211 protein-coding genes and 2 riboswitches (1 of these 213 running past the window's edge) are annotated in these 227,231 nt (G+C 71.0%); of the genes, 132 read left to right on the forward strand and 79 right to left on the reverse strand.

Annotated features, from left to right (window positions below):
• The 40 genes from ACWENQ_RS29705 to truA all read left to right on the forward strand — a co-directional run.
• A partial coding sequence (locus ACWENQ_RS29705) for a DNA-directed RNA polymerase subunit beta (RefSeq protein ID WP_449919748.1) occupies positions 1 to 740 on the forward strand: 740 nt, incomplete at its 5' end.
• A 14-nt stretch (positions 741 to 754) separates the two neighbouring features.
• Complete coding sequence (locus ACWENQ_RS29710; protein WP_449919751.1) at positions 755 to 4,633, forward strand: DNA-directed RNA polymerase subunit beta'; 3,879 nt, start codon at positions 755 to 757, stop codon at positions 4,631 to 4,633.
• Between the two features lie 1,028 nt (positions 4,634 to 5,661).
• Entirely contained in the window at positions 5,662 to 6,033 is a 372-nt protein-coding gene (rpsL, locus tag ACWENQ_RS29715) for a 30S ribosomal protein S12 (RefSeq protein ID WP_354906488.1), read from the forward strand.
• A 2-nt stretch (positions 6,034 to 6,035) separates the two neighbouring features.
• Complete coding sequence (gene rpsG / locus ACWENQ_RS29720) at positions 6,036 to 6,506, forward strand: 30S ribosomal protein S7 (protein WP_183650905.1); 471 nt, start codon at positions 6,036 to 6,038, stop codon at positions 6,504 to 6,506.
• Between the two features lie 87 nt (positions 6,507 to 6,593).
• Complete coding sequence (gene fusA, locus ACWENQ_RS29725) at positions 6,594 to 8,642, forward strand: elongation factor G (RefSeq protein ID WP_449920559.1); 2,049 nt, start codon at positions 6,594 to 6,596, stop codon at positions 8,640 to 8,642.
• A 295-nt stretch (positions 8,643 to 8,937) separates the two neighbouring features.
• Positions 8,938 to 10,131: an elongation factor Tu gene (gene tuf / locus ACWENQ_RS29730; protein ID WP_354906486.1), complete on the forward strand. Its 1,194-nt coding sequence runs from the start codon at positions 8,938 to 8,940 to the stop codon at positions 10,129 to 10,131.
• Positions 10,132 to 10,390: 259 nt separating this feature from the next.
• Positions 10,391 to 10,699 carry a 30S ribosomal protein S10 gene (rpsJ, locus tag ACWENQ_RS29735; protein ID WP_012887830.1) on the forward strand — a complete coding sequence of 103 codons (309 nt, stop codon included), beginning with the start codon at positions 10,391 to 10,393 and terminating at the stop codon, positions 10,697 to 10,699.
• Positions 10,700 to 10,713: 14 nt separating this feature from the next.
• Entirely contained in the window at positions 10,714 to 11,367 is a 654-nt protein-coding gene (gene rplC, locus ACWENQ_RS29740) for a 50S ribosomal protein L3 (protein WP_354906485.1), read from the forward strand.
• Positions 11,364 to 12,011, forward strand: a complete 648-nt coding sequence (rplD, locus tag ACWENQ_RS29745) for a 50S ribosomal protein L4 (RefSeq protein WP_354906484.1) — start codon at positions 11,364 to 11,366, stop codon at positions 12,009 to 12,011. The genes rplC and rplD overlap by 4 nt, the downstream gene beginning before the upstream one ends.
• The gene (rplW, locus tag ACWENQ_RS29750) at positions 12,011 to 12,358 is read left to right on the forward strand and encodes a 50S ribosomal protein L23 (protein ID WP_354906483.1); all 348 of its coding nucleotides are present in this window, start codon (positions 12,011 to 12,013) and stop codon (positions 12,356 to 12,358) included. The genes rplD and rplW overlap by 1 nt, the downstream gene beginning before the upstream one ends.
• Positions 12,359 to 12,466: 108 nt before the next feature.
• Positions 12,467 to 13,300 (forward strand): 50S ribosomal protein L2, encoded by an 834-nt coding sequence (gene rplB, locus ACWENQ_RS29755; RefSeq protein ID WP_354906482.1) that lies wholly within the window; start codon positions 12,467 to 12,469, stop codon positions 13,298 to 13,300.
• An 11-nt stretch (positions 13,301 to 13,311) separates the two neighbouring features.
• On the forward strand, positions 13,312 to 13,590 hold the full coding sequence (rpsS, locus tag ACWENQ_RS29760; protein ID WP_049572698.1) for a 30S ribosomal protein S19: 279 nt from the start codon (positions 13,312 to 13,314) through the stop codon (positions 13,588 to 13,590).
• Between the two features lie 30 nt (positions 13,591 to 13,620).
• Positions 13,621 to 13,974 carry a 50S ribosomal protein L22 gene (gene rplV, locus ACWENQ_RS29765; protein WP_192779597.1) on the forward strand — a complete coding sequence of 118 codons (354 nt, stop codon included), beginning with the start codon at positions 13,621 to 13,623 and terminating at the stop codon, positions 13,972 to 13,974.
• Positions 13,974 to 14,816, forward strand: coding sequence for a 30S ribosomal protein S3 (gene rpsC / locus ACWENQ_RS29770; protein ID WP_354906481.1), 843 nt, complete (start codon positions 13,974 to 13,976; stop codon positions 14,814 to 14,816). The genes rplV and rpsC overlap by 1 nt, the downstream gene beginning before the upstream one ends.
• Positions 14,817 to 14,818: 2 nt before the next feature.
• A complete protein-coding gene (gene rplP / locus ACWENQ_RS29775; protein WP_354906480.1) occupies positions 14,819 to 15,238 on the forward strand; it encodes a 50S ribosomal protein L16 in 420 nt (139 codons plus the stop codon).
• Positions 15,238 to 15,474 (forward strand): 50S ribosomal protein L29, encoded by a 237-nt coding sequence (rpmC, locus tag ACWENQ_RS29780; RefSeq protein WP_192779600.1) that lies wholly within the window; start codon positions 15,238 to 15,240, stop codon positions 15,472 to 15,474. Before rplP ends, rpmC begins: the two co-directional genes overlap by 1 nt.
• Complete coding sequence (gene rpsQ / locus ACWENQ_RS29785; protein WP_354906479.1) at positions 15,467 to 15,742, forward strand: 30S ribosomal protein S17; 276 nt, start codon at positions 15,467 to 15,469, stop codon at positions 15,740 to 15,742. Before rpmC ends, rpsQ begins: the two co-directional genes overlap by 8 nt.
• Before the next feature lie 232 nt (positions 15,743 to 15,974).
• Positions 15,975 to 16,346, forward strand: a complete 372-nt coding sequence (gene rplN, locus ACWENQ_RS29790; RefSeq protein ID WP_043623452.1) for a 50S ribosomal protein L14 — start codon at positions 15,975 to 15,977, stop codon at positions 16,344 to 16,346.
• Positions 16,347 to 16,354: 8 nt separating this feature from the next.
• Positions 16,355 to 16,645, forward strand: coding sequence for a 50S ribosomal protein L24 (gene rplX, locus ACWENQ_RS29795; protein ID WP_354906506.1), 291 nt, complete (start codon positions 16,355 to 16,357; stop codon positions 16,643 to 16,645).
• Positions 16,645 to 17,220: a 50S ribosomal protein L5 gene (gene rplE / locus ACWENQ_RS29800; protein ID WP_354906478.1), complete on the forward strand. Its 576-nt coding sequence runs from the start codon at positions 16,645 to 16,647 to the stop codon at positions 17,218 to 17,220. Before rplX ends, rplE begins: the two co-directional genes overlap by 1 nt.
• A gap of 2 nt (positions 17,221 to 17,222) precedes the next feature.
• A complete protein-coding gene (locus tag ACWENQ_RS29805; protein ID WP_192779603.1) occupies positions 17,223 to 17,408 on the forward strand; it encodes a type Z 30S ribosomal protein S14 in 186 nt (61 codons plus the stop codon).
• 229 nt (positions 17,409 to 17,637) lie between these two features.
• Positions 17,638 to 18,036 (forward strand): 30S ribosomal protein S8, encoded by a 399-nt coding sequence (rpsH, locus tag ACWENQ_RS29810; RefSeq protein ID WP_157252527.1) that lies wholly within the window; start codon positions 17,638 to 17,640, stop codon positions 18,034 to 18,036.
• Between the two features lie 18 nt (positions 18,037 to 18,054).
• On the forward strand, positions 18,055 to 18,597 hold the full coding sequence (gene rplF, locus ACWENQ_RS29815; protein ID WP_354906477.1) for a 50S ribosomal protein L6: 543 nt from the start codon (positions 18,055 to 18,057) through the stop codon (positions 18,595 to 18,597).
• 2 nt (positions 18,598 to 18,599) lie between these two features.
• Entirely contained in the window at positions 18,600 to 18,983 is a 384-nt protein-coding gene (gene rplR, locus ACWENQ_RS29820) for a 50S ribosomal protein L18 (protein ID WP_354906475.1), read from the forward strand.
• Between the two features lie 49 nt (positions 18,984 to 19,032).
• Positions 19,033 to 19,665, forward strand: a complete 633-nt coding sequence (gene rpsE, locus ACWENQ_RS29825; protein ID WP_354906473.1) for a 30S ribosomal protein S5 — start codon at positions 19,033 to 19,035, stop codon at positions 19,663 to 19,665.
• Positions 19,666 to 19,667: 2 nt separating this feature from the next.
• Positions 19,668 to 19,850 (forward strand): 50S ribosomal protein L30, encoded by a 183-nt coding sequence (gene rpmD / locus ACWENQ_RS29830; RefSeq protein WP_020542293.1) that lies wholly within the window; start codon positions 19,668 to 19,670, stop codon positions 19,848 to 19,850.
• A gap of 2 nt (positions 19,851 to 19,852) precedes the next feature.
• Entirely contained in the window at positions 19,853 to 20,308 is a 456-nt protein-coding gene (gene rplO, locus ACWENQ_RS29835) for a 50S ribosomal protein L15 (RefSeq protein ID WP_354906472.1), read from the forward strand.
• A gap of 171 nt (positions 20,309 to 20,479) precedes the next feature.
• Positions 20,480 to 21,790, forward strand: coding sequence for a preprotein translocase subunit SecY (gene secY / locus ACWENQ_RS29840; protein WP_449919766.1), 1,311 nt, complete (start codon positions 20,480 to 20,482; stop codon positions 21,788 to 21,790).
• Entirely contained in the window at positions 21,790 to 22,440 is a 651-nt protein-coding gene (locus ACWENQ_RS29845) for an adenylate kinase (RefSeq protein WP_452417191.1), read from the forward strand. Before secY ends, ACWENQ_RS29845 begins: the two co-directional genes overlap by 1 nt.
• 181 nt (positions 22,441 to 22,621) lie before the next feature.
• Positions 22,622 to 23,431, forward strand: a complete 810-nt coding sequence (map, locus tag ACWENQ_RS29850; protein ID WP_449919772.1) for a type I methionyl aminopeptidase — start codon at positions 22,622 to 22,624, stop codon at positions 23,429 to 23,431.
• A 17-nt stretch (positions 23,432 to 23,448) separates the two neighbouring features.
• Positions 23,449 to 23,853, forward strand: coding sequence for a DUF1707 SHOCT-like domain-containing protein (locus tag ACWENQ_RS29855; RefSeq protein ID WP_452417193.1), 405 nt, complete (start codon positions 23,449 to 23,451; stop codon positions 23,851 to 23,853).
• A 97-nt stretch (positions 23,854 to 23,950) separates the two neighbouring features.
• A complete protein-coding gene (locus tag ACWENQ_RS29860; RefSeq protein ID WP_354906464.1) occupies positions 23,951 to 24,337 on the forward strand; it encodes a hypothetical protein in 387 nt (128 codons plus the stop codon).
• A gap of 716 nt (positions 24,338 to 25,053) precedes the next feature.
• A complete protein-coding gene (gene infA, locus ACWENQ_RS29865; RefSeq protein WP_012887858.1) occupies positions 25,054 to 25,275 on the forward strand; it encodes a translation initiation factor IF-1 in 222 nt (73 codons plus the stop codon).
• A gap of 24 nt (positions 25,276 to 25,299) precedes the next feature.
• Entirely contained in the window at positions 25,300 to 25,413 is a 114-nt protein-coding gene (gene rpmJ / locus ACWENQ_RS29870; protein ID WP_003956441.1) for a 50S ribosomal protein L36, read from the forward strand.
• A 190-nt stretch (positions 25,414 to 25,603) separates the two neighbouring features.
• Entirely contained in the window at positions 25,604 to 25,984 is a 381-nt protein-coding gene (gene rpsM, locus ACWENQ_RS29875; protein WP_354906462.1) for a 30S ribosomal protein S13, read from the forward strand.
• 45 nt (positions 25,985 to 26,029) lie between these two features.
• Positions 26,030 to 26,434 (forward strand): 30S ribosomal protein S11, encoded by a 405-nt coding sequence (rpsK, locus tag ACWENQ_RS29880; protein WP_020542285.1) that lies wholly within the window; start codon positions 26,030 to 26,032, stop codon positions 26,432 to 26,434.
• 20 nt (positions 26,435 to 26,454) lie between these two features.
• Positions 26,455 to 27,081 (forward strand): 30S ribosomal protein S4, encoded by a 627-nt coding sequence (gene rpsD, locus ACWENQ_RS29885; RefSeq protein WP_354906460.1) that lies wholly within the window; start codon positions 26,455 to 26,457, stop codon positions 27,079 to 27,081.
• Between the two features lie 187 nt (positions 27,082 to 27,268).
• Positions 27,269 to 28,285 (forward strand): DNA-directed RNA polymerase subunit alpha, encoded by a 1,017-nt coding sequence (locus tag ACWENQ_RS29890; protein WP_354906459.1) that lies wholly within the window; start codon positions 27,269 to 27,271, stop codon positions 28,283 to 28,285.
• A gap of 263 nt (positions 28,286 to 28,548) precedes the next feature.
• Positions 28,549 to 29,076, forward strand: coding sequence for a 50S ribosomal protein L17 (gene rplQ / locus ACWENQ_RS29895; RefSeq protein ID WP_449919778.1), 528 nt, complete (start codon positions 28,549 to 28,551; stop codon positions 29,074 to 29,076).
• A gap of 64 nt (positions 29,077 to 29,140) precedes the next feature.
• Positions 29,141 to 30,013, forward strand: coding sequence for a tRNA pseudouridine(38-40) synthase TruA (gene truA, locus ACWENQ_RS29900; RefSeq protein WP_449919780.1), 873 nt, complete (start codon positions 29,141 to 29,143; stop codon positions 30,011 to 30,013).
• Positions 30,014 to 30,192: 179 nt separating this feature from the next.
• Here truA and ACWENQ_RS29905 read toward each other — a convergent pair whose 3' ends face one another.
• From ACWENQ_RS29905 to ACWENQ_RS29915, 3 genes are all read right to left on the reverse strand, one after another.
• Entirely contained in the window at positions 30,193 to 34,329 is a 4,137-nt protein-coding gene (locus ACWENQ_RS29905; RefSeq protein ID WP_452417195.1) for a hypothetical protein, read from the reverse strand.
• 195 nt (positions 34,330 to 34,524) lie between these two features.
• Positions 34,525 to 35,328: a hypothetical protein gene (locus ACWENQ_RS29910; protein ID WP_449919786.1), complete on the reverse strand. Its 804-nt coding sequence runs from the start codon at positions 35,326 to 35,328 to the stop codon at positions 34,525 to 34,527.
• 35 nt (positions 35,329 to 35,363) lie between these two features.
• Positions 35,364 to 36,134 (reverse strand): CAP domain-containing protein, encoded by a 771-nt coding sequence (locus ACWENQ_RS29915; RefSeq protein ID WP_452417197.1) that lies wholly within the window; start codon positions 36,132 to 36,134, stop codon positions 35,364 to 35,366.
• Between the two features lie 307 nt (positions 36,135 to 36,441).
• Here ACWENQ_RS29915 and rplM point away from each other — a divergent pair, with 307 nt between their 5' ends.
• The 3 genes from rplM to glmM are packed head-to-tail and all read left to right on the forward strand — an operon-like array spanning position 36,442 to position 38,783.
• Complete coding sequence (gene rplM / locus ACWENQ_RS29920) at positions 36,442 to 36,885, forward strand: 50S ribosomal protein L13 (RefSeq protein ID WP_354906450.1); 444 nt, start codon at positions 36,442 to 36,444, stop codon at positions 36,883 to 36,885.
• A 25-nt stretch (positions 36,886 to 36,910) separates the two neighbouring features.
• Positions 36,911 to 37,432 (forward strand): 30S ribosomal protein S9, encoded by a 522-nt coding sequence (gene rpsI / locus ACWENQ_RS29925; protein ID WP_354906448.1) that lies wholly within the window; start codon positions 36,911 to 36,913, stop codon positions 37,430 to 37,432.
• 1 nt (position 37,433) lies between these two features.
• A complete protein-coding gene (gene glmM / locus ACWENQ_RS29930; protein ID WP_449919791.1) occupies positions 37,434 to 38,783 on the forward strand; it encodes a phosphoglucosamine mutase in 1,350 nt (449 codons plus the stop codon).
• A gap of 67 nt (positions 38,784 to 38,850) precedes the next feature.
• Here the strand turns inward: glmM and ACWENQ_RS29935 are convergent, their stop codons facing one another.
• Genes ACWENQ_RS29935 through ACWENQ_RS29955 form a run of 5 tightly spaced genes read right to left on the reverse strand, consistent with a single transcriptional unit; the run spans position 38,851 to position 43,191 of the window.
• A complete protein-coding gene (locus tag ACWENQ_RS29935) occupies positions 38,851 to 39,567 on the reverse strand; it encodes an ABC transporter permease subunit (protein WP_449919793.1) in 717 nt (238 codons plus the stop codon).
• Positions 39,567 to 40,481: an ABC transporter ATP-binding protein gene (locus ACWENQ_RS29940; RefSeq protein WP_354906443.1), complete on the reverse strand. Its 915-nt coding sequence runs from the start codon at positions 40,479 to 40,481 to the stop codon at positions 39,567 to 39,569. Before ACWENQ_RS29940 ends, ACWENQ_RS29935 begins: the two co-directional genes overlap by 1 nt.
• Complete coding sequence (locus ACWENQ_RS29945; protein ID WP_452417199.1) at positions 40,478 to 41,332, reverse strand: ABC transporter permease subunit; 855 nt, start codon at positions 41,330 to 41,332, stop codon at positions 40,478 to 40,480. The genes ACWENQ_RS29940 and ACWENQ_RS29945 overlap by 4 nt, the downstream gene beginning before the upstream one ends.
• Entirely contained in the window at positions 41,325 to 42,218 is an 894-nt protein-coding gene (locus ACWENQ_RS29950; RefSeq protein ID WP_449919798.1) for an ABC transporter ATP-binding protein, read from the reverse strand. The genes ACWENQ_RS29945 and ACWENQ_RS29950 overlap by 8 nt, the downstream gene beginning before the upstream one ends.
• Before the next feature lie 10 nt (positions 42,219 to 42,228).
• Positions 42,229 to 43,191: a DUF389 domain-containing protein gene (locus ACWENQ_RS29955; protein ID WP_449919802.1), complete on the reverse strand. Its 963-nt coding sequence runs from the start codon at positions 43,189 to 43,191 to the stop codon at positions 42,229 to 42,231.
• A gap of 64 nt (positions 43,192 to 43,255) precedes the next feature.
• Between ACWENQ_RS29955 and ACWENQ_RS29960 the strand changes: the two genes are divergently transcribed.
• Complete coding sequence (locus tag ACWENQ_RS29960) at positions 43,256 to 43,387, forward strand: hypothetical protein (protein ID WP_354906437.1); 132 nt, start codon at positions 43,256 to 43,258, stop codon at positions 43,385 to 43,387.
• On the opposite strand, the gene coaA is transcribed toward ACWENQ_RS29960, so the two are convergent.
• Positions 43,359 to 44,261: a type I pantothenate kinase gene (gene coaA / locus ACWENQ_RS29965; RefSeq protein WP_354906505.1), complete on the reverse strand. Its 903-nt coding sequence runs from the start codon at positions 44,259 to 44,261 to the stop codon at positions 43,359 to 43,361. The genes ACWENQ_RS29960 and coaA overlap by 29 nt on opposite strands.
• A gap of 220 nt (positions 44,262 to 44,481) precedes the next feature.
• On the opposite strand from coaA, the gene ACWENQ_RS29970 reads away from it, so the two are divergent.
• From ACWENQ_RS29970 to tsaD, 12 genes are all read left to right on the forward strand, one after another.
• On the forward strand, positions 44,482 to 45,891 hold the full coding sequence (locus ACWENQ_RS29970; protein WP_452417201.1) for an alkaline phosphatase PhoX: 1,410 nt from the start codon (positions 44,482 to 44,484) through the stop codon (positions 45,889 to 45,891).
• A 19-nt stretch (positions 45,892 to 45,910) separates the two neighbouring features.
• Complete coding sequence (locus tag ACWENQ_RS29975) at positions 45,911 to 46,261, forward strand: holo-ACP synthase (protein WP_449919807.1); 351 nt, start codon at positions 45,911 to 45,913, stop codon at positions 46,259 to 46,261.
• 10 nt (positions 46,262 to 46,271) lie between these two features.
• The gene (locus ACWENQ_RS29980) at positions 46,272 to 47,735 is read left to right on the forward strand and encodes an NAD(P)H-hydrate dehydratase (RefSeq protein WP_449919808.1); all 1,464 of its coding nucleotides are present in this window, start codon (positions 46,272 to 46,274) and stop codon (positions 47,733 to 47,735) included.
• A gap of 12 nt (positions 47,736 to 47,747) precedes the next feature.
• A complete protein-coding gene (gene alr, locus ACWENQ_RS29985) occupies positions 47,748 to 48,890 on the forward strand; it encodes an alanine racemase (RefSeq protein ID WP_452417202.1) in 1,143 nt (380 codons plus the stop codon).
• Positions 48,887 to 49,936: an alpha/beta fold hydrolase gene (locus ACWENQ_RS29990; protein WP_449919812.1), complete on the forward strand. Its 1,050-nt coding sequence runs from the start codon at positions 48,887 to 48,889 to the stop codon at positions 49,934 to 49,936. Before alr ends, ACWENQ_RS29990 begins: the two co-directional genes overlap by 4 nt.
• Positions 49,933 to 50,388 (forward strand): tRNA (adenosine(37)-N6)-threonylcarbamoyltransferase complex ATPase subunit type 1 TsaE, encoded by a 456-nt coding sequence (gene tsaE, locus ACWENQ_RS29995; protein ID WP_449919815.1) that lies wholly within the window; start codon positions 49,933 to 49,935, stop codon positions 50,386 to 50,388. The genes ACWENQ_RS29990 and tsaE overlap by 4 nt, the downstream gene beginning before the upstream one ends.
• Positions 50,389 to 50,491: 103 nt before the next feature.
• Complete coding sequence (locus ACWENQ_RS30000) at positions 50,492 to 51,211, forward strand: hypothetical protein (RefSeq protein WP_452417204.1); 720 nt, start codon at positions 50,492 to 50,494, stop codon at positions 51,209 to 51,211.
• 12 nt (positions 51,212 to 51,223) lie between these two features.
• Entirely contained in the window at positions 51,224 to 51,763 is a 540-nt protein-coding gene (locus ACWENQ_RS30005) for a class F sortase (protein ID WP_452417206.1), read from the forward strand.
• 36 nt (positions 51,764 to 51,799) lie between these two features.
• On the forward strand, positions 51,800 to 52,729 hold the full coding sequence (locus ACWENQ_RS30010) for an aminoglycoside phosphotransferase family protein (protein ID WP_449919819.1): 930 nt from the start codon (positions 51,800 to 51,802) through the stop codon (positions 52,727 to 52,729).
• Positions 52,730 to 52,856: 127 nt separating this feature from the next.
• The gene (gene tsaB / locus ACWENQ_RS30015; protein ID WP_452417207.1) at positions 52,857 to 53,504 is read left to right on the forward strand and encodes a tRNA (adenosine(37)-N6)-threonylcarbamoyltransferase complex dimerization subunit type 1 TsaB; all 648 of its coding nucleotides are present in this window, start codon (positions 52,857 to 52,859) and stop codon (positions 53,502 to 53,504) included.
• Positions 53,505 to 53,515: 11 nt separating this feature from the next.
• The gene (gene rimI, locus ACWENQ_RS30020) at positions 53,516 to 53,947 is read left to right on the forward strand and encodes a ribosomal protein S18-alanine N-acetyltransferase (RefSeq protein WP_354906503.1); all 432 of its coding nucleotides are present in this window, start codon (positions 53,516 to 53,518) and stop codon (positions 53,945 to 53,947) included.
• Positions 53,940 to 54,971, forward strand: a complete 1,032-nt coding sequence (tsaD, locus tag ACWENQ_RS30025; RefSeq protein ID WP_452417208.1) for a tRNA (adenosine(37)-N6)-threonylcarbamoyltransferase complex transferase subunit TsaD — start codon at positions 53,940 to 53,942, stop codon at positions 54,969 to 54,971. Before rimI ends, tsaD begins: the two co-directional genes overlap by 8 nt.
• Before the next feature lie 539 nt (positions 54,972 to 55,510).
• Here the strand turns inward: tsaD and ACWENQ_RS30030 are convergent.
• From ACWENQ_RS30030 to ACWENQ_RS30040, 3 genes are read right to left on the reverse strand one after another with little or no spacing between them, the layout of a single operon-like run.
• Positions 55,511 to 58,036 (reverse strand): endo-beta-N-acetylglucosaminidase, encoded by a 2,526-nt coding sequence (locus ACWENQ_RS30030; protein WP_452417210.1) that lies wholly within the window; start codon positions 58,034 to 58,036, stop codon positions 55,511 to 55,513.
• Between the two features lie 14 nt (positions 58,037 to 58,050).
• On the reverse strand, positions 58,051 to 59,268 hold the full coding sequence (locus ACWENQ_RS30035) for a glycoside hydrolase 5 family protein (RefSeq protein WP_452417211.1): 1,218 nt from the start codon (positions 59,266 to 59,268) through the stop codon (positions 58,051 to 58,053).
• Between the two features lie 45 nt (positions 59,269 to 59,313).
• Entirely contained in the window at positions 59,314 to 60,345 is a 1,032-nt protein-coding gene (locus ACWENQ_RS30040) for a LacI family DNA-binding transcriptional regulator (RefSeq protein WP_452417213.1), read from the reverse strand.
• Between the two features lie 100 nt (positions 60,346 to 60,445).
• Here ACWENQ_RS30040 and ACWENQ_RS30045 point away from each other — a divergent pair, with 100 nt between their 5' ends.
• Genes ACWENQ_RS30045 through ACWENQ_RS30060 form a run of 4 tightly spaced genes read left to right on the forward strand, consistent with a single transcriptional unit; the run spans position 60,446 to position 66,507 of the window.
• A complete protein-coding gene (locus ACWENQ_RS30045) occupies positions 60,446 to 61,723 on the forward strand; it encodes an ABC transporter substrate-binding protein (protein ID WP_452417214.1) in 1,278 nt (425 codons plus the stop codon).
• Positions 61,724 to 61,727: 4 nt separating this feature from the next.
• Positions 61,728 to 62,600, forward strand: coding sequence for a carbohydrate ABC transporter permease (locus ACWENQ_RS30050; RefSeq protein WP_354906415.1), 873 nt, complete (start codon positions 61,728 to 61,730; stop codon positions 62,598 to 62,600).
• 1 nt (position 62,601) lies between these two features.
• Positions 62,602 to 63,468, forward strand: a complete 867-nt coding sequence (locus ACWENQ_RS30055) for a carbohydrate ABC transporter permease (RefSeq protein WP_449919837.1) — start codon at positions 62,602 to 62,604, stop codon at positions 63,466 to 63,468.
• 27 nt (positions 63,469 to 63,495) lie between these two features.
• Positions 63,496 to 66,507: an alpha-mannosidase gene (locus ACWENQ_RS30060; RefSeq protein ID WP_452417215.1), complete on the forward strand. Its 3,012-nt coding sequence runs from the start codon at positions 63,496 to 63,498 to the stop codon at positions 66,505 to 66,507.
• Positions 66,508 to 66,526: 19 nt separating this feature from the next.
• Here the strand turns inward: ACWENQ_RS30060 and ACWENQ_RS30065 are convergent, their stop codons facing one another.
• The 3 genes from ACWENQ_RS30065 to ACWENQ_RS30075 all read right to left on the reverse strand — a co-directional run bounded on the left by ACWENQ_RS30065 (position 66,527) and on the right by ACWENQ_RS30075 (position 70,276).
• The gene (locus ACWENQ_RS30065) at positions 66,527 to 68,107 is read right to left on the reverse strand and encodes a hypothetical protein (protein ID WP_449919842.1); all 1,581 of its coding nucleotides are present in this window, start codon (positions 68,105 to 68,107) and stop codon (positions 66,527 to 66,529) included.
• A gap of 148 nt (positions 68,108 to 68,255) precedes the next feature.
• Positions 68,256 to 69,641: a class I SAM-dependent methyltransferase gene (locus tag ACWENQ_RS30070; protein WP_452417217.1), complete on the reverse strand. Its 1,386-nt coding sequence runs from the start codon at positions 69,639 to 69,641 to the stop codon at positions 68,256 to 68,258.
• Positions 69,642 to 69,652: 11 nt separating this feature from the next.
• Complete coding sequence (locus ACWENQ_RS30075) at positions 69,653 to 70,276, reverse strand: Uma2 family endonuclease (protein ID WP_452417343.1); 624 nt, start codon at positions 70,274 to 70,276, stop codon at positions 69,653 to 69,655.
• 283 nt (positions 70,277 to 70,559) lie between these two features.
• Between ACWENQ_RS30075 and groES the strand changes: the two genes are divergently transcribed.
• The 4 genes from groES to ACWENQ_RS30095 all read left to right on the forward strand — a co-directional run bounded on the left by groES (position 70,560) and on the right by ACWENQ_RS30095 (position 74,104).
• On the forward strand, positions 70,560 to 70,871 hold the full coding sequence (gene groES / locus ACWENQ_RS30080) for a co-chaperone GroES (protein ID WP_148036826.1): 312 nt from the start codon (positions 70,560 to 70,562) through the stop codon (positions 70,869 to 70,871).
• A gap of 151 nt (positions 70,872 to 71,022) precedes the next feature.
• Positions 71,023 to 72,645, forward strand: a complete 1,623-nt coding sequence (gene groL, locus ACWENQ_RS30085) for a chaperonin GroEL (RefSeq protein WP_449919847.1) — start codon at positions 71,023 to 71,025, stop codon at positions 72,643 to 72,645.
• A 674-nt stretch (positions 72,646 to 73,319) separates the two neighbouring features.
• The gene (locus ACWENQ_RS30090) at positions 73,320 to 73,958 is read left to right on the forward strand and encodes a sigma-70 family RNA polymerase sigma factor (protein WP_354906501.1); all 639 of its coding nucleotides are present in this window, start codon (positions 73,320 to 73,322) and stop codon (positions 73,956 to 73,958) included.
• Entirely contained in the window at positions 73,955 to 74,104 is a 150-nt protein-coding gene (locus ACWENQ_RS30095) for a hypothetical protein (RefSeq protein ID WP_452417218.1), read from the forward strand. Before ACWENQ_RS30090 ends, ACWENQ_RS30095 begins: the two co-directional genes overlap by 4 nt.
• Here ACWENQ_RS30095 and ACWENQ_RS30100 read toward each other — a convergent pair.
• Both ACWENQ_RS30100 and ACWENQ_RS30105 read right to left on the reverse strand, forming a co-directional pair.
• Positions 74,065 to 74,442 (reverse strand): DUF5319 domain-containing protein, encoded by a 378-nt coding sequence (locus ACWENQ_RS30100; protein ID WP_354906407.1) that lies wholly within the window; start codon positions 74,440 to 74,442, stop codon positions 74,065 to 74,067. The genes ACWENQ_RS30095 and ACWENQ_RS30100 overlap by 40 nt on opposite strands.
• A gap of 28 nt (positions 74,443 to 74,470) precedes the next feature.
• Positions 74,471 to 75,481 carry a helix-turn-helix domain-containing protein gene (locus tag ACWENQ_RS30105; protein ID WP_452417220.1) on the reverse strand — a complete coding sequence of 337 codons (1,011 nt, stop codon included), beginning with the start codon at positions 75,479 to 75,481 and terminating at the stop codon, positions 74,471 to 74,473.
• Between the two features lie 419 nt (positions 75,482 to 75,900).
• Here ACWENQ_RS30105 and guaB point away from each other — a divergent pair, with 419 nt between their 5' ends.
• Together guaB and ACWENQ_RS30115 are read left to right on the forward strand one after the other, a co-directional pair.
• On the forward strand, positions 75,901 to 77,385 hold the full coding sequence (gene guaB, locus ACWENQ_RS30110; protein WP_449919850.1) for an IMP dehydrogenase: 1,485 nt from the start codon (positions 75,901 to 75,903) through the stop codon (positions 77,383 to 77,385).
• Between the two features lie 9 nt (positions 77,386 to 77,394).
• Complete coding sequence (locus tag ACWENQ_RS30115; RefSeq protein WP_449919853.1) at positions 77,395 to 78,513, forward strand: GuaB3 family IMP dehydrogenase-related protein; 1,119 nt, start codon at positions 77,395 to 77,397, stop codon at positions 78,511 to 78,513.
• Between the two features lie 123 nt (positions 78,514 to 78,636).
• On the opposite strand, the gene ACWENQ_RS30120 is transcribed toward ACWENQ_RS30115, so the two are convergent.
• Positions 78,637 to 79,206 carry a dihydrofolate reductase family protein gene (locus ACWENQ_RS30120; RefSeq protein ID WP_452417221.1) on the reverse strand — a complete coding sequence of 190 codons (570 nt, stop codon included), beginning with the start codon at positions 79,204 to 79,206 and terminating at the stop codon, positions 78,637 to 78,639.
• A gap of 72 nt (positions 79,207 to 79,278) precedes the next feature.
• Here ACWENQ_RS30120 and ACWENQ_RS30125 point away from each other — a divergent pair, with 72 nt between their 5' ends.
• Together ACWENQ_RS30125 and ACWENQ_RS30130 are read left to right on the forward strand one after the other, a co-directional pair.
• On the forward strand, positions 79,279 to 79,851 hold the full coding sequence (locus ACWENQ_RS30125) for a TetR/AcrR family transcriptional regulator (protein WP_449919856.1): 573 nt from the start codon (positions 79,279 to 79,281) through the stop codon (positions 79,849 to 79,851).
• A gap of 56 nt (positions 79,852 to 79,907) precedes the next feature.
• Positions 79,908 to 80,687: a phosphotransferase family protein gene (locus ACWENQ_RS30130; protein ID WP_452417223.1), complete on the forward strand. Its 780-nt coding sequence runs from the start codon at positions 79,908 to 79,910 to the stop codon at positions 80,685 to 80,687.
• 122 nt (positions 80,688 to 80,809) lie between these two features.
• On the opposite strand, the gene ACWENQ_RS30135 is transcribed toward ACWENQ_RS30130, so the two are convergent.
• Genes ACWENQ_RS30135 through ACWENQ_RS30155 form a run of 5 tightly spaced genes read right to left on the reverse strand, consistent with a single transcriptional unit; the run spans position 80,810 to position 85,259 of the window.
• Entirely contained in the window at positions 80,810 to 81,514 is a 705-nt protein-coding gene (locus ACWENQ_RS30135; RefSeq protein ID WP_452417225.1) for a hypothetical protein, read from the reverse strand.
• A 32-nt stretch (positions 81,515 to 81,546) separates the two neighbouring features.
• Positions 81,547 to 82,368 (reverse strand): class II fructose-bisphosphate aldolase, encoded by an 822-nt coding sequence (locus ACWENQ_RS30140; protein ID WP_449919863.1) that lies wholly within the window; start codon positions 82,366 to 82,368, stop codon positions 81,547 to 81,549.
• A 10-nt stretch (positions 82,369 to 82,378) separates the two neighbouring features.
• Positions 82,379 to 83,257 (reverse strand): 1-phosphofructokinase family hexose kinase, encoded by an 879-nt coding sequence (locus ACWENQ_RS30145; RefSeq protein WP_452417226.1) that lies wholly within the window; start codon positions 83,255 to 83,257, stop codon positions 82,379 to 82,381.
• Entirely contained in the window at positions 83,257 to 84,390 is a 1,134-nt protein-coding gene (gene nagA / locus ACWENQ_RS30150) for an N-acetylglucosamine-6-phosphate deacetylase (RefSeq protein ID WP_452417228.1), read from the reverse strand. The genes ACWENQ_RS30145 and nagA overlap by 1 nt, the downstream gene beginning before the upstream one ends.
• Positions 84,387 to 85,259, reverse strand: a complete 873-nt coding sequence (locus tag ACWENQ_RS30155) for an SIS domain-containing protein (protein ID WP_449919870.1) — start codon at positions 85,257 to 85,259, stop codon at positions 84,387 to 84,389. Before ACWENQ_RS30155 ends, nagA begins: the two co-directional genes overlap by 4 nt.
• A gap of 103 nt (positions 85,260 to 85,362) precedes the next feature.
• Here ACWENQ_RS30155 and ACWENQ_RS30160 point away from each other — a divergent pair, with 103 nt between their 5' ends.
• Entirely contained in the window at positions 85,363 to 86,133 is a 771-nt protein-coding gene (locus tag ACWENQ_RS30160) for a DeoR/GlpR family DNA-binding transcription regulator (RefSeq protein ID WP_449919872.1), read from the forward strand.
• A 65-nt stretch (positions 86,134 to 86,198) separates the two neighbouring features.
• A complete protein-coding gene (locus tag ACWENQ_RS30165) occupies positions 86,199 to 87,935 on the forward strand; it encodes a glycerol-3-phosphate dehydrogenase/oxidase (protein ID WP_452417230.1) in 1,737 nt (578 codons plus the stop codon).
• Between the two features lie 126 nt (positions 87,936 to 88,061).
• Here ACWENQ_RS30165 and ACWENQ_RS30170 read toward each other — a convergent pair whose 3' ends face one another.
• From ACWENQ_RS30170 to ACWENQ_RS30180, 3 genes are all read right to left on the reverse strand, one after another.
• Positions 88,062 to 90,128: a beta-propeller domain-containing protein gene (locus ACWENQ_RS30170; RefSeq protein WP_452417231.1), complete on the reverse strand. Its 2,067-nt coding sequence runs from the start codon at positions 90,126 to 90,128 to the stop codon at positions 88,062 to 88,064.
• A gap of 132 nt (positions 90,129 to 90,260) precedes the next feature.
• Complete coding sequence (locus ACWENQ_RS30175) at positions 90,261 to 92,441, reverse strand: protein kinase domain-containing protein (RefSeq protein ID WP_452417233.1); 2,181 nt, start codon at positions 92,439 to 92,441, stop codon at positions 90,261 to 90,263.
• A gap of 66 nt (positions 92,442 to 92,507) precedes the next feature.
• Entirely contained in the window at positions 92,508 to 94,565 is a 2,058-nt protein-coding gene (locus ACWENQ_RS30180) for a protein kinase domain-containing protein (RefSeq protein WP_452417234.1), read from the reverse strand.
• Between the two features lie 56 nt (positions 94,566 to 94,621).
• Here ACWENQ_RS30180 and ACWENQ_RS30185 point away from each other — a divergent pair, with 56 nt between their 5' ends.
• The 4 genes from ACWENQ_RS30185 to ACWENQ_RS30200 are packed head-to-tail and all read left to right on the forward strand — an operon-like array spanning position 94,622 to position 99,395.
• The gene (locus ACWENQ_RS30185) at positions 94,622 to 96,142 is read left to right on the forward strand and encodes a succinic semialdehyde dehydrogenase (protein ID WP_449919881.1); all 1,521 of its coding nucleotides are present in this window, start codon (positions 94,622 to 94,624) and stop codon (positions 96,140 to 96,142) included.
• A complete protein-coding gene (locus ACWENQ_RS30190; protein WP_452417236.1) occupies positions 96,139 to 97,785 on the forward strand; it encodes an FAD-dependent oxidoreductase in 1,647 nt (548 codons plus the stop codon). Before ACWENQ_RS30185 ends, ACWENQ_RS30190 begins: the two co-directional genes overlap by 4 nt.
• On the forward strand, positions 97,782 to 98,636 hold the full coding sequence (locus ACWENQ_RS30195; RefSeq protein ID WP_452417238.1) for a pyridoxal-phosphate dependent enzyme: 855 nt from the start codon (positions 97,782 to 97,784) through the stop codon (positions 98,634 to 98,636). Before ACWENQ_RS30190 ends, ACWENQ_RS30195 begins: the two co-directional genes overlap by 4 nt.
• A gap of 15 nt (positions 98,637 to 98,651) precedes the next feature.
• Positions 98,652 to 99,395 (forward strand): MBL fold metallo-hydrolase, encoded by a 744-nt coding sequence (locus ACWENQ_RS30200; protein ID WP_449919888.1) that lies wholly within the window; start codon positions 98,652 to 98,654, stop codon positions 99,393 to 99,395.
• Here the strand turns inward: ACWENQ_RS30200 and ACWENQ_RS30205 are convergent.
• On the reverse strand, positions 99,379 to 100,119 hold the full coding sequence (locus ACWENQ_RS30205; RefSeq protein ID WP_452417240.1) for an N-acetyltransferase: 741 nt from the start codon (positions 100,117 to 100,119) through the stop codon (positions 99,379 to 99,381). The genes ACWENQ_RS30200 and ACWENQ_RS30205 overlap by 17 nt on opposite strands.
• An 11-nt stretch (positions 100,120 to 100,130) precedes the next feature.
• Positions 100,131 to 100,598, reverse strand: coding sequence for an Lrp/AsnC family transcriptional regulator (locus ACWENQ_RS30210; protein ID WP_449919891.1), 468 nt, complete (start codon positions 100,596 to 100,598; stop codon positions 100,131 to 100,133).
• A gap of 66 nt (positions 100,599 to 100,664) precedes the next feature.
• Between ACWENQ_RS30210 and ACWENQ_RS30215 the strand changes: the two genes are divergently transcribed.
• A complete protein-coding gene (locus ACWENQ_RS30215; RefSeq protein ID WP_452417241.1) occupies positions 100,665 to 102,026 on the forward strand; it encodes a pyridoxal phosphate-dependent decarboxylase family protein in 1,362 nt (453 codons plus the stop codon).
• Here the strand turns inward: ACWENQ_RS30215 and ACWENQ_RS30220 are convergent.
• Entirely contained in the window at positions 102,019 to 103,251 is a 1,233-nt protein-coding gene (locus tag ACWENQ_RS30220; protein WP_452417243.1) for an MFS transporter, read from the reverse strand. The two genes, ACWENQ_RS30215 and ACWENQ_RS30220, sit on opposite strands and share 8 nt — an antisense overlap.
• Positions 103,252 to 103,342: 91 nt before the next feature.
• Between ACWENQ_RS30220 and ACWENQ_RS30225 the strand changes: the two genes are divergently transcribed.
• The 6 genes from ACWENQ_RS30225 to ACWENQ_RS30250 all read left to right on the forward strand — a co-directional run bounded on the left by ACWENQ_RS30225 (position 103,343) and on the right by ACWENQ_RS30250 (position 109,645).
• Positions 103,343 to 104,323 (forward strand): LacI family DNA-binding transcriptional regulator, encoded by a 981-nt coding sequence (locus ACWENQ_RS30225; protein WP_452417245.1) that lies wholly within the window; start codon positions 103,343 to 103,345, stop codon positions 104,321 to 104,323.
• Positions 104,320 to 105,813: a DUF885 family protein gene (locus tag ACWENQ_RS30230; RefSeq protein WP_452417247.1), complete on the forward strand. Its 1,494-nt coding sequence runs from the start codon at positions 104,320 to 104,322 to the stop codon at positions 105,811 to 105,813. The genes ACWENQ_RS30225 and ACWENQ_RS30230 overlap by 4 nt, the downstream gene beginning before the upstream one ends.
• A gap of 113 nt (positions 105,814 to 105,926) precedes the next feature.
• On the forward strand, positions 105,927 to 106,757 hold the full coding sequence (locus ACWENQ_RS30235; protein ID WP_449919904.1) for an SDR family NAD(P)-dependent oxidoreductase: 831 nt from the start codon (positions 105,927 to 105,929) through the stop codon (positions 106,755 to 106,757).
• A gap of 178 nt (positions 106,758 to 106,935) precedes the next feature.
• Positions 106,936 to 108,486, forward strand: a complete 1,551-nt coding sequence (gene guaA, locus ACWENQ_RS30240; RefSeq protein ID WP_452417249.1) for a glutamine-hydrolyzing GMP synthase — start codon at positions 106,936 to 106,938, stop codon at positions 108,484 to 108,486.
• Between the two features lie 50 nt (positions 108,487 to 108,536).
• Positions 108,537 to 109,088 carry a hypothetical protein gene (locus tag ACWENQ_RS30245; RefSeq protein ID WP_452417251.1) on the forward strand — a complete coding sequence of 184 codons (552 nt, stop codon included), beginning with the start codon at positions 108,537 to 108,539 and terminating at the stop codon, positions 109,086 to 109,088.
• 251 nt (positions 109,089 to 109,339) lie between these two features.
• Positions 109,340 to 109,645 (forward strand): winged helix-turn-helix transcriptional regulator, encoded by a 306-nt coding sequence (locus tag ACWENQ_RS30250; protein WP_449920568.1) that lies wholly within the window; start codon positions 109,340 to 109,342, stop codon positions 109,643 to 109,645.
• Here the strand turns inward: ACWENQ_RS30250 and ACWENQ_RS30255 are convergent.
• From ACWENQ_RS30255 to ACWENQ_RS30290, 8 genes are all read right to left on the reverse strand, one after another.
• Complete coding sequence (locus ACWENQ_RS30255; RefSeq protein ID WP_452417253.1) at positions 109,632 to 110,786, reverse strand: acyltransferase family protein; 1,155 nt, start codon at positions 110,784 to 110,786, stop codon at positions 109,632 to 109,634. The two genes, ACWENQ_RS30250 and ACWENQ_RS30255, sit on opposite strands and share 14 nt — an antisense overlap.
• Before the next feature lie 10 nt (positions 110,787 to 110,796).
• Positions 110,797 to 112,176 carry a hypothetical protein gene (locus ACWENQ_RS30260; protein WP_452417254.1) on the reverse strand — a complete coding sequence of 460 codons (1,380 nt, stop codon included), beginning with the start codon at positions 112,174 to 112,176 and terminating at the stop codon, positions 110,797 to 110,799.
• A gap of 42 nt (positions 112,177 to 112,218) precedes the next feature.
• Positions 112,219 to 112,947, reverse strand: a complete 729-nt coding sequence (locus ACWENQ_RS30265) for a polysaccharide deacetylase family protein (RefSeq protein ID WP_449919915.1) — start codon at positions 112,945 to 112,947, stop codon at positions 112,219 to 112,221.
• Between the two features lie 71 nt (positions 112,948 to 113,018).
• The gene (locus ACWENQ_RS30270; protein ID WP_449919918.1) at positions 113,019 to 114,386 is read right to left on the reverse strand and encodes an acyl-CoA reductase; all 1,368 of its coding nucleotides are present in this window, start codon (positions 114,384 to 114,386) and stop codon (positions 113,019 to 113,021) included.
• On the reverse strand, positions 114,386 to 115,414 hold the full coding sequence (locus tag ACWENQ_RS30275) for a LuxE/PaaK family acyltransferase (RefSeq protein WP_449919921.1): 1,029 nt from the start codon (positions 115,412 to 115,414) through the stop codon (positions 114,386 to 114,388). Before ACWENQ_RS30275 ends, ACWENQ_RS30270 begins: the two co-directional genes overlap by 1 nt.
• Positions 115,411 to 116,802, reverse strand: a complete 1,392-nt coding sequence (locus tag ACWENQ_RS30280) for an AMP-binding protein (RefSeq protein ID WP_452417255.1) — start codon at positions 116,800 to 116,802, stop codon at positions 115,411 to 115,413. Before ACWENQ_RS30280 ends, ACWENQ_RS30275 begins: the two co-directional genes overlap by 4 nt.
• A 69-nt stretch (positions 116,803 to 116,871) precedes the next feature.
• Positions 116,872 to 117,618 carry an SDR family NAD(P)-dependent oxidoreductase gene (locus tag ACWENQ_RS30285; protein ID WP_354906350.1) on the reverse strand — a complete coding sequence of 249 codons (747 nt, stop codon included), beginning with the start codon at positions 117,616 to 117,618 and terminating at the stop codon, positions 116,872 to 116,874.
• Positions 117,605 to 117,844, reverse strand: a complete 240-nt coding sequence (locus ACWENQ_RS30290; RefSeq protein ID WP_354906348.1) for an acyl carrier protein — start codon at positions 117,842 to 117,844, stop codon at positions 117,605 to 117,607. The genes ACWENQ_RS30285 and ACWENQ_RS30290 overlap by 14 nt, the downstream gene beginning before the upstream one ends.
• Before the next feature lie 173 nt (positions 117,845 to 118,017).
• Here ACWENQ_RS30290 and ACWENQ_RS30295 point away from each other — a divergent pair, with 173 nt between their 5' ends.
• From ACWENQ_RS30295 to ACWENQ_RS30305, 3 genes are read left to right on the forward strand one after another with little or no spacing between them, the layout of a single operon-like run.
• Entirely contained in the window at positions 118,018 to 118,857 is an 840-nt protein-coding gene (locus tag ACWENQ_RS30295) for a hypothetical protein (protein ID WP_354906346.1), read from the forward strand.
• Positions 118,848 to 120,506: a hypothetical protein gene (locus tag ACWENQ_RS30300; protein ID WP_452417257.1), complete on the forward strand. Its 1,659-nt coding sequence runs from the start codon at positions 118,848 to 118,850 to the stop codon at positions 120,504 to 120,506. Before ACWENQ_RS30295 ends, ACWENQ_RS30300 begins: the two co-directional genes overlap by 10 nt.
• A gap of 11 nt (positions 120,507 to 120,517) precedes the next feature.
• Positions 120,518 to 122,395: a glycosyltransferase family 2 protein gene (locus ACWENQ_RS30305; RefSeq protein WP_452417258.1), complete on the forward strand. Its 1,878-nt coding sequence runs from the start codon at positions 120,518 to 120,520 to the stop codon at positions 122,393 to 122,395.
• Here ACWENQ_RS30305 and ACWENQ_RS30310 read toward each other — a convergent pair.
• Together ACWENQ_RS30310 and pseB are read right to left on the reverse strand one after the other, a co-directional pair.
• Entirely contained in the window at positions 122,373 to 123,512 is a 1,140-nt protein-coding gene (locus tag ACWENQ_RS30310; protein ID WP_452417260.1) for a DegT/DnrJ/EryC1/StrS family aminotransferase, read from the reverse strand. The two genes, ACWENQ_RS30305 and ACWENQ_RS30310, sit on opposite strands and share 23 nt — an antisense overlap.
• Positions 123,512 to 124,471 carry a UDP-N-acetylglucosamine 4,6-dehydratase (inverting) gene (gene pseB, locus ACWENQ_RS30315; RefSeq protein ID WP_354906340.1) on the reverse strand — a complete coding sequence of 320 codons (960 nt, stop codon included), beginning with the start codon at positions 124,469 to 124,471 and terminating at the stop codon, positions 123,512 to 123,514. Before pseB ends, ACWENQ_RS30310 begins: the two co-directional genes overlap by 1 nt.
• A gap of 128 nt (positions 124,472 to 124,599) precedes the next feature.
• On the opposite strand from pseB, the gene ACWENQ_RS30320 reads away from it, so the two are divergent.
• Together ACWENQ_RS30320 and ACWENQ_RS30325 are read left to right on the forward strand one after the other, a co-directional pair.
• Positions 124,600 to 125,328, forward strand: a complete 729-nt coding sequence (locus ACWENQ_RS30320) for a cytidylyltransferase domain-containing protein (RefSeq protein ID WP_449919936.1) — start codon at positions 124,600 to 124,602, stop codon at positions 125,326 to 125,328.
• Position 125,329: 1 nt separating this feature from the next.
• On the forward strand, positions 125,330 to 126,277 hold the full coding sequence (locus ACWENQ_RS30325) for a PseG/SpsG family protein (RefSeq protein WP_452417262.1): 948 nt from the start codon (positions 125,330 to 125,332) through the stop codon (positions 126,275 to 126,277).
• Here ACWENQ_RS30325 and pseI read toward each other — a convergent pair.
• Positions 126,270 to 127,313 carry a pseudaminic acid synthase gene (gene pseI / locus ACWENQ_RS30330; RefSeq protein ID WP_449919942.1) on the reverse strand — a complete coding sequence of 348 codons (1,044 nt, stop codon included), beginning with the start codon at positions 127,311 to 127,313 and terminating at the stop codon, positions 126,270 to 126,272. The two genes, ACWENQ_RS30325 and pseI, sit on opposite strands and share 8 nt — an antisense overlap.
• Positions 127,310 to 127,810 carry a GNAT family N-acetyltransferase gene (locus tag ACWENQ_RS30335; RefSeq protein ID WP_452417264.1) on the reverse strand — a complete coding sequence of 167 codons (501 nt, stop codon included), beginning with the start codon at positions 127,808 to 127,810 and terminating at the stop codon, positions 127,310 to 127,312. Before ACWENQ_RS30335 ends, pseI begins: the two co-directional genes overlap by 4 nt.
• 124 nt (positions 127,811 to 127,934) lie before the next feature.
• On the opposite strand from ACWENQ_RS30335, the gene ACWENQ_RS30340 reads away from it, so the two are divergent.
• From ACWENQ_RS30340 to ACWENQ_RS30350, 3 genes are read left to right on the forward strand one after another with little or no spacing between them, the layout of a single operon-like run.
• Positions 127,935 to 129,434, forward strand: a complete 1,500-nt coding sequence (locus ACWENQ_RS30340; RefSeq protein ID WP_452417266.1) for a glycosyltransferase family 2 protein — start codon at positions 127,935 to 127,937, stop codon at positions 129,432 to 129,434.
• A gap of 35 nt (positions 129,435 to 129,469) precedes the next feature.
• On the forward strand, positions 129,470 to 130,378 hold the full coding sequence (locus ACWENQ_RS30345; RefSeq protein WP_354906331.1) for a CDP-alcohol phosphatidyltransferase family protein: 909 nt from the start codon (positions 129,470 to 129,472) through the stop codon (positions 130,376 to 130,378).
• Positions 130,371 to 131,414, forward strand: a complete 1,044-nt coding sequence (locus ACWENQ_RS30350) for a sulfotransferase family protein (RefSeq protein ID WP_354906330.1) — start codon at positions 130,371 to 130,373, stop codon at positions 131,412 to 131,414. Before ACWENQ_RS30345 ends, ACWENQ_RS30350 begins: the two co-directional genes overlap by 8 nt.
• Here ACWENQ_RS30350 and ACWENQ_RS30355 read toward each other — a convergent pair.
• From ACWENQ_RS30355 to ACWENQ_RS30390, 8 genes are all read right to left on the reverse strand, one after another.
• Positions 131,399 to 132,448: a glycosyltransferase gene (locus ACWENQ_RS30355; RefSeq protein WP_452417268.1), complete on the reverse strand. Its 1,050-nt coding sequence runs from the start codon at positions 132,446 to 132,448 to the stop codon at positions 131,399 to 131,401. The two genes, ACWENQ_RS30350 and ACWENQ_RS30355, sit on opposite strands and share 16 nt — an antisense overlap.
• On the reverse strand, positions 132,445 to 135,129 hold the full coding sequence (locus tag ACWENQ_RS30360; RefSeq protein WP_452417269.1) for a CDP-glycerol glycerophosphotransferase family protein: 2,685 nt from the start codon (positions 135,127 to 135,129) through the stop codon (positions 132,445 to 132,447). The genes ACWENQ_RS30355 and ACWENQ_RS30360 overlap by 4 nt, the downstream gene beginning before the upstream one ends.
• A gap of 79 nt (positions 135,130 to 135,208) precedes the next feature.
• Complete coding sequence (locus tag ACWENQ_RS30365) at positions 135,209 to 135,880, reverse strand: SRPBCC family protein (RefSeq protein ID WP_452417271.1); 672 nt, start codon at positions 135,878 to 135,880, stop codon at positions 135,209 to 135,211.
• A gap of 311 nt (positions 135,881 to 136,191) precedes the next feature.
• Positions 136,192 to 137,034 carry an FAD binding domain-containing protein gene (locus tag ACWENQ_RS30370; RefSeq protein ID WP_449919956.1) on the reverse strand — a complete coding sequence of 281 codons (843 nt, stop codon included), beginning with the start codon at positions 137,032 to 137,034 and terminating at the stop codon, positions 136,192 to 136,194.
• Positions 137,031 to 139,421, reverse strand: coding sequence for a xanthine dehydrogenase family protein molybdopterin-binding subunit (locus ACWENQ_RS30375; protein ID WP_449919958.1), 2,391 nt, complete (start codon positions 139,419 to 139,421; stop codon positions 137,031 to 137,033). Before ACWENQ_RS30375 ends, ACWENQ_RS30370 begins: the two co-directional genes overlap by 4 nt.
• Positions 139,418 to 139,885, reverse strand: coding sequence for a (2Fe-2S)-binding protein (locus tag ACWENQ_RS30380; protein WP_354906321.1), 468 nt, complete (start codon positions 139,883 to 139,885; stop codon positions 139,418 to 139,420). Before ACWENQ_RS30380 ends, ACWENQ_RS30375 begins: the two co-directional genes overlap by 4 nt.
• Positions 139,886 to 140,023: 138 nt before the next feature.
• On the reverse strand, positions 140,024 to 140,242 hold the full coding sequence (locus ACWENQ_RS30385) for a hypothetical protein (protein WP_449919960.1): 219 nt from the start codon (positions 140,240 to 140,242) through the stop codon (positions 140,024 to 140,026).
• Complete coding sequence (locus ACWENQ_RS30390) at positions 140,232 to 142,013, reverse strand: PspC domain-containing protein (RefSeq protein WP_452417273.1); 1,782 nt, start codon at positions 142,011 to 142,013, stop codon at positions 140,232 to 140,234. Before ACWENQ_RS30390 ends, ACWENQ_RS30385 begins: the two co-directional genes overlap by 11 nt.
• 124 nt (positions 142,014 to 142,137) lie before the next feature.
• On the opposite strand from ACWENQ_RS30390, the gene ACWENQ_RS30395 reads away from it, so the two are divergent.
• From ACWENQ_RS30395 to ACWENQ_RS30420, 6 genes are all read left to right on the forward strand, one after another.
• Positions 142,138 to 143,340 (forward strand): ATP-binding protein, encoded by a 1,203-nt coding sequence (locus tag ACWENQ_RS30395; protein WP_452417274.1) that lies wholly within the window; start codon positions 142,138 to 142,140, stop codon positions 143,338 to 143,340.
• Complete coding sequence (locus tag ACWENQ_RS30400; RefSeq protein ID WP_354906314.1) at positions 143,337 to 143,969, forward strand: response regulator transcription factor; 633 nt, start codon at positions 143,337 to 143,339, stop codon at positions 143,967 to 143,969. Before ACWENQ_RS30395 ends, ACWENQ_RS30400 begins: the two co-directional genes overlap by 4 nt.
• A 140-nt stretch (positions 143,970 to 144,109) precedes the next feature.
• A complete protein-coding gene (locus ACWENQ_RS30405; protein WP_354906312.1) occupies positions 144,110 to 145,510 on the forward strand; it encodes a glutamate--cysteine ligase in 1,401 nt (466 codons plus the stop codon).
• 105 nt (positions 145,511 to 145,615) lie between these two features.
• Positions 145,616 to 146,296: a neutral zinc metallopeptidase gene (locus ACWENQ_RS30410; RefSeq protein WP_452417275.1), complete on the forward strand. Its 681-nt coding sequence runs from the start codon at positions 145,616 to 145,618 to the stop codon at positions 146,294 to 146,296.
• A 62-nt stretch (positions 146,297 to 146,358) separates the two neighbouring features.
• Positions 146,359 to 146,622, forward strand: a complete 264-nt coding sequence (locus ACWENQ_RS30415) for a WhiB family transcriptional regulator (protein ID WP_354906309.1) — start codon at positions 146,359 to 146,361, stop codon at positions 146,620 to 146,622.
• Between the two features lie 9 nt (positions 146,623 to 146,631).
• The gene (locus ACWENQ_RS30420; RefSeq protein ID WP_449919972.1) at positions 146,632 to 147,312 is read left to right on the forward strand and encodes a CPBP family intramembrane glutamic endopeptidase; all 681 of its coding nucleotides are present in this window, start codon (positions 146,632 to 146,634) and stop codon (positions 147,310 to 147,312) included.
• Here ACWENQ_RS30420 and ACWENQ_RS30425 read toward each other — a convergent pair.
• Positions 147,254 to 148,000 (reverse strand): ABC transporter permease, encoded by a 747-nt coding sequence (locus ACWENQ_RS30425; RefSeq protein ID WP_449919973.1) that lies wholly within the window; start codon positions 147,998 to 148,000, stop codon positions 147,254 to 147,256. The genes ACWENQ_RS30420 and ACWENQ_RS30425 overlap by 59 nt on opposite strands.
• Positions 148,001 to 148,051: 51 nt before the next feature.
• Complete coding sequence (locus ACWENQ_RS30430; protein WP_449919976.1) at positions 148,052 to 148,753, reverse strand: PIG-L deacetylase family protein; 702 nt, start codon at positions 148,751 to 148,753, stop codon at positions 148,052 to 148,054.
• A gap of 95 nt (positions 148,754 to 148,848) precedes the next feature.
• On the opposite strand from ACWENQ_RS30430, the gene pcrA reads away from it, so the two are divergent.
• Complete coding sequence (pcrA, locus tag ACWENQ_RS30435; protein WP_449919978.1) at positions 148,849 to 151,098, forward strand: DNA helicase PcrA; 2,250 nt, start codon at positions 148,849 to 148,851, stop codon at positions 151,096 to 151,098.
• A 131-nt stretch (positions 151,099 to 151,229) separates the two neighbouring features.
• Here pcrA and ACWENQ_RS30440 read toward each other — a convergent pair whose 3' ends face one another.
• The 5 genes from ACWENQ_RS30440 to ACWENQ_RS30460 all read right to left on the reverse strand — a co-directional run bounded on the left by ACWENQ_RS30440 (position 151,230) and on the right by ACWENQ_RS30460 (position 154,926).
• Complete coding sequence (locus ACWENQ_RS30440; RefSeq protein ID WP_449919981.1) at positions 151,230 to 151,700, reverse strand: hypothetical protein; 471 nt, start codon at positions 151,698 to 151,700, stop codon at positions 151,230 to 151,232.
• A 133-nt stretch (positions 151,701 to 151,833) separates the two neighbouring features.
• Positions 151,834 to 152,388 carry a hypothetical protein gene (locus ACWENQ_RS30445; protein WP_452417276.1) on the reverse strand — a complete coding sequence of 185 codons (555 nt, stop codon included), beginning with the start codon at positions 152,386 to 152,388 and terminating at the stop codon, positions 151,834 to 151,836.
• A complete protein-coding gene (locus ACWENQ_RS30450) occupies positions 152,385 to 152,759 on the reverse strand; it encodes a hypothetical protein (RefSeq protein ID WP_452417278.1) in 375 nt (124 codons plus the stop codon). The genes ACWENQ_RS30445 and ACWENQ_RS30450 overlap by 4 nt, the downstream gene beginning before the upstream one ends.
• A 323-nt stretch (positions 152,760 to 153,082) precedes the next feature.
• Complete coding sequence (locus ACWENQ_RS30455; protein ID WP_449919990.1) at positions 153,083 to 153,922, reverse strand: hypothetical protein; 840 nt, start codon at positions 153,920 to 153,922, stop codon at positions 153,083 to 153,085.
• 182 nt (positions 153,923 to 154,104) lie between these two features.
• On the reverse strand, positions 154,105 to 154,926 hold the full coding sequence (locus ACWENQ_RS30460; protein ID WP_449919992.1) for a hypothetical protein: 822 nt from the start codon (positions 154,924 to 154,926) through the stop codon (positions 154,105 to 154,107).
• Between the two features lie 310 nt (positions 154,927 to 155,236).
• On the opposite strand from ACWENQ_RS30460, the gene sucC reads away from it, so the two are divergent.
• The 3 genes from sucC (at position 155,237) to ACWENQ_RS30475 (ending at position 159,137) form a co-directional block, all read left to right on the forward strand.
• Entirely contained in the window at positions 155,237 to 156,418 is a 1,182-nt protein-coding gene (gene sucC, locus ACWENQ_RS30465) for an ADP-forming succinate--CoA ligase subunit beta (protein ID WP_452417279.1), read from the forward strand.
• Positions 156,418 to 157,293, forward strand: a complete 876-nt coding sequence (sucD, locus tag ACWENQ_RS30470; RefSeq protein ID WP_354906295.1) for a succinate--CoA ligase subunit alpha — start codon at positions 156,418 to 156,420, stop codon at positions 157,291 to 157,293. The genes sucC and sucD overlap by 1 nt, the downstream gene beginning before the upstream one ends.
• 221 nt (positions 157,294 to 157,514) lie before the next feature.
• On the forward strand, positions 157,515 to 159,137 hold the full coding sequence (locus ACWENQ_RS30475; RefSeq protein WP_452417280.1) for a cell division protein PerM: 1,623 nt from the start codon (positions 157,515 to 157,517) through the stop codon (positions 159,135 to 159,137).
• 4 nt (positions 159,138 to 159,141) lie between these two features.
• Here ACWENQ_RS30475 and ACWENQ_RS30480 read toward each other — a convergent pair whose 3' ends face one another.
• Entirely contained in the window at positions 159,142 to 159,558 is a 417-nt protein-coding gene (locus ACWENQ_RS30480; RefSeq protein ID WP_449919999.1) for a hypothetical protein, read from the reverse strand.
• A 77-nt stretch (positions 159,559 to 159,635) separates the two neighbouring features.
• On the opposite strand from ACWENQ_RS30480, the gene purN reads away from it, so the two are divergent.
• Positions 159,636 to 160,259 carry a phosphoribosylglycinamide formyltransferase gene (purN, locus tag ACWENQ_RS30485; protein ID WP_449920002.1) on the forward strand — a complete coding sequence of 208 codons (624 nt, stop codon included), beginning with the start codon at positions 159,636 to 159,638 and terminating at the stop codon, positions 160,257 to 160,259.
• Positions 160,256 to 161,821, forward strand: a complete 1,566-nt coding sequence (gene purH, locus ACWENQ_RS30490; protein ID WP_452417281.1) for a bifunctional phosphoribosylaminoimidazolecarboxamide formyltransferase/IMP cyclohydrolase — start codon at positions 160,256 to 160,258, stop codon at positions 161,819 to 161,821. Before purN ends, purH begins: the two co-directional genes overlap by 4 nt.
• 8 nt (positions 161,822 to 161,829) lie before the next feature.
• Here purH and ACWENQ_RS30495 read toward each other — a convergent pair whose 3' ends face one another.
• The 3 genes from ACWENQ_RS30495 to ACWENQ_RS30505 form a co-directional block, all read right to left on the reverse strand.
• Positions 161,830 to 164,922 carry a tetratricopeptide repeat protein gene (locus ACWENQ_RS30495; RefSeq protein ID WP_452417282.1) on the reverse strand — a complete coding sequence of 1,031 codons (3,093 nt, stop codon included), beginning with the start codon at positions 164,920 to 164,922 and terminating at the stop codon, positions 161,830 to 161,832.
• Between the two features lie 235 nt (positions 164,923 to 165,157).
• A complete protein-coding gene (locus ACWENQ_RS30500; protein WP_452417283.1) occupies positions 165,158 to 165,721 on the reverse strand; it encodes a DUF3105 domain-containing protein in 564 nt (187 codons plus the stop codon).
• Positions 165,718 to 166,935 carry a hypothetical protein gene (locus tag ACWENQ_RS30505; RefSeq protein WP_452417284.1) on the reverse strand — a complete coding sequence of 406 codons (1,218 nt, stop codon included), beginning with the start codon at positions 166,933 to 166,935 and terminating at the stop codon, positions 165,718 to 165,720. The genes ACWENQ_RS30500 and ACWENQ_RS30505 overlap by 4 nt, the downstream gene beginning before the upstream one ends.
• 475 nt (positions 166,936 to 167,410) lie before the next feature.
• Here ACWENQ_RS30505 and ACWENQ_RS30510 point away from each other — a divergent pair, with 475 nt between their 5' ends.
• Entirely contained in the window at positions 167,411 to 167,590 is a 180-nt protein-coding gene (locus ACWENQ_RS30510; RefSeq protein ID WP_354906287.1) for a hypothetical protein, read from the forward strand.
• On the opposite strand, the gene ACWENQ_RS30515 is transcribed toward ACWENQ_RS30510, so the two are convergent.
• The 3 genes from ACWENQ_RS30515 to ACWENQ_RS30525 are packed head-to-tail and all read right to left on the reverse strand — an operon-like array spanning position 167,553 to position 173,484.
• The gene (locus tag ACWENQ_RS30515) at positions 167,553 to 168,497 is read right to left on the reverse strand and encodes an ROK family protein (protein WP_452417285.1); all 945 of its coding nucleotides are present in this window, start codon (positions 168,495 to 168,497) and stop codon (positions 167,553 to 167,555) included. The two genes, ACWENQ_RS30510 and ACWENQ_RS30515, sit on opposite strands and share 38 nt — an antisense overlap.
• Positions 168,497 to 169,276: a DUF7158 domain-containing protein gene (locus tag ACWENQ_RS30520; protein ID WP_452417286.1), complete on the reverse strand. Its 780-nt coding sequence runs from the start codon at positions 169,274 to 169,276 to the stop codon at positions 168,497 to 168,499. Before ACWENQ_RS30520 ends, ACWENQ_RS30515 begins: the two co-directional genes overlap by 1 nt.
• Entirely contained in the window at positions 169,273 to 173,484 is a 4,212-nt protein-coding gene (locus tag ACWENQ_RS30525) for a glycoside hydrolase family 38 N-terminal domain-containing protein (RefSeq protein ID WP_452417288.1), read from the reverse strand. Before ACWENQ_RS30525 ends, ACWENQ_RS30520 begins: the two co-directional genes overlap by 4 nt.
• A gap of 250 nt (positions 173,485 to 173,734) precedes the next feature.
• Positions 173,735 to 173,864, forward strand: a riboswitch (cobalamin riboswitch).
• Between the two features lie 97 nt (positions 173,865 to 173,961).
• Here ACWENQ_RS30525 and ACWENQ_RS30530 point away from each other — a divergent pair.
• Genes ACWENQ_RS30530 through ACWENQ_RS30555 form a run of 6 tightly spaced genes read left to right on the forward strand, consistent with a single transcriptional unit; the run spans position 173,962 to position 179,884 of the window.
• On the forward strand, positions 173,962 to 174,087 hold the full coding sequence (locus ACWENQ_RS30530) for a CbtB domain-containing protein (RefSeq protein WP_354906281.1): 126 nt from the start codon (positions 173,962 to 173,964) through the stop codon (positions 174,085 to 174,087).
• A 9-nt stretch (positions 174,088 to 174,096) separates the two neighbouring features.
• A complete protein-coding gene (locus ACWENQ_RS30535) occupies positions 174,097 to 175,032 on the forward strand; it encodes a CbtA family protein (protein WP_449920020.1) in 936 nt (311 codons plus the stop codon).
• Positions 175,033 to 175,070: 38 nt separating this feature from the next.
• On the forward strand, positions 175,071 to 175,790 hold the full coding sequence (locus ACWENQ_RS30540; RefSeq protein ID WP_452417289.1) for a histidine phosphatase family protein: 720 nt from the start codon (positions 175,071 to 175,073) through the stop codon (positions 175,788 to 175,790).
• On the forward strand, positions 175,787 to 177,904 hold the full coding sequence (locus ACWENQ_RS30545) for a VWA domain-containing protein (RefSeq protein WP_452417290.1): 2,118 nt from the start codon (positions 175,787 to 175,789) through the stop codon (positions 177,902 to 177,904). Before ACWENQ_RS30540 ends, ACWENQ_RS30545 begins: the two co-directional genes overlap by 4 nt.
• Position 177,905: 1 nt before the next feature.
• The gene (gene cobO, locus ACWENQ_RS30550; RefSeq protein WP_354906275.1) at positions 177,906 to 178,508 is read left to right on the forward strand and encodes a cob(I)yrinic acid a,c-diamide adenosyltransferase; all 603 of its coding nucleotides are present in this window, start codon (positions 177,906 to 177,908) and stop codon (positions 178,506 to 178,508) included.
• Between the two features lie 8 nt (positions 178,509 to 178,516).
• A complete protein-coding gene (locus ACWENQ_RS30555; protein WP_452417345.1) occupies positions 178,517 to 179,884 on the forward strand; it encodes a cobyrinate a,c-diamide synthase in 1,368 nt (455 codons plus the stop codon).
• Here ACWENQ_RS30555 and cobN read toward each other — a convergent pair.
• The gene (gene cobN, locus ACWENQ_RS30560; RefSeq protein ID WP_452417292.1) at positions 179,839 to 183,441 is read right to left on the reverse strand and encodes a cobaltochelatase subunit CobN; all 3,603 of its coding nucleotides are present in this window, start codon (positions 183,439 to 183,441) and stop codon (positions 179,839 to 179,841) included. The two genes, ACWENQ_RS30555 and cobN, sit on opposite strands and share 46 nt — an antisense overlap.
• 35 nt (positions 183,442 to 183,476) lie before the next feature.
• A riboswitch (cobalamin riboswitch) is annotated at positions 183,477 to 183,664 on the reverse strand.
• A gap of 11 nt (positions 183,665 to 183,675) precedes the next feature.
• On the opposite strand from cobN, the gene ACWENQ_RS30565 reads away from it, so the two are divergent.
• The 3 genes from ACWENQ_RS30565 to ACWENQ_RS30575 are packed head-to-tail and all read left to right on the forward strand — an operon-like array spanning position 183,676 to position 187,294.
• Complete coding sequence (locus ACWENQ_RS30565; RefSeq protein ID WP_452417294.1) at positions 183,676 to 185,208, forward strand: hypothetical protein; 1,533 nt, start codon at positions 183,676 to 183,678, stop codon at positions 185,206 to 185,208.
• Positions 185,205 to 185,825 (forward strand): precorrin-8X methylmutase, encoded by a 621-nt coding sequence (locus ACWENQ_RS30570; RefSeq protein WP_452417296.1) that lies wholly within the window; start codon positions 185,205 to 185,207, stop codon positions 185,823 to 185,825. Before ACWENQ_RS30565 ends, ACWENQ_RS30570 begins: the two co-directional genes overlap by 4 nt.
• 5 nt (positions 185,826 to 185,830) lie before the next feature.
• Positions 185,831 to 187,294: a precorrin-2 C(20)-methyltransferase gene (locus tag ACWENQ_RS30575; protein WP_449920572.1), complete on the forward strand. Its 1,464-nt coding sequence runs from the start codon at positions 185,831 to 185,833 to the stop codon at positions 187,292 to 187,294.
• Here ACWENQ_RS30575 and ACWENQ_RS30580 read toward each other — a convergent pair.
• Positions 187,267 to 188,007 carry a cobalt-precorrin-6A reductase gene (locus ACWENQ_RS30580; protein ID WP_449920037.1) on the reverse strand — a complete coding sequence of 247 codons (741 nt, stop codon included), beginning with the start codon at positions 188,005 to 188,007 and terminating at the stop codon, positions 187,267 to 187,269. The genes ACWENQ_RS30575 and ACWENQ_RS30580 overlap by 28 nt on opposite strands.
• Before the next feature lie 125 nt (positions 188,008 to 188,132).
• Between ACWENQ_RS30580 and ACWENQ_RS30585 the strand changes: the two genes are divergently transcribed.
• Positions 188,133 to 189,200 (forward strand): cobalt-precorrin-5B (C(1))-methyltransferase, encoded by a 1,068-nt coding sequence (locus tag ACWENQ_RS30585; protein ID WP_452417297.1) that lies wholly within the window; start codon positions 188,133 to 188,135, stop codon positions 189,198 to 189,200.
• Here ACWENQ_RS30585 and cobM read toward each other — a convergent pair.
• From cobM to ACWENQ_RS30600, 3 genes are read right to left on the reverse strand one after another with little or no spacing between them, the layout of a single operon-like run.
• A complete protein-coding gene (cobM, locus tag ACWENQ_RS30590) occupies positions 189,191 to 189,937 on the reverse strand; it encodes a precorrin-4 C(11)-methyltransferase (protein WP_452417299.1) in 747 nt (248 codons plus the stop codon). The two genes, ACWENQ_RS30585 and cobM, sit on opposite strands and share 10 nt — an antisense overlap.
• Positions 189,934 to 191,139 carry a precorrin-6y C5,15-methyltransferase (decarboxylating) subunit CbiE gene (gene cbiE, locus ACWENQ_RS30595; RefSeq protein WP_452417301.1) on the reverse strand — a complete coding sequence of 402 codons (1,206 nt, stop codon included), beginning with the start codon at positions 191,137 to 191,139 and terminating at the stop codon, positions 189,934 to 189,936. Before cbiE ends, cobM begins: the two co-directional genes overlap by 4 nt.
• Positions 191,136 to 191,525, reverse strand: a complete 390-nt coding sequence (locus ACWENQ_RS30600) for a pyridoxamine 5'-phosphate oxidase family protein (RefSeq protein WP_449920048.1) — start codon at positions 191,523 to 191,525, stop codon at positions 191,136 to 191,138. Before ACWENQ_RS30600 ends, cbiE begins: the two co-directional genes overlap by 4 nt.
• A gap of 110 nt (positions 191,526 to 191,635) precedes the next feature.
• Between ACWENQ_RS30600 and ACWENQ_RS30605 the strand changes: the two genes are divergently transcribed.
• Positions 191,636 to 192,487, forward strand: coding sequence for a bifunctional methylenetetrahydrofolate dehydrogenase/methenyltetrahydrofolate cyclohydrolase (locus tag ACWENQ_RS30605; RefSeq protein ID WP_354906261.1), 852 nt, complete (start codon positions 191,636 to 191,638; stop codon positions 192,485 to 192,487).
• 119 nt (positions 192,488 to 192,606) lie between these two features.
• Here the strand turns inward: ACWENQ_RS30605 and murQ are convergent, their stop codons facing one another.
• The 3 genes from murQ to ACWENQ_RS30620 all read right to left on the reverse strand — a co-directional run bounded on the left by murQ (position 192,607) and on the right by ACWENQ_RS30620 (position 195,856).
• Entirely contained in the window at positions 192,607 to 193,512 is a 906-nt protein-coding gene (murQ, locus tag ACWENQ_RS30610; protein WP_452417303.1) for an N-acetylmuramic acid 6-phosphate etherase, read from the reverse strand.
• 71 nt (positions 193,513 to 193,583) lie between these two features.
• Complete coding sequence (locus ACWENQ_RS30615; protein WP_354906258.1) at positions 193,584 to 194,456, reverse strand: MurR/RpiR family transcriptional regulator; 873 nt, start codon at positions 194,454 to 194,456, stop codon at positions 193,584 to 193,586.
• Positions 194,441 to 195,856 (reverse strand): glycoside hydrolase family 3 protein, encoded by a 1,416-nt coding sequence (locus ACWENQ_RS30620; RefSeq protein WP_452417305.1) that lies wholly within the window; start codon positions 195,854 to 195,856, stop codon positions 194,441 to 194,443. The genes ACWENQ_RS30615 and ACWENQ_RS30620 overlap by 16 nt, the downstream gene beginning before the upstream one ends.
• A 133-nt stretch (positions 195,857 to 195,989) precedes the next feature.
• Between ACWENQ_RS30620 and ACWENQ_RS30625 the strand changes: the two genes are divergently transcribed.
• Positions 195,990 to 197,513 (forward strand): glycoside hydrolase family 10 protein, encoded by a 1,524-nt coding sequence (locus ACWENQ_RS30625; RefSeq protein ID WP_449920058.1) that lies wholly within the window; start codon positions 195,990 to 195,992, stop codon positions 197,511 to 197,513.
• Positions 197,514 to 197,518: 5 nt separating this feature from the next.
• Positions 197,519 to 198,610 (forward strand): anhydro-N-acetylmuramic acid kinase, encoded by a 1,092-nt coding sequence (locus ACWENQ_RS30630; protein ID WP_452417307.1) that lies wholly within the window; start codon positions 197,519 to 197,521, stop codon positions 198,608 to 198,610.
• Here ACWENQ_RS30630 and ACWENQ_RS30635 read toward each other — a convergent pair.
• A complete protein-coding gene (locus ACWENQ_RS30635) occupies positions 198,607 to 199,248 on the reverse strand; it encodes an FHA domain-containing protein (protein WP_354906250.1) in 642 nt (213 codons plus the stop codon). The genes ACWENQ_RS30630 and ACWENQ_RS30635 overlap by 4 nt on opposite strands.
• Before the next feature lie 181 nt (positions 199,249 to 199,429).
• On the opposite strand from ACWENQ_RS30635, the gene ACWENQ_RS30640 reads away from it, so the two are divergent.
• From ACWENQ_RS30640 to ACWENQ_RS30655, 4 genes are all read left to right on the forward strand, one after another.
• Entirely contained in the window at positions 199,430 to 200,551 is a 1,122-nt protein-coding gene (locus ACWENQ_RS30640) for a citrate/2-methylcitrate synthase (RefSeq protein WP_449920061.1), read from the forward strand.
• A gap of 221 nt (positions 200,552 to 200,772) precedes the next feature.
• Positions 200,773 to 201,105, forward strand: a complete 333-nt coding sequence (locus ACWENQ_RS30645; protein ID WP_354906246.1) for a DUF3017 domain-containing protein — start codon at positions 200,773 to 200,775, stop codon at positions 201,103 to 201,105.
• A gap of 52 nt (positions 201,106 to 201,157) precedes the next feature.
• The gene (locus ACWENQ_RS30650) at positions 201,158 to 202,372 is read left to right on the forward strand and encodes an NADP-dependent isocitrate dehydrogenase (protein WP_449920064.1); all 1,215 of its coding nucleotides are present in this window, start codon (positions 201,158 to 201,160) and stop codon (positions 202,370 to 202,372) included.
• A gap of 234 nt (positions 202,373 to 202,606) precedes the next feature.
• Positions 202,607 to 203,611, forward strand: coding sequence for a polysaccharide deacetylase family protein (locus tag ACWENQ_RS30655; protein ID WP_449920066.1), 1,005 nt, complete (start codon positions 202,607 to 202,609; stop codon positions 203,609 to 203,611).
• A gap of 72 nt (positions 203,612 to 203,683) precedes the next feature.
• Here ACWENQ_RS30655 and ACWENQ_RS30660 read toward each other — a convergent pair whose 3' ends face one another.
• Both ACWENQ_RS30660 and ACWENQ_RS30665 read right to left on the reverse strand, forming a co-directional pair.
• Positions 203,684 to 204,673, reverse strand: a complete 990-nt coding sequence (locus ACWENQ_RS30660; protein WP_449920069.1) for a hypothetical protein — start codon at positions 204,671 to 204,673, stop codon at positions 203,684 to 203,686.
• Positions 204,674 to 204,705: 32 nt separating this feature from the next.
• Positions 204,706 to 205,827 carry a saccharopine dehydrogenase family protein gene (locus ACWENQ_RS30665; protein ID WP_449920071.1) on the reverse strand — a complete coding sequence of 374 codons (1,122 nt, stop codon included), beginning with the start codon at positions 205,825 to 205,827 and terminating at the stop codon, positions 204,706 to 204,708.
• A gap of 216 nt (positions 205,828 to 206,043) precedes the next feature.
• On the opposite strand from ACWENQ_RS30665, the gene ACWENQ_RS30670 reads away from it, so the two are divergent.
• From ACWENQ_RS30670 to ACWENQ_RS30680, 3 genes are all read left to right on the forward strand, one after another.
• Positions 206,044 to 208,239, forward strand: coding sequence for a protein kinase domain-containing protein (locus ACWENQ_RS30670; RefSeq protein ID WP_452417308.1), 2,196 nt, complete (start codon positions 206,044 to 206,046; stop codon positions 208,237 to 208,239).
• A 55-nt stretch (positions 208,240 to 208,294) separates the two neighbouring features.
• Positions 208,295 to 209,269 carry a malate dehydrogenase gene (locus ACWENQ_RS30675; protein ID WP_354906240.1) on the forward strand — a complete coding sequence of 325 codons (975 nt, stop codon included), beginning with the start codon at positions 208,295 to 208,297 and terminating at the stop codon, positions 209,267 to 209,269.
• A 347-nt stretch (positions 209,270 to 209,616) separates the two neighbouring features.
• Positions 209,617 to 210,420, forward strand: a complete 804-nt coding sequence (locus tag ACWENQ_RS30680; protein ID WP_452417310.1) for a hypothetical protein — start codon at positions 209,617 to 209,619, stop codon at positions 210,418 to 210,420.
• Between the two features lie 256 nt (positions 210,421 to 210,676).
• Here the strand turns inward: ACWENQ_RS30680 and ACWENQ_RS30685 are convergent, their stop codons facing one another.
• Together ACWENQ_RS30685 and galE are read right to left on the reverse strand one after the other, a co-directional pair.
• Positions 210,677 to 210,811: a hypothetical protein gene (locus ACWENQ_RS30685; protein WP_449920078.1), complete on the reverse strand. Its 135-nt coding sequence runs from the start codon at positions 210,809 to 210,811 to the stop codon at positions 210,677 to 210,679.
• 26 nt (positions 210,812 to 210,837) lie between these two features.
• A complete protein-coding gene (galE, locus tag ACWENQ_RS30690) occupies positions 210,838 to 211,797 on the reverse strand; it encodes a UDP-glucose 4-epimerase GalE (RefSeq protein ID WP_354906236.1) in 960 nt (319 codons plus the stop codon).
• 105 nt (positions 211,798 to 211,902) lie between these two features.
• Between galE and ACWENQ_RS30695 the strand changes: the two genes are divergently transcribed.
• The 4 genes from ACWENQ_RS30695 to ACWENQ_RS30710 all read left to right on the forward strand — a co-directional run bounded on the left by ACWENQ_RS30695 (position 211,903) and on the right by ACWENQ_RS30710 (position 215,623).
• Positions 211,903 to 213,213: a hemolysin family protein gene (locus ACWENQ_RS30695; protein ID WP_354906234.1), complete on the forward strand. Its 1,311-nt coding sequence runs from the start codon at positions 211,903 to 211,905 to the stop codon at positions 213,211 to 213,213.
• A gap of 14 nt (positions 213,214 to 213,227) precedes the next feature.
• On the forward strand, positions 213,228 to 214,235 hold the full coding sequence (gene trpS, locus ACWENQ_RS30700) for a tryptophan--tRNA ligase (RefSeq protein WP_354906233.1): 1,008 nt from the start codon (positions 213,228 to 213,230) through the stop codon (positions 214,233 to 214,235).
• Between the two features lie 71 nt (positions 214,236 to 214,306).
• On the forward strand, positions 214,307 to 214,615 hold the full coding sequence (locus ACWENQ_RS30705; protein ID WP_452417311.1) for an amidohydrolase family protein: 309 nt from the start codon (positions 214,307 to 214,309) through the stop codon (positions 214,613 to 214,615).
• Between the two features lie 69 nt (positions 214,616 to 214,684).
• Complete coding sequence (locus ACWENQ_RS30710; protein ID WP_452417313.1) at positions 214,685 to 215,623, forward strand: YihY/virulence factor BrkB family protein; 939 nt, start codon at positions 214,685 to 214,687, stop codon at positions 215,621 to 215,623.
• A 67-nt stretch (positions 215,624 to 215,690) separates the two neighbouring features.
• Here the strand turns inward: ACWENQ_RS30710 and ACWENQ_RS30715 are convergent, their stop codons facing one another.
• Positions 215,691 to 216,785 (reverse strand): D-alanyl-D-alanine carboxypeptidase family protein, encoded by a 1,095-nt coding sequence (locus tag ACWENQ_RS30715; protein ID WP_452417314.1) that lies wholly within the window; start codon positions 216,783 to 216,785, stop codon positions 215,691 to 215,693.
• A 71-nt stretch (positions 216,786 to 216,856) separates the two neighbouring features.
• Here ACWENQ_RS30715 and ACWENQ_RS30720 point away from each other — a divergent pair, with 71 nt between their 5' ends.
• Positions 216,857 to 217,066 (forward strand): SCO4848 family membrane protein, encoded by a 210-nt coding sequence (locus tag ACWENQ_RS30720; RefSeq protein ID WP_354906225.1) that lies wholly within the window; start codon positions 216,857 to 216,859, stop codon positions 217,064 to 217,066.
• A gap of 19 nt (positions 217,067 to 217,085) precedes the next feature.
• Here ACWENQ_RS30720 and ACWENQ_RS30725 read toward each other — a convergent pair whose 3' ends face one another.
• The gene (locus ACWENQ_RS30725; protein WP_449920090.1) at positions 217,086 to 218,471 is read right to left on the reverse strand and encodes a peptide ligase PGM1-related protein; all 1,386 of its coding nucleotides are present in this window, start codon (positions 218,469 to 218,471) and stop codon (positions 217,086 to 217,088) included.
• A gap of 423 nt (positions 218,472 to 218,894) precedes the next feature.
• On the opposite strand from ACWENQ_RS30725, the gene ACWENQ_RS30730 reads away from it, so the two are divergent.
• Positions 218,895 to 220,130 (forward strand): M20 family metallopeptidase, encoded by a 1,236-nt coding sequence (locus tag ACWENQ_RS30730; protein ID WP_452417316.1) that lies wholly within the window; start codon positions 218,895 to 218,897, stop codon positions 220,128 to 220,130.
• A 111-nt stretch (positions 220,131 to 220,241) separates the two neighbouring features.
• Here ACWENQ_RS30730 and ACWENQ_RS30735 read toward each other — a convergent pair whose 3' ends face one another.
• Complete coding sequence (locus tag ACWENQ_RS30735; RefSeq protein ID WP_449920095.1) at positions 220,242 to 222,101, reverse strand: Xaa-Pro dipeptidyl-peptidase; 1,860 nt, start codon at positions 222,099 to 222,101, stop codon at positions 220,242 to 220,244.
• A gap of 315 nt (positions 222,102 to 222,416) precedes the next feature.
• Here ACWENQ_RS30735 and ACWENQ_RS30740 point away from each other — a divergent pair, with 315 nt between their 5' ends.
• From ACWENQ_RS30740 to ACWENQ_RS30755, 4 genes are all read left to right on the forward strand, one after another.
• Positions 222,417 to 223,484, forward strand: coding sequence for a BMP family lipoprotein (locus ACWENQ_RS30740; protein ID WP_354906220.1), 1,068 nt, complete (start codon positions 222,417 to 222,419; stop codon positions 223,482 to 223,484).
• Positions 223,485 to 223,565: 81 nt separating this feature from the next.
• Positions 223,566 to 225,158 (forward strand): ABC transporter ATP-binding protein, encoded by a 1,593-nt coding sequence (locus tag ACWENQ_RS30745; protein ID WP_452417317.1) that lies wholly within the window; start codon positions 223,566 to 223,568, stop codon positions 225,156 to 225,158.
• Complete coding sequence (locus tag ACWENQ_RS30750) at positions 225,155 to 226,297, forward strand: ABC transporter permease (RefSeq protein WP_449920099.1); 1,143 nt, start codon at positions 225,155 to 225,157, stop codon at positions 226,295 to 226,297. The genes ACWENQ_RS30745 and ACWENQ_RS30750 overlap by 4 nt, the downstream gene beginning before the upstream one ends.
• Positions 226,294 to 227,231, forward strand: partial view of an ABC transporter permease gene (locus ACWENQ_RS30755; RefSeq protein WP_449920102.1) — the 5' portion only. 361 nt of this gene lie beyond the right edge of the window; 938 of the gene's 1,299 nt are visible here — the first part of the coding sequence; its start codon is at positions 226,294 to 226,296; the stop codon falls past the right edge of the window. Before ACWENQ_RS30750 ends, ACWENQ_RS30755 begins: the two co-directional genes overlap by 4 nt.

The raw sequence follows: 227,231 nt of genomic DNA on the forward strand, positions 1-227,231 counted from the left end.
AGGTCCTGGAGACCCACCTCGGGTGGATCGCCGCCAGAGGCTGGGACATCTCCGGCATCGAGGAGGCGTGGGCCGAGCGGCTGCGCGACAAGGGCTTCGGCCGTGTCGAGCCGCGCACCAACGTCGCCACCCCGGTGTTCGACGGCGCCCACGAGGAGGAGATCGTCGGCCTGCTCAGCAACACCATCGCCAACCGCGACGGTGACCGCATGGTGCAGGAGACCGGCAAGGCCAAGCTGTTCGACGGCCGCTCCGGCGAGCCGTTCCCGTACCCGATCTCGGTCGGCTACATCTACATCCTCAAGCTGCTGCACCTGGTCGACGACAAGATCCACGCGCGGTCGACCGGTCCGTACTCGATGATCACCCAGCAGCCGCTGGGTGGTAAGGCGCAGTTCGGCGGCCAGCGCTTCGGTGAGATGGAGGTGTGGGCCCTCGAGGCCTACGGCGCCGCCTACGCCCTGCAGGAGCTGCTCACCATCAAGTCCGACGACGTCCTGGGCCGCGTCAAGGTCTACGAGGCGATCGTCAAGGGCGAGAACATCCCCGAACCCGGTATCCCCGAATCCTTCAAGGTCCTCATCAAGGAAATGCAGTCACTGTGCCTGAACGTCGAGGTGCTGTCCAGCGACGGCATGTCGATCGAGATGCGCGACACCGACGAGGACGTCTTCAGGGCGGCCGAGGAGCTCGGTATCGATCTGTCCCGGCGCGAGCCGAGCAGCGTGGAAGAAGTCTGAGGGGGAGATAGCACATGCTGGACGTCAACTTCTTCGACGAGCTCCGCATCGGCCTTGCCACGGCCGACGACATCCGCCAGTGGTCGCACGGCGAGGTGAAGAAGCCCGAGACCATCAACTACCGGACTCTCAAGCCGGAAAAGGACGGGCTCTTCTGCGAGAAGATCTTCGGCCCGACCCGCGACTGGGAGTGCTACTGCGGTAAGTACAAGCGCGTCCGCTTCAAGGGCATCATCTGCGAGCGCTGCGGCGTCGAGGTCACTCGCGCCAAGGTGCGTCGTGAGCGGATGGGCCACATCGAGCTGGCCGCGCCGGTCACCCACATCTGGTACTTCAAGGGCGTTCCCTCGCGCCTTGGCTACCTGCTCGACCTGGCCCCGAAGGACCTGGAGAAGGTCATCTACTTCGCGGCCTACATGATCACGCACGTCGAGACCGAGCTGCGTGACCGTGACCTGCCGTCGCTGGAGGCGAAGATCTCCGTCGAGCGGCAGCACATCGAGCAGCGCCGTGACGCCGACATCGAGGCCAGGCAGAAGAAGCTCGAGAGCGACCTGGCCGAGCTCGAGGCCGCCGGCGCCAAGGGCGACCAGCGCCGCAAGGTCCGCGAGGGCGCCGAGCGCGAGATGCGCCAGCTCCGCGACCGGGCCCAGCGCGAGCTCGACCGCCTCGACGAGGTGTGGAGCCGTTTCAAGAACCTCAAGGTCCAGGACCTCGAGGGCGACGAGATGCTCTACCGCGAGATGCGCGACCGCTTCGGCCGCTACTTCAAGGGCGGCATGGGCGCGCAGGCGATCCAGGAGCGGCTGATCAGCTTCGACCTGGACGCCGAGGCCGAGAACCTGCGCGAGACGATCCGCAGCGGCAAGGGCCAGAAGAAGGCCCGTGCCCTCAAGCGGCTCAAGGTCGTGTCGGCGTTCCTCAACACCACCAACTCGCCGCGCGGCATGGTGCTCGACTGCATCCCGGTCATCCCGCCGGACCTGCGCCCGATGGTGCAGCTCGACGGTGGCCGGTTCGCCACCTCCGACCTCAACGACCTCTACCGTCGTGTGATCAACCGGAACAACCGCCTCAAGCGACTTCTCGACCTCGGCGCGCCCGAGATCATCGTGAACAACGAGAAGCGGATGCTCCAGGAGGCCGTCGACGCGCTGTTCGACAACGGCCGCCGCGGTCGCCCGGTCACGGGCCCCGGCAACCGTCCGCTGAAGTCCCTCAGCGACATGCTGAAGGGTAAGCAGGGCCGGTTCCGCCAGAACCTGCTGGGCAAGCGAGTCGACTACTCCGGCCGTTCGGTCATCGTCGTCGGCCCGCAGCTGAAGCTGCACCAGTGCGGCCTGCCCAAGCAGATGGCGCTGGAGCTGTTCAAGCCGTTCGTGATGAAGCGTCTGGTCGACCTCAACCACGCGCAGAACATCAAGTCGGCCAAGCGGATGGTCGAGCGCGCCCGCCCCGTGGTGTGGGACGTGCTCGAAGAGGTCATCACCGAGCACCCCGTGCTGCTCAACCGCGCGCCCACGCTCCACCGTCTGGGCATCCAGGCGTTCGAGCCGCAGCTGGTCGAGGGCAAGGCCATCCAGATCCACCCGCTCGTCTGCACCGCGTTCAACGCGGACTTCGACGGTGACCAGATGGCCGTGCACCTGCCGCTGTCGGCTGAGGCCCAGGCCGAGGCTCGCATCCTGATGCTCTCGACCAACAACATCCTCAAGCCGGCCGACGGCAAGCCCGTGACGATGCCCACCCAGGACATGGTCATCGGCCTGTACTGGCTGACCACGCAGAAGGACGACGCGGTCGGCGAGGGCCGGGTGTTCGGCTCGGTGGCCGAGGCCCAGATGGCCTTCGACCGCCGCGAGCTGGAGATACAGGCCAAGATCCAGATCCGGCTCGCCGGTGACGTCCAGCCGCCGCGCGGCTGGTCGGCTCCCGAGGGCTGGGAGGCAGGCGACCCGATCCGCCTGGAGACGACGTTCGGCCGGTGCCTGTTCAACCAGACGCTCCCGAACAACTACCCGTTCGTCAACTTCCAGGTGGGCAAGAAGCAGCTGTCCGCGATCGTCAACGAGCTGGCCGAGACCTACCCCAAGGTCGAGGTGGCCGCCTCGCTCGACGCGCTCAAGGACGCGGGCTTCCGCTGGGCGACCCGCTCCGGCGTCACGATCTCGATCGACGACGTCGTCGCGCCGCCGCGCAAGGCCGAGATCATGGAGAACTACGAGCGCCGGGCCGACAAGGTCCAGCGCGAGTACGAGCGCGGTCTGATCACCGACGAGGAGCGCCGCCAGGAGCTCATCGAGATCTGGACCCACGCCACGGCGGACGTCGAGACCGACATGGTCAACGCGTTCCCCGCGACGAACCCGGTCTGGATGATGGTCAACTCCGGCGCCCGCGGTAACAAGATGCAGGTGCGTCAGATCGCCGGTATCCGTGGTCTGGTGTCCAACACCAAGGGTGAGACGATCCCCCGGCCGATCAAGGCCTCCTTCCGCGAGGGCCTGTCGGTTCTGGAGTACTTCATCTCCACCCACGGTCAGCGGAAGGGTCTGGCCGACACCGCCCTGCGTACCGCCGACTCGGGTTACCTGACCCGTCGTCTGGTCGACGTGGCCCAGGACGTCATCGTCCGCGAGATCGACTGCGGCACCGACCGCGCGGTCCCGCTGCACGTCGGCGAGCGCGACTCGGCCGGCAACCTGGTCAAGGCGGAGAACGCCGAGTCCAACGTGCACGGCCGCATCCTCGCCGAGGACGTCGAGGTCGACGGCAAGATCATCGCCGCGACGGGTGTCGACATCAACGACACCCACGTCACGGCGCTGGTCGAGGCCGGCATCGAGACGGTCCGCACCCGCAGCGCGCTGGTGTGCGAGGCGAAGATCGGGGTCTGCGCGACCTGCTACGGCCGCTCGCTGGCCACCGGCAAGCTCGTCGACGTCGGCGAGGCGGTCGGCATCATCGCCGCCCAGTCGATCGGTGAGCCCGGCACCCAGCTGACGATGCGTACCTTCCACACCGGTGGTGTGGCGGGTGCCGACATCACCCACGGTCTGCCCCGTGTCCAGGAGCTGTTCGAGGCGCGCATCCCCAAGGGTGTCGCCCCGATCTCCGAGGCCGAGGGCCGGGTCCGCATCGACGAGACCGACAAGACCCGCAAGGTGGTGATCGTCCCCGACGACGGCTCGGAGGAGGTCGCCTACCCGGTGTCGATGCGCTCGCGTCTGCTCGTCCAGGACGGCCAGCACGTGTCGGTGGGCACCCAGCTCATCGCCGGTGCGGTCAACCCGAACGAGGTCCTGCGCATCCTCGGCCCGCGTGCGGTGCAGCTGCACCTGGTGGCCGAGGTCCAGCAGGTCTACCGCTCGCAGGGTGTGTCGATCCACGACAAGCACATCGAGATCATCGTTCGGCAGATGCTCAAGCGCGTCAACGTGCTCGAGTCCGGTGACACCGACCTGCTGCCCGGCGAGCTCGTCGAGCGTCCGCGCTTCGAGCAGCTCAACCGCGAGACCGTCGCCGAGGGTGGCGGCCCCGCCGCCGGCCGTCCGGTCCTCATGGGCATCACGAAGGCGTCGCTGGCCACCGAGTCGTGGCTGTCGGCGGCCTCCTTCCAGGAGACCACCAGGGTCCTGACGGACGCGGCGATCCACGCCAAGTCCGACTCGCTCCTGGGCCTGAAGGAGAACGTCATCATCGGTAAGCTCATCCCGGCCGGTACGGGTATGCCCCAGTACCGCAACATCCGGGTGGAGCCGACCGAGGAGGCCAAGGCCGCGATGTACACGGTCGGCGGCTACGACGGTTCGGCCGCGGACTACACCTTCGGCACCGGCAGCGGCGAGGCCGTTCCGCTGGAGGAGTACGACTTCGGTCAGTACAACCGCTAGGCGATCAGCTAGCCGGAACGCCCCGTGTCCTGTCCAGGACGCGGGGCGTTCCCGTTTTTTCGCCAGATGTTCCGCTGTCCGTCACCGACGACCGGCTCTTCCCGCACGGCGCGTCCCCTGTCATGACGACCCCGCACCGCCGGATGGGTGTCCCGCAGGGCGGGGTCCTCTTCCCAGGGCACGCCCGGCCGTCGCATCTGCCACCACCCGCCGTCCCGCACAGCGGGATCCTCTCCCGGGTCGAGGGGACGGCAGCCGCGCCCCACGCCACGACCAGCCCATCATCGCCGGGGGAACGCCCCGCACGGGGCGGCCGCGCCCACGTCACGACCAGCCCGCCATCGCCAGGCCTTGCCACGGGGCGGGTGTCCGCGCGTGGTGGGAACTCTTCCCGGGAGGGCCATGGCCGGCCGCGGCGGATCCGTGTGGCGGGGGTTCTCTTCCGGGGCCGGTGCGGGCCGCCCGGGTTCCCGCTGGTCCCGGCGGTGCAGGCCGACCTCCGGTACGGCAAGCCGCCCCACGCGCCACCCTCCGCACGGGGCCGGGCTCTGCTGAGGGATACGCGTCACCGAGCGCGCGTGGCCGGGGTGCGTCACGGAAGGCCGGACAGGCGAGACGACGTCGAGGGGGGCGCGCTTGCCGTACAGAAGGGGAAAACGTGTGGTGGAGAAGGGCCGGACAACTCGAGTGTTGCGGGTAAGCTAGACGAGGGTCTGATAAGGCCACGGCACGAATGTACGGTCACACTGGCAGTGACCGGTCGCAGTCGTTTTGACGTGCTGCGCTGGGGTGGGTAGTCTTGCCCTTCGTGCCCGTGGGTTCACGGGCCCTCATGCATGCGCTCCGACAGGCTGCGCGGCATGGTCCCTCTCCGGCGTTCGATGACGCGGGGGCTCGTGGCTCGACAGAGCGCGACACGCCCGACCGCGTGGGTCGGCGGGAGGGGAAAACCAGCAGGTCATGACACCGGCAGTACCTGCGAAACGCTCAACGTACGTATTACCGGCCAAGGCACGAACGGAGTGGCAGTGCCCACTATTCAGCAGTTGGTCCGCAAGGGCCGGCAGGACAAGGTCACCAAGACCAAGACTCCTGCCCTCAAGGGGAGCCCGCAGCGTCGCGGCACGTGCCAGCGCGTCTACACCACGACTCCCAAGAAGCCCAACTCGGCACTGCGCAAGGTGGCCCGTGTTCGGCTCACCAACGGCATCGAGGTCACGGCCTACATCCCCGGTGTGGGTCACAACCTGCAGGAGCACTCGATCGTGCTCGTGCGTGGCGGTCGTGTGAAGGACCTGCCGGGTGTTCGCTACAAGATCATCCGTGGTTCTCTCGACACCCAGGGCGTTCGTAACCGCAAGCAGGCCCGCAGCCGCTACGGCACCAAGAAGGAGAAGTAACCATGCCTCGCAAGGGTTCTCCTGGCCGTCGTCAGCTCATGTCTGACCCGGTGTACAGCTCGCCGCTGGTCACCGCCCTGATCAACAAGGTACTTCTGGACGGCAAGCGCTCCATCGCGCAGTCGATCGTCTACGGAGCCCTCGAGGGCTGCAAGGACAAGACCGGCAACGACCCGGTCGTCACGCTGAAGCGCGCCCTCGACAACGTCAAGCCCACTCTCGAGGTCCGCAGCCGCCGTGTCGGTGGCGCGACCTACCAGGTGCCGGTCGAGGTGCGCGCCGCGCGCAGCACCACCCTGGCCCTGCGTTGGCTGGTGCAGTACTCCCGCGCCCGCCGCGAGAAGACCATGACCGAGCGCCTCATGAACGAGCTCCTGGACGCCAGCAACGGCCTCGGGGCGAGTGTCAAGAAGCGCGAGGACACCCACAAGATGGCCGAGTCCAACAAGGCCTTCGCCCACTACCGCTGGTAACAGCGGGTTCGACGAGACGACGAGGACGCGAGAGAAGTGGCCACCACGACCGCTCTTGACCTGGCCAAGATCCGCAACATCGGGATCATGGCCCACATCGACGCGGGCAAGACCACCACGACCGAGCGCATCCTGTTCTACACCGGCATCAACTACAAGATCGGTGAAGTCCACGAGGGCGCTGCCACGATGGACTGGATGGAGCAGGAGCAGGAGCGCGGCATCACGATCACGTCTGCCGCGACGACCTGCGAGTGGCTCGACCACACCATCAACATCATCGACACTCCGGGTCACGTCGACTTCACCATCGAGGTGGAGCGCTCGCTCCGCGTCCTCGACGGTGCCGTCGCCGTGTTCGACGGTGTCGCCGGTGTCGAGCCGCAGTCGGAGACGGTGTGGCGCCAGGCTGACCGCTATGGCGTGCCGCGCATCTGCTTCGTGAACAAGATGGACCGCGTCGGCGCGGAGTTCCACCGCTGCGTCGACATGATGATCAGCCGTCTGGGTGCGACCCCGGCTGTCATCCAGCTTCCCTGGGGTGTTGAGGCCGGCTTCAAGGGCGTCATCGACCTGGTGAAGATGAAGGGTCTGCTCTGGAGCGAAGAGGCTGCCAAGGGCGAGATGTACGACACCGTCGACATCCCGGCCGAGTACGCCGACACTGCTCGTGAGTGGCGCGAGAAGCTGGTCGAGACCGTCGCCGAGAACGACGACGAGCTGATGGAGCTCTTCCTCGAGGGCAACGAGCCCACCGAGGAGCAGCTGGTCGCGGCCATCCGCCGCGCCACGCTGTCCAGCGCCATCAACCCGGTCCTGACCGGCACCGCGTTCAAGAACAAGGGTGTTCAGCCCCTGCTCGACGCGATCGTGGCCTACCTCCCCGCCCCGACCGACATCCCGGCCTTCAAGGGCCACGCGGTCAACAACGAGGACGAGGTCGTCGAGCGTCACGCGGACACCACGGAGCCCTTCTCCGCGCTGGCCTTCAAGATCATGAGCGACCAGCACCTGGGTCGTCTGACCTACATCCGCATCTACTCGGGCACGCTCGAGACCGGCACCGGTGTCATCAACTCGGTGAAGGGCAAGAAGGAGCGGATCGGCAAGATCTACCAGATGCACGCGAACAAGCGCGAGGAGCGCCCGTCCGCGCACGCTGGTCAGATCGTCGCCGTGATGGGTCTGAAGGACACCACCACGGGTGACACGCTCTCCGACCCGGCCAACCAGGTCGTGCTCGAGTCGATGACGTTCCCGGCCCCGGTCATCAACGTCGCGATCGAGCCCAAGACCAAGGGTGACCAGGAGAAGCTCGGCACCGCCATCCAGCGTCTGGCCGAGGAGGACCCGTCCTTCCAGGTCCGCCGTGACGAGGAGACCGGTCAGACGGTCATCTGGGGCATGGGCGAGCTTCACCTCGAGATCCTCGTCGACCGTATGCGTCGAGAGTTCAAGGTCGAGGCCAACGTCGGCCGTCCGCAGGTCGCCTACCGCGAGACCATCCGCCGCAAGGTGGAGAAGGTCGATTACACCCACAAGAAGCAGACCGGTGGTTCCGGTCAGTTCGCGCGGGTCATCATCGACCTGGAGCCGCTGGGCGACGGCAACGACGGCTACGAGTTCCAGAACAAGGTCTCGGGTGGTCGTGTCCCGAGGGAGTACATCCCCTCGGTCGACGCGGGCGCCCAGGAGGCGGCCGAGTTCGGCGTGCTGGCCGGCTACCCGATGGTGGGCGTGAAGGTGACGCTGACCGACGGTGCGGCGCACGACGTCGACTCCTCCGAAATGGCCTTCAAGATCGCCGGCTCGATGGCCTTCAAGGAGGCCGCTCGCAAGGCCGACGCCGTGCTCCTTGAGCCGATGATGGCCGTCGAGGTCACCACGCCCGAGGACTACATGGGTGACGTCATCGGTGACCTCAACGGTCGCCGCGGGCAGATCCAGTCGATGGACGAGCGCGCCGGCGCCCGTGTCATCGCCGCGCTCGTTCCGCTGTCCGAGATGTTCGGCTACGTGGGTGACCTGCGCAGCCGCACTCAGGGCCGGGCGAGCTACAGCATGCAGTTCGACTCCTACGCGGAGGTGCCTCCGGGCATCGCCAAGGAGATCGTCGCGAAGGCCCGGGGCGAATAAGCTCCCGAGTCCCGATGGCAGAGGTGGGGAGGAGATCGTCGCCCCGCTGCCAAAGGGGCCCGGGGCGAACAGCCCTGGAGGCCCGATGGCAGAGTGGGCGGCGGTCGTCGCCCACCTTGCCGACGGGCCGGGGCGATGAGCCCGGAGACTCGCCGGTGGTCCGCCGCCGGAGAGGTCCGGGACACCCCGGTGTCCCTGGTGGGGTGGCGACGAGCCGCCCCACCGCCCAGGGGCCGGGCTAAACCCCGGGCCCGAGTGTGAAGTAAGTCAGTCAGATTCTCTAAGGAGAGAACCAGTGGCTAAGGCCAAGTTCGAGCGGACTAAGCCGCACGTGAACATCGGCACCATTGGGCACATCGACCACGGCAAGACCACTCTGACCGCGGCGATCACCAAGGTGCTCCACGAGCGTTACCCCGAGCTTAACGAGGCGACCCCGTTCGACAAGATCGACAAGGCGCCCGAGGAGAAGGCTCGTGGTATCACGATCTCCATCGCGCACGTCGAGTACCAGACCGAGAAGCGCCACTACGCTCACGTGGACTGCCCCGGTCACGCCGACTACGTGAAGAACATGATCACCGGTGCCGCTCAGATGGACGGCGCGATCCTCGTGGTCGCCGCCACCGACGGCCCGATGCCGCAGACGAAGGAGCACGTCCTCCTGGCCCGCCAGGTCGGCGTCCCCTACATCGTCGTGGCCCTCAACAAGGCCGACATGGTCGACGACGAGGAGATCCTGGAGCTCGTCGAGCTCGAGGTCCGTGAGCTGCTGTCCGCTCAGGAGTTCCCCGGCGACGACCTGCCCGTCGTTCGCGTCTCCGCTCTGAAGGCCCTCGAGGGCGACCAGAAGTGGGGCGACAGCATCATCGAGCTGATGACCGCTGTCGACGAGAACGTCCCCGAGCCGCAGCGTGACACCGACAAGCCGTTCCTGATGCCGATCGAGGACGTCTTCTCGATCACCGGTCGTGGCACCGTCGTCACCGGCCGTATCGAGCGCGGTGTCGTCAAGGTCAACGAGACGGTCGACATCATCGGCATCCGTCCGGAGAAGACCACCACCACGGTCACCGGCGTCGAGATGTTCCGCAAGCTGCTCGACGAGGGCCAGGCCGGTGACAACGTCGGTCTGCTCCTGCGCGGCATCAAGCGTGAGGACGTCGAGCGCGGCCAGTGCATCATCAAGCCGGGCACGACCACCCCGCACACCGAGTTCGAGGCCCAGGTCTACATCCTGAGCAAGGACGAAGGCGGCCGCCACACGCCGTTCTTCAACAACTACCGCCCGCAGTTCTACTTCCGTACGACGGACGTGACCGGCGTGGTGAACCTCCCCGAGGGCACCGAGATGGTCATGCCGGGCGACAACACCGAGATGCGCGTTGAGCTGATCCAGCCCATCGCCATGGAGGACGGTCTGAAGTTCGCGATCCGTGAGGGTGGCCGCACCGTCGGCGCCGGTCGCGTGACGAAGATCCTCAAGTAGCACGATCGCTGGGGCGGCGGTCGGCCCTCGGAAGGGGCCGGCCGCCGAACCACGAACCGAGCACCATCGGCTCCACGCACAGCCGTGATCTCGCAGTCACTTCGGGAACGTGACCGAAGTAACTGCCGGATCACGGAAGAAACCAGCAGATCGATTGCGTCTGCTACGTGGGGTCAGCGGGCGGTCTCCGCTCGCACTCATAGCGGCCACAGGCCGCACGATACTTTTTCAGACGACAGCGAAGGACACCGAGGCCACTATGGCGGGACAGAAGATCCGCATCCGGCTTAAGGCCTATGACCACGAGGTCATCGACAGCTCGGCCAAGAAGATCGTCGAGACGGTGACGCGGACTGGCGCGAAGGTCGCGGGCCCGGTGCCGCTGCCGACCGAGAAGAACGTGTACTGCGTCATCCGCTCGCCGCACAAGTACAAGGACAGCCGCGAGCACTTCGAGATGCGCACGCACAAGCGGCTGATTGACATCATCGACCCGACGCCGAAGACGGTCGACTCGCTCATGCGACTCGACCTCCCCGCCGGCGTCGACATTTCGATCAAGCTCTGAGGGAACGCACTGACATGGCTAAGACGATCAAGGGCGTCCTGGGCAAGAAGCTCGGCATGACCCAGGTCTTCGACGCGGACAACCGGATGGTTCCGGTGACCGTGGTCGAGGCCGGTCCGTGCGTGGTGACCAGGGTCCGCACCGCTGACAAGGACGGCTACTCCGCCATCCAGCTCGGCTTCGGGCAGGTCGACCCCCGGAAGGTCAACAAGCCGCTCGGCGACTACCTGCGTAAGCACGACATCACCCCGCGCCGTTACTTCGCGGAGATCCGCACCGACGACGCGAGCGACTACACCCTCGGCCAGGAGCTGCTGGCTGACACCTTCGAGGCCGGCCAGTTCGTCGACGTGACGGGCAAGAGCAAGGGCAAGGGCTTCGCCGGTGTCATGAAGCGGCACGGCTTCGGTGGTCTGGGTGCCTCGCACGGTACGCAGCGCAAGCACCGCTCGCCGGGTTCCATCGGTGGCTGCGCCACCCCGGGCCGCGTTTTCAAGGGTCTCCGCATGGCCGGTCGGATGGGTAACGTCCGCACCACCGTGCAGAGCCTCAAGGTTCACGCCGTGGACGCCGAGAAGGGCCTCATCCTGATCAAGGGTGCGATCCCCGGCGCCAACGGCAGCCTGGTCCTCGTCCGCACCGCTGCAAAGAAGGGGGCTGCCAAGTGACCAGCATTGACGTCCTCGACGCCAGCGGCGCGAAGACCGGCTCCGTCGACCTGCCCGAAGACATCTTCGGCGCCAAGGTCAACATCCCGCTGATCCACCAGGTGGTCGTGGCCCAGCTCGCCGCTCGCCGGCAGGGCACCCACAAGGCCAAGACCCGTGGCGAGGTCAGCGGTGGCGGCAAGAAGCCGTACCGCCAGAAGGGCACCGGTCGCGCCCGTCAGGGTTCGACCCGCGCTCCGCAGTTCGCCGGTGGTGGCACCGTCCACGGTCCGCTCCCGCGTGACTACTCGCAGAAGACGCCCAAGAAGATGAAGGCCGCCGCCCTGCGTGGCGCCCTGTCCGACCGGGCCTCCGGCGGTCGCGTGCACGTGGTCAGCGGCCTGGTCAGCGGCGAGACGCCGAAGACCAAGGCGGCTCTCGAGTCGCTGCGCAAGGTCACCGACGCCAAGACCGTTCTGGTCGTGGTCGGCGAGACCGACGAGCTGACCTGGCTGAGCCTGCGCAACGCGCCGGAGGTCCACCTGCTGGACGCCGGTCAGCTGAACACCTACGACGTGCTCGTCCACGACGACGTGGTCTTCACCCAGGAGGCCTACGACCAGGTTGTCGCGCGGCTGAGCCAGGGCGGGAAGGAAGACGCCTGATGGAGAACCCGCAGAACGTCCAGACGGCCGAGCGTAAGGGCCGCCTGGAGAGGGTTGCCGACCCGCGCGACGTCATCATCAAGCCGGTTGTCTCCGAGAAGAGCTACGGCCTGATCGACGAGAACAACAAGTACACGTTCCTGGTGAAGAAGACCGCGAACAAGACCCAGGTCAAGATCGCCGTCGAGCAGATCTTCGGGGTCAAGGTCACCAGCGTGAACACCATCAACCGGCAGGGCAAGCGCAAGCGCACCCGTACCGGCTTCGGCAAGCGTCCCGACACCAAGCGCGCGATCGTGAGCTTGGCCGAGGGCGACCGGATCGACATCTTCGGTCAGATCGGCTAGCCGATAACCAGCAAGTAAGCGCAGGCCGTACGGCCCGCGGGGGATGAGACCGCCGTGCAAAAGCGCGGCGGGCTCACCCATGTAACCGACGAAGGATGAACGAAAAAGATGGGCATCCGTAAGTACAAGCCGACGACTCCGGGTCGCCGCGGCTCGAGTGTCTCGGACTTCTCCGAGATCACCCGCAGCGAGCCGGAGAAGTCGCTGCTTGCTCCCCTTCACGGCAAGGGTGGCCGTAACGTCCACGGCCGGGTCACCGCCCGCCACCAGGGTGGTGGACACAAGCGCGCCTACCGGATCATCGACTTCCGCAGGCACGACAAGGATGGCATCCCGGCGAAGGTCGCTCACATCGAGTACGACCCCAACCGCACCGCCAACATCGCGCTGCTGCACTACGCCGACGGCGAGAAGCGCTACATCATCGCGCCGACCGGCCTCAAGCAGGGCGACAGGATCGAGAACGGCCCCGCGGCCGACATCAAGCCGGGCAACTGCCTGCCGCTGCGCAACATCCCGACCGGTACCTTCATCCACGCGGTGGAGCTCCGTCCGGGCGGCGGCGCCAAGCTCGGTCGTTCCGCCGGCGCGCAGATCCAGCTCCTCGCCAAGGAGGGCCAGTACGCCACGCTGCGTATGCCGTCCGGTGAGATGCGCATGGTCGATGTCCGTTGCCGCGCGACGGTTGGTCAGGTCGGCAACGCCGAGCAGGCCAACATCAACTGGGGCAAGGCCGGTCGTATGCGGTGGAAGGGCAAGCGCCCGACCGTTCGTGGTGTGGCCATGAACCCCGTCGACCACCCGCACGGTGGTGGTGAGGGCAAGACCTCCGGTGGTCGCCACCCGGTCAACCCCAAGGGCAAGCCCGAGGGCCGTACCCGTCAGGCGAACAAGGCCAGTGACAGGCTGATCATCCGCCGTCGGTCCAAGAAGAAGCGGTAGGAGCAGCCGAAATGCCACGTAGCCTTAAGAAGGGCCCCTTCGTGGACGAGCACCTTCAGAAGAAGGTGGACGTCCAGAACGAGAAGGGCACCAAGAACGTCATCAAGACGTGGTCGCGTCGATCCATGATCGTGCCCGACATGCTCGGCCACACGATCGCCGTTCACGACGGCCGCAAGCACGTCCCGGTGTTCGTCACCGAGTCGATGATCGGTCACAAGCTCGGTGAGTTCGCCCCCACGCGGACCTTCCGCAGCCACGTCAAGGAAGACCGCCGCAGCCGGCGGTAAGCGCCTTTCGAAGCATCAGAGGAGTAAGCGATGGAAGCCAGGGCTCAGGCGCGGTTCGTCCGTGTCACGCCCCAGAAGGCCCGCCGCGTGGTGGACCTTATTCGCGGGCTGCCCGCTTCGGAGGCGCAGGCCGTACTGCAGTTCGCCAGCCAGGCGGCTAGCGAGCCGATCTACAAGGTGCTCTCGAGCGCGATGGCGAACGCTGAGCACAACTTCAAGCTCGACCCGCAGACGCTCGTCGTGAGCCGCGCGTGGGTCGACGAGGGCCCGACGCTGAAGCGGTTTCGTCCGCGTGCCCAGGGTCGCGCCTATCGGATCAACAAGCGGACCAGCCACATCACCGTGATCGTGGAGTCCCGCGAGCCGAAGGGAAGGACCCGATAGTGGGCCAGAAGGTTAACCCGCACGGGTTCCGCCTCGGCATCACGACCGACTTCAAGAGCCGGTGGTACGCCGACAAGCTGTACAAGTCGTACGTCGCTGAGGACGTGGCGATCCGTCGCATGCTGCAGAAGGGCATGGAGCGGGCCGGCATCTCCAAGGTCGAGATCGAGCGTACGACCGACCGCGTCCAGGTCGACATCCACACCGCCCGTCCCGGCATCGTCATCGGTCGCCGTGGCGCCGAGGCCGACCGCATCCGCGGTGACCTGGAGAAGCTGACCAAGAAGCAGGTCCAGCTCAACATCCTCGAGGTCAAGAACCCCGAGATCGACGCCCAGCTCGTCGCGCAGGGCGTGGCCGAGCAGCTCTCCAGCCGTGTCTCCTTCCGCCGCGCCATGCGCAAGGCGATGCAGTCGGCCATGAAGAGCGGCGCCAAGGGCATCAGGGTCGCCTGCTCCGGTCGTCTGGGCGGCGCCGAGATGTCGAGGTCGGAGTTCTACCGCGAGGGTCGTGTGCCGCTGCACACGCTGCGCGCGGACATCGACTTCGGCTTCTACGAGGCCCGCACCACCTTCGGCCGCATCGGCGTGAAGGTGTGGATCTACAAGGGTGAGGCTCCGACCAGCCGCGCCGAGCGTGAGGCGGCTGCCGCCGGTGCTCGCGCCGGCCAGCGTCGCGACCGTGACGACCGTCGCGGTGGCGGCGAGCGTCCGCGTCGTGGCGGCGCCGGCGGCGCTCGCCGTGGCGGTGGCCGCGGAGACCGTGCCCCCAGGAATGAGGCGGCCTCCCAGGCTGCCCCCGAGACCGGCCCGGCTGCGCAGCCGGGTGCTGAAGGGAGCTGACCATGCTGATCCCGCGCAGGGTCAAGCACCGCAAGCAGCACCGGCCTGACCGCAGCGGAGCCGCCAAGGGCGGCACCAGGGTCGTGTTCGGCGAGTTCGGCATCCAGGCGGTTGAGCACGCCTACGTGACCAACCGTCAGATCGAGTCGGCTCGTATCGCCATGACCCGTCACATCCGCCGTGGCGGCAAGGTGTGGATCAACATCTACCCCGACCGTCCGCTCACCAAGAAGCCCGCCGAGACCCGCATGGGTTCCGGTAAGGGTTCGCCGGAGTGGTGGATCGCGAACGTCAAGCCTGGGCGCGTGATGTTCGAGCTGTCCGGCGTCGCCGAGCCCATCGCTCGCGAGGCGCTGCAGCGCGCGATCCACAAGCTTCCGATGAAGTGCAAGATTGTTAAGCGTGAAGTGGGTGAGGCGTGATGGCTAAGGGCCTGACCGCCGGAGAGCTGCGGCTCGAGGACCAGGACACCCTGGTCCAGAAGCTGAAGGAGGCGAAGGAGGAGCTGTTCAACCTCCGCTTCCAGGCGGCGACCGGTCAGCTGGAGAGCCACGGGCGGCTGCGCGCCGTCCGCCGCGAGATCGCCCGTATCTACACCGTGATGCGCGAGCGGGAGCTCGGCATTGTCACGGTCGAGAAGGAGACGAGCGATGTCTGAGGCAACCGAGAAGACCGCGCGGAACTACCGCAAGACCCGTGAGGGCCTGGTCGTCAGCGACAAGATGGACAAGACCGTCGTCGTCGCCGTCGAGGACCGCGTGAAGCACCCGCTGTACGGCAAGGTCATCCGCCGTACGACCAAGTACAAGGCGCACGACGAGGCCAACGCCTGCGGCGTCGGCGACCGCGTCCTCCTCATGGAGACCCGGCCGCTGTCCGCCACCAAGCGCTGGCGGGTCGTCGAGGTGCTTGAGAAGGCCAAGTAAGGTCTTCCACATAGATGCGCGCCTCGTGGGGGGTGGAGACACCCCCCATGACGGCGTCCAAGGACGCGGGGGCTCCGCGCGGTGGCCGTGCCTGAGGGTACGGCGCCCGTCCGGGACAAGCCCTCGCGTCGCCTGCGGTGCGGCCCTTCGGGGTTGTGGCCGGAGGACCAAGACCATACAGAGTTCCGCCAGGCTCAGCGATGAGAACCGGCGGAGACCAACAGGAGTTGACGTGATCCAGCAGGAGTCGCGACTCAAGGTCGCCGACAACACGGGTGCCAAGGAGATCCTCTGCATCCGTGTTCTCGGTGGCTCGGGTCGACGCTACGCGGGAATCGGCGACGTCATCGTCGCCACGGTGAAGGACGCTCTTCCCGGCAGCACTGGTGTGAAGAAGGGCGACGTCGTCAAGGCCGTCGTCGTCCGTACGGTGAAGGAGCGTCGTCGTCCTGACGGCTCCTACATCCGTTTCGACGAGAACGCCGCCGTCATCATCAAGGACAGCGGTGACCCTCGCGGCACTCGTATCTTCGGCCCGGTGGGCCGCGAGCTGCGCGACAAGAAGTTCATGCGCATCATCTCGCTCGCCCCGGAGGTGCTGTGATGGCGAAGCTGCACGTGAAGAAGGGTGACCTGGTTCAGGTCATCGCCGGCAAGGACAAGGGTGCCAAGGGTCGGGTCATCTCGGCGAACCCGCGCGAGGACCGCGTGGTCGTCGAGGGCGTCAACATGATCAAGAAGCACTCGAAGGAGAACCTCAACGGTCCTCGCGGCGCCAAGCAGGGCGGCGTGGAGACCATGGAGGCTCCCATCCACGTGAGCAACGTCAAGAAGCTCAAGGATGACAGCAAGCCTGCCAAGAAGGCCGAGGCGAAGGCCGACGAGTCGGGTGAGGACAACTGATGACTGCCACGACTACTGAGACCGAGCGTCCCACGCCGCGCCTCAAGACGAAGTACCGCGAGGAGATCCTCGCGAAGCTTCGTGAGGAGTTCGGCATCGAGAACGTCATGCTCGTGCCCGGCCTGACCAAGATCAAGGTCAACATGGGTGTCGGCGAGGCGGCTCGTGACTCGAAGCTCATCGAGGGCGCTGTTCGCGACCTGACCGTCATCACCGGTCAGAAGCCGGCCGTCGTCCGCGCCCGCAAGTCCATCGCGCAGTTCAAGCTGCGTGAGGGCATGCCGATCGGCGCGCACGTCACGCTGCGCGGCGACCGCATGTGGGAGTTCCTCGACCGGCTGCTCTCGCTGGCGCTGCCCCGCATCAGGGACTTCCGCGGCCTTTCGCCCAAGCAGTTCGACGGCAACGGCAACTACACCTTCGGTCTGACCGAGCAGGTCATGTTCCACGAGGTCGACCCGGACAAGGTCGACCGGCCGCGTGGCATGGACATCACGATCGTGACCACAGCGAAGAACGACGACCAGGGCCGGGCGCTGCTGAAGCTCCTCGGGTTCCCCTTCAAGGAGGCCTGATCATGGCGAAGAAGTCGCTGATCGCCAAGGCGGGGCGGAAGCAGAAGTTCGAGGTTCGCGCCTACACGCGTTGCTCGCGTTGCGGCCGTCCGCGCGCCGTCTACAAGAAGTTCGGCCTGTGCCGCGTGTGCTTCCGCGAGATGGCGCACCGGGGCGAGCTGCCGGGCATCACCAAGTCCAGCTGGTGACATCTTTCCGCTAGGGTGCTCCCTCTCCTGGAGGGAGCACCGAGTGGAGGATGGCATCCTTCTGTAGGGCGTTTCGCACGCCCTGTCAGGGGCTTCGGGGTTCGTCCCCGCCGAGCCGTACGAGAAATATCAACCGGGCGCTGTTCCAAGCGCCCATGACCGCGCCGAAGGTCCACCGGTAGAGCTCTGCTTCACCGACTGGAAACCGCGGCGAGGAAGGCCGTTGGCCATGACGATGACCGACCCGATCGCAGACATGTTGACACGTCTGCGCAACGCGAACTCGGCATATCACGACTCCGTGACGATGCCGTATTCGAAGATCAAGGCGCACATCGCCGAGATCCTCCAGCAGGAGGGTTACATCCAGTCTTGGACCGTCGAGGACGCCAAGGTCGGAAAGAACCTCGTGGTGGAGCTCAAGTTCGGGCCGAGCCGTGAGCGTTCGCTCGCGGGGCTGCGCCGGGTTTCCAAGCCCGGGCTGCGTGTTTACGCGAAGAAGGACAACCTGCCTCGAGTCCTGGGCGGACTGGGTGTCGCGATCATCTCGACGTCCGGTGGCCTCATGACCGACAAGCAGGCCGGCAAGCGTGGTGTGGGCGGGGAAGTCCTCGCCTACGTTTGGTAACGAGGGGAGGACTACAGCATGTCGCGAATCGGACGGCTGCCCATCCCTGTACCGAGCGGCGTCGACATCACGATCGACGGCCAGGATGTCCAGGTCAAGGGCCCGAAGGGCACGCTTTCGCACACGGTCGCTGAGCCCATCACGGTGGCTCGCGACGAGGACGGCGCCATCGCCGTCTCCCGGCCCAACGACGAGAACAAGGTCCGCGCTCTGCACGGCCTGTCTCGGACGCTGATCGCCAACATGGTGGCCGGTGTCACCCAGGGTTACTCCAAGACCCTGGAGATCGTCGGTGTCGGTTACCGCGTCGCGGCCAAGGGCCCGACGCAGCTCGAGTTCGCTCTGGGCTTCAGCCACCCGGTGATCGTGGACGCCCCCGAGGGCATCTCCTTCCGCGTCGAGAAGCCGACCCTGTTCCACGTGGACGGCATCGACAAGCAGAAGGTCGGCGAGGTCGCCGCCAACATCCGCAAGCTGCGCAAGCCCGACCCCTACAAGGGCAAGGGTGTGCGTTACCAGGGCGAAGTTATCCGCCGCAAGGTCGGAAAGGCTGGTAAGTAGGCATGGCTCCCAAGACTGCGTACAGCAAGCACACGGCTGCTCGCACCGTCTCGCGGGCCCGCCGTCACGGCCGCGTCCGCAAGAAGGTCGTCGGTACGGCCGAGCGTCCCCGCCTGGTCGTCAACCGCTCGACCCGTCACATGTTCGTGCAGATCGTGGACGACAACCTCGGCCACACGCTGGTCAGCGCCTCCACCATGGACGCCAGCCTGCGCACGCTCGAGGCTGACAAGACCGAGAAGGCCAAGAAGGTCGGCGAGCTCCTCGCTCAGCGGGCCAAGGAAGCCGGGATCACCAAGGTCGTCTTCGACCGCGGTGGCAACCGCTACGCGGGTCGCATCGCGGCTCTCGCGGACAGCGCTCGCGAAGGCGGGCTCGAGTTCTGATGAGGGCGCGAGGATCTGAACTAATGGCTACTGAGAAGAGGAACCACTGATGGCTGCAGCTCCGCGTCGCGGTGGCGGCACCGGTGGCGAGCGGCGGGACCGTCGTGACGATCGCCGCGGCGGCGCCGCCGACAAGGGCGTCTCGTACATCGAGCGCGTCGTAAAGATCAACCGAGTGGCCAAGGTCGTGAAGGGTGGTCGTCGCTTCAGCTTCACCGCCCTGGTTGTCGTCGGTGACGGCAACGGCCTGGTCGGCGTCGGTTACGGCAAGGCCAAGGAAGTCCCCGCGGCCATCGCCAAGGGTGTCGAGGAGGCGAAGAAGCACTTCTTCCGCGTTCCCCGCATCCAGGGCACCATCCCGCACACCGTGCAGGGTGAGGAGGCGGCCGGTGTCGTCTTCCTGCGTCCGGCTTCCGCCGGTACCGGTGTCATCGCCGGTGGCCCGGTGCGCGCCGTTCTGGAGTGCGCCGGCATCCACGACGTCCTGTCCAAGTCGCTCGGCTCGGACAACCCGATCAACATCGTGCACGCCACCGTGGCTGCGCTGAAGGGCCTGTCCACGCCCGAGGCGATCGCCGCCCGTCGTGGCCTGGCGATCGAGGACGTCGCTCCCACGGCGATGCTGAAGGCTCGGGCCGAGGGCCTGGCCGAGGCTGCCGCGGCGGCGAAGGCGGTGAGCTAGTCATGGCACGCCTGAAGATCACTCAGGTTCGCTCGAAGATCGGTGGCAAGCAGAACCAGCGTGACTCGCTGCGTTCGCTTGGCCTGAAGCGAATCGGCGATGTCGTCGTCAAGGAGGACCGCCCCGAGATCCGTGGGATGGTCGCCGTGGTGACGCACCTCGTCGAGGTGGAAGAGGTCGACTAGTCATGACTGACAAGGCTCCGCTGAAGATCCACGACCTGCGTCCCGCCAAGGGCGCCAACAAGGCCAAGATCCGTAAGGGTCGCGGCGAGGCGTCCAAGGGTAAGACGGCCGGTCGTGGTACCAAGGGCACGACGGCGCGGACCACGGTTCCCCTCGGTTTCGAGGGTGGCCAGATCCCGCTGCAGCGTCGTCTGCCGAAGTTCAAGGGCTTCTCCAACGCCCTGTTCAAGACGACCTACCAGGTCGTCAACCTGGACAAGATCGGTGAGCTGTTCCCCGAGGGTGGCGAGGTCACCGTCGACTCGCTGGTCGCCAAGGGCGCTGTCCGCAAGAACCAGCCGGTCAAGGTCCTCGGCACCGGTGAGATCTCCGTCGCGGTGAACGTGCAGGCGCACGCCTTCTCGGGTTCCGCCAAGGAGAAGATCGCCGCTGCCGGTGGGTCCGTTACCGAGCTGTAAGTGCCATTACGAGGCACGGGGGTCCTGACAATGGGCTCCCGTGCCTGTAGTGCGTTAGAGTTCGCGAGACGGCAGGGTTCTGTCCTGCTCGACGCCTGACCTTGAGACTCAGATGGCTGATCCCCGCACCATCGCAGACCCATACCGCCATCACGGCGTGCTGGAGGGACCGTGCTGACCGCGTTTACCCGGGCGTTCCGGACGCCGGACCTGCGCAAGAAGTTGCTCTTCACTCTGGGCATCATCGCGCTGTTCCGCCTCGGCTCGGTTCTTCCGACACCGGGTGTTCACACCGAGAACATTCGCACCTGTCTCGCGCAGGCTCAAGCCGGCGAGTCCGGCAACATCTACGGCATGGTGCAGCTGTTCAGCGGCGGCGCCTTGCTGAAGCTGTCGGTGTTCGCGCTCGGCATCATGCCGTACATCACCGCGAGCATCATCCTGCAGCTGCTGGTCGTGGTCATCCCGCGCCTGGAAGCCCTCAAGAAGGAGGGCCAGGCCGGTCAGACGAAGATCACACAGTACACCCGTTATCTCACCATCGGCCTCGGCGTCCTGCAGTCGACCGCCTTCATCGCGCTGGCGCGCTCCGGGCAGCTGTTCGACTGCAACCTGCCGATCCTGCTGGAGCCCGACAACGTCTTCCACATCGTGACGATGGTCATCGTCATGACGGCCGGCACCTCGGTCATCATGTGGCTCGGTGAGCTCATCACCGACCGCGGCGTCGGCAACGGCATGTCGATCCTCATCTTCACGCAGGTCGTCGCGGTCTTCCCGGCCGAGCTCCTGAACATCTTCCGCGCCAACCCGTTCACCTTCGCCGTGGTGATGGTGGTCGGCATCTTCATGATCGCCGCGGTCGTCTTCGTGGAGCAGGCCCAGCGCCGGATCCCCGTGCAGTACGCCAAGCGCATGGTCGGCCGCCGGATGTACGGCGGCACCTCGACCTACATCCCGCTGAAGGTGAACCAGGCCGGCATCATCCCGGTCATCTTCGCCTCCTCGCTGCTGTACCTGCCGAACCTGCTGGTTAACCTCTTCGCGCGCACCAGCGAGAACCCGAACCCCGTGGTCGAGTGGATCCAGCGCAACATGGTCACCGGCGACACACCGATCTACATGGTCACCTTCTTCGTGCTGATCGTTTTCTTCACGTACTTCTACGTGTCGATTACGTTCAACCCCGCTGAAGTCGCCGACAACATGAAGAAGTACGGTGGGTTCATCCCGGGCATCCGTCCGGGTCGGCCTACGGCCGAGTACCTGAACTTCGTTCTGACTCGTCTCACCGCACCCGGTGCGCTCTACCTCGGCCTCATCGCGATGGTGCCGATCATCGCACTGGCGATCTCGGGAGCCAGCCAGAACTTCCCGTTCGGAGGGACGAGCATCCTGATCATGGTTGGTGTCGGCCTTGACACGGTGAAGCAGATCGAGAGCCAGCTGCAGCAGCGCAACTACGAAGGTTTCCTGCGGTAGTGCGTCTCGTTCTGGTCGGGCCCCCCGGAGCGGGTAAGGGGACACAGGCCCAGTTCATCGCATCGAACCTGTCCATCCCGAAGATCTCGACAGGTGACATCTTCCGTGCCAACGTCTCGGGCGGCACGGAGCTCGGCAAGCTCGCCAAGACCTACATGGACCGCGGCGACCTCGTGCCCGACGAGGTCACCATCGCCATGGTCCGCGACCGCCTGTCGGAGGAGGACGCCCAGGACGGCTTCCTGCTCGACGGCTTCCCTCGCAACGTCCCTCAGGCGGAGATCCTCCGCGACATGCTGAAGGACTGGGGGCAGAAGCTCGACCTGGTCCTGGAGCTCGTGGTCGACGACGAGGAGGTCGTCCGCCGTCTGGCGGGCCGGCGCACCTGCAGCCAGTGCGGTCGCATCTGGCACGTCGAGTTCGACGACAAGAGGGACGACATCTGCGACGTCTGCGGCGGCACGCTGTTCCAGCGTGACGACGACAAGGAGGGGACCGTCAGGCACCGCCTGGAGGTCTACCAGCAGCAGACCTCCCCGCTGATCCGCTTCTACGCCGAAGAGGCCATCCTGGTCGGCGTCGACGCGACGGGACCTGTCGAAGAGGTCACCCAGCGGGCGATGAAGGCGATCCGGCCCTACGCCGGTTAGGACGACCGACCCGATAACGCCGACCCTGCCGATCAGGGTCGGCGTTATTCATGTGAGGCGACCTGCGTGAGCTGCCCGAACGAGAAGGACGCGGTTCTCGCGAGTATTGCGTGATCAGCCCCGCTGTGGGGGAATTGGGCTTCAGTGTTCGCCCGTTGAACCACCCTGGGGGGTGTCGAACTTGTTCAGAAAGAACAGACATGGAATCCAGATCAAGTCGCCGGAGCAGCTGGAGAAGATGCGGGCGGCCGGTCTGGTGGTCGGGCGGACGCTGGATCTGCTGAGGCGGTCGGTCGAGCCGGGCATGACGCCGCTCGACCTGGACGCGATCGCCGAGAAGGCGATCAGGGGCGAGGGCGCGATCCCGTCGTTCAAGGGTTACCAGGGCTTTCCCGCGACGATCTGCGCGTCCGTCAACCACGAGGTGGTGCACGGCATCCCGTCCAACGAGCGCAAGCTGCGCGAGGGCGACATCATCTCCATCGACTGTGGCGCCATCCTCGACGGGTGGCACGGCGACTCGGCGGTGACCGTACCGGTGGGGGAGGTCTCGCCGGCGCTCACGGAGCTCATGCGGGTGACGGAGGAGGCCATGTGGCGCGGCATCGCCGCGCTCGGCGTCGGCCGCCACCTGTCGGACATCGGGTACGAGGTGGAGAAGTACGTCAGGTCCCAGGGCAGGTACGGCATCCCGCAGGAGTACGGCGGGCACGGCATCGGCACCGAGATGCACATGGACCCCTGGGTGGCCAACCACGGGCGTCCGGGCCGCGGCCCCGCCCTCGAGGCCGGGATGTGCCTGGCGATCGAGCCCATGGTGAACCTGGGTACGGCCCGCACCCGCGTGCTGGACGACGACTGGACCGTCGTCACGATCGACGGTAAGGCGTCCGCACACTTCGAACACAGCGTCGCTGTGACACATAATGGACCTTGGGTGCTTACCGCTCTCGATGGGGGCAAGGAGCGCCTTTCACAACTGCTGAGCTGAGGCGGGAAGTGGTGGGGATGGCGCAGAGCCCCGAAATGCGTGCATCGGACGTCGACCGCGATCGGGTGGCGGCCATCCTCCGCGAACACACCGCGCAGGGCCGGATCACGGTCGAGGAGTTCAACGAGCGGCTGGAGCAGGTCTACCAGAGCAAGACCTACGGCGAGCTCGCGCGGGTCACCGCCGATCTGCCGGAGGTCGACCTGCGGGCGCAGGCCGCCCGTCTTCCCGCCACTCCCGCGCAGTCGGGGATGCACTCCGGCATGAAGGGCGCCTGGGCCGCCTGGGCGTCGGCGGTGGCGGTCACGTCGGTGATCTGGCTGCTGACCGACTTCGGCGGCTACTTCTGGCCGATGTGGGTGGCCGGCCCCTGGGGCGCGCTGCTCCTGGTAAGCAGCATTTTCGGCAATCATCGGAAATGACCCGATCTGTGCACTAGTGCACTGTGTGGATTTGTGCGCGGAAGGCCCGGCGGCTGCTTCCTAACGTGAGTGTCACATCGCTCACAGGAGGAAGAACATGCGAAAGATTCTCATTGCAGCAGCCATTACCGGCTCCGCCCTGACGGGTCTGGCCGTCGCCCCCGCCGCCCAGGCGGCGACCACACAGGCCGGCGGCTGGGGGAAGTACTTCTCCAGCGACGGCAGCGCCTACACCTACGGCACGTCCTTCTCGTCGCACGGCAAGGTCTACACCAAGTGGTACGGCCAGGAGAAGTCCGGCGGCAAACACGGTTACGTGTGGTTCGAGTACTACAAGGGCGGCAGCTGGCACAAGTTCGCCCAGGGCTGGGATGGCAAGCACTCCAGCGCCTGGAGCGACCAGGGGATCAAGAAGGTCTACACCTACACGTGCTACGGCGCCTCCAAGTTCGACAACTGCGGCAGCAAGCACCGCATCTACTGAGAAACACCGCGCGCACGACGCGCATCTCTGGGGGGCTCTGGACGTGAGGAGGCCCGCCGGTGACACCGTCACCGGCGGGCCTTCGCCGTTTCCTCTGTCCTGTTCCTCTGTCCTGGTACGGCAGGCAAGACCCACTCTTTACCGCTGGTCGTATTTGGCGGTGATCACGCCGGGTAGATGCTCTTTGACGATGGATCTGTCGCCGCCCGGCGCGGTGAGATCACCGGTCACGGTCAATGCCTGCGACCCGGCCGGTGGCATCCCACCGCGATCCGCACACGGGCGGGGGCGGCCCGCCGACGGCGGGCTCCGCCCTCCCGGTGGTGACCGGCCGTGCTGCTCGCGGTGGACACCTTCGACCGTCGTCACCTGGAGAAGCGTCCTCGACATGACGACGCTCCATGAGCACGTGCCCGCCCGGTTTCGCGTGTCGGCGGCTGCTGGGGCCGGGCGGGCACGTCTGCGGGGGACCTGCGCCTCGGCTCGCGTGGCGGCGGATCCACCGTGGATCTGGGGTAACCTTGGGCATGGTTGTGTCAGGACACCTGGCACGGGCGTTTCGCATTTTCCCGCTAGGTGTCGTACACTCCTTAGTCGGCTCACTATGGCCATCCTGTGTTGGCGGTCTCGCAGACCGCCGCTCTCATCCGATACAGGTGGTCGCGGCTGCTTAGTGACCGATACCTCAGACGACCGATCAGTGAAACGCGAGGGACATGGCCAAGAAAGACGGCGCCATCGAGATCGAGGGCACTGTGGTTGAGTCGCTCCCGAACGCGATGTTCAGGGTGCAACTCGACAACGGCCATAAGGTCCTGGCCCACATCAGCGGACGGATGCGGATGCACTACATCCGGATCCTGCCCGACGACCGGGTAGTCGTAGAACTGAGCCCTTACGACCTGAGTCGTGGGCGGATCGTCTACCGATACAAGTAAAACGTCTGAGGATCACGAAGGACTATGAAGGTTAAGCCGAGCGTCAAGAAGATCTGCGACAAGTGCAAGGTGATCCGCCGGCACGGTCGCGTCATGGTGATCTGCGACAACCTGCGCCACAAGCAGCGCCAGGGCTAGTCGCGAAGGCTTCTCCGAGTCCGCCCCTTGATCGGGTGCGGGCTCGACGCATGAGAAGCCTGAGTCAGTAAGCGCGTTTCACACCCACGCGAGTGGGACACCCCCGGTCGGAGGCCGGGGCCCTCACCCCGGGCATGGGGAGGGGAGTGAGGCGCAAGACCTCCGCCACAGTGAAGGAGAATGCCCGACCATGGCTCGCCTGGTTGGCGTCGACCTCCCCCGCGAGAAGCGGCTGGAGATCGCTCTCACCTACATCTACGGAATCGGCCGCACCCGCGCCCTGGAGATCCTCCAGGCCACCGGCGTCAGCGGCGACCTGCGTGTGCACCAGCTCACCGACGCTGAGCTCGTCCCGATGCGTGACTACATCGAGGCGAACTTCAAGATCGAGGGTGACCTGCGCCGCGAGGTCCAGGCCGACATCCGCCGCAAGATCGAAATCGGCTGCTACCAGGGCATCCGTCACCGCAAGGGTCTGCCCGTCCACGGCCAGCGCACCCAGACCAACGCGCGCACCCGTAAGGGCAAGAAGAAGACCGTCGCCGGTAAGAAGAAGCCCGGTAAGAAGTAGTCCGCGCAGCTGTCGGACCGAAGACCTCAGGAGTGAAGGCAAGGAATGCCTCCTAAGAGCCGCCAGGGTGCGCCGAAGAAGGTGCGCCGCAAGGAAAAGAAGAACGTCGCTCACGGCCACGCGCACATCAAGAGCACGTTCAACAACACGATCGTTTCGATCACCGACCCGAACGGGAACGTGATCTCCTGGGCCAGCGCCGGCCACGTGGGTTTCAAGGGCTCCCGTAAGTCCACCCCGTTCGCCGCTCAGATGGCCGCGGAGAACGCCGCTCGCCGCGCCATGGAGCACGGCATGCGCAAGGTCGACGTCTTCGTCAAGGGCCCCGGCTCCGGCCGTGAGACCGCGATCCGTTCGCTGCAGGCGACCGGCCTCGAGGTCGGCTCGATCCAGGACGTGACCCCGGTTCCGCACAACGGCTGCCGTCCGCCGAAGCGCCGCCGCGTCTGACACCCAGGAGATAGAGAGAAATGGCTCGTTACACGGGTGCGGACTGCAAGCTCTGCCGTCGCGAGAAGACCAAGCTCTTCCTCAAGGGCAGCAAGTGCGAGTCCGCGAAGTGCCCCATCGAGATCCGTCCTTACCCGCCGGGTGAGCACGGTCGCGGCCGTCCCAAGGAGTCTGAGTACCAGCTCCAGCTTCGTGAGAAGCAGAAGACCCGCCGCATCTACGGCGTCCTCGAGAAGCAGTTCCGCAACTACTACGAGGAAGCCAACAAGAAGGGCGGCAAGACCGGCGAGAACCTTCTCCAGATCCTGGAGAGCCGTCTCGACAACGTGGTCTACCGCGCTGGTTTCGCCCAGTCGCGCGACGCCGCTCGCCAGCAGGTCCGTCACGGCCACATCCTGGTGAACGGCAAGAAGGTCGACATCCCGTCGTACCGCGTCCGCGAGCACGACATCGTCGAGGTCCGCGAGAAGGCCGTCAACCTGATGCCGTACGAGGTCGCCAAGGCGACCGCGGGCGACAGGACGGTCCCGGCGTGGCTCGGCGTCGTGCCGGAGAAGCTCCGCGTCCTGGTTCACCAGCTGCCGGTTCGCCAGCAGATCGACACCCAGGTCCAGGAGCAGCTGATCGTCGAGCTCTACTCCAAGTAGGCCGTACGGGCGGCGTGCCCCTCGCGGGCGCGCCGCCACTGCTCGCTTCGGCGGGCGTCTTCCCTCGTGGATGGGATTCCCTGTCCGCGAGGGTCAAATGGGGTACGGCATGCCGTACCCCATTTAGGCTGTTCATCGGAGTGGTGTCATATAGCGGGCGCCACACGACAAGGGGAGATCCCGAAACATGCTGATCGCTCAGCGTCCGACTCTTCTCGAAGAGTCGATCGACGAGACCCGGTCCAAGTTCGTCATCGAGCCGCTGGAGCCGGGCTTCGGCTACACCATCGGCAACTCGCTGCGCCGCACGCTGCTGTCGTCCATCCCGGGCGCGGCCGTGACGAGCATCCGCATCGAGGGCGTCCTGCACGAGTTCTCGACCGTTCCCGGTGTGAAGGAAGACGTCACCGACATCATCCTCAACCTCAAGGAACTGGTCGTCTCCTCGGAGCACGACGAGCCCGTCGTGATGTACCTGCGCAAGCAGGGCCCCGGCGAGGTCACCGCCGCCGACATCGCGCCGCCGGCCGGTGTCGAGGTGCACAACCCCGACCTGCGCATCGCCACGCTGAACGGCAAGGCGAAGCTGGAGATGGAGCTGACCGTCGAGCGCGGCCGCGGCTACGTCTCCGCCGCGCAGAACAAGCAGCCGGGCCAGGAGATCGGTCGCATCCCGATCGACTCCATCTACTCCCCGGTGCTCAAGGTCACCTACAAGGTCGAGGCCACCCGTGTCGAGCAGCGCACCGACTTCGACCGGCTGATCCTCGACGTCGAGACCAAGGCCGCGATGAAGCCCCGCGACGCGGTGGCCTCCGCGGGCAAGACCCTCGTCGAGCTGTTCGGCCTGGCCCGCGAGCTCAACGTCGAGGCCGAGGGCATCGACATCGGCCCGTCGCCGACGGACGCGGCGCTCGCCGCCGACCTGGCGCTGCCGATCGAGGAGCTCAACCTCACGGTCCGCTCCTACAACTGCCTCAAGCGCGAGGGCATCCACACCGTGGGTGAGCTCGTGGCCCGCAGCGAGCAGGACCTGCTCGACATCAGGAACTTCGGCGCCAAGTCGATCGAAGAGGTCAAGCAGAAGCTGCACGAGATGTCGCTGGCGCTCAAGGACTCCCCGCCCGGGTTCGACCCGAGCGCGGTGGCCGGCGGCGGCTACGACGACGACGACAGCGCGTACGTCGAGACCGAGCAGTACTAGCAGGCCCAGGGCGAGGGACCAGGTCCCTCGCCCGAACCGCGGGGGCGCCGCCCCCGCGGCCCCGGCGATCCGGGCTCCTGGAAGCGGGAGCTCCGGATGGGGCGGGAGTCTGGACGACCAGACGTCGCCACGGCCGGGGACCATGCGGCCCGGAACCTTCCGGGCCGGCGCAGCTGGATATCGCGGGCCTCCTGCGGGAGGCCTGGCGGCTCGACTCCGGTACCTGACACGGCCGGGGCGGGTTCACTCTCAAGGAGAACGCAATGCCCAAGCCCACCAAGGGTGCACGTCTTGGCGGCAGCCCGGCTCACGAGCGGCTGATCCTGGCGAACCTCGCCACGGACCTGTTCCGCCACGGCCGCATCACCACCACCGTGGCCAAGGCCAAGCGCGTCCGCCCGCTGGCGGAGCGCCTCATCACCAAGGCCAAGAAGGGCGACATCCACAACCGTCGCCAGGTGCTGACCGTCGTCAAGGACAAGGGCGTCGTCCACCACCTCTTCACCGAGATCGCGACGACTTTCGCCGAGCGTCCCGGTGGCTACACCCGCATCACCAAGATCGGCAACCGTAAGGGCGACAACGCGCCCATGGCGGTCATCGAACTGGTGGGCGAGGCGCTGAACCAGGTCGCCACCCGCCGCACGGCTCCGGCCGCCGCCGCCCCGGCCGCCGAGGCCGTGGAGGAGACCACCGAGGCCGTCGCGGAGGCCGCCGAGGAGAGCACCGAGGCCAAGGCCGAGGAGAGCGCCGAGGCTCCGGCCGACGAGGCGAAGAAGGACGAGGCCTGATCTTTCAGGCTCACGGGCCCGGCACCCTTCGGGGTGCCGGGCCTTCCCCGTTTCACGCAGGAGGATGATCGTGGTTCGGCTCCGCCTCGACCTCGGCTACGACGGCACCGGCTTCTCCGGCTGGGCCCGCCAGCCGGGACGGCGCACGGTGCAGGGCGAGCTCGAGGACGCGCTCTGCAAGATCCTCAGACTGGGCGAGGTCGCGCTCACCGTGGCCGGCCGTACGGACGCCGGCGTCCACGCGCGCGGCCAGGTCGCCCACGTCGACCTGCCCGTGGCGGCGCTCGGGGAACTGGAGCGCAACCGCCGCAAGGGCGAGCCCGTCGTCGAGGAGAGCGTCGATGAGCGGCTCTCCACGCTCCTGCGGCGGCTTGCCGGGGTCCTGCCGCCGGATGTGCGGGTTCATCGCGTCAGCGTGGCTCCTGAGGGCTTCGACGCGCGTTTCTCCGCGCTTTCCCGGCGTTACGTCTACCGCGTGCACGACGCGCCCGGCGGCGGCGACCCGCTGCGCCGCGACGAGATCGTCTGGCACGCGCGTCCGCTCGACCTCGACGCGATGAAGGCCGGGGCCGCGCAACTGCTCGGCGAGCACGACTTCGCCGCCTTCTGCAAGAAGCGGGAAGGCGCCACCACGATCAGGGAACTGCAGCGGCTCGACTGGGTGCGCACGGAGTCCGGCGTGCTCGAGGCGACCGTCGTGGCCGACGCGTTCTGCCACTCGATGGTCAGGGCCCTCGTCGGGTGCCTGCTGGCTGTGGGAGACGGCAGGCGACCCGTGGAGTGGCCGTCGAGGGTGCTGGCGGGAGCCGTACGGGACTCGGGGGTGCACGTCGCGCCCGCCCACGGTCTGTGCCTCGAAGAGGTCAGCTACCCGCCGGACGAGGAACTGGCCGCCAGGGCGGCCGCCACCCGCAGGGTCCGCACGCTCGCCGGGTGACGCGGTGCTCGCCGGGTGATGCCGTGCTTGCCGGGTGATGCCGTGTTCGCCGGGTGATGCCGTGCTTGCCGGGTGACGCGGCGCTTGCCGGGTGATGCCGCGTGTCGGGCTGGTGCCGTCCGGGTTGTGGCTGTGCCGCCGCCCCTGAACCGGCGACGGCGGCCCGCCTCACGCGCGCGTCACTCGGTGATCCTGCGTTCCAGCACCAGCGAGGTGTGGTCGCGGAAGGCGCCGCTGACGTCGCCCAGGCTCTTCTCCTTGGCGGTCGGGGTGTGGCCGTCGGCGAACGTCGCGTAGCTGAAGACGATGTAGCGACCCCACAGCAGCCCCGCCGCGTACCCGCCCGCGATGTGGACCCGGTCGGCGCCGCTGGACGCCGCGCCGGGCAGCGGCTTGAACCACAGGTTCTTGTCGAGGTCCTTCGCCTGGTCGGCCGAGACGGCCGCCTCCTTGGTCGGCAGGACGGCGATGCCGGTGGTGACGGCGTAGCGCTTCTTGTCGTCGACGTAGGTCGCCCTCAGCACGCGGCTGCACTTCTGGTCGCGCAGCGCCGTGGCGAACGGCCCCGCGGCCGCCTTCTGGCAGTCGTCGGACAGGTCGACCTTGACCCGCGTGTAGACGCGACCGCCGAGGTCGACCTTCTGGTCGGGGAACGCCTCGTTGATCGACATCTTCTCGGGGTCGGTGCCCTCGGAGTTGAGCAGCGAGCTGGCCAGCGGGTCGTCGCCCGCGGACGGCCTGGCGCTGGGGGCGGCGGAGGCGCTGTCGGCCGGCTGTGCCGTGCTCATCGAGCGGTAGGCGAAGAAGCCGCCGGTGGCGACCCCGGCCACGATGAGCACACCGAGCGTCGCCATCAGCGCGATCTTGCCCTTGCCCGGCTCGGTGGAGGGCGGCTCGGGCGCGGGCGCGACGCCGCCCTGCGGCATCGGCGCGAACGGATCGAAGGACGCCACCGGCGCGCCGTGCGGCGGCGTCGGCAGGTCCGCGACGCTCGACCCGTCCGGTACGGCGGGCGGCGTGGCCGAGCCGTCGCCGGTCGGGGCGGGCAGCGCGGGAAGGCCGGCTGGGGGCTGGGTCGGGGGCAGCGGGATGGCTCCGAAGGTCGGCGATGGGTCGTCGTGCGGGGCGTCGCCCGCCGCCGTGCCGTTGGCGTGCGGGGCCGTTCCGTCGGTGCCCGACGCCTGCGGATCGGATCGGCCTGCGATGGGCGTGCCGGAGGAGGCGTCCGCGGTGGAGGCCTCCGAGCCGGGCCCGGCTGCGTTGGGTCCGTGTGCGTCGGGTCCGGCTGCGTTGGCTCCCTGTGCGTCGGGTCCGGCTGCGTTGGATCCGTGTGCGTCGGGTCCGGCCGCGTCGGGTCCGGATGTGTCGGTTGCGCCTGAGATCGGCTCGGCTGTGTCGGGTGCGGCCGTGGCGGGCCCGGCTGTGCTGGGTGAGCCCGGGTCTGGTGTGCCTCCGGTGGGTGTGCCGGAGTGGGGCGGGTCCGCGCTGAGAGCGTCTCCGGCGACGGGGTCGCTCGCCGGAGAGGTGCCGGACCGGCCGCCGGCATCGGTCGCCGGCGGGACGGAGGAGTGGTGGCCGGGGGCGTGCTCCGACGAGGTGGGACGGTGGCCCGGAGCGGTCGCCGATGGGTCGTCGTCGAGAACGTCGTCGAGCACGTCGGCGGGAGGCTCGGTGCCCCTGGAACGTCCCCAGGTGGAGCTGTCGAACGGGAGGTCAGGGACGCGGTCGCCGGCGCCGTCGGCGGCAGGCTGGTGCGGCGGCCAGACGGGGACGTCGCCGGGCTCGGCGCTGTGCGCGAACGAGACCGTCATCCCGGGGTCGGTGTTGTCGCCGGCGGCCGTCGCGTGACCTCCGTCGAAGGCCGTGGGGGCCGTCGTGCCGTAACCGCCGGGAGAGTTGGTGGCGGCCGTCGTGCCGTGACCCTCGAGGGAGTTGGTGGCGGCCGTCGTGCCGTGACCCACGGGGGAGTTGGTGGCGGCCGTCGTGCCGTGACCCACGGGGGAGTCGGTGGCCGGTGTCGCGCCGTAACCGCCGGGGGAGTCGGTGGGGGCCGTCGTGTCGTCGCCGTCGGTGAGGCCTGTCGTGCCGTGACCTCTGTCGGTGGCTGCCGGGTCCGGCGTGCCGGGGTCGGAGGTGGCTGTGGCCGTCGCGTCGTCCGTGTCGGCGGAAGCCGGGTTCGTGGCGCCGGGGTCGGTGTCGGAGGGGTGCGAGGCCGTCCGGTCCGGGCCGGTATTGGGGGCGAACGGGACCGTCGGGCCGGAGCCGACGGTGTTGCCGTCCTGGAAGCCTTCGTGGTCGCCGATGGGTTCGCCGGTCGCGGCGGGCCACGGTGGCATGCCCGCGACGTCGGCAGTGGCCGACGGCCAGACCTTCATGCCCGCGGCGGCCGCGGTGAAGGCCTGCGGGGGCTGCCAGGTGGATGCGGCCTGATCGGGCTGGATGTACCAGGCCTCGGGTGACGGCGTCCACGGCTCGCCCTGCGGTGCGTGGGGGAGCTGCGCCCCAGTGGTCCCGGGGGCCCCGAGTGTCCCAGGGGCCCCGAATGTCCCGGGGGTGGGCTGCCCGCCGTGCGGGGGTGCCCACGGGGTCTGCGCCTGCCCGGCGGGCGGCGCCCAGGGGGCGTGCGGGGTGCCGGAGTTGGGGGTCTGCGGGATGCCGGGGTTGGGGGCTTGCGGGGTGCCGAGGTTGGGGGCTTGCGGGATGCCGGGGTTGGGGGGCTGTGCGGAGCCGGGGTTGTCGGCCTGCCAGCCGGTGGGCGCGGGTGGCTGGGGGGCGCCGGGCAGCGGGGTGTACGGGGCTCCGGGTACCGGGGGAAGGGGGGCGCCTGAGGGTGGCTGGGCGGCGCCCGGAGGTGCCCAGGCGGCATGCTGCGGGACGCCGGGGTGCGCGGTGGGCGCGGCCCCGGTTCCGGCGTGTGGCCCGGCAACGGGCTGAGGCCCGGAGGGTGATGGGGTGGCGGGCCGGGGGCCGGCGTGCGGGTCCTGCGCGCCTGGCTCGGGGTCGGCGAACCAGTCGTAGGGCTGGGCGTCGTCGGCCTGCGACCACGGCTGGGCGGCCGTCCAGGTCTCGGCGGGCACGCTGGGGGACGCGGACAGCGGCCGGTTGTCGGGCCTGCGGTGCTCGACCGTCGCGTCCTCGACGCCGTCGGTCCGGCCTGTGTCGTTGCCGCCGTCGCTCCGGCCGGCGCCGTCGCCGCCGTCGGGGTGTCCCGCGCCCTCGGCGCCGGCGGGCCGTCCCGCCTGCTCGACGCCGGTGGGCCGGTCTGTGTCCTTCGCGTGGACGGGGCGTCCCGCGCTTCCTGCGGGGTCAAGGGGCCGTCCCGCGTCCTCACCGGCAGACGGGCGCGCGGCCGCGGCGGCGGGCTCGGGCGACCACGGGCCACCCGCGTCGGGAGTCGCCGCGCCAGCCGACCAGGGGCCGTTCGCGTCGGGGGTCGCCAGCTCAGGAGACCACGAGCCGTTCGCGTCGGGAGTCGCCGCGCCAGCCGTCCACGGGCCGTTCGCTTCGGGGGTCGCCGGGGCGGATGGCCAGGGGCCACCGGCGCCGGGCGGTGCGTGTTCGGGGGACCAGGAGGTTCCGGCCGGTGCGGACGTGGACTCGGGTGCCCACGGGCTTCCCGCGTCCGGTGTCACCGGAGGCTCGGCCGTCCAGGGGGATCCCGCGTGCGGGCCGGCCGCGGCCTCCGGGGTCGTCCACGGTCCGTCGGCGCCGCGTGAGGCGGCCGGTCCGGCGGGCCAGGGGCCGGAGGCGTCCGAAGACGGGGTGGGTCCGGTGGCCCACGGGGTGTCCGGGGATGCGGCGGGTCCGGAGGTCTGCGGAGCGTTCGACGACGCGGCCGGTCCGGCGGTCCACGGGCCGGAGGCGTCGGAGGACGGGGTGGGTCCGGTGGCCCACGGGGCGTCGGGGGAAGCGAGGCCGGGGGGCGCCGAGGGTGCCGGGGGGCCGGAGGTCCATGGGGTGTCGGTGGGTCCGGTGGGTCCGGAGGTCCAGGGCCCGGGAGTGCCGGAGGAAGCGTGAGGACCGGAGGCCCACGGTGCCGGGGCGTCCGGTGATGTCGCGGGCTCCGGTGGTGCCCACGGGCCGGTGGCGGCGGGGGCGTGACCCCCGTCGGCGGCCATGCCGGACTCGGTGACCGGCAGCCCGGGCGGCGGTCCCTGGTAGACGGGGATCGGCTGGGCCGGTGCCGTACCGGAGCCGGTCACCTGACCGGCGGCGTACGGCGGACCCGCCAGCGCGTCTCCGTGCGCCGCGTCGGCGAAGGCCGATCCGTGCGCCGCGTCGGGGGCGCCTTCCTGGAAGGCTGATGGAGCCGGCACCGTCGGCCTGCCGAAACTCGGCGGTGGCGTCGCCGGTGCGGCTGAGCCGTCCGTCTGGCGCTCGTGCTCAGACCCAGATTCCTGGCCACGCATAGGGGGAGCCTAACCATAGTCAGGAGATCGCCATGCCCGTATGGGTGTTCTCGGACGGATCGGTCGGGCGGTTTGTCCCCTTTTGGTGGCGACTGAGTGGTCTCAGCCCCCGCGGCGGCCGGTGAGCGAACGTGAGTCGAGTGCCGGGTACACGGAGGCGTTGGTCACGTCGTCGCCCGCCTGCGCCAGTTGCTTGCTGCCCTTCTTGTCGGGCTTGTGGCCGTCCTTGAACTGGACGTAGAGCATGATCGCATAGTGGCCGTGCGTGGCCACGTGGACGCTGGCCTCGCCCGCGCCGACGAACTTGGTGATCTCGTCCTTGCCCGCCAGCGGCTTCACGAACTGCTTGCTCTCGCCCTTGGTGCGCACCGAGGCGGCCACCTTCGCCGACGCCTTGCCGTTCAGCAGGTTGGCGACGCCGACGGTGCCGATGATCTTCCCGGACTTGTCCTTGAAGGTCGCCCGGATGAGCTGCGAGCACTTGCCGGACTTGAGTGCCTTGTCGAGCTTGTCGCCCTCGGTGGCGTCGGCGCACTTCTTGTCGGTCTTGAGAATCGTCACGGTGTAGGAGCGGCCGTCGACCGTGAACTTCTTCTTGGGGAAGAGCTCCTTCTGCGTGAGCGTGTCGGGGTCGCTCTCGCGGGCGGCGGCGAAGCCGTACTTGTCGGCGGGTGCGACGGGCTGGTCGGCGGGCGGCGCGCTCACGCGGCCCGCCGGGTCGGCCGTCGGGTCGGGACCTTCGGTGTTCCACATCACCACGAGACCGGCCACGAGCGCCCCGAGGACGAGCAGGCCGCCGAGGGCGAACCAGAGCGGGGTGTACGAGCGGGGGCCCTCGTCGTAGGGGCTCCACATCGCTTTGCGCTGCGGTGCGGGGGCTTCGTCGGTCTTCTTGGTGGAACCCATACGCCGAGATTAGCCGGGGTTTACCTGCGGGGAGGTCACGAAAACCCGAAGTCCTGGGTCCACCACGGCCCGCCGGGCCCGGACACGACGCCGACGCCGACCGCGCGGTAGCCGCAATGCAGGAGGTTGCGGCGGTGTGCGGGACTGCCCATCCAGCCGCGCACGGCCTCCTCGGCCGAGGAGTAGCCGCGGCCGATGTTCTCGGCGGCCCCGTCGCGGTAGCCGGCCCGCTCCATGCGCCGCCACGGCGAGGAGCCGTCGGGGGAGTCGTGGGCGAACCTGCCCGACTCGGCCATCTCCAGCGAGTGGGCGCGCGCCGAACTGGTCAGCCGCCGGTCGACGCGCAGCGGGGCGCAGCCCTTGCGGACGCGTTCGGCGTTGGTCAGCCTGACGACCTGGGCGGCCAGGGCGGGGGAGACCTCCAGCAGCGGCGCGCCCAGGACGGTGGTGGGGTCGCCGGGCACCTCTCCCTGCACCACTCCCGGCTCCACCGTCCCCGTCGGCTTCCTGCGCGCCTGCACGGTGGGCCGCGGCGTGGAGGTGGTCTTCACCGTACGGCGGGCGCGGCTCTCCACGTTCGAGCGCGGCTTCCTCGGCGACCCCGAGGCCGACGGGGTGGGGGCGGCGGCGGACGGCGGTGCGGTGTTGTTGAGGTAGACCTGGTCGGAGGCGTCGAGGCGGTTGACCGAGAGCCTGCCGATGAGCACGCCAGCGAACAGGACGGCCAGCAGGCAGGCCAGCAGGCCCAGGAGGTTCCGGCGCCGTGATCTCGGCTGGGGATGCCGGGTGTGAGGGGTCTGCCACATACCGCAGTCAACGATAGGGACGCCAGATATTGCCGGAGAAGGGCTTACAGGGAACCGAAACACAACCGTGCCGCAGGTAAGCTGTGCCGCGGTGTCTCCGCTCGTTTTGACCCGTGTCCGCGAGTGGCGGTACCCTAAGCGTTCGTTGTATGCGAGTCGGTCCGTCTGTGACCGATGCGCGGCGCGTCCGGCGTCATCTCCCATCTGCTGGAGACGGAAGGTCCGGGCTGTCGTGCGCCCGCACCGACCGACCATAGAGCTGTCGCATCCGACAGCGCCGAAGACGCGATTAAAGAAGGCTACGACCGTGCGCACGTACACACCGAAGCCCGCCGACATCCAGCGTCAGTGGTACGTCATCGACGCCACTGACGTGGTGCTGGGCCGGCTGGCCAGCCACGTCGCGAACCTGCTCCGCGGTAAGCACAAGCCGATCTTCGCCAACCACGTCGACACCGGTGACTTCGTCATCGTCATCAACGCCGACAAGGTTTCGCTGAGCGGCAACAAGCTCGAGCAGAAGAAGGCCTACCGCCACTCGGGCTACCCGGGCGGTCTGCGTTCCGTGACCTACGGCGAGCTGATGGAGAAGCGGCCCGACCGCGCCGTCGAGAAGGCCGTCAAGGGCATGCTCCCGAAGAACGCCCTCGGCCGGAAGATGGCCAAGAAGCTGAAGGTCTACGCCGGGTCCGACCACCCGCACCAGGCCCAGCAGCCCGTGCCGTTCGAGATCACCCAGATCGCCCAGTAGTAGTTCGAAAGATTTGAGGAGAACCGTGGCTGAGCCCACCGGTGTCGAGACGGCCGTCGAGGTCGAGCTGGAGGACTACTCCGGCGAGGACTTCCCGTCCGAGTACACCACCGAGTCCGCTGCCGGCGCCGATGCTCCCGTGCGCAAGCCCGTCACCACGGGCAACTCGTACGGCACCGGCCGGCGCAAGGAGGCGATCGCCCGCGTGCGCATCGTCCCCGGTACCGGCAAGTGGACGATCAACGGTCGTTCGCTTGACACCTACTTCCCCAACAAGGTCCACCAGCAGATCGTCAACGAGCCCTTCGTGGTGCTCGGTGCCGAGGAGGCCTTCGACGTCATCGCCCGCATCGACGGCGGCGGCGTGACCGGCCAGGCCGGTGCCCTCCGCATGGGCCTGTCCCGCGCGCTGGCGATCCTCGACGTCGAGAACAACCGCCCGCCGCTGAAGAAGGCCGGCTTCCTGACCCGTGACGCCCGCGCCACGGAGCGGAAGAAGTACGGCCTCAAGAAGGCCCGTAAGGCTCCGCAGTACAGCAAGCGCTAAGTTGGGGCGCCTTTTCGGCACCGACGGGATACGTGGGGTCGCGGGTCGCGACCTCACGGCCGAGCTCGCCATGGACCTCTCGGTCGCGGCGGCTCACGTTCTCGGCGATGCAGGCGCTTTCACCGCCACCGGCCACAAGCGGCCGGTGGCGGTCGTCGGCCGGGACCCCCGCGCCTCAGGTGAGTTCCTGGAGGCCGCGGTGGTCGCCGGCCTCGCGTCGTCAGGGGTGGACGTGCTGCGTCTCGGCGTCCTGCCCACTCCTGCCGTCGCTCATCTCACGGCCGCGCTCGGCGCCGACCTCGGCGTCATGCTGTCGGCCTCGCACAATCCGGCCCCCGACAACGGCATCAAGTTCCTGGCCCGCGGCGGCTTCAAGCTGTCCGACACGGTCGAGGACGAGATCGAGCGGCGGCTGGGCGAGCGCTGGGACCGCCCGGTGGGCGCGGGCGTCGGCCGTGTGCGCGAGGCGTACGGCGAGGCCGACCGCTACATCTCCCACCTGCTCGACACGCTCGGCGGGCGGCTCGACGGGCTCAACATCGTCGTCGACTGCGCCAACGGCGCGGCCAGCGTGGTGGCGCCCGAGGCGCTGCTGCGGGCCGGCGCCCAGGTGGAGGCGATCGGCGCCCGTCCCGACGGGCTGAACATCAACGCGGGCTGCGGCTCGACCCACCTCGACAAGCTGCAGCAGGTCGTCGTCTCGCGCGGCGCCGACCTCGGCATCGCCTACGACGGCGACGCCGACCGCTGCCTGGCGGTCGACCACACGGGCGCGGTGGTCGACGGCGACCAGATCATGGCGATCCTGGCGCTGGCGATGCACGAGGAGAACCGGCTGGCGCGCAACACCGTCGTCGCGACCGTGATGTCCAACCTGGGTTTCAAGCTCGCCATGCGCGAGGCGGGCATCGAGGTCGTCCAGACCGCGGTCGGCGACCGCTACGTGCTGGAGGCGATGAAGGCCGACGGCTACACCCTCGGCGGCGAGCAGTCGGGTCACGTGATCCTGCTCGACCACGCGACGACCGGTGACGGTCTGCTGACCTCGCTGCACCTGCTGTCGGTGGTGGCCAGGTCGGGCAGGTCGCTGCGTGACCTCGCCGCGGTGATGACCGCGCTGCCGCAGATCCTGATCAACGTCAAGGACGTCGACAGGAGCAAGGCGGCCTCGCCGGAGCTGTCGGAGGCGGTGGCGGCGGCCGAGGCGGAACTCGGCGAGACGGGGCGCGTCCTCATCAGGCCGAGCGGCACCGAGCCGATGATCAGGGTGATGGTCGAGGCCTCGTCGGAGGAGCAGGCCAGCAGGGTCGCGGGCCGGCTGGCCGACGTGGTCCGCAGCGCCTGCGTCTGACGGCGTTTCTCCCAGGGGGGTACGGCACGCGCGTGCCGTACCCCCCTTGGTGTTGCGGGACGGTCTCTTACTCGTCGCCGGTCAGGGAGAAGGAGCGCAGCCGCTGGCCCGCCCACACGACCGCGGCGACCGTCACCACGATCAGCGCCGGGATGGCGAAGCCGGGCTTCACGTCCGCCGTCAGGAACGGCGAGGAGCTGATCTGGTCGGCGATCGACTTGGCCCACTGCTGGACCGAGAACTGCCTGACCCCTGACACCAGGTTGCCGATCAGGCCCTCCCACACCAGCGCGTAGATGATCCCGATGGTGACGGCGTGTTTGGTGATGACTCCGAGCAGCAGGAACACCGCCGCGTAGGCGATGCCGCCGCACAGCGCTCCCACCGTGAAGCCGCCGGCGACCCCCGACTCGGTGCCCACCAGCAGCCAGGCCGACACGAAGGTGGGCACCGCGGCGAACAGGGCCAGCAGCGAGGCGGCCACGGCGAACTTGGTCTGGATGATGACGGGCCGCGAGATCGGCTTGGACAGCAGGTGCAGGACGGTGCCGTCGTCGATCTCCGGCGCGATCACGCCGGTGCCGGCGATCAGGCCGAGCAGCGGCAGCATGGTCCCGATGGCGAAGCTCTGCATGAGCGCGACCGCCGACCGCTCGTCCGCGCTGCCGACCATCCGCAGCAGCAGCGCCATGCCGACCAGGGCCAGGGGAAGCAGGACGAGCAGCAGGATGCGGCGGCGGCCGAGGACCGCGCGGTAGGTGATGCCCGCTACGACGCCGTTCACTAGGAACTCCTTGTGATCAGGTAGGCGAAGACGCTCTCCAGGTCCTCGTCGGCGGGGGAGACCTGGTGGAGGTGGACGCCCTCGTGCTGGGCGACGCGCGGCAGCAGCCAGGTGAAGCGGCGGAACTCGGCCGCCTGCACCTCGAGGCCGTTGGGGGTGAGCGTCACGCCCGCCGCCGACCTGTCCGCGATGAGCGCGGCGGCCAGCTTCCTGTCGTCGCTCGAGCGGATCCTGAACAGGTGCGGCCGGTCGGTCATCAGGCGGCGGATCTGGCGGAAGTCTCCCGAGGCGGCGTGCCGTCCGGCGACGACGACCTCGATGTGCTGGGCGACCCGCTCGACCTCCTCCAGGATGTGCGAGCTGAACAGGATCGTCCGGCCCTCGGTGCCCATGGCGGTGATGAGGTCCATCAGCTGGAGGCGCTGGCGCGGGTCCATGCCGTTGAACGGTTCGTCGAGCAGCAGCACCTGCGGCTGGTGGACGAGGGCGGCGGCGACCTTGACGCGCTGCTTCATGCCCTTGGAGTAGGTCTCGACGCGGCGGTCCTTGGCCGCCTCCATCTCGACCATGGCCAGGGCCTTGGTGGCGGCGTCCTCGGGCGAGGGCAGCCCGTGCAGCTTGGCCGCCGACAGCACGAACTGCCAGCCGGTGAGGAAGCCGTAGATCCCCTCACGCTCGGGCACCAGGCCGATGTGGCGGTAGATGTGGTGGTTCTTCCAGGTGGTGGCGCCGTCGACGGTCACCGTGCCGCTCGACGGCGCCAGGAAGCCGGCCATCATGTGCAGGAGCGTGGACTTGCCCGCGCCGTTCGGACCGAGCAGGCCCGTGACGCCGGGGCCGATGGTCATGGTGACGTCGTTGACGGCCACCACGTTGCCGTACCAACGCGAGACCTGGGCGAGCTCGATCTTCACCGGGAGGCCGCCTTCCGGTAGCGGAGGATGAACGCCGCCAGGCTCAGCGCGATGAGCGCGACGACCACGAGGGCGGCCAGGGCGCCGGGCGGGTAGGTGTAGCCGTTGGCGGGCGTGGTGCCGAACAGCCACGACTGCACCGCGTCGACGAGGAAGAACGGGTTGATCAGCCACGACAGCTCGGCCAGGCTGGTACGGCCCAGCCCCTCGAAGGCCGCGAAGAGCGCGCCCTGCACGGCCGCGGCCAGCAGGTACACCGCGATGACGGAGGCGACGCCCAGGCCGCGGCGCGGCGTGAAGGAGGCGAGCACCAGGCCGAACGTGGACAGCAGCAGCGCCAGCAGCAGCGCCGTGACCACGGCCCCGATGTACTCCTTGGTGTGCGGCGGCCCCGGCGGGTCGACGAGCAGCTCGCCGGCGAACATCACCGTCAGCGGGACGGCGACCAGCGCGAACACCGCGGCGGTCATCGCCGCCACCTTGGCCGCGACGTAGTCGGAGGAGGAGATGGGCCGCGACAGGTACAGCGGCAGCACCTTGTACCGCAGGTCGGGCGCGGTGATCGTGGGCGACTGCGCGGCCAGGAAGATGGCGATGACCGGCTGCATCATGATGGCGTAGTTGGTGTAGCCGATGTCGACGCGGCCGGTCAGCGCCATCAGCGCGATGGAGACCACCGGCAGCACCATCATGGCTCCGGCCAGCAGGAACGGCATGAGCTTGCTGCGCGCCCTGCGCCCGAGCCCGAAGAGGCTGCGCAGGTTCTGGACGATCAGCGCGCGTACGGCGTGGGCCCGGCCGAGCCGTACGCCGTCGTAGTGGCGGTAGCCGATGTCGTAGATCTCAGACACGGAACACGTCCTCGATTCGCTGCCTGCCCTGTTCGAGCCGGATGAGGCACAGGTCGAGCTCGCACACCGCGTCGCGGACGGCGTCGTAGGTCTCGGGGCCGCTGACGTCGACCAGCAGGCCGCGGCCGTGCGGGGCGGCGGAGTGGCCGAGCTCGGCCAGCCTGGCCGCCAGCGGCTCGGCGCCCTCCTCGACCTCGACGGTGAGGGTCTGGGTGGCCTGGGTGAAGTCGGTGATGGCGCTGGAGCGCAGCAGCCGCCCGCCGTCGATGACGATGACGTGGTCGCAGACACGTTCGAGCTCGCCGAGCAGGTGGGAGGTGACCAGGACGCTGATGCCGAACTCGGTGCCGATCCGCCTGATCAGCGTGAGCATCTCGTCGCGGCCCCGCGGGTCGAGCCCGTTGGTCGGCTCGTCCAGGAACACCACCTTGGGGTCGTGGACGAGCGCCTGGGCGAGCTTGACGCGCTGCTTCATGCCGGTGGAGTAGCCGCCGATGGCGCGGTAGCGCTCCTCGTACAGGCCGACGTGCCGCAGCACGTCGGCGGCGCGCTCGCGGGCGGCGGTGCGCGGGAGCCCGGAGATCTGCGCGAGGTGGACGACCAGCTCGGTGGCGGACACGTCGGGCGGCAGGCAGTCGTGCTCGGGCATGTAGCCGACGAGTGAGCGGATGCGCGGGCCCTGGGTGACCACGTCCAGGCCCAGGACCTCCGCGCGGCCGGCCGTGGGCGGCAGCAGGCCGAGCAGGATCTTGATCAGCGTCGACTTGCCCGCCCCGTTGGCGCCCACCAGGCCCGTGACGCCGGCTCCGACCGTGATGGACAACTGGTCCAGCGCGGTCACCGTCGGGAAGCGTTCGGTCAGCCCCTCGGTCGCGAGGATGTGCATGATCCGGACCCTACCCGGGCAGACCCTCCGACGGCCTCGTCCCCGTGGACGAACCGAGTCTCATCCCCTGGGGCCAGATGCGGCGCTGGACGTATAGCACCGCTGTGCCGGAGACCACCATGCCCGCGATGTTGACGCCGAGTTGCAGCGCGGACCCGCCGAGCTCGCTCCAGTTGCCGAGGGCCACGGCGACGGCCGCGTAGCCGGCCGCCGGGATGGTGGTGACGGAGATGAAGACGCCCACCAGCGCCGACGACTTGCCCGCGGTGACCGACAGCACGCCTGCCGCGCCCGCCAGCAGGGCGACGATGAACGACCAGCGGTCGGGTTTGACGATGAACTGGACTTCCTCGTGGCCGGTGTTGAGGGCCTGCGCGTCGATCCAGCCGAGGCCGCGCGCGACCAGGGCGCAGGCCATGGTGATGGCGATCGCGATGCCGAAGCCGACGGCCAGCGTGGCCAGGGCCCTGCCCACCAGGTTCCAGCGCCAGGTCAGCAGGCCGAAGCAGATGGCCGCGATCGCGCCGAACTCGGGGCCGAGGACCATCGCGCCGACGATCAGGATGGGGGAGTTGGTGATGACACCGATGCCGGCGAGCATGGTGGCGATCACCATGAAGGCGAGGAAGGCCCAGGTGATCCGCAGGTCCTCGGCGATCCGCTGGGCCAGGGCCGCCCACACCACGGCGTCGTCGCCCTCTCCCGGCGCCTCGGCCTTGGCCTGGTGGGCGACGCGGGAGAGCGCCAGGTCGACCTGCTCGACCGAGATGGAGCCCTCCTGCTCCAGCCAGCCGATCCGGTCGAGGACCTCGTTGGCGGCCTCGCGGGCCACGTCACAGAAGATCAGGTCACCGCGAGGCGTGCGGGCGGTTCCCGGGAGGACGGCGATGTTGGTGACTCCCACACAGCCCTCCAGGGCGTCCAGCACCTCGTCGGTGCGGCCTGGAGGGCTGATGAGTCGCAGATGCAGCACGCGCCCCATTGTCGTCCATCGGATGTTGATAGGGCGTTGACCGGGTTCGGCCAGGCTGCCGGGCATGAGGAACAGTTGTCACGAGGAGGGCGAACCCTGCTGGTTCGCCGACATCGACGATCTCGGGTGTCAGGGCCGGTTCGCGGCCTTCGTGATGGAGCAGGCCGTCAGGTACGGCGCAGCCGTACCCGCGTGATGGAGTGGTCGGGGCCCTTCTTGAGCACCAGGCCCGCGCGGCCCCGGGTGGGCAGGATGTTCTCGACGAGGTTGCGCTCGTTGATGTCGCGCCACACGTTCTTGGCGAACGTGGTGGCCTCCTCCTCCGAGAGCTCCGCGATGTGCCTGAAGTACGACTTCGGGTCCTCGAAGGCGGTACGGCGCAGCTGGTGGAAGCGGTGGACGTACCAGGTGCGGATGTCCTCGACCTTGGCGTCGACGTAGATGGAGAAGTCGAAGTAGTCGTTGACGGCCAGCGCCGCCGGAGGGGCGGGCTGCAGCACGTTCAGCCCCTCGATGATGAGGATGTCGGGCTTCTTCACGGCCTGGGTCACGCCGGGCACGATGTCGTACTCCAGGTGGGAGTACACGGGGGCGTGCGCCTCGTCCGAGCCCGCCTTCACCTCGGCGACGAAGCGCACCAGGGCGCGGCGGTCGTAGCTCTCGGGGAAGCCCTTGCGGTGCATGATCCCGCGCGACTCCAGCACCTCGTTGGGGTAGAGGAAGCTGTCGGTGGTGATCAGCGCGACCTTGGGGTGCTCGGGCCAGCGGGCCAGCAGGGTCCTGAGCAGCCGCGCCGTGGTCGACTTGCCGACCGCGACGCTTCCCGCGATGCCCAGGATGTACGGCACGCGCTGCTCCTGGTTGCCGAGGAACGCGCTCAGCACGCTGCTGCGCTGCTTGGACCCGGTGAAGTGGAGGTTCAGCAACCGGGTCAGGGGGAGGTAGATGTCGGTGACCTCGCTGAGATCGATCGGGTCGTCGACGCCGCGGAGGTCTTCCAGCTCGTCTGCGGTGAGAGTCAAGGGCGTGTTCTTGCGGAGCTCGCTCCACTGCTCCCTGCTCAGGTCCACGTAGCCGTTGTTCACGCTGAAAGCCTATTGACCGGCGAAGCTTGGTCGGTTCGTGGGTGTCGTGATGCGTTGTGCACAGGCTGTGGACGAACACCTGGGATTGCGCGGGCGCCGGACCGGGTAACAGAAGGTGTTCACGCGGCGGAATTGGCGAGATCTGACATAGGGCCCCGCCACGGGCGCGGTTTACGGTGACGGCACCATCGCCAGGGAGGACCGCATGGAACGTCGTCGTTTCCTCGCAGGAGTCGCGGCAGCAGGCGTCGCGGGCCCGTTCACCGGAGTGGCCAGCGCCGGTGTCAACGGCGCCGCCCGCCCGGCGGCCGGGTACGGCCCGCTGAAACCCGTCGCCGACGAGCGGGACGGGCAGGTCAGGCTGCACCTGCCGGAAGGCTTCAGGTACCGGTCGTTCAACGAGGCGGGCGAGCCGTTCAGCGACGGCTCGGTGACACCGTCGCGGCACGACGGGATGGCCGCCTTCAGAGGCCCGAGGGGCACGACGATCCTGGTGCGCAACCACGAGGTCAACGGCCCCGTGGGCGCGTTCGGCGACGTGTCCAGGGCCTACGACCCCGCGGTCGGCGGCGGCACCGCCACCCTTCAGGTGACCAGGTACGGCGAGGTGTTACGCGGCGCGCCCTCCCTCACCGGCACGCAGATGAACTGCTCGGGCGGCCCCATGCCGTGGGGCGCCTGGGTGACCTGCGAGGAGACCGTCAACGGCCCCGACGTGGGCAACGACTTCTCCGGCGGGGACAACACGCGGCTGGAGCAGAAGCACGGCTACATCTTCGAGGTGCCGGTCGACGGCCCGGCCGACGCGCGGCCGATCAGGTCGGCCGGCCGGTTCGCGCACGAGTCGGCGGCCTTCGACCCGCTGAGCGGCGCCGTCTACCTGACCGAGGACAACTTCGGGTTCGCCTCGGGGTTCTACCGGTACCTGCCGCCGCGCAACCCGCTCAGTGCGGGACGGATCCTCGACGGCGGGCGGCTGCAGATGCTCGCCGTCGACGGCGTGCCCAACAAGGACCTGTCGGCCGGACAGCCGCGCGGCGCGTCCTTCGACGTGACGTGGGTGGACATCGACGATCCCGACCCGACGTTCACCGGCAGGCCCCCCAATGACATGGCGATCCAGGCCGTGGGCAGGCAGGGCCGCGACAAGGGGGCGGCGATCTTCTCCCGCCTGGAGGGCGCGATCCACCACCACGGCGTCGTCTACTTCGTCTCCACGCAGGGCGGCGCGACCGCCGCCGGCGACACGCCGCCGTCCGGCTTCGGCAAGGGCAGGGGCCAGGTGTGGGCGTACGAGACGTGGAGCCGGCGGCTCAGGCTCGTCTACGAGTCGCCGGGATCGATGGTGCTCGACCTGCCCGACAACGTCACGACCAGCGCGAGGGGCACGCTCGTGCTGTGCGAGGACGGCGGCGGCGACAACTACCTGCGCGGCCTGACGCGGCGCGGCGAGATCTTCGACTTCTCCCGGCTCGTGCCCGTCCCCGGCGACGCGGGCGCGGAGTTCGCGGGCTCCACGTTCGGCCCCGGCGGCCACACGCTCTACGTGAACGTCCAGTCCGTCAAGGGGCTGTCGTTCGCGATCTGGGGCCCTTGGCACCGGGGAGGCTTCTGAGGCTGGTTACGCTGGGTGAATGATTCTGGGCATCGGGGTGGACGTGGTCGACGTCGCCCGCTTCGAGGCGACGATGGCGCGCACGCCGGGCCTGCGCTCGCGGCTGTTCACCGACGCGGAGCGGGAGCTCGGCGTGCAGTCGCTGGCGGCCAGGTTCGCCGCCAAGGAGGCCGTCGCGAAGGCGCTCGGCGCGCCGCCGGGCCTCAGCCACCTCGACGCCGAGGTCCGCACCGGCGACAACGGCAAGCCCGAGCTGCACGTCACCGGCCAGGCCGCGCACGTCGCCTACGGCCTCGGGGTCAAGCGCTGGCACGTCTCACTCACCCACGACGCGGGTATCGCCATGGCCTACGTGATCGCCGAGGGTTAGGTTCTGACACGTGCGCACCGCTTACACCGCCGACCAGATCAGAGCAGCCGAGCTGGCGCTGATGGCCACGCTCCCCGAGGGCACGCTGATGCAGCGCGCCGCCGCGGGCCTGGCCTCCGTCTGCGCGGCCCTGCTCGGCCGCGTGTACGGCTCGCGGGTGCTCCTGCTGGTCGGCAGCGGCGACAACGGCGGCGACGCTCTGTACGCGGGCGAGCGGCTGGCCCGCAGGGGCGCGCGGGTGGAGGCGATCCTGGCCGGGGCCAAGACGCACGCCGAAGGGCTGGCCGCCTTCCTCGCGGCGGGCGGCAGGGTCGTCGAGGAGGTGGGCGCCCCCGATCTCGTCATGGACGGGCTGGTGGGCATCGGCGCCTCGGGAGCGTTGCGCGAGCCGTACGCGTCGCTGGTGACGGCGGCCAACGCGCTCGACGCGCTGATGGTCGCGGTCGACGTGCCGAGCGGCGTCGACTCCAGCACCGGGCGTGTCGCGGGCGCCGCCGTCGACGCGCACGTCACCGTGACGATGGGCGCCTGCAAGACGGGGCTGCTCGTCGACCCGGGCGCCGCGCGCGTGGGCACGCTGGAGGTGATCGACATCGGGCTCGGCCCCTACCTGCCCGACCCCGACGTGGCCGCGCTGACCGGCGAGGACGTGGAGGGCCTGCTGCCCAGGCCCGGCGCCGAGTCCGACAAGTACCGCAGGGGCGTCGTCGGCATCGCCGCCGGCAGCGACCGCTACACCGGGGCGGCGGTGCTGTCCGTCGGCGGGGCGCTGCGGGCGGGCGCCGGCATGGTCCGCTACGCCGGTACGGCGCCGCCCGTCCTCCAGGTGCGCGCGCACTGGCCCGAGGCGGTCGTCACCGAGCTGGACCGGCCCTCGATCGCCGACGTCGGCCGGGTCCAGGCATGGGTGGCGGGGCCGGGGCTCGGCACCGGCGACTGGGCGCACGAGCTGCTGGCCGAGGTGCTGGCCGGCGACGTGCCGGTGCTGCTCGACGCCGACGCGCTCACGATCGTGTCGAGGGACCGCGGGCTGCTGCGCCGCAGCGCACCCGTCCTGATCACCCCGCACGCCGGCGAGCTGTCGCGGCTGATCGGCGTGCCGAGCGACAGGGTGGAGGCGGCCAGGCTCGAGCACGCCCGCAGGGCCGCCGCCGAGCTCGGGGTGACCGTGCTGCTCAAGGGTTCGACGACGGTCGTCGCCGAGCAGGACAGACCGGCCAGGATCAACACGACGGGGTCGTCGTGGCTGGCCACGGGCGGCACCGGCGACGTGCTGTCGGGGATCGCCGGGGCGTTGCTGGCGGCCGGGCTCGCGCCGTACGACGCGGGGGCGTGCGCCGCCTACCTGCACGGGCTCGCGGGACGCATCGCCGCCGGCGGCGCGCCGCTGACGGCGGCGGACGTGGCCGCCGCCGTGCCCGCGGCCATCCGATCTCTGAGAGACGAATCACGCTCAGGCGGTCGGCGGAGCTGACAAACTGGGAGCATGAGCTTCCGTGAGGCGACGCCCGCGCATGCGCGGGTCGACCTGGCCGCCATCAGGCGCAACGTCGAGTCCCTCAAGCAGCGGGCGCCCGGGGCGGAGCTGATGGGCGCGGTCAAGGCCGACGCCTACGGACACGGTCTGGTGCCGGTGTCGAAGGCCGTCGTCGAGGGCGGCGCCGGCCGGCTCGGCGCCGCCTACGTCAGGGAGGGCCTGGCGCTGCGCGCGGCGGGCATCACCGTGCCCGTGCTGTCGTGGATCCTCACGCCCGGCGAGCCGCTCGACGAGGCGCTGCGGGCCGACATCGAGCTGTCGGCCTCCGACGAGCGGCGGCTGGAGGAGATCGCCGCGGCGGCGCGCCGTACGGGAGTGACGGCGAAGGTCCATCTCGAAGCCGACACCGGCATGACCAGGGGCGGCTCGCCCCTGGCGGCCTGGCCGGGGCTGCTGGCCGCGGCGGCGCGGCTGCGGGCCGAGGGCGCGGTCGAGGTGGTCGGGCTGTGGTCCCACTTCGCCTGCTCCGACATCCCCGGGCACCCCTCCGTCGACCTGCAGATCGACGCCTACGAGACGGCGCTCAAGCTGGCCGACCAGGCCGGGGTCGGCGGCTCCCACGTCATCAGGCACCTGGCCAACTCGGCGGCGATCGTGTCGCTGCCGCACACCCACTACGACATGGTCAGGCCGGGCATCGCGATGTACGGCCTGAGCCCCATCCCCGAGCTCGGCGACTTCGGCCTGCGCCAGGCGATGACGCTGGTGGCGCGGATCGCGCTGGCCAAGCGGGTGCCCGAGGGCTCGGGCGTCTCCTACGGCCACCTCTACACCACGGCGAGAGAGTCGACGCTCGGCCTGGTGCCCCTCGGCTACGCCGACGGCATCCTGCGCCACGCCACCGGGCGGGCCGAGGTCATGGCGGGCGGCAGGCGCAGGCCCATCGTCGGCCGGGTGTGCATGGACCAGTTCATGATCGACATGGGTGACGACCCGCTGTCCGACGGCGACGAGGTCGTCCTGTTCGGTCCAGGCGACGCGGGCGAGCCGACCTGCCAGGAATGGGCCGACAACCTCGGCACGATCACCCATGAGATCGTCACCAGGCTGGGCGCCAGGGTGCCGAGGGTCTACGAGGGAGCGGGCGCATGACGACGGCCACGCGCAAGAAGGTCGGCATCGCGGGCGCGGTCGTCGGCGCCGCCTCCGCCGGCCTGGCGGCCGCCGCGCTCGCCAAGCGCTACGCCGTCGGCCGGATCAGGCTGCGCCCCGACCCCGAGGCCGACGAGCCGTTCGGCGAGCTGCGGGGCAGGGAGCGCACGCTCGTCACCTCCGACGGGGTGGCGCTCCACGTCGAGATCGACGGCCCCGACGAGGCGCCGCTGACCCTCGTGTTCTGCCACGGCTACACCCACAACCTCGACTCCTGGCACTACCAGCGCCGCGACCTGCGCGACAGCAACCGGATCCTGCTGTGGGACCAGCGTTCCCACGGCCTGTCCCAGCGCACGGAGAAGCAGGACAGCACCATCGACCGGCTCGGGGAGGACCTGTACGAGGTGCTCGAGACGTTCGCGCCGGGGCCGTGCGTGCTGGTCGGCCACTCGATGGGCGGCATGACGATCATGGCGCTCGCCGACCGCCACCCCGAGCTGTTCGGCGACCGGATCAAGGCGGCGGCGCTGATCGCCACCAGCGCGGGCAAGCTGGCCGAGATCACCCTCGGCCTGCCCGCCCTCCTGGCCAAGGGGCTGCACAAGGTGGCCCCCACGACGGTCTCGCTGCTCGGCAGGGGCGGCTCGCTGGTCGACAGGACCCGCCACGCCGGCAACGACATCGCCTTCCTGGTGCTGCGCCACTTCGGGTTCGGCGACTCCAAGAACGTCAGCCCCACCCTGGTCGACTTCGTCGAGTCGATGATCCGCTCGACGCCGACCGAGGTGATCGCCGACTTCTACCCGGCGCTGATGAACCACGACAAGCTGTCCGCGCTCGGCGTCCTCGACGACGTGCCGACCGCGATCATGGTCGGGGAGAAAGACTGGCTGACGCCGCCCGAGCACAGCAGGGCGATCGCGGCGGCGCTGCCCAGAGCCCAGCTGACCGAGGTGCCGGAGACCTCCCACCTCATCCAGCTGGAGCGGCCCAGCGTGGTCAACGACGCCCTGCGCGATCTGGTGAAGAGGGTGGAGCTGTGACTGTCGTCGCGACGGCCGAGGAGATGCGCGCGCTCGGCGTGCGGCTGGCGACCCGGTTGCGGGGCGGAGACCTGCTCGTCCTGTCGGGGCCGCTCGGCGCCGGCAAGACCACGCTGGTGCAGGGCATCGCCGAGGGTCTCAAGGTGCGCGGGCCGATCACCTCGCCCACCTTCGTCATCGCCCGCGTCCACCCCTCCCTCGCCGACGGGCCGCCGCTGGTCCACGCCGACGCCTACCGGCTCGGCGGCGATCTCGAGGTCGACGACCTCGACCTCGACGCCTCGCTGGAGGAGTCGGTGACGATCGTGGAGTGGGGCGAGGGGCTCGTCGAGGGGCTGTCCGACGAGCGGCTCGAAGTCCATATCGACAGGTCGGGCGATGACGACGCGCGCGTCGTCACCCTCCGGGGCGTCGGCGGGCGCTGGGCCGACACGCCGTCTGATCCCGCCTAACACCAAATCTTCGCCAAGGCTCGGGCAGGGCTGAGATCATTTCTTCATGGGTTCACCCAGATTTTCTGGGTATCAGGTGGGGTGCAGCGTCCTGATCCGGTGGATGCTGGATGAAACGGCGAAGTGGGGTGCGGCGGTGCTCACGGTCAGGCGAGTCGCGTACGCGGGGGCGTTCCTGATGTTAGGTGTGGCGGGGTGCTCGGCTTCGGCGGATACGGCCACGCCGTCCGGCACCGCGACGACAACCGCCACCTCGACCTCCACCTCCACCTCCACCGCCACGGCGACCACCGCCACCCGGCAGAACATCGACGTCCGGCTCAACCCTGACCGGGTGACGGCCGGTGACAACTCCACGGTGTGGATCCTGGCCAACTGCCCCGTGCCGAACGACGGCCCCGAGCACAGCGGCACCGCCACGTCCAAGGCGTTCATGGCCGCGGTCCCGCTCGACCCGGTGCCGCCGCCCACGCCGTCCGCCGCGCCGAGCACGACCGCCACCCCCGCCCCCGTGCCGTGGGTGCGCGGCGACGCCCGCGTCTCCGCCACCGTCAAGCGCGGCAGCTACCCGGTGAACGTCAAGTGCGACGGCACCAACGACACCGGCAAGGCCACGCTGCGCGTGGTCGCCGCCGAACCCACCGACGAACCGACGTCCACCAGGACCGTCGTGCCCACCAAGGCGCCGGGCGCGGGCGGCGGCGGCACCTTCGCCAAGGACGTCGCGGACGAGTCGGGCATCCCGCTCGGCCCCGCGGGCGTGTTGCTCGGGCTGGCGCTGGCCGGAGGCGTGGGCCTGGCGCTGCGCCGCCGCCGCGGCTGAGCCGTGGCCCGGATGTCACGGGTGATCATCGCGGGGGCCGCCACCGGCCTCGTGCTGGTCGCCTTCGGCAGGACCCTCCAGGTACGGCAGGAGGCCACGCCCGCGTCCGTCGTGCCCGAGAGCATCGAGGTTCCCGCCATCGACCTCGACGCGCCGCTGATGAAGCTCGGGCTGACCAAGAGCGGCGAGGTGGAGCTGCCGCCGTACGAGAAGCCGAAGGTCGCCGGGTGGTTCAAGCACAGCGCGGTGCCCGGCGAGAAGGGCGCGTCCGTGATCATCGGGCACGTCGACACCAAGACGGCGCCGGCGGTCTTCTACAAGCTCAGGCAGCTGCGCAAGGGCCAGATCGTCAAGGTGCCGCGCAGCGACGGGAAGGTCGCCGAGTACAGGGTCGAGTCGGTGGAGCAGGTCGACAAGGACCGCTTCCCCGCCGAACGCGTCTACACCGAGGCGGGGCTGCGCCTGGTGACCTGCGGTGGCAACTTCGACTACGCCAGGCACGAGTACGAGGACAACATCATCGTCTACGCCTCTCCGGTGAAGCTCGCCTGAACGAAATCCGGTTGCGGGCCTCTGGACGATGAAGGCATGAGCGACGAGCCCCATCCCCCAGCCTCGGGCGTACGCGTGCCGTGGGAGCAGGTGCCGGCGGCGCTGCGCGAGCAGGTCGCCGGCTTCCTCGGCGGGCGCGTGGTCGAGGCGGTCACCCAGACGGGCGGCTTCTCTCCCGCCGCGGCCGTACGGCTGCGCCTCGACAACGGCAGGCGCGCCTTCGTCAAGGCCTGCGGTTCCGCCCCGAACCCCGACTCGATCGGCATCTACCGCTGGGAGGCCAGGATCGCGGGCGCGCTGCCCGACCGGGTGCCCGCGCCCAGGCTGCTGGCCTCGTTCGACACCGGCGACTGGGTGGCGCTGGTCTTCGAGGACGTCGAGGGCCGCCACCCGGCCATGCCATGGCGCGCCGGCGAGCTGCGGCGGGTGCTCGACGCGGTGGGCGAGCTGTCGGCCGGGCTCACCCCGGCGCCGATCGAGGCGCGGACCTTCGCCGAGACGCGCGAGACGAACTTCACCGGCTGGCGCAGGCTCCAGAAGGAGGACACCACCGGCCTGGACCCGTGGGCGTTGCGCCACCTGGACACGCTGGCCGCGATGGAGGAGGGCTGGGCGGCCGCGGCCGAGGGCGACTCGCTCCTGCACGCCGACCTGAGGGCCGACAACCTCCTGCTCACCGACGACCGGGTGTACGTCGTGGACTGGCCGTGGGCGTCGGTCGGCGCGCCGTGGATCGACCTGGTGTGCATGCTGCCGTCGGTGCGCATGCAGGGCGGGCCGCCGCCGCAGGAGCTGTTCGACGACCCGGACCCCGCCGTGACCACGGTGCTCGCGGCGCATACCGGCTACCTCGTACGGCAGGGCCGCCAGCCCGACCCGCCGGGGCTGCCGACGCTCAGGGCCTTCCAGCGCGCGCAGGGCGTCGCGGCGCTCGCGTGGCTGCGGGCCAGGACCGGGTGGGACTGAGCACGGCCGGGCGAGCCACAGGGCCGGTCGGGTGTGGCGCCGGGGGTGGGCGGGTGGCGTGCCGGGCGGTGGCGAGCTGGGCCGTGCGTCGGGCAGCACTCGCGGGGACGCACTAGGCTAAACATTCGTGCTGGTCCTGGCCTTCGATACCGCAACCCCCGCCGTCACCGCCGCACTGCACGACGGCACGAGGGTGCTCGCCGAATCCACCGTGGTCGACGCTCGTCGCCACGGTGAGCTGCTCGTTCCCACGATCGAGCGGGTGCTCGACGAGGCGGGCGCCACGCTCCACGACGTCACCGCGATCGTCGCGGGCTCCGGCCCCGGCCCCTACACCGGCCTCCGAGTGGGCCTGATGACCGCCCAGGCGCTGTCCACGGCGCTCGGCACGCCCGCGTACGGCATCTGCAGCCTCGACGCCGTCGCCTACGGCAGCGGGCTCGCCACCGAGTTCCTCGCGGCCACCGACGCGCGGCGCAAGGAGGTCTTCTGGGCCCGCTACACCGACGCGCGCACCCGGGTGGCAGGGCCCTTCGTCGACCGCCCCGCCGACGTGCCGCGCGCCGACGGGGTTCCCGTCGTGGGGGCGGGCGCCACGCTCTATCCGCAGGTTCTCGGCGAGACGGACGCCCCGCCGTACCCTTATGGGCGGTTCATGGCCGCGCTGGCCGCCGAACGGCTCGCGGCGGGCGTCCCGCTGGAGCAGCCGCGGCCCATCTACCTGCGCAGGCCCGACGCGACCATCCCGAAGCCGCCGAAAAAGGTGACGGCGTGAAGCTCAGGCAGATGACCGAGGCCGACCTGCCCGCGGTCATGGCGCTGGAGCGGGAGACGTTCCCCCTCGACGCGTGGAGCGAGGGCATGCTGCGCGGCGAGCTCGCCGACCAGCCGCGTACCAGGCACTACGTCGTCGCCGTCGACGGCGGCGAGATCATCGGCTACGCGGGGCTGGCCGTCGCCGCCGACCAGGCCGACGTGCAGACGATCGCGGTGCGGTCCGCGCGCCAGGGCGAGGGCGTCGGCAGCGCGATGCTCACCGACCTGCTCGACGAGGCACGGCGGCGGGCCGCCCAGGAGATCTTCCTGGAGGTCCGCGCCGACAACCCGCGGGCCAGGTCGGTCTACGAACGGTTCGGATTCGAGGAGATCGGCGTGCGCCGCCGCTACTACGACGACGGCACCGACGCGATCATGATGAAGAGGAAGCTGGATGGCTGACGAACCCCTGGTCCTTGGCATCGAGACCTCCTGCGACGAGACCGGCATCGGCATCGTCCGAGGCCACACGCTGCTGGCCAACACCATCGCCTCCAGCATGGAAGAACACGCCCGCTTCGGCGGCGTCGTGCCGGAGGTCGCCTCCCGGGCGCACCTGGAGGCGATGACGCCCACCATCGAGTCGGCGCTGGCGACGGCGGGCGTGAAGCTCACCGACATCGACGCCATCGCCGTCACCGCCGGCCCCGGGCTGGCCGGAGCGCTGCTGGTGGGCGTCGCCGCGGCCAAGGCCTACTCCCTCGGCCTCGGCGTGCCGCTCTACGGCGTGAACCATCTGGCCGCGCACGTCGCCGTCGACCAGCTCGAACACGGGCCGCTGCCCAAGCCGTGCATCGCGCTGCTCGTCTCGGGCGGGCACTCGTCGCTGCTGCTGGTGCCCGACGTGGCCGAAGACGTCATCTCGCTCGGCTCCACCGTCGACGACGCGGCCGGCGAGGCGTTCGACAAGGTCGCCCGCGTGCTCGGCCTGCCGTTCCCCGGCGGACCGCACATCGACAAGGCGGCGGTGGCGGGCGACGGCGCGGCCATCGCCTTCCCTCGCGGGAAGATCGACGACGGCACCTTCGACTTCTCCTTCTCCGGGCTCAAGACCGCGGTCGCGCGCTGGGTGGAGGCGAAGGAGGCGGCGGGCCAGTCGATCCACGTGCCGGACGTGGCGGCCTCCTTCCAGGAGGCGGTCGTCGACGTGCTGACGCGCAAGGCGCTGCAGGCCTGCAAGAAGTACGACGTGCACGACCTGCTCATCGGCGGCGGCGTCGCGGCCAACTCGCGGCTGCGGGCGCTGGCGCAGGAGCGGTGCGACAAGGCGGGGGTACGGCTGCGCGTGCCCCGTCCCGGGCTGTGCACCGACAACGGGGCGATGGTGGCGACGCTGGGCTCCGACCTGGTGTCGGCGGGGATCACGCCGTCGACGCTGGAGCTGCCTGCCGACTCCTCGCTCCCGATCACGACGGTGCACGTGTAGACGGGATCGGGTCGCGCCGTCGGAGGTCGCTTCGTGCGGGTCGCGGACCCTGCGACGCCCTTACCTCTTGCCCGTCATGTCGTCCACGCGGACGATCCCGGTCGTGGCGTCAGGGCGCGGGCAGGGTGCGTCTTGCTCCTCCAGTAGTGCGCCATGTCGGGCAACGTCGACACGTCGTGGTGCTCCTGCTGACGGGCCGCGACAAGTCGGCGCCGCCGTGGTGGCGGTCCTGACGGGTCGTGGGGTCCGCCGGCCTGGCGCGGCGGTAGGACCGCACATGGTTGATGCGGTCGACCGGCTCACCCTTCATCGGTGGCTGCCGTGCTGCCCCGGGGGCGCCGGTCGCCAGGGCCGAGGCGCCGGGTTCCGAAGGTGCGGGGCCGGGCCCGGGGACGCGAGTGCCGTACACCGGCGTGAGCCGGGGCGCGGGGCCGGTGCGGAGGCGGGCACGCCGCCCGCGACACCGGGGCGGGCCCCTCTCCAAGGGGCGAGGCGGGCCGCCCGGGGTGGTGGGGGCCCGCCTCAGCTGGGCGGTTCGGTCAGGGGGTGGGGCTCCAGGCCTCGAACTCGTAGATGCGGGCGGCCGGGTCGGAGGTCTGCGTGGGTTTGGTGATGGTCAGCCGGACGTAGCGGGCCGTGGTCGTGACCGGGTGGGTGGTGGTCGCGGCGGTGTTGCCGGTGACGGTCGCGACCGTGGTCCACGGGTCGGACGTGCCGGTGCGTACCTGGATGGTGAAGTCGCGGGTGTTCCAGCTCGACGACTCCCCGCCGGCCTGGGCGTGTTTGACGACGAACCGGGTGAGCGGCGTGGCGGCCCCGAGGTCGACCTCCATCCACTTGCCCGCGGTCAGCGCGCACCACTTGTCGGTGTTTCCGCCGTTCACGCTGCCGTTGACGGCCTTGGCCGGGCCTTCGTTCGCGTTGCACTGGCCGGAGGCGGTGGCGGGGCGGTTGAGCGCGACGTTGGTGTCGGTCGGCGGGGTGCCGCTCCAGGAGACCGTGGTCGTGGCGGCGGCCGACCGGCCGTACTCGGCGCCGACCGCCTCGACCTCGATCGTCGTCGTGGTCTCGGTGCCGCTCCGGTCGAGCTGGGGCACGAAGTAGGCGTCGTTCGGCGTGGCGCCCAGGTAGGTGCGGGTGCCGTCGCCGTTGCGGCGGTAGACGTCGTAGTGGTGGGCCTGGCCGGCGCCGGTCCAGGAGAGGCGGAGCGACTTGCGGGTGGCCGACACGTCGGTGGCGCCGAGCACGGTCAGGCCGGTGGGGGCGGCGACGGCGTCCACGTCACCGTCGTAGACCGCCAGCTGGCCCACCCTGATGTCGTAGGTGTCGGCGGTGCCGGCGGCCTGCAGGCCGAGCTGCGCGATCGTCTTGCCGGCGTGGGCGGACAGGTCGAGCGTCCTGCGCTCCCAGCCGGTGCCGCTGGTCGAGCCGAGGTCGAGCGTGGTGAAGGTGGTGGGCGCGTCGGTGAACGCGATCGCCGCCTTCAGCCTGGTGGCACCCGCGGCGGGGGTCTTGACCACCACGGACAGTTTGGTGTCGGCGGCGACCGGCAGGCGGGTCTGGTAGAGCCGCACCGTGTTGGTGGCGTCGAGGTGGCCGGTGAGGCGCAGCGACGAGCCGCCTTCGTAGGCGTCGCCGTAGTCGATGGAGGGGGTCAGCCTGGTGCCGGTGGAGGAGACGATCCACTGGTAGGTGGGCGGCACGTCCTGGACGGACAGGTTGTTCCAGCCGCCGTCGCGGACGCGGACGCCGCCGACGTTGTAGAAGTCGCCGTGCCCGGTGTTGAAGCCGGTCACGAACGGCTTCGCGGTGACGGCGCTCGACTCGGCGACGTAGTGGGCCAGGCCCTTCCACGCCGACGACGTGGAGGTGTCGGACGGGTCGGCGTTGGCGCCCACCCAGAAGCGCGAGTCCTTGGCCCGGAAGTCGGCCGGTCCCGTCGACGACTTCCACGTCCACTCGGGGCGGTAGATGCCGAGCGAGGTGACGTGCGGCTGCCCGGCGGGGAAGACCGCGTCCCAGGGCACGCCGGTGTTGTAGCCGTTGGCCTCGGTGTCGATGCCCGCGTACAGCTCGTGCTCGTCGCGGCCGAGCGAGCGGGCCAGGTCGCGGGAGGAGTTCTGTCTGGACGCGCTCCAGCCGAAGTCGAGGAACATGGAGTCGGACACCTTGGCGGGGTCGGACAGGAAGGCGTCGTTGGCCGTGGTGAGGCCGTCCTGCCAGCTGATCGAGCCGCTCTCGGTCATGGCGTCGTACCACATGAACTCGACCGGGCCCTTGCCTCTGGCGTACTTCATCAGCGACCGCAGCTCGGTCGCCAGGGCGGCGTCACCGCCCGCGGTCTCCTGGTTGATGAACCAGCCGTCGAAGCCGTAGTGCTGGGCGACCTGGACGAGCTTGTCGGCGACCGGGTAGGAGGAGCCGGTCTTCTTGACGAAGTCGTGGACCCACTGGATCTGCCCGCCGTACGCGGTGGGCGGGAAGAAGACGGTGCCGTAGACCTTGACGCCGTTGCGGTGGGCGGCGTCGATCACGGTGGCGTTCGGGGCCAGGATCAGCCCCTCACTGGCTGAGCCGCCCCAGAACACCAGGGTGTCGACGTACTGCCAGTGGGTGAAGGCGTAGTAGTTGGGGTCGAGGGCGCCCTGGGAGGGGTTGCCCGAGGTGGGGGCGAACGACACCAGCGAGGCGATGCGGCCCTCGCCGGCGCGGGCGTTCGGGTTCGCCTTCAGCGCCGGGTCGGAGACGCGGGGCCGCAGCGGTACCCGCGAGCGGTTGAAGCGGGCGTCGGGGTCGGTCGCGGGGTCCCAGGTGAGGATGGTGCTCGGGTGCCAGTAGGAGGCGTACGGCTGCTCGCCGCCCGCGGCGGCGGCCCGCTTGCGTACGGCCCGCCCGGGGTCGGCGGGGGCGGACGCGGACGGTGTGGGGGTGGCCGGCGCGGTGCCTGCTTCGGCGGAGTCGGCCGACATGGAAGGGGCAGGGGTGGGGTCGGCTTGTGCGGGGGGCGTGACCAGGGCGGTCGCGGCGAGGACCCCGCACAGCAGGGGTAATAATCTCCGTCGCATCTGATCTCCTTATCTCACTGCTGGGTCAGGACGGTGGTGATCCCCCGAGCGTTGAGATGGTCGCTGTCGGCCGCGCGGCCGGCGGTGACGATGGCCAGCGGTCCGGCCTGGCGCAGCCGTACCCAGGCGCGGTGGAAGGCGCTGCCCGGCGCGACCTCGGCCCTGCGCTCAGGCTCGGCGCGCAGGTCGACGTCGCACAGCAGCGCGGGCCTCGCGGCGGCGGTACGGCGCTGCTCCTTGATGAAGGCCGCGAGTTCCTCGGCCGCCGGCTTGGCACGGTGGTCGACGGTGAACAGGCCGAGGTCGTACTCGCGGTCGGGGAAGTCGGCCAGGGCCCGGTCGAGATCGTGGGAGCACCACCAGGTGACGCCCCACAGCGCGGGGTTGGCCGTGACCGCTTCGAGCATCCCGCGGACGAACGCGGGAGCGTCGGCCTCGGGGATGTCGGGGCGCGGGGCGCCGACCTCCTGCAGCCAGACGGGACGGGCCGGGTCGAGCGCGGTGGCGGCGGCGAGCTCGACGAGGTAGTCGGCGTGGGTGACGGTGGCGGGGCCGAGCGGGCCGTCGAGCCTGGAGACGCCGTTGAACACCCACGAGTGGACCGTCGTCAGGTCGCCGAGGTCGACGTTGTCGGCGGGGTGGAACGGGTGGGCGGGGTCGTACCAGCTGGCGTCGTAGAGGGAGTGCAGGCTCAGCAGGTGGGGGGCGGCGGCGCGGACCACGTCGATCAGGTCGGCGGCCCAGCGGGTGGACGCCTCCGGGGTGGTCGGGTTGGCCGGGTAGAGGTTGTTGACCTCGTTGCCGAGCGTCACGGCGAAGACGTTGGGACGGCCGGCCACGGCGCGGGTGAGCCGGTCGGCGTAGGCGGCGATGCCGTCGCGGACGTCGGTGTCGGTGAAGAGGCTGCGCTCGTGCCAGGTCAGCACCCACGACGGCAGGAAGTCGAAGCTGGACAGGTGCCCCTGCAGCAGGTCCACGGCCACGGACAGGTCGAACTCGGCGGCGATGTCGATCAGCCGCAGCAGGTCGTCGATGCCGCGCTGCCTGATCAGGGTGCGATTCGGCTGGATCCAGGGCCAGATGGGGAACACCCGGACGTGGTCGAGCCCGATCCCGGCCAGGTCCTCGAAGTCACGCCGGATGTCGTCGGGGGAGGGCTCGAGCCAGCTGTGGAACCAGCCTGCCGAAGGCACGTAGTTGGCGCCGAAACGGATGGGGTGGGGCAGGGGCACGCGTCCTCCGAACGTGAGTCGATCTCCCCGGGACCCTAAACCGATTTAGTCGCTCTGCCAAGCCCCTGGCGCCGACGTGCTGCCCCTGACGACCAGCCGCGGGGTGGGCGTCCTGAGGTCCTGCCGCGCCTCGGGGTCGGCGATCACCGCCAGCATGACCTCGGCCACCTGGCCGCCGAGGGCGAAGGTGTCGCGCGAGAGCGCGGTGATGGCCGGGTGCGCGATGCGCGTCAGCACCGAGTCGTCGAAGGCCACGATCGACAGCTCGTCCGGGACCCGTACGCCCATCTCGCCGGCCACGCCCAGGCCCGCCAGGGCCATCACGTCGCTGTCGTAGACGATCGCGGACGGCCTGCGGGAACGTGACAGCAGCGCCCTGGTCGCCGCCGCGCCCTCGGCGTCGCTGAAGTCGGTCGCCAGCGACACCGCCTCGGCCAGTTCCAGCCGCCGGGTGGAGTCGCGCAGCGCGCGGATGCGGCGCTGGGTGTGCCGGAAGGCGGGCAGGCCGGCGACGTGGGCGATGTGCCGATGGCCGAGCGCGGCCAGGTACTCGACGACCGACACCATCGCCTCCCTGTCGTCGGCCCAGACGCTGGACAGGGAGCCGTGCCGGCCGGGACCGCCGAGCACCACGGTGGGCACGCCGAGCTCCTCGAGCGCGCCGATCCTGGGGTCGCTGACCTTCAGGTCGACCACGATGAACCCGTCGACCCGGTGCGCGGAGGCCCAGTCGCGGTAGATCTCCATCTCGGCCGCGACGTCCTCGACGATCATCAAGTGTGTCGCCACGGACTGCGCCGACAGCCCCGCCTGCAGGCCCGACAGGAGCTGAGCGAAGAACGGCTCCACGCCCAGCGTGCTGGCCGGCCTGGCGATCACCAGGCCGACCGCCTCGGCCCTGGCGCCGCCGAGAGCCCTGGCGGCGCTGTGCGGACGCCAGTTCATCTCCTTGGCCACCTGGAGGATGCGGGCCCTGGTCGCCTCCCCGACGCCGGGGCGCCCGTTGAGCGCGAACGACACCGCGCCCTTGGACACCCCGACCCGCTTCGCGATGTCGGCGATCGTCGGACGGCCCACGACTGGCTCCTTCACGAGTTCATCTCAGCTATTGACACAGGAGTCTAGCCAGGGGGATAGTCCCGCAACTAGAGCGGTTTAGTCCCCGAAGGAGAGCGTCATGCGAAGGTACTGGGCAGGGCTGGCCGTCGTGGCCACGATGGTAGCCGGGGGCTGTGGGCTGGGCGAGGCGGGGCCGGAGGCGGCCGCGCCGAGCGCGGGGGCGACGGGGGAGGTGAAGGGCAAGGTCAGCCTGCAGACGTGGGCGCTGAAGCCCAAGTTCACCGATTACGTGCAGGGCGTCATCGACGCCTTCGAGAAGAAGTACCCGGGCGTCGAGGTCGAGTGGCTCGACCAGCCCGGCGAGGGCTACGCCGACAAGGTGCTGAGCCAGGCCGCCAGCGGCACCCTCCCCGACGTGACCAACCTGCCGCCGGACTTCGCGCTCCCGCTGGTGAAGCAGGGCATGCTGCTCGACGTCTCCCAGGTGGACCAGAAGCTGGCCGACGAGTACGTCGCCGGCGGTCTCGACGCCTACAAGTACGCCGGGGTCCAGGGCACGTACGGGTACCCGTGGTACCTCAACACCGACGTCAACTACTGGAACTCCGAGCTCATGACCCAGTACGGCCTGGACCCGAAGCGGCCGCCGACCACCTTCGACGAGCTCGTCGCCCAGGCCAGGACCGTCAAGGAGAAGTCCGGCGGCAAGGTCTACCTGATGAGCCGCAGGCCCGAGCTCGGCGACCTGGCCAACGCCGGCGTGAAGCTGATGGCCGACGACGGCAAGAGCTTCGTCTTCAACACGCCGGAGGCCGTCGCGGTGCTCGACAAGTACCGCGACGCCTTCAAGGAGGGCCTGCTGCCGCGCGACATCCTGACCGACACCTACGCGGGCAACGCCAAGCTCTTCAGCGAGAAGACCGCGGCCTGGACCACCGGCGGCGGCAACTACATCACCAGCCTGGCCACCGACAACCCGTCGCTGGCGCCCAAGGTGGTGTCCTCGACGGTGATGGGCACGCCGCCGCTGTACGTGCAGGGCCTGTCGGTCGCCAAGCAGACCAAGAACGCGCCCGCGGCGATCGCGCTGGCCCGCTGGGTGACCAGCCCGGAGAACCAGGCCGCCTTCGCCCACCTGGTGAGCATCTTCCCGAGCACCAAGGCGTCGGCCGGCGACCCGTTCTTCAGCAAGAGCGACGGCACCAACGCCGGCGACGCCAAGGTCATCGCGTTCACCTCGCTCGCGCAGGCCAAGCTGCTCCAGCCGGTCGAGGTCACCGAGGCGATGAGCAAGTTCATCCGGCAGCAGTTCGCGCTCGCGATCAGCGGTGAGACCGCCTCCAAGGAGGCCCTCGACGCCGCTGTGGCCAAGTGCAACGAGCTCCTCAAGAACTGATCCGATGACCCATCGCCGCTGGTTCACGCCGTGGCTGCTGGTGGCACCCGCCGCGCTCTGGCTGTTCGTGTTCAACGTCTGGCCGTCGATCAACACGGTGGTCCTGGCGTTCACCAACGCCAAGCCGCTGGGCGGCGGGCGCTTCACCGGCCTGGAGAACTTCGCACGGGTGCTGGACGACGACCAGCTCGCCGACGCGCTGCTCAACAGCATCGTGTTCATGCTGGTCTGCCTGCCGCTGCTCACCATGCTGCCGCTGCTGATCGCGATCCTGGTGGAGAAGAAGCTGCCCGGCATCATGTTCTTCCGCACCGCCTTCTACACCCCCGTGGTCGCCTCGGCCGTCGTCGTGGCGCTGATCTGGGGCTGGGTGCTGGACGACCGGGGCCTGGTGAACGGCTTCGCGCAGTGGCTCGGCGTCGTCGCCGCGCCGGTCCCGTTCCTGACCGACCGCTGGCTGCTGCTGTTCAGCGCGATCAGCCTGACCGTCTGGAAGGGGCTCGGCTACTACATGATCATCTATCTCTCGGCCCTCGGGAACGTCAGGCGCGAGCTCCACGAGGCCGCAGCGGTCGACGGCGCCGGCCCGGTGCGCCGGTTCTGGAGCGTCACCGTGCCCGGCGTGCGCAACACGATGCTGCTGGTCTCCGTGCTCGTCTCGGTCTCCGCGCTACGCGTGTTCTCGGAGCTGTACGTGCTCTCCAACGGCACCGGCGGGCCCGGCGGGCGGGACATGTCGGTGGTCATGCTCATCCAGCTCTACAGCCGTGGCTTCACCGGCCACCTCGGCTACGCCTCCGCGCTCAGCATCGTCCTGCTCCTCATCACCATCGGGCCGATGCTCCTGCTCCTGCGGCTCAACAGGAAGGCGGCCTGACGTGGCGGCGCACGCCAAGACCGCACGGCGCGGCGGCTTCAACTCGATCGGCGTGGGCGAGAAGGTGCTGCGCTACGCGCTGCTCCTGCTCGTGCTGGCGCTCACCGTCTCCCCGTTCCTGTGGCAGCTGTCCACCTCGCTCAAGAGCCTGCAGGAGGACATCTACACCCAGACGCCGAGCTTCCTGCCCGAGCAGCCCACGCTCGACAACTACGCCCAGGTCGCCGACACGATCCCCGTCTGGTCCTACGCCGTCAACTCGCTGATCGTGGCCGCCATCGTGGTGATGGGCAACGCCGTCGGCGCCACCATCGCCGGGTACGCCCTGGCCAAGCTCCGCTTCCGGGGCGCGAAGCTGCTGCTGGGCCTGTTCCTGGCCACGCTCGTGCTGCCCGGCGAGGTGACGATCGTCTCCCAGTACGTCACCGTGCGCGGCCTCGGCCTGGCCGACACCCTTCTCGGCGTCGCGCTGCCCGGCGCCATCGGGATGCTCAACGTGCTCCTGATGCGGACCGCGTTCCAGTCGATCCCCCCGGAAATGGACGAGGCGGCCATCATCGACGGCGCGACCGCCTGGCAGCGGCTGCGCCACATCGGCCTGCCGAACGTGCGCGGCATGCTCAGCGTCATCACGATCTTCGCCTTCATCGGCGCGTGGGACGACTTCCTGTGGCCGCTCATCGTCCTGACCGACCCCGAGAACTACACCCTGACCGTCGGCCTGCAGTACCTCAACGGCACATTCAGCGCCAACCCCCGGCTCATCGCGGCCGGCACGATGATCTCCTTCCTGCCGATCGTCATCGTGTTCGCGGCACTCCAGCGCTTCTTCTTCAGAGGCGTGGAGGAAGGCGCGATCAAGGGTTGACCGTCCACATCACCAGGGAGTCCCCCGATGCATGACGACCGCAATCTGGTCGAAGCCCGTCTCAAGCGCGTCCTCGACGAGCGCATCCGCCCTGCGGTCTACCCGGAGTCGGTGCCGCTCGACGTGGCCGTCTGGCACGCGCCCGGCGAGCCGGTGCCCGTCGCCGAGGGACTGTCGGCCGTACCGGAGCCCGTCGCGGTCGGCGACCAGTGGGGTGCGCCGTGGGGCACCAGCTGGTTCACCGTCACCGGCACGGTGCCCGCCGCCTGGGCGGGCAGAAGCGTCGAAGCCGTGCTCGACCTCGGCTTCGACGAGAACATGCCCGGCTTCCAGTGCGAGGGCCTCGTCTACCGCCCCGACGGCACCCCGGTGAAGGGGCTCAACCCGCGTAACCAGTGGGTGCGCATCGGCGCGCCGGTCGAGGGCGGCGAGGAGGTGCGGCTGCACATCGAGGCCGCCGCCAACCCCGTCATCCTCGACTACCACCCGTTCCTGCCGACCACGCTCGGCGACAAGGAGACGGCCGGCACCGACCCGCAGTACCGGCTGGCCCGGATGGACCTGGCCGTCTTCGACGAGACCGTGTGGCAGCTCGTGATGGACCTCGAGGTGCTGGGCGAGCTGATGCGGGAGCTGCCGGTCGAGGGCGCCCGCCGCTGGGAGATCCTGCGCGCCGTGGAGAAGGCGCTCGACGCGGTCGACCTGCAGGACGTGAACGGCACCGCGGCCGCGGCGCGCGAGCAGCTGGCCGGCGTGCTGGCCACGCCGGCGGCGCCGTCCGCGCACCGGATCAGTGCCGTCGGCCACGCGCACATCGATTCGGCCTGGCTGTGGCCGCTGCGCGAGACCGTCCGCAAGGTGGCCAGGACGACCTCCAACATGACCGCGCTGCTGGAGGACGAGCCCGCCTTCGTCTTCGCCATGTCGCAGGCGCAGCAGTGGGCCTGGGTGAAGGAGCACCGGCCCGAGGTCTGGGCCAAGGTGACCAAGGCCGTGGCGGCCGGGAGGTTCGTCCCGACGGGCGGCATGTGGGTGGAGTCCGACACCAACATGCCGGGCTCGGAGGCCATGGCCCGGCAGTTCGTGCACGGCAAGCGGTTCTTCCTCGACGAGTTCGGCATCGAGAACGACGAGGTGTGGCTGCCCGACACGTTCGGCTTCGCGGCGGGCCTGCCCCAGATCATCAAGGCCGCCGGGTCGAAGCGGCTGCTCACCCAGAAGATCTCGTGGAGCCAGACCAACACCTTCCCGCACCACACCTTCCTGTGGGAGGGCATCGACGGCACCCGGATCTTCACCCACTTCCCGCCCGTCGACACCTACAACTGCTCGATGAAGGGCAGCGAGATCGCCCACGCGGCGCGCAACTTCAAGGACAAGGGCGTCGCGCGGCACTCCCTCGCCCCCACCGGCTGGGGCGACGGCGGCGGCGGCACCACCCGCGAGATGGTCGCCAAGGCGGCCAGGATGCGTGACCTGGAGGGCTCGGCCACCGTCACCTGGGAGACGCCCGCCGAGTTCTTCGCCAAGGCCGAGGCCGAGTATCCCAACCCGCCCGTCTGGGTCGGCGAGCTCTACCTCGAACTGCACCGCGCCACGCTCACCAGCCAGGCCAAGACCAAGCAGGGCAACCGGCGCAGCGAGTCGCTGCTGCGCGAGGCCGAGCTGTGGGCCGCCACCGCCGCGGTCAGGACCGGGCACCCCTACCCCTACGAGCAGCTCGACCGCATCTGGAAGACGGTGCTGCTGCACCAGTTCCACGACATCCTGCCCGGCTCGTCCATCGCCTGGGTGCACCGCGAGGCCGAGCGGACCTACGCGCAGGTCGCCGCCGAGCTGGAGGCGATCATCGACGCCGCCCAGCGCGCCCTGGCCGGCGACCCCGCCGCGGGCACGTCGCTGCTGTTCAACTCCGCCCCGCACGCCCGCCGCGGCGTCGCGGCCGGTGCCGCCGGCACCCCCCTCACCGGCGCCGACACCGTCCTGCGCCCCCGGGACGCGGGCGGATACGTCCTCGACAACGGCCTGCTCCGCGTCGAGATCGACGAGCGGGGCCTGGTCCGCTCGGTCTACGACCTGACCGCCGGACGGGAGACCGTCGCGCCGGGCCATGCGGCGAACCTGCTGCAGATCCACCCCGACTTCCCCAACATGTGGGACGCCTGGGACGTGGACGAGTTCTACCGCAACACCGTCACCGACCTGGTCGACGCCGACGAGGTGGCGCCGGGCGCCGCTCCCGGCTCGGTCGAGGTGGCCCGCTCGTTCGGCCGGTCGACGGTGCGGCAGGTGCTCAGCCTGCCGTCCGGCGCCAGGCGGCTCGACATCCACACCGAGGTCGACTGGCACGAGACCGAGAAGTTCCTCAAGCTGGCCTTCCCGCTGGACGTGCACGCCGAGCGCTACGCCTCCGAGAGCCAGTACGGCCACGCCTACCGCGCCACCCACACCAACACGAGCTGGGAGGCGGCCAAGTTCGAGGCGTGCAACCACCGCTTCGTCCACCTGGAGGAGCCCGGCTGGGGAGTGGCCGTGGTCAACGACTCCACCTACGGCCACGACGTGACCCGCACGGTGCGCGCCGCCGACTCCGGCACGACCACCACCCTCAGGGTCTCGCTGCTGCGCGCGCCGCGCTTCCCCGACCCCGAGACCGACCAGGGCGTGCACCGGTTCCGTCACGCGCTCGTGCCCGGCGCGACGATCGGCGACGCGGTGCGCGAGGGCTACTTCGTCAACCTGCCCGAACGGACGGTCCCCGGCGACGCCGAGGTGGCGCCGCTGGTCGCGATCGACGACGACGCGGTCGTCGTGACCGCCGTCAAGCTGGCCGACGACGGGAGCGGCGACGTGATCGTGCGCTTCCACGAGGCGCGCGGCGGCAGGGCGCGGGCGACGCTGACCGCGGGCTTCCCTGTCACCGGCGTCACGGCGACGGACCTGCTGGAGCGGCCTCTCGCGGAACGGCAGCACGAAGGGGGCGCGGTGCCCCTGACGCTGCGGCCGTTCGAACTGGTCACCCTGCGACTGAGCCGGTAGGGCCCGTGGGCTCGATCGTCTAGTCCTTGGGGTTGCGGCTGGGCCGCAGGAGTGCCTCGGCCAGCGCGAGCATGGTCTCCTCCAGCGCGCCCAGCCGCTTGGTCAGGTCGCTCGTGGCGGGCTCGACGATGCCCGAGACGCTCTCGGCGAGCTCGGCCCGGTCGGGCCTGGCCGCGACGGCGTCGGTGAGGGCGGCGGCCGCGGTGGTCAGCCGCTCGTCGATCGCCTCCAGGCGCTTGACGTGCTCCGTCGTCTGGCTGTCGAGCAACTCGCCGACCCGCTCGCCGATGCCGAGCGTGACGGGCAGCTGGCCCACCCGCTGGTTGACCGCCTCCACCCGGTCGTCGATGGCCTCCAGGTGCTCGCCGGCCTTCTCGGCGGCGCTGGACATGCCGGTGAGCGTGGCGTCGATGCCGTCGAAGCGACCGACGACGCGCTCCTCGACCTCGGCCAGCCGCTCGTCGAGCGTGTCGAGGTGGGAGTCGAGGTCGTTGAACCGGCCCTCGGTGCGGGTGGCGGTCTCGGCGAGGTGGTTGGCCGCGCCGGCCATGCGCTCGTCGAGCGTGGTGAACCGGCCGTCGACCCGCCCGTCGAGCCCGTCGAAGCGGTCGTCGTGGCGGCCCAGGTGGCCGTCGAGCGCGCCCAGGCGCTGGTCGACGCCGGACAGGCGGGAGTCGAGCCCGCCCAGACGGGCGTCGACGCCGGACAGGCGGGTGTCGATGTCGGCCAGGCACTCGTCGGCGGTCTCGATGCGCCCGTCGACGGTGGTCAGCCGGTTGTCGACGGCGATGAGCCGGCCGTCGGCCCGGTCGATCCTGCTGTCGACACCGTCGAGGCGGCCCGTCAGGCGGGTCTCGGTGGCGTCGACCCTGGCGCCGACCTCCTCGATGGCGGCCGAGAGCAGCTCGGTGGAGGCGGCCAGCGACCCGTCGACCGCCTTGAGCTTCGTCTCGACCATCTCCGGCAGGCCCTTCACGCCGCTCTCGATGCGGTCGGTGCGGCTGGTGAGCTCGGCCATCGACTTGTCGAGGCGGGTGAAACGGTTGGCGGCGGCGTCCATGCTGGCGCTGAGCTGGCCGAGCTTGCCGGCGAAGTCGCCGAGGCGCTTGGCGATGCCGTCGGTGCTGGCGATGACCGACTCGATCCGCTTGAGCGCCTCGTCGAGGGTCTCGCTGACGGTGCTGATGTCGGCCCACAGGCTGGGCAGTTCCGCCACCGGCTTGACCCGCTCGCCGACGGACTCGACCCGGGCCTCGATGCCGCCCACCTGCTCGCCGACGGCGTCGACGTGGTCGCGTACCGCCTCCACGTGCTGGGCCAGGCCCTCAGCCCAGGACGGCGGCCTGGTGGTGATGTCGTCGAGGCGGCCGCTCACGGTCTCGAGCGTGCCGGTCAGCCCGCCGAGCTCGCGCTCGCGGACCTCCCGCAGCAGCCACTCCATGCCCTCAAGGCGCTGGCGGATCTCGTCGAGCACCGCGCCCTGCGTGCGCTGCTCGTAGACGTGGTCCTGCGCGGCCCGCGCGAGCAGCTCGCGCATCCTGTCGGAGATGGCGGTCTGGCTGCCTGCCTGGAGAAGGGTGGTGTGGTTGGAGTGATCCACCGAAAGCTCCTTCACTCGCCGACGTCTGCCGCGCAGCGGTGGGTAATCGTTAGGGGTGAACTCTCGCCCGGCCACCTTAGTAGCTCGATCAAGATCTTTCGGTGTCGACTTTAAAAGATCGTGATTGTCGATGTATCGCCCTGATTTGTCATTTACCCAGTTCGGGAGGGGTGCAGATAAGCACGGAAGGGCGGTCGGAGATTCGGGTCAGAATGACCACCGCGGATATGTTTCCGGACAGTCGCAAATCACTGCGCAACCGTTCGATGTCGACCGCCGAGGCGCGTTTCTTGATGGTCACGTTTCCGACATTGCGCGCGCGAAGTGCGGCTCTCAGTTTTTTCACCGAGAACGGCATCACTTCATTCACCTCGTACCTGGACGCCCAGACGGTGTCGACGAGATCGTCACCGGTGATGTAGGCGATCAACGGGTCGGCCAGGCGCCCGTTGACCATGGCGGCCACCTCGGCGACCAGATGCGCGCGGATGGCGGCGCCGTCCGGCTCGTAGACGTAGCGCCCCACCGGGCCGACGGGGGCCTGCGCGCCCGTGGGGGTGAGCGTGCCGCCCTCGGGCAGCAACGTGGCCCTCCTGCCGAACTCCGCGGCGCCCGCCGCCGCCTCGCCGATCCGGGCTCGGGGTACGGCCCGCCCACCCGCGTCCGTCCCCGCCTGGCCCGCGTCCGTCCCCGCTTGACCCACGGATGTCGCTGCCTGGCCCGCGTCCACGGCCATGCCGGACAGGGCGCCCGTCCAGATGGCGGCCTCCTTGACCTCGCCCTTGAACGAGACCCACTCGGCCTCGGCGCCCGGCGGGACGAACTCGTAGGGGATCCCCGGCGCCACCTTCAGGCACGCCGCCGGTGCCCGCTCGAGCAGGTCGAGGATGACCGGCCAGGTGGGGGAGTAGGCGTTCGGGTCGAAGGTCCGCCCCTTCGCGGTACGGCGGGCGGGATCGGCGAACAGGACGTCGTAGGCGGCCGGGTCCACGGAGGCGGCGTCAGCCGTACGGACCGTGACCCTGTCGGACAGCCCCAGCGCGTCGGCGTTGGCCAGCGCGACGGAGACGGTCAGGGGGTCGGTGTCGACGGCGTCCACCTCGCAGCCGGCGCGCGCCAGCGCGACGAGGTCGCCGCCGATGCCGCTGCAGACGTCGACCACCCGCAGGCGCGAGCCGGGCCGGGGTGGTGCCCCCTGGGGCGTGGTGGGGATCTCGTGCGGAGACGCGGGAGCGGCGGGCCTGGCGGTGAGGAGGGCGATCCGGCGGGCACGGTGCTCGGCGACCTCGCGGCGGGTGGCCTGCTCGACCCCGTGCGGAGTGAAGTACATCAGCGCCGCGTCGTCGCCGAACTTCGCCCTGCCCCGCTCCCGCAGCTTCGCCTGGGTGAGGGCGGCGGAGGTGAGGGCGGCGTCGTAGGTCCTGCGCAGCCTGGTCGCGGCCACGACGGGGTCCCCGCTCGCCAGTTCGACGGCCTCGGCGAGGGCCTTCTGGCCGCGAGGTGTCAGGAGTGCGAGGAAGGCGTCGTGGTCCACGCCATACGACGTTAGTGCAGGGCGTCGAGCGTGATGTCGATGGGGAAGGGGACGGAGACGGCGAGCCGGTCGCGGTGGATGCCGGTGGCGACGTAGGCGCCGACGACCTCGTCGAGCTCGTAGGTGTGGATGACGGGCTTGCTGTTCTCGTCCTTCACGATCCAGAAGTGCTCGATGCCGGCCGCGGCGTAGATGCCGGGCTTGACGTGGTTGTCACGATGCTCCGACTCCGGCGAGACCACCTCCACCACCAGGTGGACCTCACGGGGTGTGTAGGCCGTGCGGTCCAGGTCGGCCGCGACGGAGGCGTCGATCACGACGAGATCGGGGCAGGGGCGCTGGCGGGGCGCGATGGTGACGTCCATCTGGGCCGCGATTCCGCGGTCCAGAGGGGCCTGGCCTTCGAGAGCCGCGGCGAGGCGGCGAATGACGAGATCGTGGAAGCGTCTCTGGGGGGACATGAGGAGGAGGGCTCCATCGACGAGTTCGACATGCTTGAAGAGATCCGGTTCGCCATGGGGCCCGTCCTCGGGGAGCAGGTCCAGGTCGTCGGCCGTCCACCCGCCCTCCGGTGGCAACGGCCAGTTGGCGAGGACGTGGCGCACGTCATCCATCGTGCTGGTCACGTCACGCATCGTAGCGTCGTCGTCACCGCCGTTTCTGGTCGTCACGTGGTCCAGTGTTCCCCCTTTCGCGGCTCCGTGTCGTCCGGGAGGGGAGTTTTCCGGCGCCCGAGTATCGCTCTGAGCTGAGCAGAGCGGTTCGTGTTGACGGGCAAGGCCTGCTTGCATACTGTTTCGTGTTGGCACTCTCCCCTTGAGAGTGCCAACGTGCGACGAGGCAGGTCTGACACCCGCGACGGCAGGCCCAGCTGGTCGCCTCTTCTAGATCATCCAAATCTGAAGGGGAGGTCCGATCGTGACGACCGCCACTAAGGTTCCCGTTAAGCCGCTCGGCGACCGCATTGTGGTCCAGCCGCTTGAGGCCGAGCAGACCACCGCTTCCGGCCTGGTCATCCCGGACACCGCCAAGGAGAAGCCGCAGGAGGGCAAGGTCCTCGCGGTGGGCCCGGGCAACTGGGACGAGGACGGCGAGAAGCGCATCCCGCTCGACGTCAGCGAGGGCGACATCGTCCTCTACAGCAAGTACGGCGGCACGGAGGTCAAGTACGGCGGCGAGGAGTACCTCGTGCTCTCCGCCCGTGACGTTCTCGCCATCATCGAGAAGTAAGCCGTGAGAAAGCCCCGGGCCCGCCAAGTGCCCGGGGCTTTCACCGCCAACGGACGTGCCTGATGGACCGCCATCTGCCCGACGCGTCGGCTGAGGCAGGCGACGGCGGCCCTCGTACGTCTCCGGATGGGACGCTGAGAGGACTTTTCCCATGCCGAAGATCCTGGAGTTCGAAGAGGACGCGCGGCGCGCGCTTGAGCGCGGCGTCAACGCCCTCGCGGACGCAGTGAAGGTGACCCTGGGCCCGCGCGGCCGCAACGTGGTCATCGACAAGAAGTTCGGGGCGCCGACCATCACCAACGACGGCGTCACCATCGCTCGCGAGGTCGAGCTCGAGGCGCCGTACGAGAACCTCGGCGCCCAGCTCGCCAAGGAAGTGGCGACCAAGACCAACGACATCGCCGGTGACGGCACCACCACGGCGACCGTCCTCGCCCAGGCGATGGTCCGCGAGGGCCTGCGCAACGTGGCCGCGGGCGCTTCCCCGCTGTCGCTCAAGCGCGGCATCGACCAGGCCGCCAAGGCCGTCAGCGACAAGCTGCTGGCCTCCGCGCGCCCTGTCGAGGACAAGAAGGAGATCGCCAATGTCGCGACGATCTCCGCTCAGGACGCCAAGATCGGCGAGCTGATCGCCGAGGCGTTCGACAAGGTGGGCAAGGACGGTGTCATCACCGTCGAAGAGTCCAACGCCATGGGCATGGAGCTCGAGTTCACCGAGGGCCTGCAGTTCGACAAGGGCTACCTGTCGGCCTACATGGTCACCGACCCCGAGCGCATGGAAGCGGTCCTCGAGGACCCGTACATCCTGATCCACCAGGGCAAGATCGCTTCGATCGCCGACTTCCTGCCGCTGCTGGAGAAGGTCGCCCAGACCAAGAAGGCGCTGCTGGTCATCGCCGAGGACGTCGAGGGCGAGGCCCTGGCCGTCCTGGTGACCAACAAGATCCGCGGCACCTTCACCTCGGTGGCCGTCAAGGCCCCCGGCTTCGGTGACCGCCGCAAGGCCATGCTGCAGGACATCGCGATCCTGACCGCCGGCCAGGTCGTCAGCGAGGAGATCGGCCTCAAGCTCGACCAGGTCGGCCTCGAGGTGCTCGGCACCGCCCGCCGTGTCGTCGTCACCAAGGACGCCACCACGATCGTGGACGGTGCCGGTGACGCGCAGGCGATCGAGGACCGCGTCAAGGAGATCAAGCTCGCCATCGAGCAGTCCGACTCCGACTGGGACCGTGAGAAGCTCCAGGAGCGCCTCGCGAAGCTGTCCGGCGGCGTCTGCGTGCTGCGCGTCGGCGCGGCCACCGAGGTGGAGCTCAAGGAGAAGAAGCACCGCCTCGAGGACGCGATCTCCGCGACCCGCGCCGCGATCGAGGAGGGCATCGTCTCCGGCGGTGGCTCCGCGCTCATCCACGTCTCCAAGGACCTGGACGACCTCGGTCTGTCCGGCGACGAGGCGACCGGTGTGGGCGTCGTCCGCCGCGCGCTGATCGAGCCGGCCCGCTGGATCGCCGAGAACGCCGGTCTCGAGGGCTACGTCGTCACCCACAAGGTCTCCGAGATGTCCGCGGGTCACGGCCTCAACGCCGCGACCGGCGAGTACGGCGACCTGGTGGCGCAGGGCGTCATCGACCCCGTGAAGGTGACGCGCTCGGCCGTCCAGAACGCCGCGTCCATCGCGGGCATGTTGCTCACGACCGAGGCTCTCGTGGTGGACAAGCCCGAGGAGGAGGCCCCGGCCGCCGGTGGTCACGGCCACGGTCACGGCCACGGCCACTGACCTGCGTCGACCTGAGGTCCGCGTCCCGTCCCGGGGCGCGGACCTTTCGCATTCCTGGGACGATCCGCCCCTGCCAGGCGACGTGACGCCCCCGGGGCGGCAGTCCCTTGCCGCACGGTGAGGGCCGCTCCGGGGTGGCAGTCTCCCGTACGGCAAGGCGGTCCTTGTGCGAGGGCCGCTCCGGGGTGACGGTCCCCGTACGGCAAGCCCCCCACGTCCACCGTGGGCACGGGCCGGGGTCCGTCCTGCCACGCCACTCCAGCGGGACGGGGCGGGCCGCCGTTACGTCACGCCCCCTGAACCGACGTCCTGAACCGCGCACAGAAGGCGGAAGGGGCCACGCCGAGGCGGGAACGCCCGCCGCAACGACCCGTCCTCGCAGGTGGGTGGTCATGCGGTTTCGGCGGTGGGGTGGTGACGGAGAGTTCGCGGAAAGGCGATGGGTGGGCGAGTGCGAAGTTGTCCGGAAAGGAAACTATTTCGCGGTAAACCGAACACGTTCGTAAAGCGTCCCCCCGCCTGACGTGTTTCCTGCATTTCAGCTAATGGCCTGAAATATCGTCACACACCCAAACCCTTAGTGTGGCGGACCGATTACGCCGCGTTATCGTCGCTTCAATGTGACCAATCCGTAGCCGTTCGCTATGACGACAGGCACGATCAGTGCGGGCATCATGCCTAACGTGAGCGAGGGAAGCGTCGCCGACGCCAAAATTGGGGTAAGGCTTGCGTCGAGACTTCCGGCACGAGCGGACGAGTCCGACCTTCGGGAACTGACGAGCCTCGCCGTCCAGGGGGATCGCACCGCGATCGAATCTCTGCTCGGGGAGCTCCGTCCCATGGTGGTGCGCTATTGCCGTGCGCGACTGGGGAGGGTTTCCGGGCAATATCACATCGCCGATGACGTGGCGCAGGAAGTCTGCATCGCCGTGCTGTCCGCGCTGCCCCGCTACCGTGACATGGGCCGGCCGTTCGCCTCCTTCGTGTTCGGGATCGCCTCCCACAAGGTGGCCGACGCGCTGCGCAGTTCGGTGCGCTCCGCCGTACCGACGCAGGATCTGCCCGACGGGCCCGACGAGGGGCCGGGGCCGGAGGAGACGGTCGTCCGCTACATCGAGGTGGAGCACGCCCGCAGGCTGCTGTCGCGGCTGCCGGACAACCAGCGCGAGCTGCTGCTGTTGCGGGTGGTGTCGGGGCTGTCGGCCGAGGAGACAGGTAATGTACTCGGCATGACACCAGGTGCGGTGAGGGTCGCCCAGCATCGGGCGCTGGCCAGGCTCCGGCAGATGGCCGAGCTGGAGTCGATCGCTTGACCGAAGAAGAAAGCGACGCGCTCCTCGACGCGTTGTCACGGGGCGAGCCGCCGCCCGTCGGTGATCCGGCCGCCGCGCTGCTCGCGGCGCTGCTGGAGGACGTCGGTCAGCGTCGCTCTTCGGTGTCGATGACGCCGTCGACGTAGCCTCTGGCGTACTCCCAGCTGACGTAGTCGGACGGGTCCGGATGGAAGGCCGGCTCGTGCACCTGCGGCTGGCCGTTCTCGATCATCTGGCGGAGATTGCCGCGCAGCAGGTCCCAGTCGAAGAAGTGCTGTTCGGAGCATTCTGGGCAGTCGAGGACCAGGCCCAGCACTCCCTGCGGCTCCAGCAGGGAGCGGAAGACCTCGACGTCGGCCAGGTCGGTGATGGCCTCGTCGCGCTCGGCAGCGGTCAGCGGCTCGGCGTCGTCGAGATCGCCCAGGGCCGAGCTGGGATCGTTCGGGTCGTCCGCGAACGGGTCCGGTGGCACATCTTCCAACACCTTCCCACCATAAGACCGATGGGGTCCTTCAGGTGAGCCATCCTCGTCGCGCGGCCTCCACGCCCGCGTGAAAACGTGACTGGGCGCCCAGCTCGGCTATGGCGTCGGCGAACCTGGCGCGGACGGTGCGGACGGACACCCCGAGATGGCGCGCGATGGAGTCGTCGCACATGCCCTGCGCGGCCAGCCGCAGCACCTGCACCATGCCGTCGCCCTTGCGTCCCCAGGGCAGTGGTACGGCCCGCGCCCACAGCTCCTCGAACAGCGAGTGCAGCACCCCCACCACGATCGGCGCCCGGACGACGTAGAAGTTGTAGGCGTGGTCGGGCAGGTTGCCGCCCCACGTGGCGGGCAGCCCCGCCACCCCGGGCCCCGCGGTCATGAACCAGCTCGGCACCCGGTCGAGCGTGCGGACCTGGCCTCCGCTGGCCAGTAAGCGGGTCAGCTGGTCGCGCACGCCCGGCAGCGTGAGCGTCGAGACCGGGATGACCGCGCGCAGCGACAGCAGCTCGCGCTGCTGGGCGTCGACCCACGGGTCGGCGAACTTGCGGGCGAAGTCGAGCATGGTGCGCTCGTCGGGGATGGCGGTGAGCAGGTCCATCGGCGGCGCCTGGACGGCCATGCCGACCACGCTCTCGTAGAGGATGTCGGCGCCGCTGACCAGCTCGACGGGAAAGGGCCCGCTCTGGTAGTCGCGGCCGGCGTCGTAGTCGCGGATCAGGTGGCGGATGGACGACAGGGCGGAGTCGATGCGGCGGCTCTCCTCCGCCAGCAGGTCGAGGCGCTGGGCGATGAGCCTGCCGAGGGCGCCGGCCGGGTGGCGGGCGAGGTAGTGGCCCGACTGCTCGTCGACGACGCCCAGCCGGACGAGGTCGTCGAGCTGCCTGCCGACGGCGTCGGCGGGGCCGTCCATGGCCGCGGCGAGCTCGGTCACCGTGGCCCGGTGCAGTCTCAGCACCGCCGTGTAGAGCGCGGTTTGCCCCGGATCGAGGCCGAGGGTCTCGAGAGGGTCCGACGTGGTGCTGGAGTGGTTGCGCATGTGCGGTGCTCCGTAGGGGGGACACGGGCGTGCCGCGAGGATAACCCGGTCGCAGGGCCGTGTCCCGCCCTTGCGCCGACTGCTTCGCGCCACGTGCAACTTCGTGCAATTGCACGTTTTCACATTGCGATGTGCCATCGCGTAACGCAGCATTAACCCAGCGTCGGCACCAGCAGGACGAACAGCGCCGCCACCTGGACACGGAGGGGGGTCCGGTGGCATTCCGCGCCTCGTCCGAGGCTGCCGGTGGCCGGAGAACCGGGGCGGATCACCGACCGCCCCGGTTCTCCGGCACTTCACGATGCGTGGAGGACGACGGACCGTGGGGGTCATCGTCCTCCATCCCCACCCTGATCCTTTTGGGCCTACCCACTAAACTGGCTGTCACAAGCATGAATGGCAGCTGGAGGGGTCACGGCATGTCCAAGTTCACAGAGACGGGGCTCACGTTCGATGACGTGTTGCTCGTTCCCGCTTATTCGGACATGCAGCCGGGCGATGCCAACACGGCAACCCGGCTCTCGCGCGGCATCACGCTGTCCATCCCGCTGGTCTCGGCCGCGATGGACACCGTGACCGAGGCGCGCATGGCCGTGGCGATGGCCCGCCAGGGCGGCATCGGCATCCTCCACCGCAACCTGTCCATCGAGGAGCAGGCTCAGCAGGCCGACCTGGTCAAGCGCTCCGAGGCCGGCATGGTCACCAATCCGGTGACCTGCTCGCCCGACGACACCCTCGCCGACGTCGAGCGGCTGTGCGCCAACTACCGCATCTCCGGTGCCCCCGTGACCGACGCCGACGGCGTGCTGGTCGGCATCGTCACCAACCGTGACATGCGTTACGAGAGCGACCAGAGCCGGACCGTGCGCGAGGTCATGACCCCGATGCCGCTGGTCACCGCGCCGGTCGGGGTGTCGCGCGACGAGGCGTTCGCGCTGCTGAAGGCCAACAAGATCGAGAAGCTGCCGCTGGTCGATGCCCAGGGCAGGCTGCGCGGCCTCATCACCATCAAGGACTTCACCAAGAGCGAGCAGTACCCGCTGTCGACCAAGGACGCCGACGGCCGCCTGGTCGTCGGCGCGGCCATCGGCGTGGCGGGCGACGCCGAGAAGCGCGCCCAGGCCCTCATCGACGCGGGCATCGACGTGATCATCGTCGACACCGCCCACGGCGACTCCAAGGGCGTCGGCGACATGATCGCCAAGGTCAAGGCCAACAGCCACGGCATCGACGTCATCGGCGGCAACATCGCCACCCGCGCGGGCGCGCAGCTGCTCATCGACGCCGGCGCCGACGCGGTCAAGGTGGGTGTGGGCCCCGGCTCGATCTGCACCACCCGGGTGGTGGCGGGCGTCGGCGCGCCGCAGATCACCGCCATCCACGAGGCGTCGCTGGCCTGCGGCCCCGCGGGCGTCCCGCTGATCGGCGACGGCGGCCTGCAGTACTCGGGAGACATCGTCAAGGCCATCGCGGCCGGCGCCGACACCGTCATGCTCGGCTCCCTGCTCGCCGGCTGCGAGGAGTCGCCCGGCGATCTGATCTTCATCAACGGCAAGCAGTTCAAGTCCTACCGGGGGATGGGTTCGCTCGGCGCGGTCCGCAACCGCGAGCGCGGCGGCACCTCCTTCAGCAAGGACCGCTACGGCCAGGACACGGTCGGCTCCGAGGACAAGTACATCCCCGAGGGCATCGAGGGCCAGGTCCCCTACCGCGGGCCGGTCTCGGCGGTCACCTACCAGCTCGTCGGCGGTCTCCACCAGGGCATGTGGTACGCCGGGTGCCGCACGATCGACGAGATGCACGAGCGCAGCCGGCTCATGCCGATCACTTCCGCAGGTCTCAAGGAGAGCCACCCGCACGACATCCAGATGACGGTCGAAGCCCCGAACTATCACAGAAGGTAACTGTTTTTGATGACTCAGGTGGAGATCGGCCGCGGCAAGACCGGCCGCCGTGCCTACGCGCTCGACGAGATCGGCCTGGTGCCCTCGCGGCGCACGCGCGACCCGGAGGAGGTCTCGATCGCCTGGCAGATCGACGCCTACCGGTTCGAGCTGCCCGTGGTGGTCGCGCCGATGGACAGCGTCGTCTCGCCCGCCACGGCGATCATGATCGGCAAGCTGGGCGGCCTCGCGCCGCTCGACCTTGAGGGCCTGTGGACCCGCTACGAGGACCCGAGCCCGCTGCTGGAGGAGTGCGCCGAGCTCGACGCCGAGGCGGCCACGCGCAGGCTCCAGGAGATCTACACGGCGCCGATCAAGGAGGAGCTGGTCGGGCGCAGGATCCGGGAGATCCGCGACGCCGGCGTGACCACCGCGGTCCGCCTGTCGCCGCAGCGCACCGTGCAGTTCCACAAGACGGTCATCGACGCGGGCGTCGACATCTTCGTGATCCGCGGCACGACGGTCTCGGCCGAGCACGTCTCGAGCAAGGCCGAGCCGCTGAACCTCAAGCAGTTCATCTACGAGCTCGACGTGCCGGTGATCGTGGGCGGGTGCGCCACCTACACCGCGGCCCTGCACCTGATGCGCACGGGCGCGGCGGGCGTGCTGGTCGGCTTCGGCGGCGGCGCCTCCCACACCACGCGCAACGTGCTCGGCGTCGCCGTCCCGATGGCCACGGCGATCTCCGACGTGGCGGCGGCGCGGCGCGACTACCTCGACGAGTCAGGTGGCCGCTACGTGCACGTGATCGCCGACGGCGGCATGGGCACCTCGGGCGACATCGCCAAGGCGATCGCCTGCGGGGCCGACGCGGTGATGGTGGGCTCGCCGCTCGCGCGGGCGACGGAGGCTCCCGGTCACGGGTTCCACTGGGGTTCCGAGGCGCACCACCCCGACCTGCCGCGCGGGCGCAGGGTGCAGTTCGGGACGGTGGGCACGCTGGAGCAGATCCTGCACGGGCCGTCCACCGTGGCCGACGGGTCGATGAACCTGATGGGTGCGCTGAAGCGCACGATGGCCTCGACCGGCTACTCCGACATCAAGGAGTTCCAGCGGGTCGAGGTGGTCGTCGCGCCGATCCAGCGCTGACGTCCTGACCTGAGGAGACCCGCGCCCCGTCCGGGGGTGCGGGTCTCCGGCGTCTCCGGCTCGGGGTGCGGTCGGGTCGGCGGGTACGCCGTGGCCCGCCGTCCGGCCTGCCGGTGGACGTCCTCATGCCCTGGCGTACCACGTGACCGTGGCGCCGTTGCTGAACGTCCTGCTCTGCGTGGGCGCGAACCGGGTGGGCCGGAACCCGCCGGCGAAGGCGGGGATCCCGTCGCCCGCGACCACCGGGTAGTGCTTGATGATCAGTTCGTCGATCTCCGGCAGGACGGCGGCCGCGAGCTTGCCGCCGCCGCACAGGTAGATGTCCATGCCGTCCTCCTTCTTGAGCCGCCGCACCAGCTCCAGCGGCTCGCTCCTGACGATCTCGACCAGGGGGTCGGTGCTGTCGGGCAGCGTGGTGGACACGACGTGGTGCCGCAGCGGGGTGTAGGGGCTGGTCATGCCGGCGTTCAGGCCCGGCAGGTAGGTGCCGCGCCCCATGACGACCGTGTCGAAGCGGCGCGCGGGAGCGTCGAGGCCGATCATCGCGCGGACGTGCGCCGGCACGACCTCCGGCAGCTCGGTGTTCATCGAGGCCGCCATGTCGTCGCTCACCGGGTAGAAGTCCCATTCGCCGCCGGGGCCCGCGATGTAGCCATCGATCGAGACGCCCACGTAGTACACGAGCTTTCGCATAAGTAGCAACTCCGTTTGTAGTACTCTGAATGAAGTGGTTAGAACGTAGTACTACATCTGGAGTGGTGTCAAGTGCGCAGGAATCCGGAGCGGCGGGCGGCCCTCGTCGACGCGGCCATCGAGGTGCTGGCCCGCGAGGGCGCCAGGGGTCTGACGTTCAGGGCGGTCGACGCCCAGGCGGCGGTGCCGCCGGGGACCGCGTCCAACTACTTCTCCAGCCGTGACGACCTGCTCACCCAGGCGGGAGGGCGGATCTACGAGCGGCTGGAGCCCGACGAGACGACCATGACGCTCGCCCTGACCGGCCCGCGTGACAAGGACAGGGTCGTCGAGCTGCTCAGGGAGATGGTGGCCAGGATCAGCGCTTATTCCACCGGGTACCTGGCGCTGCTGGAGCTGCGGCTGGAGGCGACACGCAGGCCCGAACTGCGGGCCGTCCTGACCGAGCGGATCCGCGCCGACGTGGAGGGGAACGTGCGCATCCACCTGGGGTCGGGGCTGCCCGGCGACGCGACGGCGGTGAAACTGCTCTATCTCGCGCTGAACTGGCTGATCGTGGAGCGGCTGACGCTGCCGGACGTCTTCTCCGAGGAGGAGGCCGACGAACTCGTGGCCCGGGCGGCCGAGCGACTGATCCTCGGCTGAGAACGACGGCGCCTAGACTGCTCCGCTATGACTGCCTCACCCCCAGGCGCACCGTGATGGCCGATCTCCAGCACACGCACGAGGTGACCTTCGACGGCGACGTGGTCACCAAACGCTACGTCGACGGGAAGACGGGCGCGGACGAGCGCGAGTGGCGCGCGCTCACCCTGCTCGGCGAGCACGCGCCAGGGCTGGCGCCGGCGCCCATCGCCTTCGAGCCCGGCGTGGTGGTCATGTCCAGGGTGGACGGGACACCGGTGCGCGGCGTGCCATCCGGGGCCGCGCCGCTGGCGGAGCTGGCGGCGACGCTCGGCCGGTTGCACGCGGCGGTGCCCGCGCGGGTGCTGCGGGACCTGCCCGAACGGCCGTGGCAGGTCGAACAGCTCGCCGCGCAGGTGCGCGCGTGGTGCGCCGCGTGGCGGCCGCGGGGCACGCGCGCCGATCTGGCGGTGCGGGAGGGCGCCAGGTGGCTGGAGGGATGGCGCCCGGGTACGGCCGGCGTGCGTCCGGCGTTCGGGGCGGGTGACGGCAACCTGTCCAACTTCCTGTGGGACGGCGTCCGCGTGCGGGTGGTCGACTTCGAGGACTCGGGCCGCTCGGACCGGGCCTACGAGCTGGCCGAGCTCGCCGAACACGTGTCGGCGTGGGTCGACGGCGAGGTGGACGTGCTGGCCAGGGTCGAACTCGACCGCGACGAGGCGGCGAGGGTGCGGGAGTGCCGCAGGCTGCAGGCGCTGACGTGGCTGTTCCTGCTGTCGGGGGAGGGGCCGCGCAACCCGCCGGGGACGTTCGCGAAGCAGGTCGAGCGGGTGCTGCGGGCGCTGGACGGCGGCTGACCGCCGCCTGACCCTCCGCGAGACGGGCCGCGAGGTGCCGGACCGCTGGACGGCGGCTGACCGCCGCCTGACCCTCCGCGAGGCGGGCCGCGAGGTGCCGGACCCTGGACGGCGGGCGTGCCTCAGCGCCGCCTGGCCAGGAGCCGGGCCAGCCCCACCGCCAGCCCCACCATCAGGACGGTCGCCGCGACGGCGCCTCCGATCAGCCCCCAGGGCGGGCCGCCGGGGGAGGAGCCGGCGGCCGGGACGCTCGCGTGCTCACCCGCGGCCCCCGGCGAGGCGGCCTGGGCGACCGGAGAGCTCATGACGGGCGGGGCCGGGGTGCCGAGGGCGGCGAGCATCTCCGTGGTGACGGACCGCCCGAAGTCGTCCGGCGAGCCGGCCTCGTCACCCCGCCGCAGCGGTCCGCTGCGGCCCGCTTCGAGCTTCACGTTCCCCGAGCACAGCGACGAGGACAGCGACGTGCCGGGATGCGTCGGGAACATCCCGCCGTCATCCGCCACCGGCGACGCGAACACCAGATACCGGGCACCCTTGGCGAAGTCGTAGCCGCACGCGGCCGAGTCGGCGTTGGTCGCCACCTCGACCGTCGCCGCGCGTCCGCCCTTGTAGACCTGGTCGACCGCGAACGTGACCACGAAGGGCGGCGGGGGACCGGACAGCGACCCGGGCATCCGGCGGACGGCCTGCACCGTTCCGGTGAACACCGCGGCCGAGTCCTTCACCGCCTCCTTCGGGGTCAGGGAGGCGCAGCTGCAGGCGCATGCCGTACCTGCAGGGGCCAGCAGGAAGGCGGCGACGAGGGCGAGAACGGCGAGCAGGCGCATGCCCACTCACACGGATGCGGCGCGCTCCCGGTTCAGGACAGGACGCCGAGCAGGTGGGTGACCTCGCGGGCGACCGCGTCCCGGGCCGCCTTGAGGTACTTGCGGGAGTCGACGACCTGGGGATCGCGGGCCAGGTAGTCGCGGACTGCCCCGGTGAAGGCCTTGTTGAGGTGCGTGGCGATGTTGATCTTCTTCATGCCGTGCCGTACGGCGTCGCGCAGGTTCTCGTCGGACACCCCCGACGAGCCGTGCAGGACCAGCGGCACAGGCACCGCGGCGTGCAGTTCGGCGATCAGCGCCAGGTCGAGCACGGCGTCCTTGGTCGTCATCGCGTGGGAGGTGCCGACGGCGACGGCGAGGGCGTCGACGCCGGTGCGGGCGACGTAGTCGACCGCCTCGTGCGGCTTGGTGCGCACGCCGGGCGCGTGGACGCCGTCCTTGCCGCCGACCTCGCCGAGCTCGGCCTCCACCCACACGCCGTGGGCGTGGCAGTGGGCGACGACCTGGGCCGTGGCGGCGACGTTCTCCTCGTCGGGCAGCGCGGAGGCGTCGAACATGACCGAGCCGATGCCGAGCGCGACGGCCTCCTCGACCAGCGCCCTGTCGGTGGCGTGGTCGAGATGGACGGCGACGGGCACGGCCGCGCGCCTGGCTACGGCGAGCGCGGCGAGGGCGACGGGTTCGAGCGCGCCGTGGTAGCGGACGGCGTTCTCGCTGATCTGCAGGACCACCGGCGCGCCCGCGGCCTCGGCGCCCGCGACGATCGCGGTCGCGTGCTCCAGCTGGATCACGTTGAACGCGCCGACGCCAGCCTTCGCGCTGTTGACGATCTCTGCGATGCCGACGAGAGGCATGGGGCTCCTTCTAAGAGATGACGATCTCGGGGTGGATGGCGTCGAACACGCCACGATCGAAGTCGCCCGCCACGGGCGCGGCGACGGCGGCGGCGCCGAGAGCGGCCGCCCTACGCAGCAGGTCGGGCCACGGCAGCTCCTCCACCAGCCCCAGAGCCAGGCCCGCCACCAGCGCGTCGCCCGCCCCCGTCGGGTTGCCCTCCACCCGGTACGGCATGCGCGCGCGGAAGGTCCCCGCCGGCGTGATGGCGTGCAGCCCTTCCTCGCCCATGGACACGACGACCGCCCCTGCGCCTTCGGCCAGGACGGCCTCGGCCCCGCCGTCAGGGAAGGCCCTGGACAGCTCGTCCTTGTTGGGCTTGACGATCGAGGGCCGCCCCTTGGGCGCGTGGCGCAGCGGCTCGCCGTCGGCGTCGACGATCGTCGGCACGCCGGTCATGGCGGACAGCGTGGCGTAGAGGTCGGCTGGGACGCCGCGGGGCAGGCTGCCGGAGATCACGACGGCCTCGGCGTCCGCGGCCAGGCGCTCGAAGTCGGTCAGGAAGAGGTCGAGTTCGGCGCCGGTCACCTGCGGGCCCGGCTCGTTGAACAGCGCCGTGGTGCCCGAGTGGATCACCAGCGTGGTGCGGGAGTCGCCGGAGATCGGGGTGAGCGCGCAGGGCAGGCCCGCGGCGTCGAGGTCGGCGCGGATGGCCGTGCCCGTGGGGCCGCCGGCGAGGCCCGCCACCACGACCTCACGGCCGAAGGCGGCGAGCACCCGCGCGACGTTGACACCCTTGCCACCGGCACGCCTGTGCACCGAGGAGACCCGGTTCACCCCGTCCCAGTCGGCGTCGGGCACCCGGTAGGTGACGTCGAGGGCGGCGTTGAGCGTGACGGTGAGGATCATCAGGGCTCCGTGATCCAGCCGCCGCGCTTCATGACGCCGGCGACCTCGAGGGAATCGTTGAGAACGACCAGGTCGGCGATCTTGCCCGCGGTGATGGACCCCACCTGGTCGGCGATGCCGAGCACGCGGGCGGGGGTCAGCGAGGAGACCTCGACGGCCTCGGCGACGGACAGCCCGACCTGCTGGACGGCACGACGGAAGGCGACGTCCATGGTGAGGGTGCTGCCCGCGATGGAACCGCCCTCGGCCAGGCGGGCCACGCCGTCGCGGACGTCGACCTCCATGGAGCCGAGCACGTAGGTGCCGTCGCCCATGCCGGTGGCGGCCATCGCGTCGGTGATCAGCGCGGTGCGCTCGGGGCCGGCGACGGTGTAGGCGAGGCGGAGCATGGCGGAGTGGACGTGGACGCCGTCGTTGATCAGCTCGATGGTGACGCGCTCGTCCTCCAGGAGGGCGGCGATGGGCCCCGGCGCGCGGTGGCCGAGCGGGGGAAGCGCGTTGTAGAGGTGGGTGGCGACCGTGGCGCCCGCGTCGATGCCCGCGATGGTCTGGTCGTAGGTGGCGTCGCTGTGGCCGAGAGCGGCGATGACGCCTTCGCCGGCCGCCGCGCGGATGGTGTCGAGCGCCCCCGGCAGTTCGGCGGCGATGGTCAGCATGCGCACGTGGCCGCGGCCTGCCTTGACCAGCTCGCCGAACTCCCGCGGGTCGGGCTCGCGCAGCAGCTTGGGGTTGTGCGCGCCGCAGCGGGCCTTGGAGATGTAGGGGCCCTCGAAGTGGATGCCGGCCAGCAGGCCGTCGTCGCACAGGTCGGCCAGGGACGAGGTGGCGGCGGCGATGTCCGCCACCGACCCCGTCACCAGGCTGGCGACCATCGTGGTGGTGCCGTGACTCTCGTGGAGCGCGACGGCGTCGCGCGCCTTGTCCTGCTGACCAGTGGGGAAGGATCCGCCCGCGCCGCCATGGTTGTGGATGTCGACGAAGCCGGGCACGACCAGCCGCCCGGCCAGGCTGTGGCCCGCTCGGGGGGCGGATCCGTGACCGACATGCGTGATGCGGCCGTCTTCGATGGTCAGCCACCCGTCGTGGACTCCCTCGGGAGTCGCGATACGGGCGTCGGCGAGAGTAAGGCTCATGAAGAAAGAATCACAGATCGCGTGAGGTGCATCGGCTCGTCGGGGTCGAGCCCGCGGGCGAAGGCGCGCGCGACGGCGACCCGCTGGGCGCGGATCAGCTCGGCCATCGGGTCGAGCGCGGTCTCGAAGAACGTGCCGCCGGTGGCTTCGACCTGCTCGCGCAGCCCCTGAGGGGCGCTTCCGAGCATCCAGGTGACGCGGCCGGGGCCCGCGATGCTGATCGGGCCGTGGCGGTACTCCATCGCCGGGTACGCCTCGGTCCACGACCGGGACGCCTCGCGCATCTTCAGCGCCGCCTCCTGCGCCAGGCCGACGGACCAGCCGGTGCCGAGGAAGCTGAACTGCTCGGCCTCGACCAGCGCGGCGTCGAGCGGGGCGGAGACGGCCTCGCCCGCGTCGGCTATGGCCTGGGTGAGGTCCTCGCCGAGGCTGGCGCGCAGCAGCGCGAGCTGGGTGGTGGCGAAGCGGGTCTGCACGACGGACCGCTCGTCGGCGTAGTCGAGGACGATGACCTGGTCGGCCAGGTTCATGACCGGCGTGTCGGGGTCTGCGGTGATGGCCGTGGTCCTGGTGCCGACCTTGCCCAGCAGTTCGAGCACCTCGGTGGTGGTGCCGGAGCGCGTCAGCGCCAGCACCCGGTCGTAGGAACGGCCGAGCGGCGCCTCCGACGCGGCGAAGGCGTCGGTCTCGCCCAGGCCGGCCCGCTCGCGGAGCGTGGCGTAGGCCATCGCGATGAACCAGGAGGTGCCACAGCCGACGACGGCGACCCGCTCGCCCGGCTTGGGCAGGGCGTCGGCCGGAATGTTCGCCACGGCACGCCGCCAGCAGTCGGGCTGAGACGCGATCTCGGCCTCGGTGTGGGTGGTCAAGGCTTCCTCCCGATTGTGATTGTTTCTGCTCTTTTTATAGCATAAAAGAGCACAACTGTGCAGTGCTGGTGGGCGGGTCATCGGATGTGCCAGGCTTGCCTCCATGAGCCGTTATGACCGATGGAACTCGATTCTCGAGCTGCTGGCGCAGGAGGGACGGCTCTCGGTCGAGGAGGCCGCCGAATCGCTCGACGTCTCCACCGCGACCATCCGCCGCGACTTCGACCAACTCGCCCAGCAGCAGATGCTCATGCGCACCCGCGGCGGCGCCGTCGCGCAGAGCGTCAGCTACGACCTGCCGCTGCGCTACAAGACCGCGCGCCACGCCGACGAGAAGCACCGCATCGCCGCGGCCGCCGCCGACCTGATCGCGCCGGGCGCCGTGGTCGGCATGAACGGCGGCACCACGACCTCCGAGCTGGCCCGCACCCTGGCCACCCGCTCGACGCTCGAGACCGGGTTCACGATCGTCACCAACGCGCTCAACATCGCCGCCGAGCTCACCGTCCGCCAGCACGTGAAGATCGTGGTGACCGGCGGCGTGGCGCGGCAGCAGTCCTACGAGCTCATCGGACCATTGGCGAGCGGCGTGCTCGACCAGGTGACGCTGGACGTGGCCTTCCTCGGCGTCGACGCCCTCGACGTCGAGCTCGGCGCCTCCGCGCACCACGAGGGCGAGGCCTCGGTCAACAGCCTGCTCATCGGCAGGGCCGCCCAGGTCGTGGTCGTGGCCGACTCCTCCAAGCTGGGCAAGCGGGCCTTCGCCAGGATCTGCCCCGTCAACCAGATCGACACGCTGGTGACCGACGAGCGGCTGTCCGACGAGATGGCGAGCCGCTTCGCGGACGCGGGCGTGAAGGTGATCCGCGCGTGAACGTCGTGGCGTAGCCCGACGTACGTCAACGCTCGACCCGAACGAAAGCGGGTACGTTCGTTGTCATGACGGCCAACATCGAAGCCTCCAGGCTGGGTCCCGTCGAGAGGACGGCCGCGCTGGCCGCGATGGCGGAACGGGAGCTTGACGTAGTCGTCGTCGGTGGCGGCATCGTGGGCGCGGGAGTGGCGCTCGACGCGGCCACCCGCGGCCTGTCCGTCGGCCTCGTGGAGGCGCGCGACTTCGCCTCCGGCACCTCCTCCCGCTCCTCCAAGCTCATCCACGGCGGTCTGCGCTATCTGGAGCAGCTCAACTTCGACCTGGTCAGGGAGGCGCTGCAGGAGCGGGCCCTGCTGCTGCAGCGCATCGCGCCCCATCTGGTGCGGCCGGTGCCGTTCCTGTTCCCGATGACCCACTACGGATGGGAACGTCCCTACGTCGGGGCGGGCGTGGCGCTCTACGACACCCTCGGTTTCGCCTCCGGCCTGACCCGCGGCATGCCCGGGCACCGCCACCTGTCCAGGAGCAGGGCGCTGCGGCTGGCGCCCGCGCTCAAGCGCAGTGCCTTCACCGGTGCCGTGCAGTACTGGGACGCCCAGGTCGACGACGCCCGCTACGTGATGACCACGCTGCGCACCGCGGCCGCCTACGGCGCGCACGTCGCCCAGCGGACGCAGGTGGTCGGCTTCCTGCGCGAAGGGGAGCGGGTCACCGGGGTGCGGGTGCTGGACCTGGAGAACTCCACCGAGTTCGAGATCAGGGCGCGCCAGGTGGTCAACGCCACCGGGGTCTGGACCGACGACATCCAGGAGCTGGTCGGCGGCAGGGGCCAGATCCACGTGCGCGCCTCCAAGGGCATCCACCTGGTGGTCCCGCGCGACCGGATCCACTCGATGACCGGCATCATCCTGCGCACGGAGAAGTCCGTGCTGTTCGTGATCCCGTGGGGACGGCACTGGATCATCGGCACCACCGACACCGAGTGGACTCTCGACCGGGCGCACCCCGCCGCCTCGCGGGTCGACATCGACTACCTGCTCGACCATGTCAACGGCGTGCTGTCGGTCCCGCTGACCAGGGACGACGTCGAGGGCGTCTACGCCGGGCTGCGCCCCCTGCTGTCGGGGGAGTCGGAGGAGACCTCCAAGCTGTCCAGGGAGCACGTGGTCGCCCACCCGGTGCCGGGCCTGGTGATGATCGCGGGCGGCAAGTACACCACCTACCGGGTGATGGCCAAGGACGCGGTCGACGCGGTCGCGCACGGCCTCGACCAGCGCGTCCCCCCCTCCTGCACCGACCGCGTCCCGCTGGTGGGCGCCGAGGGCTACCAGGCGCTGTGGAACTCCCGTCACCGGCTCGCGCGCGACTCGGGCCTGCACGTGGCCCGCATCGAGCACCTGCTGCAGCGCTACGGCACGCTCGTCGACGAGGTGCTGGAGCTGATCGAGCAGGACCGCTCGCTGGCCAGGCCGCTCAACGGGGCCGACGACCACCTGCGCGCCGAGGTCGTCTACGCCGCCACCCACGAGGGCGCCAGGCACCTCAACGACGTGCTGACCAGGCGCACCCACATCTCGATCGAGACCTTCCACCGGGGGCTCGCGGTGGCGCAGGAAGCGGCCGAGCTGATGGCCGGGCCCCTGGAGTGGGACGACGACCACGTGAAGAGAGAGGTCGAGTACTACTGCAAGCGGGTGGAGGCAGAGCGGCTCTCCCAGGAGCAGGACACCGACCAGGAGGCGGACGCCATCCGTCTCGGCGCGCCCGAGATCGTGCCGGTCGCCCAGCCGACCCCCCGCTGAGGGCCTGGCCCCGGCCGCACGGCGGCCGCGAACGGGACGCGCCTGAGGCGGCCCCGCCGGTCCGGTCATGAGGATCCCCGGCCCGCCGCCCCCGTGCAGCGGCGGGACCGGGGATGGGACCGCGGGTCAGGCGAGCGGGATCCAGGCCTGCTCGTCCAGCGAGTTCAGGTCGTTGACCTTGATCCCCGACGGCGACACCGTCCACAGCGAGTCGCCGATCACCATCGAGCGCTGGATGTTCGGCTCGTAGGTGTAGTCGCCCTCCTTCACCCGCGGGTGCTTGATCGTCCCGACCGACGTCACCGCCGTGTCGGTGATCTTCAGGACCAGCGCCCCCGAGTCCGACTGCCCGTTCCGGTAGCTGGACACGGGGATGACCGCCGTGCCGCTCTTCGGCCAGTACAGGAAGGCGTGCGGGTCCCACTCGGCCTCGGAGCCCGACTCCTTCTGGAACAGCTGCGACAACCGCCGCGGCGCGGCCGGGTCGCTGACGTCGAACAGCGAGACCTGGGTGCCGAGCGTCCGGCCCTTCTCGCTGGCCTCCTGGCCGAGCCCGATGAGGCGGCCGTCGCCGGCCGGGTGCAGGTACGCGGAGTAGCCAGTGATCTTGAGCTCGCCCGTCACCCTGGGCGCGGCGGGGTCGCGCAGGTCGAGCGTGTAGAGCGGGTCGACCTGGCGGAAGGTCACCACGTAACCGACCGGGCCGATGAAGCGGACCGAGTAGATGCGCTCGTTCCTGCCCAGGCCGCCGACCTCGCCGACCTTGGCCAGGGTGTCGGCGCGCAGCACGTAGACGCTGCTGGAGCTGGACTTCTGGTCGGCCGTCGTGGTGGCGACGCGCAGGTTGCCCTCGTACTCCGACATGGCGTACTGGTTGAGCAGCCTGCCGGGCACCTTGCCGGAGGCGAGGTAGGCCGGCGCCCCCGGCTTGCTGATGTCGAAGCGGTGGACCTCGGTCTCCTCCGGCGGGACGGCCGGGCTGGGGACCGGCGCGGCGGTCGTCGCGGGAGACGGCCCGTCGATGGGGGCCAGGCCCGCGCCCGAGGAGCTCGTGGACGTGTCGGGCGACGCCGGAGGGGCGGAGGCGCTGACCGAGGGCGCGGCCGGCTCCGAGGAGCTCGTGGAGGAGTTCGGCGTGGGCACGTCCTCCACCGGGCGCGGTTCGATCGGGACAGGGAACCACCAGCGCGGGTTGCTGGTGACGTACAGGCTCGTCCCCGTCCCGTAGACGGTGTCGCCGTCGGCGGCCACGGCGATCGGGTTGGCCGCCGCGGCCGTCAGGTCCTGCGCCAGATCGATGGAGTGCACCGTCAGCAGCGAGGTCCCCGTGTACTCGTCGGGGTGGCTGACCTTCTCGCACGCCACCGACTCCTCGCGCGCGTTGCCGGCCGCGTCGGTGATCGTGAACTTCGGCAGCCAGGCCGAGATCGGCGCCTGCCGTACGACGGCCTGGTTGACCCTGATGCGCTCGGCCTCAGGCACGCTGTCGCGGGGCTGGGGGAAGGTGATGTCGGGCTGGCTGCGCACGACCAGCCGTACCGTGGAGCCCACCAGCCGGGCGTCGACGTGCATGCCGCGCGGCTCGAAGGTGCCGAGCAGCTTGGGCTGCTCGGCCGCGAGGTCCACCAGCACGTACTGCGGGCCGCCGGTCGGGGCGAAGGCGCGCTTGGCGACGGCGCCGAACGGGATGCCGCCGCCGTTGAACAGCACCAGCGCCCGGTCGCCCGACACGAGCAGGTCGCCGGCCACCCAGTTCTCCTTGGCCAGCTCCAGCGTGCCGGTGACCTTCCTGGTCGCGGCGTCGATGACGCGGAGCTTGCCGTGGCTGACGGTGATGACCCGCTTGCCGTCGGTCTTGACCAGGTCGGGCTCGTCGACGCCCTGCTCGTGCACGTTCGTGGTGGAGTGGTCGGCGGCCTGGCCCTGACCCGTCGACTGGGGGACGGCCTTGCCCGCGACGTCGGCGCGCTCCATGTACATGATGGGCGGCCCGCCGAGACCCCAGGAGGAGACGTTCTTGGCGGTGTTCTCGCGCAGCCCGGACAGCATGTCGTCGCAGCTGCTGTAGGAGACCAGCTTCACGTCGCTCAGGTCGAGCGGCGCCGCCGCGCGCGGGGCGACGGACGAGGAGCAGGCGGCGGTCGCCGTCGCGAGGGCGGCGGCGGTGAGTGCCGTCCGGATCAGCGTCTTCATGACCACCTACACGGGCGCGCCCGCCGAACGGTTCACGAGGCCGGGTTCGCGAGATCGCCCGGGTTCACGAGATCGCCCGGGTTCGCGGGGTCGCCTGGTTCGCGGGGTCGCCTGGTTCGCGAGATACCGGGTTCACGAGATTCTGGTGAAGGTGGGGCTGTAGCCGGCGCCGTCGGGGATGTCGAGCAGCGTGCGGACCTCCTTGCCGGCGAAGTCGACGACCTGGATGCGGTCCTTGGTGGCGTTGTCGAGCTCCCAGCAGTAGAGGTGGGTCTCGTCGTACCAGCCGAGGAGCTTGTCGCAGGGGGTGGAGACCTTGCGCAGCCGCTCTCCCGACGTGCTGTCCCACACGCACAGCTCGCCCGAGTCGGCGTCGGGGCAGCGGGTGGCGAACGACCGGCCGGATGGGGAGAAGATGTCCTGCGTGCCCACGGGCAGCTCGCCGATGTCGGTGGCGTCGCGCAGCCGGTTGCCTGCGGCGTCGAAGAAGCGCAGGTCGGAGCCGTGGACGGCGACCACGCCCGAGGTCTCGCCGTCCCAGCCGAAGGAGCTCTTGCCGGTGATCCTGACCACCTTCGCCTTCTCCGTGGCCACGTCGACGATGGCGAAGCCCAGGTAGAGCCAGTCGTCGCCCTTGGACTGCTCGATGTTGAGCAGGATCTTCGAGCCGTCGTTCGACCAGGCGCGGATGCTGCTGATCAGCGGCTCCTTGACGGTCTTGACGGAGGTCTTGCTGCCGGTCGTCCGGTCGGTGATCTCGACGGAGTCGTAGCGGTCGGAGGTGTAGTTCTTGCTGCGTCCGGCGATGTAGCGGCCGTCGGGGGAGAGCAGGGTCTCCCAGTTGCCGCCGTAGCGACGGAAGGGGCCCGTCAGCGCTCCTCTGGCGTAGTTGACCCACTCCTTGGAGTTCTTGTTGTAGATCTCGTAGGAGGTGAGCTTGATCGGGTCGTCGGGGTGCTCGTAGGCCAGGGCCTGCGTGCCGAGCAGCCGCTGCTTGGCCAGCCCCTGCGTCGGCACGGCCGTACGGGAAGGGGCGGCCGACGGGGTGTTCGTGCGCCGCTGCGCGTCGGCCGAGGGTGACGGCGAGGACTCGGCGCGGCCGGAGAGTTTTCCCCAGGGCACCGCGACGACCGCGACCACGACGAGCAGCGCGACGGCTCCCGCCACGAGGCCGGCCACCAGCCCGGCCCTGCTCTTCTTCGGCGGCGGGTAGGCCCCCTGCGGATAGGTGGGCTGTGCCCACGCGTTCGGCGCCCACTGTCCCTGCGGCGGCGGGCCCGAGGGGACGTGCGAGGGCGGGCCGGAGGGGACGTGCGAGGGCGGGCCCGAGGGACCGTGCGGATGCGCGGCGGGATGGGGGACGGGTTGAGGGGCGGCGTGCGGGGCGGCGTGCGGGGCACTGTGGGGGGCGGCGTGGGGGGAGCCGTGCGGGGCGCCGTGGGCGGGCACGGCCTGCGGCGCGCCGGCCATGGAGGCGGCCGCCGCGGCCTCCCGCAGCATGCCGCCGGGCGCCACGGGGTGCTGGAGCAGCCGCATGATGACCTGTTCGGCGGTGGGCCGCAGGGCCGGGTCCTTGGACAGGCAGGCGTGCACCACCCCGCGCAGCGGCTCGTCGAGGCCGGACACCTCGGGCGGCGCGTTGAGCACCCTGTTGATCACCGCGGGCATGGTGTCGCTGCCGAAGGGCGCCCTGCCGGAGGCGGCGTAGGCGATCGTGCTGGCCCAGGTGAACATGTCGGCCGCGGGCCCCACCTGGTGGCCGAGGAGCTGCTCGGGCGCCATGAACGACGGTGTCCCCACGGGGGCCGAGCTGATGGTGGAGGTGGCGTTCAGCGCCCTGGCGATGCCGAAGTCGATCACACGCGGGCCGTCGGGGGCGATGATGACGTTGGCGGGCTTGAAGTCGCGGTGCACGATGCCCGCCTGGTGGATGGCGGCCAGCGCGGTGGCGGTGCCGATCGCGAGGCGGTGCAGGGCCGGGCCCGAGCGCGGGCCCTGCTCCTGGACGACGCGTTGCAGCGACGGGCCCTCGACGTACTCGCTGACGATGTACGGCCTGCCGTCCGCGGCGCCGGTGGACAGCACCTGGGCCGTGCAGAACGGCGCGACCTGCTGGGCGACCTGGACCTCGCGCAGGAACCGCTCGGCGCTGACGGTGTCGCCCGGACGCAGCCACTTGATCGCGACACGCGCGCCCGTGGGGTCGGCGGCGAGGTAGACGACGCCCTGGCCGCCCTCGCCGAGCCTGCCGAGGAGGGTGTAGTCACCGAGTCTGGCGGGATCGCCAGATCTGAGCTGATCGTAGGGCGGCATACCCCGAATTCTCGCGTGTCGCCATAACGGTTGAGCCACCGAACATTCTTCCGCCCCGGAAACCCCTCAGGTGGTCCTGGTGAAGGTGGGGCTGATGTCCTCGCCGTCCGGGACGTCGAGCAGGGTGCGGATCTCCGCGCCGGCGAAGTCGACGACCTCCACGCGGTCCTTGGCGGCGTTGTCGTTCTCCCAGCAGTACAGGTGGGTCTCGTCGTACCAGCCGAGCAGCTTGTCGCAGAAGGTGGTGACGTTGCGCAGCCGGGCTCCCGACTCGCTGTCCCACAGGCACAGTTCGCCGTCGTCGCCCTCGGGGCATTTCGTGGCGAATGACCGGCCCGACGGGGAGAAGAGGTCCTGCGTGTCGACGGGAAGCGTGCCGATGTTGACGGCGTCGTGCAGCCGGTTGCCCGCGGCGTCGAAGAAGCGCAGGTCGGGGCCGTAGACGCGGACCACGCCGGCGGTCTGGCCGTCCCATCCGAACCCGGCGTCGTTCTCGCCCGCCATCCTGACCACGTTCGCCTTCCGCGCCGGTACGTCGACGATGACGAAGCCCATGTTGCGCGTGCTCTCGCCCTTGGGGTGCTCGATGTTGAGCAGGATCTTCGAGCCGTCGTTCGACCAGGCGTGGATGGGGCTGATCAGCGGGCTCTTGACGGTCTTGATGGAAGCGATCTTGCTACGGGTCCTCGTGTCGGTGATCTCGACGGAGTCGTAGTCGTCGGAGGTGTAGTTCTTGCTGCGTCCGGCGATGTAGCGGCCGTCGGGGGAGAGCGCGGTCTCCCAGTAGCCGCCGTAGCGGCGGAACGGGCCCGTCAGCGCGTCCCTGGCGTAGTTCGTCCAGTCCTTGGCGGGTTTGTCGTAGGCGCTGTAGGACGTGAGCGTGATCGGATCGCCGGGGCGCTCGTAGATGGCGGCCTGCGTGCCGGGCAACGGCCGCGCCGCCTGGCCCCGCGGGGTCGCGGCCGGCCGGGACGGCGGGGCCGGCGCGTTCGTCGGTACGGCCGGCGAGGCCGAGGGCGTCTCCCGGCCCAGGAACCGTCCCCACGGCACGGCGACGGCCACCACGACGAGGAGCAGCGCGGTGATCCCCGCCGCGAGCCCGGCGGCCAGCCGTCTCCCGGGCTTGCCGGACCGCGCTGGGGCCCGCCGCTGGGCGGGCGGCGCCCCGCCCTCCGCGTGTCCCGGCGGCGGTGCGGTGGGACCGCGCGGCGGAGGACCGCCGGCCCCGCCGCTCCAGTGACGCGGGGCGCCGTGGGCGGGGGAGAGGCGGGTGGAGCCCACCATGGAGGCGGCGGCGGCCTCGCGCAGCATGCCGCCAGGGGCCACGGGGTGCTGCAGCAGCCGCATGATGACCTGTTCGGCGGTGGGCCGCAGGGTCGGGTCCTTGGACAGGCAGGCGTGCACGACCCCGGACAGCGGCTCGTCGAGGTTCGAGACGTCGGGTCGCCCGTGGAGGATCCTGTTGATGACCGCCGGCATGGTGTCGCTGCCGAAGGGCGCCCTGCCGGAGGCGGCGTAGGCGATGGTGCTGGCCCAGGCGAACAGGTCGGCGGCGGCGCCGACGGGGTGGCCGAGGAACTGTTCGGGCGCCATGAACGACGGTGTTCCCACCGGCGTGGAGCTGATCGTGGCCGTGGTGTCGAGCGCCCTGGCGATGCCGAAGTCGATCACGCGGGGGCCGTCGGGGGCGATGATGACGTTGGCCGGTTTGAAGTCGCGATGGACGATGCCCGCCTGGTGGATGGCGGCCAGCGCGGTGGCGGTGCCGATCGCGAGGCGGTACAGCGCCGGCCCGGCGCGTGGCCCCTGTTCCCGGACGACGTGCTGCAGGGTGGGGCCCTCGACGTACTCGCTGACGATGTACGGCCGGTCGTGCTCGGCGCCGGTGGCCAGCACCTGGGCCGTGCAGAACGGCGCGACCTGCTGGGCGACCTGGACCTCGCGCAGGAACCGCTCGGCGGCGACGGCGTCGCCGAAACGCAGCCACTTGATCGCGACACGCGCGCCCGTGGGGTCGGTGGCGAGGTAGACGACACCCTGGCCGCCCTCGCCGAGCCGGCCGGCGATCGTGTAGCCACCGAGACTGATCGGGTCTCCTGACCTGCGCGGATCGTAGGACCGCATATCTGAGATTGTCGCGCGCCGCCATAACGGTTGAGCGACCGAATATTCTTCCAGGTATGCCGCAAAGCCTCAGCCACGTGGTCTCCAGCGGAAGGACGCAGGAGATCATCGTCCCGTTCACCGGCGAACCACTGGCCGCGATGCCGATCTCCACCTCCGACGACGTCCGCGCGGCCTACGAACGGGCACGCGCCGCGCAGGAGGCGTGGGCCGCCCGTCCCGCGGCCGACCGCGCCAAGCCGTTCCTGCGGTTGCACGACGCGATCCTCGACCGCCGCGCCGAGATCCTCGACATCATCCAGCAGGAGACGGGCAAGGCCCGCAGGCACGCCCTCGAGGAGGTGCTCGACGTCGCGGGCTGCGCGCTCTACTACGCCCGCCGGACCCCTGGACTGCTCGCGCCGAAGGCGCGCAAGGGCGTCTTCCCCGTGGCCACCCGCGTGATGGAGCTGCGCCATCCCAAGGGTGTGGTCGCGCTGATCTCGCCGTGGAACTATCCGCTGACGCTCGGCGCGGGCGACGTGGTGCCCGCGCTGCTGGCCGGCAACGCGGTCGTGCACAAACCCGACACGCAGACCTCCCAGTCGACGCTGTGGACCATCGACCTGCTGACCGAGCTCGGCATGCCGCGCGACATCTGGCAGGTCGTGCTGGGCGATCCCGCCGACATCGGCGACGCGCTCATGGACGGCGCCGACTACGTCGCCTTCACCGGCTCGACCCGCGCCGGACGCAGGATCGCCGAGGAGGCGGCCAAGCGGCTCGTCGGCTGCTCGCTCGAACTCGGCGGCAAGAACCCGATGATCGTGCTGGACGACGCCGACCTCGACGTCGCCGCCCAGGGGGCGATCCGCGCCTGCTTCACCAACGCCGGCCAGCTGTGCATCTCGATCGAGCGCCTCTACGTGCACGAGAAGGTCTTCGACGCCTTCGCCGACCGCCTGGTGCGCCAGGTCGAGGGCATGAAGCTCGGCGCCGGCCTCGACTGGTCGGTCCAGATGGGCTCGCTGACCTTCCAGCGGCAGCTCGACGGCGTGATAGCCCACGTCACCGACGCGGTGGACAAGGGCGCCAAGGTGCTGACGGGCGGCCGGGCCCGCCCCGACCTCGGACCGCTGTTCTACGAGCCGACCGTGCTGACCGGCGTCACCGAGGAGATGGCGCTCTGCCGCGACGAGACCTTCGGCCCCGTCGTCAGCCTCTACCCCTACTCCACAGAGGAAGAGGTCCTGGCGCTGGCCAACGACACGATCTACGGCCTTAACGCCTCCATCTGGACCGGTGACCCGGCCCGCGGGCGGGCGCTGGCCGCGCGGGTGAAGGCGGGCACGGTCAACATCAACGAGGGGTACGGCTCGGCCTACGCCTCCTACGACGCGCCGATGGGCGGCATGAAGGCCTCGGGTCTCGGCCGCAGGCACGGCGTCGAGGGCCTGCTGAAGTTCACCGAGGTGCAGACCGTGGCCAGCCAGGCGTCGTGGCTGGGCTTCGACCCGCCCGCGGGCATGCCGTACGACAAGTACGCCGCCCTGCTGGCCGGCCTGCTCAAGACGATGAAGAAACTGCGGCTGAAGTGAGCTTCGACGTCATCGTGATCGGCTCGGGCTTCGGCGGCAGCGTCGCCGCGCTGCGCCTGACCGAGAAGGGCTACAAGGTCGGCGTCCTGGAGGCGGGCCGCAGGTTCGACGAGTCGACGCTGCCCGCGACCTCGTGGCGGGCGCGCGACTTCCTCTGGGCGCCCTGGCTCGGGCTCAAGGGCATCCAGCGCATCCACGTGCTCGTCGGCGCGAAGGGCACCCGCGTCATGGTGCTGGCGGGCGCGGGGGTGGGCGGCGGCTCGCTCGTCTACGCCAACACCCTCTACGAGCCGCTCGACCCGTTCTTCCGCGACCCGCAGTGGGCGGCGATCACCGACTGGAAGGCGGAGCTCGCCCCCTACTACGACCAGGCCAGACGCATGCTCGGCGTGGTGGTCAACCCGACGCTCACCCGCGCCGACGAGGTCATGAGGAAGGTCGCGGAAAGGATGGGCGTCGAGGAGAGCTTCCGCCTGGCGCCCGTCGGCGTGTACTTCGGGCCCTCGGGAGTGGATCCGTACTTCGGCGGCGCGGGCCCGGCCCGCCAGGGGTGCGTCGAGTGCGGCGAGTGCATGACCGGCTGCCGCCACGGCGCCAAGAACATGCTGACCAAGAACTACCTCTACCTGGCCGAGCGGGCGGGCGCGAAGGTCTATCCCGAGTGCACGGCGGTCTCGGTCCGGCCCGACGGCGACGGCTACCTGGTCACCGCGCACCGGACCGGCGCGCCGTGGCAGCGCCGTACCTTCCGGGCCCGGCAGGTGGTCTTCGCGGCGGGCGCCTACGGCACGCAGCGGCTGCTGCACCGGCTCAGAGCCACCACGCTGCCGCGGCTGTCGCCCAGGCTGGGCGCGCTGACCCGCACCAACTCCGAGGCGCTGCTCGGCTTCGAACGGCTGTCGGGCGACGGCGAGAAGCTCAACCGCGGCGTGGCGATCACCTCCTCGATCCACCCCGACGCCGAGACCCACATCGAGCCGGTCCGCTACGGCGACGGCTCCAACGCGATGGGCCTGCTGCGCACCCTCCTCGTCGACGGCGACGGCTCCCGGTGGCGCGGCTTCGTGCGCCAGGTCGCCGCCGACCCGCTGACCGCGCTGCGCCTGCTGAACCTGCGCCGCTGGTCGGAGCGGACCATCATCGCGCTGGTCATGCAGGCCAACCACAACGCCATCACCACCCGCAGGTCGCTGTTCGGCCTGCGCAGCCAGGGCGGCAGCAACCCGACCTGGATCCCGGCCGGCCACGAGGCGGTACGGCACGCGGCCGAGGAGATCGGCGGCGTGCCAGGCGGGACGTGGCTCGACCTGTTCGACACCCCGGCGACCGCGCACTTCCTCGGCGGCTGCGCCATCGGCGAGTCCCGCGAGAGCGGGGTCATCGACCCCTACCACCGGGTCCACGGCTACGAGGGTCTGCACGTCGTGGACGGCTCGGCCATCTCGGCCAACCTCGGCGTCAACCCCTCGCTCACCATCACCGCGCAGGCCGAGCGTGCCATGGCGTTCTGGCCGAACGCGGGCGAGGCCGATCCGCGCCCGGCGACGGGCTCGGCCTACCGGAAGCTCGCGCCGGTGGCGCCCGCGCGGCCCGCCGTACCGGAGGCGGCGCCGGGAGCGCTGCGCCTGACGGTCGTGTCGTGAGCTGGAGGGAGTGGGCGCTCGCGCTGCTGGACGAGCCGGACGGGCCGACCCCGCTCATCGAGTTCCCGACCGGCGGGCCCGTCAGGGTGCTGCTGAAGGACGAGTCGGCGCATCCGACCGGGACGATGCGCCACCGGCACGCCAGGGCGCTGTTCCGCAGGGCGATCAGCGAGGGGCTCGTGACCGAGGGCATGACCGTGGTCGAGGCGACGGGCGGCAACGCGGCCGTCGCCCAGGCCTGGTTCGCCCGGCGGCTCGGCCTGCCGTACATCGTGGTGATGCCGGGCCGGCGCACGGAGGAGCGGGCGCGCCGGGTGGAGGAGCTGGGCGGGGAGTGCCGGTTCGTCACGCCGCCACTGGCGATCTACGACGCGGCGCGCGCCGTCGAGGGGCACTTCCTCGACCAGTTCGGGCGGGCGACCGAGCACGACCTGGCCGACGAGCTGCTCGCGCAGGTGACACCCGACTGGGTGGTGGTCGGCGCGAACACCGGCGCCACCTCGGCGACGCTCGGCCGCAGGACGCGCGTGGCCGTGGCCGATCCGGAGAACTCCGCCTACTTCCCCGGGTGGACGCTCGACGCCGCCGACTACGCCACGGGCATGCCGTCGCGGGTCGAGGGCATCGGCCGGCCGCGGATGGAGCCGGGGTTCAAGGGCGACCTGGTCGACAGAGTGATCCCGGTCCCGGACCAGACGAGCAGGGCGACGGCGGCACGCATCCGCGAGGTGACCGGCATCGTGGCCGGTGACGCGTCGGGTGCCGCCCTGGCCGCAGGGCTCATGCTCGCCGAGCGCATGAGCGGTGGCCTGATCGTGACCGTGCTGGGCGGAATAGCCGCCGGGCGCTGAGCGTCGAAGCACACCATGGAGATTCGTTACGCGGGCGGTCCGACGGCCGTCATCGAGCTCGGCGGTGTGCGGCTGGTCGTCGATCCGACGTTCGACCCGCCGGGTGACTACCCGATCGGCCAGCGGGTGCTCACCAAGACGGCGGGGCCGGCCTTCGGACCCGAGCCGGCCGACCTGGTCCTGCTCTCGCACGACCAGCATCCCGACAACCTCGACACGGCGGGCCGCGCCTACCTGGAGACCGTGCCCCTGGTGCTGTCCACCGGGCAGGCGGCCGGACGGCTCGGCGGCGCCGTCAGGGCCCTGCCGAACTGGGAGAGCGTCGAGGTGGGCGCGCTGCGCGTCACCGGCGTGCCCGCCCAGCACGGCCCTGACGGCAGCGAGCACGTGGTCGGCGAGGTCACCGGTTTCGTGCTGTCGGGCGACGGCCTGCCCACCGTCTACGTCAGCGGTGACAACGCCTCGCTCGACGTGGTCAGGCGGATCAGGGAGCGGGTCGGCGCGGTCGACGTGGCCGTGCTGTTCGCGGGCGGCGCCCAGACGCCGCTCCTGGGCGACGCCTACCTGACCCTGCCGAGCGACGGCGCCGCCGAGGCCGCGGCGATCCTCGAGGCGCGCCACGTCGTGCCCCTGCACTTCGAGCACTGGCGGCACTTCTCCCAGGGGCCCGACACCCTGGTGGCGGCCTTCGAGCGGGCCGGCCTGTCCGACCGGCTGCACCTGCTGAAGCCCGGCGAGCAGGTCACAGTGGGTGGCTGACCCAGACGTTCGGCTCGACGTAGACGGCGTGGTCCTGGTCGAGGTCGCAGTGGACGGGCACCAGTCCCTTCGGCACCTCGACCGGGCCGGTACGGTCGAACGGCAGCCCCGTCCACGCGCGCCACTCGGCGAGCGTGCCGGGCACCACCATCGACCGGGACGCCACCTTCATGATCTTCGCTCCCGCCCGTACGTGCACCCGCAGCCACGCGTCGTACGGCAGGCCGTCCTCACGCGTGCGGAAGGCGTAGTCGGCCATCGGCGTGCGCGGCTCGAGATGCTTCTGGTTCGGCCGTACCGGCGCCAGCAGCTCGCCGAACCCCATCCTGGCCGCGTTGGCCCGCATGGCGCCGAGCATCTGCCCCGACAGGCCGCCGCCCTGGAGGTCCTCTCTGATGGTGATCTCGAGTGCCGAGATCGCGTTCGGCCGGTCGCCCCTCCTGCGGGTGGCCGACCCCCAGCGCACGACCGCGTCCCATCCGTCGTCGGGCAGGTCGCCGTCCGGCCGCTGGAAGGGCACCGAGCACGCCCGGGCCACGATGGTGTCGGGGGCGTCCGGGTGGACGGCGACCAGCACGTAGTCGGCGAACTCGGTCTCGGCGACCGTGTAGTACAACCCCGCGATGGGGTCGTTGAGCATGAACGTGGGCCAGGGGTTCGGCATGTCCCACAAGGCGTCCGCGAGATCCGGTCGCTCGGCCAGCGTGGTGATCTGCAGGGTCATGGCCGACATCCTCACACAGCGGGCCGCTGCACGGGCTGGTCGTACGTCCTGAAGATCAACGTGGTCTGGAGGTGCACGATCTCGGGACGCACCAGGTACTTGTCCAGCACCAGCCGGTGCAGGCTCTCCGCGTCGGCCACCGCCACGTGCACGAGGAAGTCGTCGGGCCCGGCGACGGCGTAGAAGGCGATCGTCTCCGGCAGCCCCAGGATGAACACGCGCAGCGGATCGACCAGCTGGCTGGTGTGCGGGCGCACCTTCAACGCGAGGAAGGCCTGCAGCGGCCGGCCCAGCGCCGAGGTGTCGATGGTCGCCCTGAACCCGGTGATCACGCCACGGCGGCGCAGCGACCTGACGCGTTCGAGCGCGGTCGAGGGGGCCACGCCGAGCCGTCCGGCCAGCTCCTTGTTCGGCAGCCGCGCGTCGTTCTGCAGCTCCTTCAGAATCGCGAGGTCGATCGAATCCAGTTCGGCACTCATGGTCAATCGGCTCCTTCGATTCGGGTGCTCTGGCCTCTCGCCGCACGCTGACCCGATTATGGCCCTATGTGGGACATCAAGGAGTTCGAGAGCGCGGCCCAGGTCGCGGTCGAGGAGCTGGCGCGCTACGTCGACGACAGCCAGCGCGGGGCGGCCAGGGTGCTCACCCGCACCCCGCCGCGTGAGCTGGCCGAGCGCCTGCACCTCGCGAACCTGATCGAGAAGGGCGGTCTCACCCCCGAGACCTTCCGCGGCTTCCTGCGGGCCTTCCTCGAGGAGGGCACCAGGCTGCACCACCCTGCCTACCTCGCCCACCAGGTCGCCTCGCCGGACTTCCCCTCGGCGCTGGCCGACTTCGTGCACGGCGCCACCAACAACCCCATGGCGATCTACGAGATGGGCGCCTCGACGGCCACCGTGGAGTTCGAGGTACTGCGGTGGATGCTGGACAAGGTCGGCTTCCCCGAGGGCGGCGGCGTGCTCACCCACGGCGGCTCGCTGGCCAACCTGACCGCGCTGCTGGCCGCCAGGGCGCGCGTGGCGCCCTCGGCGTGGGAGGACGGGGTGCCCGGCGACCTGGCGATCCTCGCCCCGCCGTCCGCGCACTACTCGGTTGCCAGGGCGGCGAGCATCCTCGGGCTCGGCAGCCACGCGGTGATCCCGCTGCCGACCGACCCGCTGGGCCGCATCGACGTCTCCCGCCTGCCGTCCTCCTTCGACCGGCGGCCGATGGCGCTGGTGGCGGGCGCGTGCGCCACGGGCACCGGACTGTACGACGACCTGCGCGCCATCGGGCAGTGGTGCCGCGAGCACGACGTCTGGTTCCACGTGGACGGCGCGCACGGCGCGTCGGCGCTGCTCAGCGAGCGGCACGCGCACCTGCTGGACGGCATCTCGCTGGCCGACTCGGTGATCTGGGACGCGCACAAGATGCTGCGCACGTCGGGGCTGTCGGCGGCGGTCCTGGTGCGGCGGGAGGCCGATCTCGACGCGGCCTTCCAGCAGCAGGCCAGCTACCTGTTCTACGGCGACCAGGGCTTCGACCTCATCAGCAGGACCGTGGAGTGCACCAAGGCCGCGCTCGGCCTCAAGGTCTTCCTCAACCTGGCGTGGCGGGGGGAGCGGGGGCTCGGCGACTACGTGGCCAGGCAGTACGACACCGCGCACAGGTTCTGGGAGCTGGCGCGGCGGCGGCCCGGCTTCGTCCTGCCGTACGAGCCGGAGAGCAACATCGTCTGCTTCAGGTACGGCGACGGCGACCAGGCGGCGATCCGCGAGCGGTTGATGGCCGACGGCGCCTTCCACCTGACCTCGACCGAGCTGGACGGCGTGCGCCACCTGCGCGTCACCGTCATGGCGCCCGCGACGGACGAGCAGCACCTGGAGGCGCTGCTCGACGCCGTCGCGGGCGGCCGGATCACTACCTGACCCCCTTGACGGGCAGGACGGCGACCGCTCCGACGAGCGAGATGACGATGGCCGCCAGCCAGAGCGAGGGGTAGCCGCCCAGGTTCGCGATGATCGTCGCCGCCAGGAACGGGGCGATCATCTGCGGTCCTGCGTTGGCGATGTTGAGGATGCCCATGTCGCGGGCGGCGTCCTTCTTGCTGGGCAGGACGAGCGTGACGATGGCGATGTCGACCGCGCTGTACGCGCCGAACGCGGCCCCCTGCACGGCGGAGAACACCAGCATCGACGTCCAGGTCGGCCACAGCAGGGGCAGCAGCATGGACAGCGCCGCCGCGACGCCCGAGACCGTCACGAACAGCTTGCGGCGGTCGAGCCGGTCCGACAGCGGCCCGCAGACCACGGTGGCGAGGATGCCGGTCAGCGTGGAGACGATCGTGATGGTGGCGACGGCCTGCGGCGCCTGGTCCTTGGGGATGCCGATGTTGTCCTGGAGGATGAAGAGGGTGAACATCAGCGGCATGAAGTAGCCGAGGATCATCATCGCGCGGCCCAGGAAGACCCACAGGAAGTCGCGGTGCCGCAGGGCGGAGACGAAGTCGGCGAGCGACCGCCTCGGGGTGGCGACCACCTCGTACTCGCCGGGCCGAGGGTCGTGCGTGAGCGTCACGATGAGCAGCGCGCCCAGGACGACGGCCGAGCCGAACACGAGGTAGCCGAGCGAGATGTCGCCGACGAAGAAGACCGCGACCTGCGTGCCGGCGATGGTGCCGATCGACAGGGCGACGCCGAGGACGGCGGAGGCGGTGCCGCGGCGCTCCTCCGGCACCCTGTCGGGGACGATCGCGGTGATCGCGGCCTGGTAGATGTTCATCATGGCCTGGGCCAGCGACCAGGCGAGCAGGATCATCGGGATGGTCGAGACCTGGCTCATCAGGAGCATGGTGGCCAGGGCGGCGAGCGCGCCGCCGATGATCCACGGGTTGCGCCTGCCCCAGCGGGAGCGGGTGGTCCTGTCGGACAGCGTGCCGCCGATCGGGTTGAACACCGTGGCGAAGATCGCGCTGACGCCCGCGACGAGGCCGACGTTGGCGACCTTGTCGGCGGGGTCGATCTCGGCGATCTGGACCTGCACGAGCAGGCCGCCGACGCCCAAGTAGAGCGCGTACATGACGGCGTTGCCCGCGCCGAGGACGGTGAGCAGCTTCGGCAGGCCGTCCTGCCGGACGCCAGTGGTGGGGACCATGGCGACTCCTGACTTGTGGGGGGTGGTTATACGTATAAGCACTGGATAGCATCGAGTGACGACTTCTGACAAGAGGAATGTTCTGAACGTGATGAGCGGCAACAGGCCCGCCACCAGCATGGACGTGGCCAGGGCGGCGGGCGTCTCCCAGGCCACCGTCTCGTACGTGCTCAACGATCGGCCCGGCAGCCGGATCAGCGAGGAGACCAGGGCCCGCGTGCGCGACGCGGCCGAGCGGCTGGGGTACGTCCCGCACGCCGGCGCCCGCACCCTGCGCACCGGCAGCAGCGGCCTGGTGCTGGTCGCGCTGCCGGACATCCCCCAGGGCCCGCTGGCCACCGGCCTCATCGAGGGGCTCGACAAGGAGCTGGGCGGACGCGGCTACACGATGGTCCAGTACGGCGGCGCGCGCCACGTGAAAGGCGTCGCCGCCGCGAAGGCGTGGGCCGAGCTGCGGCCCGCCGCCGTGCTGGCCGACGGGGCCAGGCTGACCGGAGCGGGCATCGAGGTGCTGCGCGCGGCGGGGGTCAAGGCGGTCGTCGGGATGGGGTTGAAGGCGGTGCCCGGCATCCCCTCCGTGCTCGCCGACCACGAGGGCGTGGGCGCGCTCGCCGTACGGCATCTGGTGGACAGGGGCCGCGACGGGATCGTGGCGATCGTGCCGCGCGAGGAGGGCATCCGGCCCATGGGCCTCGAACGGCTGCGCGGCGCGCGGTCGGTCGGCGTCCCCGTCAAGGCCGTCGACCTGGCCTTCGACGAGGGCGAGGCGGCCGCGTTCGTGGCCGGCCTGTCGGGCGGCGAGGGCGTGTTCGCCTACAACGACGACTACGCGATGCTGCTGCTGGCCGCGCTCCACGACGCGGGCCTCGGCGTGCCGGGCGACGTGGCGGTGGTGGGCTGCGACGACCTGCCGCTCTCGCGGCTGACCAGGCCCAGGCTGACCACCGTGCGGCCCGACCTGTCGGTGGCGCCTGCCACTATTGCCACGGTGATCGACCGGCTGGTCCGTGGCGAGAGCTGCGGCGACGTCGGCATCTGGACACTCGAGCTCATCGGAAGGGACTCCACATGACCGACCTCGACGCGCGGCTGCGCGCCGTCCTCGACCTGGCGCAGGCCGACGCCCGGGAGACGGGCGGCCGGCACGAGTACGACGGCAGCGTCCAGGACCTGTCGCCCGAGGGCGTGCGGGCCGGGCTGGCGCGGGTCGGCGTGGGGCCCGCGCCGGCCGACGCCTACGACGCCGCCCACCTGGAGGTGTTCGAGGAGGCGGCGCGGGTCACCTTCGGCGAGCTCGAGCTCCACCGCCGCAACCCGCTGTTCCACCTGTCCAACCTCGACGTGGCCTGCTACGACCGCGACTACGCCCCCGAGCAGGAGCGGGCCGCCGCCAAGGCCGCGCACCTGAGCCTGTGGCCCGAGGCGGCCGACCACGCCATCGCCTCCCTCGACCGGGTGCCGGCGCCGGTCGCCACCGCGCTGCTCGGCGCGGTCAAGGGGCTGGCGGCGGGCGTCACCGACGAGGCGGCGCTGAAGGCGCACGCCAGGCTGGTGGCGCACGTCGAGCGGGCCGCCGCCGAGGGCGAGCCCGACGCCGCGCTCGGCGGGCAGGCGCTGGCCCGGTTGATGGGCGGCGGTGAGGGCCTGCCCGTCGATCTCGGCAGGCTCGCCGAGCGCGCCGACGCCGAGCGCGACCGGCTGATGGCCCGGCTCGCCGACGCGTGCGCCAGGCTCGGCGAGCCGGGCAGGCCGCCGCTGGAGGTGGCGCGCGAGCTGGTCAAGCAGCACCCCGACGCCGACGGCGTGATCGAGGCGGCCAGGGTCGGCACCGAGAAGGCCATCGCGTTCACCCGCGAGAAGGACCTCGTCCCCTACCACGACGGCGAGTGCCTGGTCGGGCTCGCGCCCGAGTCGCGCCGGTGGGCGATGGCCATGATGGCGTGGAACGCGCCGGGCGAGCCCGAAGGCCCCTCCTGGTACCACATCACCCCGCCCGACGCCTCCTGGCCGCGCGAGGAGCAGGAGGAGTGGCTCGAGGTCTTCAGCGACACGACGCTGCCGGCGATCAACGTGCACGAGGTGGCGCCGGGCCACTTCTCCCACGGCCGTGCCCTGCGGCACGTGAGCTCCGACATCCGGCGCCACCTGCTGTCGATGTCGTTCGCCGAGGGCTGGGCCCACTACGGCGAGGAGCTGTGCGTGGAGGAGGGCTTCGAAGCCCACGACCCGCGCTTCGAGATCGGCGTCTGGCTGGAGGCGCTGATCCGCGTCACCCGGCTGGCCTGCGCGATCGGCGTCCACACCGGGCAGATGACGGTCGAGGACGGCGCGCGCCGCTTCGAGTCCGACACCCAGCTCGCCGGGCCCGCCGCGCTGTCGGAGGCGCGCAGGGCCACCTTCGACCCCACCTACGGCCGCTACACCTGGGGCAAGCTGCTCATCCAGGACCTGAGGGACCGGGCGCGCGCCGACTGGGGCGCGGAGTTCACGCTGCAGCGCTTCCACAAGGCGATGCTCGGCCTGGGCTCGCCGCCGCTCGGCCTGCTCGACCGGGCGCTCTGAACCGACCGGCACTCCGGGCGGGCGTGGGTAACGCTTACCGCGCCCCCTGGTGTCCTTTCCTCACGCCTGAGATCACGCTAACGTCTCTTGCAAGCGAGCGCTAGGGAGGGGCGGTGCGGGAGCTCTCCGGCAAGGTCGCGGTGGTGACAGGGGCGTCGAGCGGGATCGGCAGGGCGCTGGCGGTACGGTTCGCGGCCGAAGGCATGGCGTTGATGCTGGCCGACGTCGATCCACGGGGTCTGGCGCGGACGGCCGCGATGATCTCGGGGGTCAAGGTGCTCACCCAGATCACCGACGTCTCCGACGCGCCGGCCGTCCAGCATCTGGCCAACCGGGCCTTCAACGAGCTCGGCGGGGTCCACGTGCTGTGCAACAACGCGGGCGTCTTCCAGGGCGGGCGCATGTGGACCCGCACCGAGGAGGACTTCGCCTGGCTGCTGGGCGTCAACGTCTGGGGCGTGCTCCACGGCATCCGCGAGTTCGTGCCCCGCATGATCGAGCAGGACACCGAGGGGCACATCGTCAACAGCGTGTCCGTCGCGGGCCTGTTCGCCGGGCCCAACCTCGGCGGGCAGGCGGTCAGCAAGTACGCCGCCCTGGCCGCCTCCCAGGCGCTGGCCCACGACCTGCGCCAGGTCGGCTCGAAGCTGCGCGTCACCGCCCTGTGCCCGGGCGGGGTGCGCACCGGCATCAGCCGCTCCGAACGGGTCAGGCCCGCCGATCTGGCGGTGGCCCGTACCCGCGACGACCTCGCCTCCCAGGAATGGCTCGACACCCTGGTGGAGAAGGGCAAGGAGCCGGCCGAGGTCGCCGACGCGACCGTCGAGGCCATCAGGAACGAGCGTTTCCTGGTCCTGACCCACCCCGGCTACGACCGGAACCTGCGCGAGCAGACCGCCGCCCTGCTGGACGGCGACGTGCCCGAGCCGCCCGACTACGCGTGACGCGGGCGCGAGCCCGGCCGGTCGTCCTGACGGCATTCAGGTAGCCGGTCCCCCACAACGCCCATGTCACGCCGGCCCCGACAAGATCCGCGTACTGGTCATGACACGTCCTGCCGGGTGTCCGTCGGCCTGCGGATACACTGGGAGCACCGCATTCACCTGGTTGGGGGTTCTTTCGGTGTCTGAATTCGACACAGTGCTCGTGGTCGACTTCGGTGCGCAGTACGCACAGCTCATCGCCAGGCGGGTGCGCGAATGCCACGTCTACTCCGAGATCGTCCCTTCGACGATGTCGGTCGACGAGATGCTGGCGAAGAAGCCGAAGGCGATCATCCTGTCCGGCGGCCCCTCCTCGGTCTACGCCGAGGGCGCGCCCGCCGTTCCTGTCGGCCTGTTCGAGACCGGCGTGCCGACCTTCGGCATCTGCTACGGCTTCCAGGCCATGGCCCAGGCGCTGGGCGGCGAAGTGGCCCGCACCGGCGTCGCCGAGTACGGCGGCACCGAGCTGCGCGTCGGCCGCGAGGGCGTGCTCTTCTCGGGGCTGCCCGCCAAGCAGACCGTCTGGATGTCCCACGGCGACAGCGTCGCCGCGGCGCCCGTCGGCTTCACCGTCACCGCCGCGACCGACGAGACGCCGGTCGCCGCCTTCGAGCACCCCGGCCGCGGCCTGTACGGCGTGCAGTTCCACCCCGAGGTGCTCCACTCCGAGCACGGCCAGGCCGTCCTCAAGCACTTCCTCGACGCGGCGGGATGCCGTCCGTCGTGGACGATGCTCAACATCGTCGAGGACGCGGTGGCCGCCGTCCAGCAGCAGATCGGCCCCGAGGGCCGCGCCATCTGCGCGCTGTCGGGCGGCGTCGACTCCGCGGTGGCCGCCGCCATCGTGCAGCGCGCCATCGGCGACCGCCTCACCTGCGTGTTCGTCGACCACGGCCTGCTGCGCAAGGGCGAGGCCGAGCAGGTCGAGCGCGACTTCGTGGCCGTGACGGGCGTCAAGCTCCGCGTGGTCGACGCCGCCGAACGCTTCCTGAAGGCGCTCGACGGGGTCACCGATCCGGAGGAGAAGCGCAAGATCATCGGCCGCGAGTTCATCCGCGTCTTCGAGGACGAGCAGCGCGCCATCATGTCGGAGGGGCCGGTCGACTTCCTGGTCCAGGGCACCCTCTACCCCGACGTGGTGGAGTCGGGCGGCGGCACCGGCACGGCCAACATCAAGTCGCACCACAACGTCGGCGGCCTGCCGGAGGACCTGCAGTTCTCGCTCGTGGAGCCGCTGCGCACGCTGTTCAAGGACGAGGTGCGCAGGGCGGGCGAGGAGCTCGGCCTGCCGGCCGCGATGGTGTGGCGCCAGCCGTTCCCCGGCCCGGGGCTCGGCATCCGCATCATCGGCTCGGTCACCCAGGAGCGGCTCGACCTCCTGCGCGAGGCCGACGCCATCGCCAGGGAGGAACTGTCCAGGGCGGGTCTCGACCGCGACATCTGGCAGTGCCCCGTGGTGCTGCTGGCCGACGTCCGCTCGGTCGGCGTCCAGGGCGACGGCCGCACCTACGGTCACCCGGTGGTGCTGCGCCCGGTGACCTCGGAGGACGCCATGACGGCCGACTGGGCGCGGGTGCCCTACGACGTGCTGTCGCGGATCTCGACGCGCATCACCAACGAGGTGCGGGAGGTCAACCGGGTCGTGGTCGACGTGACCAGCAAGCCTCCGGGCACCATCGAGTGGGAGTAGGCATCGCGTAGCGGGGAGTCACGGAATAATCGCCTTCCGTGACTCCCCCTTTGCGTTTCGGATACATCGACGAATCGATCCATGACAGGCAGGGGCTGTACCTCCTGGCCGTGGTGCGTGCCGAGCCGTCGCTCGACGACGAGGTGCGCCACCTGCTGACCGACTGTGTCCCCACCGGCCGGCCGCCGCACTGGTGCAAGGAAGGCGAGGCGGTGCGCGATGCCCTCGTGCGGGCGCTCGCGTCGCTGGATGTCGAGGCGAGCGTCTATGCCTGCCGGTTCTCCGGCCCGCAGCGCCAGGAGGCCGCGCGGGCGCGGGCGCTGGGCTGGGCGGTGCTGAGTCTGGCTCCCTGCGTCGGCCACCTGGTCATCGACCGTCGCGAGGATCGGCAGAACCAGATCGACCGCAAGGTGCTCTCGGCGCTCGTGGGGCGCCCACGGCAGTTCACGTTCGTGCACGCCTCGGCGAGGTGGACGCCGCTGCTGTGGGTGGCCGACATCGTGGTGGGCGCCGCGGCGGCGCAGCTCGCGCGCGGAGAGGAGCGGCACCTCAAGGCGTTGGACGGGCTGGTGGAACTCTCGTGCGAGGCGACCGCGTCCTGACAGCGCAAAGGCCGGGCGCCCGCCATCCGGCGGAAAACCCGGCCCCACTTCACCGCCCTAGTGGGCGGTGCATCACCTATGGTAATCGAGTGACTGCGATCGTCAAGCCAGTTGCCGTGCCCGCTCCTCGCCCACCTCGGCCGTCCGGTGGCGCGGCAGCATGATCAGGGCTGCTGCGAGCGCGGCCCCCAGGATGGCGACGGCCGCCCAGACGGCCGCCCCCGATCCCGCCCAGGGAGATCCTCGACCGGATCGCGGGCAAGTGGGCCATCCAGATCATCGTCGCGGCGGCGGGCGAGCCGATCAGGTTCACCGAGCTGGAGCGGCTCATCCAGGGCATCTCCCGGCGCATGCTGACGCTGACCCTGCGCAACCTGGAGCGCGACGGGATGCTGACCCGCACCGTCTACCCGACCGTGCCGCCCAAGGTGGAGTACCAGGCGACGCCGATGGCGCTGGAGCTGTACGAGGCGATGCTCACGCTCACCGACTGGTCACGGCGGCACAGCTCGTGCATCGCCAGGTCGCGGGAGCTCTACGACGCTAGACAGCAGTGACGAGACCGCGGCCGGCGGCCCGCCGTTCGATCAGCCGCCTGCCGTAGCGCTGGGCGGGCAGCTCGACGAAACGGTAGGTGACCCAGCTCGTGGCCAGGATCGCCCCGAACAACGCCAGGCCGAGACCGAACTGCGCGGGCCACGGGAAGCGTCCGGGGTCGCCGACGACGAGCAGCGCCAGCTTGATCAGCGGAACGTGCACGAGATAGATCGAGTAGCTGATCAGGCCCAGCCACGCCAGCACGCGCGGCAGCGACCGCCCGCGCAGCGCGAAGAACAGCGCGAACGTCGCCGCGGCCAGGCCCATCGTGGCCAGGTTCGTCAGGCCGTTGAACGTCACCGGCCGCAGGAACGGCACCAGCACGATCAGCGCCGCGACCCCGGCCACCGGCCACAGCCCCGAACTCCGGCCGTGCTCCCAGCGGTGGATCGCGGTGCCGGTGAACATCACCGACAGGACCATCGCCCCCTGCCACGACTCCCTGCTGCCGATCCAGACCAACGTCACGGCCAGGACGGCGAGCACGACCGCGCCCGCCGTACGGGCCGGGCGGGAGCCGGACAGCACGCCGGCCAGGCCGGCCGCGGCCACGACCAGCACGGCGACGGGCGCCCACGGGCCGTCGAGCAGATGCCCCTCGCGGGGCAGGGTGAAGGCCACCAGCGTCGCCAGCAGCGCGAAGGCGAGCGCGAACCACCCGCTGCGCCGGTGCACGCCCGCCACGAACAACCCGGTGACCAGCAGGTAGAAGACCATCTCGTAGGAGAGAGTCCACATCGGCTCGACGAGACCCGCCGAGCCCGTGACCTCCATCAGCATCGTGAGGTGCGCGAACACGTTGGTGTCGCCGCGTAGCGGCAGCAGCGGCGAGAGCGCCAGCGTGACGGCGATGAGCAGCAGGTAGAGCGGGTAGAGGCGGAAGACCCTGCTGATCCAGAACGCCCGCACGTCACCCCTGCGCTCCAGCGAGGCCGGGATGATGTAGCCGCTGACCAGGAAGAAGACCAGGACGCCGTAGATCCCGAGGTTCATCCAGCGCGGCCGCAGCTGGTCGAGGACGTGGTAGTTGAGATGCTCGACGAGGACGGCTGTCGCGCCCAGGCCCCGCAGAGCGTCGAGCCACGCCAGCCGTCTTGTCATTTGACCGAGCTTACCGGCGCCCCGCTCGCCAGAAGCGCACAAGCAGAGGAAGCATGAGGAAGCCGATGAAGATCGGCGAGGCCATGTAGCGGAAGTCCTGGGCGGAGATGTTGGCGAGCACCGCGAGCTGCTGGCCGAGGATCGCCGCCGCGATGCCGAGCACCCACCGGTTGCCGCGCAGCCATGCCGCCGCGGCGAGCGCCACGTACGCGGCGTAGCACCAGATCGGCCCCCGCCACACCAGCCAGTCGAGGTCGGGCTCGAAGGAGGCCGACAGCCACCCGTCGGCCAGGTCGTGCAGCGGCCACGACAGCGGGCTCAGGTTGAAGCTCTCGAGCTCGGGATGCCGCTCGATCATGTCGGGCCCGACGTACTCCCAGGCGAACCACCGGCGAGAGAAGTGGTAGGTCTCGCCGCCCTCCGACCAGCGGTCGGCCCCCGGCCGCCACGCGATCGCGCCCCTGCACAACCTGGTCTTGATCACCTGGTCCGGCGCCTGTAGGAGGATGCGTTTCCACAGCTCCATCACCTGCGGGCTGAGCTCGTCGGAGCGCCGCCAGTCGAAGTCGCCGCGCCAGATCAGCGGGTTGATCGTGTTGCAGTTGCCGCCTCTCCACCAGCGTTCGAGCGGTGCGATCTGGGCCATGAGCGCCACGTCCCGCGTGGTGAACAGGTCCGTCCGCTCCTTCCAGGCCACCGCGATGTCGCCGTAGGCGGTGTGGTAGACGAACGTGCGCGACGGCGGCACGATGCCGACCTGGGGCAGGACGAGGTTGGTGAGCAGGACGGGCACGCCCGCGGCGAGCAGCCCCACCGCCGCCAGCCGCTTCCTGAACCCCTTGCCGATGACCAGCAGCACCGCCACCACGATGCCCACGACCAGGAACCCGTTGGCCCTGAACAGCCCCGCGCCCAGCATCACGGCGCCGAGCGCGAGCAGTGTCCCTCGGGTCGGGCCCTTGTTCCTGGCGATCCGCGCGCAGACGGCCGTGATGCCGATGATGCAGGCGGTGAACGGCACGTCCTTCCAGAACGTCACCGAGAAGGCCCCGAACGGCGGCGCGAACGGCAGCAGGACCGCGGCCACGGTCGTCGGGATCCTCGGCGCGCCGAGCCCCTTGAGCTCCTGCGCGAGGAGCGAGACCGCCAGCGCCATCGCCGTGGTCTGCAGCAGCGTCACCGGGCTGACGGCGCCCGTGAGCTTCACGCTCAGCCACAGCATCGCGTCGTAGAGGACGGAGTGGTCGCTCACCCATGGGCCCACGATGGTGTGGCTCAGGTAGAGGACGGAGTCGCGGCTGAACAGACCGGGGTAGTACGCGGCCCACCACAGCAGGAGCACTGCCTGAACACTGAGGAAGATCCGTGCCGTGGAGCGTTCGACGATCATCGAGGTTATTGTCCGGAGGGAAGTGGATCAGCGCAAAACGGGCTAGGGGTAGGTCTCACCCGGTGCGAGCCTGCGCCCCTGGAGCAGCGCCGACACCGTCACGAGATGGTAGCCGCGTTTCTTCAGCTCCTTGACCAGCGCCGGCATCACCCGCACGGTCTGCGGGACCACGTCGTGCATCAGGATGACGCCGTCGCGCCTGGCCAGCTTGAGCACCACCGCCCTGATCTTCTTCTCGTCGCGCAGCTTCCAGTCGAGCGTGGTGCCGGTCCACAGCACCTGCGCCATCCCCTCGTCGCCGGCCAGCGCCGCCACCCGGTCGTCGGTCTGCCCGTACGGCGGGCGGAACAGCCTCGGCGCCCTGCCGGTCACCTGGGCGACGGCGTCCTGGGTCGCCTTCAGCTCCGTGGTGATCTCCTCGTCGAACAGCGTGGGAAGGCTCGGGTGCGACCAGGTGTGGTTGCCGATCTCGTGACCTTCCGCCGCCATGCGTTTCACCAGTGCGGGCCGCTCCTCGACGTGCTTGCCCATGAGGAAGAACGTGGCCTTGACGCCCGACTTCCGCAGGGTGGTCAGCAGCGTGCCGGTCGCGGCTCCCGGCCCGTCGTCGAAGGTCAGCGCCAGGCACTTGACCTTGGCGCAGTCGACCGTGGCCGCCGCACCACCGTGGAGGGCGGCCCGCGCGGATGGCGTCGGGAGGGTCGCGTGCGCGGGGAAGGCCGGCAGGAGCGTGGCGGTCATGGCGGCTGTGACGAGACCGCGCGAGAACATCGGGCACCTCCATCGACGGGGGATCAACGGACCTCGTCTATCGTGCCCCATCGCGAGTGCCCTCGCGCGTGTCACTGCCCGCGGCTGCCCCCACGCGGGTCACTGATCCCGCGCGGGTCACTGAGCCCACGCGGGTCACTGCTCCCGCGCGGGTCACCGCTCCCGCGGGCGTCTCTGCCTCCGCGCGCGTCGGTCCGGGCGGGCGGCCGGTCCTGGACCGGCGCGTGGACCGTCACCATGCGGGTGAACTCGGAGGGCAGGTCCACCCCGTCCCACACCCGGTGGAAGGTCAGCGCCGAGCCGAAGGGCACCATGCGGTCGACGCCCCGCCCGGCCAGCGCCTTGGCCAGCGTCTCGAGCTCGTCCTTCGCGAAGCCGAAGTGCGTCATCGTCTGGTCCTTGCGCTCGACGAGCGGCACCAGCTCGGCCAGGTCGGCGAGCCTGGTGTGCGCGAAGGTGCCCATGCCGAGCCAGCGCCTCGGCATCGCCGTGGGGGTCGCCAGCCGTACCTCGGCCAGCGTGTTGCCGTGGAAGGTGATCGACTTGCCGTCGCCGTCGGCCGCCATCCCGTAGGTGGCCACGCGCTTCTCGACCGCCATGGCCGCGTCGACGTTCCAGCCGCGGGCGGCGATCGCCCCGGCCAGCCGCAGCGTGAAGTCGGCGTGCGCCTTGTCGGTGTCGGCGGCCGAGCCGACCCAGAACACCGTCCTGGGAGACGAGCACGCCGCCTGGTCGAACCAGTAGGAGTCGTTGGCGAAGCCCTCGGCGGCGGCCGCCCGTACGGCCGGCGAGCTGCCCAGCCACGCCACCGACCGGATGACGGCGAACGACGAGCGGTCGGGGAAGGTCAGGTCGCGGGCGCGGGGCGCGAGCGGGTGGCGCCGGATGGCCGTGACGGCGGCGTCGCCGCCCCAGATGACCCGCAGGTCGCAGGCGGCCGAGAAGGCGGCGGTGGCCTCCTCGGAACGGTCGTAGGAGACGATCCGCTGCGTCTGCGCGACGGCCGGATCGGCGTCGCGCAGAGCCCTGGCGAGGGTGTCGACGATGGTGCGGGCGACCGCTCCCGAGCGCGGCGACAGCCGTACGACGTTGTGGTTGCCCATGAGAGCTGACAGCGCCCACGAGTAGACGAAGACGGTGTCGACGTTGGCCGGAGGCACGTGGAAGACCAGCCCGCGCGGCACCCTCAGGTGCTCGCCGTCGAGCAGGTCGATGGCCCTGGCCAGCTCGACGCGGCGCAGGAAGAACCCGAGCGAGCCCAGCTCGGGGTGGCGGCGGGAGATCGCGGGGCTGAGCAGCCTGGCGCCGAAGGTGGTGAGGAAGGCGCGCATCCGGTCGTCGCCGACCACCAGCGGCCCGCCGGCGGGCGGGGCGGCCAGCTCGGCGACCAGCGTCTCGGGCGTCGACCTGCCGGGGACGGGGAACAGGATGTCGATCATCAGGCCGCCGCTCCGAACGTGTCGCCGCATCCGCGTGCCTCCGCCCTGGGCAGCCGGCCCAGGACGGAGAACCTCTTGCCGGGCCACACCCCGTCGTCAACGCCGTGGACCACCCCGAGGTCCTCGGTCAGGAGCACGTGCCCCGGATAGGAGGTGGGCAGCGTGCTGACCACCTCGATCACGCCGGGCACGCCCACCGGCGCCTCCTGCCAGGTGGCGGGGTCGCGGACCACCACGTCGGCGAAGTCGGGGCAGTACAGCCCGCCGCCGTCGGGGCCCTCCAGGTAGACGGTGCCGATCTGCTCGACCATGCCGTAGAAGTTGTGCACGGCGGTCAGCCCCGTGCGCTCGGCGAAGTGGCGGCGGAAGGCGGCGTTGTCGACCGCCTGGTCGGCCAGCTTCTTCCAGCCGCCGGAGTGGACCAGGATCCCGTTGGACAGGTCGGCCTCCAGCTCGCGCAGGTAGAGCCAGACCATGAAGGTGAACCCGAAGATCAGGAAAGGCTCGCGCCCGTGCTCGGCGAGGAAGTCCGCGACCGCCCGCGGATCGGGCCTGCCCTCCTCGTCGAGGGCGAAGGCGTGGTCCCTGCCGAAGGTCATCATGCCGAGCACGCCCGCGCCGCGCGCGCTCAGCGTCGGATCGCGCACGACCGCCCGGCTGTCGGCGACGAGCATGGGCAGCCGCCGCTCGCCGAGCACGACCCGCATGGTGGCCGCCAGCATGCGGGTCTGCGTGGCCGCCGCCTCCCTGTCGAGGTGGACGCGGCTGGGCCGCTGCCCGCTCGTCCCGCTGGAGGTCAGCACCCTGAACACCCGCTCCGGCGGGACGCTGCGCAGCTCGTGCGTCTTGAACAGCCGCACCGGCAGCCACGGCAGGTCGGCGACCGACGCGTACGGCGGCGCCGCCCCGATCGCCGCCATGATCCGCCGGTACGGCTCGCAGTCGCGCCTGTGCCGTTCGGTCATGGCGGCCAGCTGGGGCAGCAGCGCCGCCTCCTTGGCCGCCTGGGTCAGGGTGAAGACGCTCATGCGCGGGCCTCCAGCGCTCGATAGTCGATCTTTCCGGTGGCGAGGAGCGGCAGCCGGTCCACCTCTCGCACGTCGAAGCCGCTCCAGTGCAGGCGCAGCTCGCCGGCCAGCCGCCGGGCCAGCGCCTCGCGCGCGCCCCGGTCCAGGCCCTCGGTCCACACCGTCACCCTGTCGTCGCCGCCGGTGGCCGCGACGGGACCGCAGTCGCGCAGGAGCCGCTCCACGTCGTCGAGGTTGACGCGCACCCCGTAGACCTTGGCGATGCGCTTCACCCGGCCGGTGACGAACAGGAACCCCTCCTCGTCGACATACCCCAGGTCGCCGGTCCTCAGCACGCCGCCGAGGTCGTCGCCTCTGGCCAGGTCGGCCGCGCTCGTGGCGTAGCCCATCATCACGTTGGGGCCGCGGTAGACGATCTCGCCGTTCTCGACGCCGAGCGCGCCGCCGGGCAGCGCTACACCGGCCGAGCCGAGCTTGTCCGGCAGGCGCTCGGGGGGCAGCACGGCGATGCGGGCGGTGGCCTCGGTCTGGCCGTACATCACGAAGAACCGGTCGACCTTGGTGGCGAACTCGGCGACCAGCTCGGGGCGCAGCCTGCCGCCGGCCTGGGTCAGCGTGGTCAGCGCGGGATGGGCGGCGGGGTCGAAGCGCAGCCGGCGCAGCATCTCGTACTGGTACGGCACGCCCGCCAGCGAGGTGCAGCGATGCTCGGCCAGCTGGCGCCAGAAGGGCCGTTCGAGCAGGCTCGCGCCGGTGAGCACGATGGTGGCGCCGGCCGCCAGATGGCTGTTGAGCACCGACAGGCCGTAGCTGTAGTGGAGCGGCAGGCTGGTGGGTGCCACGTCGGCGGGGGTCAGGCGCAGGGCCTGGGCGATGGCGCGGGCGTTGGCCATGACGGCCCGGTGCGAGAGCCGGACGAGCTTGGGGTTGCCGGTGGAGCCCGACGTGGTCAGCAGGACGGCCAGGTCGGGATGCGGGTCGGGGGCGGCGCGCGGCCGCGGCCGGTGCGCGACGGCGAACCCCGCGACGGCGGCGGGCTCGCACCCCGCGGCGGCTGGCTGGAACCCCGCGACGGCGGGCTCGAACCCCGCGGTGGTGGCCTGGAACCCCGCGACGGCGGCGGGCGCGAAGCGGTCGGTCAGGTCGGCGAGCACGGCCGCCGGAAGGGCGGGGTCGAGCAGGGCGACGGGCCTGCCCGAGCGCAGCGCGGCCAGATAGGCGAGCACGGACGGCAGGTCGTTGCGCATGCCGAGGAACAGCGGCCCCGGCGGCGCCGCGGCCAGCTTGCGCGCCGCGTCGGCGATGCGCGCGGTCAGCTCGTCGGCGCCGAGCACGTCCTGTGTTTCCGCCACGACGAGACTCGCGTGCGGGTGGGGGAACGGGTCCATTCGCTGTGCCTTCCTGCCCTGCCGGGCACCGGTCGTCGCGGCGCTCCTGCTGCGGGGCGCCGGACGGGGTCAGAGCACCAGGCCGCCGTCGACGCCGAGGACCTGACCCGTGACGAAAGCCGCCTCGGCCGACAGCAGGAAGGCCACGCTCGCGGCGACGTCGTCCGGCCTGCCGAGCCTGCCGAGCGGCGTGGCGGCGATCGTGGCGGCGCGGCCGGGCTCGTCCAGCGACTCCAGCATGCCGGTCTCGACGAAGCCGGGCGCGACGGCGTTGACCCTGATCCCCGACGGCCCGAGCTCCTTGGCCGCGGCCAGCGTGAGACCGAGCACGGCGGCCTTGGTGGCGGAGTAGACGGCCTGTCCCGCGCCGCCCCTGGCGCCCATGACGGACGAGACGAGGACCACGGCCGGAGCCGTGCCCCTGCGCAGCAGCTTCACCGCGGCCTGCAGGGTGTGCGTCGCGCCCATGGCGTTGACCTCGAACAGGCGGCTCACCGACGCGCCGCGCATCATGCCCAGCAGGGCCGCCTCGTGGACACCCGCGTTGATCACCAACGCGTCGAGCCGCCGGTGCCTGCGGTGGACCTCGCGCATCATGGCGGCGACGGCGTCGGGATCGGCCACGTCGCCGTGGACGGCGCCGACCGCCCCGCCGGTCCGCTCGGCCAGCTCCGCCGCCGCCTTCTCCGCCGCCTCGGCCGCGCGGCCGTGGACGACCACCTCGTGGCCGGTGGCCGCGAGCCTGGCCGCGACCGCCCTGCCGATGCCCTTGGTGGAGCCGGTGACGAGAGCGACCCGCGGCTCAGGCCGCGACACCCTGCTTCTCCAGCAGCAGCACGGCCTTGCCGAACGAGCTCATGTCGAGCATGTCGTCGGTGTCGATCACGATGTCGAACTCGTCCTCCATCGCGGCCACGAGCGCCATGTGGCCCAGGGAGTCCCACTGCGGGACGCCGCGATACTCCAGCGCGTCGACGTCGGTGCCGTCCGGCAGGTTGAGCGCGCTGCGGAAGACGACGCGCAGACGATCGAGATGTCTCATGTTTCCTCACTATGTGCGACAGAATCGAAACGCAGTGTAGCGTCGCGGCGGTGGGCAGGGGGGCGGCGCGTGAAGGCAACTTCCACCGCGAGTAATGGATGGGTATAGAGCCGCGCGGCTCACGGGGGCGAATGGAAACGTCAGCCGAACGCAGGCTCACGAGGAGGTTCGGTGTGGACGAATCCAATCACTGGTACGGGCACTCACAGATCTTCGGACGCTACTGCGGGATGGCTCAGGGAACGCCCCAACGTATCCAGGGATTCGTGCAACACGGCTGGAACTACCTTCACGGCTTCCCGCCGAACGACAAGTGGTGCAGCCCCGGCTACCCCCGGTTCGTCTGGTCCGACGTGCTGCGCCGCAGAGGCTGGTCGATGGGCCGCAGGCAGCACTACCTCATCGGCGCGCCCTGGGTCTACCTGCTCCACCTGGAGCCCGACCTGGGACGGGTGCCGGAGGACGAGCGCGAGGGCACGATCTGGTACCCCTTCCACGGCTGGGAGAAGAGCTCGGTCAACGGCGACCACGCCAGGCTCGCGGCGGAGATCCGCGAGGTGGAGACCGGGCCGGTGACCGTCTGCCTCTACTGGCTCGAGTACGGCGACGCGGGCATCAGGCGGGCCTACGAATCGGCCGGATTCCGCGTCATCAGCCACGGTCACCGGGGCTCGCGCTGGGACGGCAAGGGCCGCGACTTCCTGCGCGGGCAGCTGGCCGAGCTGCGCCGCCACCGCAGGGTCGCCTCCAACCGGCTGGGCAGCGCCCTGTTCTACGGCGCGTCCGTCGGCTGTGACATCGCCGTGTACGGGGACCCGATGCAGTACGAGGACGAACGTCCCGAGTACGGCGGCACGGAGCGCCGGATGCGCCTGTGGCCCGACCTGCACGGCGTGCGCGTCGATCGCGAGCTCGCCCGCGAGGTGGCCCGGCGCGAGCTCGGTTTCGACTACCAGGCGAGCCCGGAAGAGCTGCGACGCCTGTTCGGATGGAGAAAGGCGCGATGCGCGTGAACACGACGCCGGACAATGTCCAGTTGATCGGTGGCGAGATGCTGTTGTGGTCGGACCTGACGCAGGCCAGGGACTGGGGGGCCGTCGCCACGCAACTGGTGTCCCTCCTGGTGCCCGAACGGGGCCGGGTGCTGGTCGTCGGACCGCATCCCCAGGGCCTGTTCGACCTGGTCGCCGCGCGGGCCGGGTCGCTGTCGGCGCTGCTGCGCTCCTACCCGGACGCCTGCGCGCTGGCCACCAGGCATCCGGCGGCGAGCGTCTACTGCGGCAGGCTGGACACGCTCGCGCAGGCCGCGCCGTACGACCTGGTGCTCGCCTTCGACGGGATCGCCGCCCTGCACTCGGCCGAGGAGCCGCCGCAGACCTGGCGGGAGACGCTCGCCGCGCTGTCGGAGCTGGTCGCCGAGGGCGGGCGGCTGGTCCTGGGCGTGGAGAACGACCTGGGCGTGGACCGGTTCGTGTCGGCCAGGCCCGCCGGTCGCGAGGGCGACGACTCACAGTGGACGCCCCACGGCTTCGACGTCACCTACCCCAACGGCCCCGAGACGGTCGAGCTGGAGCTCCACGCGCTGCGCTTCGCCACGGAGACGTGCTACGCGGCCTACCCCACGCGTGAGGCGCCGCGCGCGCTGCTGGCCACCCACGTGCTGGCCCAGCGCCCGCCGGACGCGCTCGCCGTCCCCCTCAGCGCCAGGGGCTACGACGCGAGGATGATCGTCGCCGACCCGCTCCACCTGACCCGCACCGCCTTCCGGCACGACCTGGCCGACCGGCTGGCCCCGCTGTGGGTGACCGTCGCGGCCAAGGGCCCGGTCGCCGCCCACCACGCCATCCTGCCGATGGGCCTGCTCCAGAGCGGCCCCGTGGTGCACGAGGTGGTCTACGGCGGCCACGGCTGGAGCCGTACGGTGATGTCGGCGCCGCCCGCCGCCGGACGGGTGCGCCTGGCGGATCCGGCCGCCTGCACGCCCATCCCGCACGGCAGGGTGCTGGAGGAGATCCTGCTGGAGGGGTGCGCCCGTGACGACCTGCGGGCGCTCAGGCGCACCTTCGCCGTGCTCGGCGCGTGGGTGAAGGGCGAGGATCCCGCGGTCGCGGTCTTCGGGACCACCGACAACCTCGTCTGGGACGGCGAGCGGCTGCGGCTGGCCGAGGAGGGGTGGACGCTGGACGACGCGCCCGCCGTCGAGGTGGTGCTCTGCCGGATCCTGTGGCGCTTCGCCGTACGGCTGCTCGCCGCCGGCCACCACCACCCGTGGCCGTGGCCGGTCGAGGCCGACCAGCTCGCGCTCACGCTGGCCGGCATGTGCGGGATCCCGTGCGACAAGGAACACCTGGTGGCGGCCGCCGAACTGGACGAGGAGATCGGCGCGGTCATCGAGCCAGGCCAGACGCCGCCCGACTACCGCGAGCTGCTCGACGCCCGCGACCACCTCCACCGGCGGCTGACCGACTCCCAGGCCAGGGTGTCCAGGCTGGAGACCAAGCTGACCTACCGCGAGCGCGACCTCAGGAAGACCAAGGCGAAGCTGAAGAAGGCGCAGCGCAAGGCGCAGGCCGTCCGCAGGTCGCTGCGTCACCGGCTGTCGCGCAGGCTGGCGCGCCCCAGACGGCTGGCCCGCAGGGTCCTCCGTACGTTCTCCGGTTGAAGGGAGTCGCTGTGCTTTCGGTGATCATTCCCTTCCACAACGTGGAGAAGTACGTCGGCGAGTGCCTGGAGTCGGTGGCGGCGCAGAGCCTGCGCGACCTCGAGGTGATCTGCGTCGACGACGGATCGACGGACGGCGGCGCGGCGGCGGCGGCGGCGCTGTGCGCGGCCGACGACAGGTTCCGCCTGATCAGGCAGCGCAACACCGGTCCCGGCATGGCCCGCAACGTCGGGGTGCGCCACGCGACGCGCCGCTACCTCGCCTTCGTCGACGGCGACGACGTGGTGCCCCGTGACGCGCTGCGCAGGCTGGTCGGCTCGCTCGAGTCGACCGGCTCCGACCTGGCCTGCGGCAACGCCAAGCGGCTCATCGGCGGGCAGCTGGTGCCGTCGTGGGCGCACCGGCAGGCCTTCAGGACCTCGATGAAGCGCACCCACATCACCCGCCATCCGCTGCTGATCCGCGACCGCATGGTGTGGAACAAGGTCTTCCGGCGCGCGTTCTGGGACGAGCTGCGCCTGGCCTTCCCCGACCGGATGTACGAGGACCAGCCGGTCACCATGGCCGCGCACGTCCGCGCCGCCTCCGTCGACGTGCTGCGGGAGGTCGTCTACCACTGGCGGCAGCGCGACGAGGCCGACTCGTCCATCACGCAGCGCAAGCTCGAGCCGGACAACCTGCGCGACCGGCTGCTGTCGGTGTGCGACGCCTCCAGGATCCTGCGCGGAGGCGCGCCGAAGCTGGCCGCCGCCTTCGACACCGACACCCTCGACATCGACATGCAGGTGGTGGTGGAGGCCGTCGCCCACCACGGCGACGCGCTGCCCCCCGACATCGTCGACCTGGCCGTCTCCTACCTCGACCAGGTCCCGCTCTCGGGCTGGCTCGACCTGCCGTGGGCGCGCCGGCTGCTGGTCCACCTCCTGCGCCGGCGCGAGCTCGGCCCGCTGCTGGACGTCGTCGACGAGGTGGAGAGCGGCGCCCTGCAGCCTCTGATGCGCAGGTCCGGCCTGCGGGGACGGCGCTGGGTCGCCGAGCACCCCCAGCTGCCGGGCCATCTGACGCCGCTGTCCCGTGACCTGTCCCTGACCTCCCGGCTGGTCCGGCTGGACTGGCAGGACGGGAAGCTGCGCGGCGAGGGGAGGGCCGCGATCGGCAGGTTCGACGCCGGCGCCCTCGGCCGGGCCAGGCTCAGCGTGTCGCTGCGGGAGCGCAAGAGCGGCGCGAGGATACCGCTGGGCCAGGCGACGGCCTTCCCCTCCTGGGACAGGATCGCCTGGGGCGCCGGCGCGGCCCTGGAGAGCGGCTACGACTTCGCGTTCACGATCGACCCCGCCGCGCTGCCCGCCCGCGGGGTCGGCCACTGGGACCTGCGCGTGGAGCTGCGCCGTCCAGGACTGTGCCTGGAGGGCAAGGTCGGTGGCGTGCGCTGGGATCCGCCCTCGACACCGGTGCCCGTCCGCATGGGCGGCCGGTGGCTGGTGCCGGTGCGGTCCTTCCGTGGCGCGTGGGGGATCCGGCTGCTGCGGCGCGACGCCGTCGTGCGTGAGTGCCACGTCCAGGACGACCGGCTCGTGGTGTCGGGAGAGCTGCGCGCGCTGGGCGACGGCGAGCCCGTCCTGCGCCTGATCCGCCGGCACGACGGCGAGGAGATCTACTTCCCCGTCGACCTGGACGGCAACGCCTTCACCAGCCGCCTGTCCTTCGCCGCGATCGACGACTCCCAGCAGGAGGAGGCCTGGTGGGACGTCGTCATCGACCAGGGCAGGATCGTCAGGCTCGTGGTGGAGACCGCGGCCAAGCCCGAGGCCGAGGTCGGCGACCGGCGCTACCTCGTCGACAGGGGCGAGGACGGCTGCCTCATGATCAGGGAGCGGAGCGCCGGCTGAGGATGCCCGCCAGGCACTCGATGACGCGGTCCTGCTCGCCGTCGGTCAGATCGGGGAAGAGCGGCAGCGACAGCTGCTCGCTGTAGTACGCCTCTGCCTCGGGGCACAGGCCGCGGCGGTAGCCGAGGTCCTCGAAGACCGGATGCCAGTAGGCGGGGATGTAGTTGACCTGGACCCCGATGCCGGCGGCGCGCATCCTGTCGTAGACCTCGCGCCGCCGCCCGTCATGGATCCGGACGGGGTAGAGATGCCACGAGGGCGTGACGTGGTCGCGCTGGACGGGCAGCGTGAGGCCCGGCACCCCGCCCAGCAGCTTCGTGTAGCGCGCCACCAGCTCGGCCCTGCGCGCCATGAACGCGGGCAGGCGGCGCAGCTGGCTGATGCCGAGCGCGCACAGCACGTCGGGCAGCCGGTAGTTGAGCCCGAAGGCGTGGACCTCCTGGTGCCAGCCGCCCACCTCGGGGTCGCGCTGCAGGGCCGGGTCACGGACCAGGCCGTGGTTCCTGAACATCGCCGCGCGCCGGAACAGCTCGGCGTCACGCACGGCGACCGCGCCGCCCTCGGCCGTCGTGACCGTCTTGGTGGGGAAGAACGAGAACGTCGTCAGGTCGCAGACCGAGCCGACCGCCCGCCCGCGATAGGCGGCCCCGATCGAGTGCGCGGCATCGCCGACCAGCAGCGCGCCGCACCCGTCGGCGACCCGCCGCAGCTCGTCGTAGTCGGCGGGGTGACCCGCGTAGTCGACGGCGGTGATCGCGCGGGTCCGCGCCGTCACCGCGGCGGCGGCCGCGGCCGGGTCGAGGGTGCCGGTGCCCGGCTCCACGTCGGCGAAGACCACCCTGGCCCCGAGCAGCACCGCCGTGGCCGCGGTGGCGACGAACGTCAGCGGTGAGGTGACCACCTCGTCACCCGCCCCGATCCCCGCCGCCGCGTAGGCGACGTGCAGCGCCGCCGTGCCCGAGGTGACGCTGACGCACGGCACCCCGCCCGTCCACGCGGCCAGCTCGCGCTCGAACCGCGCGACGGCGGGACCCGTCGTCAGCCAGTCGCCGCGCAGCACCTCGCAGACGGCCGCGATGTCGGCCTCGTCGATCGACTGGCGTCCGTAGGGCAGCATCAGGCGCTCACCATCACCATGGCGCGCAGGTCCTCGACCGACAGCCACCGGTCGTTGGTGTCGGAGCGGTAGGCGAATCCCTCGGGGAGCACCTCACCGCCCTGCGGCGGGACGTAGCCCCAGGTCGCGATCGTCGGCTGGACCACATAACGGTCGGCGAGGCGCAACGTGCGCCTGCCGTCGTCGGGGCCGATCATCTCCTCGTGCAGCTTCTCGCCCGGCCGGATGCCGATCTCCTCCATCGGGCTTCCCGGGGCCAGCGCCTCGGCCAGGTCGGTGATGCGCATGCTCGGGATGCGCGGCACGTACAGCTCGCCGCCCTGCATCATGTCGAAGGAGTCGACGACGAACCCGACCGCCTGCTCGAGCGTGATCCAGAAGCGGGTCATCCGCTTGTCGGTGATCGGCAGGCTCGCGCCCTCCCTGGCCAGGCGCAGGAAGAACGGCACGACCGAGCCCCGGCTGCCCACCACGTTGCCGTAGCGGACCACGGCGAACCTGGTGACGTGGCCGGCGGCGTAGTGGTTGGCGGAGACGAAGAGCTTGTCGGCGACGAGCTTGGTCGCGCCGTACAGGTTGACGGGGCCGGAGGCCTTGTCCGTCGACAGCGCCACGACCTTGCGCACGCCGCAGTCGATCGCCGCCTCGACCACGTTCTGCGAGCCGGCGATGTTGGTCCTGACGTATTCGAAGGGGTTGTACTCGGCCGTGTCGACCTGCTTGAGCGCGGCGGCGTGGACGACGTAGTCGATGCCGTGCATGGCGCGGGTCAGCCGGTCGCGGTCGCGCACGTCGCCGATGAACCAGCGCAGCCGCTCGTCCTCGCCGAACAGCTGCCGGGCCTCGTACTGCTTGAGCTCGTCGCGGGAGAAGACGACCAGGCGGCGCACGCCGAGATGGTCGAGGGCGTGGCGTACGAAGGCCTTGCCGAAGGAGCCCGTGCCCCCCGTGATCAACATTGACGATCCGCTCACCACGCTCACGCCGCCCCCTCATTTCGGTGGTACGACCTGCGTCTGCGCAGGTTGGCCGGTAGCCTAGCGCGACGAAGCAGACACGCACGGTCACACGGGGGAATGGGGCATCAGTGCGTATTGTCGGAGTCATTCAAGCGCGCATGGGATCAACCCGGCTGCCCGGCAAGGTGCTGCGCGACCTGGGGGGTCGCTCGGTGCTCGGTTGGGTGGTCAGGGCCGTCGAGCGGTCGGGGGCCGTCGACGACCTCGTCGTGGCGACCACCGGGCAGGCCGCGGACGACGCGGTCGTCGCCGAGTGCCGGCGGATCGGCGTCGCCTGGCACCGCGGTCCCGTCGACGACGTGCTGACCCGGTTCCTCGGCGCGCTGGAGAGCCGCCCGTGCGAGGCCGTCATGCGGTTCACCGCCGACTGCCCGCTGCTCGACCCCGAGGTCATCGGTCAGGCGGCGCTGGCCTACCAGGCTTTGCCGGGGCTCGACTACCTGACCACGAGCCTGGTCCGTACGCTGCCGCGCGGCATGGACGTCGAGATCGTCGGCAGAGACGTACTGGAGGCGGTCGGCAAGGTCGCCACCGGCTACCACCGCACGCACGTCACCTCCCACATCTACACTCATCCTGACGACTTCCACCTGCTCGGCCTCAGTTACCGCCCGGCCGCTCCCGACCTGCGCGTCACGCTCGACACCGAGGACGACTGGCGGCTGATCGCCCTGATGGTGGCCGCCTTGGGCGACCGCTGCGCCCGCGTGCGCGAGCTGGTCGCATGGCTGCGTGCGCGACCGGAGGCGTGCATGATCAACGCACACGTCGAGCAGAAGGCGCTGCGGGAGGCGTAGCGTGCGCGTCGGCATCCGCTGCGACGCGGGCACCACGATCGGTGTGGGGCACCTGATCCGCTGCGTGGCGCTGGCCGAGGAGCTGCGCGCGCGGGGCACCCGCGTGTCCTTCCTCGGCGACATGGGCTCGCTGCCGTGGGCGTGGCGGCAGCTCGACCTGCGCGCCCTGCCCGTGCGCCCGGCGCCGGCCGAGCCCGAACGGCTCGCGGCGTTCGGGCTCGACTTCGTCGTGCTCGACTCCTACACGCTGCCGCCCGGGACGGGAGCCGCGCTCATGGCGGCCGGCACCCGCGTGCTGGCCGTCATCGACGGCGATCCGCTCGGGCAGGAGGCGCACCTCTACCTCGACCAGAACCTCGGCGCCGAGGAGGTGCCCTGCCGGCTGCCGTACCCGGGGGTGCGGCTGGCGGGGGCGCGCTACGTCCTGCTGCGCGACAGCGTGCGGCGCGCCATCCGCCCGCCCCGCTGGCCGGGGGTCGCCGTGCCCCACGTGCTGTGCTTCTTCGGCGGCACCGACGCCGCCGGGGTCACGCCGCGGTGGGTCGAGGCGCTGCGGGCGACCGGCGTGCCGTTCACCGCCACCGTGATCAGCTCGGCCCCGCTGGAGGCGGGGGAGGGCATCACCGTCATGCCGCCCACCGACCTGCTGCCGAACCTGATGGCCGCCGCAGACCTCGTGGTGACCGCCGCCGGCTCGGCCGTCTGGGAGCTGCTGTATCTCGGGGTGCCCGCCGCGCTCACCTGGGTGGCCGACAACCAGCTCATCGGATACGAGGCGCTGGTCGGCCGCGGCCTGGCGGCGGGGCTCGGCGGCAGCGCCGAGCTCGCGGTGCCCGCGCTGCGCCGTCTGCTCACCGACCCCGGCCTGCGAGCCGAGTACGGCACGCGCGGCCGGGAGCTCGTCGACGGCAGGGGCAGGGAACGCGTCGTCGACGCCCTGCTCAGATGAGGTCCCAGGTCAACGGCGTGCCCAGGGTGACGTCCCTGGTGAAGGTGCGGCCCATCACCGTGCTCACCGCCGCCGGCGGCAGCCCGCCCGCCGGCCTGATCGACCTGACGTTGTCGGGGGTCACGGGCTCGCCCGCCCGCACGTCGCGCACGACGTAGAGCGAGCGCCGGAACCGCAGGCCCTCGCGCTCGCTCGGCCGCGGCCCGAGCACCGGGGCGCCGAGCGAGCGCCAGGCCCGCTCGCTCTCCACCACCAGCGCCGCCAGCTCGGCCGGCTCCAGGGAGAAGGCGGAGTCGACCCCGCCGTCGTCACGCGAGAGCGTGACGTGCTTCTCGATCAGGCAGGCGCCCAGCGCGACCGCCGCGAGCGGCACCCCGATCCCGGGCGTGTGGTCCGACACGCCGACCACCGTGCCGGTGACGCCCGCCAGGAGCGGCAGCGCCCGCAGGTTGCTCTCGGCGGGGTCGGCGGGGTAGGAGACGGTGCAGGCCAGCACCGCCAGCTGGGTGCACCCCGCCTCGCGGGCAGCCTCGACGGCGGCGTGGATCTCGGCGATCGTCGCCATGCCAGTGGAGATGACCAGCGGCTTGCCGGTGGCCGCCGCCAGCCTGATCAGCGGCAGGTCCACGATCTCCGACGACGCGATCTTGTACGCGGGCGCGTCGAGCTTCTCCAGCAGGTCGATCGCCGTCGGGTCGAACGGGGAGGAGAAGGGCACCATCCCCCGCTCGCGCGCCCGCTCGAAGATGGGCCGGTGCCACTCCCACGGTGTGTGCGCCCGCTCGAAGAGCCGGTAGAGGTTCTCGCCGCCCCACAGCGCGTGGCCCTCGCCGATGCGGAAGGCCGGGCCGTCGGCGTCGACGGTGATGGTGTCGGGCCGGTAAGTCTGCAGCTTCAGCGCGTGGGCCCCCGCGGCGGCGGCCGCGTCGACGATGGCCAGCGCCCGGCCGAGGTCGCCGTTGTGGTTGCCGGACATCTCGGCGATGACGAACGGCGGGTGCCCCGCCCCGATCTCGCGCCCCGCGATGGAGATCACGCGTTGTCCTCTCTGCTGAGCTGGATGGTGATGACGTTCCTGTCGGCGCCGTCGACGGCCCGGGTGTCGGAGCCGATCTCGGCGAAACCGAAGCGCCGGTGTAGGCGCCTGACCGACTCGTTGTCCTCGAGCACCTCGCCGCGCAACCTCACCAGGCCGAGCGGGCCGAAGGCGTGCTCGATCGCGGCCCGCTCCAGGCCGATCCACGCCCGCAGCAGCTCGCCCGACGACTCCAGGCCGTCGATGTCGAGGTAGAAGCCCCAGGTCGCGGTCGTGACGCCGGGGCCGAGACCGGCGAAGGTCACCACGCCGGACGGGACGCCGGCGTGCTCGTAGACCAGCACCTGCCGGCTCGGGTCGCCGCTCAGGGTCGCCCACCAGCGGGCGTGCTCGTCGGGGCCGATCTCGTGGGTGGTCAGGCTGGCCGCCCTGACCTTCGGATGGTTGCGCCAGCCCCGGATGATCTCGAGGTCGTGCTCGCGGACGTGTCTCAGCACCTCGTCCCCCTACGAAGCGTGCTCGTGTCGATGCCCAACGTAGCGGATTCGCATGTGGGTAAAGAGCTGATCAGGGACAGGCATGGCGGCTGCCGGGCGGTCATGGGCCAGGCATGCTGCGAGCATGCCCCTGCTCAGCGTGATAGTGCCGTTCTGTAATGTCGAGCCGTACATCACCGAATGCCTGGAGTCGCTCGCCACCCAGACCCTGCGGGATCTCGAAGTGATCCTCGTGGACGACGGGTCCACCGACGGGAGCCGGGCGATGGCCGCGGCCTTCGTCGAGGCGGACCCCAGATTCACCCTGGTCACCCAGGAGCGGCGCGGCCCCGGCCCTGCCCGCAACACCGGTGTACGGCACGCGAGCGGCACCTACCTGGCCTTCGCCGACAGTGATGACCTGGTGCCGTCCGGCGCCTACGACGCGCTCGTCGGCTCCCTCGAAACGACCGGCTCCGACCTGGCCTGCGGCGGCGTCGAACGGCTGCGCTCGGGCGAGCTGTCGCCGTCGGCGCTGCACATGAAGCCGTTCAGGCGCAGTGTGGAGCGCACCCACATCTCCCGCATGCGCGTCCTGGTCAGGGACCGGACGGTGTGGAACAAGGTGTACCGGCGTTCCTTCTGGGACGCGGCCGAGCTGGAGTTCGCCGAAGGCATCTACGAGGACCTGTCCGTCGCGATCAAGGCGCATGTCGCCGCCGAACAGGTCGACGTCCTGTCCGACGTCGTCTACCGGTGGAGGGAGCGGGACGTCGGGGAGCCCTCGATCACGCAGCGGCGTGAGGAGCTGCCCAACCTGATGGCGCGCCACCAGGCGATCAGGCAGGTGCGCGGGTTCATGGCCGAGGCCGCGCCGCGGCTGGTGGTGCCCTTCGACCGCGTGGTGCTGGAGAAGGACACCGCCTTCCTCCTCCAGGCGGTCGCCGACTCCAGCGCCGACGACCGCGGCGAGCTGCTCGAACTGGGCAGGAACTGGCTGTCCGGGCTGCGCCGCTCGGTGGTGAAGGAGGCTCCCGCGCTGCGCCGCCTCGAACTGCACCTGCTCCGCAAGGGACTGGTCAAGGAACTCGCCGAGGTTCGCAAGTACCGCGTCAAGGCGGCGGGGGAGCCCCGCGCGGTCCAGCTGCGCGGCAAGACCAAAGGCTGGTACGGCGACTTCCCCTACCTCGGCGACAAGCGGCTGGACATTCCCTACAAGGTCTACGAGATCAGCGAGGAGCTCAGGCTCGTCGCCAGGATCAGCCAGGCCGCCCGGGACGGCCGCCGCCTGAAGCTGGAGGGCGAGGTCTTCATCAGGCGGCTGGAGGGCCGCAGGGTCAAGGTCGCGCTCTGGCTGGAACGCGGCCAGACCGCGCTGCCGTTGAAGGCCCGCTGGAAGAAGCGCAGGACCTTCACCGCCGCCATCGACACGGCCGCGCTCGAGAGCGGCACGTGGCGGATCGGCGTGCGCGCCACCTACCGCGACCTGGTCAAGGACGGCTACCTTCGGCTGGCGCCCATGGCAGAGCAATTCGACGGCGCTGACGACGACGACCTGGACGCTGGGGGATCTACCCAGGAGCCCCAGGGGTGCCGGGATGGTCAAGAAGCAGCATGGACATTCTCCAGTAGTTCCAGAGAGTAATCGAAGAACAACGGGCTGTCGTCATGCTGGGATCCATGAGGACCTACTCGCTCGATGATGTCCACGCGACATGCAAGCGGAGAGACTCGTGGTGGACCGTGTACTTCGTGGACCCGGTCGCCTGCCGGGTCGCGCTGTTCGTCGCCAACCGAACGAACATCACGCCGAACGGGCTCACGGTCTTCTCGCTGGTTCTCGGCATGGCGTCGGCCGCGTGTCTGGCGGCCGGTCAGCTCGCCGCGGGGGCGGTGCTGTTCTACCTGAGCTTCATGATCGACTGTGTCGACGGCAAGATCGCCCGACTCAAGGGCACGGGGACGCCGTTCGGCCTGTGGCTCGACTTCATGGGCGACAGGATCAGGGAGCTGTGCTGCGCCACCGGTCTCGCCTACGGCCAGTACGCGGCCACGGGCAACGTCGCCTTCATCGTGCTGGGCGCCGTCGTGGCCGTGCTCGACATGTTCAGGTACGTCAACGCGCCGCAGATGAAGCGGGTCAGGGAGACGATCAGAGAGGAGATCGCCTCCAGGACGCCGCCTCAGCTGCCGGCGCCGAGAGCGCACCAGCCACTGGTACGCCAGCCGAGTTCGCTGCAGGGGACGCGGCCGGCACCGGCGCACCAGACGGAGGCACCGCCCTCGAGGCCGCAGCGACCCGGGCCACGGCGCCGGATGCTGCGAAGGCTCACCAGAGCCATGGCCAGGCGGAGGGTCAGATCCCACGTGATCAGCGGCATCGAATTCCACGCGACGGTCTTCGTGATCGCGCCGCTGCTGGGACAGTCGTCACTCATCCCCGTCATCGCGGGCATCAGCGTCCTGTTCCTGACCAACGAGATCTTCCTTGTCTATCGGATGTGGCTCTTCACCCGCCGCAACAGCGCGGTCCCCAAGCCCGAGGAGAGCCGAGAGTACGTGCCAATGGGGGGTTCACTAAATGTCTGACAGGCCGATATTCGTCGTTGGCTGTCCGCGCTCGGGTACCACGCTGCTGCAGCTCATGCTGCACCAGCACCCAAGGATCGCGGTGCCGCCGGAGACCAGGTTCGTGGGCGCCGTCTACAACAAGCGTCGCTCGTTCGGCGACATGCGGCTGGGCGCCAACCGTCTCGCGCTGGCCGAGTGGATGTCGGGGGAGCGTACGAAGTTCCGCGAGCTGGGCATCGACAGGGACGAGTTCATCAGGCAGGCGGTCGACGGGCCCGGTTCGCTCGGCTCGGTGATCGGCATCGCGTTCAGGATGTACGCCGAACGCTTCGGCAAGCCCCGGTGGGGCGACAAGCGCCCGAGCTACGTCAAGCAGGTCGACATGCTGGTCAGGCTGTTCCCTGACGCGCAGTTCGTGCACCTGATCAGGGACGGTCGCGACTGCGTCTCCTCGCTGAAGGAGATGCCGTGGTTCAAGCACGACTCCTTCCACGCGATCTCCATCTGGGCGGAGGCGATCGACGCCGGCAGGCGGCTGCGCAAGACCATGCCGGAGGACAGCTACTACGAGCTGCGCTACGAGGACCTGACCGACGACCCCGCGACCGAGCTGAAGAAGCTCTGCTACTTCCTCGACGAGGACTTCGACCCGGCGATGTGCTCGCCGCACGAGGTGGCCAGCGTCGCGGTGCCCGTCCACAAGGTATGGCACAGCAACACGCACGGCGAGGTCATGAAGTCGCGGGTGGGGAGCTGGTCGGCGCGCCTCGACGAGTGGGAGATCAGGCTGTGCGAGCAGGCGCTCGGCAAGCGGCTCGAGGCCAACGGCTACGAGCTGACCGGCGTGCCGCAGGCGGCGATGGAACACGTCGCCCGCCTGCAGAAGGTCATGCAGAAGCGGCGCGGGGCACGGCTGCGCAAGAGCATGCGCGACCGGTTCCTCCGCTTCCGTGAGCCCGGTCCCGTGGCGGCGCTGCTGACCTCGACCCAGCGCTCGCTCGCCGGGGTCCCCCAGCAGCGCACCGAGGCGGAGATCCCTCAGCGCGTCATGTGAGCGAACAGCTCCTCCCAGCGGTCGAGCACGGATTCCAGACGGAACGTCTCGGCCCTGGCGCGAGCGGCGGCGCCAAGGCGCCGCCGCTCGTCCGCCGACCCCATGAGGGCGGCGAGCCGTCCGGCGAGGGCGGGCACGTCGCCCGGGGGCGCGAGCAGCCCGCCGATCGAGCGCACCCCCCCTGAGACGTCGAAGGCGACCGAGGGCAGGCCGTGCGCGGACGCCTCCATCAGTACCAGCGGCAGGCCCTCGTGCTCGCTGGACAGGGCGACGATCGAGGCCGACAGGTACTCCCGCGTCATCGCCGCCGCGGGCACGCGCCCGCGGAACACCACCCGGTCGGCGACGCCCTCCTTCCGCGCCCAGGCGCGCAGCCTCGGCTCCTCGGGCCCGTCGCCGAGCAGGTGCAGCTCCCATGGCGGGGCCGCCGCCTCGGCGAAAGCGCTGATCAGCCGGTCGAACCGTTTCACGCCCGCCAGCCTGCCCACGCCGAGCACCCGCGGCGCCGACAGCTCGGCCCGCGCGCCGGGCCAGCCCTGCAGGGGGTTGGGCAGCGACCAGGTGTTGGGCAGCAGCGCGTGCTCGGCGAACAGCCGCGCGTCGTCCTCGCTGAGGAAGACGGCCTGGTCGAGACCGCCGTAGTGCTTCCTGATCGAACCCAGGTGCGAGCAGATGCGGGCGTGCTGGTAGGAGCCGTGGTACTGGCCGATGGTGCGCGTTCGGGCGGGCAGCAGCCCCGACAGCCGCGTCACCACTCCCGGCGAGGTCAGGACGGCGAAGCCGGGCCCGATCCCGGTCAACAGCCTGCGCAGCCGCGCTCCTTCGAACCGCGACGCCCGGGAGGACCGGTTGACCACGTGCCGCCGGTAGAGCGGCCGCGCGACGTACCGGAACGGATCCCGCGCCCGGTGCAGGCCCACGACGTGCACCTCGTGGCCGCGCTCCGCCAGACCCTGCGCGAGCGTGTGGGTGACCTGCTGGATGCCGCCGAGGGTGTCGGCGTCCACGCAGGCGAACACCAGCGGCCCGCTCACGTCGCCCCCGGCAGCGGGGACCGCTCGGCCACAGGTACGGCGAGCGGCGCCCGGAAGAAGTCGGCCACGACCCTGGCGGCGGCGTCACCCCGTTCCTCCTCGCACCACAGCCTGCGCGCCGCGGCGTACCTGGCGGCGAAGGAGGCGTGCACCGCGGGCAGGTGGCGCAGGCACTCGACGAGCTCGGCGGTCGTGGTGACGCACGGGCCCGGCGCGATGGCGGGCAGGTCGGTGTTGACGCCGCGCTCGGTCAGCCGGTACTCGTCCCAGTCGTCGACGAAGAACAGCATCGGCTTGCCCGTCACCGCGTAGTCACACATCACGGACGAGTAGTCGGTCAGCAGCGCGTCGGAGATCAGGATCAGGTCGTTGATCTCCGGATAGGAGCCGGCCGGCGTGACGAAGTGGCGCAGGTGCGGGGGCACCTGGTAGCGCTCGACGGGGTGGGTGCGCAGGATCAGCGCCCATTCGCCCGACAGCGCCTCGGCCAGTTCCTCCAGGTCCACGCGCACCGAGGCGCCCGAGCCCTTGGCGCCGTCGCGGTACGTGGGCGCGTAGAGGAGGATCTTGCGTCCCGGCGGGATCTCCAGCCGCTCGCGCACGCCTTCCGGCGGCCGGCCGCGCACCAGCGCGTCGCAGCGCGGCGTGCCGTACCGCAGGACACGGCCCTCGTAGCCGAGGGCGGGCACGAAGTAGCGGGAGAACTCGGCGCTGGGCGAGATCAGCGCGTCCCATCGGGCGACGGCCGCGCGCCACTGCTCGCGCGGGCCGGGCAGGTCGGCGCGCAGGTCGGGGGCGTCGAAACCGATCGACTTGATGCCCTGGCCGTGCCAGGTCTGCAGGTAGCGGGTGCCGCGCGGCTTGGGGTGGTCGAGGGGGAAGCCGTGGCTGTCGACCCAGACGCCCGCGCGGGCCATCGTCCAGACGTAGCGCCAGCTGCCGCGCCGGACGAGGGCGGCGTCGGAGGGGAAGTCGGCCCGGCCGCGGGCGACCGACCAGACGACGCTGACGGGCAGGCCGCGGCGTCGTACCTCCTCGTAGACGGCGCGGGGGCTGCCGGTGTAGCCCTTGCCGCAGTCGGCCTCGAACAGGGCCAGGTCAGGGCGGGGCGGGACCAGCCTGATCAGCGCCTTGTAGGCGGCCAGCTTCATCCGGGGCATGCCCAGTCTCCTGAGCACGCCCCGTTTCAGCCGGGAGAGCGCCACGCGCGGCGTGCGCCGCGGGCGCACGCACAGCTGGCCCGCGCTGCCCTCGGCGCTGATCCGCAGGTGGCGGAGGGTGAACGGCGCCATGCAGGGGTCGGCGAGCAGCACGTCCGTCGTGGTGCGGCCGTCGGGTCCGGTGAAGCCGATGCGCGGGTCACCCCGTCCCCGCAGCCTGGCCAGATCGACGGTGACCTCGCTGAGGTAGCCGCCGTCGGGGTCGGGCACGGGGGACAGCGGCGCCCTGACGGTGCCGCACCGCAGGGACGCGGTCCACCCGGGCGCCGCCGTGAGGACCCCGAAGGGGTCGTAGGTGCGCACCCGCAGCCGCATCCGCGTGCCCGCCGACGCGAGCGCGACCACCTCGTGGCGCAGCCTGGAGGCGGTGTAGGGCAGCTCGGCCAGGTGCAGCGCGGTGATGTCCATGCCGGGCGCCGGGGTGCGGCCCCAGTACGTGCGCCCGCCGCGCGTGACGACCTCGCGCGGCGGCGCCTGCGGGCCGTTCAGCGACCTGGCGGCCACGCGCAGGTCCTCGGCCCTGCCGGCGAGGATCAGGTGGCAGCACACCCGCGCCGTGGCGGGCAGCCGCTCCAGCACCTCGCCGGGGATCCGGGCGAGGTACGGCCTGACCACCCCGGCGAACTCCGCGGCCCACGCCACGTCGCGCGAGGGCAGCGGGTTGAGGTAGACGCGCAGGTCCTGGCGGACGAAGCGGTACTGCCGATCGGGCACCAGGTCGCCGAACCCGTGCGCGCGCAGCACCGCGTCGCTGCGCCTGGCCGCCTCGAGGCGGTGACGGACGTTGTCCATCTCCTTGGTGCTCATCGAGATGGAGGTGCCGTCCTGCGGCCTGTGCCAGTGGTAGACGGTCCACGGCACGACCGCGAACCTGCGCGCCGTGCAGTACATCTCGGCGCCGAAGACGTGGTCCTCGTAGAGGATGTCCTCGGGGAAGCGCAGCGCGTGACGGCGCAGGAACGACACGTCGAACAGCTTGTTGGTGGTGAAGCAGTCGAGGAACAGTTCAGGCTCCTCGCGGATGCCCTCGACCACCCGCCGCTTCGCGAACAGGTGCGGGTAGTAGCGGTGGGTCCGGCCACTCGGCTCGTACAGCCGCGCGATCTGTCCCGAGACGAAGTCGGCGCCGGTCCGCTCGATCTCGGTGAGCAGGCTCTTGCACGCGTGCCGCGGCAGCGTGTCGTCGCTGTCGAGGAACATCACGTACGGCGAGAGCGTCGCGTCGAGCCCGTCGTTGCGCGGCGCTCCGCATCCGCCCGAGTTGACCTGCCTGCGCACGTAGCGCACCCGGGGGTCGGCGCGCGTGAGAGCCCCGGCCACGCGCGGGGTGTCGTCGGTGCTCGCGTCGTCGCAGATGATCACTTCGAGGTCGCGGAGCGTCTGGTCGAGCACGGAGCGGACCGCCCGGGGGAGGCGGGCGGCGTCGTTGTAGGTGATCACGACAACGGTGCAGTCCGGCATGCGTGTTCTCCCCCGAGTCCTGAGGCTCGAAAAAGACATTCCCCTGCAATTGCCCAAGTGTCGTGACTTGATGGCCTTTTTACCGGACAATTCGCCGGATTAGCCACACAACTAGGGCTATTCCGACAATTGCCCCGACAATGGGCGCGATTCTCTTGAGCAGCGGCGCTCCGGCGATCTCCAGCAGGTCGAGCGCCTCCTCGTCGGGTGTGCGCGAGGTGCGCAGCGTGCCGCTCGGCCGGACGTCCTGCTCTTCCTCCTCGATCTCCGGGACCGCCGCCAGATGGCGCTCCTCGGCGGCGGGCTCGCCCAGCAGCTCGGCCAGGTTCGCCGCGAACGTGTCGATGATCTTGGCGCCCACCTCCGCCATGACGCCCCTGCCGAACTGCGCGGGCCGTCCCGTGACGTTGAACGAGGTCTCGACCTTCACCGTGGTGGCGCCGTCCGACGGGGTCAGCCGGGCGGTGACCGTGGCGCTGGCGGTGCCCGAACCGCGCGCCTCCTTGCCGGAGGCGCCGAGCGTGAGGGCGTAGGCGTCCTTGTCGACGTCCTCGAACCTGGCGCCGCCCCGGTAGGTGACGGTGATCGGGCCCACCTTCACCTTCATCCGGCCGGTGAACTCCTCCCCCTCGACGGTGTCGAGCGTCGCCCCCGGCAGGCACGGCGCCACGCGCTCGACGTCGAGCAGCGCCGCCCAGGCCTGCTCGATCGGGACAGGAACCGTGAACTCGTGCTCGAACCGCATCGCCATCGATCCGCTCCTTCCACCTGTCTGCTCACGCTCTCTCAGCCTCGTCCCCCGCGCCCTTCGACGGCTACCCTCCGGACCCGTACGAGGGAATCGGCAGGACCGCCTGCTCCGCAGGACCGCACGCGCCGGTTCCTCGCAGGACGCATCTGCCCTCGGCGGCGGCGATCAGGCACTCCGGGCAGCCCGCGCCCGGCCGTCCCCCGGAACGGCCCGCCCCGAGGACACCCCGGCGTATCGAGGTGCCCTCAGGAACGGTGGCTCGCGGCGCCCTCGAAACCGGTGGCACGGGGCGCCCTCGGGAACCGGGTGGGTCAGGGGGCGCCGGTCGCCGCCAGCACCGCCCGCCGCGTCAGCACCTGGGCCAGGTGCCGCCGGTAGTCGGGCTGGGCGTGCAGGTCGGCCGTGGGGGAGGTGCCCTCCGCCGCCGCCGCGCACGCCTGCGCGACCGCGTCGCCGAGCTCGGCCCCCCGCAGCGCCGCCTCCGTCGCGCCGGCGCGCAGCGGCGTCGGCCCCATGTTGGTGAGCCCGATCCGCGCCTCCTGGATCGAGCCGTTGGACCTGCGGACCGCCGCCGCCACGCCGACGATCGCCCAGGCCTGCGCCGTACGGTGGAACTTCTCGTAGTGGAAGCCCCACCCCGGCCCCAGCTTGGGCACCCTGACACCCACCAGGATCTCCCCCGGCTCGAGCGCCGTCTCCAGGTAGTCGAGGAAGAAGTCCGCGGCGGGGATCTCCCTCGACGAGGTGACCAGCACGCACTCCAGCGCGAGCGCCACCGCGGGCAGGTCGCCCGCCGGGTCGGCGTGGGCCAGGGAACCGCCGAAGGTGCCGCGGTGCCGTACCGCGGGATCGGCGACGGTGGCGACGGCCATGGCCACCAGCGGGCAGCCGGAGGTGACCACGGCCGAGCGCATCACCTCGTCGTGCGTGGCCGTCGCGCCGATGAAGACGTGCTCGCCCTCGTCGCGGATGCCGGCCAGCTCCTCGATCCTGCTGACGTCCACCAGCAGCGACGGGTACGACAGCCGCAGGCGCAGCAGCGGCAGCAGCGACTGCCCCCCGGCGAGGACCTTCGCGTCCTCGTCGGCGGCCAGCGCCTCGCTCGCCTCCCGGAGGGAGGTGGGGCGCAGATAGTCGAACTGGGCCGGAATCATCGGATGGCCCTCCAGATCCGTTCGGGCGTGCATGGCATCTGGATGTCGTGGACGCCTCTCGGCCGCAGGGCGTCGACGACGGCGTTGACGACGGCCGGAGTCGAGGCGATCGTGCCCGCCTCGCCGACCCCCTTGACGCCGAGCGGGTTGGACGTCGCGGGCGTCTCGGTCCTGTCGGTGACGAAGTCGGGCAGGTCGGCGGCCGACGGCACCAGGTAGTCGGCCATGGTCGCGGTCAACAGGTTGCCGTCGGCGTCGTGGACGGCCTCCTCGAACAGCGCCTGCGCGATGCCCTGGGCGAGGCCGCCGTGGACCTGACCCTCGACGATCAGCGGGTTGACCACGTGTCCGACGTCGTCGACCGCCACGTACTTACGGATCTTCGTCAGGCCGGTCTCGGTGTCGACCTCGACCGCGCACAGGTGCGTGCCGTGCGGGAAGGAGAAGTTCTCCGGGTCGAACGTGGCGTCGGCGTCGAGCCGGGGCTCCACGCCGTCGGGCAGGTCGTGAGCGGCGAAGGCGGCCAGCGCCAGCTCCTGGATCGTCTTGCTCGACGTGGTGCCCTTCACCGTGAAGGCGCCGCGGGTGAACTCGAGGTCGTCGGGGGAGCACTCCAGCGCGTGCGCGGCCAGCCGGCGGGCCTTCTCCTTGACCTTCTCGCAGGCCTTCAGGACGGCCATGCCGCCCACCACGAGCGAGCGCGAGCCGTAGGTGTCCATGCCCTTGTGCGAGATCGCGGTGTCGCCGTGCATGACCGCGACGTCCTCGAACGGCACGCCCAGCGAGTCGGCCACGATCTGGCTCCACGCGGTCTCGTGGCCCTGGCCGTGCGGCGAGGTGCCGGTGACGACCTCGACCTTGCCGGTGGGCAGCATGCGCACCGAACCGTGCTCCCAGCCGCCCGCGCCGTAGCTGAGCGAGCCGAGCACCCTGCTGGGCGCCAGGCCGCACATCTCGGTGTAGGTGCTGACGCCGATGCCGAGCTGGACGGGGTCGCCCCTGTCGCGCCTGTCGGCCTGCTCGGCGCGCAGCTTGTCGTAGCCGAACAGGGCCAGCGCCTTCTCGGTGGCCGCCTCGTAGTTGCCCGAGTCGTAGGTGAGCCCCGCGATCGTGGTGTACGGGAACTCCTCGTGCCTGATCCAGTTGCGCCTGCGCACCTCGATGGGGTCGAGGCCGAGCTCGGCGGCCAGCTCGTCCATGACCCGCTCGATGGCGTAGGTGGCCTCGGGACGGCCCGCGCCGCGGTAGGCGTCGGTCGGCATCTTGGTGGTGAAGACACCCGTGCAGTCGAAGCTGTAGGCGTCCATCTTGTAGATGCCGTTGTACATGAAGGCCCCGAGCAGCGGCACGCCGGGCGTGACCAGCATGAGGTAGGCCCCCATGTCGGCGAGCAGCTCGACCTTCACCCCCCTGATCCTGCCGTCGGACTCGGCGGCCAGCGTGACGTGCTGGATCTGGTCGCGGCCGTGGTGCACGGTCAGGTTGCCCTCGGAGCGCGACTCGGTCCACTTGACCGGCTTGCCGAGCTTCCTGGTGAGCAGCAGGCAGAGCACCTCCTCCGCGGTGACCTGCAGCTTGGAGCCGAACCCGCCGCCCACGTCGGGCGCGATGACGCGCAGCTTGTGCTCGGGCACGCCCGTCGTGAGCGCCAGCATCACCCGCAGCACGTGCGGGACCTGCGTCGCGGTCCACAGCGTGAAGCCGTCGCCGTCGGTGGTCGCCACCACCGCGCGCGGCTCCATCGCCGACGGGATGAGGCGCTGCTGGACGTAGGTGCGCTCGACGAGCACGGGCGCGTCCCTGAGCGCCGCCTCCATGTCGCCCTGGGCGAACGTCCAGGTGAAGGCCTTGTTCCCGGCCTCGTGGACCTTCGGGCCCGCGTCGGTGAGCGCCTGCCTCATGTCCATGACGGCCGGCAGCGGCTCGTAGTCGACATCGATGGCGTCCAGCGCGTCGGCCGCCAGGTAACGGTCGGTGGCCACCACGCAGGCGACGGCCTCGCCCGGGTAGCGCACCGTCTCCACCGCCATCGGCGGGTGGTCGGGGATGACGACGTCCTCGCTCACCGGCCACGCGCACGGCAGGCTGCCCTGCTCGCCGGCGAAGTCCTGACCGCTGAAGACGGCCACCACGCCCGGCATGTCCTTCGCCGCCGAGACGTCCACGCCGGTGATCCTGGCGTGCGCCATGGGGCTGCGCTTGAAGGCGACGTACAGCATGCCGGGCAGCTGGATGTTGTCGGTCCACTGGGTGCGTCCGGTCAGCAGGCGGGCGTCCTCCTTGCGCCTGCGCGCCCTGCCGACCTCCCGGCCGTCGGCCGGCTCGGACAGCTGGCCGCTCTCGGCCACCTGCTCGGCCACCAGGCCGGCGTCGAGTTCTTCGGTCATGGCGTCCTCACCGCCGCCCCTCGCCGTACCGCTCTGACGATGTTGCAGTAGCCGGTGCACCGGCAGAGGTTGCCCTCGAGACCCTCCCTGATGGCCTCCTCCGACGGGTCCGGGTTGTGGTTGACCAGGTCGATCGCGGCCATGACCATGCCGGGCGTGCAGTAGCCGCACTGCAGCGCGTGCTCCTCGTGGAAGGCCTGCTGCATCGGGTGCATGGTGCCGTCGGACGCCAGGCCCTCGATGGTGACGACCTCCGCGCCGTCCGCCTGTACGGCGAGCACGGAGCAGCTCTTCGCGCTCTTGCCGTCGAGCATGACGGTGCAGGCGCCGCAGTTGCTGGTGTCGCAGCCGACGGGAGTCCCGGTCTTTCCCAGACGATCTCGGAGCAGGTGCACGAGGAGGAGCCGCGGCTCCACGTCCTCCTCGTAGCGGATCCCGTCGACGGTGACGGAGATGCGAGGCATACGTCCTCCCTCGATTCCTGAGGTCGGCGAGAAAGGCGCGTGCCGGGCCGCCGCGGTGATGCGCCCGCTCGGAGCGAGGCGGCGGTCCGGGGGGCGTTTCTCATCGATAAATGGAACGTACGCCTAACTAACGCCAGGTCAAGTGCGGCGCACCGACCGCGCGACGACGGCGACGACACCGGCCAGCCCCAGGCAGCCGAACAGCAGCGCCAGCAGCAGGACGAAGTCTCTGATGACGCCCGTCACCAGCAGGATGCCGAGGACCACGAACAGGATGCCGCTGAGCAGAGCCATCCAGTCGGTGCGGTGCAGCAGCGGCTGCCGGGAGGGCTGCGGAAGGTACGGGTCACGCCGCAACGCGCACCTCCATGTCACCCAGGCCGCCCTTGAGGTTCAGCACGATGGTGGGCGGCTCGCCCTTCGGCGGGGTCTCGGGCTCGAGCACCCTGTCGACCTCCACGTCCGTGCCGCCCTCGAACGACGGGCCGACCTTGACGTCGCCCACCCTCGAGGTGGCGTGCACCTCGACCCGCGCCGTCGGCGGGACGATCACGACGAGCTCGCCGACGGCCAGCTTGGCGTTGAACGTCACCTTCGCGCCAGGTGAGAGCTTCAGCTCCGACAGGTCCAGCGTGCCGTCGCCGATGCCCACCTCGTAGGTGCGCCGGACCTCGGCCATCGTCGTCGGCGTCCAGGTGGACGTGCCGATCTTCCCGGGCAGGTTGCCGAGCATCAGGCTCACGCTGATGATGAGCGTCAGCACGGTGCCGAGCGCGATGAGCCCGGCCCCGCGGCCGAGCCAGGTGGCCACCAGCAGGCCCGCGCCGATGGTGATGAGCATGGCGCCGCCCACGGCGGTGAGGCTGGGGGCGGTGGATCCTGAGGTGGCTTGGGCCGCCACGACGATCCCTCCAACGATCAATGCCAGCAGGACGGTGATCACGCCGGTGAACGACCTGCGTCGCCTGGGGCGCGGGGTGTCGACCTGCGGGCCGTACCGGCTCAGGTCGTAGGGCGAGTAGCCGGCGCGCCTGCGGGGGTCCAGCGGCTGGAAGGGACCGTGCGGCGCGAACGGCTCGCCGTAGGAGTAGGCGGGCTGCCGCGGCGGGGGAGCCTGGCGGCGCGGCGGCACGGGCGGCCCGTACGGCTCCGCCACGGGGATCTCGTTGACCCGGGTCGGCGCCGGCCGCTCGGCCTCTCGGCTCGCCTGCCACGCCGGCGGCTGGTGGATCTCGACGGTCGGCTGCGGCTCAGGGGCGGCGGGTCGATCGGCGCCGGGCCGGTGCCCCTCTTCGGGCGCCGGACCCCGCAGGTCCGCCCCCTCCCCGCTGTCCCGGTCCTCCCGGGTCTCCTGGACATCCGGGGTCTCCCGGACGTCCTGGGTCTCCTGGATGTCCTGGGTCTCCTGGATGTCCTGGGCGCCCTGGATCTGCTGAGTGTGCTGGTCCTCGTCGGCGGGCCGGACCGGTTCGGCGTGCCGGACCTCCTGAGGCTGTGGCGCGTCGCCGGCCGGCGGGGTGACCGGGGCCTGCGTGCCGGGCGCCGGGGGCGTGCGGAAGGCCGCCGTCGCGAACGACGTCGTCGGCGGGGCCTCGCGCCTGACCGGCGCCGGCTCCCTGCGCAGGCCGGTCGGCGCAGGGCCGTGGCCGATGTCCTCCGGGGCGAGCGGCTCGGTCCTGCGGTTGAGCCGCTCCGGCAGCGACCGCGCCAGAGCCGGCAGGTCCATTCCCCTGGCGTGCGCGGTCAGCAGCGTGATCGCCATCAGCGTGGCGACCACCAGCGTGCCGGTGCCCAGCCACACCGTGGCCAGGTTGACGATGAGGCCGAACCCCGCGATCCCGGTCAGCAGCGCGAACACGGTCTCGGCGTCGAAGTCGCGCCTGGTCCACTGCTCGACGTAGCCGGGACGGCCGTTGCTCTCCTTCATGAGCAGGAAGGCGGCGACGTACAGGAACAGGCCGATGCCGGAACCCAGCACCAGCATGGGGAAACCGACGCGGAAGACCACCGGGTCGATCCGCGTGTAACGGCCGAGGCCCGCGCAGACGCCGGTGAGCATCCTGCCCTCGTCGCTCCTCTTGAGCACGCGAGGCGGGGCTGCCTGGTCGATGGGCGGCGCTTCGGTCATGACACCATGGTGGCGTGCCGGGTGCCGGCCCGCATCCGGGACTCCCCTGAGGCGACCCCGAGAAGACGAACCAGGGCTCTTCCCTGATGCCCGCGAGGCCGCGACGTGTGACTATTGCGGTGTTATGGCTGACCAACAGACTCTGCGCGAGACGGACGACGCGCCCTTTCCCCGCCTGATCCGTCCGTTGGAGGGCCGGCTCGTGGGCGGCGTGGCCCAGGCGCTGGCCACCCAGCTCAAGCTGGACCCCATCGTGATCAGGCTGAGCTTCGTGCTGCTCAGCGTCGTGGACGGGGTGGGCGTCGTCGCCTACGCCGTCCTGTGGATGATCACGCCGCGCAGGCAGCACGAGGGCGCGGTGCCCCCGCGCGACTGGAGCCAGCTGGCCGCCTTCACCGCGATCGGCGTGGCGCTGTTCGCGTTCGGGTGGCTCACCGGCGCGTCCAAGGGCGGGCTCGGCATGGTGCCGTTCGCGGTGGGCGGCATCGGGGCGCTCATCCTGTGGCAGCAGGCCGATCCCGAGCGGCGCCAGAGCTGGGTCAGCGGGGCCACCAAGGGCATGCGCCAGAACCGGGTGCGCACGCTGCTCGGCGTGATCCTGGTGGTCGCCGGCGCGATCGGCTTCCTCTTCCTCGAGGGGGAGCTGGACGCCGCCAGGCCCGGACTGCTCTACACGGCCGTCGTCGTCGGCGGTCTCGCGGTCATCGCCGCGCCGTGGCTGGCCGGCCTGTGGAAGGAACTGCAGCTCGAACGGCGCGAGCGGATCAGGCAGGAGGAGCGCGCCGAGGTCGCCGCGATGGTGCACGACTCGGTGCTGCACACCCTCACCCTGATCCAGCGCGTGTCGCACGATCCGCGCGAGGTCACCAGGCTGGCGCGGGCGCAGGAGCGCGACCTGCGCAACTGGCTGTACCAGCCGGCCCAGGACGCCGACGCCACGCTCGCCGCCGCCGTACGGCGGATCGCGGCGGAGGAGGAGGACGCCCACGGCGTGCCGATCGAGGTCGTCTGCGTCGGCGACGTCGATCTCGACTCGGGCGGCAGGCTGGCCGCGATGCTCAAGGCGTCGAGGCAGGCCATGGTCAACGCGGCGAAATATTCTGATAGCCCGGTCATCTCCGTTTATGCGGAGGTGGAGGGTGAAGAAGTCACAATTTTCGTGAAAGATCGGGGTAAGGGCTTCGACCTGGACGAGGTGCCGCTGGATCGCATGGGGATCAGGGAGTCCATCATCGGGAGAATGGAGCGCCACGGCGGCAGCGCCAGGGTGCGCACCGAGCCCGGCGAGGGCACGGAAGTGATGTTGACCATGAAGGTGGAGAAATGATTCGCGTGCTGATCGTCGACGACCATCGGCTGTTCCGCTCCGGCGTCCGGGCCGAGTTGGGCGACTCGATCCAGGTCGTGGGCGAGGCCGAGGACGTCGAGTCGGCGGTGAAGGCGGTCGCCGCGCTCGAGCCCGACGTGGTGCTGCTCGACGTGCACATGCCGGGCGGCGGCGGCCAGGAGGTGCTGCGCAGGGTGCTCGGCGCGGGCTCGCAGGTGCGCTTCCTCGCCCTGTCGGTCTCCGACGCCGCCGAGGACGTGATCGGCGTGATCAGGGGCGGGGCGCGCGGCTACGTCACCAAGAACATCAGCGGCCGCGAGCTGACCGACGCCATCCGCCGGGTCGCGGACGGCGACGCGGTGTTCTCCCCCCGGCTGGCGGGGTTCGTGCTCGACGCCTTCGCCTCGACGGAGGCGCCCTCCATCGATCCCGAGCTCGACTCGCTCACCCAGCGCGAGCGCGAGGTCCTGCGGCTGATCGCGCGCGGCTACGCCTACAAGGAGATCGCCAAGGAGCTGTTCATCTCCGTCAAGACCGTGGAGACCCACGTGTCGTCGGTGCTCCGCAAGCTCCAGCTGTCCAACCGGCACGAGCTGTCGCGCTGGGCCACCGCCAGGCGCCTCGTGTAAGGGCGGTTGACGACTTCGCCGAGGTCGCGAGGGGTCCGAGCCTTGAAGGAGCCCGGGTCTCATGCGACATTGCGGATATGGGCAGAGACGTGCCAGTCGTCGTGTTCAGTCGAGATGATCGACGGAATTACCGTGACAAAGTGCGGAGAAATCTGGACACGTTTGCCCAGATGCTGCGGGAGTCGCGCTTCGAGTTCGACCGGCCCCAGGCCGGGCTGGAGATCGAACTCAACCTGGTCGACGAGCGCGGCGAGCCCGCGATGCGCAACGCGCAGGTCCTGGCGGCCATCGCCCAGCCCAACTGGGCCACCGAGCTCGGCCAGTTCAACGTCGAGATCAACATCGCGCCGCAGAGCCTCCAGGGCGACGGCGCGCTCCGCCTCGAGGAGACGGTGCGCGCCAAGCTCAACCACGCCGAGGAACACGCCCGGACCCAGGGCGGCCACCTGGTCCTGATCGGCATCCTGCCGACCCTCCACCAGGAGGACACCCACGAGGGCACCCTGTCGGCCAACCCGCGCTACAAGCTGCTCAACGAGCAGATCTTCGCCGCCAGGGGGGAGGACCTGCACCTGTTCATCGAGGGCGTCGAACGGCTCGACACCTACGCCGACAGCATCACCCCCGAGGCCGCCTGCACCAGCGTCCAGCTGCACCTGCAGGTCAGCCCCGAGGCGTTCGCCGCCCACTGGAACGCCGCCCAGGCCATCGCGGGCCCGCAGGTGGCCGTCGCGGCCAACTCGCCCTACCTGTTCGGCAAGGAGCTGCACAGGGAGACCAGGATCGCGCTGTTCGAGCAGGCCACCGACACCCGTCCCACCGAGCTCAAGAGCCAGGGGGTACGGCCCCGCGTGTGGTTCGGCGAGCGATGGATCACCAGCGTCTTCGACCTGTTCGAGGAGAACGTCCGCTACTTCCCCGCGCTGCTGCCGATCTGCTCCGACGAGGACCCGCACGAGGAGCTGGCGGCGGGACGCATCCCATCCCTCGACGAGCTGACCCTGCACAACGGCACCATCTACCGGTGGAACCGGCCCGTCTACGCCGTCGTCGACGGCACCCCGCACCTGCGCGTGGAGAACCGCGTCCTGCCGGCGGGCCCCTCGGTCCTGGACATCGCGGCCAACGCGGCCTTCTACTACGGGCTCATGCGGGTGCTGCCCAACGCCGAGCGGCCCGTGTGGAGCCAGATGTCGTTCGCCACGGCGGAGGAGAACCTGGCCGGCGCGGCCAGGCACGGCATCGACGCCCGGCTGTACTGGCCGGGGCTCGGCGACGTCCCGGCGGCCGAGCTGATCCTGCGCAGGCTGCTGCCCATGGCGGCCGAGGGGCTCGCGCAGTGGGGCGTCGACACCCCGGTCGCCGAGCGGTTGCTCGGGGTGATCGAGGGACGCTGCCTGCTGGGCAGGACGGGAGCGACCTGGCAGGTGGAGGCGGTCCAGGCGTTCGGCGGGGAGCGGCGGGAGGCGCTGCGCAGGATGACGCTGGAGTACATCGACCGCATGCACGCCAACGAGCCCGCCCACGCGTGGACCCTCTGACATCGCGTAACCCTGGAACCCCTGGAGCCCCGGCCCCCTGTCCCGCCGTTGCCCGCGCCCGCCCCCAACGGCGCGTGTCCCGAGCCTGCCAGGCAGGATGGAGCTATGACCGCGCGTCTCCTGACAGCCGCCCTCCTGATGCTGCTGCTCGCCTCGTGCGGCGGCAGCGCCGGCGGGAGTTCGACCGCCGGCGCGAGCTCGAGCGCCGGCGCGAGCTCGAGCGCCGGCGTCCAGGGCGACACCTTCGAGGAGGACGTTCAGCTCGCCCAGACCTATACCGAGCAGTTCTGGGCCGCGCAGTTTCGATCGATCGGCCGCGTCTACCGGCCGATCACCGAGTTCATCCCCTACCGGGGCGACAAGGGCCCAGCGTGCGGCGGCGAGCCGGCCGCGTCGGGCAACGCCTTCTACTGCCCCGAGGGCCACTTCATCGCCTACGACAAGGACTGGATGGAGCAGCTGTGGAAGCAGCTCGGCGACGGCTCCACCTATCTGATTATCCCGCACGAGATCGGCCATGCCGTACAGGCGCAGCTGGGCACGGAGTTCGAGCTCAACGTGCAGTACGAGCTGCAGGCGGACTGCTACGCGGGCGCGGCGCTGGCCGGGCTGGTGAAGGCCGACGTGCTGAGCGCCGAGCCGGGCGACGACAAGGAGCTGATGCTCAACCTGCAGGAGGCGGGCGACCCCGACGACGACTGGTTCAGCCCCGACGCCCACGGCACCGCGCAGCAGCGGCAGCAGGCCTTCACGACGGGCTACACCAAGGGCGTGGGTTCCTGCTGACGTAGGCGGAAGTACGCCTCAAGGGTGATGCGGCCGCCGGTCGGGCGGTCTAGCGTGAACGCATGCCACTGGGGAACGTCAAGGAGATCGGCTGGTTGCGGCGGGGTGCCTGCAGGACCAGCGACCCCGATCTCTTCTTCCCTCCCGCGCCGTCGCCGGCGCAGGAGGCGCAGGCCAAGGCGGTCTGCTCGGGTTGTCAGGTGCTCGCCGAGTGCAGGGCCTACGCGGTGCGCGCGGGCGAGTCCGAGGGCATCTGGGGCGGGCTCACCCCCGACGAACGCAGACGGCTGCGCTTCCCCGCCGGATGGCGGCAGCGGACCGCATAGCCTGCAGGGGTGCTGCTTCGTTCCCTCGCCGTCCTCGTCGCGGCCAACGTCATGAACAACCGCGTCGCCCCCAGGCTCGCCCCCCTCACCTCCGCGCTGGCCACCGGCGCCCTGGTGGCCATGGCCAGGAAGTCGGGCCTGTCGTGGGAGGAGATCGGCTTCACCCGCGGCATGCCCGGCGCCAGGGCGGGCGCCGCGCTGGCGGCCACCGTCGCCGCCGGCTACACCGCGGGCATCGCCGTCCCGCGGACGCGGGCGCTGTTCCACGACGAGCGGGCGCTGTCGCTGTCGACGGCCGAGGTCGTCGAGGCGGTCCTGCTCCAGGTGCCCGTCGGCACGGTCCTGCTGGAGGAGGTCGGCTTCAGGGGCGCCCTGTACGGCATGCTGCGACGCGACCACGGCACGGTGACGGCCACGGCGGTCTCGTCCACGCTGTTCGGGCTGTGGCACATCCTGCCCTCGATGGAGATGGCCCGCGCCAACCCGGCACTCGGGGAGCTGACCTCCGGCGACGGCGACATGGCCAGAGTCGTGGTGGGCAGCGTCGTCTCCACGGCGGCGGCGGGCGTGCTGTTCTGCGAGCTGCGCCGCCACCGGGGGCTCCTGGCGCCCGCGCTGCTGCATCTGGCCACTAACTCGCTGGGCTATCTGTTCGCCCGAATCGCCCCCGCGCCACCAGCTCGACCGTGACCAGCACGGCGACCGCCTCGGCGGCCAGCAGGGCGACCAGCACCACGAGCTGAACCACGCCCGCCTCCAGCGGCCGCGCGCCGCCGAGCAGCATCCCCACGAACGCGCCGGGCAGCGTGACCAGGCCGACCGTCCTGGTCTGGTCGAGCGCGGGGATCAGCGCCTGGGCGGCGGCAGGGCGGCAGATCTCCAGGTTGGCGTCCCGGTCGAGGAAACCGAGCGACAGCGCGGCCTCGACCTCGCCCTTGCGCTGGCGCAGCTCGTCGAGGGCGCGCCTGCCGGCCAGCGCGGTGGCGGTCAGGCAGCCGCCGAGCAGGATCCCCGCGATCGGGATGACGGTGACGCCGCGCATGGGCGCCACTCCGGTGCCGAACAGCGCGACCAGGACCGGCAGGGTGCCGGCCGCGATGGGGAGGGCGGCGGGCCACGGGCGTTCCTTGCTGATCCTGCGGCCCGCGGTGACGGCGGCCACGCCGTACATGACGAGCAAGAAGCCGGCGACGGCGGGTGGGGCGCCGATCACCCAGGTGATCACCAGGGAGACGGCGCCCAGCTGGAGGGCGGCGCGCAGGCTCGCGGTGAGGACGGCGCGGGCGTGGCCGAGCCCGCCCAGCCGGGCCACGGCGGCACCGCCCCCGGCCAGCAGGACGACCGTGACGGCGAGGGCGGGCGTGAGCGTGAGTCCCATGGACAGGTTTCTACCTGGGAGCGGCGCGGGCCGCTCCTGGGCAGCCTGGGGTCACGCGGTGGGGACCACCTGGAAGGCCTCGGCGTAGCGGCCCTCACCCAGGCCGCCCTTCACCGCGATGCCCGCCCAGCGCTCGCGGACGAACTCCTCGAACCCCTCGCGGTGCCCGACCTGGCTGGCGTGCGCGGCCAGCGCGGCGAGCTTGCGGTCGATGGTCTCGGTGATGTCCACCCAGTGGTCGGGGGTCATGCTGCCGATCAGCCACACCTCGCCGACCGTCCAGGGCTCGAGGCCGGCCAGCTCCTCGTAGGCGTAGGGGTTGCGGGCGTCGGGGTAGACGGCGTCGAGCGTGGCGGCGCCGACCGCGCGGTGGTCGGGGTGGCTGGGGCCGATGAACTGGTAGTTGCGCTCGGGCGTGCTCGTGATCACCAGGTCGGGCCGCACCTGACGGATCACCCCGGCGATGTCGCGGCGCAGCTCGATGGTGGGCTCGACCCTGCCGTCCCGGTAACCGGACAGGAAACGTACGTCGGTGACGCCGACCGCCTTGGCCGCCGCGGCCTGCTCGGCCCTGCGCAGCTCGGCCATGCCCTCGCCGTCGGTCTCGCGCTCGTGACCACCCGCGTCGCCTGCCGTGACGAGGAGGTAGGTCACTTCGACGCCCTTGTCGACGAACTGCGCGATCGTGCCCGCCGCGCCGAAGTCGACGTCGTCGGGATGCGCGGTCACCACCAGGACCCGGGCGAACTCCATATTGACTCCTTCAATGGGGGACGAATCAGGCAACCCAGCGGAACGGCGGCGCATTCCTGGGCGCGTTTGTCGGTGGGGCGCTTTACCCTAGGTCCGTGCCCACCCAAGTCTCTGTTGACCACCCCTTGCTCGACGGCCTCAACCCGCAGCAGCGCGAGGCCGTGATCCATCACGGCAGCCCCCTGCTCATCGTCGCGGGGGCGGGGTCAGGCAAGACGCGGGTGCTCACCCATCGCATCGCCTACCTCCTGGCCGAGCGCGAGGTCCACCCCGGCCAGATCCTGGCGATCACCTTCACCAACAAGGCCGCCAGGGAGATGAAGGAGCGCATCGACAAGCTGATCGGCCCGCGCTCCAAGGCCATGTGGGTGATGACCTTCCACAGCGCCTGCATGCGCATCCTGCGCAGGGAGGCCAAGCGGCTCGGCTACCCGTCCAGCTTCTCCATCTACGACCAGGCCGACTCCCAGCGGCTCATGGCCATGGTCTGCCGTGAGATGGACCTCGACCCCAAGCGCTACCCGCCGCGCTCGTTCTCCGCGCAGGTCAGCAACTTCAAGAACGAGCTGATCGACTACGAGAGCGCCATCGACCGGGCGGGCTCGCACCTGGAGAAGGTGCTGGCCGAGGCCTACAAGGCCTACCAGCTCAAGCTGACCGAGTCCGGCGCGATGGACTTCGACGACATCATCATGAACACCGTGGTGCTCTTCCAGCTCTTCCCCGAGGTGGCCGAGCACTACCGGATGCGCTTCCGGCACGTGCTCGTCGACGAGTACCAGGACACCAACCACGCCCAGTACATCCTCATCAGGGAGCTGGTCGGGCGGCCGCAGTTGACCACCGTCGACGGCGAGCCCGTGCGCTCGGGCGCCGACCAGTCCGAACTGTGCGTCGTCGGCGACGCCGACCAGTCGATCTACGCCTTCCGTGGCGCGACGATCCGCAACATCCTGGAGTTCGAGCGCGACTACCCCGACGCGCGCACGATCCTGCTGGAGCAGAACTACCGCTCCAGCCAGAACATCCTGGCCGCCGCCAACGCGGTCATCGCGCGCAACGAGTCGCGCAAGCCGAAGAACCTGTGGTCCGACCAGGGCGACGGGCCCAAGATCGTCGGATACGTGGCCGACAACGAGCACGACGAGGCCATGTTCGTGGCCCAGGAGGTCGACCGGCTCTCCGACGAGGAGGACGTGCGGCCCGGTGACGTGGCGGTCTTCTACCGCACCAACGCCGCCTCCCGCGTGTTCGAGGAGATCTTCATCCGCACCGGCCTGCCGTACAAGGTGGTCGGGGGCGTGCGCTTCTACGAGCGCAAGGAGGTCAAGGACCTGCTGGCCTACCTGCGGGTCGTCGCCAACCCCAACGACGTGGTCTCCCTACGGCGCATCCTCAACGTGCCCAAGCGCGGCATCGGCGACCGCGCGGAGGCGATGGTCGAGGCGCTGTCCTCGCGCGAGCGCATCTCCTTCTGGGAGGCGCTGCGCAGGGCCGACGAGGCGTACGGCATGGCGACCAGGTCGCTCAACGCGATCCGCGACTTCGTCGCGCTGGTCGAGGACCTCATCGGCAAGGCCGAGGGCATGCCGCCCTCGGCGCTGGCCGAGGAGATCCTGGCGGCCACCGGCTACCGCGCCGAGCTGGAGGCCTCCGAAGACCCGCAGGACGAGTCGCGCCTGGAGAACCTCAACGAGCTGATCTCCGTCGCCACCGAGTTCGAGGAGGCCAACCCCGAGGGCACCCTGGTGGAGTTCCTCGAGCAGGTCTCGCTGGTGGCCGACGCCGACCAGATCCCGGAGAGCGACGGCGGGCAGGGCGTGGTGACGCTCATGACCCTCCACACCGCCAAGGGCCTGGAGTTCCCCGTCGTCTTCCTCACCGCGATGGAGGACGGCGTCTTCCCGCACATCCGCTCGCTCGGCGAGCCGAAGGAGCTGGAGGAGGAGCGCCGCCTGGCCTACGTTGGCATCACCCGTGCCGAGCAGCGCCTCTACATCACCCGGGCGGCGGTGCGCAGCTCGTGGGGCTCGCCGTCGTTCAACCCGGCCTCGCGCTTCGTCAACGAGGTGCCCGCCAAGCTCATCGAGTGGCGTACCGACCCGGAGAAGTCGGCGTGGAGCGCGGCGACGGCACGCAAGGCGGCTCCGGCCCCGGCGAAGAAGGCGGGGGGCAAGCAGCTGCCGTCGCTGGCGCCGGGCGACCGCGTCACGCACGACGCCTTCGGCCTGGGCACCGTGGTGTCCGTCGACGGGGTGGCCGAGAAGACCAAGGTGAAGATCGACTTCGGCGGTGGCGGCGAGAAGACGCTCCTGCTCGCCTACGCGCCGCTGGAGAAGCTCTAGGGGCACGGCCCTCGCGGGCGAGGGGATCCCTCCGCTCGCGAGGGCGTCCGGTTCCGGCTACCACAACGGCACGGTCCACCTGCGCTACCGCACCGGATCGTGACCGTGCCGGCCCGTTCCGGCGGAGGGCGTCATGGTGCTGTGGTGAGCAGGTCGGGGCCGCGCCAGACGCCTGCCGCCGCCGCCGCGAGCAGCGGCGGCCCGAGCAGGATCACGCTGGTCCAGAAGGACGGCTCGCCGTTGGAGGTGAAGACCACGTAGACCGCCTCCCACCCGGCCAGGCTCAGCACGCAGGCGCACGCGACCAGCAGCCTGGCCCGCCACGCGGTGTGCCGCGCCCAGCCGGCCAGCGGGATGAGCGCCACCAGCGCGGTGCCCGCCACCAGGAGCCCGAGTACCGCCCCCAGCAGCAGCGACACCAGCACCAACGTGAACAGTCCTGGGATGGCCATGAGCGTGATCTCCCCTTCCTGATACTCCACCATCAGGGCGGAGAGGATCACCACCATGGTCAGGAGACCGGCCGCCGCGCCTGCCACCGCCCCGGTGACCGTCGTTCTGGCCGCGATACCGCCCGCCTTGCGGGCCTGCCGTGTTCCCACCCAGCACCCCGTCTCCGTTGACGGCCCTATGGACTCCGCGGTTCCGTTCGCACCCCGCTCCGCAGGACTTCGGGCACTTCTTGCCGCAAGCGAGTAAGGACAGCGGTCGGGTACTTCGCGCAATGTCGCTTGGTCAGCTGTTCTTGATCGTACGGTCGCCGCCCAGGGCGAGAAGGAGGAACATGTCGAACTGGTGAAGGTCTGCCTTGTCCATTCGCTTGATGGCCTCGATACCGGAGCGAGCGGTGTTGACGTGGCCGAGGGCGCTCAGGCGGGTTGCGTCGAAGGCAGGGTCGTAGTCCGCGCCGTGCCGGGCTTCCTGGAGTTCGCTGAACGCGCTGGCCAGCACTTCGAGGTCCGCCGGGACGCCTCCGATGAGGGGATCGACCAGAAGAAGCCGGACGGGGTTCGGTGGGGTGCGTCCGCTCGCGATGTCCTCCACCCATCGGGCGGCCTTCTTGAAGTTGCCATGGGCGTACCAGCGGCCGATGGCTTGCTGATGCTCAGTCGGCCCGTTCCTGGCCGCACGTCTTGCGCCATGCTGAACGAGTTCGTGGAAGAGCGCGTAGTAGGCGGTTGAGGTGGCACGTCTGAGGTAGGCAGTTCGAGGACGGCCCCGCCCTGCGGTACGGCCTGCGAGGGTGTCCGCGAGGTGGAGGTAATCGTCTGCCTTGAAATCGCGCCTCACAGGCTGTCCTGCTGATCCCGGGTCAGAGCCCGGTCGATGGCGCCTGTGCTGTTGTCCTCCGCCCGTTCGTCGGCGTCTTCTCGGTTTTCGAACTCTTCCTGGGTGAACAGTGTGAGGTAGACGTGCTCGTCGAGATGGCGTTCGGCGGCGAGCCTGTTCACCTGCTTACGTAGCGCATGCGTGAAATCGGCCGACCACCCGTCCTCATCGGGTGCGTCCAGGATGATCATGGCCCTGAGCGCCGCCTCGCCATCGGCGTCGACGTACGGCTCGACAGAAGCCTGCCGGATGCCCGGCGCGCTTGGCATCCGCATGTTCCGGATCGCCTCGGCCAGTTCGTTCAAGACCTCGCCCTGCCGTTTCACGCTCATGGCGACCATCTTCGCACTCCCTGACTTCGGCCAAAGGGCAGGCGAGAATCGCGTCGCGACGGAATCCGGCTTCGATCGAATGCCTTTCTTCTGATCGAAGCGGCCCTCAGGGTAGCCCGTTCTCCGGCTCGGCGACTGTGGAACGGGACCTTGATCCGCCGCCGAGAACTCGGGTGAACGGTGCAGCCGATCAGTAAGAGCAGGAACCTACGCCGAGGCCCTGGTACGGAGGTGACGCGTGCCCGAGGGTGTCTCCTCCACCGCTCGGGCACGCGTCCAACGCCTCACCCGCCCGCTTCAGGCGAGGTCAGTGAGGGGTCGCCCTACTTGGACGCCTCGGTCAGCGACTCGGGCATGCCGGGCACGTTCGGGAGCTCCTTGTCGAGGTCCTTCGCGTCGACCCACGACTCGGCGGCGGGCTCGGTCACCTTGACCGTGGAACCCCACCCGGTGTACCTGCTGTCGGCGGTGAAGTCGATCGTCTCGCCACGGCCCATCGGCAACGAGATCTTGGTGGTGAACCGGCTCACGAGGCCCTTGCTGTCGAACCAGAGCGCCCACGTGACCTTCTGGCTGGCCTTGAAGCCCAGCGGCCTGCTGGGCAGCTTGCCCGCCTTGATGGTGCCCTTGGCCAGGCCGTTCTTGACGGAGGAGGCGCTGGACAGCAGCGTCTTGAGCGTGCCGGGGGAGAAGAGGTCGACGCTGGGGCCGCCGAGGCTGGCCGCGTCCGTCCGCGGGCCGCGCACCCACGTCTTGCCCTCGGGCAGGGAGCCGGCCACGAGGCCGCCCGACAGGTAGCTCCAGTTCTTGACGTTGATCTGGCGGGTCGGGGTGCGCACCAGGTCCTTCAGCGCCGCGCCGTCCTCGTCGCCTTCCTCCAGCGCCGAGACGACGACCGGGTCGAGGCTGAACTTCACGGTCTTGTCGGAGGCGGCGACGCCCGACCTGCTCCATGCCAGGGCGCCGGTCTCGCGGGCGGTGATGACGGGGTCACCGGAGATCGACATCCTGAGGGTGGCGGTGGTCTTGACGCCCTTGCCCGGGACGAACTGGGCCTTGAGCGCCTTGACCGGGTCGGCCTTGGGCGCTGCCGCCTGAGCGGGTACGGCGGTGATCAGCGCGACGCCCGTGGCCAGGGCGAGGCCGACGATGGTTCGCTTCATGTGTTTCTTCCTTCTGGAGGGGGAGGAAAGATCTTTTCACTTGAAGATCACGACCGCGTCTCATCATTCGGGACACCGTGCGCATGGCGCGTGAAGGACAGGAGGCGTGGCTCGGCACCCCGGGCAGCGGAAAGCCCGGCGCCCCCGTCGAGGGGCGGCCGGGCTCTCGACGGCGTCGGCTCCTAGCCGGCGGCCTCGGTGAGGACGCTGGGCAGGTCGGGAACCTCGGTCCCGAGGTCGGCCGCGTCGACCACCTCCTCCTCGGGGGGAGCGGTGATGACGACCTTGGTGCCCCAGTCGCTGTAGCGGGTGTCGGCGGTCATGCTCATGACCCCCAGCAGCCCGAAGTCCAGCTTCGCCACGGTGGTCACCCTGGTGACGAGCAGCTTGGAGTTCACGGTGACCGCGTAGGCGACCTTCACCTTGCCCACCTTGCCGGGCAGGGGGCTGCCGCCCGACGCCTTGCTGAGGTCGTTGAGGCTGATCGCGCCCTTGTAGACGCCGCCGCGGACGCTCGACGCGCCCTTGAGGACCGTCTTGAGGACGGAGGCGTCGAAGATGTTGATCAGCTGGCTGCTGGACATGGTGGCGTCGGGCGCGCCGTCGACGCGCACCCACTTCTTGCCCTCGGGCAGGTCGCGGGAGTAGATGCCGCCCTTGGCGTACGTCTGGTCGTTGACGCTGATGTACCTGGTGGGGCTGAACAGGGCGGCGAACTCGTCGTCGTCCGCGACCTTCGGGCCCTTGGTGCGGCGGGTCAGGTCGGAGGCGACGACGCCCTTCTTGCCGAACGCGAGGACGCCGGTCATGCGGCCGACGCCGCCGGACGGCTTGCCGTCCGTGGTCATGGTGGTGGTCTCGGAGACCTTGACGCCCTTGCCGGCGACGAACTGCTTCTTCAGCGCCTCCACCGGGTTCTTCGGCGCGGCGGAGTACGCGAAAGCGGGGGTGGCGACCGCGACCGCGGCTGCGGTGAGCGCGGTGGCGGCGATCAAACGCCTCATGTTGGTTTGTGCCCCTTCGGTCAGATGTGCGGGACATCCTAGATCGCTAAAGAGGACAATCAGGCGATTTGCCGCACATTGGTATGGCGCGCGAGCGATATCTATGACCCGATGACCTGGGCAGGTCGAGCTTGGGACTAGGCTTCCTTGGCGGAAACGCCCGGCACACGGGGGTGGGCCCGGGCCGTCGAACATCAGTCGAATAGCAGGGAGCGAGCCCGACCGAGCGAGCGGAGTGGAAGGCCGAGGAGCGAGGCGTTCCGCGAAGCGAGTGAGGAGGGGGAGCGACCAAGGAGAAGGACGGACCCTCGTGGACCTGTTCGAACATCAGGCGAAGGAGCTCTTCGCGGACTACGGCATCCCGGTGCCGCGCGGCATCGTCGCGCACACCGTGGAGGAGGTGCGTGCGGCTGCCGAGCGGCTGACCGGCCGCGTTGTCGTCAAGGCCCAGGTCAAGACCGGGGGTCGCGGCAAGGCGGGCGGCGTCAAGGTCGCCGACGACGCGGCGGACGCCGTCGCGAAGGCCACCGACATCCTCGGGATGGACATCAAGGGCCACACGGTCCACAAGGTGCTGGTGGAAGAGGCCAGCGCGATCGCGGAGGAGTACTACTTCTCCTTCCTGCTCGACCGTGCGAACCGTACCTTCCTCGCGATCTGCTCCGCCGCCGGCGGCATGGACATCGAAGAGGTCGCGCACAGCGCCCCGGAGAAGGTCGCCAAGGTGCCGGTCTCCGCGCTGACCGGCGTCGACCGCGCCAAGGCGCGCGAGATCGCCGTCGCCGGCGGGCTGCCCGAGAAGTCCCTGGACGGCGCGGCCGAGCTCATCGAGAAGCTCTGGTGCTGCTTCGTCGACGAGGACGCCTCGCTCGTCGAGGTCAACCCCATGATCCTGTCGGCCGACGGCCAGGTGAAGGCCCTCGACGGCAAGGTCACGCTCGACGACAACGCGACCTTCCGCCAGGCCGACCACGAGAAGTTCGCCGACAAGGCCGCCGAGGACCCGCTGGAGGCCGCGGCCAAGGAGAAGGACCTCAACTACGTCAAGCTCGACGGCAACGTCGGCATCATCGGCAACGGCGCGGGCCTGGTCATGTCCACCCTCGACGTCGTCGCCTACGCGGGCGAGGCCTTCCCCGGTCAGCCCAAGCCCGCCAACTTCCTCGACATCGGCGGCGGCGCCAGCGCCGAGGTCATGGCCGCGGGCCTGGAGATCATCCTGTCCGACGTCGCGGTGAAGTCGATCTTCGTGAACGTCTTCGGCGGCATCACCGCCTGCGACGCGGTCGCCAACGGCATCGTCGCGGCCTTCAAGCTGCTCGAGGAGCGCGGCGAGGCGGTGACCCGCCCGCTGGTCGTCCGGCTGGACGGCAACAACGCCCTGCTGGGGCGGCAGATCCTGCGCGACGCCGGGCTCAAGGGCGTCGAGCTTGTTGACACGATGGACGACGCGGCCAAGCGCGCCGCCGAGCTCGCTGCGGTAGGTGCGTAATGGCAATCTGGCTGACCGAGAACAGCAAGATCATTGTTCAGGGCATGACCGGCGGTGAGGGCACCAAGCACGCCAAGCGCATGCTCGCCTCCGGCGCCAGGGTCGTCGGCGGCGTGAACGCCCGCAAGGCCGGCACCACCCACCTCGACCTGCCCGTCTTCGGCACGGTCAAGGAGGCCATGGAGCAGACCGGGGCCGACGTCTCCGTCGTCTTCGTGCCGCCGGCCTTCACCAAGGACGCGGTCATCGAGGCCATCGACGCGGGCATCCCGCTCTGCGTGGTCATCACCGAGGGCGTCCCGGTCCACGACACCACGGCCTTCTGGGCCTACGCGGTCGCCAAGGGCAACAAGACCCGCATCATCGGGCCGAACTGCCCCGGCATCGCCTCGCCCGGCGCGTCCAACGCGGGCATCATCCCCGCCGACATCACCACCGCGGGCCGCATCGGCCTGGTGTCGAAGTCCGGCACGCTGACCTACCAGCTCATGTACGAGCTGCGTGACTTCGGCTTCTCCACCGCCGTCGGCATCGGCGGCGACCCCGTCATCGGCACCACGCACATCGACGCCCTGCAGGCCTTCCAGGAGGACCCGGGCACCGACGCGATCGTGATGATCGGCGAGATCGGCGGCGACGCCGAGGAGCGGGCCGCCGCCTACATCGAGCAGCACGTGACCAAGCCGGTCGTGGCCTACGTGGCGGGCTTCACCGCCCCCGAGGGCAAGACGATGGGCCACGCGGGCGCGATCGTGTCCGGCTCGGCCGGCACCGCCCAGGCGAAGAAGGAGGCGCTGGAGAAGGTCGGCGTCCGCGTCGGCAAGACGCCCTCCGAGACCGCCCGCCTCATGCGCGAGATCATGCAGTCGCGCTAGTTCCCGTCCATCGCGGGGGCTCTCCTCCGTACGGCGGAGCGTGATGACGGCCACCGGGGTCACCCGGTGGCCGTCCGCATGTCCACGCCACTCCAGCGGGACTCCGGTGCCCGCCGTGACGTGGCAGGCGCCGCTCGATCGCGGCCTGCCGTCCAGGATGAATGGCGACTCACGGCGCGGCTGAGAGGTTCTTGACTGAAAACTTGAGAACATCGAGCACTGTGACGGCCCTTCTCGATCACCTGCGGACAGCTCCCCGGACGGTACTCAGCAAGATCTCCGGAGATGACGACGAGACGCGGCGGCCGCTGCCCGTCTCAGGGATGCTCGCGGCTGCGGCCACGCTCGGGGTGGGCCTGGCCGTGCTCGTCACCCTCACCCTGGTCGGCTGGATCGCCGCGCCCAGGGGCGCGCTCGGGGCGGGCCTGCCGGGGGTGTTCCGCACCGCGGCGCAGATCTGGCTGGCCGCGCACCACACCGGGTTCTCCTGGTCGGGCGGGCAGCTCGGCCTGCTGCCGCTGGGGCTCATGGTGCTGCCCTCGATGCTGCTGTACAAGGCGGCCATGTGGATGGCGCGCGACGCCGACCTGCGGCTGCGGCTGCCCGCGCGGCTGCCGAAGAACAGCCCGAAGGAGCAGGCGAGCGCCCGGCGCAAGGCCCAGCTGGTGCTGGTGGCGCAGGCAGGGGTGTCGCTGGCCGCGCCGTACGCGCTGCTGGCCGGGCTGATGGCGCTGGTGGCCAGGAACGACGTCACCCAGCCGTTCATCGGTGAGGCGCTGCTCAGCCACTTCCTGCTGGCGTTCGTGGCGGGCGTGCTGGCCACCGCGCGCACCATCGGCCCGTGGCGGTCGATGCTGCGGCTGCTGCCCGAGCGGGTGCGCGCCGTCACGGTCGGCACGGCCGTCGCCGTCGCCGTCATGCTGGTCGCCGGCCTGGTGCTGGTGCTGGTGGCGATCGCGGTCAACTTCCAGCAGGTACGCGAGCTGACCGACGGCCTGGCGCCGGGGTTCGTCGGCGGGCTGCTGCTCCTGCTGGTCCAGGCCCTGTACCTGCTGAACGCCGTCATCTGGGGGCTGGCCTACATCGCCGGTCCCGGGTTCGCCGTCGGCACCGGCACGCTGGTCGCGCCGACGGGCGTGCAGCTCGGCTACGTGCCGACGCTGCCGCTGCTCGGCGCGCTCCCCGAGAACGGGCCGGTGCCGGCCATCATGATGGGGCTGATCGCGCTGCCGTTCGCCGCCGGCGCCGTGGCGGGCGTGGTGGTCGCCAGGATCGCGCCGTCGCCGTCGTACGAGGCGGCACCGCTGTGGGGGTTCGTCACCGGCGTCACCACGGGACTGGCCGCGGGGCTGCTGGCCGAGCTGTCGGGCGGCTCGATCGGCGGGGCCAGGCTGGCCGTGGTCGGCCCCTCGGCCTGGGAGGTGGCGCTGTCGGTCAGCCTGGAGGTCGGCGTCGCCGCCGGCATCTCGGCGGGGCTGGCCAACTGGTGGCTGCTCTACCAGGGGGCGCGCGGCAAGGGCCCGATCGCCCGCAAGCTCGACACGGCGCGCAAGGCCGGCGCGGCCATCGCGAAGGCGGCGAGCAAGGTCGGCTTCGCCGAGCCGGAGGGGCGCGCCCTGCCCGGCCACTGGATGGACGCCACCGAGGCCGACACCCAGCCCATCCCGGTCATCCGCGACGACTGGCAGGACGAGCACGCCTCAGCGGCGGCCGAGACGCTGGCGCAGGCCAAGCCGCGCGGCCCCGAACGGTCAGGGCCGCCCCGCCGCGACATCGTGGACGAGTCCGACGACCGCGGCGGCCACGTCATCTACCTCGACCCCTACGCCTGGGACCGCGACTAGGCGGCTACTCCACCGCGCCCAGGAACTCGATCACACCGGGCGGGAGCTTGGCCGCCGCCGCGTTCCTGAACTCCGCGAAGCACGCGTTCTGCGCGGCCACCGTGCCCGCCCCCTTCCTGCACTCCTGGTAGGCGGCGTACTCGTTCATCAGGTACAGCTGCATCGCCGTCGCCGACGCCGACAGCAGCAGCGCGATCGCGGAGATCACGATGCCGCCCACCGCGACGCCCGTGGACCTGCCGGCGGCGCGCAGCGCCGGCCGCGCCCTGAATCCCGCCAGCAGGGCGAAGACCGCCATGACCAGGCCGGCGAGCGGAAGCATGAACGTCATGGCCAGCGCCGCGATGGCCAGCCATATCGCCCTGCGGCCCGCGGACTCCGCGAGCTGCTGGTCGCCCGGTGCCTGCACCGGTGTCGTCACCTGACCTCCTCAACGTTGCCGGACGAGGAACAGATACCCTGGCAACCCCACCCCGAGCATGTGAATGGAGTGCGCCTGTGTCGCAGGCAGGTCGGCTTGTGGTTCTCGTCTCCGGCTCTGGAACCAACCTACAGGCCCTTCTGGATGCCTCAGCAGATCCGTCGTACGGCGCGACGATCGTGGCGGTGGGTGCGGACCGCGACGGCATCGAGGGGCTGGCCAGGGCCGAGCGCGCGGGCGTGCCGACCTTCGTCGAGAAGCTCTCCGGGTACGGCTCCCGCGCCGAGTGGGACGCCGCCGTCGCCGCGCGCATCGCCGCCTACCGGCCCGACCTGGTCGTCTCGGCCGGCTTCATGAAGATCCTCGGCGAACCGACGCTGAGCGCCTTCCCCGTGGTCAACACCCATCCCGCGCTGCTGCCGTCCTTCCCCGGGGCCCACGGCGTGCGCGACGCGCTGGCCCACGGCGTCAAGGTCACCGGCTGCACGGTGATGCTGGCCGACGCGGGCGTCGACACCGGGCCCATCATCGCGCAGGAGGCGGTGCGCGTCTTCGACGGGGACGACGAGCACCAGCTGCACGAGCGCATCAAGACCGTCGAACGAGAGCTGCTCGTCGACACCGTCGGCCGGATGGTCCGCGAGGGCTGGACCGTCTCCGGCCGTACCGTCCGCATCGGACCAGGAGGAGAGAAGAAGTGACCGAGCGCAGCGAGGGCGCTGCCCAGCCCGACAGCCGCATCGCCATCAGGCGCGCGTTGATCGCGGTGTACGACAAGTCCGGGCTCGAGGAGCTGGCCCGAGCGCTCGACGCCGCGGGGGTGGAGATCGTCTCCACGGGGGGCACGGCGGCCGCGATCGCCTCATCCGGCATCGCCGTCACCAAGGTCGAGCAGCTGACGGGTTTCCCCGAATGCCTGGACGGCAGGGTCAAGACCCTGCACCCGCGCGTCCACGCGGGCCTGCTGGCCGACCTGACCAAGGAGCACCACGTCGCCCAGCTGAACGAGCTGGAGATCGACCCGTTCCAGCTGGTCGTGGTCAACCTCTACCCGTTCGAGCAGACCGTGGCCTCGGGCGCCTCCGACGCCGAGTGCGTCGAGCAGATCGACATCGGCGGCCCCGCCATGATCCGCGGTGCCGCCAAGAACCACGCCACGTGCGCCGTCGTGGTCGACACCGGCTCCTACGGCGAGATCTACCGCGCCCTCGTCGAGGGCGGCTTCACCCTCGACGAGCGCAGGAGCCTGGCGGGCCGCGCCTACGCGCACACGGCCGCCTACGACGTCGCCGTGGCGACCTGGTTCGCCGAGACCTACACCGGCGACCGGCGGTTCAGCGGCACGGCCGGCCGGCTCAAGAACGTCCTGCGCTACGGCGAGAACCCGCACCAGCAGGCCTGGCTGTACGTCTCCGAGGACGGCGGGCTCGCCAACGCCGAGCAGCTGCACGGCAAGGAGATGTCCTACAACAACTACCTCGACGCCGACGCCGCCTGGCGGGCCGCGTGGGACTTCGACGCGCCGTGCGTCGCGATCATCAAGCACCAGAACCCGTGCGGCATCGCCGTCGGCGCCGACGTGGCCGACGCCCACCGCAAGGCCCACGCCTGCGACCCGGTGTCGGCCTACGGCGGGGTCATCGCGGTCAACGGGGAGGTGAGCGTCGAGCTGGCCAGGCAGATCGCGGAGGTGTTCACCGAGGTGGTGGTCGCGCCCTCGTTCGCCGACGAGGCGCTGGCCGTTCTCACCGGGAAGAAGAACCTGCGCCTGCTGCGGTGCGGGCAGCGGCCGGCCAACGCCACCGAGTTCCGCAGGGTCGACGGCGGGCTGCTGGTGCAGACCGCCGACCGGATCGACGCCCCCGGCGACGCGCCGCAGAACTGGGAGCTGAAGGCGGGGCCCGCGGCCACGCCCGAGCTGTTGCGGGAGCTCGACTTCGCCTGGCGGGCGTCCAGGTCGGTGAAGTCCAACGCGATCGTGCTGGCGGCCGCGGGCGCGACGGTCGGCGTCGGCATGGGCCAGGTCAACCGGGTCGACTCCTGCCGTCTCGCGGTCACCCGCGCGGCCGACAGGGCGGCCGGGTCGGTGGCGGCCTCCGACGCGTTCTTCCCGTTCGCCGACGGCCCCGAGGTGCTCATCGCGGCCGGGGTGAAGGCCATCGTGGAGCCCGGCGGGTCGATCAGGGACGACGAGGTCATCGCGGCCTGCGAGAAGGCCGGCGTCACCCTGTACTTCACCGGGACGCGGCACTTCTTCCACTGACCGGCACGCTACGGCCATCGCCCCTGGGCAGGGGGCGATGGCCGTTCGTGACCGGCGAGCGCCTGCCTCGCCGCAGCCACACGGTGGCGCAGGTTCTCGGCGACGGGAAGACTCGCGGCGGTGGCGATGGTCAGCGCCCTCTCCCAATGGGTCAGCGCCCCGCGCTGGTCGCCTCTCGCCCAGCAGACCTCGCCGAGCCCCTCATGCGCCGAGGCGGACTTGGCCGCCTGCCCTCCGTCCTCGATGACGCGCAGCGCCGTGGTGAAGCAGTCGGCCGCCGCCTCCACGTCGCCCATCGCCTGGTGGACCCGGCCCAGGACGTTGAGCACCGACCCCTCGATGTCGCGATCACCCATCTCCCTGGCGAAGACGAGCGCCTGCCTGCAGTCCTCCAGCGCCCGCGCGGGTTTCCCGGCCCGCCGCAGGCAGTCGGCGCGCAGGAACAGCGCACGTGCCTCGACCTCTCTCGCGCCGATCTGGCGGCTGAGGGCCAGCCCGCGCTCGAGATGGTCCGACGCGGTCTCCAGATCGCCGGACAGCGTCGCCACCCATCCCACGTTCACCAGGCTCAGCAGCTCGGCGAAGGGGTTGCCGAGCGGGCGCTGGATCTCCAGCGCGCGCAGGTGACTGTCGGTCGCCTTGGCATAGCGGCCCAGCTGGGTGTGGGCCACGCCGATGTTGGTCAGCACCATGGCGAGATCGTGTGGTGTGCCCTCCACCCTCAGGAGATCCAGCGCCCTGTCCAGATGGCCGAGGGCCTCCTCGAACCGTCCGATCCGGATGAGCGCGATCCCCATGTTGCTCAGCAACCGGGCGGTGCCGTCCTGGGTCTCCTCGAGGGCGAGGCCGGCGCTCAGCGCCTCCAGGGCGTCGCCGTACCGGCCGATCCCGATGTAGGCCACGCCCAGGTGCCGGCACACGGTCGCCTCGCCCGCGCGGTCACCGGTGGCTCGGGCCGCGCGCAGCCCGGCGCCGTAGCACTCGAGCGCCTCGTCGCCGTGGCCGTGCCGTTGCAACAGCGGTCCCAACGTCGCGGACAGCCGCCACGCCCGTGTCAGCAGCCCGAGTTCCTCCGCCCGACCGATGACGGCGGTGAGGTTGCGGTGCTCGGCCCTGATCAGGTCGCGGACGCCGGTGGTGGTCCGCAGCACGGGCAACGGCGAGCGGTGGTCCTCCGCGTCCATCTCGCCGAGTTGGCGGCCCGGATTGATCAGGGTCTCGCACGCGTGCCCGAGCCTGAGGGAGTAGTCCACCAGCCGCCGCACCGCCGCCAGGCGGGACTGCTCGCTCTCCTCCTGCTCCGCCAGCATCCGCGCGTGGTGCCTGATCAGATCGTGGAACTGGTAGCGGCCGGCGGCGAGCTGGATCAGCAGGTGGACGTCGAGAAGGTTCTCCAGAAGTCGCTCGGTCTCCGCCACGTCCACGCCGATGAGCGACGCCACGCCGTAGGCGTCGAAGTCGGCGCCGGGATGGACGCCGAGCATGCGGAACAGGCGCTGTTCGGCATCGGAGAGGTGCTGGTAGGAGACGGTGAACGCGGCGATGACGCCCCGGTCGCTCGCGGTGAGCTCGGCCAGGCGGCGGCGCTCGTCGCGTAACCGGTCGAGCAGGGTCGTCAGGGTCCAGGCCGGGCGGTGCGCGAACCGGGAGGCCGCGATCCGGATGGCCAGCGGTAGCAACCCGCACATGGCCACCACCTGGTCCACCAGCTCGGGACGCGCGGCCGTGCGGTCGGCGCCGGCGATGCGGACGAACAGCTCAGCGGCCTCAGCGGGGGTCAGCTGCTCGAGCGAGAACGACGTCGCTCCCTCGAGCGCGGTCAGCCGCCGCCTGCTGGTCACCAGGACCCGCGCCGAGGGAGTTCCCGGCAGGAGCGGGCGAACCTGGGCGGCGTCCTTCGCGTTGTCGAGGACCACGAGCACGCTCTTGCCGCCCACCTCGGCCCGCCAGAGGCCGATTCGCTTGTCCAGCGTGTCGGGTATCTGCTCCGGCGGATGGCCGAGATCCCGCAGGAGCAGGTCGAGTGCCGTGAACGGGTCGAGCGGGCGTTGCCCCGGTGTATGACCGTGCAGATCGATGAACAGCTGCCCGTCGGGATATCGGGCCGCGAGCAGATGCGCGGCGTGGACCGCGAGCGCGGTCTTGCCGACACCTGGCATGCCGTCCACAGCCGTGATCACGATCGCGGTGGTCGCGGGCGCGGCCGTCATCCCGAGCAGCCGGTCGATCTCCCGCGTCCGTCCCGTGAAGTCGGCGATGTCGTACGGCAGGACGTTCGGCCTGACGTTCGGCCTGATGTCGCGCCGTTCGCGTGGCGCGGGCCGGGCCTCGTCGCGCAGCAACCGGGCGTGAACGGCTCGCAGTTCGGGACTGGGGTCGACGCCGAGTTCGTCGGCGAGGAGCACGCGGGTGCGCTCGTAGACCTCCAGCGCCTCCGACTGGCGTCCCGCGTGGGCGAGCACGAGCGCGAACCTGCCGACCAGGCTTTCGCGTAACGGGTTCGCCGCCGCCAGCTCGGCGAGGTCGGGTACCAGACCCGCCACCTCGCCGAGCTCGAGCTGATGATCTATGAGGAGTTCCCATGCCGACAGCCGGTGTTCGTTCATCCGGGTCGCGGCGGCCTCGATGACGCGCCCGGTCATCCCGCACAGCGCGGGGCCACGCCACAGCTCCAGCGCCTCGGACACCATGGTGACGGCGGCAGAGGCGTCACGCTGTCTCCGCGCGGCCTCGATCGCGCGCGAGAACCGGCTGGCGTCGACCTGCTCCTCGGCGATGTCGAGCCGGTATCCGCGCCCTTCCGTGACCAGGATCCGGCTCAGCGGCCCCAGCTTCCTGCGAAGCGTCGCGACCGCGTTGTGGACCTGTTCCCTCGCCGTCTCCGGAGGGTCGTCGTCCCACATCGCGTCGACGAGCGCCGAGGTGCTCACCGCCGTGTTGGCGTTGAGCAGAAGCGCCGCCAGCACCTTCTCCTGCCTCGGGCCGCCGAGGCGGAGGGCGCGACCGCCGGCTCGCGCCTCGAACGAACCGAGCAGGCGGAACTCGACGTCGCCTGAGCCCTCGCCCGCCGTCGCTTCGCCGGTACCGGTCTTGTCGTCCATGGGAAGATCATGAGATCAGCAGATCGTCCCCCACAAGGGGCCGCACGGCCCTGCCAGGACGGTCGCCGGTCGCGTCTGTCCCTCGTTCTCGGATGGTGTGGACGCCGCGGTGAGCACGGTGACAAGGGCGAGCCCGCTCAGTAACGAGGCGAAGAACGCGCGCATCAGGATTCCTCTCGGAGACGAACGATGTCCCAGGTATCCTCCGAAACCGCGCTATCCAATCGCTATCGACTCAGCAGTCGGTCGGGTTGCTCCAGCCGTGGACGTAGCGCCCGCTCAGCCTCTCGATGAAGGCCGAGATGCGAGGCTCGTCGGGCTCGATCATCCTGTCGAGCCTGCCCCAGGCGGTGAGGGCGATGCCGCCGCCCATCGCCGGGTCGGGGAACATGACGACGTCGGCGCCGTACCGGCGGGCGATCCGTTTCAGCGCGTCCACCCGCGCCGGTGGCGTGTCCGGTGAGTAGTGGATGACGACATGACCGTGTTCCATCGCGTGCACGTACAGGCCGGGAGGGACAGGGGAGTCGTAGATTCCGGTCGCCACGGTGAAGGCGAAGTGCGGCCCCGACGTCGGCGGCTGGGAGTTGTAGCGGACGCCCGCGCCTTCCGCCTCGGGGATGTGCGGGCTGTCGAGAACGGGCACCTCGAGGCCGGGCAGGCACGGCGCGTGCCTGCTGCTCGCGACCGAGCCCGTGACGGCGCCGAAGATGACCTGGTACGGCCCTGAGGCGAGCGCCATGAGTGTGGCGGCAAGAGCGGCGCCGGTCGCCAGCCGCCAGATCCATCGCCGGCTCATCGCAACGCGCCCTCCTTCCGCCGCCGGTGCTCCCGGACGGCGAGGAACGCGGGGGCCACCCGGGGAACCACCACGAACATCGCCATGAGCAGCGACGACCAGAACACCCAGGACGTGAGCTGGAATCCGGCGAGATTCGCGGCCGCCCAGGTCACCATTCCGATCATGAAGGGGAGGCCGAAGTTCAGTACCAGCCATACGACGCCGATCATTCCGGCCAGGTACAGCAGGGAGAACCACCGGGCGACCGCCCGATCGCGCTCGCCCGTCGCGGCCAGTTCAGCCGCCTCGCTCGCGGACAGCCGCCACAGACGGTCCTTCAACAGCAGCCAGGTGGTCCGGTACAGGTCGTGGCAGCGGAGCGCGTTGGCCAGCACCGCGTACATGTCGCTGCGCATGAACACGGCCGCGAACTGCCAGGCGACGGCGAGGCACTGGACCAGGACCACGGCCGCGAGCAACCGGTCCACCACGCCGGGCACGGCCAGCCACCCGTCGCGATTGGCCAGCCGTACGGCCAGCGCGCAGGCGATGACGAGGCCGTCGATGGCGATCCCGGCGAGAAAGGGACCGTAACGCCGGTTCCGCGGCGTGGCCACGATCTGCGTGAGATCGGTCTCGAAGACCAGGAAAGCGCCCCGGTAGGACACGCGGAAGACCGCCGGTATGCCGGCGGCGCGTCCGGCGAGCCAGTGCCACCCCTCATGGCAGGCGGTCAGCGCGACGCTGACGGGGAACAGCACGAGAACCGATATCACCGGATCGGGTAACCACCACCCGTGCTCGTAGGCGGGCCGCAGGTCGGGCCGCAGCGCCAGCACGGCCACGACGAACACCCATGCCAGGCCGTAGACGGTCCACGCGCCGACGCCGAACAGGCGCCGGGCCGACACCTGGCTGACGCCCTCGATCCAGCGGATCCGGCGCCTGCTCCGCGCGCGCCCGGCGCCGGGGAGGTGCGGCGGCTCCAGGAGCCCCGCCGCGGCCAGCCCGTCCAGGAAGTCGTCGGCGTCGACCGGTTGACCTGCCACGTCACTGGCCTTGGCCGTCGCCTCGGCGAGTGCGCTTCCGTTCCGCACGGCCTCGACGAACACGGCCCCTGGCTCGGGCACCGCTACGTACACGCCGAGATCGGGCCGGCCGATCACGAAATCGTTCCCGTCGTGACCGACGACGAAGCGGCACAGCGCCGCCCTTGCCTCCTCCTCGGACAAGGTGCCCCTCCTTCCTTCCTCCGGTCATGAGTCCCGGACGGCTGCGCCGTCCGGGACTCATGACCACGCGACTCGTCACCCGCAAGGGTTGTTCCAGGTGCCAAAGCAGTCGCCGGTCAGACGGACGTTCTCGATCCGCTTGATCTCGATCCTCATGGTTCGCCTCCCTTCCACGGTCGGCGGGCGGCCCGATGGCGTGCCCGCGTCGGGTGTTCCGGCCAGGAAGAGTGCGGCGACCAGCGCAGGCGAGTGCCCCCGCCCCCCCATTGGAGGCCGCTCTCCTCGAGGCATGGGACAACCGTAGAAACGCCGGCTATCGGATCGACATCCGAATCCTCTTCGCCTCCTCGCCGCGGAAAGGCGAAGGCGAATGGGAGAAGACAGTGGCGGCCGGGACAGGTTTGAACCGCGTCGACCATGCGTGGCCGCCGGTTATGGTGAGTCCTCTGTCTGGTTCTTTCCCCGGAGTCCGCATATGCCGATGCTCGACGTGATCCTGCAGGTGTTCGTGACGGTGAACGGGTTCGCCACGAGTCCGATCGTCCTGCTGGTGCTGGCCTTCATCGGCGCCTACCTCGGGGCGAAGGTCGTGGAGGTCATCCCCTACACGCGAAGGATCATCGAGCGTCGCGAGGCTCAGGCGGAACGGCGGTAGCCGGCGTCGCCGTCCAAGCCAGCTTGGCGGCCCCGGCCAGCGCGGCCCGCACACCCAGCCTGGACCGGCGGATCTCGACCCGCCGGACGAAGTCGAGTCCTGCCAGCTCGTCCATCGCGCGGCGGAGCGGGTCGAACAGGATCGGGCCCGCGTTGGCCACGCCGCCGCCGATGACCACATCCGTCACCTCGACCGCGGCGGCCGTGGAGACGATCATCGCGGCCAGCGCGCGGGCGCCCCGCTCGAACGCCGCCAGCGCCACGGGGTGACCCGCCGCGGCGTCCCCGGCCAGCAGCGGCCCGTCGGGAGCGGCCCCCTCCGGCGAGGGGGTCCAGCCGTTCTCGACGGCCCAGCGGACCAGGTTGGGCCCGCTGGCGTACCTCTCGACGCAGCCCCGGCTCCCGCACGCGCACGGCTCGCCGGCGGGGTCGACCGTCATGTGCCCGACGTGTCCGGCGTTCCCTGTGGGGCCGAGCAGCGGCGCGCCGTCGATGACCAGCCCTCCGCCGATGCCCGTCGAGACCACGATGCCGAGCATCGACGGGCTCCGGGCGCCGGTGCCGAGCCAGTGCTCGCCCAGCGCGAAGCACTGGGCGTCGCCCGCCAGCACGGTGGGCAGCCCGGTGAGCTCCCGCACCCGCTCGCGCAGCGGGAAGCCGCGCCAGGTGCCGATGTTGACGGGGCTGACCGTGCCGGTGGCCAGGTTCAGCGGGCCCGCGCAGCCGATCCCGACCGCGACGGGCGCCGGGCCCTCGGCCACGACCTCGCTGACGAGCAGGGCGAGCGCGCCGAAGACGTCCTCGCGCGGAGTGGGGCGGGTGGCCGAGCGCAGGACGGTTCCCGCGCGGTCGACGAGGGCCGCCGCGAGCTTGGTGCCGCCGATGTCGACGGCCAGTACGTGGGTCATCAGTGTTTGTGGTGGTTGTCGGGCTGGCGAGGGTCGCCAGGATGTTCGAGACCGGGGACGAGTTCCACCCGGGTGGCCCGCTGCTCGTCCAGCCACCGGGCGAACGCGCGCCGCCCGGCGGCCTCCGCGAGCGGCACGTCCCCGGTGCCGGTGCCGGTGCCGGAGCCGGGGTCAGGGTCAGGGTCGGTGACGGGCGCGGGCTCGGCGACGGCCACGTGCCAGCCCAGCGGGTCGCGGACCGGCCCGGCCTGCGTCCCGTACGGCAGGCGCCGCAACGCCTCGGCGATCGCGGAAGGCAGCGAGTCGAGACTGATCGCGCCGAGCCGTTCCAGGTCGCCGGGCGTGGCGGCGCGGGCGGCCGGCTCGTCGCCGAACAGGGCGTGCCGTACCAGGTGGAGGGGGGTGCGGGCGGCCGGAGGGGGAGCCGACCAGGCCGGCGGGACCTGCGCCGCGGCGGCCACGGCACGGTGGACGGCGCGCACCCACGGGCTGCCGTTGTAGGCGGCGGCGTTGATGGAGCCCAGCTCGACCGCGGCGAGGCGGTCGAGCGGCGGCCCTTCGAGCGGCGCCAGGCCCCTGGCCAGCGCCTCGCGCTCGCACAGGACCTCGGTCAGGACGACCTGCGTCACCCAGCGGGCCATCTGCCTGTCCTCGGAGCTGCCGGGCGTGGGCAGCGCGGCACTGAGCGGCCCCTCGCGCAGGTCGCGCAGGCGTACGTCGAGCAGCTCACGGGGGACGGGCTGCCCGTCGACCGTGCCGATCACCTGCGGGCGCGTCATCGTGCCACCTCCAGGCGGACGGCGGGCGCGTACTGGCACCTGCCGAACCACATGACCTTGGCCAGCGCCCACGAGCGCAGCTCCTGAGCGTCGGGCGGGACCGTGACGGGGAAGGCGACGTCCACCGTCTCGCCGGGAGCCACCTCGAAGCCCTGGACGACCTCGGGCAGCAACTCCCACGTGCCCCACGGGGAGGCGAGCTGGGCCTCGCCGCGGATGGTCCCCGCGGTCGTGTTGGCCAGCCGCACGGTCAGGGCCGCCCGGTCGCAGGGACGCAGCGACAGCGAGCCGGTGACGGCGCGGACTGTCAACCCGGTCGGCCGGCCCTCGGCGGCCGTGGTGCCCCGCGCCGCGACCCCGTCCTCGGGCACCGACTCGACCTGCGCGGGCAGCTCGGGGACCGGGCCGAGGGCGACGGTGACGGCGTCCTCGATCACCTGCTCGCCCACCCGGGTGCGGGCGGTCACGAAGTGGAGGCCGGAGCCCTGCGCCGGCGTGACGGTGAAGGGGAAGCGGGCATGACCGCCGGGCTCCAGGCGGAAGACCCGCCGGGACGGCTCGGCCGTCCAGCCGCCGGGCAGGTCCAGGGTCACGACGCCCTCGTGGGCCGCGTCCACCAGGTGGGAGGAGACGACGACGTCCACCTCGAACGGGCCCTCGGGGGTGACCAGGCCGGGGGAGACGGCCAGGCTCACGGGCAGGTAGCCGAGCGGCGCCGGGCCCTTGTTGTGCAGCCAGTACCGGCTGTAGACCGGCTGCGCCGGCTCAGCCGTCACCCCGAGCTCCGCGCCCGCCTGGTCGAGCACCGCAGGGACGACGAACGTGGCCACCTCGGCGCCGGACAGCTCGAGCGGCGCGACGGGACCCTGCCCGGAGCCGGCCGACCGGTCGGAAGCGGCGTGGCCTGCCCCAGACGAGGTCGGCCGGTCGGGCGTGGCGTGGCTCTCTCCGGACGGGGTCGGCCGGTCCGGGGTTTCGAGCAGGTCGGAGGGGACCAGCGCGTCGAGCGGGAGCACCGGCGAGTGCAGGGCGGCGATCGCGCCCAGGCCGGTCGACTCGACAAGCCTGATCGTCACCCCGTCCCCGTCCCCGTTCCCGGCCCCGGCCCCGGACAGGCCGTGCGCGTGCGGGTTGCCGGTGGCCTTGACCGTGCTGAACAGCACCTCGCGCGGCGGGTCCACGCGCAGCAGCGAGTGCGGCGACGGCAGGTCGCCGCCCTGCGCGTCCAGGACGCGCGGCAGCAGCGGCGTGATGAACTCCTGTCCCGCCGCGGGCAGGCCGAGCGCGCGCCAGTCGCCGTCACCGGCCGCCAGCGCGTAGGAGAACTCGTGCGTCCAGTGCTGCAGCTGGAAGCCCGACCCGTCAGGCGTCGTACGGCGCGGCGGATCCAGCCACACGCCGGACGGCCAGCCCGTGCACGACCGCATCAACGACAGGTGCAGCGCGCCCGAGGGGTCGACGGCGAAGCCCGGCAGGCCGTAGGCGAGCAGCGCGACCGTCCTGTCCTCCAGCTCCTCGCGCCCCAGCGGGCACGACGCGTGGACGACCGCGCCGTCCAGCAGCGTGTCGGCGGGGTCGGCCACGATCAGCGCGGGCAGGGCCCGCACGTCGCGCAGGTCGGCGCTCGGCTGCCACACCTCGGCCAGCGGCTTCTCGGCCGGCACCCACACGCGCCGCTCGCCCGACTTGAGCGCGTCGAGGAAGGCCGGGTCGCTGCGCGACAGCAGCTCGGCGGCCAGCGGGTTGGTGTCGGGGCCGCCCAGGACGATGCGCACGTCGGGCAGGTTGGAGTCGACGTCCAGCCAGCCGTACCTGGAGCCCGAGGCCGACGAGACGGTCGCCGTCACGCCCACCCTGGCCAGCGCCACCACCAGGTCACGGGCGGTGGCCGCCGCCTCCTGGGAGGACACGACGATCTCCGCCACGCCGATCGCGCGGGCACCGGCGGGTCCGAGGTCGACGCGGGCGGTCGACGACAGGCCGAACCAGGTGTTGGCCGGGTTGTCCAGCGTCCACGGGTGCTCGGCGCTGTCCACGTCGGGCAGGGCGAAACCGCGCCCGACGACCGCGCCCGCCACGTCCGAGACCGGCAGCGCGCCGCGCACCTGAGCCGGGAAGCGAACCCTGAGCAGCCGGTCGGCGCCCGTGTGGTCGAGGACGCGGGTGGTGAACTCGACCCGCTCGTCCCTCAGCGTGACGACCTGCTCGTAGGTCAGGTCGCCGACCTCTCCTGAGACGACCAGGCGGGAGCCGAGCGGGCTGGTCTCCGCCCGCACGGTCGCGGTGGTCGCGCCCGAGGCGGTGGTCGCGCCCGTCGGCATGAGATGCCACGGGCCCTCGCCCATGTCCGGGTGCTGCGGGTACTCGTCGTAGAGCCGCAGCTCGTTGGCCAGACCGGTGAGCAGTTCGCGGCCGTCACGGGTGACGGAGGTCAGGCCGCCGCCCTGGGCCGGGTCGGCGGTGACACGCCAGCGGTTGCTCTCGACGGTGTGGCCCTCGACGGGCCGCCAGCCGTCCGCCTCGCCCTCGACCACCGGGTAGGACCGCCAGCCGAGCGCGGGCACGTCCTCGGCGAGGAAGACGTGCGTGCCGTCCTCGACGACGGAGGGGGCGTCCACCCGCAGCCCGGGCTCCAGCCGTACCCTGACCAGGCCGTCGCGGGCGAAGGAGAGCGTGTTGGTGACGACGACCGAGCGGCCGTCCACGGCCACCCGGCCCAGCAGCGCGTCGAGCGCGCGGTCGCGGGCGTCCGCCGCCAGGTCGTAGGCCTCCCGCCAGCCGGTGAGCAGGTCGATGTAGACCTGGTCGGACTCGGAGCCGGTGATCGCGTCGTGGTGGGCGCCGTAGGCCAGCTGACGCCACACCTTGTCCAGCGCCGTGTGCGGGTAGCGGCCCAGACCCAGCAGCGACGCGAAGGCGGCCAGCCGCTCGGCGTCGAGCGCGGCCACCTCGGCGGCGCGCTGGGCCTGCTTGGTGTCGATGTAGGAGACGTCCTTGCCGGTGTAGACGGGGTTCATGTCGCGCGTCTGCGGGCTGAACGTGCTGGTCTCCGCCCTGACCGCGGCGAAGAAGTCGCGCGGCACCGCGCAGACGAACCTCGGCCACACGTACCGCGCCGCCCACTCCCGGTGGATCTCCGTCACCCACTTGTTCGGCGGGGTGTAGTCGGTGCCGACGGGCAGCAGCACGTTCCTGGTGGCGGCCACCGGCTTCAGGCTCGCGAACAGCTCGTGAACCGCCGTCATCGCCTCCTCCAGCGTCGCCGAGGAGTCCATCCACCAGCCCGCCGAGTAGTGCGCGGGCATGTAGTGCGTCACGACACCGAGCCCCGAGGGCGAGATCCACTCGAACTCGCTCGGGAACTGCATCAGCGTGGCGTCGTTCTTGGCCTGCTTGAAGTTCTTGCTGATCGGGCCCCACTGGTGGAAGGGGCCGCGCGCCCACGCGCTGCCGGTCAGCCCGGCGGCGGCGAGGTAGCCGGGGAACTGCGGGTCGTGGCCGAAGGCGTCGAGCTGCCATGCCGTAAGGGGCTCGCCGCCGAGGATGTCGCGCTGGTAGCCGATGCCGTACACGATGTTGCGGATCGTGGTCTCGGCGCCGGTCAGGTTGGTGTTGGGCTCGTTGTAGGTGCCGCCCATCAGCTCCACCCTGCCCTCGGCCATCAGGCGGCGCAGGTCGGCCCTGCGCTCGGGGTGGGTGTCGAAGAACGGCTTCAGGTAGTCGATCTCGGCCAGCACGAACTTGTAGTCGGGGTCGCGTGCCGCGAGCGCCAGATGCGCCTCCACCAGGGCGAACGCGTTGCGCTCCCACAGCGGCCTGGTGGTCGCGTCACCCGACAGCAGCTCCCACGGGCTGGTGTAGGCGGCCTGCGTGTTCCACCAGACGGGGTCGTAGTGGAAGTGCGACACCATGTGCATCGTCCAGCCCGGCTCCTCCACGGTCACCTGGGCGGCGAGCTCGTCGCCGGCCGAGGTGACCACACACGGCAGGACGGTCCCCGGCTCGGCGTTCACCTCCAGCGGGACCTCCACCACGACGGTCCCCTCGCCGGCGGGCACGACCGCGCGTCCCGCCACGCCGTCGCCGCGCACCTCCAAGTCGGCGTCGTGCTCACCCTGCTCGGCGGTGACCCGGAGGACCTGGTACGGCTGCGCCTCCGTCCCGACGAAGAGGTCGGTCGACTCGGCGGTCAACAGGCGAACGGGCACGGGGTCTCCCTCGGCGTTCTAGGGGGCGGTCGCCGTCACACTAGGTCCTATCAAGATCAATGGCAACGTTGTCATAGCCCGCGCCCGCTCTCCCCGGGAACGCTGATCCCGGCGTTTCCTGGAAGCGGACAGTCCGTGCCCCGCCTGCGCCGGGACAGTCCTTCGTGGCGCGCCGGAAACCCCGGACGTGGGCATCTACATCTCAGAAAGGGCCCGAACAGGATCGGGTGATGTTGACGAGACCCGGAGAAAGGGATACGTTCCGGTAGATTTCGCGGCGAATCAGGGGAAATCCGGTGAGATGCCGGTGCGGACGCGCCACTGTATCCGGGGCCCACAGCCCCGGGAGCCAGGTCACCTGACCGTCGCGACCTCAACCAGCGGGACGCGTCATCCCTGAGGAGGCTTCACATGAGTGGTCTGTCCACGTCCGTAACCGCAATTCCGCTTCACCGTCTCACGCGCTGGCTGCTGGCCGTGCCCGTTCTGATGCTGCTCGCGTACCTCGTCCTCATGGACAACGGCGCGATCTCGCAGACCGGCACGCTCCTGCACGAGCTCATGCACGACGGGCGTCACCTGCTCGGCGTGCCCTGCCACTGAGGCAGCGTCATGGTCAAGTCCCTGGTGGTCAGGGGCCTGCTCGTCGGGCTCCTGGCCGGACTCGTCGCGGGCGTGTTCGCCTTCTTCGTGGGGGAGCCGCGCGTCGACGCCGCGATCGCCCTGGAGGAGGCGGCCGCCGCCGTATCGGTTGACGGCGGCGACACCCCGTCCTCCCACCATTCCGACGGCGCCGGTCAGCCGTCCGCCCCGGCGGACGGCGCGGCTCAGCCGTCCGCTCCGGCTAATGCGGCTCAGCCGTCAGCCTCGACGGATGGTGCGGCTCAGCCGTCGGCCCCGGGGGACGCGGCTCGGCCGTCGGCCCCGGCAGGCGGCGGCGAGGAGGCGCACAGTCACGACGACGGCGCTTCGGCCGGCCACAGCCACGGCGAGGAGGCCGTGGTCAGCAGGCCGGTACAGAAGGTCGGCCTCTTCCTGGCCACCGGCCTGTACGGCCTGGCCGTCGGCGGCATCTTCGCCCTCGTCTTCGCCGCACTGCGCGGCAGGGTCGGCCCCAGGTCGGAGCCTGGCCTGGCGATCGTGACGGCAGCGTGCGCGTTCGGTGCCATCACCCTGGTCCCCTTCCTGAAATATCCCGCCAACCCACCCGCTGTCGGCGACCCCGAAACCATCAACGCCAGAACGCTGCTCTACGTCGTGATGGTCCTCGTCGGCCTCGCCTCCATCGCGATCGCCGTCGCCGCCACCCGCAGGGTCACCGTGCCCGGCGTCTGGGCGAAGGGCCTGGTGGGCGGGGTGACCTTCCTGATTCCGGTGATCGCCGCGTGGGTGCTACTGCCGCGTGTCGACGAGGTGCCGCCCGGCTTCCCCGCCTCGCTGCTGTGGGACTTCCGGCTGGCCTCCCTCGGCACCCAGGTGGTGTTCTGGGTGGCCTTCGGGGTGTTGTTCGCGGTGGCGGGCGAACGGGCGAAGGCGCGGGTCAGCTGACCAGGGTGCTGTTCGTACGGCATGCCTCGACACCGGGCATGCGTGGCGCGCGCTTCCCTACGGGGGAGGAACGCGCCGACGCGGCGAGCCTTGAAACGGCCCAGCGCCTGAGCCGAACCCTGGCCTCCGTCCTTCACCCCGGAACACCGTCATCTCCGGCACCGTCATCTCCTGGAACACCGTCATCTCCTGGAACACCGTCATCTCCTGGAACACCGGGTTCCGGGGTGTTCGGGGAGGGTGGAACGGCGTTCGTCGCTCCGGGGCGGGCGGCTCGGGAGACGGCCGTGGCGCTCGGGTTGGCGCCCGTGGTCGTGCCCGAGCTGGCCGAACCGGATTACGGGAGCTGGCGCGGCCTGCCGTACGAGGAGGTCGTGAAGGCCGACCCGGAGTCCTTCGCCCGGTGGCTCGCCGACCCCGGCGCCGCGCCCCACGGTGGGGAGTCGCACGTCGAGGCGGCGGACAGGGTGGTCCGCTGGGTGGAGTCCCTTCGCGAGACCCCACCAGGCGAGCTCGCCCGCCCCGACGCCCCCTCACCGGAACCCGGCACCTCGGGGCGGTCGGGCCCGGGTTCGGGCGGGCGGCGGTGTGTGGTCGTGTGCGACGTGGCGGTGGTGCGGGCGGTGCTGGGACATGCGCTCGGCGTCGGCCCTCTCGTCGCCGCGCGATTCGACATCGCCCCTCTTTCTCTCACGCAGGTGTCCGCCTCCCGCGAGGGCTGGCGGATCGGGTACGTCAACCGGAAGGCCACACCGTGACCGCCACCTATCCCTTCAGCGCCGTCGTCGGTCTGGACGATCTCAAGCTGGCGCTGGTGCTCAACGCCGTCTCCCCCCGTGTCGGCGGCGTGCTCGTCAGGGGGGAGAAGGGCACCGCGAAGTCCACGATCGTCAGGGCACTGGCCGCGCAGTTGCCGCCGGTGGACGTGCTGGCCGCCTGCAGGTTCGCGTGCGACCCCGTCGCGCCCGACCCCACGTGTCCCGACGGGCCGCACGAGCCGGGCGAGCAGGTGGTCACCAGGGCGGCCGCGCTGGTGGAGCTGCCGGTGGGCGCCTCGGAGGACCGTCTGGTGGGGTCGCTCGACCTGGAGCGGGCGCTGACGGAGGGCGTGAAGGCGTTCGAGCCCGGGCTGCTGGCCGCCGCGCACAGGGGCGTGCTGTACGTGGACGAGGTCAACCTGCTCCACGACCACCTCGTGGACCTGCTGCTGGACGCGGCCGCGCTCGGCACCTGCTACGTCGAGCGCGAGGCCGTCTCGGTACGGCACGCGGCCAGGTTCCTGCTGGTCGGCACCATGAACCCGGAGGAGGGCGAGCTGCGGCCCCAGCTGCTGGACCGGTTCGGGCTGACGGTGGAGGTGCGGGCGTCGAGGGACCCGTCGGAACGGGCCGAGGTCGTACGGCGGCGCATGGCGCACGACGCGGATCCGCAGGGCTTCGCGGCACGCTGGACGGCTCAGGAGGCGGAGCTGGCGGCCGGCATCGCGGCGGCCAGGGAACGTCTGGCGGCGGTGGAGCTGCCGGACGCGCGGTTGCGGCAGATCGCGGAGGTGTGCGCGGCCTTCGAGGTGGACGGCCTGCGCGCCGACCTCGTCACGGCGAACGCCGCCGTCGCGCATGCCGCCTGGCGGGGCTCGCGGGTGGTGACGACCGAGGACGTGCGGGTGGCGGCCCGGCTGTCGCTGCCGCACCGGCGGCGCCGCGACCCGTTCGACGCGCCGGGGCTGGACGAGCGGCTCCTGGAGGAGCTGCTGGCCAGGACCTCGCAGGACGAGCGCCCCGACGACGACCCCGACCCCGACCCTGACACCGGCTCAGACCCCGACACCGCCCCCGAAGGCCCCGACGGCGCCGACGGGTCTGACGGCCCCTCGGGTGGGGGCGGCACGGAGGACGGCGGTCGACCGCCGTCCGACGCTCCGGCCGCCCGCGCCGAGAACCGGCAGGACCAGGACGGACATGGCAAGGACGGGCGAGAGGCTGGCGAGGCGGCGAGCGGAAACGGCGCCGCCCGGACCCCGCAGCACGACCGCGACAGCGCCCCCACCGGCCAGGACGCGTCCGTGGACGGGGAGGGCCTGGTCCAGGTGGCCGGGGTGGCGGCGCCGTACCGGGTGCCGTGGCTGACGGTGGAGGGCCTCGGCGACGGCGCGTCCGGCAGGCGGTCGCGGGCCCGCACCCCGCACGGCCGTACCACCGGCTCCCGGGTTCCCGAGGGGCACCTGCGCTCGGTGCACCTCACCGCGACGCTCGTCGCCGCGGCGCCGTACCAGAAGGAGCGCGGGCGTATCGCGCCCGGCCTGCTCATCCGCGCAGGGGATCTGCGCGAGGCGGTGAAGGAGGGCAGGGAGGGCAACCTGGTGCTGTTCGTCGTCGACGCCAGCGGTTCGATGGCCGCGCGCAAGCGGATGACCGCCGTGAAGACGGCCGTGCTCAGCCTCCTGCTCGACGCCTACCAGCGGCGCGACAAGGTCGGCATGGTGACGTTCAGGGGGAACGCCGCCGAGGTGGCGCTGCCGCCGACCTCGTCGGTGGAGGCGGGCGCGGCACGGCTGCGCGCGCTGCCGACCGGCGGGCGCACCCCGCTGGCGGCGGGCCTGGCCCGCGCCGCCGACGTGCTGCGCGTGGAGCGCATGCGCGACCCGGACCGCAGGCCGCTGCTGGTGGTGGTGACCGACGGCCGCGCCACCGCCGGCGGCGACGTGGACCGCGCGGCCGCCCTGCTCAGCGGTACGGCGAGCGTGGTCGTCGACTGCGAGTCCGGCCCCGTACGGCTCGGCCTGGCCGGACGCCTGGCGACCAGGCTGCGCGCCCGACTCATCCCGCTCGACGGGATGGACGACCTCATCCGCGACTACAGAAAGGCGGGCTGAGATGCCGCAGGGCAAGCCCGAGGTCGTCCCCGACGACGGCCTCACCACCAGGCAGCGCAGGAACCGGCCGCTGCTGATCGTGCACACCGGCCCCGGCAAGGGCAAGTCGACGGCCGCGTTCGGGATGGCGTTGCGGGCGTGGAACCAGGGCTGGCCGATCGGCGTGTTCCAGTTCGTGAAGTCGGCCAAGTGGCGTATCGGCGAGGAGCGGGCGCTGCGCGTCCTGGGCGACTCGGCCGAGGGCGGGCCGGTGAGCTGGCACAAGATGGGTGAGGGCTGGTCGTGGATCCAGCGCCCCGGCACGGAGGAGGACCACGCCGCCGACGCCCGCGAGGGCTGGGAGCAGATCAAGCGCGACCTGGCGGCGGAGACCTACCGGTTCTACGTGCTCGACGAGTTCACCTACCCGCTCAAGTGGGGTTGGCTCGACCTGGACGACGTGGTGGAGACGCTCGCCGGCCGTACGGGGAGCCAGCATGTCGTGATCACCGGCAGGGACGCGCCGGAGAAGCTGCTGGCCGCCGCCGATCTGGTGACGGAGATGGGCAAGGTCAAGCACCCCATGGACGCCGGGCAGAAGGGCCAGAAGGGCATCGAGTGGTAGTCCCGCGCCTGGTGATCGCCGCGCCCGCCTCGGGGAGCGGCAAGACGACCGTGGCGACGGGGCTCATGGCGGCGCTGCGGGCGCGCGGGCTGCGCGTCTCGCCGCACAAGGTCGGCCCCGACTACATCGACCCCGGCTACCACGCGCTGGCGACGGGGCGGCCCGGACGCAACCTGGACCCGTGGCTGACCAGCGAGGACCTGGTGGCGCCGCTGTTCCTGCACGGCGCGTCCGGCGCGGACGTCGCCGTGGTCGAGGGCGTCATGGGCCTGTTCGACGGCAGGGCGGACACCGACGTCGCCTCGACCGCGCACGTCGCCAGGCTGCTGGAGGCCCCCGTCGTGCTCGTCGTGGACGCGGCGCGGCAGAGCAGGTCGGTCGCCGCGGTGGTGCACGGGTTCGCCACCTTCGACCCGCGGGTGCGGGTGGGCGGGGTGGTACTCAACCGGGTGGGCTCCGACCGCCACGAGGAGCTGTGCAGGTCGGCGCTGGCGGCGGCGGGGGTTCCGGTGCTCGGCGCGATCAGGCGGGACGACGCGGTCTCGACGCCCTCGCGCCACCTGGGCCTGATCCCGGCCGCCGAGCGGGAGAGCGAGGCGGTGGCCGCCGTGGAGCGGCTGGGCTCGCTGGTGGCCCGCTCGTGCGACCTGGAGGCCTTGGTACGGCTGGCGCGCACGGCTCCCGCGCTGCGCGCGCGGCCGTGGAGCCCGGCCGCGGCCCTCCGGATGGCGGCCACCGAGGAGACCCGGCGCGAGGGGCCGGCGGTGAGCTCAGGGGGTGGGCGCCGGCCGGTGGTGGCGACGGCCGGGGGAGCGGCGTTCACCTTCGGGTACGCCGAGCACGCCGAACTGCTGCGGGCGGCCGGAGCCGACGTGGTCACCTTCGACCCGCTGCGCGACCGGGCGCTCCCCGAGGGCACCGCGGCCGTCGTGATCGGCGGCGGCTTCCCTGAGATGTACGCGGCCGACCTGGCCGCCAACGAGCCGCTGAAGCGGGAGATCGCCGCGTTCCGGGGCCCGATCGCGGCCGAGTGCGCGGGCCTGCTGTACCTGTGCGAGAGCCTCGACAACCACCCCATGTGCGGAAAAATCGCGGCGAAGGCGGAAATGACGCCTCGGCTGACGCTCGGCTACCGCGACGCCACCGCCACCCGCGACTCCCTGCTCACCCGCGCGGGCGAGCGCTACCGGGGCCACGAGTTCCACCGGACGGCCGTGACCGCCTCCGGAGAGCCCCTGTTCCGGTGGGAAGGCGGCGGAGACGGTCACGGGGATGCCCTGGTGACCGCCTCCTACCTGCACCTGCACTGGGCGGGCCGGCCGCTGTCGGCTCAGCGCCTGGTGTCGTCCTCCAGATCGCCCTCCGCCTTGAGATAGGCCTCCCGCAGCTCTCGCAGCACGTCGGGATCCGGGTGCTCCCACATCCCCCGCTCGGCCGCCTCCAGCAGCCGCTCGGCGATGCCGTGCAGCGCCCACGGGTTCGACTTCTCCATGAACTCCCTGTTCACGGGATCGAGCACGTAGGTCTGCGTGAGCTTGTCGTACATCCAGTCGGCGACCACGCCGGTCGTGGCGTCGTAGCCGAACAGGTAGTCCACGGTCGCGGCCAGCTCGAAGGCGCCCTTGTAGCCGTGCCGCCGCATCGCGGCCAGCCAGTTGGGGTTCACCACGCGGGCCCGGAAGATCCGCGAGGTCTCCTCCGACAGCGTGCGCGTGCGCACGGCGTCCGGGCGGGTGCTGTCGCCCACGTACGCGGCGGGCGCGCGGCCCGTGAGCGCCCGTACGGTGGCCACCATGCCGCCGTGGTACTGGAAGTAGTCGTCGGAGTCGGCGATGTCGTGCTCGCGGGTGTCGATGTTCTTCGCCGCGACCGCGATCCGCCGGTAGGCGCTCTCCATGTCCTGGCGGGCCGGCACGCCGTCCAGGTCGCGGCCGTAGGCGAAACCGCCCCACACCGCGTAGACCTCGGCCAGGTCGGCGTCGTCCCGCCAGTTGCGGCTGTCGATCAGCGGCAGCAGGCCCGCGCCGTACGCGCCCGGACGGGAGCCGAAGACCCGCATCGTGGCCCTGCGCTCGTCGCCGTGCGTCTCGAGGTCGGCGGCGACGTGGGCGCGGACGTAGTTGTCGTCGGCGGGCTCGTCCAGGGCGGCGATCATGCGCACGGCGTCGTCCAGCATGGCCACGACATGCGGGAAGGCGTCGCGGAAGAAGCCGCTGATGCGCACCGTGACGTCGATGCGCGGCCGGCCGAGCTCGTCGAGCGGAACCGGCTCCAGGCGGGTGACCCGCCGGGAGGCGTCGTCCCACACCGGGCGGGCGCCCAGCAGCGCGAGGACCTCGGCGACGTCGTCGCCCGCCGTCCGCATGGCGCTGGTCCCCCACACCGACAGGCCCACCGAACGCGGCCACTCGCCGGTGTCGGCGCGGTAGCGGGCCAGGAGCGAGTCGGCCATCGCCTGGCCGGTCTCCCACGCCAGCTTGCTGGGGACGGCGCGCGGGTCGACCGAGTAGAAGTTCCTGCCGGTGGGCAGCACGTTGATCAGGCCGCGCAGCGGGGAGCCGCTGGGGCCCGCGGGGACGTAGCCGCCGTCGAGCGCGTGCAGGAGGTGGTCGAGCTCGTCACCGGTCCTGGCCAGCCTGGGCACGACCTCGGTGGCGGCGAACTCCAGGATCCGGACGACCAGGTCCCGCCGCGCGCCGGAGGGGGCGAGGACCGCGTCGGTCACCTCGCGGGCCGCCGCCACCTCCCAGCCGCGCGCCTCCATGCCCTCCACCAGCGCCCTGGCCGTCGACTCGGCCGCGTCCACGCTCGCCAGGCCCGCCGTACCGTCCTCGGCCAGCCCCAGAGCCTCCCGCAGGCCGGGCAGCGTCTCGGCGCCCGCCCACATCTGCCGGGCCCGCAGCATCGCCAGCACCAGGTCGACCCGCACCGACCCCTCGGGCGCCGCCCCCAGCACGTGCAGCCCGTCGCGGATCTGCACGTCCTTGACCTCGCACAGCCAGCCGTCCACGTGCAGCAGGAAGTCGTCGAACTCCGTGTCGTGCGGCCGGTCGGCCAGACCGAGGTCGTGGTCGAGCCGTGCCGCCTGGATGAGTGTCCAGATCTGCGCCCTGATCGCGGGCAGCTTGGCCGGGTCCATCGCGGCGATCGAGGCGTGCTCGTCCAGCAGCTGCTCCAGGCGGGCGATGTCGCCGTAGGTGTCGGCGCGGGCCATCGGCGGCACCATGTGGTCCACCAGGACGGCGTGCGCCCGCCGCTTGGCCTGCGTCCCCTCGCCCGGGTCGTTGACCAGGAACGGGTAGACCAGCGGCAGGTCGCCCAGCGCCGCGTCGGGCCCGCACGCGGCCGACAAGCCCGCCGACTTGCCGGGCAGCCACTCCAGGTTGCCGTGCTTGCCGACGTGCACGATCGCGTGCGCGCCGAACTCCGCCGACAGCCACCGGTAGGCCGCCAGGTAGTGGTGGCTGGGCGGCAGGTCCGGATCGTGGTAGATCGCGATCGGGTTCTCGCCGAAGCCGCGCGGCGGCTGCACCATCACCACGACGTTGCCCGCCCGCAGCGCGGCGAACACGATGTCGCCCTCGTGCACGAACAGCTCGCCGGGCGGCGGCCCCCAGTGGCGCTCCATCGCCTCGCGCAGCTCGGCGGGGAGCGTGCCGTACCAGGAGGTGTAGGTGGCGGCGGGCACGCGCACCGGGTTGGCCGCGAGCTGCTCCTCCGTCAGCCACTCCTGGTCCTGGCCGCCGGCCGCGATGAGCGCGTGGATCAGCGCGTCGCCGTCGCCCTCGGCGACGCCGGGCAGGCCCTCGCCCAGGTCGTAGCCCTCGCCGGCCAGCCTGGCCAGCAGTTTCACGGTGCTCGCGGGGGTGTCGAGGCCGACCGCGTTGCCGACGCGCGCGTGCTTGGTCGGGTAGGCCGACAGCATCACCACGAGCTTCTTCTCGGCGTTCGGGACGTGCCTGAGCCGGGCGTGCCGTACGGCGATGCCGGCGACGCGGGCCGCGCGCTCGGGATCGGCCGCGTAGACGGTCAGCCCGTCCGCGTCCACCTCCTTGAACGAGAACGGCACCGTGATGATCCGGCCGTCGAACTCGGGGATCGCCACCTGCGACGCCGCGTCCAGCGGTGACAGGCCGTCGTCGTTCTCCTCCCACGCCTGCCTGCTCGTGGTCAGGCACAGCCCTTGCAGGATCGGCACGTCCAGCTCGGCCAGCGCGCCCACGTCCCACGCCGCGTCGTCGCCGCCGGCTCCGGCCGTCGCGGGCCGCGTGCCTCCTGCGGCCAGGACGGTCACCACGAGCGCGTCGGCGGTCCGCAGCGTGTCGAGCAGGCCGGGCTCCGCCGTGCGGAGCGAGGAGCAGAAGACCGGCAGCGCGCGGCCGCCCGCGGCCTCGATCGCGTCGCAGAGCGTCCGCACGAAGGCCGTGTTGCCCGCCATGTGGTGCGCGCGGTAGTAGAGCACGCCCACGACGGGCCCCTCGGCGGCGGAACGCTCCCTCTCGAGCAGCCCCCAGGCCGGGGCCGGTTCGGGCGCCGCGAACCCGTTGCCGGTCAGCAGCACCGTGTCGGACAGGAAGGCGTGCAGCTCGGCGAGGTTGGCCGGGCCGCCGTGGGCGAGATAGGCATGCGCCTCGGCGCAGACGCCGCCGCTGACCGTCGACAGCTCCATGAGCTCGGCGTCGGGCGCCTGCTCGCCGCCCAGCACCACCACGGGCCGTGGTCCCGCGAGCAGCCGGTCGAGCCCCTCCTCCCAGGCCCTGCGCCCGCCGAGGAGCCGCACCACGACCAGGTCCGTGCCCTCGACCAGCGCGGGCAGGTCGTCGACCGTCAGCCGGGCGGGGTTTCCGAGGCGGTACGGCGCGCCGCTCGCCCTCGCGCTCAGCAGGTCGGTGTCGGAGGTGGACAGCAGCAGGACGGCCGTGCTCTCGGGCACAGGAACTCCTCCCTCGGGGTCCTCGCCCCGGTCGCGGGTGTCACGAGAGCGGGAGTCTCCTGGCTCCCGGATCGACGCTCACCCCGGCCTTCCCGTCCGTCGCCGGACAGTGGCCTGCGGTGGGGTTCGCTCCCCGGTCACAGTGGCGGGACCGCGCCGGCTTCGCACCGGCTTCCTCCGTCGCCCTCGTCTGTGATCAGACTAGAGGGTTTTGAACGGGTTACCATCCTCCCCGTGGACATAACCGACGTTTCAGGACACCTGCGCCCTGATGCGTGTCCCGGGGCCCTTCAGGTCCACACCGCCGCGGACGGCGCGCTCGCCCGGGTCCGCATCCCCGGTGGCGTCCTCACGGCGGCCCAGCTGGGCGAGGTGGCGGCGTGCGCGGCCGAGCTGGGATCGGGCGTGATCGAGCTGACCTCCCGGGCGAACCTCCAGGTCCGCGGCCTGCGCGTCACCCCCGCCCCGCCCGCCGCTCCACCTGCCGGGACGCCCGCTCGCCCGGCCCCGGCCGGCGTCGCGGCAGCGGACATGGCGCCGGACGGCATCCCCTCAGGAGCGGTGCCGGGCGCACCGCTCGCCGGCGCGGCGCAGGCGGGGGTTTCCGCGGGCGTGGCGCCGGACGGGCTTCGGGCGGGTCCCGGACCGGGCGCGGCCGCGGCGAGCGTGCCGGTCTTCGCGGCGCGGATGGCGGCGGCGGGGCTGCTGCCGTCGGCCACCCACGAGCGGGTCCGCAACATCCTCGCCTCACCGCTGGCGGGACGCGCCCCCTCGTCCCTGGTGGACGTCCGGCCGCTGGTCGCCGACCTGGACCGCCGGCTGTGCGCCGCCCCCGAGCTGGCCGCGCTCTCCGGCCGCTTCCTGTTCGCCCTGGACGACGGCACCGGTGACGTCCTGTCCTGCGGCGCCGACGTGACCTTCCTTGCCACCTCGCCCGTCGGCGGGGTGCTGTTGCTCGGTGGGGAACGGCAGGCCGTACCCGTGACCGTGTCCGGCGCTGTTCCGCTGATGCTCGCGGCGGCCTCGGTCTTCATGGAGCTGAGCGACGGCACCGCCTGGCGCGTCACCGACCTCCCGGACGGCCCGGCCCGGCTCGCCGCCCGCCTGAACCCGCCGACCACCCAGGACCCCGGCCCGGCGACTCCGCGACAGGACGCCCGGTTCCCCGGCCCGGCCCGGCAGGGCGACCAGACTCCCGCCCCGGCCCGGCAGGGGGACGACCAGGCTCCCGCGCAGGCCCGACAGGGGGACGACCTGGAGATGGTGGCCCCGGATGTCGAGACGGCCGCGCGCGGTGCCGGGGTGCGCGACGCGGGGACCCGCCCGCAGCGTGACGGCAGGGTCGCGCTCGAGGTGGTGGTCCCGCTCGGCCGCCTGTCCGCCGGTCAGGCCACGGCGCTCGCCGCCTGCGCCGCCGAGATCCGCGTCACGCCGTGGCGCACCGTCGTCCTGCCCGACCTGCCCGCCGACGCCGTCCAGCCGATCGCGGACCGGCTCACCGCTGCCGGGCTGGTCGCCGTCGCAGGGACGCCGTGGGCGGGCCTGTCGGCCTGCACGGGCCGCCCGGGGTGCGCGAAATCCCTGGCCGACGTCCAGCTCGACGCCAGACGCTGGGCGGAACGGCCCGGCCACGAACCACCGGCCCGCCCGGTCCACTGGGCCGGGTGCGAACGGCGGTGCGGCCGTCCGGCGGGGGAGGTGGTCGACGTCGTCGCCACCCCGACCGGCTACCGTGTCGCGGGCCGTACCGAAGAAGAGGGGATATGACCGACTACATCCGCGACGGCGCGGAGATCTACCGGCGCTCGTTCGCCACCATCCGCGCGGAGAGCGACCTGGCCGGGTTGCCGCAGGACGTGGCCCAGGTGGCCGTCCGCATGATCCACGCCTGCGGCATGACCGACCTGGTCGCCGATCTCGCCTACTCGCCGGGCGTGGTCGCCGCGGCGCGGGCGGCCCTGCGCGGGGGCGCGCCGATCCTGTGCGACGCCATGATGGTCGCCTCCGGGGTGACCAGGGCGCGCCTGCCCAGGGACAACGAGGTGATCTGCACCCTCGGCGACCCGGGCGTGCCGGGGCTGGCCGAGCGGATGGGCACGACCCGCAGCGCCGCCGCCCTGGAGCTGTGGCGCGACCGGCTGGACGGCGCGGTCGTCGCCGTGGGCAACGCGCCCACCGCCCTGTTCAGGCTCCTGGAGCTGGTCGAGGAGGGCGCGGGACGCCCCGCGGCGGTGCTCGGCATCCCCGTGGGCTTCATCGGGGCGGCCGAGTCGAAGCAGGCGCTGGCGAGCGGTGACCTGGAGTACCTGGTGGTGCACGGCCGCAGGGGCGGCAGTGCGATGGCGGCAGCGGCGGTCAACGCGATCGCCTCCGAACGAGAGTGAGCGACGTGGCGGGACGGCTGTTCGGGGTGGGGCTGGGGCCCGGGGATCCCGAGCTGGTGACGGTCAAGGCGGCCAGGCTGATCGGCGAGGCGGACGTGATCGCCTACCACAGCGCCAGGCACGGCAGGAGCATCGCGCGGTCGATCGCGCTGCCGTACATGCGGGAGGGGCAGGTCGAGGAGCTGCTGAAGTACCCGCTGACCACGGAGACCACCGACCACCCCGGCGGCTACCAGGGCGCGCTGGAGGACTTCTACGCCGAGTGCGCGCAGCGGCTGGCCGCCCATCTGGACGCGGGCAGGGTCGTCGTGGTGCTGTGCGAGGGCGACCCGCTCTTCTACGGCTCCTACATGCACATGCACAAGCGGCTGGCCCACCGCTACGAGACCGAGGTCGTGCCGGGCGTCACCTCGGTGGCGGGGGCGGCGGCGGTGCTGGGACGCCCGCTGGTGGAGCACGAGGAGACGCTGACCGTGCTGCCCGGCACGCTCCCGGCCGACGTCATCACCGAGAAGCTGAAGAGCGCCGACTCGGTGGCCGTGCTCAAGCTCGGCAGGACCTTCGAGAAGGTCCGTGACGCGCTGGCGGAGGCGGGCCGGCTGGACGAGGCGTGGTACGTCGAGCGGGCGACGACGGCGAGCCAGCGGATCGAGCCGCTCAAGGACGTGGACCCGGCGAGCGTGCCGTACTTCTCGCTGGCGATGCTGCCCAGCGGCGGCGGGCGGGCCGACGAGGAGCTGAGGCCGGGCGTCGCGGTGGTGGGGCTCGGGCCCGCGGGAGCGCAGTGGCTCACGCCGGAGGCGCGGCAGGTGCTGGCGGAGGCGACCGACCTGGTGGGGTACGGCCCGTACGTGGACCGGGTGCCGCAGCGGGCGGGCCAGGTCAGGCACCGCACCGACAACAGGGTGGAGGCCGAGCGGGCCGCGCACGCGCTGGAGCTGGCCCGCCAGGGCCGCAGGGTGGCGGTCGTCTCGTCCGGCGATCCCGGCGTGTTCGCGATGGCCAGCGCGGTGCTGGAGGCGGCCGAGGGCTTCCCCGGCGTGCCGGTGCGGATCGTGCCGGGCCTGACGGCCGCGCACGCCGTGGCCGCCAGGGCGGGGGCGCCGCTGGGGCACGACTATTGCGTGATCTCCCTGTCGGACCTGCTCAAGCCGTGGGACATCGTGGCCGGGCGGCTGCGTGCCGCCGCCGCGGCCGACCTGGTGCTGGCGATCTACAACCCGGCCTCGCGCAGCCGTACCTGGCAGGTGGACGCCGCCCGCGACCTGATCATGGAGCATCGCGACCCGGCCACGCCCGTGGTGATCGGCCGCGACGTCGGGGGGCCGCAGGAGACGATCACCGTGACCACGCTGGCCGGGCTCGACCCGGCGCAGGTCGACATGCGCTGCCTGCTGATCGTCGGCTCCTCGACCACCCGCGTCACCGGCGACGGCGTCGTCTACACCCCGAGGCGATACCCGGCATGAACCCACGCCACGGCCGCCGCCACGGTGTCCACGAGCACCGCGTCCTCGGGCAGCGGCGGCCGTCGCACGACCACCACGGGCAGTCCGAGCTCGGCGGCGGCCGTCAGCTTGGCGGTGGTCATCTCGCCGCCGCTGTCCTTGGTGACCAGCACGTCGAGCCGGTGCTCGCGGATGAGCGCCCGCTCCCCTTCGACGGTGTAGGGGCCGCGCGCCAGCACCACGTGGACGTTGGCGGGGACCGGCGGCTCGGGCGGGTCGACCGATCTGGCCAGGAACCACATACCGGACAGGCCGGCGAACACCGGCAGGCTCCTGCGCCCGGTCGTCAGGAACACGCGGCGGCCCAGCGAGGGCAGCGTCCGCGCGGCCTCCTCCAGCGAGTCGACGAGCACCCAGCCGGGCCGGGGCGGCCAGCCGGGGCGCCGCAGCACCAGCAGCGGCACTCCCGCGGTACGGCACGCCTCGACGGCCCCGGCGGTCATCCGCCGCGCGAACGGGTGCGTGGCGTCCACCACGGCGTCGATCCGGTTGGCGGCGATCCAGGCGGCCAGCCCCGCCGCGCCGCCGAACCCGCCGACGTGCACCTCGCCCACCGGCAGCCTGGGGTCGCGCACCCGCCCGGCCAGCGACGACACGACGTGGACGGCGCCGTCGAGGGCGGCCGCCAGGGCGCGCGCCTCGGCCGTGCCACCCAGGATCAGGATCCGCCGCACGTCCCCTCCATCCTCGACAAGAGCGTCCTCGACTTGAGCGTCCTCGACATGAGCGTCCTCGACATGAGCGTCCTCGACTTGAGCGTCCTCGACATGAGCGTCCTCGACATGAGCGTCCGCGGCACATGAGCACCGCGTCCCCGAGCACAGGGCTGCGCCACGGCTGGACCACCGGCGCGTGCGCGACCGCGGCCACCGCGGCCGCCTACACCGCGCTGCTGACCGGCGACTTCCCCGACCCGGTCACCATCACCCTGCCCAAGGGCCAGCGGCCCGCGTTCGCCCTGGCCAGGGAGTCGCTGGGCGTCGGCTTCGCCGCCGCCTCCGTGGTCAAGGACGCCGGCGACGATCCCGACGTGACGCACGGCGCGCTGATCACCTCGACGGTACGGCACGCCGCCCCCGGCACCGGCGTCACCTTCAGGGCGGGCCCGGGCGTCGGCACGGTCACCAAGCCCGGCCTGCCGCTCGAGGTGGGCGAGCCGGCCATCAACCCGGTCCCGCGCCGGATGATGACCGAGCACATCGCGGCCGTCGGCGGCAGCGGCGACGTCATCGTGGAGATCTCCGTCGAGCACGGGGAGGAACTGGCCCGGCGGACCTGGAATCCCCGGCTCGGCATCCTCGGCGGCCTGTCGATCCTCGGCACGACCGGCGTCGTCGTGCCCTACTCGTGCTCGGCGTGGATCGACAGCATCCGCAGGGGCGTGGACGTGGCCATCGCGGCGGGCCGTACGCACGTGGCCGGGTGCACGGGCAGCACCTCCGAGCGCGTGGCCGCCGAACTGTACGGCCTGCCCGAGGACGCCCTGCTCGACATGGGCGACTTCGCCGGAGCCGTCCTGAAGTACCTGCGCCGGCACCCGGTGCCGCGGCTGACGATCGCGGGCGGTGTCGGCAAGCTGTCCAAGCTCGCCGACGGCCACCTGGACCTGCACTCGGGCCGCTCCCAGGTCAACCTCGACCTGCTGGCGAGGCTGGCGGGGGAGGGCACCGGGCTGGCGGAGCGGATCCGCGGCGCCAACACCGCGCTGCACGCCCTCCGCATGGCCCAGGAGGAGGGGGTGCCGCTCGGCGACCTGGTGGCCGAGCGGGCCCACGCCACCGCGGCCGGGGTGCTGCGCGGCGCGCCCGTCGAGGTGGACGTCGTGGTGATCGACCGGGCGGGCGTGATCGTGGGCCGTCACGGCTGACGGCAGCGCGCGGCCGAGTACAGGTGGCTGTCGGGGAACTGGGTGGCCGCCAGCACCCTGCCCACGACGATCACCGCGGTCCTGACCACGCCCGCGGCCCGCACCTGGTCGGCGATGTCGGCGAGGGTGCCCTTGAGGATCAGCTCGTCGTCGCGGCTCGCCCGGGCGACGACCGCCACGGGACAGTCGGCGCCATAGGCGGGCGTCAGCTCCGCCGCGACCTGCGCGATCCTCTGCACGGCCAGGTGCAGGACCATGGTGGCCCTGCTCGCCGACAGCGTGGCCAGGTCCTCGCCCTCCGGCATGGGCGTCGCCCGCGCCGAGGTCCTGGTGAGGATGATCGTCTGGCCGACGCCGGGCACGGTGAGCTCCCTGCCGAGCGACGCGGCCGCCGCCGCGAACGCGGGAACCCCCGGCACCACCTCGTACGGCACGCCGATCGCGTCGAGCCGCCGCATCTGCTCGGCCATCGCGCTGAAGACCGACGGGTCGCCGGAGTGGAGCCTGGCCACGTCCAGGCCCTTGGCGTGGGCGCCGGCCAGCTCGGCCACGATCTCGTCGAGCGTCAGGTTCGCGGTGTCGACCAGGCGGGCGTCCCGCGGGCACGACTCCAGCAGTTCCTCAGGCACGAGCGAGCCGGCGTACAGGCACACCGGCGCGCGCTCGATCAGGCGCAGCCCGCGCAGCGTGACGAGGTCGGCCGCGCCGGGTCCCGCGCCGATGAAGTGGACGGTCACGTGCCGCTCTCCTTGGTCGCTGTCCAGATGGTCACCGGCATCATCGTCCGCCAGCCGGTGAAGCCGCCGATCGGGGCGGCCCTGCTGACCGACAGACGTACCAGGTCGCCGCCGTTCCTGCCGTACCAGGAGGTCAGGACGGACTCCGACTCCAGGGTGACGGCGTTGGCGACCAGCCTGCCGCCGGGCGGCAGGGCGTGCCAGCACGCCTCGAGCAGGCCGGGCACGGTGGCCCCGCCGCCGACGAAGACCGCGTCGGGCGCGGGGAGCCCCTCCAGGGCGGCGGGCGCCCGCCCCGTGACGACGCGCAGCGCGGGCACGCCGAGCGCCGCCGCGTTCCGCCCGATCCTGGCCGCCCGTTCGGGGTGGCTCTCGACGGCGATCGCGCGGCAGCCGGCGTCGGCCCGCATCCACTCGATCGCGATGCTGCCGGCGCCGGCGCCGACGTCCCACAGCAGCCGGCCCGGCAGCGGGGCCAGGTGGGCGAGGCTGACCGCGCGCACCTCGCGCTTGGTGAGCTGCCCGTCGTGCTCGAAGGCGTCGTCGGGCAGGCCGGGCACCAGCGGGCGTGGCACCGTCCCCTCGTCGGCCGTGCACTCCACCGCCACCACGGTCAGGGCGGTGCCGTCCCGCTCCCACGTGGCGGCCTGGCCGGTGTGGCGCGTCTCGTCCGCCGAGCCCAGGTCCGACAGCGCGTGGAGGGTGCTCGCGCCGTACCCGTGCTCCCGCAGCAGTCCGGCCACGAGGGCGGGCCCTCGCGCGTCCGCCGCCAGCACCAGCAGCCGGCGCCCCGGCAGGACGGCGCGCCGCAGCGCGTCCAGCGGCCTGCCGACCAGGCTGACCACCGCCGTCTCCTCGACCGGCCAGCCGAGGCGCGCGCACGCCAGCGACAGGCTGGACGGGTGCGGCAGCACGCGCAGGTTCTCCGGGCCCGCCAGCCTGGCCAGCGTCGAGCCGATCCCGAAGAACATGGGGTCCCCGCTGGCCAGCACGCACGGCGCCGCGTCGCTGAACTCGGCCAGCAGCCCCGGCAGCGCGGGCAGCAGCGGCGAGGGCCAGCTCACCTTCCGCGCCCGGCCGTCGGGCACCAGGCCGAGCTGGCGCGCCGAGCCCAAGAGCACGCCCGCCTCCGCCACGGCCTGGCGGGCCTGGGGCGACAGGCCGTCCCAGCCGTCGGCGCCGACACCGACGACGGTGATCACACGCTGCCCATGGCGCGGGTGACCTCGATCTCGATGACCACCCGGGCCGGGTTGGGCCGGGGCGGCTTGTAGCGGGCGGTGTAGCGGGCCTCGGCGTCGGCGATCCGCTCGGGCTCGGTCCGCACCGTCGCCGTGCCCTCCAGCGTGGACCAGCGGCGGCCGTCGACCTGGCACAGCGCCACCCGGGCGCCGTCGTCGCCGGCGAGCAGGCGGGCCTTGCGCGAGGTGCCGGAGGTGATGACCCTCGCGATCCCCGTCTCCAGGTCGAGCGTCGCGCCCACGGGCACCACGTGCGGCGTGCCGTCCGGCCTGACGGTGGTCAGCGTGCACAGGTGCCGCTCCCGCCAGAACTCGGCGAACCCCGCTCCCCGCGCGGCCAGATCCACCTTCGCCCCTTTCGTCCGTCCATTCTGCATGGTCAGGGTAGCGAGGCCCCGCGCTCACCTGACGGGACGGGGCTTGCGGACGGCGCGGGAGGCTCTGCAAGGATGTGGACATGAGCGCTGTGAAACTCGACGGCAAGGCGACCGCGGCCAAGATCAAGGCGGACCTCACCGCGCGGGTGACCGCGCTCAAGGAGCGGGGCGTCGTGCCCGGGCTCGGCACTGTGCTGGTCGGCGACGACCCCGGCAGCCAGATCTACGTCGCGGGCAAGCACCGCGACTGCGCGGAGGTCGGCATCGCCTCCATCCGTGTCGACCTGCCGGCGACGGCCACCCAGGCCGACGTCGAGGCCGCCATCGACGAACTCAACGCCTCGCCCTCCTGCACCGGCTACATCGTCCAGCTCCCCCTGCCCAAGCACCTCGACACCATGGCGCTGCTGGAGCGCATGGACCCGGCCAAGGACGCCGACGGCCTCCACCCGGTCAACCTCGGCCGCCTCGTGCACATGGTCGAGGCCCCCCTTCCCTGCACGCCGCACGGCATCGTGCTGCTGCTGCAGGAGTACGGCGTGCCGCTGAAGGGCGCCGACGTCGTGGTGGTCGGCCGCGGGATCACCGTGGGCCGCTCGCTCGGCCTGCTCCTGACCAGGCGCACCGAGAACGCGACCGTGACCCTCTGCCACACCGGCACGACCGACCTGGCCGCACACGTACGGCGCGCCGACATCGTCGTGGCGGCGGCGGGCGTGCCCGGGCTCGTCACGGCCGACATGGTCAAGCCGGGCGCGGCGGTGCTCGACGTGGGCGTGTCGCGGGTCGACGGCAAGATCGCCGGTGACGTGGCTCCTGACGTGGCGGAGGTGGCCGGCTTCCTCACCCCCAACCCCGGTGGTGTGGGGCCGATGACGCGGGCGCTGCTGCTGGCCAACGTGGTCGAGGCGGCGGAGCGCTCGCTCGCCTGACGGAGTGGGTGTGACGGGGAGGAGGATCGCTCTCCCCGTCACACGGTCCCTCTCCATGCGGTCCGCCGACCGGACGAGGGTCGCTCGTCCGGTCACGCGGTGTCCTCGCCCGGGGTCGGTCAGGCGAAGGAACGGAGGGCTTCGCGGAGGTTGCCGGAGGTGCGGTCGAGGGCGGCGCGGGCCTCGGCCGGGTCGGCGCCCGTGAGGAGCATGATGACCGCCGCGGGGACCGAGCCGTCCGCCGCGCGGAGAGCCGGCGCGACCTCGGCGTCCGGCAGGCCGGTGATGGTCGAGACCATGTCGCGCGCGCGGACCCACAGCTTCTCGTTCGAGGCCACCAGGTGCGTCATCAGGTTCCCGTGCGTGCGCCCGAGCCGCACCATGGACAGCGTCGTGATGGTGTTGCAGACCAGCTTCTGTGCCGTTCCGGCCTTGAGCCTGGTGGACCCCGTCAGGAACTCGGGGCCCACCACCACCTCGATGGCGATCTCCGCCGCCGCGCCGAGCGCCGAGCCCGCGTTGCACGCGACCCCGACGGTCAGCGCGCCGACGGCGCGGGCGTGCCGTACACCTCCCACCGCGTACGGCGTGCGCCCGCTGGCCGAGATGCCCACCACCGCGTCGGCGGCGGACACCTCCACCTCTGTGAGGTCGGCGACGGCCAGCGCGGCCGAGTCCTCCGCGCCTTCGACGGCGACCGTGAAGGCCGAGGGCCCGCCCGCGATGAGCGCGAACACCTCCGACGGGCTGGTGCCGAAGGTGGGGCCGCACTCGCTGGCGTCGAGCATGCCGATGCGCCCGGCCGTACCGGCTCCGAGGTAGATGAGCCTGCCGCCGTCGCGCAGGCGCGCGGAGACGGCGTCGACGGCGGCGGCGATCTGCTCGGACTGGCCCGCGACGGCGGCGGGGACCAGGGAGTCCTGCTCGTTCATGCGCCTGACCAGCTCGAGCGTGGGCAGCACATCGAGGTCGTCGAGTCCGGGCAGCCGCTGCTCGGTGACGAGATCGGAGATGCCGCGCGTCATGGTCCCCCCGCAGGATGGAGAAAAGCTAGCTATCCACGACTATATGTGAAAATTTCCTTCATCGGCACCCCTCATCGCGTTCTGAAGATCTCCAACGCCTCCCTGGTGGCGCGCAGCGCCGTCTCGGAGCTGTCGAACGTGCGCTGCGCCAGCCCGACGAAGATGCAGTCGACGATCAGGAGCTGGCTGATCCTGCTGGCCAGCGCCCCGGGCCGGAAGGCCGTCTCCCGCCCTGCGGACACCAGCACGTGGTCGGCGGTCTGGGCCAGCGAGGAACGCGGGTTGTTGGTGATGGCGATGGCGAGCGCGCCCGCCTCCTTCGCCGTCCTGGTCGGCGCGATCACGTCCGTCGTCTCGCCCGAGCAGCTCACCGCCACCACGACGTCGCCCTCGTGCAACAGCGCGGCGCTGGTCAGGGCGAGGTGGGCGTCGTTGAACGGATGGCTCGACAGGCCGATGCGCATCAGCTTGTGCGCGAGGTCGGCCGCCACCAGGCCGGAGGCGCCCACGCCGTAGACGTTGATCCTGCGGGCGGCGGCGATGGCCGCGACGACCTCGCCGAGCTGGTCGGGCACGAGCTGTTCCGCGGTGTCCGACAGCGCGTCCACCTCCGCCCTGGTCACCTTGGCGATCACGTCGGTGAGCGGGTCGTCGGGTCCGAGGTCGCCAGGCACCAGCCGCTCGGGGGTGTCCCGCGCGACGGCGCCCGCCAGCGCGAAGCGGAGTTGGGAGTAGCCGGAGTAGCCGAGGGCGCGCGCCGTCCGCACGATGGTCGCCTCGCTGGTGCCCGACACCGCGCTGAACTCGGTGATCGTGCTGCGCACCACCAGGCCGGGATCGTCCAGGATGATCCTGGCGATGGCCTGCGCCGCGGGCGTGAGCGAAGGCAGCACCGCCCGCACCGCCGAGACCGGGTTGACCGGCTCGTTCATCTGGTCAGCCATCGTGCCACCGCCTTCGCCGAGACCTTGGAGATGCCGTGCGTGGCGATGTGGGCCGCGCCCGCGGGCTCGGCGGGGATGCCCGTCTCGACGACGATCACATCGGGGCGCTGCCGTACGGCCTGCGCCACCGTGTCCCGCACCCACGCGTGCCGGGCCGCGTCGTGGACGACCAGCACCACCGGCCGCTCGCCGGGCACCGAGGAGAGCTCGGGGGAGGAGGTCCGTTCGGTCCCCGGCAGCACCTCGCCGAGCGCCGCGGCCAGGCCTGTCGGGGTGTTCGGGTCGACGGCCTGGTTGTGGCGGGTGTTGACCTCGACGACCAGCGGAGCGGTGGTCAGCCGGGCCGAGCCCGTGACGGTGAGCGCCCTGACCGCCGCCTCCATGCCGGCCTCGGCGTCGGGCGCGGCGTCGCGCGGCTGCCTGCCGTACCAGTCGGACAGGGCCCGCACCCGCCCCGCCGCCTCGGCCAGGCGCTCCTCGGGGAGCGACCCGTCGCGCACGGCGGCCACGATGGCGTCGCGGATCTCGGCCAGACCCTCGGCGGTGACCAGCCCCGCGCAGATCGCGTCCGCGCCCGCCCTGAGCGCCCGGACCGCGATCTCGCCCGGCGAGTACATCGCCGCGACCGCCTTCATCTCGATCGCGTCGGTGACCAGCATCCCGTCGAAGCCGAGCTCCTCCCTGAGCAACCCGGTCAGGATCGTACGGCTCAGCGTGGCGGGCATCGCGGGATCGAGTGCGGGGACCAGCAGGTGCCCGCACATGATGGACCGCACGCCCGCCTCGATGGCCGCCCTGAACGGCGGCAGGTCGCGGTCGCGCAGCTCGGCGAGGGAGGCGTGGACGGTCGGCAGCGCCAGGTGGGAGTCGGTGACGGTGTCGCCGTGGCCCGGGAAGTGCTTGGCGCAGGCGGCCACACCCGCCCCCTGCACGCCCCTGACGTAGGCGGCGGAGTGGCGCGCGACCAGGTCGGCGGTCGGCCCGAACGAGCGGACCCCGATCACCGGGTTGGCCGGGTTGGCGTTGACGTCGACGGAGGGGGCGTAGTTGAGGGTGATGTCCAGTTCGGCGAGCATCCGCCCGATCTGGCGGCCCACCCGCTCGGTCAGCTCCTCGTCGTCGACCACGCCGAGCGCCCGGTTGCCGGGGAAGGAGCTGCCCTCGCCGGTCTCGAGGCGGGTGACGACGCCGCCCTCCTCGTCGATGGCGACGACCACGCCGGGGTTCTCCGCGCGGAGGGCGGCGACCAGGTCCGCCGTGGCGGGCGAGACGTTGCGCGCGAAGAGCACGGCGCCGCCGAGCCCCTCGCCCAGCGCCTTCCGCAGCCAGTCGGGGGCGGTGACGCCCTCGAACCCGGGCTGGAGGACCGCCAGGGCGAGTCGGTGCAGGTCAGCGGGCACAGAACCTCCTCGGTTCGCGTCGTGACCGGGTGACCGGCCCGCGCGGCATTTTCTTTCACAATTGTTGATCTGAAGGTAATTTTCTGCCATCGTCGCCCTGGAACACAACCACCTCCCCCGAGAGGCACCCCCCATGCCCACTAGAAGGACCGTTCTGAAGGGTCTGGCCCTCGCGGCAGCCGCTTCCGTCGTGCCGCTCCCCGCCTTCGCCGAGCCCGACTACGTGCCTCCGCTGCGCCAGATGCGCGGCATGTGGATCGCTTCCGTCGTCAACATCAACTGGCCGTCGAAGCAGGGGCTGACCGCGGACGAGCAGAAGGCCGAGTTCATCGCCTGGCTCGACCTGGCGGTCGAGCGCCGGCTCAACTCGGTCTTCGTGCAGATCAGGCCGACCGCCGACGCCTTCTGGCCGTCGCAGTTCGAGCCGTGGTCGCACTGGCTGACCGGCGTGCAGGGACAGGACCCCGGCTACGACCCGCTGGGCTTCGCCGTCGAGGAGACCCACAAGCGCGGCCTGACCTTCCACGCGTGGTTCAACCCCTACCGCGTCTCGATGCAGGCCGACCCGACCAAGCTGCACCCCTCGCACCCCGGACGGGTCCACCCCGAGTGGATCCTGCCCTTCGGCGGCAAGCTCTACTACAACCCGGGCATCCCGGAAGTGCGGAAGTTCTGCCAGGACGCGATGCTCGACGCGCTGGTCCGCTACGACATCGACGGCCTGCACTTCGACGACTACTTCTACCCGACCAACACCACGGCCTTCAACGACGCCGACACCTTCGCCACGCACGGCGCGGGCTTCCCCGACCTGGCCTCGTGGCGGCGCCACAACGTGGACCTGATGGTCTCGGAGATGCAGCAGCGGGTCCGGGAGGCCAAGCCGGAGGTGGCCTGGGGCATCAGCCCGTCGGGCATCTGGCGCAACAAGGGCACCGACCCCCTCGGCTCCGACACCAACGGCGGCCAGTCCTACGACAACCTGCACGCCGACACCCGTGGCTGGGTCAAGAAGGGATGGCTCGACTACATCGCGCCCCAGCTCTACTGGTACATCGGCCAGCCGCCCGCCGACTACAGCAAGCTGGTGCCGTGGTGGTCCGACGTGGCGAACGGCACGGGCACCATGCTGTGGATCGGCCAGGCCGCCTACAAGGCCGGCGACCCCGCCCAGGTTCCGCAGTGGCAGGACCCCGCCGAGCTGTCGAAGCACCTGACGCTCAACCGGGCGCACCCGCAGGTCGGCGGCGACATCTGGTACAACGCCAACGACCTGCGCGTCGACCGGATCGGCTCGGTCACCACGGCGGTCCGCGACCACTACCAGCGGCCCGCGCTGCCGCCGCTGCTGCCCAGGCTCGCCGACGGCGAGAAGCCGAAGCGTCCCGTCCTCGCCCACGTGCGCAAGGTGTCCGGCGGCGTCGAGCTGAACATCGTCGCGACCGGCGGTCAGGAGCCGTTCCAGTTCGCGATCTTCCGGGCGGCCGAGGAGATCGACACCTTCGACGACGCCCGCAACCTGGTGGCGGTCGTCCCCGGCGACCGGCTCGTACGCTGGGTGGACGCCGAGGGCAAGAACGGCGACCACTACTACGTCATGGCCGTCGACCGGGTCAGCAGGACCAGCCGGCCCAGCCGCGGCCGAAAAGTCTGGTAGGAGACATGCGGGTTCTCGGCTTGATGTCCGGCACCTCCCACGACGGGATCGACAGCGCGATCGTCGACTGGTCGATGGAGGGCGACGTCCTCACCGGTGTGATCACCCACACCGGCGAACGTCCCTATCCTGCCGAGCTGAGAGCCCGCCTCCTGGCCGCCCTGCCGCCCTCTCCCGTCACGATGGCCGAGGTGTGCGCGCTCGACACGCTCATCGGACAGGCCTTCGCCGACGCCGCGCTCGCCGCGGGCGAGGCCGACCTGGTCTGCTCCCACGGCCAGACGCTCTACCACTGGGTGTCCGACGGCCGGGTGCACGGCACGCTCCAGCTCGGCCAGCCGGCGTGGATCGCCGAACGCACCGGCCTGCCCGTCGTCTCCGACCTGCGCGTGCGCGACGTGGCGGCCGGAGGGCAGGGCGCGCCCCTGGTCTCCTACCTCGACCGGCTGCTCATCAGCGGGCTGCCCGGCCGGGCGGGGGCGCTCAACCTGGGCGGCATCGCCAACCTCACGACCGCCGAGTACGCCTACGACACCGGACCCGCCTGTGCGCTCATCGACGCGGCCGCGCCGCCGTACGACAGGGACGGGGCGCTCGGGGCGGCGGGCACGGTCGACGAGAAGCTGCTGGCCGAGCTGCTGGACGAGCCGTACTACCGGCTGGACCCGCCCAAGACGACCGGCAAGGAGCTGTTCACGCCCGGCTACGTCACCTCGGACCTGCCGCAGGCCGACCTCGTGGCGACGCTGACCGCGCTGACGGCCAGGACGGTCGCCGACGAGATCGGCAGGCACCGGCTCGACACCGTGATCGTCTCCGGCGGCGGCACGCGCAACCCGACGCTCATGGGGATGCTCGCCGCGCTCACGCCTGCCCGGCTCGTCCCGAGCGACGAGCTCGGCATCCCTTCCGACGCGAAAGAGGCGATCGCCTTCTCGCTGTTCGGCTGGCTGACCGCGCACGGCCTGCCCGCCACCGTGCCGGCATGCACGGGCGCGGCAGGCCCGCGCATACTCGGCACGATCACCCCGGGATCCGGACCTCTCAGGCTGCCGGAACCCCTCGCCGAAGCACCGGTCGCCCTGCGGGTCGGTTAACTGGCGCGGCGGCCGGCCGGCTGGCTCTCCTGGGACGTTCCGGTGCGCTGTGGCGGCACCACCGGCGTCGGCCTGACCAGGCCGAGCGCCACCACCTCGTTGGCCAGCCTGGTGCGCCTGTTGGTGCCCTCGGGGATCCGGAACTTCTGGTAGAGCCTGAGCAGGTGCTGCTTGACCGCCGCCTCGGTCACCACGAGATCGTCGGCGATCTCGCGCGCCGTGGCCGGGGCGACGAACGCCTCGTCCGACAGGGCGGGCCTGCACAGCGATGTGAGCACGTCGACCTCGCGCCTGGTGAGCTCGGGCGCGGCGGCCCTGCGGAGCTCGACCTCGGGCGTGAAGTCCTCGCGCGGCACGCCACCGATGCGTCCGCGCGCCGCGCCGAAGGAGACGACGTCGCCGTCGTCAAGGACCCTCCGGGCGATCGGCCTCCCGTTCACCCGCGTGCCGTTGCGGGACAGGCCCAGGTCAACGACATACAGGTAGGGTCCGCGCCGAACGAACTCAGCGTGGAGCCGAGACACGCTCGGGTCGGTCAGCCGGATGTCGACGCCCCGGCCCCTTCCCACTGTCGTGATCTCGGGACGCAACGGGACGACCTCGCCGGTGTCCTCGATGCGTATGAAGGGCCCCTCCACGGCAGTTCCTCCCCAGGTAGCCCGCCGTTACTGTTACTACAGCTCCGGCTTACCCAAACGAAGGGATGGGGAATCGCCTTTGCCATAAGGAGAATCCGGCGTGAAATTGGTCTGGACCTCTGCGGCCGGTTTTGCCTGCTCACGGGTAGACTTTCGGCGGAGATAAGCGGAGGAAACACACATGGCGGACAAGCCCACAAAAGGCCTGGCCGATGTCGTCGCCGCGTCCACAGCGCTGAGTGACATCGACGGGAAGGCCGGTCGCCTCTTCTACCGTGGATACGACATCCATGACCTGGCCGGCCACGCGACGTTCGAAGAAACCGCCCACCTGCTGCAGCGCGGCAAGCTGCCCACACGTCAGGAACTGGGCGCGTACGGCGACGAGCTCGTCAGGGGACGCGAGCTGGGCGCGCTGGTGTCGGCCAACATCGCCGAGATCGCGGAGAAGCAGAAGCCGATGGAGGCGCTGCGCTCGCTGGTCTCCCTGTCCGGCGCCGACGATCCCGACAAGGACTCCATCGCCGCCGACGCCAACCTGCGCAAGGCCGCCCGTCTGACGGCCCAGCAGCCGGTGCTCGTCGCGTACTACCACGCCGCCCGCACCGGCAAGGACCTGCCCGAACCCGACGACTCCCTCAGCATCGCGGGCAACTTCCTCCTCCAGGTCACCGGCCGCACGCCGAGCCCGCGCGAGGTCGAGATCTTCGACACCTGCCTGGTCCTGCACGCCGACCACACGATGAACGCCTCCACGTTCGCCGCCCGCGTGTGCGCCGCGACGCTGTCCGACATGCACTCGGCCATCGTCGCCGCCATCGGCACGCTGAAGGGCCCGCTGCACGGCGGCGCGAACGAGCAGGTCATGAAGACGCTGGAGTCGCTGGACCCGTCACAGGTGGCGCAGTCGGTACGCGACAAGCTGGCCGCGCACGAGAAGATCATGGGCTTCGGGCACCGCGTCTACAAGACCGAGGACCCGCGCGCGACGCACCTGCGCAGGATGTCGGAGGAACTGGCCACCGCGTCGGGCGACGACACCTACTACCGGATGTCGAAGGAGATGGAGGAGGTCGTCTTCGAGTCCAAGGGCCTGTATCCCAACGTCGACTTCTACGCCGCCACGGTCTACCACTACCTGGGCATCCCCACCGATCTGTTCACCCCGGTCTTCTCGGTCAGCCGCATGTCCGGCTGGACGGCGCACGTCATCGAGCAGCACGCCGACAACCGGCTGATCAGGCCAGACAGTGAGTACATCGGTGAGCGTGACCAGAAGTGGAAGCCCATCGACGAGCGATGAGCCGGGCCGGAGAGAGCGAGGCCGTCGATGCCAACGCAGGCCCGAGCGAATGCGACCATGGGCGCGCGCGATGAGCCGGGCCGGAGAGAGCGAGGCCGTCGATGCCAACGCAGGCCCGCGCGAATGCGACCATGGGCGCGCGCGATGAGCCGGGTCTTGGGCCCGAATCCGGGCGTCGGGGTCGGCACGGCCCTCCGCGGATGCGACCATAGGCACGAGCGATGAGCCAGGCAGAAGAGAGCGAGGGCGCCCGCCTCGACGGGCGCCCGAGCGACGAGAGATGGGGACCGTACCCGCCGATTCTGGCGGGTGCGGCTCTCGGCGTGCTCGCGATCTTCCTGGTGGACGCCGAATGGGGCGGCTTCGCGCTCGGCGCCGTGATCCTGGTCGCCGCCGCCGTCCGTTTCGCCGGCTACGGCGGGGCGCTTGCCGTACGAGCGAAGAACGCCGATGTCTCCACCATGGTGGTGCTCGGAGCCGCGCTGGTGGTCACCGCGCTGTTCCTGGAGTACCCCGACCTGAAGGCGCAGCTTCTGGCCCTTTTCGGCCGGTGACGCCGCCTCCGATAACCTCAATCATCATTTGTCACGAAGGGGAACCATACGCATGCCCAAGATCAAGGTAGAGGGCCCCGTCGTCGAGCTTGACGGCGACGAGATGACCCGGATCATCTGGCAGTTCATCAAGGACCAGCTGATCCTTCCCTACCTCGACGTCGACCTGAAGTACTACGACCTCGGCATCGAGCACCGCGACGCCACCGACGACCAGGTCACCATCGACGCCGCCAACGCCATCAACAAGTACGGCGTGGGCGTCAAGTGCGCCACCATCACCCCCGACGAGGCCCGGGTCGAGGAGTTCGGCCTCAAGAAGATGTGGAAGTCCCCGAACGGGACCATCCGTAACATCCTCGGCGGCGTCATCTTCCGCGAGCCGATCATCATGTCCAACGTGCCGCGCCTGGTGCCGGGCTGGACCAAGCCGATCGTGGTCGGCCGTCACGCCTTCGGCGACCAGTACCGCGCCACGGACCTGAAGATTCCCGGCGAGGGCACGCTGACCCTGACCTTCACCCCGAAGGACGGCACCGAGCCGATCGAGCTCGACGTGTACGACTTCCCCGGCAGCGGCGTGGCGCTGGCCATGTACAACCTGGACGAGTCGATCCGCGACTTCGCCCGCGCCTCCATGCGCTACGGCCTGGCCCGCAACTACCCGGTCTACCTCTCCACGAAGAACACGATCCTGAAGGCCTACGACGGCCGCTTCAAGGACATCTTCGCCGAGGTGTACGAGGCCGAGTTCAAGGCCGACTTCGAGAAGGCCGGGCTCACCTACGAGCACCGCCTCATCGACGACATGGTGGCCGCGGCCCTGAAGTGGGAGGGCGGCTACGTCTGGGCGGCCAAGAACTACGACGGCGACGTCCAGTCCGACACCGTCGCGCAGGGCTTCGGCTCGCTCGGCCTGATGACCTCCGTCCTCATGACCCCCGACGGCCGGACCGTCGAGGCCGAGGCGGCGCACGGCACGGTGACCCGTCACTACCGCGAGCACCAGAAGGGCAACCCGACCTCCACGAACCCGATCGCCTCGATCTTCGCGTGGACGCGTGGCCTGCAGCACCGCGGCAAGCTCGACAACACCCCCGAGGTGATCGGCTTCGCCGAGAAGCTCGAGCAGGTCTGCATCGAGACCGTCGAGAGCGGCCAGATGACCAAGGACCTCGCGCTGCTGGTCGGCGGCGACGCCAAGTGGCTGACCACCCAGGACTTCCTGGCGGCGCTGGACGAGAACCTCAAGAAGAAGATGGCCTGACCTTCTTCCTCCGCCTCACCCTGCCTGAGGGCCGCCCGGTGGGCGGCCCTTTCGCGTTCCTCCCACACGGACATGGCGGGAGGGCGACACGTGGCCGCACGCGAAGGCTCTCCTGGCCGATTCCATACCTACACCCGGTCCATTCACATACCGTGAGTGGGTAAGAGCACCCTGTAGTCGATCTACCGGGGGGTTCCCATGCGGATGCTGGGTGCAGGGCTGATAGTGATAGGCGTGTTGACCGCGGGCTGCGGCGGTGCGAACACAGGGGCTAACCTCGCCAAGCCGCAGCTCGACCAGGCCGCCCTGCAGCGGCAGGCGCAGGCCGCCAAGGCCGCCAAGGCGGCGGCCGCCGCCAAGGTCAGGGCCAACGAGCTGGGTCAGATCCCAGTGATCATGTTCCATCGGGTCATCGAGAAGCCGGCCACCCACGACGACCGCACCCCCCAGCAGTTCCGCGCCGACCTCGAGCGTCTGGCCAAGGACGGCTACGTGCCGATCACCGCCGCCGAGCTCGTCACCGGCAGGATCGACATCCCGGCGGGCCGGCACCCCGTCGTCCTCACCTTCGACGACTCCTCGCCCTCGCAGCTCGCCATGGACGAGCTCGGCCAGGTGAAGCCGGACACCGCCGTCGCCATCCTGCAGGACGTCGCCAGGAACAACCCCGGCTTCCGCCCCGTCGCCACCTTCTTCGTGACGCGCGACATGTTCGGCAAGACCACGCCGGAGGAGAAGTCGCAGATGCTGCTGTGGCTGAAGCAGAACGGCTTCGACATCGGCAACCACACCCGCGACCACCTCAACCTCCTGGGCAAGTCGCAGAAGCAGGTCATGGGTGAGATCGCCGCCGGCCAGCGCCTGGTCACCGACCTGGAGGGGGCGGCGCCGATCACGCTGGCGCTGCCGTACGGGAACCAGCCGCGTAAGAAGGAGTGGGCGGCGACGGGCAAGAGCGGGCCGACCTCCTACAAGCACGCGGGCGTGTTCCTGGCCGGGTACACGCCGGCGGCGGCGCCGTTCAACAAGAACTTCGACCCGCTCGGCATCCCGCGCATCAGGGCCATGGACAAGAAGGGCGACTGCTCGCAGTTCTGCTCCACCGCGTGGCTCGACTGGCTGAAGTCCAACCCCGACCAGCGCTACACCTCGGACGGCGACCCGCAGACGGTGGCCTTCCCGAAGTTCAAGGCGCCGTTCCTGCGCAAGGCCTTCGCGCAGCGCGCGCTGCCGTACTAGAGGGCCGCTGTTCCAGAGACGGCAGCACTGGAAGGCCGTCGTTCCAGGAGACGGCACTCGAAGGGCGCCGTTCTAGGAGACGGCGCCGAACGCGACGGCCTCGGGGGCGAGCGGCAGCCGCTTGACCCTCGCGGTCCGTCCGGTGGTGAGGTCGAGGGAGAAGAAGCCGACGAACTCCTGGGTGTCGGCCGTGAACGTCCTGATCAGCAGCTTGTCGCGGCTCAGCCAGGTCTCGGCGGACGAGACGGTCGGCTCGCGCAGCGGGTTCGGCCGCAACGGCTCCCGCCGCCTGCCCGTCGCAGGGGCGACCAGCTCGATCGTGTCGGCGGGCTCGTCGCCGACCAGCGCGAGCCAGCGCCCGTCGGGAGACAGCCGTGCCGTCGAGGGGACCTCGACGGTGCTCATCCGCGCCCCGCTGGAGCGGACGACACCGACCACGGTGTCGTCCTTGCTGGCGAAGACGGTGTCAGGAGTGATCCCGATCACGCCGTCGACCAGCGGCAGGGTCGTGACCTTGCCGCTGTCGAACTCCGTGACGAGCACCTGCTCGCCGTCGCTCACCGCGAACGCCGTGCCGTCGGCCGAGACCGCGATGGCGTCGGAGCGCAGGTTGGCCGTGTCGATCTCCGGCGACAGTTCGCGCACCGCGCCGCTGGGCAGGTCGTGCGCCACGAACCGCTGCCGCGCCACGCTGAAGTAGGCGAGCCGGTGCCCGTCCGCGCTCAGCCGGAACCCCGGCATGACCGACGCGCCGCCCTTGGTCGGCACCCACACCGCCGCGTCGGTCACCCTGATCCGGTAGGCGTAGCCGCCGTCGGCGTCGCGCGTCTCGTCGTAGTCGGTGACGAGCGTCTCCTTCTTGCCGCTGAACGCGTGGATCCACCACGACCTGCACTCGGGCGGGCCGTCGGTCTCGGGACACTCGTCCGGTACGGCGTAGCGAACCGCCACGGGCACCGCCCCGTGCTTCCACTCCAGGCCACCGGGCGCGGCCTCAGAGGCGCCGCACGCCGCCGTCGTCGCCAGGACACCCGCGGTGAGCCACATTCGTACGTTCAGCACATGCATAGGACGTGCGCGACGCGGTCCTGGGTTCAACCCTCCAGGATCGTGAAGCCGATCCCCGCGGCGCGCAGACGGTCGATGAGCGGCCGCCCCATGGCGACGGCGGTGGTGAGCTGGCCCGCCACCTCGGGCACGTCGTCGAAGGCCAGGCACAGCGCCGACTCGGCCAGCATCTTCGCGGTCTCCGAGTAGCCGGGGTCGCCGCCCGAGACCTCGGTGACGACGCGCTCGCCCCCGCCCTCGCCGAGCAGGGTGAGCCTGAACCAGCTGCGCGCCCGCCGCTCCGCCGAAGGCCCGTCACCAGCGGCGATCTTCCTGAGCAGCCAGTCGCGGCCCGCCGGGAGCTGCGCGAGTGCCGCCATCGCCCCGGCCCCCGCCGCCACCGCCAGCGCCGAGGGCAGGTGCCGGACGGCGAAGTACTGGCGGTAGGCGAAGTCGGGACCGTAGCGGTCGAGGGCGCGGGCGGAGCGGCCGACGATCTGGTGGTCGATCGTGGGCATGGGCAGCGCCCAGCCGCCGACGTAGCGCACGCCGCCCGGCAGCGCGCTCACCCTGCGGCCCTTCGGCCGCGGCTCGACGGCACGGCGCCGCGCCGCGGCCTCGGCCATCCGCCGTGGCCTCGACATCGCGGTCACCGCCGAGTGCAGGGTGCCGCCCGAGGGCCTGCCGTCGCCCCGCAGGAACCCGCTGACCCTGATCGGCACGTCCGGCGGCAGCAGGCCCACCGTGAAGAGGACGCCGAGGTCGTAGGGGATGGAGTCGAAGCCGCACGCGTGCACGATCTTCGCTCCCGTCTCGCGGGCCAGGCCGTCGTGACGGACGTACATCCTGTCGACGAACTCCGGCTCTCCGGTGAGGTCGACGTAATGGGTGCCCGCCCGCGCGCACGCGGCGACCAGCGGCTCGCCGTACCGCAGATAGGGGCCGACGGTGGTGGCGACCACGCGAGCCCCGGCGGCGAGCGCGTCCAGGGAGGCGGTGTCGGTGACGTCGGCGTGCAGGAGGGGGACGTCCAGGCCCAGCGCCTCCAGCTTCGCCCGGTCGCGCCCGGCCAGCGCCCACCGGCATCCCGGAGGGACAGCCCTGGAGAGGTGGTCCGCAGTGAGGGCGCCGGTGAATCCGGTCGCGCCGAGCAGCACGATGTCGTACATGAGAGCCAGAATGTCATTCTGTGGACGTGGTGACGAGAGACTCAGGAACGGTCCTGCGACCGCTGACACCTCCGCTGACCGCGCGGGTCAGGCGGTGTCGCGAGACCGTCCCCCGGGCACCAACTGTGACGTCACGAACGGTTAACGGTTCCCTGGGAGGTTCCTTGGCGTCGTAAAGTTTGCGTCGTCAGGCCGAAGCCAACGTGGGGAAGACGAATGCCGCAGATCGCGCCGTTGATGGCGGGCGACCCCAGCCACCTGGGCTCGTTCACGCTGTCCGGGCGGATCGGGGAAGGCGGTCAGGGGATCGTCTACCTGGGGGCCGACAACCATGGCGAGCGCGCGGCGATCAAGCTGCTGCACGTGAAGTTCAGCGGCGACACGATCGCCAGGTCGCGCTTCGCCAGGGAGCTCAAGGCCGCCCAGCGCGTGGCCTCCTTCTGCACGGCGCGGGTGATCGAGGCCGACCTCGAGGGCAACACGCCCTACATCGCCAGCGAGTACATCGACGGGCGCTCCCTCAGGGACATCGTGGAGGACGACGGGCCGCTGACCGGTCAGGCGCTGGAACGGCTGGCGATCGGCACCGCGACCGCGCTGACCGCCATCCACCAGGCGTCGATCATCCACCGCGACTTCAAGCCCGACAACGTGCTCATCGCGGCCGACGGGCCGAGAGTGGTCGACTTCGGCATCGCGCGCATCATCGACTCGACCGGAACGATCACCAGCCGGGCGATCGGCACCCCCGCGTACATGGCGCCCGAGCAGATCGCCGGCGACGACATCGGGCCCTACACCGACGTGTTCGCCTGGGGCGCCACCATCGCCTACGCGGCGACCGGCGTGACCGTCTTCGAGGGCAACTCCATCGCGGTCGTGCTCAACCGCATCCTCAACCACGTCGTCGACGTCTCCATGCTGCCCGAGCCGTTGCGCGGGGTGGCCGCCGCGGCGCTGACCAAGGACCCGCGGGAGCGGCCCTCCGCCGACGAGATCCTGCTGCGCCTGCTCGGGCATCCCCCGCGTACGGCGGGCGCGTCCACGGCGGTGCTCAGCCAGGGTGTCAAGATCGCCAGCGACGACACGACGCCGATGGCGCGGCTCTCCCCGGCCACGCACGCCACCCCCGCCGGCACCACCGCCTCCGGAGGCGCCGCGGCTTCCCACGGCTCTGCCGCTTCCCACAGTTCGGTGGGTTCCCGGGGTTCCGCGGCTCCCCACGGCCCCGTGCCCTCCCAGGGTTCGGCGGCCTCCCACGGTTCCGGGGCCTCCCAGGGTTCTGCCGCTTCCCCTGGCTCTTCGGCTTCCCACGGCTCGGTGAGTTCCCAGGGCTCCGGGAGCTCCCACGGTCCCGTGACCGCCCACGGCGCTTCGGCGTCCGGCCCTTCGACGGTGTCCGCGAGCCTGCCCGTCACCGCCTTCCCCGCGCTTCCCGGCGGCCGGCCGCCGACCCAGCCGCCCGGGCACGGGCCGACCCCGCCGACCGACCAGCCCGCCCCGTACGGCGGGCCCGCCCCGGTGCCGCCGGCGAAGCGGCGCAGGTCCCTGACACCATGGGTGGCGCTGCTGGCGGCCGTGCTGCTGGTCGCCGCGCTCGCCTTCGCCGCCCTCCAGTACGGCTGGCCGCTGGCGCTGGTCAGCGACCGGTCACCGCAGCCCACACCGGGGGGCGACTCGGTCGTCGACCGGGCGGCGGCCACGGGAAAGCTCACCATCGGGGTCAGGGCCGACGTGCCCGGCGTCGGCTACCGCGACCGCGACGGCGGGTTCTCCGGCTTCGACGTCGACGTCGCCAAGCACATCGCCAAGGAGCTGCGCGTCGCGGAGAGCGGCATCACCTTCGTCGCCGTTCCCGCGCCGAGGCGGGCCGAGGCCCTGGCCGACGGCGACGTCGACATCGTCGTGGCCACCTACTCGATCGACGACAGCGACGTGGAGTTCGCCGGGCCGTACATCATGGCCCACCAGGCACTGCTGGTGCGCGACGGGGACAGGGAGATCGCCAAGCCGGCCGACCTCAAGGGCAAGAAGCTGTGCGACCAGCGCAGCACGGCCGTGCGCAAGGTGCAGAAGATGGTCGACATGGTGACCGTCAGCGCCGGCAACTACGCCGACTGCATCAGGATGCTGGCCGCGGGCCAGGTCGACGCGGTGGCCGGTGACGACCTCATCCTCGCCGGGTTCGCCAACCGGGAGAACGCCCGCTACCGGATCCTCGGCGCGACGCTGAGCGACGAGCGCTACGCCGTGGGCATCAAGAAGGGCGACGCGCGCACCTGTGAGGCGATCAAGGGCGCCATCTCCGACATGATCGCGCGGAACACCATCGGGCAGCTCGTGGCCACCCATTTCCCCCACGTGGAGTTCAAGGCCGATCTGAAGGTACCCGTGATGGAGTCCTGCGGATGACGAGCGAGTAGCATCCAGAAGTCACGATTAGATTCTTCTGAGTTAGGGGAAGGCCATGGCCGCGCCCGTCAAGGTAACCGTCACCGGAGCCGCCGGACAGATCGGTTATGCCCTGCTGTTCCGCATCGCCTCGGGTCAGCTGCTGGGCGCCGACGTCCCGGTCAAGCTGAGCCTGCTGGAGATCCCCCAGGCGGTGAAGGCGGCCGAGGGCACCGCCATGGAGCTCGACGACTGCGCCTTCCCGCTGCTGTCCGGCATCGAGATCACCGACGACCCCAACGTCGCCTTCAACGGCGCCAACGTCGCCCTGCTGGTCGGCGCCATGCCGCGCAAGGCCGGCATGGAGCGCGGCGACCTGCTCGGCGCCAACGGCGGCATCTTCGGCCCGCAGGGCAAGGCGATCAACGACCACGCCGCCGACGACATCAGGGTCCTGGTGGTCGGCAACCCGGCCAACACCAACGCGCTCATCGCCCAGCAGAACGCGCCCGACGTGCCCGCCGAGCGCTTCACCGCGATGACCCGCCTCGACCACAACCGCGCGCTGTCGCAGCTGGCAGCCAAGCTGCAGGTGCCGGTCACCGACATCCAGAAGATGACCATCTGGGGCAACCACTCCGCGACGCAGTACCCCGACCTGTTCCACGCCGAGGTCGGCGGGAAGATCGCCGCCGAGCAGGTCGACTCCGAGTGGCTGCGCGAGACCTTCATCCCGACCGTCGCCAAGCGCGGCGCGGCCATCATCGACGCCCGTGGCGCCTCCTCCGCCGCCTCCGCGGCCAACGCCGCCATCGACCACGTCTACGACTGGGTCAACGGCACCGAGTGGACCTCCGCCGCGATCCCGTCGGACGGCTCGTACGGGGTGCCGGAGGGGCTCATCTCGTCGTTCCCCGTCCGCTCGGTGGGCGGTCGCTGGGAGATCATCCAGGGGCTGGACATCGACGCGTTCTCCCGCGAGCGCATCGACGCCTCCGTCGCCGAGCTCGTCGAGGAGCGCGACGCGGTGCGCGAGCTGGGTCTCATCTGACCCACCGCGACACGCCACGATCACGGCCACCGGGACATCCCGGTGGCCGTTCGTCTTCCTCCCACCCGATCGGCCCCACCGACCCTCCCCGCAGCGGTCCGGTCGGCCTTCCCCTCGATCCCTCGGCCCCCTGGCTTCCTTAGCTCCCTCGGCCCCTCGATCCTTGGGTTCCCGTCACCCCTCGGACCCGTGGGCACGGCGGCTTGGGTGCCGCACCGTGACCCATGCGTCGCACCGGCTGTCGTGGTGCGGTGTCCCGGGTCCTGCACGCGGGCGAGGTGCGCGTGTCGGTCGGGGGGTTCTCGCAGGTCACCAGGGCAGAATGGGGGGCCGGTGAAGGGGGCGGAGTGCGCGTTGTGGTGAAGATGGTCGCCGGTGCGGTGGCTGCGGCAGTGGTGAGCGGTTCGATACCCGCGCGGGCGGCGGCGCCGGAGCCGGCGAACCTGTCGGTACGCGTGTCGGCCAGCCCTTCGACCGCCCAGCCTGGCCGGCCGATCACCTACCGGGTCGACGTCCGCAACGCCGGCCCCGGCGAGGCCGTCCGGCCGGTCCTGACCGTGGTCGTCCCCGACGCGGTCGACATCAGCAGCGTGGACGTGGTCAGCTGCCGGCCCGGCCGTACGCTCGGCGAAGTGGTCTGCCCTTCGCCGGAGAACGTCGCCGCGGGCGGCACGGGCGGGGTCACGATCACCGGCACCGTACGGCGCGACGCCGTCGGGCCGCTCCGGCTGGTGGCGCGCATGGCGGCCCAAGGCACCGACGCCGACAACGGCGCGACGCTCGTCACCGGCGTCGATCAGGGCGCGGACCTCGGGGTGCGGCTGAAGGCGAGACAGGAGCGCGATGGCGCCTTCACCGTCGTCGCCACCGTGCACAACAGGGGGCCGCGCGCGGTGCTTGACGCGCGTGTCGCGGTACGGGCCGAGGGCGCGCGCCCGGCCGGACCCGCCGCGGACCAGTCGTGCCGGCGTAGGGCGGGTGAGACGGTGTGCGAGCCCGTCACGGTGCCCTCGGGCGGCACGATGCGCTTCGAGCTGCCATATCTGGCCTCGCGCGGGCCGGTGCGCGTCAGGGGAGAGGTCCGCTCGTCACGCCTCGGTGACCGCCGCCCTGACGACAACGAAGCCGCCCTGCGCGTCGCCGTACGCTGACCTGGTCCTGGCGACAGCGAGGCCGCCCTGTGCGTCTCCGTACGCTGACCTGGTCCTGGCGACAGTGAGGCCGCCCTGCGCGGGCGGGCGCCACGGCCGCGTGGGCGATCAGCACGCAGGCCCACCGAGCTGAGGCATAAGACGGTGATGGACAGGCCGCGGCCCGTGGCGCGTAGCAGGACGGAGAAGGCGAGGGCGGGACCGCGGGCGGGGACGAGCACGGCCGACCGGTTGTCGGTCGGCCCTTTCCGGCTTCTCAGGGCATGCAGCTGTGCGGCTGCTGTGTCGCCGAGGTGGGCTCCGTCGTGGCGAACACCACCCCGGCGGCGGTCACGGTGCTGCCGAGCACGATCGCGAGCGCGAACAGCACCTTCTGTGAAAAGGTCCTCACATTTCGCTATCTCAGCATATTTTTCTTTACCGAGTGATGGCATTCCAGGCATCCGCCACGATGTCGCGGATCGCGGCGCGCTCGGCCTTCCAGCCCAATTCGTGTCGGATCTTGTCGGATGAGGCGACGAGGACGGCGGGGTCGCCGGCCCGGCGCGGCCCGACGACGGCGGGGATCGGGTGGCCGGTCACCTCGCGGCAGACCTCGATCACCTCCTGGACCGAGAAGCCCGCGCCGTTGCCCAGGTTGTAGATCGTGTGGCGGCCCGGCGTGGTCGCGTCGAGGGCGAGCAGGTGGGCGCGGGCCAGGTCGGCGACGTGGATGTAGTCGCGCACGCAGGTGCCGTCGGGCGTGGGGTAGTCGGTGCCGAACACGCTGACCGACTCGCGCTCGCCGGTGGCGACCTTGAGGACGTTGGGGATGAGGTGCGTCTCGACGGTGTGGCGCTCGCGGTAGACGCGCCCGTCGGGGGCGGTGTAGGCGCCCGCCACGTTGAAGTAGCGCAGGCTGACCGCGCCGAGGCCGTGCAGGCCCGCGAAGGCGGTGAGCGTCGTGTCGACGGCCAGCTTGGAGGCGCCGTAGGGGTTGGTCGGGCGGGTCGGGTCGGTCTCGGTGATGGGGGAGCGCTCGGGCTCGCCGTACGTGGCGGCGGTGGAGGAGAAGACGATCCTGCGCACGCCGGCGACGCGCATGGCCTCCAGCAGCGCGAGGGTGCCGCCGAGGTTGGCGGCCCAGTACTCTCCCGGCTTCTCCACCGACTCGCCGACCAGTGACCTCGCCGCGAAGTGGAGCACGCCGTCGACCCCGTCGAGCGCGTCGCCGGGCTCGGTGACGGGCCGGTGGACGAACCTCGCGCCCTCGGGGACGGCGTCGGCGTGGCCGGTCGACAGGTCGTCGAGCACCGTCACCTCGTGGCCCGCCTCGACGAGCTGGGCGGCGACGACGCTGCCGATGTATCCGGCACCGCCCGTGACGAGCACCTTCATGTGCACCTCTGTTGATTCGTGTTGAATTTTGTACGGCCCCAGCATACTCGGCCCCCTGGACCTCGCCGGGTACGCTGGCAAACCACTACGTCGAAAGCACCTGCGTTGAACAGCGTTGCGGCCAATATCGCCATCGTCCTGCTCTTCATCCTGATCGGCGGCTTCTTCGCGGCAGCGGAGATGGCCATGGTCTCGCTGCGGGAGAGCCAGATCCGCAAGCTCGAGCAGCGGGGACGCAGAGGCGCGAGAGTCGCGAAGCTGGCCCAGGACCCGAACCGGTTCCTGTCGGCCGTCCAGATCGGTGTCACGGTCGCCACCATGCTCTCGGCCGCCTTCGGCGCCGACCGCCTGGCCGTCGAGCTCGAACCCGCCCTGGAGGCCTGGGGCCTGCTGCCGGGCGTCGCCGAGCCTGCCGCGCTGGTCCTGGTCACGCTCGCGATCTCCTACGTCTCCCTCGTGCTCGGCGAGCTCGCCCCCAAGCGCCTGGCCAGGCAGCGCGCCGAGGGACTGTCGCTCGTCGTCGCCCCCTTCCTCGACCGGCTGGCCAGTCTGTCCCGGCCGGTCATCTGGGCGCTGTCGAAGTCCACCGACGGCGTGGTCAGGCTGCTCGGCGGCAACCCCGAGGCCGACCGCGAGGAGATGACCACCGAAGAACTGCGCGACATGGTGGTCGGCCACACCGACCTGACCGCCGACGAGCGGCACCTGATCGGCGAGGTGTTCTCGGCGGGCAAGCGGCAGCTGCGCGAGGTGATGCTGCCGCGCACCGAGGTGGAGTTCATGGAGGCCGACACGCCGCTGGCCGAGGCCGCGGTGCTGGCCGCCGCGATGCCGCACTCCCGCTTTCCCGTCTACCGCTCCTCCTACGACGAGATCCTGGGGTTCGTGCACGTCAGGGACCTGCTCGACCCGGTGCTGACCGGCCGTATCGAGCCGATCAGCCAACTGGTGCCGATCCGGCCCATCAAGCACGTGCCCGCCTCCAAGCGGGTGCTCACCACTCTGTCGGAGATGCGCGACGAAGGACATCACCTCGCCATCGTGGTCGACGAGTACGGCGGGACGGCCGGCATCGTCACCATGGAGGACCTGGTCGAGGAGCTCATCGGCGACATCAGGGACGAGTACGACCTCGAGGAGGAGACCGTCCTGCTGCCCGCGGGCGAGATCGAGGTCGACGGGCTGACCAACCTCAACGACTTCGCCGCCCAGACCGGCATCAGGCTCCCGGACGGCCCGTACGAGACGCTCGGCGGCTTCATGCTGGCCCGCCTCGGCCACCTGGCCACGACGGGCGAACAGGTGGAGATCCCGGGCTTCGAGTTCACGGTCACCGAGCTGGACGGCCGGCGGATCGCTCGCATCAGGGTGAAGCGCCGCGCGCTGGTCGAGTCGCCGCCCGAGCCGGATTCCTGACACAATTGCGGGCTATGGCCAGACCTCGCGTACTCTCCGGCATCCAGCCCACCGCGGACTCCTTCCACCTGGGCAACTACCTCGGTGCGGTTCGCCAGTGGGTCACGCTGCAGGAGACGCACGACGCGTTCTACTGCGTGGTCGACCTGCACGCGATCACCGTGCCCACCGACCCGGCCGACCTGCGCCGCCGCTCCCGCGTGGCCGCCGCGCAGCTGTTCGCCGCCGGCCTCGACCCCGAGCGTTCCACCGTCTTCGTCCAGTCCCACGTGCGCGAGCACAGCGAGCTCGCCTGGGTGCTGATCTGCCTCACCGGTATGGGGGAGGCGGCGCGCATGACGCAGTTCAAGGACAAGGCGGCCAAGTTCGGCGAGAGCGCCGCCAGCGTCGGGCTGTTCACCTACCCGATCCTGCAGGCCGCCGACATCCTGCTCTACCAGGCCAACAGCGTGCCGGTGGGCGCCGACCAGAAGCAGCACCTGGAGCTGACCCGCGACCTCGCGCAGCGCTTCAACCACCGCTTCGGCGACACCTTCACCCTGCCCGAGCCGCACATCCTCAAGGAGGTCGAGAAGATCACCGACCTCCAGGACCCGTCCGCCAAGATGTCGAAGTCCTCCTCGTCTCCCGCGGGCATCCTCGACGTGCTGGAGCAGCCAGGGCCGCTGCGCAAGAAGGTCATGCGCGCGGTCACCGACACCGGCTCCGAGGTGCTCTTCGACGAGGAGAACAAGCCGGGCATCTCCAACCTGCTGCGCATCCAGTCCGCGCTGTCGGGCACGCCGATCCCCGAGCTGGTGAAGCGCTACGAGGGCCAGGGCTACGGCACGTTCAAGAAGGACGTCGCCGAGGTCGTGGTCGAGACGTTCGCGCCGATCCGCGAGCGTACGGAGAAGCTGCTGGCCGACGAGGCCGAGCTCGACCGGCTGCTGGCCATCGGGGCCGAGCGCGCGGGCGCGGTGGCGCGGGAGACCATGGCGCGGGTGCGCGACCGCGTGGGGTTCCTGCCTCGCGCGTTCTAGTACGGCTCAGCGGGCGCGGCGGCCCAGCGCGAGGGTGAGCTCGCGCAGGGCGTCGGCCGCCTGCCGGAGCGATGATGCGGGCGGGCCACGCCATGGAGCGCGGCCGGCCGGACGGGGCGGGGCTGGGCTTCACCACCCGCGACGCGCCGCGCATGGCGACGATCGAGGGGGCCGAGGTGGTGGGGCCGGCCGACGTCACCGGGTCCCTGAAGGTGGGCAAGCAGGCCGACCTGCAGCTCCTGCGGACCGGCACGCCGTCCATGTCGGGCATGCGCGACCCGATCGGCGCGGTGGTGCTCAACGCGGACACCGCCGCCGTCGACACGGTGCTGGTGGCCGGACGGGCGGTGAAGCGGGCGGGACGGCCGGTCACGGGATGAGGCCCGCCGCCGCGCCGGGATCCGCCCGGGTGCTGGCAGGATCCGTGCCGGATCGGGTAGAAGCGCCTCATGAGCACCTGGGCCGACCGGATCCTCGCGGTCAAGGAGTGGGGACGCCGGACGACCGAACGGACACGGGTGCGCTGGCATCCCGTCGACCATCTCCTCAGGACCGTGCAGCGCTACCAGCTGCAGAACGGTGACCGGCTGGCCGGCGCCATCACCTACTTCGTGTTCCTGTCGCTCTTCCCGATCACCGCGCTGGCGTTCGCGGTGTTCGGCTTCGTCCTCGAGGAGCGGACCCAGATCCGCGAAGCGCTGCAGAAGGCCATCGAGGAGCAGCTGCCGGGCCTGGCCGGCCTCATCGACCTTCAGGGCATCGCCCAGGCACGCGTGAGCGCCGGGGTGATCGGCCTGCTCGGTCTGCTGTACGCGGGGCTCGGGTCCATCAACGCCCTGCGCGGGGCCCTGCACGAGATCTCGATGACGGCCAGCCCACCGCTGAACTTCGTCGTCGGCAAGGCCCGCGACCTGGTCACCCTGATCATGATCGGTGTCGCGCTCATCGTCTCCACCCTGCTCGGCGGCTTCGCCACGCAGGCGACGACGACCGTGGCGACCTTCCTCGGCGTGGAGACGTCGGCGCTCGCCGGGGCCGCGCTGACCGGGGTCGGGCTCGCGGCCAGCGTGGGCGCCGACTGGGTGCTGTTCCTCATCGTCCTGGGCTGGGTGGGCCGGCCGGGCCAGCCGTTCAAGGTGCTGGCCCAGGGGGCGCTGCTGGGGGCGATCGGGTTCGGCGTGCTGAAGCAGGTGGCGACGCTGCTGCTGGCGGGCACGCTGAGCAATCCCGTGTACGGGACGTTCGCCGTGACGGTCGGGTTGCTCCTGTGGATCAACTTCTCGGCGCGGCTGACGATGTACGTGGCCGCGTGGACCGTCACGGCGGGCCTGTACCCGCCGCCCGACCCCACGCCGCTGCCGTCCAGTGGCTACTCGACGGACTGCTGAACGACCGGACCCGTACCGGCGCCGCCGCCCTGCCGCCACATGGACGGCCGCGCCACACTCGGGCCGGCTAGCGCGCCGTCCGGCGCCTGCGGATGCCGTAGAGCAGCCAGCCCGCGCCACCGAGCACGCCCGCGCCGATGATCAGGGCGCTGACGGGGCCGCTCGCGCCGGGTCGCGCGGCCGGCGACGGCGCGACGGCCGGAGCGGACGGCTTGGCGCGCACCGTCACCTGGTCCACCGTCGGCTGGGCGGGCAGCGGATCCACCAGCACGCCCACCGGAACGACCTTGCCGCGGGCGGCGAAGCCCCAGTCGAGTAGCTTCTCGACCTCGTCCCAGAAGTAGCCCTCGTGACGCATGATCGTCACGATGATCGTGTGGCCGTTGCGGGTGGCGGCGCCGACGAAGCTGCCCAGCGCCTTGGAGGTCCAGCCGTTCTTGATGCCGACCATGCCCTTGTAGCGCCACAGCAGCTTGTTGTGGTTGCCGATCTCGTAGTAGCCCTTGGGCGCGGGGAAGCGCGAGGACTTGAGGCTCACGTACCTGCGGAACTCGGCGTTGGCCAGGCCCGCGCGGGCGATCAGCGCCAGGTCGTAGGCCGAGCTGCTCTGCCCCGGCTTGTCCAGGCCGCTGGGCGTCTTGGCGACCGTGTCGTTGGCCTGAAGGCGCTTGGCCTCGGCGTTCATGTCGGCGAGGGTCGTGGCGAGACCCCCGTTCGCCTCGGCGAGCGCCATCGCCGCGTCGTTGCCCGAGCTGAGCATGAGCGCCTTGAACAGGTCGTCAACCTTGTAGATGGGCTTGGTGGACAGGCCGACCGCGCTGCCCTCCTGGTTGACGGCGTTCCTGCTGGGCTTGACCTTGAGGTTCCGGTCGAGCTTGGGAATGAGCGCCACGGCGGTGAGGGTCTTGAGCGTGCTGGCCGGCAGCAAGCGGCCATGGGGGTTCTTGGCGGCCAGCACCTGCCCTGTCTCTGCATCGGCGATCACGAAGGAGGTGGCCTTCGTCTTCGGCGGCGCCTTCACTCCTGCGGGCACGACCAGGCCCTTGCCCGCCAGCTGGTCGCCGCCGAGCGGACCTTCGGCGGCAGGCGGGTCGGCCAGGGCAGGACCTGCCAGAGCGACCGCGGCGAGAAGTGCCGCGACCGGCACCAGTTTCGTCCCCATAGCGTCCTCAGCGTAGCTTCGTCACATAGCGCATGAGGCGTCACTACCCGCGAAGCAGCAGAGAGATGGGCATGTCACGAAAGATCGCCGGATTCCTGATCATCATTGGCGCGTTCATGGTCTTCGAATGGATCAACCTTGGATTCAACCTCGCCGACGGGCACCCGACCAGCTTCTACGTGGTCCACGGCATACTCATCGCCGTCAACGTGGTGCTGGGCGTCGTGCTGGCCCTGATCGGATGGCGCGGCTACATGCGCGCCCCGCGGCAGAAGGGTTGATCACTGACCGGCGGCCCGGTCAGCCCTCGCAGAGCGCCAGGTGGGTGATCCTGTGCAGTTCATCGGCCTCCTCCCGCGAGTCCCCGATGCTCGTGAAGCCCAGCTTGCCGTGCTCGGGGATGGCGCCCAGCAGGTGCAGCACGTTCCCCGTACGGCGCCGCCGGTCGAAGCCGAGCCCGAGCCGCTCGATCATCCGTACCACCTGGCCGGGCGTGTGGCCGCGCAGGCAGCCCGCCGAGCAGTTGTCGGTCGCGGTGTAGTACTTCGGCCGGCCCTCGCTCATCAGCAGCCCGGTGGCCGGGTCGTAGCCGGCGTCCGTGGTCAGCAGCGCGGCGCCGAACGGGTGGGTGGTGCCGCCGATGCGCAGGTTCACCTCGCACAGCAGCGCCGCGTAGCCGGCGTCGGTCTTCATCGCGAAGAAGTCCATGCCGAACAGGCCGACCACGCCGCGCTCCGCCAGCAGCTTGGCGATCTTCGCGGCCGAGGCGCTGACCTCCTGCCGGTACTCCGACCGAGCGGGGAAGGTGCAGCCCTGGTAGACGGGGCCGTCGAGCACCTGGTCGTGGGTGGCGACGACGTCGTAGTGGCCGCCGGGGGTGATCCTGGCCAGCGCGCTGGGGTAGTAGAGCGGCCGGTGCTCGATGAACTCCTCGACCACCCCGCCCCGTTCGGCCAGCTTGGCCGCGAACCCGGCCCAGGTCTCGTCCGCGCCGGCGGAGAACTCCGTGGCGTTCCAGTCGTCCTTGGGCACGATCGCGTTGCCGAGACCCGAGTAGCCGTCGTTCAGCTTCACCATGACGCGCTCGCCCGGCAGTGACAGCACGGCCTGCTCGATCTGCGGCATCGTGTACAGGTCGCCGAAGCCGCGCGCCATCGGCACACCCGCCGCGGTGCCGATCTCGCGGGCCCCGCTCTTGGAGCCGTAGTAGGCCAGCGACATGGCCGGTCCGTAGATGGGGACGTTGAGTGACGCGGCGAGCTGCTCCTCCAGGTCGCTCATGACGAACGGCACCAGCCACGCGTCGTCCCCGATGACGCTCCGTACCCGGTCGATCACCTCGGGTCGGTCGAGCACCGTCCTGGTCAGCGGCTGGCTGGCCGGGTCGTTCACCGTGATCAGATGCAGCCGCCTGGCCGCGTCGTCCGGATCGGGAAGGAAGCCGAAGTAGTAGTCGACGATCTCCTGATGGATGGGCATCGAGGAGAGGTAGACCACCGAGATCCCCGGCTCGCGCAGGGTCAGCAGGAGGAAGAGCAGACGCTCCTCGTAACACCTTGCTGCCTTGATGCGGCGGAGCTCATCCTGCGGCAGGGAGAGCGAGGGTACGACCACCAGGGTCCCCTCGCTCGGCTCGAAGATGCTCAACCGTGCATGCTTCTCCCCGAACGGGATTTTAGTGATCATATTGCGAGTGAAACACGCATTCTTCTCATTTACATGCATCGTCGCAGTATGATCACCAGGACAGAAGGTGACAGGATTTGGGACATGGTCAACGTTTGGCCGCGGGCACAACGGGTGACAAACTAATGATCCGATGTGACTATTTCCGGACCAGATAAAGGCTCACGCAACGTGACGACCTGCGGTTACGGACATGCCCCGGCCCAACTTTTGGTGTAGTTGTCCGCGGGAGGGGCGGCAGGGGGGATAAAGTCGATGGCATCGCCATCAGGCTGACCGCCTAACCCCGCTCATCGTTCGGGTGTGTGGCATTCGCTTCACCGGGCAGCTGCCCCGACCGGACGGCTGAATCGTGTGATCGCACGAGAATACGGCGCAATGAGCCGTGCGACGGCGCTGTCGCACGTGACGGGACGGTGACTGATGCAGGGACGTGAGCTGCGGGGGGAACTCGACGCGTTCCTGGTGGAGAACGAGCAGGATCTGGTGGCCTTCCGCCGCGACCTGCACATGCACCCGGAGCTCGCCTTCGCCGAATACCGCACGACCCAGAAGATCGCCGACCGGCTCGACGCCGCGGGCCTCAACCCGTCCGTGCTCCCCCGAGGCACCGGCCTGATCTGCGAGGTCGGCAGCGGCGACGGGCCCACCATCGCGCTCCGCGCCGACATCGACGCGCTCGCCCTGCCCGATGAGAAGGACGTGCCGTACCGGTCGACCGTCCAGGGCATCTGCCACGCCTGCGGCCACGACGTGCACACCACGATCCTGCTCGGCACCGGCCTGTTCCTCGCCCGCCAGGCCGCCGACGGCCTGCTGCCCGGCCGGGTCCGCCTGCTGTTCCAGCCCGCCGAGGAGCTGCCCGGCGGCGCGCTCGAGGTCATGGCGCACGGCGGCATCAGCGGCGTCGAGCGCATCTTCGGCCTCCACTGCGACCCCCGCGTCGACGTCGGACAGGTCGGCCTCAAGGCCGGTCCCATCACCTCCGCCTGCGACAAGCTCGCCATCCGGGTCAGCGGACCCGGCGGCCACACCGCCAGGCCCCACCTGACCGCCGACCTCGTCTTCGCCCTCGCCAAGATCCTCACCGAGCTGCCCGCCGCGCTCTCCCGCCGGGTCGACCCCCGCTCGTCGCTGTCGCTGGTGTGGGGCCGCGTCGAGTCGGGCTCGGCCGCCAACGCCATCCCCGACGACGGCATCGCCGAGGGCACCGTCCGCTGCCTGGACGAGTCCGCGTGGCACGCCGCCCCCGACCTCATCAAGGCACTGCTGGAGTCGGTCGCCGGCGCGTACGGCGTCGAGGCCACCATGGACTACTCCCGCGGCGTCCCGCCCGTCGTCAACGACGAGGAGAGCGTCCAGATGCTCGCCGAGGCCGCCGAGCGCGTGCTCGGGCACGGCTCGGTCGTCCCCACCCAGCAGTCGCTGGGCGGCGAGGACTTCGCCTGGTACCTCGAGTCGATCCCCGGGGCGTTCGCCCGGCTCGGCACGCGCTCGCCGGGTGGGCTCGACCACGACATCCACCAGGGCACCTTCGACGTCGACGAGAGCGCCATCGGCAGCGGCGTGCGCTTCATGGCGGCCACCGCGCTGACCGCCCTCTGGGACGGTCACCGTCCCGGACAGGTGAGCGAGCAGACGGTGGCCGAGTACATCTGACCTCGCCCGGACGGCGGCGCGGACCGGAGGGCCGGTGGACATGGGCTCCGCGATGCGCGGCGGTGTCCGGCACGGCGGGCGGCGGCGGACCGCCCGCCGTACGGGAGGGCCTCAGGACAGGCGGCCGAAGACCACCGGCAGTTCGAGCGACGACAGTCCGGGGGAGATCTCCACCTTCGTCCCCGCCGGGTACCGCAGCGTGAAGTCGTAGTCCGTCGAGGTCAGTACGAGCCCGATCTTGTGCCCCTTCTTGAACAGGTAGTCCTGCGGCTGGAAGTCCCAGCGGAAGGTGTAGGCCTTGCCCGCCCTGACGGGCTCGGTCCGGTCGGCGCGGTGCCGGTTGCGCACGTCGAGCCACCCGCGAGAGACGATCTTGTAGGGGGCCGAGACGGTCCCGTGCCGGTAGATGAACGTGCACCCGCTCTCGCCGGGCACCGCCTCGCCGTAGCAGTACTGCTCGCCGGTGTTCACCAGGCGCCCGTTGGCCCTGGTGTCGGTGCCGTAGTCCACCAGCAACGCGGTCAGGTACGGCGAGGCGCCGTCCTTGAGCGAGGCCCGCACCGTGACCGTCGGCGTGCCGGAGATCCGGACGTCGGTCGGCAGCGGATCGGTCAGGTAGGCGAGCCTGTTGGGGTCGGCGGCGGGAGCGGTCTCGACGAGCTGTTCGGCCTTGCGGGTGTTCTGGTCGACGTAGGACTCGCGCGCCGACAGCGGCCTGGGCAGCGGGCCCAGCGTGGCGGAGGAGCCCAGCCACAGGCGGACGGGAAGCGTGCCGGGCAGCGGCCACCTGGCGTGCTGACCCCACTGGCCGGGCGCGATCTCGACGTCGGCCTGCGGCTCGGACATGATGCCCGTGTCGATCCCGTACAGCCAGTGGTCGAACCACAGGTGGAGCTGCCGCAGCCACTCGACGGTCCTGACGTTGAACGGGTCGGCGTGGGCGCCCTGGTGCAGCCAGATCTTGCGGGGCACGTCCCGCTTGGCCAGCGCCTGCCACCACTGCGCGGCCTGCTTGGTCTTGACGTTCCAGTCGTTGAGCCCGTGGACGAGGAAGACGCTGGCCTTGACCTTGTCCACGTCGACGAGGAAGTCGCGGGCGGCCCAGAAGTCGCTGTAGTCGCCGGTGATCCGGTCCTGGGCGGCGGTGAACTCGTCCATCACCGGGGCGCAGATCTCCTTGCCCGCCCTGGTGAGGACGGCCTTCGCCATGACGTCGGCGTCTTCGCCCTGGTAGCCGCCCGGCGCGAGGACGCCGCCGTTGGCGCGGTAGTAGTCGTACCAGGAGGAGATGGCGGCGATCGGCACGATCGTCTTGAGCCCCTCGACGCCGGTGGCGGCCACCTGGTTGGGCAGCGTGCCGTTGTAGGAGACGCCGATCATGCCGACGTTGCCGGTGGACCAGGAGGCGGTCACGGGGTTGCCGGCCGCGTCGAAGCCCTTGGCCCTGCCGTTCAGCCAGTCGATGACGGCCTTGGGGCCGGCGCTCTCCTGCGCGTCGCCCGTGGTGGGGCAGCCGGTGGACCTGCCGCTGCCGAGGCTTTCGACGCGGGCCACGGCGTAACCGCGGGGGACGAAGTAGTTGTCGTAGTAGCCCGGGAAGGTCTCGACCGCGGCCTTGGTGTCGGCGGAGCGCAGGCCGGGGAGCGGGTTGCCGTTCTCGTCGACGTCCACCTTGTGGTTGGGCACGGTGCCGTCGATGCCCGCGTAGTACGGGCTGGACTCCATGATGATCGGAACCTTGAGCCCGGTCTCGGTCTCCTTGGGCCGCAGGAAGTCGGCCGCCACCCTGTCGTTGCGGCCGTCGCGGTCGCTGTCGACGCCTTCCACCTCGACGAAGACGGTCTGCTTGACGGCGTCAGCCCTGGAGTAGATGGGCTGCGTCGGTCCTGTGTCGGATAAGGCGGGATTCACGCCCGCCGCCGCGATCAGCACGGCGGCCAGCGGGACCGCGATCGTCCTCCGGGTGCGCATGGGGGGTGCTCCAGGTGGTATGGGAGATTTCTAGCCATCCAACGGAATCTCCCGCTTGACAGCAAGATCTTGACTTCCGGCAAGGTTGGGTGAACGGCGTGTAGTGGAGCCGTGGCCGGCCCATAAGCTGCAGGTCAGGCGCACAGCGCCGGCATCCAGGTCACAGACGCGCCTGATGTCGATAACGGAGCGGTTGCGGACCTGTGTGCTGGTTTGGACTGTCATGGCCGAACAACTATCTTCCGTGCAGGGTTGCCGTGCGTTTCTTCGCGCGTGCGATGAAAGTTGGACGGCGGGGAAATGGAAGGAGTCGCCTTGCTCAGCAAGCGATTCGGCAGGATTGCGGTCGGCACCGTCGCTGGTGCCATGCTCATGGCGGCCGCGGCGTGTGGTGGCGGCGGGAGCACGGGCGCGACCAGCTCCGCGGCTCCGAGCGGGGCGGCCAGCGAGCCCGCGAAGGCCAGCGGTCTGAAGGTGGGTCTCGCCTTCGACGTCGGCGGCCGTGGTGACAAGTCGTTCAACGACGCCGCCTACGCGGGCCTCGAGCGGGCCGCGAAGGAGCTCGGCGCCGACATCAAGGAGCTCAGCCCGGCCGCTGACGGCTCCAACCGTGGCGAGCTGCTGCGCCAGCTGGCCGAGGCCGGCTACAACCCGATCATCGGTGTCGGCTTCGCCTACGGCGAGGACATCAAGAAGGCGGCGCAGGAGTACACCGACGTCCAGTTCGCGGTCGTCGACTCGGCCTCCAACGCCCCGAACGTGACCGGTCTGCTGTTCGCCGAGGAGCAGGGCTCCTACCTGGCGGGCGTCGCAGCCGCGCTGAAGAGCAAGACCAACCACGTCGGCTTCGTCGGCGGCGTCGAGAACGACCTGATCAAGAAGTTCGAGGCGGGCTTCAGCGCCGGTGTCAAGGCCACCAAGCCCGACACCAAGGTCGACGTGAAGTACCTGACGCCCGACGGTGACTTCAGCGGCTTCAAGGCCCCCGACAAGGGCAAGATCGCCGCCGAGAAGATGTACCAGGACGGCGCGGACATCGTCTACCACGCCTCCGGCGACTCCGGCACCGGCGTCTTCCAGGCCGCCGGCGAGGCCAAGAAGCTGGCCATCGGCGTCGACTCCGACCAGCGGCAGACCGTGGACGCCGCGCTCCAGCCCGTCATCATGACCTCGATGATCAAGCGCGTCGACGTCGGCGTGTTCGAGTTCATCAAGGCGTTCCAGGGCGGCGCGAAGGGCGGCAAGAACGACGTCTACGACCTGAAGGTCGACGGCGTGGGCCTGTCCACCACCGGTGGCGAGATCGACGACATCCAGGAGCAGATCGACGCCGCCAAGAAGAAGATCGTGGACGGCGAAATCACCGTTCCGAGCAAGCCGTAATCTGGGTAGACACCCAAGAGGCCATGGAAGGCCCGGGCGCGTCCCGGGCCTTCGCTCTATCCCGGCTCTCCAGGAGACCGTATGAGCTCGGACACCCTCGCCCCGGCGAAACCCGCCGTTGAGCTGGAGGGCATCACCAAGCGTTTTCCCGGCGTCGTCGCCAACCATGACATCCGCATCACCATCGAGGCGGGCAGCGTCCACGCCATCTGCGGAGAGAACGGCGCGGGCAAGTCCACTCTGATGAAGATCCTGTACGGCATGCAGAAGCCGGACGAGGGCCAGATCAGGGTGAACGGCCAGGATGTCAGCTTCCGGACGCCGAGCGACGCGATCGCGGCCGGCATCGGCATGGTCCACCAGCACTTCATGCTGGCCGACAACCTGACCGTGCTGGAGAACATCGTCCTCGGCGCGGAGCCGAAGAGCGCCGGCTTCCTCGACGCGTCCGGCGCGCGCCACCGCATCCAGGAGCTGGCCGCGGCCCACGGCCTGCGGGTCGACCCCGACCGCCTGGTCGAGGACCTCGGCGTCGGCGACCGCCAGCGGGTGGAGATCCTGAAGGTCCTCTACCGGGGCGCCCGCGTCCTCATCCTCGACGAGCCCACCGCGGTCCTCGTGCCGCAGGAGGTCGAGGAGCTGTTCGACAACCTGCGCGAGCTCAAGGCCGACGGCCTCACGGTCATCTTCATCTCGCACAAGCTCGACGAGGTGCTCAGCATCGCCGACGAGATCACCGTGATCCGTCGCGGCACCACCGTCGCGAGCATGCCGCGCAGCCAGGTCACCAGCGCCCGCCAGCTCGCCGAGCTGATGGTCGGCAGCGAGCTGCCCACCCCCGAGACCCGCGAGTCCACCGTCACCGACACCGTCGAGCTGGCGATCTCCAACCTGACCATGGAGGCCGAAGGCTTCCGTCCGCTGCCCAAGGGCGTGTCCCTCCAGGAGTTCACGCGGGGCAGGCGGCTGCTGCTCGACGACGTGTCCTTCGAGATCCGCAAGGGTGAGATCGTCGGCATCGCCGGCGTCGAGGGCAACGGCCAGTCCGAGCTGATCGAGGCGATCATGGGCATGCGCCAGGCGCACGGCCAGATCAGGCTCGGCGCCGACGACATCAGCGAGTGGACCACGCTCAAGCGCCGCGAGGCGGGCATCGGCTACATCCCCGAGGACCGCCACCGCCAGGGCCTGCTGCTCGAGGCCTCGCTCTGGGAGAACCGGGTGCTCGGCCACCAGACGCGCAAGCCCGTCCGCAAGGGCATCTGGATCGACAGGAAGGCCGCCAAGGCCGACACCGAGCGCATCGTCAAGGACTACGACGTGCGCACCCCCAGCGTCGACACCCTCGCGCTGGCCCTGTCCGGGGGCAACCAGCAGAAGCTGATCGTCGGCAGGGAGATGAGCGGCGAGCCGTCGTTCCTCATCGCGGCCCACCCGACCAGAGGCGTGGACGTCGGCGCCCAGGCCTCCATCTGGGACCACCTGCGCCACGCCAGAGCCGCGGGGCTGGCCGTCCTGCTGATCTCGGCCGACCTCGATGAGCTGATCGGCCTGTCCGACACGCTGTACGTGATCTACCGGGGCCGGCTGGTGGCCAGGCTCGACCCCACCCAGGTGACGCCTGAGCAGCTCGGCGGCTACATGACAGGCGCCATCACCGAGGAAGGGGCATGATGCCCGCAGGGCTCTATCGCGTGCTGCTGACGGTGGGCGGCGCCGTCGCCGCCATCGTCCTGGCCATGCTGATCTCGAGCGTGGCCGTCCTGGTGGCGGGGGCCGACCCGCTGGCCGCGTTCGCCGCGCTGGTCGACTTCGGGCAGACCGAGAACAGCGTGGTCAACGGCATCACCACGGTGATCAACCGAGCGGTCCCGCTGTACATCGCCGGTCTCGCGGTCGCCGTGGGCTTCCGGATGAACCTCTTCAACATCGGTGTGGAGGGGCAGTACCGCCTCGCGGCCGTCTGCGCCGCCTACGTCGGTGCGACCTTCAGCGCGCCCGCGCCGATCCAGATCGTGGTCATCATGGTGGTCGCCGCGGCCGTCGGCGGCCTCTACGCGCTGATCCCGGCCCTGATGAAGGTCGGCAGGGGCGTCAACGAGGTCATCTCGACCATCATGCTCAACTACATCGCGATCAGCCTGGCCGCCTTCCTGGTGCGCGGGCCCTTCCAGGGGCCGCGGGCCGAGGGCCAGCTGACGGTGCAGACGGCCGACATCCCGCAGTCCGGCTGGTTCCCGGACGTCAACTTCCTGTTCACGATGTTCGGGCTGCCCGCGCCTCGTGGCGCGGGCCTGTGGGGCTTCCTCGGCGTGGCGGTCGTGCTCGGCATCGTGCTGTGGGTGGTGCTCGAACGCACCCGCTTCGGCTTCGACGTCAAGGCCAGCGGCCTGAACTCGATCGCCGCCCTCGCGTCGGGCGTCAAGCCGAAGAAGATGGTCATCTCGGCGATGGTGCTCTCCGGCGCCATCGCGGGGCTCATCGGCCTTCCCGAGATCCTCGGCCGCACCCACAACTACGGCACCAGCTTCACCGCCGGTCTCGGCTTCCTCGGCATCGCGGTCGCCCTGCTCGGCCGGAACAGGCCGGTCGGCATCGCGTTCGCCGCCCTGCTGTTCGGCTTCCTCGACCGGGCGCAGGGTCCGCTGCAGTTCGCGGACGTGCCGCCGTCGGTCATCATGATCATGCAGGGCACCATCGTGCTGCTGGTGGTCATCGCCAACGAGATCACCAGCAGGATGGCGCTCCGCCAGGAGGAACGGCGGGCCGCCCGCCAGCTCGCCACGACGAACCGCGTAGAGGTGGCCGCATGAGCGCCGTCGAGGCACGCAAGGTCAGGAAGTACCACCTCACGCTGATCGGCGTGGCGGTGCTCATCCTGCTGCTGTCCCTGGTGAGAGTCATCAGCGGCAAGGTCGACATCACCTCGTCCGGCACCTTCCAGGCGGCGCTGGTGCTGGCCGTACCCATCGGACTGGCCGGTCTGGGCGGGCTGTGGGCGGAGCGGGCCGGTGTGGTCAACATCGGTCTCGAGGGCATGATGGTGCTCGGCACCTGGTTCGCCGGCTGGGCCGGCTACCAGTGGGGCTGGCCCGCGGCCCTGCTCGCGGGCCTGGCGGCGGGAGCGGTCGGCGGCCTGCTGCACGCGATCGCCACGGTCGGCTTCGGCGTCGACCACATCATCAGCGGCGTCGCGATCAACCTGCTGGGCCCGGGCATCACCCGGTTCCTGTCCGAGGTCCTGTACGCCGAGGGCACGGCCGCCGCCGCCGCGGGAGCGGGCATCACCACCTCGCCCGCGCTGTCCTCCGAGCCGCCCGAGGTGAGCCTGCCCCTGTTCTCCTCGGGGCCCGACTGGCTCGGCGCGCTGGAGAACACGCACTGGTTTCTCATCTCGGACATCGCCGGCATCCTGCGCGGGCTCACCCACGACGTGGGCCTCCTGGTCATCGTGGCCGTCGCGCTGATCCCGCTGACCTATCTCGTGCTCTGGCACACGGCCTTCGGCCTCCGGCTGCGCTCGGCGGGCGAGAACCCGTGGGCGGCCGAGTCGCTGGGCGTGAACGTCTACCGCACCAAGTACGTCGCGACCGTCATCTCCGGCGCGATGGCCGGGCTCGGCGGCGTGTTCCTGGTCTTCTTCACCTCCAAGTACGTCGAGGGCCAGACGCAGGGCCGCGGCTTCATCGGCCTGGCCGCCATGATCTTCGGCAACTGGCGGCCCGGCGGGCTCGCGGCGGGCGCCTC

The organism is Nonomuraea sp. NPDC004354, from assembly GCF_053602555.1.

Bases quoted from the DNA above. Each gene is read 5' to 3' on its own strand.
- ACWENQ_RS29710 (WP_449919751.1), top strand. From the start codon at position 755: ATGCTGGACGTCAACTTCTTCGACGAGCTCCGCATCGGCCTTGCCACG.
- rpsG (WP_183650905.1), top strand. From the start codon at position 6,036: ATGCCTCGCAAGGGTTCTCCTGGCCGTCGTCAGCTCATGTCTGACCCG.
- fusA (WP_449920559.1), top strand. From the start codon at position 6,594: ATGGCCCACATCGACGCGGGCAAGACCACCACGACCGAGCGCATCCTG.
- rpsJ (WP_012887830.1), top strand. From the start codon at position 10,391: ATGGCGGGACAGAAGATCCGCATCCGGCTTAAGGCCTATGACCACGAG.
- rplC (WP_354906485.1), top strand. From the start codon at position 10,714: ATGGCTAAGACGATCAAGGGCGTCCTGGGCAAGAAGCTCGGCATGACC.
- rplW (WP_354906483.1), top strand. From the start codon at position 12,011: ATGGAGAACCCGCAGAACGTCCAGACGGCCGAGCGTAAGGGCCGCCTG.
- rplB (WP_354906482.1), top strand. From the start codon at position 12,467: ATGGGCATCCGTAAGTACAAGCCGACGACTCCGGGTCGCCGCGGCTCG.
- rpsS (WP_049572698.1), top strand. From the start codon at position 13,312: ATGCCACGTAGCCTTAAGAAGGGCCCCTTCGTGGACGAGCACCTTCAG.
- rplV (WP_192779597.1), top strand. From the start codon at position 13,621: ATGGAAGCCAGGGCTCAGGCGCGGTTCGTCCGTGTCACGCCCCAGAAG.
- rplP (WP_354906480.1), top strand. From the start codon at position 14,819: ATGCTGATCCCGCGCAGGGTCAAGCACCGCAAGCAGCACCGGCCTGAC.
- rpmC (WP_192779600.1), top strand. From the start codon at position 15,238: ATGGCTAAGGGCCTGACCGCCGGAGAGCTGCGGCTCGAGGACCAGGAC.
- rpsQ (WP_354906479.1), top strand. From the start codon at position 15,467: ATGTCTGAGGCAACCGAGAAGACCGCGCGGAACTACCGCAAGACCCGT.
- rplE (WP_354906478.1), top strand. From the start codon at position 16,645: ATGACTGCCACGACTACTGAGACCGAGCGTCCCACGCCGCGCCTCAAG.
- ACWENQ_RS29805 (WP_192779603.1), top strand. From the start codon at position 17,223: ATGGCGAAGAAGTCGCTGATCGCCAAGGCGGGGCGGAAGCAGAAGTTC.
- rpsH (WP_157252527.1), top strand. From the start codon at position 17,638: ATGACGATGACCGACCCGATCGCAGACATGTTGACACGTCTGCGCAAC.
- rplF (WP_354906477.1), top strand. From the start codon at position 18,055: ATGTCGCGAATCGGACGGCTGCCCATCCCTGTACCGAGCGGCGTCGAC.
- rplR (WP_354906475.1), top strand. From the start codon at position 18,600: ATGGCTCCCAAGACTGCGTACAGCAAGCACACGGCTGCTCGCACCGTC.
- rpsE (WP_354906473.1), top strand. From the start codon at position 19,033: ATGGCTGCAGCTCCGCGTCGCGGTGGCGGCACCGGTGGCGAGCGGCGG.
- rpmD (WP_020542293.1), top strand. From the start codon at position 19,668: ATGGCACGCCTGAAGATCACTCAGGTTCGCTCGAAGATCGGTGGCAAG.
- rplO (WP_354906472.1), top strand. From the start codon at position 19,853: ATGACTGACAAGGCTCCGCTGAAGATCCACGACCTGCGTCCCGCCAAG.
- ACWENQ_RS29855 (WP_452417193.1), top strand. From the start codon at position 23,449: ATGGCGCAGAGCCCCGAAATGCGTGCATCGGACGTCGACCGCGATCGG.
- ACWENQ_RS29860 (WP_354906464.1), top strand. From the start codon at position 23,951: ATGCGAAAGATTCTCATTGCAGCAGCCATTACCGGCTCCGCCCTGACG.
- infA (WP_012887858.1), top strand. From the start codon at position 25,054: ATGGCCAAGAAAGACGGCGCCATCGAGATCGAGGGCACTGTGGTTGAG.
- rpmJ (WP_003956441.1), top strand. From the start codon at position 25,300: ATGAAGGTTAAGCCGAGCGTCAAGAAGATCTGCGACAAGTGCAAGGTG.
- rpsM (WP_354906462.1), top strand. From the start codon at position 25,604: ATGGCTCGCCTGGTTGGCGTCGACCTCCCCCGCGAGAAGCGGCTGGAG.
- rpsK (WP_020542285.1), top strand. From the start codon at position 26,030: ATGCCTCCTAAGAGCCGCCAGGGTGCGCCGAAGAAGGTGCGCCGCAAG.
- rpsD (WP_354906460.1), top strand. From the start codon at position 26,455: ATGGCTCGTTACACGGGTGCGGACTGCAAGCTCTGCCGTCGCGAGAAG.
- ACWENQ_RS29890 (WP_354906459.1), top strand. From the start codon at position 27,269: ATGCTGATCGCTCAGCGTCCGACTCTTCTCGAAGAGTCGATCGACGAG.
- rplQ (WP_449919778.1), top strand. From the start codon at position 28,549: ATGCCCAAGCCCACCAAGGGTGCACGTCTTGGCGGCAGCCCGGCTCAC.
- truA (WP_449919780.1), top strand. From the start codon at position 29,141: ATGATCGTGGTTCGGCTCCGCCTCGACCTCGGCTACGACGGCACCGGC.
- ACWENQ_RS29910 (WP_449919786.1), bottom strand. From the start codon at position 35,328: ATGGGTTCCACCAAGAAGACCGACGAAGCCCCCGCACCGCAGCGCAAA.
- ACWENQ_RS29915 (WP_452417197.1), bottom strand. From the start codon at position 36,134: ATGTGGCAGACCCCTCACACCCGGCATCCCCAGCCGAGATCACGGCGC.
- ACWENQ_RS29950 (WP_449919798.1), bottom strand. From the start codon at position 42,218: ATGCACATCCTCGCGACCGAGGGGCTGACCGAACGCTTCCCGACGGTG.
- ACWENQ_RS29960 (WP_354906437.1), top strand. From the start codon at position 43,256: ATGAGGAACAGTTGTCACGAGGAGGGCGAACCCTGCTGGTTCGCCGAC.
- ACWENQ_RS29970 (WP_452417201.1), top strand. From the start codon at position 44,482: ATGGAACGTCGTCGTTTCCTCGCAGGAGTCGCGGCAGCAGGCGTCGCG.
- ACWENQ_RS29975 (WP_449919807.1), top strand. From the start codon at position 45,911: ATGATTCTGGGCATCGGGGTGGACGTGGTCGACGTCGCCCGCTTCGAG.
- alr (WP_452417202.1), top strand. From the start codon at position 47,748: ATGAGCTTCCGTGAGGCGACGCCCGCGCATGCGCGGGTCGACCTGGCC.
- ACWENQ_RS29990 (WP_449919812.1), top strand. From the start codon at position 48,887: ATGACGACGGCCACGCGCAAGAAGGTCGGCATCGCGGGCGCGGTCGTC.
- ACWENQ_RS30000 (WP_452417204.1), top strand. From the start codon at position 50,492: ATGCTGGATGAAACGGCGAAGTGGGGTGCGGCGGTGCTCACGGTCAGG.
- ACWENQ_RS30005 (WP_452417206.1), top strand. From the start codon at position 51,224: ATGTCACGGGTGATCATCGCGGGGGCCGCCACCGGCCTCGTGCTGGTC.
- ACWENQ_RS30010 (WP_449919819.1), top strand. From the start codon at position 51,800: ATGAGCGACGAGCCCCATCCCCCAGCCTCGGGCGTACGCGTGCCGTGG.
- rimI (WP_354906503.1), top strand. From the start codon at position 53,516: ATGACCGAGGCCGACCTGCCCGCGGTCATGGCGCTGGAGCGGGAGACG.
- tsaD (WP_452417208.1), top strand. From the start codon at position 53,940: ATGGCTGACGAACCCCTGGTCCTTGGCATCGAGACCTCCTGCGACGAG.
- ACWENQ_RS30030 (WP_452417210.1), bottom strand. From the start codon at position 58,036: ATGCGACGGAGATTATTACCCCTGCTGTGCGGGGTCCTCGCCGCGACC.
- ACWENQ_RS30045 (WP_452417214.1), top strand. From the start codon at position 60,446: ATGCGAAGGTACTGGGCAGGGCTGGCCGTCGTGGCCACGATGGTAGCC.
- ACWENQ_RS30050 (WP_354906415.1), top strand. From the start codon at position 61,728: ATGACCCATCGCCGCTGGTTCACGCCGTGGCTGCTGGTGGCACCCGCC.
- ACWENQ_RS30060 (WP_452417215.1), top strand. From the start codon at position 63,496: ATGCATGACGACCGCAATCTGGTCGAAGCCCGTCTCAAGCGCGTCCTC.
- ACWENQ_RS30075 (WP_452417343.1), bottom strand. From the start codon at position 70,276: ATGCGTGACGTGACCAGCACGATGGATGACGTGCGCCACGTCCTCGCC.
- groL (WP_449919847.1), top strand. From the start codon at position 71,023: ATGCCGAAGATCCTGGAGTTCGAAGAGGACGCGCGGCGCGCGCTTGAG.
- ACWENQ_RS30090 (WP_354906501.1), top strand. From the start codon at position 73,320: ATGCCTAACGTGAGCGAGGGAAGCGTCGCCGACGCCAAAATTGGGGTA.
- ACWENQ_RS30105 (WP_452417220.1), bottom strand. From the start codon at position 75,481: ATGCGCAACCACTCCAGCACCACGTCGGACCCTCTCGAGACCCTCGGC.
- guaB (WP_449919850.1), top strand. From the start codon at position 75,901: ATGTCCAAGTTCACAGAGACGGGGCTCACGTTCGATGACGTGTTGCTC.
- ACWENQ_RS30115 (WP_449919853.1), top strand. From the start codon at position 77,395: ATGACTCAGGTGGAGATCGGCCGCGGCAAGACCGGCCGCCGTGCCTAC.
- ACWENQ_RS30120 (WP_452417221.1), bottom strand. From the start codon at position 79,206: ATGCGAAAGCTCGTGTACTACGTGGGCGTCTCGATCGATGGCTACATC.
- ACWENQ_RS30130 (WP_452417223.1), top strand. From the start codon at position 79,908: ATGGCCGATCTCCAGCACACGCACGAGGTGACCTTCGACGGCGACGTG.
- ACWENQ_RS30135 (WP_452417225.1), bottom strand. From the start codon at position 81,514: ATGCGCCTGCTCGCCGTTCTCGCCCTCGTCGCCGCCTTCCTGCTGGCC.
- ACWENQ_RS30140 (WP_449919863.1), bottom strand. From the start codon at position 82,368: ATGCCTCTCGTCGGCATCGCAGAGATCGTCAACAGCGCGAAGGCTGGC.
- ACWENQ_RS30145 (WP_452417226.1), bottom strand. From the start codon at position 83,257: ATGATCCTCACCGTCACGCTCAACGCCGCCCTCGACGTCACCTACCGG.
- nagA (WP_452417228.1), bottom strand. From the start codon at position 84,390: ATGAGCCTTACTCTCGCCGACGCCCGTATCGCGACTCCCGAGGGAGTC.
- ACWENQ_RS30160 (WP_449919872.1), top strand. From the start codon at position 85,363: ATGAGCCGTTATGACCGATGGAACTCGATTCTCGAGCTGCTGGCGCAG.
- ACWENQ_RS30165 (WP_452417230.1), top strand. From the start codon at position 86,199: ATGACGGCCAACATCGAAGCCTCCAGGCTGGGTCCCGTCGAGAGGACG.
- ACWENQ_RS30170 (WP_452417231.1), bottom strand. From the start codon at position 90,128: ATGAAGACGCTGATCCGGACGGCACTCACCGCCGCCGCCCTCGCGACG.
- ACWENQ_RS30175 (WP_452417233.1), bottom strand. From the start codon at position 92,441: ATGCCGCCCTACGATCAGCTCAGATCTGGCGATCCCGCCAGACTCGGT.
- ACWENQ_RS30180 (WP_452417234.1), bottom strand. From the start codon at position 94,565: ATGCGGTCCTACGATCCGCGCAGGTCAGGAGACCCGATCAGTCTCGGT.
- ACWENQ_RS30185 (WP_449919881.1), top strand. From the start codon at position 94,622: ATGCCGCAAAGCCTCAGCCACGTGGTCTCCAGCGGAAGGACGCAGGAG.
- ACWENQ_RS30200 (WP_449919888.1), top strand. From the start codon at position 98,652: ATGGAGATTCGTTACGCGGGCGGTCCGACGGCCGTCATCGAGCTCGGC.
- ACWENQ_RS30205 (WP_452417240.1), bottom strand. From the start codon at position 100,119: ATGACCCTGCAGATCACCACGCTGGCCGAGCGACCGGATCTCGCGGAC.
- ACWENQ_RS30210 (WP_449919891.1), bottom strand. From the start codon at position 100,598: ATGAGTGCCGAACTGGATTCGATCGACCTCGCGATTCTGAAGGAGCTG.
- ACWENQ_RS30215 (WP_452417241.1), top strand. From the start codon at position 100,665: ATGTGGGACATCAAGGAGTTCGAGAGCGCGGCCCAGGTCGCGGTCGAG.
- ACWENQ_RS30220 (WP_452417243.1), bottom strand. From the start codon at position 103,251: ATGGTCCCCACCACTGGCGTCCGGCAGGACGGCCTGCCGAAGCTGCTC.
- ACWENQ_RS30225 (WP_452417245.1), top strand. From the start codon at position 103,343: ATGAGCGGCAACAGGCCCGCCACCAGCATGGACGTGGCCAGGGCGGCG.
- ACWENQ_RS30230 (WP_452417247.1), top strand. From the start codon at position 104,320: ATGACCGACCTCGACGCGCGGCTGCGCGCCGTCCTCGACCTGGCGCAG.
- ACWENQ_RS30255 (WP_452417253.1), bottom strand. From the start codon at position 110,786: ATGACAAGACGGCTGGCGTGGCTCGACGCTCTGCGGGGCCTGGGCGCG.
- ACWENQ_RS30260 (WP_452417254.1), bottom strand. From the start codon at position 112,176: ATGATCGTCGAACGCTCCACGGCACGGATCTTCCTCAGTGTTCAGGCA.
- ACWENQ_RS30265 (WP_449919915.1), bottom strand. From the start codon at position 112,947: ATGTTCTCGCGCGGTCTCGTCACAGCCGCCATGACCGCCACGCTCCTG.
- ACWENQ_RS30270 (WP_449919918.1), bottom strand. From the start codon at position 114,386: ATGATCGACATCCTGTTCCCCGTCCCCGGCAGGTCGACGCCCGAGACG.
- ACWENQ_RS30275 (WP_449919921.1), bottom strand. From the start codon at position 115,414: ATGAGCGTCTTCACCCTGACCCAGGCGGCCAAGGAGGCGGCGCTGCTG.
- ACWENQ_RS30280 (WP_452417255.1), bottom strand. From the start codon at position 116,802: ATGGACCCGTTCCCCCACCCGCACGCGAGTCTCGTCGTGGCGGAAACA.
- ACWENQ_RS30290 (WP_354906348.1), bottom strand. From the start codon at position 117,844: ATGAGACATCTCGATCGTCTGCGCGTCGTCTTCCGCAGCGCGCTCAAC.
- ACWENQ_RS30300 (WP_452417257.1), top strand. From the start codon at position 118,848: ATGCGCGTGAACACGACGCCGGACAATGTCCAGTTGATCGGTGGCGAG.
- ACWENQ_RS30310 (WP_452417260.1), bottom strand. From the start codon at position 123,512: ATGCTGCCCTACGGACGCCAGTCGATCGACGAGGCCGACATCGCGGCC.
- pseB (WP_354906340.1), bottom strand. From the start codon at position 124,471: ATGTTGATCACGGGGGGCACGGGCTCCTTCGGCAAGGCCTTCGTACGC.
- ACWENQ_RS30340 (WP_452417266.1), top strand. From the start codon at position 127,935: ATGCCCCTGCTCAGCGTGATAGTGCCGTTCTGTAATGTCGAGCCGTAC.
- ACWENQ_RS30345 (WP_354906331.1), top strand. From the start codon at position 129,470: ATGAGGACCTACTCGCTCGATGATGTCCACGCGACATGCAAGCGGAGA.
- ACWENQ_RS30350 (WP_354906330.1), top strand. From the start codon at position 130,371: ATGTCTGACAGGCCGATATTCGTCGTTGGCTGTCCGCGCTCGGGTACC.
- ACWENQ_RS30360 (WP_452417269.1), bottom strand. From the start codon at position 135,129: ATGCCGGACTGCACCGTTGTCGTGATCACCTACAACGACGCCGCCCGC.
- ACWENQ_RS30365 (WP_452417271.1), bottom strand. From the start codon at position 135,880: ATGGCGATGCGGTTCGAGCACGAGTTCACGGTTCCTGTCCCGATCGAG.
- ACWENQ_RS30370 (WP_449919956.1), bottom strand. From the start codon at position 137,034: ATGATTCCGGCCCAGTTCGACTATCTGCGCCCCACCTCCCTCCGGGAG.
- ACWENQ_RS30375 (WP_449919958.1), bottom strand. From the start codon at position 139,421: ATGACCGAAGAACTCGACGCCGGCCTGGTGGCCGAGCAGGTGGCCGAG.
- ACWENQ_RS30380 (WP_354906321.1), bottom strand. From the start codon at position 139,885: ATGCCTCGCATCTCCGTCACCGTCGACGGGATCCGCTACGAGGAGGAC.
- ACWENQ_RS30390 (WP_452417273.1), bottom strand. From the start codon at position 142,013: ATGACCGAAGCGCCGCCCATCGACCAGGCAGCCCCGCCTCGCGTGCTC.
- ACWENQ_RS30395 (WP_452417274.1), top strand. From the start codon at position 142,138: ATGGCTGACCAACAGACTCTGCGCGAGACGGACGACGCGCCCTTTCCC.
- ACWENQ_RS30400 (WP_354906314.1), top strand. From the start codon at position 143,337: ATGATTCGCGTGCTGATCGTCGACGACCATCGGCTGTTCCGCTCCGGC.
- ACWENQ_RS30410 (WP_452417275.1), top strand. From the start codon at position 145,616: ATGACCGCGCGTCTCCTGACAGCCGCCCTCCTGATGCTGCTGCTCGCC.
- ACWENQ_RS30415 (WP_354906309.1), top strand. From the start codon at position 146,359: ATGCCACTGGGGAACGTCAAGGAGATCGGCTGGTTGCGGCGGGGTGCC.
- ACWENQ_RS30425 (WP_449919973.1), bottom strand. From the start codon at position 148,000: ATGGGACTCACGCTCACGCCCGCCCTCGCCGTCACGGTCGTCCTGCTG.
- ACWENQ_RS30430 (WP_449919976.1), bottom strand. From the start codon at position 148,753: ATGGAGTTCGCCCGGGTCCTGGTGGTGACCGCGCATCCCGACGACGTC.
- ACWENQ_RS30450 (WP_452417278.1), bottom strand. From the start codon at position 152,759: ATGAGCGTGAAACGGCAGGGCGAGGTCTTGAACGAACTGGCCGAGGCG.
- ACWENQ_RS30455 (WP_449919990.1), bottom strand. From the start codon at position 153,922: ATGAAGCGAACCATCGTCGGCCTCGCCCTGGCCACGGGCGTCGCGCTG.
- ACWENQ_RS30460 (WP_449919992.1), bottom strand. From the start codon at position 154,926: ATGAGGCGTTTGATCGCCGCCACCGCGCTCACCGCAGCCGCGGTCGCG.
- sucD (WP_354906295.1), top strand. From the start codon at position 156,418: ATGGCAATCTGGCTGACCGAGAACAGCAAGATCATTGTTCAGGGCATG.
- ACWENQ_RS30495 (WP_452417282.1), bottom strand. From the start codon at position 164,922: ATGGACGACAAGACCGGTACCGGCGAAGCGACGGCGGGCGAGGGCTCA.
- ACWENQ_RS30500 (WP_452417283.1), bottom strand. From the start codon at position 165,721: ATGAGCCGGCGATGGATCTGGCGGCTGGCGACCGGCGCCGCTCTTGCC.
- ACWENQ_RS30510 (WP_354906287.1), top strand. From the start codon at position 167,411: ATGCCGATGCTCGACGTGATCCTGCAGGTGTTCGTGACGGTGAACGGG.
- ACWENQ_RS30515 (WP_452417285.1), bottom strand. From the start codon at position 168,497: ATGACCCACGTACTGGCCGTCGACATCGGCGGCACCAAGCTCGCGGCG.
- ACWENQ_RS30520 (WP_452417286.1), bottom strand. From the start codon at position 169,276: ATGACGCGCCCGCAGGTGATCGGCACGGTCGACGGGCAGCCCGTCCCC.
- ACWENQ_RS30535 (WP_449920020.1), top strand. From the start codon at position 174,097: ATGGTCAAGTCCCTGGTGGTCAGGGGCCTGCTCGTCGGGCTCCTGGCC.
- ACWENQ_RS30540 (WP_452417289.1), top strand. From the start codon at position 175,071: ATGCGTGGCGCGCGCTTCCCTACGGGGGAGGAACGCGCCGACGCGGCG.
- cobO (WP_354906275.1), top strand. From the start codon at position 177,906: ATGCCGCAGGGCAAGCCCGAGGTCGTCCCCGACGACGGCCTCACCACC.
- ACWENQ_RS30570 (WP_452417296.1), top strand. From the start codon at position 185,205: ATGACCGACTACATCCGCGACGGCGCGGAGATCTACCGGCGCTCGTTC.
- ACWENQ_RS30585 (WP_452417297.1), top strand. From the start codon at position 188,133: ATGAGCACCGCGTCCCCGAGCACAGGGCTGCGCCACGGCTGGACCACC.
- ACWENQ_RS30605 (WP_354906261.1), top strand. From the start codon at position 191,636: ATGAGCGCTGTGAAACTCGACGGCAAGGCGACCGCGGCCAAGATCAAG.
- murQ (WP_452417303.1), bottom strand. From the start codon at position 193,512: ATGACGCGCGGCATCTCCGATCTCGTCACCGAGCAGCGGCTGCCCGGA.
- ACWENQ_RS30615 (WP_354906258.1), bottom strand. From the start codon at position 194,456: ATGGCTGACCAGATGAACGAGCCGGTCAACCCGGTCTCGGCGGTGCGG.
- ACWENQ_RS30625 (WP_449920058.1), top strand. From the start codon at position 195,990: ATGCCCACTAGAAGGACCGTTCTGAAGGGTCTGGCCCTCGCGGCAGCC.
- ACWENQ_RS30630 (WP_452417307.1), top strand. From the start codon at position 197,519: ATGCGGGTTCTCGGCTTGATGTCCGGCACCTCCCACGACGGGATCGAC.
- ACWENQ_RS30640 (WP_449920061.1), top strand. From the start codon at position 199,430: ATGGCGGACAAGCCCACAAAAGGCCTGGCCGATGTCGTCGCCGCGTCC.
- ACWENQ_RS30645 (WP_354906246.1), top strand. From the start codon at position 200,773: ATGAGCCAGGCAGAAGAGAGCGAGGGCGCCCGCCTCGACGGGCGCCCG.
- ACWENQ_RS30650 (WP_449920064.1), top strand. From the start codon at position 201,158: ATGCCCAAGATCAAGGTAGAGGGCCCCGTCGTCGAGCTTGACGGCGAC.
- ACWENQ_RS30665 (WP_449920071.1), bottom strand. From the start codon at position 205,827: ATGTACGACATCGTGCTGCTCGGCGCGACCGGATTCACCGGCGCCCTC.
- ACWENQ_RS30670 (WP_452417308.1), top strand. From the start codon at position 206,044: ATGCCGCAGATCGCGCCGTTGATGGCGGGCGACCCCAGCCACCTGGGC.
- ACWENQ_RS30675 (WP_354906240.1), top strand. From the start codon at position 208,295: ATGGCCGCGCCCGTCAAGGTAACCGTCACCGGAGCCGCCGGACAGATC.
- galE (WP_354906236.1), bottom strand. From the start codon at position 211,797: ATGAAGGTGCTCGTCACGGGCGGTGCCGGATACATCGGCAGCGTCGTC.
- trpS (WP_354906233.1), top strand. From the start codon at position 213,228: ATGGCCAGACCTCGCGTACTCTCCGGCATCCAGCCCACCGCGGACTCC.
- ACWENQ_RS30705 (WP_452417311.1), top strand. From the start codon at position 214,307: ATGATGCGGGCGGGCCACGCCATGGAGCGCGGCCGGCCGGACGGGGCG.
- ACWENQ_RS30710 (WP_452417313.1), top strand. From the start codon at position 214,685: ATGAGCACCTGGGCCGACCGGATCCTCGCGGTCAAGGAGTGGGGACGC.
- ACWENQ_RS30715 (WP_452417314.1), bottom strand. From the start codon at position 216,785: ATGGGGACGAAACTGGTGCCGGTCGCGGCACTTCTCGCCGCGGTCGCT.
- ACWENQ_RS30720 (WP_354906225.1), top strand. From the start codon at position 216,857: ATGTCACGAAAGATCGCCGGATTCCTGATCATCATTGGCGCGTTCATG.
- ACWENQ_RS30725 (WP_449920090.1), bottom strand. From the start codon at position 218,471: ATGATCACTAAAATCCCGTTCGGGGAGAAGCATGCACGGTTGAGCATC.
- ACWENQ_RS30730 (WP_452417316.1), top strand. From the start codon at position 218,895: ATGCAGGGACGTGAGCTGCGGGGGGAACTCGACGCGTTCCTGGTGGAG.
- ACWENQ_RS30735 (WP_449920095.1), bottom strand. From the start codon at position 222,101: ATGCGCACCCGGAGGACGATCGCGGTCCCGCTGGCCGCCGTGCTGATC.
- ACWENQ_RS30745 (WP_452417317.1), top strand. From the start codon at position 223,566: ATGAGCTCGGACACCCTCGCCCCGGCGAAACCCGCCGTTGAGCTGGAG.
- ACWENQ_RS30750 (WP_449920099.1), top strand. From the start codon at position 225,155: ATGATGCCCGCAGGGCTCTATCGCGTGCTGCTGACGGTGGGCGGCGCC.